Origin of the sequence: Shewanella sp. H8 (assembly GCF_040285065.1) — a bacterium.
GTDB classification, from domain to species: Bacteria; Pseudomonadota; Gammaproteobacteria; order Enterobacterales; family Shewanellaceae; genus Shewanella; species Shewanella polaris.
Genome location: NZ_CP157213.1, coordinates 2,883,569 through 3,114,254, shown reverse-complemented (window position 1 = coordinate 3,114,254; position 230,686 = coordinate 2,883,569). Strand labels below are relative to the sequence as shown.

The 230,686-nt window shown below is 40.6% G+C and carries 188 protein-coding genes, 1 tRNA gene and 2 pseudogenes (1 of these 191 only partly in view); 138 read left to right on the top strand and 53 right to left on the bottom strand.

Going from position 1 to position 230,686, the window contains the following annotated elements; genetic code table 11:
* Together ABIS04_RS13485 and ABIS04_RS13480 are read right to left on the bottom strand one after the other, a co-directional pair.
* Positions 1-68: the 5' portion of an efflux RND transporter permease subunit gene (locus ABIS04_RS13485; protein ID WP_350431400.1), read on the bottom strand. 3,004 nt of this gene lie to the left of the window's left edge; the window shows 68 of its 3,072 coding nt (coding positions 1-68); it begins with the start codon at positions 66-68; its stop codon lies off the left edge, out of view.
* Positions 65-1,186: an efflux RND transporter periplasmic adaptor subunit gene (locus tag ABIS04_RS13480; protein ID WP_350431399.1), complete on the bottom strand. Its 1,122-nt coding sequence runs from the start codon at positions 1,184-1,186 to the stop codon at positions 65-67. Before ABIS04_RS13480 ends, ABIS04_RS13485 begins: the two co-directional genes overlap by 4 nt.
* 221 nt (positions 1,187-1,407) lie before the next feature.
* On the opposite strand from ABIS04_RS13480, the gene ABIS04_RS13475 reads away from it, so the two are divergent.
* Positions 1,408-2,058 carry a TetR/AcrR family transcriptional regulator gene (locus tag ABIS04_RS13475; RefSeq protein ID WP_350431398.1) on the top strand — a complete coding sequence of 217 codons (651 nt, stop codon included), beginning with the start codon at positions 1,408-1,410 and terminating at the stop codon, positions 2,056-2,058.
* A gap of 134 nt (positions 2,059-2,192) precedes the next feature.
* Entirely contained in the window at positions 2,193-3,125 is a 933-nt protein-coding gene (locus ABIS04_RS13470; protein WP_350431397.1) for an autotransporter outer membrane beta-barrel domain-containing protein, read from the top strand.
* A gap of 143 nt (positions 3,126-3,268) precedes the next feature.
* Here the strand turns inward: ABIS04_RS13470 and ABIS04_RS13465 are convergent, their stop codons facing one another.
* Positions 3,269-3,715, bottom strand: coding sequence for an LPP20 family lipoprotein (locus ABIS04_RS13465; protein WP_350431396.1), 447 nt, complete (start codon positions 3,713-3,715; stop codon positions 3,269-3,271).
* A complete protein-coding gene (locus ABIS04_RS13460) occupies positions 3,712-4,422 on the bottom strand; it encodes a FlgO family outer membrane protein (RefSeq protein ID WP_350431395.1) in 711 nt (236 codons plus the stop codon). The genes ABIS04_RS13465 and ABIS04_RS13460 overlap by 4 nt, the downstream gene beginning before the upstream one ends.
* 270 nt (positions 4,423-4,692) lie before the next feature.
* Here ABIS04_RS13460 and ABIS04_RS13455 point away from each other — a divergent pair, with 270 nt between their 5' ends.
* From ABIS04_RS13455 to ABIS04_RS13440, 4 genes are all read left to right on the top strand, one after another.
* Positions 4,693-5,901, top strand: coding sequence for a flagellar assembly protein FlgT (locus tag ABIS04_RS13455; protein ID WP_350431394.1), 1,209 nt, complete (start codon positions 4,693-4,695; stop codon positions 5,899-5,901).
* 413 nt (positions 5,902-6,314) lie between these two features.
* Positions 6,315-7,892 (top strand): hypothetical protein, encoded by a 1,578-nt coding sequence (locus ABIS04_RS13450; protein WP_350431393.1) that lies wholly within the window; start codon positions 6,315-6,317, stop codon positions 7,890-7,892.
* Between the two features lie 1,724 nt (positions 7,893-9,616).
* Complete coding sequence (locus tag ABIS04_RS13445; protein ID WP_350431392.1) at positions 9,617-10,261, top strand: hypothetical protein; 645 nt, start codon at positions 9,617-9,619, stop codon at positions 10,259-10,261.
* An 85-nt stretch (positions 10,262-10,346) separates the two neighbouring features.
* The gene (locus ABIS04_RS13440) at positions 10,347-11,648 is read left to right on the top strand and encodes a relaxase/mobilization nuclease domain-containing protein (RefSeq protein WP_350431391.1); all 1,302 of its coding nucleotides are present in this window, start codon (positions 10,347-10,349) and stop codon (positions 11,646-11,648) included.
* Between the two features lie 523 nt (positions 11,649-12,171).
* Here ABIS04_RS13440 and ABIS04_RS13435 read toward each other — a convergent pair.
* From ABIS04_RS13435 to ABIS04_RS13420, 4 genes are all read right to left on the bottom strand, one after another.
* Complete coding sequence (locus ABIS04_RS13435; RefSeq protein WP_350431390.1) at positions 12,172-13,626, bottom strand: UvrD-helicase domain-containing protein; 1,455 nt, start codon at positions 13,624-13,626, stop codon at positions 12,172-12,174.
* Entirely contained in the window at positions 13,623-15,332 is a 1,710-nt protein-coding gene (locus tag ABIS04_RS13430) for an AAA family ATPase (RefSeq protein ID WP_350431389.1), read from the bottom strand. Before ABIS04_RS13430 ends, ABIS04_RS13435 begins: the two co-directional genes overlap by 4 nt.
* Positions 15,333-15,525: 193 nt before the next feature.
* The gene (locus ABIS04_RS13425; RefSeq protein ID WP_350431388.1) at positions 15,526-15,738 is read right to left on the bottom strand and encodes a hypothetical protein; all 213 of its coding nucleotides are present in this window, start codon (positions 15,736-15,738) and stop codon (positions 15,526-15,528) included.
* Positions 15,739-15,937: 199 nt separating this feature from the next.
* Positions 15,938-16,879: an HNH endonuclease signature motif containing protein gene (locus tag ABIS04_RS13420; RefSeq protein WP_350431387.1), complete on the bottom strand. Its 942-nt coding sequence runs from the start codon at positions 16,877-16,879 to the stop codon at positions 15,938-15,940.
* Positions 16,880-17,841: 962 nt separating this feature from the next.
* On the opposite strand from ABIS04_RS13420, the gene ABIS04_RS13415 reads away from it, so the two are divergent.
* Positions 17,842-19,794, top strand: coding sequence for a replication endonuclease (locus ABIS04_RS13415; protein ID WP_350431386.1), 1,953 nt, complete (start codon positions 17,842-17,844; stop codon positions 19,792-19,794).
* A gap of 224 nt (positions 19,795-20,018) precedes the next feature.
* On the opposite strand, the gene ABIS04_RS13410 is transcribed toward ABIS04_RS13415, so the two are convergent.
* The 6 genes from ABIS04_RS13410 to ABIS04_RS13385 all read right to left on the bottom strand — a co-directional run bounded on the left by ABIS04_RS13410 (position 20,019) and on the right by ABIS04_RS13385 (position 23,693).
* Positions 20,019-20,804, bottom strand: a complete 786-nt coding sequence (locus tag ABIS04_RS13410) for an ADP-ribosylglycohydrolase family protein (RefSeq protein ID WP_350431385.1) — start codon at positions 20,802-20,804, stop codon at positions 20,019-20,021.
* Positions 20,805-21,086 carry a DUF6957 family protein gene (locus ABIS04_RS13405; protein WP_350431384.1) on the bottom strand — a complete coding sequence of 94 codons (282 nt, stop codon included), beginning with the start codon at positions 21,084-21,086 and terminating at the stop codon, positions 20,805-20,807.
* A gap of 235 nt (positions 21,087-21,321) precedes the next feature.
* Positions 21,322-22,485: a hypothetical protein gene (locus ABIS04_RS13400; RefSeq protein WP_350431383.1), complete on the bottom strand. Its 1,164-nt coding sequence runs from the start codon at positions 22,483-22,485 to the stop codon at positions 21,322-21,324.
* Complete coding sequence (locus tag ABIS04_RS13395; protein WP_350431382.1) at positions 22,478-22,837, bottom strand: hypothetical protein; 360 nt, start codon at positions 22,835-22,837, stop codon at positions 22,478-22,480. Before ABIS04_RS13395 ends, ABIS04_RS13400 begins: the two co-directional genes overlap by 8 nt.
* Before the next feature lie 61 nt (positions 22,838-22,898).
* Complete coding sequence (locus ABIS04_RS13390; protein WP_350431381.1) at positions 22,899-23,261, bottom strand: hypothetical protein; 363 nt, start codon at positions 23,259-23,261, stop codon at positions 22,899-22,901.
* 57 nt (positions 23,262-23,318) lie between these two features.
* On the bottom strand, positions 23,319-23,693 hold the full coding sequence (locus ABIS04_RS13385; protein WP_350431380.1) for a hypothetical protein: 375 nt from the start codon (positions 23,691-23,693) through the stop codon (positions 23,319-23,321).
* Between the two features lie 112 nt (positions 23,694-23,805).
* On the opposite strand from ABIS04_RS13385, the gene ABIS04_RS13380 reads away from it, so the two are divergent.
* From ABIS04_RS13380 to ABIS04_RS13370, 3 genes are all read left to right on the top strand, one after another.
* Positions 23,806-24,006, top strand: coding sequence for a hypothetical protein (locus ABIS04_RS13380; RefSeq protein ID WP_350431379.1), 201 nt, complete (start codon positions 23,806-23,808; stop codon positions 24,004-24,006).
* Positions 24,007-24,354: 348 nt separating this feature from the next.
* Positions 24,355-25,050: a nucleotidyltransferase domain-containing protein gene (locus ABIS04_RS13375; protein ID WP_350431378.1), complete on the top strand. Its 696-nt coding sequence runs from the start codon at positions 24,355-24,357 to the stop codon at positions 25,048-25,050.
* 36 nt (positions 25,051-25,086) lie between these two features.
* Positions 25,087-25,419, top strand: coding sequence for a hypothetical protein (locus ABIS04_RS13370; RefSeq protein WP_350431377.1), 333 nt, complete (start codon positions 25,087-25,089; stop codon positions 25,417-25,419).
* Positions 25,420-25,901: 482 nt separating this feature from the next.
* Here ABIS04_RS13370 and ABIS04_RS13365 read toward each other — a convergent pair whose 3' ends face one another.
* Positions 25,902-26,168, bottom strand: a complete 267-nt coding sequence (locus ABIS04_RS13365) for a hypothetical protein (protein ID WP_350431367.1) — start codon at positions 26,166-26,168, stop codon at positions 25,902-25,904.
* A 189-nt stretch (positions 26,169-26,357) separates the two neighbouring features.
* On the opposite strand from ABIS04_RS13365, the gene ABIS04_RS13360 reads away from it, so the two are divergent.
* From ABIS04_RS13360 to ABIS04_RS13340, 5 genes are all read left to right on the top strand, one after another.
* Positions 26,358-26,765, top strand: coding sequence for a translesion error-prone DNA polymerase V autoproteolytic subunit (locus ABIS04_RS13360; RefSeq protein WP_350431376.1), 408 nt, complete (start codon positions 26,358-26,360; stop codon positions 26,763-26,765).
* Positions 26,766-28,022, top strand: a complete 1,257-nt coding sequence (locus ABIS04_RS13355; protein WP_350431375.1) for a Y-family DNA polymerase — start codon at positions 26,766-26,768, stop codon at positions 28,020-28,022.
* A gap of 110 nt (positions 28,023-28,132) precedes the next feature.
* Positions 28,133-28,876: an endonuclease gene (locus ABIS04_RS13350; RefSeq protein WP_350431374.1), complete on the top strand. Its 744-nt coding sequence runs from the start codon at positions 28,133-28,135 to the stop codon at positions 28,874-28,876.
* 247 nt (positions 28,877-29,123) lie between these two features.
* Positions 29,124-33,446: a hypothetical protein gene (locus ABIS04_RS13345; RefSeq protein WP_350431373.1), complete on the top strand. Its 4,323-nt coding sequence runs from the start codon at positions 29,124-29,126 to the stop codon at positions 33,444-33,446.
* Positions 33,447-34,377: 931 nt separating this feature from the next.
* Positions 34,378-35,112 (top strand): hypothetical protein, encoded by a 735-nt coding sequence (locus ABIS04_RS13340; protein WP_350431372.1) that lies wholly within the window; start codon positions 34,378-34,380, stop codon positions 35,110-35,112.
* 260 nt (positions 35,113-35,372) lie between these two features.
* On the opposite strand, the gene ABIS04_RS13335 is transcribed toward ABIS04_RS13340, so the two are convergent.
* Both ABIS04_RS13335 and ABIS04_RS13330 read right to left on the bottom strand, forming a co-directional pair.
* Positions 35,373-36,443, bottom strand: coding sequence for an IS91 family transposase (locus ABIS04_RS13335; RefSeq protein WP_350431371.1), 1,071 nt, complete (start codon positions 36,441-36,443; stop codon positions 35,373-35,375).
* Complete coding sequence (locus ABIS04_RS13330) at positions 36,440-37,339, bottom strand: site-specific integrase (protein ID WP_350431370.1); 900 nt, start codon at positions 37,337-37,339, stop codon at positions 36,440-36,442. The genes ABIS04_RS13335 and ABIS04_RS13330 overlap by 4 nt, the downstream gene beginning before the upstream one ends.
* 229 nt (positions 37,340-37,568) lie before the next feature.
* On the opposite strand from ABIS04_RS13330, the gene ABIS04_RS13325 reads away from it, so the two are divergent.
* On the top strand, positions 37,569-38,618 hold the full coding sequence (locus ABIS04_RS13325) for a hypothetical protein (RefSeq protein ID WP_350431369.1): 1,050 nt from the start codon (positions 37,569-37,571) through the stop codon (positions 38,616-38,618).
* A gap of 177 nt (positions 38,619-38,795) precedes the next feature.
* Positions 38,796-40,451: a hypothetical protein gene (locus ABIS04_RS13320; RefSeq protein ID WP_350431368.1), complete on the top strand. Its 1,656-nt coding sequence runs from the start codon at positions 38,796-38,798 to the stop codon at positions 40,449-40,451.
* A 469-nt stretch (positions 40,452-40,920) separates the two neighbouring features.
* Here the strand turns inward: ABIS04_RS13320 and ABIS04_RS13315 are convergent, their stop codons facing one another.
* Positions 40,921-41,187, bottom strand: a complete 267-nt coding sequence (locus ABIS04_RS13315; protein WP_350431367.1) for a hypothetical protein — start codon at positions 41,185-41,187, stop codon at positions 40,921-40,923.
* A 189-nt stretch (positions 41,188-41,376) separates the two neighbouring features.
* Here ABIS04_RS13315 and ABIS04_RS13310 point away from each other — a divergent pair.
* From ABIS04_RS13310 to ABIS04_RS13210, 21 genes and pseudogenes are all read left to right on the top strand, one after another.
* Positions 41,377-41,782: pseudogene (locus tag ABIS04_RS13310) on the top strand (LexA family protein).
* A pseudogene (locus ABIS04_RS13305) lies at positions 41,783-43,038 on the top strand (Y-family DNA polymerase). It abuts the pseudogene before it with no gap.
* Positions 43,039-43,148: 110 nt separating this feature from the next.
* Positions 43,149-43,892: an endonuclease gene (locus ABIS04_RS13300; protein ID WP_350431366.1), complete on the top strand. Its 744-nt coding sequence runs from the start codon at positions 43,149-43,151 to the stop codon at positions 43,890-43,892.
* A 727-nt stretch (positions 43,893-44,619) separates the two neighbouring features.
* Positions 44,620-45,210, top strand: a complete 591-nt coding sequence (locus ABIS04_RS13295; RefSeq protein ID WP_350431365.1) for a recombinase family protein — start codon at positions 44,620-44,622, stop codon at positions 45,208-45,210.
* 84 nt (positions 45,211-45,294) lie between these two features.
* Complete coding sequence (locus ABIS04_RS13290) at positions 45,295-45,471, top strand: helix-turn-helix domain-containing protein (protein WP_350431364.1); 177 nt, start codon at positions 45,295-45,297, stop codon at positions 45,469-45,471.
* Between the two features lie 11 nt (positions 45,472-45,482).
* Positions 45,483-48,257, top strand: a complete 2,775-nt coding sequence (locus tag ABIS04_RS13285) for a class I SAM-dependent DNA methyltransferase (protein WP_350431363.1) — start codon at positions 45,483-45,485, stop codon at positions 48,255-48,257.
* Positions 48,250-49,593: a restriction endonuclease subunit S gene (locus ABIS04_RS13280; protein ID WP_350431362.1), complete on the top strand. Its 1,344-nt coding sequence runs from the start codon at positions 48,250-48,252 to the stop codon at positions 49,591-49,593. The genes ABIS04_RS13285 and ABIS04_RS13280 overlap by 8 nt, the downstream gene beginning before the upstream one ends.
* On the top strand, positions 49,586-52,849 hold the full coding sequence (locus tag ABIS04_RS13275; RefSeq protein WP_350431361.1) for an HsdR family type I site-specific deoxyribonuclease: 3,264 nt from the start codon (positions 49,586-49,588) through the stop codon (positions 52,847-52,849). The genes ABIS04_RS13280 and ABIS04_RS13275 overlap by 8 nt, the downstream gene beginning before the upstream one ends.
* A complete protein-coding gene (locus ABIS04_RS13270; RefSeq protein ID WP_350431360.1) occupies positions 52,849-53,556 on the top strand; it encodes a SprT family zinc-dependent metalloprotease in 708 nt (235 codons plus the stop codon). The genes ABIS04_RS13275 and ABIS04_RS13270 overlap by 1 nt, the downstream gene beginning before the upstream one ends.
* Positions 53,557-53,607: 51 nt before the next feature.
* The gene (locus ABIS04_RS13265) at positions 53,608-54,957 is read left to right on the top strand and encodes a hypothetical protein (protein ID WP_350431359.1); all 1,350 of its coding nucleotides are present in this window, start codon (positions 53,608-53,610) and stop codon (positions 54,955-54,957) included.
* A gap of 948 nt (positions 54,958-55,905) precedes the next feature.
* Positions 55,906-55,982 (top strand) — tRNA-Arg (locus tag ABIS04_RS13260).
* 492 nt (positions 55,983-56,474) lie between these two features.
* Positions 56,475-56,621, top strand: a complete 147-nt coding sequence (locus ABIS04_RS13255) for a hypothetical protein (protein WP_350431358.1) — start codon at positions 56,475-56,477, stop codon at positions 56,619-56,621.
* Positions 56,611-56,826 carry a hypothetical protein gene (locus ABIS04_RS13250; RefSeq protein ID WP_350431357.1) on the top strand — a complete coding sequence of 72 codons (216 nt, stop codon included), beginning with the start codon at positions 56,611-56,613 and terminating at the stop codon, positions 56,824-56,826. The genes ABIS04_RS13255 and ABIS04_RS13250 overlap by 11 nt, the downstream gene beginning before the upstream one ends.
* 40 nt (positions 56,827-56,866) lie before the next feature.
* The gene (locus ABIS04_RS13245) at positions 56,867-57,988 is read left to right on the top strand and encodes a hypothetical protein (RefSeq protein ID WP_350431356.1); all 1,122 of its coding nucleotides are present in this window, start codon (positions 56,867-56,869) and stop codon (positions 57,986-57,988) included.
* A 179-nt stretch (positions 57,989-58,167) separates the two neighbouring features.
* Positions 58,168-58,659: a hypothetical protein gene (locus tag ABIS04_RS13240; RefSeq protein WP_350431355.1), complete on the top strand. Its 492-nt coding sequence runs from the start codon at positions 58,168-58,170 to the stop codon at positions 58,657-58,659.
* Between the two features lie 186 nt (positions 58,660-58,845).
* Complete coding sequence (locus ABIS04_RS13235) at positions 58,846-60,270, top strand: 3'-5' exonuclease (RefSeq protein WP_350431354.1); 1,425 nt, start codon at positions 58,846-58,848, stop codon at positions 60,268-60,270.
* The gene (locus ABIS04_RS13230) at positions 60,260-60,895 is read left to right on the top strand and encodes a DarT ssDNA thymidine ADP-ribosyltransferase family protein (protein WP_350431353.1); all 636 of its coding nucleotides are present in this window, start codon (positions 60,260-60,262) and stop codon (positions 60,893-60,895) included. Before ABIS04_RS13235 ends, ABIS04_RS13230 begins: the two co-directional genes overlap by 11 nt.
* A 12-nt stretch (positions 60,896-60,907) precedes the next feature.
* A complete protein-coding gene (locus tag ABIS04_RS13225) occupies positions 60,908-62,545 on the top strand; it encodes an ADP-ribosylglycohydrolase family protein (protein WP_350431352.1) in 1,638 nt (545 codons plus the stop codon).
* A gap of 414 nt (positions 62,546-62,959) precedes the next feature.
* Positions 62,960-63,586, top strand: coding sequence for a DUF6988 family protein (locus ABIS04_RS13220; protein ID WP_350431351.1), 627 nt, complete (start codon positions 62,960-62,962; stop codon positions 63,584-63,586).
* Positions 63,587-63,595: 9 nt separating this feature from the next.
* The gene (locus ABIS04_RS13215; protein ID WP_350431350.1) at positions 63,596-64,195 is read left to right on the top strand and encodes a hypothetical protein; all 600 of its coding nucleotides are present in this window, start codon (positions 63,596-63,598) and stop codon (positions 64,193-64,195) included.
* 189 nt (positions 64,196-64,384) lie between these two features.
* Positions 64,385-64,645, top strand: coding sequence for a YHYH domain-containing protein (locus tag ABIS04_RS13210; protein WP_350431349.1), 261 nt, complete (start codon positions 64,385-64,387; stop codon positions 64,643-64,645).
* Positions 64,646-64,941: 296 nt separating this feature from the next.
* Here ABIS04_RS13210 and ABIS04_RS13205 read toward each other — a convergent pair whose 3' ends face one another.
* Positions 64,942-65,337 (bottom strand): tyrosine-type recombinase/integrase, encoded by a 396-nt coding sequence (locus ABIS04_RS13205; protein ID WP_350431348.1) that lies wholly within the window; start codon positions 65,335-65,337, stop codon positions 64,942-64,944.
* A 144-nt stretch (positions 65,338-65,481) separates the two neighbouring features.
* Here ABIS04_RS13205 and ABIS04_RS13200 point away from each other — a divergent pair, with 144 nt between their 5' ends.
* Positions 65,482-65,961, top strand: coding sequence for a DUF2947 domain-containing protein (locus ABIS04_RS13200; protein ID WP_350431347.1), 480 nt, complete (start codon positions 65,482-65,484; stop codon positions 65,959-65,961).
* Positions 65,962-66,041: 80 nt separating this feature from the next.
* Positions 66,042-66,611, top strand: a complete 570-nt coding sequence (locus tag ABIS04_RS13195; protein WP_350431346.1) for a chalcone isomerase family protein — start codon at positions 66,042-66,044, stop codon at positions 66,609-66,611.
* Positions 66,612-66,746: 135 nt separating this feature from the next.
* Here the strand turns inward: ABIS04_RS13195 and ABIS04_RS13190 are convergent, their stop codons facing one another.
* The 3 genes from ABIS04_RS13190 to flgA all read right to left on the bottom strand — a co-directional run bounded on the left by ABIS04_RS13190 (position 66,747) and on the right by flgA (position 68,433).
* On the bottom strand, positions 66,747-67,220 hold the full coding sequence (locus tag ABIS04_RS13190; RefSeq protein WP_350431345.1) for a flagellar protein FlgN: 474 nt from the start codon (positions 67,218-67,220) through the stop codon (positions 66,747-66,749).
* Positions 67,221-67,321: 101 nt separating this feature from the next.
* Positions 67,322-67,651: a flagellar biosynthesis anti-sigma factor FlgM gene (gene flgM / locus ABIS04_RS13185; RefSeq protein WP_350431344.1), complete on the bottom strand. Its 330-nt coding sequence runs from the start codon at positions 67,649-67,651 to the stop codon at positions 67,322-67,324.
* Between the two features lie 74 nt (positions 67,652-67,725).
* The gene (gene flgA, locus ABIS04_RS13180) at positions 67,726-68,433 is read right to left on the bottom strand and encodes a flagellar basal body P-ring formation chaperone FlgA (RefSeq protein ID WP_350431343.1); all 708 of its coding nucleotides are present in this window, start codon (positions 68,431-68,433) and stop codon (positions 67,726-67,728) included.
* A 368-nt stretch (positions 68,434-68,801) separates the two neighbouring features.
* Between flgA and ABIS04_RS13175 the strand changes: the two genes are divergently transcribed.
* From ABIS04_RS13175 to ABIS04_RS12930, 50 genes are all read left to right on the top strand, one after another.
* Positions 68,802-69,722 carry a chemotaxis protein CheV gene (locus ABIS04_RS13175; RefSeq protein WP_350431342.1) on the top strand — a complete coding sequence of 307 codons (921 nt, stop codon included), beginning with the start codon at positions 68,802-68,804 and terminating at the stop codon, positions 69,720-69,722.
* A 50-nt stretch (positions 69,723-69,772) separates the two neighbouring features.
* Positions 69,773-70,606, top strand: coding sequence for a protein-glutamate O-methyltransferase CheR (locus ABIS04_RS13170; RefSeq protein WP_350431341.1), 834 nt, complete (start codon positions 69,773-69,775; stop codon positions 70,604-70,606).
* Positions 70,607-70,741: 135 nt separating this feature from the next.
* Positions 70,742-71,140, top strand: a complete 399-nt coding sequence (gene flgB, locus ABIS04_RS13165; protein ID WP_350431340.1) for a flagellar basal body rod protein FlgB — start codon at positions 70,742-70,744, stop codon at positions 71,138-71,140.
* Between the two features lie 2 nt (positions 71,141-71,142).
* Entirely contained in the window at positions 71,143-71,559 is a 417-nt protein-coding gene (gene flgC, locus ABIS04_RS13160; RefSeq protein WP_140234700.1) for a flagellar basal body rod protein FlgC, read from the top strand.
* Between the two features lie 23 nt (positions 71,560-71,582).
* Positions 71,583-72,368, top strand: a complete 786-nt coding sequence (flgD, locus tag ABIS04_RS13155) for a flagellar hook assembly protein FlgD (RefSeq protein WP_350431339.1) — start codon at positions 71,583-71,585, stop codon at positions 72,366-72,368.
* Positions 72,369-72,430: 62 nt separating this feature from the next.
* The gene (gene flgE, locus ABIS04_RS13150) at positions 72,431-73,807 is read left to right on the top strand and encodes a flagellar hook protein FlgE (protein WP_350431338.1); all 1,377 of its coding nucleotides are present in this window, start codon (positions 72,431-72,433) and stop codon (positions 73,805-73,807) included.
* A gap of 274 nt (positions 73,808-74,081) precedes the next feature.
* The gene (gene flgF, locus ABIS04_RS13145; RefSeq protein ID WP_140234697.1) at positions 74,082-74,825 is read left to right on the top strand and encodes a flagellar basal-body rod protein FlgF; all 744 of its coding nucleotides are present in this window, start codon (positions 74,082-74,084) and stop codon (positions 74,823-74,825) included.
* A gap of 11 nt (positions 74,826-74,836) precedes the next feature.
* On the top strand, positions 74,837-75,625 hold the full coding sequence (gene flgG, locus ABIS04_RS13140) for a flagellar basal-body rod protein FlgG (RefSeq protein ID WP_140234696.1): 789 nt from the start codon (positions 74,837-74,839) through the stop codon (positions 75,623-75,625).
* A gap of 9 nt (positions 75,626-75,634) precedes the next feature.
* Complete coding sequence (gene flgH / locus ABIS04_RS13135; protein ID WP_140234695.1) at positions 75,635-76,309, top strand: flagellar basal body L-ring protein FlgH; 675 nt, start codon at positions 75,635-75,637, stop codon at positions 76,307-76,309.
* A 61-nt stretch (positions 76,310-76,370) separates the two neighbouring features.
* On the top strand, positions 76,371-77,426 hold the full coding sequence (locus tag ABIS04_RS13130; protein ID WP_240778504.1) for a flagellar basal body P-ring protein FlgI: 1,056 nt from the start codon (positions 76,371-76,373) through the stop codon (positions 77,424-77,426).
* Positions 77,427-77,443: 17 nt separating this feature from the next.
* Positions 77,444-78,586, top strand: a complete 1,143-nt coding sequence (gene flgJ / locus ABIS04_RS13125) for a flagellar assembly peptidoglycan hydrolase FlgJ (RefSeq protein ID WP_350431337.1) — start codon at positions 77,444-77,446, stop codon at positions 78,584-78,586.
* Entirely contained in the window at positions 78,586-80,514 is a 1,929-nt protein-coding gene (flgK, locus tag ABIS04_RS13120; RefSeq protein ID WP_350431336.1) for a flagellar hook-associated protein FlgK, read from the top strand. Before flgJ ends, flgK begins: the two co-directional genes overlap by 1 nt.
* A gap of 10 nt (positions 80,515-80,524) precedes the next feature.
* The gene (flgL, locus tag ABIS04_RS13115) at positions 80,525-81,745 is read left to right on the top strand and encodes a flagellar hook-associated protein FlgL (RefSeq protein ID WP_350431335.1); all 1,221 of its coding nucleotides are present in this window, start codon (positions 80,525-80,527) and stop codon (positions 81,743-81,745) included.
* 117 nt (positions 81,746-81,862) lie between these two features.
* Positions 81,863-83,275, top strand: a complete 1,413-nt coding sequence (locus ABIS04_RS13110; RefSeq protein ID WP_350431334.1) for a flagellin — start codon at positions 81,863-81,865, stop codon at positions 83,273-83,275.
* Between the two features lie 253 nt (positions 83,276-83,528).
* Positions 83,529-84,938 carry a flagellin gene (locus ABIS04_RS13105; RefSeq protein ID WP_350431333.1) on the top strand — a complete coding sequence of 470 codons (1,410 nt, stop codon included), beginning with the start codon at positions 83,529-83,531 and terminating at the stop codon, positions 84,936-84,938.
* 288 nt (positions 84,939-85,226) lie between these two features.
* Positions 85,227-85,697: a flagellar protein FlaG gene (locus tag ABIS04_RS13100; RefSeq protein WP_350431332.1), complete on the top strand. Its 471-nt coding sequence runs from the start codon at positions 85,227-85,229 to the stop codon at positions 85,695-85,697.
* A gap of 67 nt (positions 85,698-85,764) precedes the next feature.
* Positions 85,765-87,129 (top strand): flagellar filament capping protein FliD, encoded by a 1,365-nt coding sequence (fliD, locus tag ABIS04_RS13095; protein ID WP_140234688.1) that lies wholly within the window; start codon positions 85,765-85,767, stop codon positions 87,127-87,129.
* A 62-nt stretch (positions 87,130-87,191) separates the two neighbouring features.
* The gene (locus ABIS04_RS13090) at positions 87,192-87,536 is read left to right on the top strand and encodes a flagella biosynthesis chaperone for FliD, FliT (protein ID WP_140234687.1); all 345 of its coding nucleotides are present in this window, start codon (positions 87,192-87,194) and stop codon (positions 87,534-87,536) included.
* Between the two features lie 6 nt (positions 87,537-87,542).
* Entirely contained in the window at positions 87,543-87,947 is a 405-nt protein-coding gene (gene fliS / locus ABIS04_RS13085) for a flagellar export chaperone FliS (RefSeq protein ID WP_350431331.1), read from the top strand.
* Between the two features lie 448 nt (positions 87,948-88,395).
* The gene (locus ABIS04_RS13080; RefSeq protein ID WP_350431330.1) at positions 88,396-89,826 is read left to right on the top strand and encodes a sigma-54 dependent transcriptional regulator; all 1,431 of its coding nucleotides are present in this window, start codon (positions 88,396-88,398) and stop codon (positions 89,824-89,826) included.
* A gap of 326 nt (positions 89,827-90,152) precedes the next feature.
* The gene (locus ABIS04_RS13075) at positions 90,153-91,379 is read left to right on the top strand and encodes a HAMP domain-containing sensor histidine kinase (RefSeq protein WP_350431329.1); all 1,227 of its coding nucleotides are present in this window, start codon (positions 90,153-90,155) and stop codon (positions 91,377-91,379) included.
* Entirely contained in the window at positions 91,372-92,721 is a 1,350-nt protein-coding gene (locus ABIS04_RS13070) for a sigma-54 dependent transcriptional regulator (protein WP_350431328.1), read from the top strand. The genes ABIS04_RS13075 and ABIS04_RS13070 overlap by 8 nt, the downstream gene beginning before the upstream one ends.
* A gap of 262 nt (positions 92,722-92,983) precedes the next feature.
* On the top strand, positions 92,984-93,325 hold the full coding sequence (fliE, locus tag ABIS04_RS13065; protein ID WP_140234683.1) for a flagellar hook-basal body complex protein FliE: 342 nt from the start codon (positions 92,984-92,986) through the stop codon (positions 93,323-93,325).
* Between the two features lie 70 nt (positions 93,326-93,395).
* The gene (gene fliF / locus ABIS04_RS13060) at positions 93,396-95,075 is read left to right on the top strand and encodes a flagellar basal-body MS-ring/collar protein FliF (protein WP_167496105.1); all 1,680 of its coding nucleotides are present in this window, start codon (positions 93,396-93,398) and stop codon (positions 95,073-95,075) included.
* On the top strand, positions 95,068-96,120 hold the full coding sequence (gene fliG / locus ABIS04_RS13055; protein WP_140234681.1) for a flagellar motor switch protein FliG: 1,053 nt from the start codon (positions 95,068-95,070) through the stop codon (positions 96,118-96,120). Before fliF ends, fliG begins: the two co-directional genes overlap by 8 nt.
* Before the next feature lie 144 nt (positions 96,121-96,264).
* Positions 96,265-97,401, top strand: coding sequence for a flagellar assembly protein FliH (gene fliH, locus ABIS04_RS13050; protein WP_350431327.1), 1,137 nt, complete (start codon positions 96,265-96,267; stop codon positions 97,399-97,401).
* 10 nt (positions 97,402-97,411) lie between these two features.
* The gene (gene fliI / locus ABIS04_RS13045; RefSeq protein WP_140234679.1) at positions 97,412-98,752 is read left to right on the top strand and encodes a flagellar protein export ATPase FliI; all 1,341 of its coding nucleotides are present in this window, start codon (positions 97,412-97,414) and stop codon (positions 98,750-98,752) included.
* Positions 98,753-98,757: 5 nt separating this feature from the next.
* On the top strand, positions 98,758-99,204 hold the full coding sequence (fliJ, locus tag ABIS04_RS13040) for a flagellar export protein FliJ (RefSeq protein ID WP_140234678.1): 447 nt from the start codon (positions 98,758-98,760) through the stop codon (positions 99,202-99,204).
* A gap of 300 nt (positions 99,205-99,504) precedes the next feature.
* A complete protein-coding gene (locus tag ABIS04_RS13035; protein ID WP_350431326.1) occupies positions 99,505-101,031 on the top strand; it encodes a flagellar hook-length control protein FliK in 1,527 nt (508 codons plus the stop codon).
* Between the two features lie 96 nt (positions 101,032-101,127).
* Positions 101,128-101,655 (top strand): flagellar basal body-associated protein FliL, encoded by a 528-nt coding sequence (gene fliL, locus ABIS04_RS13030; protein WP_140234676.1) that lies wholly within the window; start codon positions 101,128-101,130, stop codon positions 101,653-101,655.
* A 29-nt stretch (positions 101,656-101,684) separates the two neighbouring features.
* On the top strand, positions 101,685-102,713 hold the full coding sequence (fliM, locus tag ABIS04_RS13025) for a flagellar motor switch protein FliM (RefSeq protein ID WP_140234675.1): 1,029 nt from the start codon (positions 101,685-101,687) through the stop codon (positions 102,711-102,713).
* A gap of 10 nt (positions 102,714-102,723) precedes the next feature.
* Positions 102,724-103,107 carry a flagellar motor switch protein FliN gene (fliN, locus tag ABIS04_RS13020; RefSeq protein WP_140234674.1) on the top strand — a complete coding sequence of 128 codons (384 nt, stop codon included), beginning with the start codon at positions 102,724-102,726 and terminating at the stop codon, positions 103,105-103,107.
* A 105-nt stretch (positions 103,108-103,212) separates the two neighbouring features.
* Positions 103,213-103,599 (top strand): flagellar biosynthetic protein FliO, encoded by a 387-nt coding sequence (gene fliO, locus ABIS04_RS13015; protein WP_371833641.1) that lies wholly within the window; start codon positions 103,213-103,215, stop codon positions 103,597-103,599.
* Positions 103,592-104,350 carry a flagellar type III secretion system pore protein FliP gene (fliP, locus tag ABIS04_RS13010; protein ID WP_167496026.1) on the top strand — a complete coding sequence of 253 codons (759 nt, stop codon included), beginning with the start codon at positions 103,592-103,594 and terminating at the stop codon, positions 104,348-104,350. Before fliO ends, fliP begins: the two co-directional genes overlap by 8 nt.
* 12 nt (positions 104,351-104,362) lie before the next feature.
* Positions 104,363-104,632 carry a flagellar biosynthesis protein FliQ gene (gene fliQ, locus ABIS04_RS13005; RefSeq protein ID WP_137226489.1) on the top strand — a complete coding sequence of 90 codons (270 nt, stop codon included), beginning with the start codon at positions 104,363-104,365 and terminating at the stop codon, positions 104,630-104,632.
* A 3-nt stretch (positions 104,633-104,635) separates the two neighbouring features.
* Positions 104,636-105,439 (top strand): flagellar biosynthetic protein FliR, encoded by an 804-nt coding sequence (gene fliR / locus ABIS04_RS13000; protein WP_140234673.1) that lies wholly within the window; start codon positions 104,636-104,638, stop codon positions 105,437-105,439.
* A 9-nt stretch (positions 105,440-105,448) separates the two neighbouring features.
* A complete protein-coding gene (gene flhB / locus ABIS04_RS12995) occupies positions 105,449-106,582 on the top strand; it encodes a flagellar biosynthesis protein FlhB (RefSeq protein WP_140234672.1) in 1,134 nt (377 codons plus the stop codon).
* Positions 106,583-106,705: 123 nt separating this feature from the next.
* Complete coding sequence (gene flhA / locus ABIS04_RS12990; RefSeq protein ID WP_140234671.1) at positions 106,706-108,805, top strand: flagellar biosynthesis protein FlhA; 2,100 nt, start codon at positions 106,706-106,708, stop codon at positions 108,803-108,805.
* Positions 108,806-108,834: 29 nt separating this feature from the next.
* Positions 108,835-110,220 (top strand): flagellar biosynthesis protein FlhF, encoded by a 1,386-nt coding sequence (gene flhF, locus ABIS04_RS12985; protein WP_140234670.1) that lies wholly within the window; start codon positions 108,835-108,837, stop codon positions 110,218-110,220.
* Positions 110,221-110,224: 4 nt separating this feature from the next.
* A complete protein-coding gene (locus ABIS04_RS12980) occupies positions 110,225-111,109 on the top strand; it encodes a MinD/ParA family protein (protein ID WP_137227441.1) in 885 nt (294 codons plus the stop codon).
* Positions 111,102-111,821: an RNA polymerase sigma factor FliA gene (locus tag ABIS04_RS12975; RefSeq protein ID WP_140234669.1), complete on the top strand. Its 720-nt coding sequence runs from the start codon at positions 111,102-111,104 to the stop codon at positions 111,819-111,821. Before ABIS04_RS12980 ends, ABIS04_RS12975 begins: the two co-directional genes overlap by 8 nt.
* A 44-nt stretch (positions 111,822-111,865) precedes the next feature.
* Complete coding sequence (gene cheY / locus ABIS04_RS12970) at positions 111,866-112,249, top strand: chemotaxis response regulator CheY (protein WP_011919599.1); 384 nt, start codon at positions 111,866-111,868, stop codon at positions 112,247-112,249.
* 13 nt (positions 112,250-112,262) lie between these two features.
* The gene (locus ABIS04_RS12965; RefSeq protein ID WP_140234668.1) at positions 112,263-113,000 is read left to right on the top strand and encodes a protein phosphatase CheZ; all 738 of its coding nucleotides are present in this window, start codon (positions 112,263-112,265) and stop codon (positions 112,998-113,000) included.
* 15 nt (positions 113,001-113,015) lie between these two features.
* Positions 113,016-115,211, top strand: coding sequence for a chemotaxis protein CheA (locus tag ABIS04_RS12960; RefSeq protein ID WP_350431325.1), 2,196 nt, complete (start codon positions 113,016-113,018; stop codon positions 115,209-115,211).
* Between the two features lie 30 nt (positions 115,212-115,241).
* The gene (locus tag ABIS04_RS12955) at positions 115,242-116,435 is read left to right on the top strand and encodes a chemotaxis response regulator protein-glutamate methylesterase (RefSeq protein WP_350431324.1); all 1,194 of its coding nucleotides are present in this window, start codon (positions 115,242-115,244) and stop codon (positions 116,433-116,435) included.
* Positions 116,428-116,892: a membrane anchored protein in chemotaxis locus gene (locus tag ABIS04_RS12950; protein WP_140234665.1), complete on the top strand. Its 465-nt coding sequence runs from the start codon at positions 116,428-116,430 to the stop codon at positions 116,890-116,892. The genes ABIS04_RS12955 and ABIS04_RS12950 overlap by 8 nt, the downstream gene beginning before the upstream one ends.
* A gap of 45 nt (positions 116,893-116,937) precedes the next feature.
* On the top strand, positions 116,938-117,732 hold the full coding sequence (locus tag ABIS04_RS12945) for a ParA family protein (RefSeq protein WP_350431323.1): 795 nt from the start codon (positions 116,938-116,940) through the stop codon (positions 117,730-117,732).
* Positions 117,716-118,783: a chemotaxis protein CheW gene (locus tag ABIS04_RS12940; RefSeq protein ID WP_350431322.1), complete on the top strand. Its 1,068-nt coding sequence runs from the start codon at positions 117,716-117,718 to the stop codon at positions 118,781-118,783. The genes ABIS04_RS12945 and ABIS04_RS12940 overlap by 17 nt, the downstream gene beginning before the upstream one ends.
* Positions 118,784-118,785: 2 nt before the next feature.
* Positions 118,786-119,280, top strand: a complete 495-nt coding sequence (locus ABIS04_RS12935) for a chemotaxis protein CheW (RefSeq protein WP_011636681.1) — start codon at positions 118,786-118,788, stop codon at positions 119,278-119,280.
* Between the two features lie 92 nt (positions 119,281-119,372).
* On the top strand, positions 119,373-119,771 hold the full coding sequence (locus tag ABIS04_RS12930; RefSeq protein ID WP_140234662.1) for a DUF2802 domain-containing protein: 399 nt from the start codon (positions 119,373-119,375) through the stop codon (positions 119,769-119,771).
* 81 nt (positions 119,772-119,852) lie between these two features.
* Here ABIS04_RS12930 and ABIS04_RS12925 read toward each other — a convergent pair whose 3' ends face one another.
* Both ABIS04_RS12925 and ABIS04_RS12920 read right to left on the bottom strand, forming a co-directional pair.
* Positions 119,853-121,229 carry an RsmB/NOP family class I SAM-dependent RNA methyltransferase gene (locus ABIS04_RS12925; RefSeq protein WP_350431321.1) on the bottom strand — a complete coding sequence of 459 codons (1,377 nt, stop codon included), beginning with the start codon at positions 121,227-121,229 and terminating at the stop codon, positions 119,853-119,855.
* 248 nt (positions 121,230-121,477) lie between these two features.
* The gene (locus ABIS04_RS12920; protein WP_350431320.1) at positions 121,478-122,149 is read right to left on the bottom strand and encodes a DUF2461 domain-containing protein; all 672 of its coding nucleotides are present in this window, start codon (positions 122,147-122,149) and stop codon (positions 121,478-121,480) included.
* Between the two features lie 467 nt (positions 122,150-122,616).
* On the opposite strand from ABIS04_RS12920, the gene ABIS04_RS12915 reads away from it, so the two are divergent.
* The 4 genes from ABIS04_RS12915 (at position 122,617) to ABIS04_RS12900 (ending at position 126,162) form a co-directional block, all read left to right on the top strand.
* The gene (locus tag ABIS04_RS12915; protein WP_350431319.1) at positions 122,617-123,048 is read left to right on the top strand and encodes a RimK/LysX family protein; all 432 of its coding nucleotides are present in this window, start codon (positions 122,617-122,619) and stop codon (positions 123,046-123,048) included.
* A 3-nt stretch (positions 123,049-123,051) separates the two neighbouring features.
* Positions 123,052-123,957: a 30S ribosomal protein S6--L-glutamate ligase gene (gene rimK / locus ABIS04_RS12910; RefSeq protein WP_137226506.1), complete on the top strand. Its 906-nt coding sequence runs from the start codon at positions 123,052-123,054 to the stop codon at positions 123,955-123,957.
* Positions 123,957-124,970, top strand: a complete 1,014-nt coding sequence (locus ABIS04_RS12905) for a succinylglutamate desuccinylase/aspartoacylase family protein (RefSeq protein WP_350431318.1) — start codon at positions 123,957-123,959, stop codon at positions 124,968-124,970. The genes rimK and ABIS04_RS12905 overlap by 1 nt, the downstream gene beginning before the upstream one ends.
* A 502-nt stretch (positions 124,971-125,472) precedes the next feature.
* Positions 125,473-126,162: a fumarylacetoacetate hydrolase family protein gene (locus ABIS04_RS12900; RefSeq protein ID WP_350431317.1), complete on the top strand. Its 690-nt coding sequence runs from the start codon at positions 125,473-125,475 to the stop codon at positions 126,160-126,162.
* A gap of 90 nt (positions 126,163-126,252) precedes the next feature.
* On the opposite strand, the gene ABIS04_RS12895 is transcribed toward ABIS04_RS12900, so the two are convergent.
* From ABIS04_RS12895 to ABIS04_RS12870, 6 genes are all read right to left on the bottom strand, one after another.
* On the bottom strand, positions 126,253-126,510 hold the full coding sequence (locus tag ABIS04_RS12895) for a hypothetical protein (protein WP_350431316.1): 258 nt from the start codon (positions 126,508-126,510) through the stop codon (positions 126,253-126,255).
* 64 nt (positions 126,511-126,574) lie between these two features.
* Positions 126,575-128,203, bottom strand: coding sequence for an eicosapentaenoate synthase subunit PfaD (gene pfaD, locus ABIS04_RS12890; RefSeq protein WP_350431315.1), 1,629 nt, complete (start codon positions 128,201-128,203; stop codon positions 126,575-126,577).
* Positions 128,204-128,220: 17 nt separating this feature from the next.
* Positions 128,221-134,163 (bottom strand): beta-ketoacyl synthase N-terminal-like domain-containing protein, encoded by a 5,943-nt coding sequence (locus ABIS04_RS12885; protein WP_350431314.1) that lies wholly within the window; start codon positions 134,161-134,163, stop codon positions 128,221-128,223.
* Positions 134,160-136,253, bottom strand: coding sequence for a PfaB family protein (locus tag ABIS04_RS12880; RefSeq protein ID WP_350431313.1), 2,094 nt, complete (start codon positions 136,251-136,253; stop codon positions 134,160-134,162). Before ABIS04_RS12880 ends, ABIS04_RS12885 begins: the two co-directional genes overlap by 4 nt.
* Positions 136,250-144,124, bottom strand: coding sequence for an SDR family NAD(P)-dependent oxidoreductase (locus tag ABIS04_RS12875; protein ID WP_350431312.1), 7,875 nt, complete (start codon positions 144,122-144,124; stop codon positions 136,250-136,252). The genes ABIS04_RS12880 and ABIS04_RS12875 overlap by 4 nt, the downstream gene beginning before the upstream one ends.
* Complete coding sequence (locus tag ABIS04_RS12870; protein WP_153009485.1) at positions 144,108-144,989, bottom strand: helix-turn-helix domain-containing protein; 882 nt, start codon at positions 144,987-144,989, stop codon at positions 144,108-144,110. The genes ABIS04_RS12875 and ABIS04_RS12870 overlap by 17 nt, the downstream gene beginning before the upstream one ends.
* 439 nt (positions 144,990-145,428) lie before the next feature.
* On the opposite strand from ABIS04_RS12870, the gene ABIS04_RS12865 reads away from it, so the two are divergent.
* Entirely contained in the window at positions 145,429-146,361 is a 933-nt protein-coding gene (locus ABIS04_RS12865) for a 4'-phosphopantetheinyl transferase superfamily protein (RefSeq protein WP_082707453.1), read from the top strand.
* Positions 146,362-146,479: 118 nt separating this feature from the next.
* Here the strand turns inward: ABIS04_RS12865 and ABIS04_RS12860 are convergent, their stop codons facing one another.
* Complete coding sequence (locus ABIS04_RS12860) at positions 146,480-148,471, bottom strand: alkyl sulfatase dimerization domain-containing protein (RefSeq protein WP_350431311.1); 1,992 nt, start codon at positions 148,469-148,471, stop codon at positions 146,480-146,482.
* Positions 148,472-148,610: 139 nt separating this feature from the next.
* On the opposite strand from ABIS04_RS12860, the gene ABIS04_RS12855 reads away from it, so the two are divergent.
* On the top strand, positions 148,611-149,546 hold the full coding sequence (locus tag ABIS04_RS12855; protein WP_350431310.1) for a LysR family transcriptional regulator: 936 nt from the start codon (positions 148,611-148,613) through the stop codon (positions 149,544-149,546).
* 201 nt (positions 149,547-149,747) lie between these two features.
* Here ABIS04_RS12855 and ABIS04_RS12850 read toward each other — a convergent pair whose 3' ends face one another.
* Together ABIS04_RS12850 and queF are read right to left on the bottom strand one after the other, a co-directional pair.
* Positions 149,748-151,271 carry a carboxypeptidase gene (locus ABIS04_RS12850; protein ID WP_350431309.1) on the bottom strand — a complete coding sequence of 508 codons (1,524 nt, stop codon included), beginning with the start codon at positions 151,269-151,271 and terminating at the stop codon, positions 149,748-149,750.
* A gap of 431 nt (positions 151,272-151,702) precedes the next feature.
* Complete coding sequence (queF, locus tag ABIS04_RS12845) at positions 151,703-152,560, bottom strand: NADPH-dependent 7-cyano-7-deazaguanine reductase QueF (protein WP_137226536.1); 858 nt, start codon at positions 152,558-152,560, stop codon at positions 151,703-151,705.
* Positions 152,561-152,614: 54 nt separating this feature from the next.
* Here queF and syd point away from each other — a divergent pair, with 54 nt between their 5' ends.
* On the top strand, positions 152,615-153,265 hold the full coding sequence (gene syd, locus ABIS04_RS12840) for a SecY-interacting protein (protein WP_350431308.1): 651 nt from the start codon (positions 152,615-152,617) through the stop codon (positions 153,263-153,265).
* Between the two features lie 64 nt (positions 153,266-153,329).
* Here syd and ABIS04_RS12835 read toward each other — a convergent pair whose 3' ends face one another.
* Together ABIS04_RS12835 and ABIS04_RS12830 are read right to left on the bottom strand one after the other, a co-directional pair.
* On the bottom strand, positions 153,330-154,103 hold the full coding sequence (locus ABIS04_RS12835) for a Zn-ribbon-containing protein (RefSeq protein WP_350431307.1): 774 nt from the start codon (positions 154,101-154,103) through the stop codon (positions 153,330-153,332).
* 3 nt (positions 154,104-154,106) lie between these two features.
* Complete coding sequence (locus ABIS04_RS12830) at positions 154,107-154,448, bottom strand: hypothetical protein (protein WP_350431306.1); 342 nt, start codon at positions 154,446-154,448, stop codon at positions 154,107-154,109.
* Positions 154,449-154,604: 156 nt separating this feature from the next.
* On the opposite strand from ABIS04_RS12830, the gene ABIS04_RS12825 reads away from it, so the two are divergent.
* Positions 154,605-154,988 (top strand): DUF3192 domain-containing protein, encoded by a 384-nt coding sequence (locus ABIS04_RS12825; protein ID WP_350431305.1) that lies wholly within the window; start codon positions 154,605-154,607, stop codon positions 154,986-154,988.
* Between the two features lie 40 nt (positions 154,989-155,028).
* Here ABIS04_RS12825 and ABIS04_RS12820 read toward each other — a convergent pair whose 3' ends face one another.
* The gene (locus ABIS04_RS12820) at positions 155,029-155,259 is read right to left on the bottom strand and encodes a DUF2789 domain-containing protein (protein WP_137226541.1); all 231 of its coding nucleotides are present in this window, start codon (positions 155,257-155,259) and stop codon (positions 155,029-155,031) included.
* A 174-nt stretch (positions 155,260-155,433) separates the two neighbouring features.
* Between ABIS04_RS12820 and ABIS04_RS12815 the strand changes: the two genes are divergently transcribed.
* The 4 genes from ABIS04_RS12815 (at position 155,434) to ABIS04_RS12800 (ending at position 160,895) form a co-directional block, all read left to right on the top strand.
* Positions 155,434-156,084: a GNAT family N-acetyltransferase gene (locus ABIS04_RS12815; protein WP_350431304.1), complete on the top strand. Its 651-nt coding sequence runs from the start codon at positions 155,434-155,436 to the stop codon at positions 156,082-156,084.
* A gap of 163 nt (positions 156,085-156,247) precedes the next feature.
* Entirely contained in the window at positions 156,248-156,556 is a 309-nt protein-coding gene (locus ABIS04_RS12810) for a DUF962 domain-containing protein (RefSeq protein WP_137226543.1), read from the top strand.
* A gap of 1,337 nt (positions 156,557-157,893) precedes the next feature.
* On the top strand, positions 157,894-159,159 hold the full coding sequence (locus ABIS04_RS12805) for an Nramp family divalent metal transporter (protein WP_350431303.1): 1,266 nt from the start codon (positions 157,894-157,896) through the stop codon (positions 159,157-159,159).
* Positions 159,160-160,187: 1,028 nt separating this feature from the next.
* Positions 160,188-160,895: a hypothetical protein gene (locus tag ABIS04_RS12800; protein ID WP_350431302.1), complete on the top strand. Its 708-nt coding sequence runs from the start codon at positions 160,188-160,190 to the stop codon at positions 160,893-160,895.
* A gap of 82 nt (positions 160,896-160,977) precedes the next feature.
* Here ABIS04_RS12800 and ABIS04_RS12795 read toward each other — a convergent pair whose 3' ends face one another.
* Both ABIS04_RS12795 and ABIS04_RS12790 read right to left on the bottom strand, forming a co-directional pair.
* Positions 160,978-161,364, bottom strand: coding sequence for a DUF3301 domain-containing protein (locus ABIS04_RS12795; RefSeq protein WP_137226546.1), 387 nt, complete (start codon positions 161,362-161,364; stop codon positions 160,978-160,980).
* Positions 161,361-162,374, bottom strand: a complete 1,014-nt coding sequence (locus tag ABIS04_RS12790) for a DUF3549 family protein (protein ID WP_350431301.1) — start codon at positions 162,372-162,374, stop codon at positions 161,361-161,363. Before ABIS04_RS12790 ends, ABIS04_RS12795 begins: the two co-directional genes overlap by 4 nt.
* 48 nt (positions 162,375-162,422) lie before the next feature.
* On the opposite strand from ABIS04_RS12790, the gene ABIS04_RS12785 reads away from it, so the two are divergent.
* The 6 genes from ABIS04_RS12785 to ABIS04_RS12760 all read left to right on the top strand — a co-directional run bounded on the left by ABIS04_RS12785 (position 162,423) and on the right by ABIS04_RS12760 (position 169,208).
* A complete protein-coding gene (locus tag ABIS04_RS12785; RefSeq protein WP_350431300.1) occupies positions 162,423-162,785 on the top strand; it encodes a YqcC family protein in 363 nt (120 codons plus the stop codon).
* Positions 162,786-163,010: 225 nt separating this feature from the next.
* A complete protein-coding gene (truC, locus tag ABIS04_RS12780; RefSeq protein ID WP_350433437.1) occupies positions 163,011-163,811 on the top strand; it encodes a tRNA pseudouridine(65) synthase TruC in 801 nt (266 codons plus the stop codon).
* Positions 163,812-164,139: 328 nt separating this feature from the next.
* Positions 164,140-164,604, top strand: a complete 465-nt coding sequence (locus ABIS04_RS12775; protein ID WP_137226550.1) for a flavodoxin — start codon at positions 164,140-164,142, stop codon at positions 164,602-164,604.
* Positions 164,556-166,034: a PTS transporter subunit EIIC gene (locus ABIS04_RS12770; protein ID WP_140234624.1), complete on the top strand. Its 1,479-nt coding sequence runs from the start codon at positions 164,556-164,558 to the stop codon at positions 166,032-166,034. The genes ABIS04_RS12775 and ABIS04_RS12770 overlap by 49 nt, the downstream gene beginning before the upstream one ends.
* A 231-nt stretch (positions 166,035-166,265) precedes the next feature.
* Positions 166,266-167,135, top strand: coding sequence for a formyltetrahydrofolate deformylase (gene purU / locus ABIS04_RS12765; protein WP_350431299.1), 870 nt, complete (start codon positions 166,266-166,268; stop codon positions 167,133-167,135).
* A gap of 177 nt (positions 167,136-167,312) precedes the next feature.
* Complete coding sequence (locus tag ABIS04_RS12760) at positions 167,313-169,208, top strand: HD domain-containing phosphohydrolase (protein WP_350431298.1); 1,896 nt, start codon at positions 167,313-167,315, stop codon at positions 169,206-169,208.
* Between the two features lie 128 nt (positions 169,209-169,336).
* Here ABIS04_RS12760 and dapD read toward each other — a convergent pair whose 3' ends face one another.
* Genes dapD through map form a run of 3 tightly spaced genes read right to left on the bottom strand, consistent with a single transcriptional unit; the run spans position 169,337 to position 173,599 of the window.
* Positions 169,337-170,161, bottom strand: coding sequence for a 2,3,4,5-tetrahydropyridine-2,6-dicarboxylate N-succinyltransferase (gene dapD / locus ABIS04_RS12755; protein WP_140234621.1), 825 nt, complete (start codon positions 170,159-170,161; stop codon positions 169,337-169,339).
* A 45-nt stretch (positions 170,162-170,206) separates the two neighbouring features.
* Positions 170,207-172,780 (bottom strand): bifunctional uridylyltransferase/uridylyl-removing protein GlnD, encoded by a 2,574-nt coding sequence (gene glnD / locus ABIS04_RS12750; protein WP_350431297.1) that lies wholly within the window; start codon positions 172,778-172,780, stop codon positions 170,207-170,209.
* Between the two features lie 21 nt (positions 172,781-172,801).
* Entirely contained in the window at positions 172,802-173,599 is a 798-nt protein-coding gene (gene map / locus ABIS04_RS12745) for a type I methionyl aminopeptidase (protein WP_137226556.1), read from the bottom strand.
* A 353-nt stretch (positions 173,600-173,952) separates the two neighbouring features.
* Here map and rpsB point away from each other — a divergent pair, with 353 nt between their 5' ends.
* The 18 genes from rpsB to ABIS04_RS12655 all read left to right on the top strand — a co-directional run bounded on the left by rpsB (position 173,953) and on the right by ABIS04_RS12655 (position 195,474).
* The gene (gene rpsB, locus ABIS04_RS12740) at positions 173,953-174,681 is read left to right on the top strand and encodes a 30S ribosomal protein S2 (protein WP_011636744.1); all 729 of its coding nucleotides are present in this window, start codon (positions 173,953-173,955) and stop codon (positions 174,679-174,681) included.
* 118 nt (positions 174,682-174,799) lie between these two features.
* On the top strand, positions 174,800-175,651 hold the full coding sequence (gene tsf / locus ABIS04_RS12735; protein WP_137226557.1) for a translation elongation factor Ts: 852 nt from the start codon (positions 174,800-174,802) through the stop codon (positions 175,649-175,651).
* A 68-nt stretch (positions 175,652-175,719) separates the two neighbouring features.
* Positions 175,720-176,457: a UMP kinase gene (gene pyrH / locus ABIS04_RS12730; RefSeq protein ID WP_137226558.1), complete on the top strand. Its 738-nt coding sequence runs from the start codon at positions 175,720-175,722 to the stop codon at positions 176,455-176,457.
* 134 nt (positions 176,458-176,591) lie between these two features.
* Complete coding sequence (gene frr / locus ABIS04_RS12725; RefSeq protein WP_371833640.1) at positions 176,592-177,134, top strand: ribosome recycling factor; 543 nt, start codon at positions 176,592-176,594, stop codon at positions 177,132-177,134.
* Between the two features lie 81 nt (positions 177,135-177,215).
* Positions 177,216-178,040, top strand: coding sequence for a polyprenyl diphosphate synthase (uppS, locus tag ABIS04_RS12720; RefSeq protein ID WP_137226560.1), 825 nt, complete (start codon positions 177,216-177,218; stop codon positions 178,038-178,040).
* A gap of 19 nt (positions 178,041-178,059) precedes the next feature.
* Complete coding sequence (locus ABIS04_RS12715; protein WP_350431296.1) at positions 178,060-178,917, top strand: phosphatidate cytidylyltransferase; 858 nt, start codon at positions 178,060-178,062, stop codon at positions 178,915-178,917.
* A gap of 5 nt (positions 178,918-178,922) precedes the next feature.
* Positions 178,923-180,113, top strand: a complete 1,191-nt coding sequence (ispC, locus tag ABIS04_RS12710; protein WP_350433436.1) for a 1-deoxy-D-xylulose-5-phosphate reductoisomerase — start codon at positions 178,923-178,925, stop codon at positions 180,111-180,113.
* Between the two features lie 12 nt (positions 180,114-180,125).
* A complete protein-coding gene (gene rseP / locus ABIS04_RS12705; protein ID WP_140235605.1) occupies positions 180,126-181,496 on the top strand; it encodes a sigma E protease regulator RseP in 1,371 nt (456 codons plus the stop codon).
* Positions 181,497-181,525: 29 nt separating this feature from the next.
* Positions 181,526-184,006 carry an outer membrane protein assembly factor BamA gene (gene bamA / locus ABIS04_RS12700; RefSeq protein ID WP_140234619.1) on the top strand — a complete coding sequence of 827 codons (2,481 nt, stop codon included), beginning with the start codon at positions 181,526-181,528 and terminating at the stop codon, positions 184,004-184,006.
* Between the two features lie 65 nt (positions 184,007-184,071).
* Complete coding sequence (locus ABIS04_RS12695; RefSeq protein ID WP_140235604.1) at positions 184,072-184,569, top strand: OmpH family outer membrane protein; 498 nt, start codon at positions 184,072-184,074, stop codon at positions 184,567-184,569.
* A gap of 5 nt (positions 184,570-184,574) precedes the next feature.
* A complete protein-coding gene (gene lpxD, locus ABIS04_RS12690) occupies positions 184,575-185,600 on the top strand; it encodes a UDP-3-O-(3-hydroxymyristoyl)glucosamine N-acyltransferase (protein WP_350431295.1) in 1,026 nt (341 codons plus the stop codon).
* 31 nt (positions 185,601-185,631) lie between these two features.
* Complete coding sequence (gene fabZ, locus ABIS04_RS12685) at positions 185,632-186,093, top strand: 3-hydroxyacyl-ACP dehydratase FabZ (RefSeq protein WP_140234617.1); 462 nt, start codon at positions 185,632-185,634, stop codon at positions 186,091-186,093.
* Positions 186,090-186,860, top strand: coding sequence for an acyl-ACP--UDP-N-acetylglucosamine O-acyltransferase (gene lpxA, locus ABIS04_RS12680; protein ID WP_350431294.1), 771 nt, complete (start codon positions 186,090-186,092; stop codon positions 186,858-186,860). The genes fabZ and lpxA overlap by 4 nt, the downstream gene beginning before the upstream one ends.
* Positions 186,861-186,868: 8 nt before the next feature.
* Positions 186,869-188,020: a lipid-A-disaccharide synthase gene (gene lpxB, locus ABIS04_RS12675; protein WP_350431293.1), complete on the top strand. Its 1,152-nt coding sequence runs from the start codon at positions 186,869-186,871 to the stop codon at positions 188,018-188,020.
* A gap of 13 nt (positions 188,021-188,033) precedes the next feature.
* The gene (gene rnhB / locus ABIS04_RS12670) at positions 188,034-188,681 is read left to right on the top strand and encodes a ribonuclease HII (RefSeq protein WP_350433435.1); all 648 of its coding nucleotides are present in this window, start codon (positions 188,034-188,036) and stop codon (positions 188,679-188,681) included.
* 110 nt (positions 188,682-188,791) lie between these two features.
* Positions 188,792-192,268 carry a DNA polymerase III subunit alpha gene (gene dnaE, locus ABIS04_RS12665; protein ID WP_350431292.1) on the top strand — a complete coding sequence of 1,159 codons (3,477 nt, stop codon included), beginning with the start codon at positions 188,792-188,794 and terminating at the stop codon, positions 192,266-192,268.
* A gap of 9 nt (positions 192,269-192,277) precedes the next feature.
* Complete coding sequence (tilS, locus tag ABIS04_RS12660; RefSeq protein WP_350431291.1) at positions 192,278-193,735, top strand: tRNA lysidine(34) synthetase TilS; 1,458 nt, start codon at positions 192,278-192,280, stop codon at positions 193,733-193,735.
* Between the two features lie 218 nt (positions 193,736-193,953).
* Positions 193,954-195,474 carry a M28 family metallopeptidase gene (locus tag ABIS04_RS12655; RefSeq protein WP_350433434.1) on the top strand — a complete coding sequence of 507 codons (1,521 nt, stop codon included), beginning with the start codon at positions 193,954-193,956 and terminating at the stop codon, positions 195,472-195,474.
* A gap of 104 nt (positions 195,475-195,578) precedes the next feature.
* On the opposite strand, the gene ABIS04_RS12650 is transcribed toward ABIS04_RS12655, so the two are convergent.
* A complete protein-coding gene (locus ABIS04_RS12650; RefSeq protein WP_137226571.1) occupies positions 195,579-196,412 on the bottom strand; it encodes a class I SAM-dependent methyltransferase in 834 nt (277 codons plus the stop codon).
* A 1,423-nt stretch (positions 196,413-197,835) separates the two neighbouring features.
* Between ABIS04_RS12650 and ABIS04_RS12640 the strand changes: the two genes are divergently transcribed.
* The 4 genes from ABIS04_RS12640 to ABIS04_RS12625 all read left to right on the top strand — a co-directional run bounded on the left by ABIS04_RS12640 (position 197,836) and on the right by ABIS04_RS12625 (position 199,546).
* Positions 197,836-198,294: a GNAT family N-acetyltransferase gene (locus ABIS04_RS12640; RefSeq protein ID WP_350431290.1), complete on the top strand. Its 459-nt coding sequence runs from the start codon at positions 197,836-197,838 to the stop codon at positions 198,292-198,294.
* 20 nt (positions 198,295-198,314) lie between these two features.
* Positions 198,315-198,461, top strand: coding sequence for a DUF6404 family protein (locus ABIS04_RS12635; protein ID WP_350431289.1), 147 nt, complete (start codon positions 198,315-198,317; stop codon positions 198,459-198,461).
* 36 nt (positions 198,462-198,497) lie between these two features.
* Entirely contained in the window at positions 198,498-198,785 is a 288-nt protein-coding gene (locus ABIS04_RS12630; RefSeq protein WP_350431288.1) for a hypothetical protein, read from the top strand.
* 488 nt (positions 198,786-199,273) lie between these two features.
* The gene (locus ABIS04_RS12625) at positions 199,274-199,546 is read left to right on the top strand and encodes a hypothetical protein (RefSeq protein ID WP_350431287.1); all 273 of its coding nucleotides are present in this window, start codon (positions 199,274-199,276) and stop codon (positions 199,544-199,546) included.
* Positions 199,547-200,625: 1,079 nt separating this feature from the next.
* Here ABIS04_RS12625 and ABIS04_RS12620 read toward each other — a convergent pair.
* Positions 200,626-201,720, bottom strand: a complete 1,095-nt coding sequence (locus ABIS04_RS12620; RefSeq protein ID WP_350431286.1) for a GNAT family N-acetyltransferase/peptidase C39 family protein — start codon at positions 201,718-201,720, stop codon at positions 200,626-200,628.
* A gap of 74 nt (positions 201,721-201,794) precedes the next feature.
* Between ABIS04_RS12620 and ABIS04_RS12615 the strand changes: the two genes are divergently transcribed.
* The gene (locus ABIS04_RS12615) at positions 201,795-203,246 is read left to right on the top strand and encodes a RimK family protein (RefSeq protein ID WP_350431285.1); all 1,452 of its coding nucleotides are present in this window, start codon (positions 201,795-201,797) and stop codon (positions 203,244-203,246) included.
* Positions 203,247-203,356: 110 nt separating this feature from the next.
* Here the strand turns inward: ABIS04_RS12615 and ABIS04_RS12610 are convergent, their stop codons facing one another.
* Positions 203,357-204,229, bottom strand: coding sequence for a GGDEF domain-containing protein (locus ABIS04_RS12610; RefSeq protein WP_350431284.1), 873 nt, complete (start codon positions 204,227-204,229; stop codon positions 203,357-203,359).
* 161 nt (positions 204,230-204,390) lie between these two features.
* Here ABIS04_RS12610 and ABIS04_RS12605 point away from each other — a divergent pair, with 161 nt between their 5' ends.
* The 6 genes from ABIS04_RS12605 to mdoH all read left to right on the top strand — a co-directional run bounded on the left by ABIS04_RS12605 (position 204,391) and on the right by mdoH (position 215,941).
* The gene (locus tag ABIS04_RS12605; protein ID WP_350431283.1) at positions 204,391-206,343 is read left to right on the top strand and encodes a monovalent cation:proton antiporter-2 (CPA2) family protein; all 1,953 of its coding nucleotides are present in this window, start codon (positions 204,391-204,393) and stop codon (positions 206,341-206,343) included.
* Positions 206,344-206,634: 291 nt separating this feature from the next.
* Positions 206,635-207,759: a HupE/UreJ family protein gene (locus ABIS04_RS12600; protein WP_350431282.1), complete on the top strand. Its 1,125-nt coding sequence runs from the start codon at positions 206,635-206,637 to the stop codon at positions 207,757-207,759.
* A gap of 156 nt (positions 207,760-207,915) precedes the next feature.
* A complete protein-coding gene (locus ABIS04_RS12595; RefSeq protein WP_350431281.1) occupies positions 207,916-208,194 on the top strand; it encodes a hypothetical protein in 279 nt (92 codons plus the stop codon).
* Between the two features lie 242 nt (positions 208,195-208,436).
* The gene (locus ABIS04_RS12590) at positions 208,437-211,649 is read left to right on the top strand and encodes a DEAD/DEAH box helicase (protein ID WP_350431280.1); all 3,213 of its coding nucleotides are present in this window, start codon (positions 208,437-208,439) and stop codon (positions 211,647-211,649) included.
* Between the two features lie 582 nt (positions 211,650-212,231).
* The gene (locus ABIS04_RS12585) at positions 212,232-213,806 is read left to right on the top strand and encodes a glucan biosynthesis protein G (protein WP_350431279.1); all 1,575 of its coding nucleotides are present in this window, start codon (positions 212,232-212,234) and stop codon (positions 213,804-213,806) included.
* Positions 213,803-215,941: a glucans biosynthesis glucosyltransferase MdoH gene (mdoH, locus tag ABIS04_RS12580; RefSeq protein WP_350431278.1), complete on the top strand. Its 2,139-nt coding sequence runs from the start codon at positions 213,803-213,805 to the stop codon at positions 215,939-215,941. The genes ABIS04_RS12585 and mdoH overlap by 4 nt, the downstream gene beginning before the upstream one ends.
* A gap of 135 nt (positions 215,942-216,076) precedes the next feature.
* On the opposite strand, the gene ABIS04_RS12575 is transcribed toward mdoH, so the two are convergent.
* Both ABIS04_RS12575 and ABIS04_RS12570 read right to left on the bottom strand, forming a co-directional pair.
* On the bottom strand, positions 216,077-217,081 hold the full coding sequence (locus ABIS04_RS12575) for an NADH:flavin oxidoreductase (protein WP_350431277.1): 1,005 nt from the start codon (positions 217,079-217,081) through the stop codon (positions 216,077-216,079).
* Between the two features lie 8 nt (positions 217,082-217,089).
* Entirely contained in the window at positions 217,090-217,704 is a 615-nt protein-coding gene (locus tag ABIS04_RS12570) for a LysE family translocator (RefSeq protein ID WP_350431276.1), read from the bottom strand.
* A gap of 208 nt (positions 217,705-217,912) precedes the next feature.
* Between ABIS04_RS12570 and ABIS04_RS12565 the strand changes: the two genes are divergently transcribed.
* Complete coding sequence (locus tag ABIS04_RS12565; protein ID WP_350431275.1) at positions 217,913-218,380, top strand: tRNA-uridine aminocarboxypropyltransferase; 468 nt, start codon at positions 217,913-217,915, stop codon at positions 218,378-218,380.
* 188 nt (positions 218,381-218,568) lie between these two features.
* Here the strand turns inward: ABIS04_RS12565 and ABIS04_RS12560 are convergent, their stop codons facing one another.
* The 7 genes from ABIS04_RS12560 to ABIS04_RS12530 form a co-directional block, all read right to left on the bottom strand.
* Complete coding sequence (locus tag ABIS04_RS12560) at positions 218,569-221,205, bottom strand: glycoside hydrolase family 3 C-terminal domain-containing protein (RefSeq protein WP_350431274.1); 2,637 nt, start codon at positions 221,203-221,205, stop codon at positions 218,569-218,571.
* A gap of 13 nt (positions 221,206-221,218) precedes the next feature.
* On the bottom strand, positions 221,219-221,944 hold the full coding sequence (locus tag ABIS04_RS12555) for a DUF6445 family protein (RefSeq protein WP_350431273.1): 726 nt from the start codon (positions 221,942-221,944) through the stop codon (positions 221,219-221,221).
* Positions 221,945-221,949: 5 nt separating this feature from the next.
* A complete protein-coding gene (locus ABIS04_RS12550) occupies positions 221,950-223,443 on the bottom strand; it encodes a tryptophan halogenase family protein (protein WP_350431272.1) in 1,494 nt (497 codons plus the stop codon).
* Between the two features lie 44 nt (positions 223,444-223,487).
* On the bottom strand, positions 223,488-224,507 hold the full coding sequence (locus tag ABIS04_RS12545; RefSeq protein WP_350431271.1) for a cupin-like domain-containing protein: 1,020 nt from the start codon (positions 224,505-224,507) through the stop codon (positions 223,488-223,490).
* Positions 224,508-224,512: 5 nt separating this feature from the next.
* Positions 224,513-225,235, bottom strand: coding sequence for a SapC family protein (locus tag ABIS04_RS12540; RefSeq protein WP_350431270.1), 723 nt, complete (start codon positions 225,233-225,235; stop codon positions 224,513-224,515).
* A gap of 120 nt (positions 225,236-225,355) precedes the next feature.
* A complete protein-coding gene (locus tag ABIS04_RS12535; RefSeq protein WP_350431269.1) occupies positions 225,356-226,942 on the bottom strand; it encodes a tryptophan halogenase family protein in 1,587 nt (528 codons plus the stop codon).
* Between the two features lie 308 nt (positions 226,943-227,250).
* Positions 227,251-230,187, bottom strand: coding sequence for a TonB-dependent receptor (locus tag ABIS04_RS12530; RefSeq protein WP_350431268.1), 2,937 nt, complete (start codon positions 230,185-230,187; stop codon positions 227,251-227,253).
* Positions 230,188-230,686: the final 499 nt, after the last annotated feature.

Below are 230,686 nucleotides of genomic sequence, written 5' to 3'. Positions count from 1 at the left end.
CCAGCAACAATTAATAATGCGATAAATAAGCTGGTTAGGCGGCCATTTTCTAAAAATGCTTTAATCATAGTGCCCCCGTTTTCTCTGCTTGAGCGAGAGTCACTTTTTGGTCAACGACCAATTTATGTAATCCTTGTGACACAATTAGATCGCTTGGTTTTATGGCACCTTGAATATACGCTTGTTGTTCATTGGTATAGATAATCTCTACATCGCGACGTTCAATGGTATAAAAACCTTGCTCAGCCTCAACTAAGGCAAACACATTCCATAATCCGCGAACTCCGTCAGTTAAGGCCGACATTGGTACCCAATAACCAGGTTCCAGAACATCTTGCTGATAAGCTAAATAGGCTATCTCACCATTGATGACTCTTGCTGAATCTGGTAACAGAATACGTAACTGAACTGTACGGCTAATCGTGTTCACTTCGGCGCTTATTCCGGCAATTTTAGCTGTAAAGGTTTGTTTACCTACACGGACATCTACCATCTGCTCGGCGGTTAACTGCTGTGCGATGTCAATGGGTACCCCAATATAAGCCACAGACTGACTGTTACCTACTAAGGTGAAAACCGGACTGCCTAGCGCAATCACTTCGCCGACATTATGAAAACGTTGACTGATTTTTCCATTGAATGGGGCCAGTAAGGTTGATTTTTCAATTTTTAAATTGGTCGCACTTAAGCTGGCGTCTATACGCTTATGGTTAGCTTGTAAGCTGATAACTTGTTGTTGGGTTTCATCGAGTTGCTGCTCAGACACATAGTTTTGTTGCTTCAACTTTTGAGTACGAACTAAGGTGCTTTTTGCTAAATCTATATCTGCCTGAGTTTGTAATAAACTGGCTTGTAATTGCTGCTTTTCTGCGATCAATAAATCAGTATCAAGCTGCGCTAATATTTGTTCTTTGCTAACCGTATCGCCACTGTCGACCAGGATATTATTGAGTTTGCCCGCAAGTTCAAAGCCAATTCCGGTGGTATTGGCTGAACGAATCGTACCCGTGTAAGTTTGCATGTGCTGATAACGGTCGCTTAACGACAAAGGCTGTGACAATACCGTTTGATACTCAGTTGTTTGTGAATGCTCTTTTACCTCAGAGCCACAACCGCCTAATGCGATGAAGCTTAAACCTAGCGCCAAGTATCGAATGATTGGGGTGAATGTCTTTGATGCGTACATAAAGTGTCTTCCTTGCGTAGTAATAGGTTGTATCTGTCTGGCTTATCTTAATGAAAGCATTTATTTCAAACCACAATATGTAATTTAAATGTTAATTAGACTCAGTAGTCTAGTTTTATAAGACTAGACTGTCCAGTCTATTTTTGGTTACTATAACGCTAATTAATGAGCGGTATTATTGAAGCTCGATTTTACTTAATGGGTTAATTTACGGAACCAACATGACAAAAGAACACACATCGCTTAATAATGACGGACAAGTTAATTTGAGCCGCAGCGAACAGAAGCGGGCCCAGATACTTGAATCTGCGATGGAACTCTTTGGTGAACAAGGTTTTCCTAATACCAGCATGGATGAAGTGGCTAAGCATGCCGGCGTATCAAAACAAACGGTATATTCATATTTTGGTTCTAAAGATGATTTGTTTGTTTCCGCGATTGAGTCTAAATGTGTTGTGCATCAACTCACTGACGATGCCTTAGTTGATGCAAGTAAACCTCAACAGGTTATTTTGCAGTTTGCTCAGCAATTTGGTGAGATGATTGTTAGCAAAGAGGCCATGACAGTATTTAAAACCTGCGTAGCTCAAGCTGATACTCACCCAGAAGTGTCTAGATTATTTTATGACGCTGGCCCCAAGCACGTACTCGGACTGGTTAGAAATTATTTAAAAAAGGTCAATGATCACGGCGAATACTTGTTTGAAAATCCGCATGAAAGCGCAGTTAGATTATGTTTAATGTTATTTGGCGAACTTAAATTACGTCTAGAGTTAGGCTTGGAGATCGGTGATTTACTGATATCCAGACAAGCATACATACAAGATACTGCCGTGATGTTTTTGCGAGCTCACCAAGTTGACGTAAAATAAACCATAAAAGTTGAACCTAATTGGCTCGAAAACAGTATTGCTATTCCATTAAACCAAAGTGTAATGAAACCAAGGTTCCATTACACCAAGGTAATATATAATTTACCTCATTATTTGAAGGGAAGCAGATCAATATGACGCTTTATAACGTTAACGTAATTCAGCCAAAATCATTGAGTAAATCAGCTTTGTCAATTTTGTTGGCATCAAGTCTGCTGTTTAGTCAGCAAGGTCTAGCTGCCCCTGATCGTTCACCGTTCTCACTCACCATCGCCCGTACATCAACGGGTACTGCAAATGTTGGGACTGATGACGCTAACGCTAATCAGTTACAGCGAGATACATGGAAAACCAGTTTTTCAGCTAACATGCCACTTAATCGCCAGTGGTCCATCGGTGCCAACATAGGCTACAACAACCTCGACTACGACTGGCAAATAAATCAAAGTACCCCGTTAGTGAATAACATTCAGCCTTGGTCAACTATCCATCAGTACAGTGCAGGATTATCGTTATCATATCGACCTGATAACCATTGGATGTTTTTAGTTGCGCCTAAATTACAATATGCCTATGCCGATACCGCATCTTCTTCAAATGCACAAAGTTATGGTGTGGTTGCTTCGGGTATGTACCGTTTTGACTCAGGCAATATGTTGGGTTTAGGCGTGGCATATTTAAATGATATTTCCGAAGTGCGAACCGTGCCCTATATTGCGGTTCGTTGGCAAATAAATGATAAGTGGGTGCTTGCTAACCCATTCCAAGCCGGTTTTAGTGGTCCAGCAGGATTAGAGCTAAGTTATCAATATAATACCGATATTGATTTTGGCGTTGGTAGTTCAAAACGAACTGAACGTTTTTTAATTGCTGATGATGATCAAACCATCGAAGTAGATGAATGGGTTGGTTTTGTTCGTGCTGGCTGGAAAGCTACCGACAACATTAGCCTTAACGCATATGCTGGTTATTATTTTGCTGGTGAAATGGAATTAAGTTACCCAGACGTTACCGAAGATATAGATGATCAAGCAGCATTTGGCTTGGTATTTAAATTATCGTTTTAACAATGAGCAATAACAGCCGATAACAAAAAAGCCGCTTAAATTAGCGGCTTTTTTGTTTGGTAATTTTGGTTTAAGCAAGTTAATTAACTCAAATATTAGTTAACAACATTAGGTATCAAGCTAATCCAAATCGTCTTTGCCACTTAAAAGTAGGTAACGTCTTTTACGCGTTTAGAGCGGTTTTGTTGCTCGTACAATTGCCATACTTGTTTAAAGTCAAGAGCTAACTCAGTTACGTAAAACTCACCAGAAGGGTAGGTCTTAACCACTTTTGCACCACGGATAATACCGCTCACGCTAGTCTTAACGTTATCATCAGTTAATAACCACTCACTTACGTCGCTATTAGCGGTAACTTTTTGGCCATAAACTTGTTCTGCTAACTCACGATAAGCGGCAACTTTTGACGCTTGCATCGCCATTAAAATACGATGTGATGCTTCTTTACTCGGCTGTGTTGCTAAAGGCGCGTAACCAATTGCTGTTAGGGTTGGAAACGAGGCTGGTGCTTCTGTTTCCCACTGAACATATTTATCTTTGCTCACACATCCGCTTAGCAGCAACAGCATAATTAACATCAATGACTTCATAGCTTATCTCCTAATACGGTGTAACGACTGTCGCCTCGCTTTTCGTGGCGATACAATAAGCCGTTGCGTGACTCAATTATTTCAGAAGGTTGTAAATAACCCGACAAACTCGATGCTGCCACAAATGATTGCACTGCAGTCAGTACCCGATTATTGGTGACATTTACCACTCGGCCATTAAATATAATGCCTTCAGGTGTAAGTGCCATGGTTGACACCAAAACATGTGATACCGGTAAGTCTGAGCGTAATAGCTCCCAATTCCGACTCAACATAAACTCGCCTTGTTCTGTCGCACGTAAACTAGTCGCTACATTTAAATCCACTAAGTTAAATTCATGGGCATGAAAGGCAGCAAGTAGCCCTTGCTGTAACTGTAAAGCTAACTCATTGGTGGTATTTAAATTACTGGCCATAACTGGCGTAGAAATAAGCAGTGGTTGATCGGGGCGTAAAGCATCATTCTGTAATACTAATTCGTTGACTAACTTTTCGGCCCACACATTAACTTGCCCTTTAGGCGATAATCCAACGTCCTGAATATCATAAGCTAGCGTTTTGTTTTTAGCGTTATTTTTATCGGTAACTTTGACCAGTTTTCCGTTGTTACTAAAGGCAAGGTTATTGGCTTCGTTAGGCGTTTGGGTACATGCCACTAATGATAACGATGCGAGCATGACAGTGGGGATAAAAAGCCTGTTAATCATAATAATTCCTCTAACACTTAATGCTGCAAGTCTTGGTATAAATGAGCTATTTAATCACCTTGTGTACCATCAACTAAGGCCATTAACTTACTTCTTTATCGTTCGTCACCTTATATCGGCAAAAGCACAAAAAGCTTTACTATAATTGTACTCGATCGAAAAATAACTACAAAAATGTTAATAGGCACAATTTTTGCTTTGTTAAAAATAGAGTAAGCTTAATTTGTGTAATTAGGCCAAATTGACGTTTTTTTGACATTAGGACATCGCATGCTGATCAGACAAAGCCTTACTAACCGAGCTAATTCCTTCAGTCATATTGCTGTAATAGCCATGTTATGCGTCAGTGGCTTATTGGCGACAATGTCTGCATCGGCTGAACAAATTGAAGTTACTGGCAAGGCCAAAATTGTTAATGGCGATATTGATAAAGCCCGCGAAGATGCCATTAGCCAAGCATTAAATTATGCCAGCTTAAAAGCCGGGGTTAACTTTTCCAGCCAACAACAAGTCAATCAAGGTCGGCTCACTCAAGATACCTTTCAAATTCAACGAATGGGATCGGCTAATAACGTTGAATTAATGAGTGAAATGATCAGCCAGCATACTATTACCGTGGTTTTACAACTTGAACTCGGTGAGCAAGAACCCGATGCACAATGCAAAAGCCAATCGCTTAAAGCCGCCATTATGTTGCCACAAGCCTATTTACAAGAACGCGCCCAGTTACGCTATGGCCAGCTGGCCAATTTTGAACAACGTATTACAGAACATCTAGGTAAAATTATTAATGCGCAATCGCGTTATAGCTTTGCACGATTACATGCCGATGAAAAAATTGATAACACCAATCAATTGGTGAATTTTAAAGGGTACCGTATTCCTAGTTGGCTTGGCGAGATCACCGATAGCCAATATTTATTGCAACCAGAAATTATTGATATTTCAACTGAACCAGTACAAAGCAGTTATATGGGCTTGGTCGACGATGATCCGCTAAGGCAATTTATTATAAAGTTAACCCTTTATCATGCTATCAGTGGCGAAGTGGTTTGGAGTGAATCTTTCACAACCTCCGCGCCTTGGGAATTTGAAAGACAAGAAATCGTTTCACCTGCTAACCAGCGCTTTTGGCGCTCATCTTATGGTCAGGCTATAAGTGATATTTTACAACAAAGTGTTATGTCATTGGATAAACAATTAAATTGTCGACCATTATTAGGCCAAATTGTTGCCAGGCAAGGGGATAGAATTATCATTAATTTAGGTCGTAAAAATGGCGTTAAAATGGGTGATAAATTCCAAATCGTATTACAGAAAAATATCCCAGACAGATTTAACTCCATGCGCGCTATCGCCACAAAAAGTCGTGCCAATGTGGTTATCGAACAAGTTACCGAAGACAGCTCAACAGCAATATTTGACGGTATCGACAGTGCAGACAATATTCAAGTCAATGATATTGCCATTAAGAACTAATTTATAAAGAAATGGGGCCGTTAAAAACTAACAATCTAGAGTATTAGAGTTTAATAAATAGATCTTAACAAATAGGCCGTAAGCATTTGTTGGTTATTAATCAAGCAATTAAATTTAAAAGGTTTAATTCAACTATAAACTCAGTATAATCACAGGGTCTCTCTATAGCTCAACAGGATAGAGCAGCCGCCTCCTAAGCGGTTGTTTGTATAAGTAGGTGTAAATATTTATATCTTTATATTTATAGGTGCTAATAATAAAACCCTTTATATATAAGCATTTATGGTTATTTCTTGGCGAGGTGAAACATTTTTACTTAAATCTAATAATTCCTAATCTTTTAAATAATGATATGAACAATGATATTATGATATGAAAATGATACAAAATGCATTTCAAAAAGGTTTTGGGTTATGGCAAAAATGATAATCAAAAAAGAAGATTTCATACTATCTGATTACATTAGTAAAAATGTTACAAAGCAAAGTACCTTTATGTTTAAAGAGATAGGTATAAAAAAACTTCCTTACATCGAAAAAGGCTCAAAAGACTTTTTTGATGCTACTGTAAGTGGTGGCGGTTTCTCTCTTGTACTAAGACTAACTAAAAGATCAAAAGTCTTTTACTTTAAACCAACAAATGGCTCGATGAAAAAAATCGGCTCTTGGCAAGAAAGAACAGATAGTTGTCACTACCCATCAGGTTTTTATAGCTTAGCGATGGCTAGAGTAGAATTTAAGAAAATATGTTCACAGTGGGATAATTTCTGTGCTGAGTCAGCAACCACCGGAGAGTGGACAATTGAAAGATACCTTGATGAGAAGTACGTAGAAGATAGGAAATCAATAAAAATAAAAAATGGAGGCATCAAGCCAATTGAAAATTTAAAGGTACTCAAGGCTATAAAATCTGACTTAACCCCTTTTATAAAAAAAAGAATTAAAGATGTAGACGAGGTATGGATCAAGGAGCTTATAGAATATTGGGAAACTCCAAAGGAAAATCCGACAAACGGTGTAGTTAAAGTAAAGTCCAAAAGATCGCAGCGAAAGTCATATACCGTAATAAACTCGATGTTTAATATTTGCTCCAAAGCAAAATATATCACACACAACCCACTTGATGGATTCAATTATTTATTTAAAGACGAAGAAGAGTACGAGCGAGAAATAAACACTTATGATGTCAATCCAGACATAGCATTAAGATTTCTTTTTGAAGAAGCCCCCGGAAATTTAGCCGGAAAAATAATTCTAGCTACTATGATCATGGCTGGAGTTCGTAATTGTGAAGCATATAGAAACTTCCGACTCAACTTTCAAATTGAAAAAAAGAACTTGCACATTCCGTCGTCTATAAGTCGCAAGACAAAAAAGAAGCGTGATATCCCGATCGAGTCTGATTATTATTGGTCTCAAGTCATTATATATCTAAGTAGTAGTTATTACTTTGAAAACGACCATGGGCATATGTTTCCTAGTCATAAAATGTCTGAAACTGGGCATGTAACAGAAGGGGTTATACGTGATTCATGGAAAGCGATGAAATTAAATTTCGGATTTTTAACCACAGACAGGGCATATGACTTCAGACATACATTTGCTACTAAAGTGACTAAAAAAGTTGGTGTAGAGACAGCAGCTAAAATAATTGGTGATAAACCAGAAACTTTGATGAAGTACTACTTAAAACATGAAATTGATGAAACGAGACCGCTACTTGCTGCAATTCAAAATGGAAGCGCAAACAGACAGCTTGTCAAAGAAGATACTAGTGATACTAATGATATGGTTCAAGCTACTGCTCTGGGTATGCCAGATGCAGTTAAGGAAGCATTTGAAACGTACAAAAATGGCAAAGTATTGCCGAATTACAACATGATGTATAAAAGTCAGTGGGATTTATTTGTTTCAAAAATTCGTCAGCTATCAGAAAAAGGAAAGATTAAAGATGCTGATATGTGGTTAATGCTTCAATCTGAAGATGTTTAATTAATCAAGAGGGAATAGAAGTTTTTTGTGCCGGCTTTATCGAAGTTAAACCAGTTAATTCAATCAACCACCTGGCTTGCAAATGAATACTGGCTACTGTTCCTGCGAAGCAGGGCTAACGACAATTGTTATTACTATTTATTGATCGGCCAGTCACTGTGTGACCGAAGAATACAGCCAGTTAATTAGAGGCTGACCATAACAGTTACTCTAGTGGTTACGAACTTAGCCACACTTATCGTAATGTGAATTAGTGGATTTTGATCATTAACTCTAAGGAGCTTTTGTCCAGAAATTAGTTAGCCAGGCTGACTCATTTTTGGCCCTTTATCATTAGGGTTAAAACTAATTCAAGCTTCATTTATTTGAATTTTCCATACAAAAACTAATGTGGGATTAATCTTGTCAAGAAAACTAGTGACTTACCAGAGGCCATCGCTAGTCATAAACGGCCACAGCAGTATCTACACTTGATTTATTGTCTCTTCGATTTGGTCATATCTAGTAATATAATATTTATCAAGCGAATGATCACTTCAACTATGATGCGTTAGGGATACTATCTGTATCAGGCTAAAGTATTCCACCGAGAATTTTAAAAACTATTGGTAGATCTTCTTTGTATGTAGCTATGTAGTTAGAGGTAATGACCTTTGCAACTTGGTCTTCAAGTCTTTTACTTTTAATCAACTCACCATGCTCATCGCCTTAACTAACATTAATCAAAAAGTTATTTTAAACTAAATATGTTGGCCATAAAAATGGTATGACAATGGTTTTAAAAGAAAAGGCGAAATGGCGTAGCTAACTTGGTCACCTAGTTAGAGGATAATCTAAACAGTATTCCGAGATTTTTGAGTTTTTCCATAATTATCGTAATATGAATAAAGTAATATTGAGTATTAACTCTAACGAGTTTCTGTCCAGTTATGAGCACAACATGGCAAATGTATTCCTTTTTTAAATGATCTCGAACCACTTTTTGACTAAGTTCTTATTACCACTATAGTGAGGCCCTCTTTATTGTCAAAGTTTGCACTTAGGTCTTGCGAATCTCTTAATCGCAAAAATAAACTGCACTCATTGACTGCGAGCGCCAATTTATAGTTTTTTCATTTTTAACTGTCGCAAGGTTGGTTTGCAGTAACAATAAGTTTTGGTATACCTCTCGCAAATGCATAGAGCAATAATTTTTGTATTTCGCAATACAGGAGTGCGAATCTATATTTTTTGACATTATCTATAATTTTAATATGAACTCTTTTTTTGTATAATTAATACACAAGTGACACGGTTATTGCCGTTAGTGACACTGTTATTGCCACTAATGGCACTAATTTTATATTAAAACAGATCGGAAAACTCTCCCTAAATCCACTTCATAAATTATCACTTTACATGACAAGTTTGAAATTATTAATAGTATAAAAAATACTCATTTTTATTGGGTAAAATGTTATAATTAAATCTATAAAAACGATATAAAACATATAGATAATTGACAATAATTGTTTTTTTAATATGAAGTGTTAGGCAAGCTATATTTACAGCAGCGGAATTTTCGGTAGTACTACGTACCCCCTTAACCCCCCTACTTGTAAAGGTTCAGTCCTCAAAGTCACTACGTGTCATCTGCGGCTGGATAGGTGCTCAATGCCACTTCGTGTCATCTGCGCTTAGTAAATAAAATAATAGAAGAGGGCCTAAGCCCCGGGAGTTTTAATATGTGCAATAAAAGAAAACCAGGTAAGAATCCAGAAGAGGGCCAAAGCCTCGGTAATGTTAAAATTAAAGAACGCGGAAGACCAAGTAAGGATCCGGAAGAGCGCCGAGACGCTCCGGTAACATTCAGAACCACCCAAGCAGAACGCAATCTATTTACATGCATAGCAAAAGCAGCCAAGTATAAGCAGCGTGGACTATTTATGTATGACCTCGTATTTAGCATTTTAGCTCAAGAAAAATTTACACTGTTAATCCCTGGCGAACCAGCCGAAGATTTACGACGTCATTACAAAATCTCCTCTACTAATTTAAACGCACTTAAGCGTGATTATTACTACCTTGCCGAACGCGGCATAAATGCAGAGTCAGAGCGTAAAGCATTAAGAATTGAACTCTCAGAACACTGTCGACTAACTAAAGAACTCCATACCCAGACATTTAGAAAGCAAATTACATTGCCTGTTAACCATGAATTCTGGGAACAATTAGCAATTGAAAGCGAGACTGGCAATATAGACTTACTAACTACAGCTAAAAAATTAATGGCGGTTAGAGAAACTAAAATAGGTACTTTACAAGAAGAAATTGCGGAGCTAGAACTAAGACTGCACGAGCTTAAGTCAAGAGTATTTACAGAGGATTAAAGCCACTTGTCCTTGCCGGTGTGTATCGGCAGGGACAAGTGGCCAGAGGGTTATATAGGCTCAAATAATAAAAAAGGGGTGCGGTATGATATATAAAGACTTCCAGGACAGATCCGGTATCAGAGCAACTCTTGAGTATTTTTTGCGTGCAAATGATGATCACGAGCACGCAATGGGCAATATAGTATTTGTTCAAGGCAGCGCGATAAGTGACGACCCAATATCTATAAATACCGATGGTACAGCAGAAGTTAACCTAGACGAGCTGGTAGCAGAATTTGAGCAGCAAGCGGGGTTATATGTCGGCACTAACCGCGACGGAAAGCTATATAACCACTCAACATTAACTTTACGCTATGAAGACTCATTAACAGATAAGCAGTGGGCAGAAGTGATCGAAGAATTCCAAGCTGGAATGGGCTACGAATTTGATAACAGTTTATTTTGCGGTGGCATCCATAAAGAAAAGAAAAACTTACATTTACACATCGGAGCATGTCGAGTTGATAGCGACGGGAAATTAATATCAAAACACAACCACTACGAAAAAGCACAGCGAGTCAGGGATCGTATATGCCAAAAATTTGGACTGACAGCGCCTGAAAATTCATTTGATTTTCTGTCTAAAAATGCCAGCAATGACCATTTGGATTTTGTAAGCCTCGATAAAGCTCGAGGAAATAAATTTAATAAAGATTTTTCGTATGTCGACGAACGCAACTTAATACGCACTAAAATAAAACAAGTATTTGAACATGACAAACCGTCAACCATTACTGACTACGTAAAATCATTAAAAAAACGTGGTGTTACCATCGAAGCTCGCGAAGATAAAGTGGGTGAATGTATGGGGATATCATACAAACTAAAAGGCAGTGATAAGTCTCATAGTGGCAGCAACATATCGTCGACTCATGCGTCGTGGGGATCACTTTTAAACCCTGAACGGAAAGGCTTAAACTACCACCCAGCACGCGATAATCCTACTTTAGGACTTACTGGAATACGTGTGAAAGTTAAAGTAACTAAAAAGCAAGTATCTACTATTAAGCGTTTAAGACTTAATGTAATCGTTCGCAGATATGAAGGACAATATTATGCCGATTTAGCCTTTAGATGCGGCGACGTCGAAATGCTAGCTGAGGCAATTATGGAAATGATTTTAAAAACTCTTGCTCTAATATTTTGCGGCGGTTATGCAAGAACTTACACGCCTTTGGAGCTTAGCCGGTCTATTATCGAGCATGATACTAACAATGAAACCGTATATGACGGATCAGACATACAGCAGTGTATGCAAAACGTGATGACTGACGCTATGACATGGAAAGATGAAGACAGCGATACCACTCAAGACCTGTGCTTTGGATGGGACAAGACAGCATAATTAAGTCAAAAACAGTTTTATGGGGGAGTGGAACAGATTTTACATTAACAGCGCACAATGCCTCACTAAATACCACATTATCGTAAGACATATTATAGTTTGATAAATTTTCAGAGGACAAATTTTATTTTTTGATAATAAAGCTTGATCACTTTTGGACAGAATGTATGAACGATCTCTCGCGATTCTGTTCCTGCCAAGTAAACTACTGGACCTCGCTACTTTATTCAGAGCCATAGGGGCATCTGGTTATACAGATGGTTCACTCTTATCGTGGTGAACAACGCTTCATACTACTTCACGTCGCATGGGCTGAAACGTTTTAGGTATCAAACCCAGTAATGGACAAAAGTGAGTTAGGTCACTAGCTTTAATTCATGAGTTTCGGATAATATTTTCTATGGGGTTGCGCCCGCAACACAGAGCCAATTGGAGCAAAGTGAAAAATTGTTCCGAGTATTTGAGCTTGATACATGATCTGCACGGCCCAAAACGGATGTTTGGCAATTATCTGTGGTTGATATTAGGCTTCCTCTAATTTTTCTTCGGTTTTGTGGTTTGGTAGATTCGGATTTAGTACTTCAAACCCAATAGATTCAAGGCTCTCAACAATGTCATCATGCTTGTACCCTCTGCTAAGCAAAGCCATGTCTACTGCTACAACAAGCTCTGACTCAGCTCTCGTTAATGCGACGTAGACCATATTCCAAGTCTTGTTGAACTTGGTTACACCATTCTGCATTAAGTATTTGAATATCGCTGGCGTTAAGATTAAGACACAAACCTTAGACTCTAAGCCCTTAGTTCGTTGGATGCTGCTTATTGCATACTTGGCCGAATTGTCCTTAGATGAACTAAATTGCTCGGCCGAGCGGCAAAGTTTTATGAACAGCTCTTTGTCATATGGAATTTCCAGCTTGGCAAGAAATTTACGTATTGATTTGTTGTTGTCATTCTTGGATAACAGGGAGGCAAAGAAACGCTGTAATGAATATATGACCACGTCTTTTTCGTATTCGGGAAACTTTACTGTAAGTAGCTCTTCTACCTCAGGATCAAACTCGGGTAGTGACCCTGCTTGTTTGGTTGAGTAATTACCTTCTTTTCTGAAGATGCTCACTAAGCTTCCATTCTCAATGTGATGACAGAGAACTTCGTCGTAATGATCATCTTCAGAAGTGATGTATGTTAGGCATCCTTCAACTTCTGACAAGCTAGTTTGCTCTTGGCCTTTGGGGCAAAAGGTGTTTGAGAGGTCAAGAATTCTCTGTGGAACCCTACGAGAAGTAGTTATATTCGGAAGTACTTTAACTTTTTCGTTGGCTTTGTTCGCAGCTAACCAGTCTGTGAAAGATGTTGGATAATCTATTGCTTGCTTAGGGTCACCCACCATGTAAATGTCAACCGAATTCTCGCCGATTTGTTGAAAAGCCTTAAGAGCTGTTTCATCAAGATCCTGAGCTTCGTCCAGAAAAATCTTATCAATCGCGCTACTTAGTAACTTGTGAACTTTCCTAACTTTAGACTTCTTTTTCTGGCTGCTATGTTTGGAGTACTTTTCATCGACAATTCTCCATGCCGCAGCATATGTCTCATCGACATGTATCACGCCAATCTTCTTTAGCCTGCTAATTGTGCTCGCTGATTCTCGTCGTTTTTTTTCCTCAGACTTGCCAGGAGGAAAGTTTGAGAATGTTTTGCATCGAGATGAGGTGGTGTGTATTTCATTTAGAACAAACGGAGAGTAAGGGTAAATGATCTCATTCAATAGGAACGTATGAACAGTGCAAACTATGATATTTTCTGGCAAGTATCCAAATTGCTTGATGATAGCTTCGGAAATGTTCTTCGCGGCATTATTGGTATAGGTGATGGCAAAGATCTTCTTATATGACGAAGCATCATAGTGCTTGATGATCTTCTCAGCTAGGCCGTGAGTCTTACCAGCACCTGCTCCGGCTATTTGGACTTCAATCATTTCATGAAGTCCAAGGCTTCTAGAATGTGCTTGGGTAGCATGATCGGATCTTTGTTCATTTCATCTAAGATAGAGTCTGCAATCTTGAGCATCCTTTCGGCTTTACTATTTTTCAGGAACTCGGCCATATCTTTCGGGGTTTTGTACGTCTTGTTGAACAGCGTGTTTAGGCGATGAAGGTTTCCAGCTGTTCCAGCTAGATCGTCTTCGAGCGTATAATTGGTAGTTGTTCTTACTCTTATATTGTCGTTTTCGATATCGTATTTTTGGTGCTTGTCTTTGGTTGCATTATTATCATCATAATCACGTATGATGCTTAGCTTCTTCTTTGGTTTGCCTTTATTGACTTGCAACCAGACGTCCATGAAAGTTATGAAGCCAGTTTGCTCGATCGATATTACTTCAAGACTACTCAAATTCTTGTTATTACGGTAGAGGATGGCGTTGATCAGCATCTCTTCGGTAGTGCCTTCAACGAGTACAGTCTTATTGCTTAGTAGCAGTTTTAGAATATCGAAGTTAGGCCGCTTACGAAGATAGTTAGTGAGATGCTTCTTACTATCAGTTAGGTGTATAGCCTCATTTCCAGATAGGACGATTACGTTAGTTAGCTCAAGTTTATTGATGACCTGAGGGCTATGGGAGCTAATTAGCGTTTGTAGAGATGAGCCGCCTTTTTGTGTGCTCTTGTATATGAAGTCAGTTGCGAAGCGGAGGTTGTTGACGCTAAGGTGTGCTTCAGGTTCTTCGATACAGCAGAGGTTGAGTGCATTCTTGTTGCTTTTGAAGAACTCAAATAATAGGTAAATGAAAACAAGATTACGATACCCGAGGCCACGCTGATATAGGTAGCTTTCACCAGACTTCAAGGTGATGTTGGATAGGATGCTCTTTAAATTTGGCAGGTTAGGGATACATTCAAGCTTATCAACAATTTCGTCGAAGAAGTTCTCGAAGTCTGGATCAGGTGTAACGATTTTTTTGAATGTCTCTGTACTTTCGATTTCATCAAAGAAAGAAGTGTACGCGCTGTTAATCTTGGCCTTGTCGGAATCCTCGAGAGCGGAAATAAGCATTTTTGTCAGAATGTTGTTTGATTTCTGTGTATTATTTTCAGCAAAGTCGTCACGCTCGGCGTTGATAGCGTTGATGGCTATAAGTCTTAAATCAGAATAGCTAACCTTTAACCCATTATTGCTTTGCGTTACATCATAGTCGTAAAGCTCAATTGGTAAGTTAAACCAGCGTGTATCTTTGATATCCTCAATGCCGTCGAGTAATTCTTTGGCACTATTTACAAAATGATCTGCATCTTTAGGCCTGAAATCGTACCGAATCTTATAACTCTCGTCGGCTTCGTCTCCGATTATCCACTTACCAATAACGCCTTCTTCAATAATGTTCTTTGGGTCAGTGAACTCGACCTCAACTCGAACCTTTGGAATCAAAGCCTTGATCTCATCATCTCCCTTGCCGTTGATGATAGCTTGATAAAAGTCTTTGATTGCATCGCGGTTGATGTCCGATACAGATAGACGTTTCTTATTGAAGCTTATGTCGTTGCTATTAAGTGGCAGAGCAAGTGCGTCAAATAGGTTGGTTTTACCTGCTTCGTTTTCACCGATAATTAGGCTAAGTGGTGAAAGTTTGATCTTGAAGCTTTTGAAGGCTCGGTAGTTTTCAATTTCGACCGTACGAATGTACATTTGTATTCCATGTAGTTATTGTTAGTGCTCCTGTTTACAAAGTTAACACTAAACAACCCAAGCTAAAAGCAAACTGAATCGCCACCATTACTCTAGTCAATATTTAGCATTACTAAAACTTGGCCAACTCACCACTGACAGAGTAAGTTATCTGCCGCACCGATAACTCGCAATGGGGCAAAAATGAGTCAAATTAGATGCGGTAATGCTTGTCTTCATAAGCTTCGACAAATGAGATCAGCTTTTCAAGCTCTTTACCTTCCAGAGTCCCAGGCCCTGAATCGAATATAGATTCAATTCTTTTCAATGCAGCTTTGTACTGAACTTTTGAAGGCTCAATACCCAGTTTATAATCATCTGCTTTGTAAGAGGGAGAGCCCTGAACCTGCTCTTTTTCTGACGACAACTTTTTTATTCATTTACCGTTTCTCGACTACAAAATACATTAGGTGTGTATAGCATAGTGAGTTGCTAGCCATAATGTAAGGCATGGCTAACAACACAAAATGGGGCATAAGTAGTCTAATGAAGTCGTGGCGATCCAAATCACATAACAAGAGTTGCCCGATGAGGCTTTGTAGTGTTAATTGCTGCTATCGTCCCAATTAACTAAAAGGCTTGCCAAAATCATCAGTGCCTTGGTTTAGGAAATTATTGTAAACATCGGAAATGTATTGGTAGGTGGCAAGGTCAACAGAGAATTCTTTGTCTTTGAAAGGCGTGTAATCACTTTTATCCAACTTTTTAGATAACAGCACTTTAATGCGTCCCTTTTGTTTGAGTGGCTTGAATACCATGAGTGGAGCTTTGCCGCTCGTTAATGCGTGGATATCGCAGCGCAATAACAAGCCGTTGTGTGGTTCAAATTGAAACCTATCTTGCTTATCCATATCGGTGTAGCTTTTTATATGAGCTCCTTCGAGAACCTTACTAATATTGCAGCCAGTGACGACGCAGCGGCCACCATATTTTTGATGTAATGCCTTGGTGAAATCACGTTGCTCTTTACTATTCCGAGTGAGACTAGAGTTAAAATCAGCTTCAACAGCACCAGATTGGGACTGCTGAGAGGGGCGTTCAATACCGACAAACTCGCACACATAGTTACACTGTTCACAGTATCCAAGGAATTGAAGTAACTTTGATAGTTCATGACTGCTGGCGGCGCTATTGCCAAGTGCATTGACAGAAATTGTCTGCTTGAAAGTGAATTTAACCCCGAGCGCATTAGTAAGCGATTCCCATTCGGATCTGTGTTGCTCATCAGTGCCGTTCAAGTGGAAATGAAAGTCCTGCTTAATTTTTTTGATCGAAAATAGGGTTTTCCCGCGTTCCATGCCAAAACCGATAGATGGATTGCCTTTGTTCAGTGTGTAGGCTGCAAGCCCTTTAGTGAGCTGGTGGCCACGGAGGGTGGACAGTAGTAGTTGCATGCCTTGACGCGCATTTTCATTCTCCCCGCTAACACTTAAATGTGTTAAAAACCCTCTCTGAGCAGACAGTGGTATCGATTTCTTGAGCGGATAGGATTTCTTTGGGGCAGACATTAAGCATTTTCCTTACTGTAATGGAGTGACTTCGATGTGCTGATCGCTCTCTGGTACGGCTTGATTTATATAGACACTCTGTAGCATTACTAAAATTTGGTCAACAAGATCTAGCTTAATGCCGCCACTAATAGGCGCAGTAAGAAGGAATGGGGCAGAAATGATTTACCCTAGATAGCTCATTTTTGGACAAAAGCTTCTTAGTGCTATTGCTCAGCTTGTGTGGGGATCGATTAGAAAAAGTACTGGTAACGCAACACTACAATTAGGAGTGTTGCGGAAAATTGTTCTGAGTAATTGCGCTTGTTATATATACAACCAGCGCTCTTCTGGTATTTCACATTCGGACCTTGCGATTAGGTTCTAAAATACCCAAATTTCCAGTTAAAACCATATTTACTCATAAGGCTTCAACTCAAAACTTTTGTTAATCACCACCAATCTTTTTCGACACCGAGTCAATATGAAAAAGTATTTCAACAACTTTGCTCATTTCTTAAAATCCCTCAAAAGGAGCTAAATTACAGTCTTTATTGCCTTCGGCATGGTTATATAACCAAAAAGTTAGTTGATGCCGTTGACGTCTATCTAGTGGCTACCAACGTAGGTACCAGTGTAGAAATGATTCAAAAGTTTTATAGTAAACTAAATTCAGTAATGCGAAGTGATGAGCTAGTAGGTACCTTTGAAACATCCAGTGAACCAAATTTTTAAAACAAGCGAAGGCGCAGTTTTCCCCTTGGATAATTATTAATAAGTCCCGCATGAGCTTTTTACAAAAAATAAAAGTTAACTTTTATTAATGTGTTTTACATTACTTAAATGACTGAATCATATAAGGCAGAATAAAAAAACAATACAAATAAACATATAAACCAGAGGCTTAAAGGAATTTCGAGTTTATTTTAGATTCTTAATTTGTTATTGTTATTGTATTCCATTTAACGAACGATGTAATTCATATGTTTATTTTACCCTCATCTTTAGAGCCATATTTTTCTCACAACTTATTTAAAGTAAAATTTTTGGGTGTAAACATATCTCAATCAGCGGCAAAGGTAGTCCGCGATAACGACCTTTCGCTAGATTCTAAACGAGATAATGATTACGACTTTCGTTCAATTTTTTCACATCATACTCACTATGGAATTTTTTGTTATAACTTTGATAAAATCACCAAATTAAGAAAAAAGATCACATCAAAAGTTGAGGCTCTAAACGAATTAAGTATTCGAGCTAAAAAAACACGATTAAAAATATTGGAAAGAATTGAACGATTAAACTCTAACTTGGACAAAGCTTTATTTGAATCAAAGCAACGCTTTTTAAATGCTGATTATTGCAAAAGAAAAATGGTTCGTTTGTTCTTAAGCGAAATGTTGTACGTTGCGCAAAAGAATAAAGAAGTTGGTGGAAAGAAAGGTGAATCAGCCTATGCCTCACGCTTAATGGTTTCCTTTAGAAAAATGCAAAATGAATATAACAAGGAGTTTCTGGATTCTAAGAAGATTTTAGTTAACGGTGAATATAAATCACTACTTGAGTTCGTGGACACCGCAAATACAAACGCAGCTAAACTATACGCGAGAATTAAAGGCTTACAGAATTTAGCTGAAATGCGAACGGAAGATTTAAAATCCAAGAACAGTGCTTCTCTTGGCTTTGGCTGGGCTTTTTTAACGATGACTGCACCACCTGAGTATCATTCGAACCCCACAACAACTAAACAAAGAAAGTCTTGGAATAGAAAAAACGCCATAGAATCTAAAAAATATTTAACTGAGTGCTGGAAAGCACTAGGTAGAGATTGGGAGCGTTTTAATATTAGTGTTAAAAATGGCGATGTGTTTGGTTGCAGAGTTTCAGAAGCGAATAAAGATGGCACTTTACATGGGCATATAGTTATTTTTTACGATAGAAGTAAAGAGGATAAGTTATTTTCAAACCAAGGAATATTTTATAAACATTTTGCAAGAGTGAGCAAGCACCAGTTAAAAATCGTTATTGGCGATGTAGATTCCGAAAAAGGCGAAAGCTCAAAAGTTTCTTCAGCTTCATCGTATTGCTTTAAATATATTAATAAGGCTGTTGGTGTTGATGTTATAGATTTAGATAAGGATAAATCAGAGTTAGATAAAGAATCAGAAAAAGATATGCTTATCAAAATTGATGCCTGGAGAGCAGCCATTGGGGCTAGAGCCTTTAATTTTTTTGGAATAAAGGGTTATAGTGCTGTATGGGATGCTTTACGTAAGATCAGCCATAGAACAGGACTTACAACTAAAAAGCAATTCAAAAAACATGGCAAGTTATCAACGAATGTTGTTTACGAAGATCCGAAGCCTTGTACTATAACGGCTCAAGAATTTGAAAATGAATTAAGTTTATTAACAGAAAGGTTAACAGATGAAGAGCAAGGTGCAAAATTAGATTACTATTTATTAAATAAGTATTCTAGCCAACACATTGAATATAGTGGGGGGAATTATAGCCAAGGCGATTTATTAGAGCTTGACGAAAAGACTCTAAAAGAAATAAGTACGCATTTCATGGAACCTGAAGACACTTTTTCTTCTGACTCCGGTGATGGGGATTTTCATTTCGATTCTGAATATGAACTCCGTAGAAAAAAAGAACTTGATTGGTATATTAAATTAAATGGCACCTTTAACGATTATCAAATATGTGAGAAAGAGTATTGTTTCAGAAAAGTTTTAGAGCATTCAGTTAACGGGGATTTTGCTAAATTTCAAAGAGCATGTGAAAAATACAATGTTGAATTAATAGGAGAAAAGGAATTAAATAAATATGGTGAAACAGTCAAAAAAATCATTGGCGTTAATACTGGCACTTGGGTTTATCTATTTAAAAAATATGTGATTATCGATACCCAAGTAGAATCAAAAAAAGTTTAAAAAATACAAAAACGGACTTAAAATTAAAAAGCGGAACGTAAAAAAGCATTAACAGATAAAGCTAAAAAAGCCATCAAAAATAAAGGCGACCCTCAAGGAAATCAACCCGATGATATTGATTTCTTCTTAAAGTCAATGCTAGGAAAGACTGATTGCAGCGCAACATATCTTCTACTCTAATAACAATCAAAAAAACTACTGAGCCACCTGACCTATGTTCTATATCAAAACATACAAAAATTTCTATTAAATTGTTCAAACGTAAGGAGCACATCATTGAATTTTCTTACGTTAGCTGAGTACACCTTCCGCATCATCTTTGTGGATGTTTTTCCATGAATCAGTTCCGCAACACTACATGCAATCGCAGCCATCGAATCTACGTCGCCGCCTATGAAAATGCATGTCCTTAATGCATCTTCAACGCTTGTTGATTTAAGTCCAATGAAGAGCGATATAGGCACTGTATCCCATGCCGAAGTAGTAAAAACACCTCCTCTATCTTTGCGCTCAAACTCCAGATTGTAATCTAAGTAATATCCCCAATTTTCATAGCACTGATATTTAATATCTTCAAACCCAGCACCATTTCTAAGTTTGAAAATTAACCAGGCCACTGATTCGGCTCCACACATACCTTCATGATGACTATGAGTTATCTTACTAATTTTTTGTGCCAGGTGAATTGCTTCATTTTCACTTGCCGCAACATATCCAGCCGGAATAGATCTTATTGCACTGCCGTTACCAGATGAATCACCAATGTCTTGCTCAAGCCACTTAAAAAAACTAAAGCTATATTCTTCATGTGGGTACTTTTGATACCAATCAATCATAGCATGTTCAAAGTTATCGCTGCCTTTAAGCAGCTCAGAACAAATAGCGGCAGCTAAAATACTGTCATCAGTTAAGTGTGATGAAGGTGAAAAAAGCGGGAGGTTATACCCGCGAATTTTGTCGCTTCCCTCAAAGCTACTACCGCAGTGATCACCAAGCAAAAGGCCGTTCAATTATTTAAGCTCCAAATTCAGATCGGAAGGACTTATACCGCTCATCAACTCTATTAACTGCAAGTAACTTGCTTTGTATTCTGTACCATCACCGATAAGCATATAAACACTGCCGCTTTTTGTTGTAACTACGTTGTTTTTGAGCTCAATGATCCTGGATGTGCAGACGTAGTCATTTTCTTGATACCTTCTTGTACTGTCACTTACGACCACACCATATAGCACCTGAAAGCCATCAATAGTTACAAGTGACCAATTTTTAACAAAAGTTTTTAAATTCATAGCCTTATCCTGAAAAATCCAGAAAACAGTATAAAAGGAATCCCAAGACAAAAAATAAACAAAAAAGTGTCATTTGTTAGAGCACTAGCCACATCAAAGGACAATTGATATGGAAGAAAAAAGAAAACAGATCTAATGAAACGTTGTACTGCATATAAATTATCAACTGCAAATAAATACATCGTGTAGCCCAAGATCGCGATGACATAAACTCGTTCGACAATCATATTGACTCCTAAAGCATAATGTATTGATAGTTGTGTCTAAAGTCTTCTAGAGTTAATTGACTTCCATCGCTTTTAAGCATGTTTGCATCGAAAGCATCTCGAAAACGATCACTGGATTCTGTGTAACCAACATCTGTAGAGCCAGTACCATTATAATTTCTAACATCAATCAAGAGGTTTAATGCGGCGCTCTTACCACTGTTTTTATCAATATAACTATATGCTTTAGCGAAATGTTCGTAAGCAAGACCAAAATCACCTTGAAAAATAACGTCAGTATCAACATAATGCGTAACATCAACAGGACGGTAATCACCAGTACTAGTTGCCATGCGTTGACCCGATAAAAAAGTCGCTTGCCCCTCTTCAAACCATGAGTCTATAGTGCCACCTGCACTTACTGGTGTAGCAACATTCTTTTGAATCGTATGAATAAGCTCATGAAGAACAACCTGCGCTGCATCAGAGCGACTTACCATTGAATTTGGAGGTATAATCATTCCTAAAATGGAACCCACCCCATAAAAGTCTTTGGTTCTGTTTTCATCAAGGCAAACAACTATTTTGTCTGGAACAATCCTACGATCATCTAAATCATACCCATTGATTTTTTCGTAGGCTGCAACAAGTTCACTCTGCTTTTTATTCGAAATAACATTCCAGTACCCGTGAAGAATTCTTAGTCGAGTGTTGTAATCCATTACATCCCAACCAACAGGTGCTTTAAAATCGATATCGATATTTCGAATGTCATGAACATTCCCATTAGTGTCATCATACTCAGCAAGGAATTGAATCATGTTATCACCAACAAAAGGAGAGTACTGAGGACGATATCCGTCAAACTCTGCTTTACTAAGACCCATTAAATTTAAGGCACGGGTCAAATTATTTTCTACCATAGTGGCTGCAAATTTAAAATCAGAGTCAGGTAATGACGGGCTGCCATAAACTAATGTACTAGCTGATTCAAAGTAATAATGGTTGTTTTGAGTAACACATTTACCTCCACCAGATAATGACGCATCATCAGGGTAATAAAGATCAGTGTCGTAGGCTGATTTAAACTCACCAGCAACACTTACGGTGCTAGTCTCTGAACCAACATCACTGCCACAGCCAGCTAGTAAAAGTAGAAGCAAAGAAAGTATGTTAAACAAATATTTATTCATGATTATTCCCTTTGGTTTTAATCTTTTGCACTCGATTGATATGATATTTTTTTAGACCGTGAGCTGTGCTTATAATTACCCAATAAACATTATTTTTAGTGTCAAACACATCTTCAGATATTGTTCCTTCTTCGCCTTTTTTAACGGCTTGTATTAACCAAGCCAGTTTTAAAATTTTGTAATTAAAATAACCCATTTGAGACAAGTCCATGTCATGCAATCTGCCTTTAAACTGTTCTTTAAGTGCCTTAACGACAGCTTTTTCAGTTACTTGATCACAAATCAAGTCATGTAAATTTGGAGAAATAACAATCCTTATTTTTCCGCCATTAAGATATTTCTGAGCTTTCAAAGGATGTTCGTGAACACATCGAATAACGTTGGAATTTAGTATGGCGATTCTGTCCAGTAATCTAGTCAATCTCTATCCCACCATTTTCCAAAAATGCATTAATGTCATCTTGTTGTAATTTTTGTTCAAGCTCTTCATCGATTGAAATGACATGCACAATAAATGTATTTTCAGATTGTTTTTCGTCAGCGATGTCGAACACATTTACGATAAGGTTTAAATTATGAAATGAAGCTTCTGCATACCAGTTTTCATCAACATCCAGTACTGATAAAACCTTGTAGAACTCTTCTTTTTTATCATCTGCCACACGCTGAACTTGATTAGAAAAGCAGAAACTAAGAACTTTAAATTCGTTCAATAGATCACGTTTAGTCCGATCACAAGTCATGTGTAATAAATCAATAATATTTTTTGTAGACATGAGAAGTCCTTCCAAAAAATTGAAATCAATAGTATTTTTTTGTTTATTAGTTAAGTATTAGGAATCGAAATTTATAATTGCTTGAAGTGAAAACCATTGGTAATCATTGCGTAAAATTCTCATATCTTCTATCTCGCTGTATAAACCAATATCAATTCGTGTTTTGTGTGATATACGAAAGAAAATTGTTTCTTGATAATAATCAAGCATACCGCCTCTGTGGTCGCAAAACGGGTCATGCTCCCTTTTAATCTGATGCATATATATAGATTTCAAAAGCTGAACGACTGAGCCATTTTCATTGACCAAATTACAGATACCGATCGAGAAAGAGAGTATTAATTCTTTATTGTCTTCAAGCTGCTTTAGCTCGTTTAAATGTTTAATGAGAAGTGAACGTAAATAATCATTGTGAAGGAAAGTGTTAGACATTTACAACCTCCTTTTGGAAGGAGGGTTACTTTATCACGTTTGCAGCTATTTGTCAATATCTGTATTACATGTGCAGCCAAAAGGGGTGATGCGGATAAGGCATTTTGGTTTTTTGGCTAACAGTTGTCGGCGTAAAAAGCTGACTAACATTCGCTCACAACTGACAACAAAAGCCCTCAAAGAAGTAAAGGTAACAGAGCGATTAGGGCATTGGAGTTGTCCGCAATGTGAAACGGGGCGATTACAATTTATGGGATTAATCCCACTGCTAAAAATAGTCGAGCGTGAAGCCGCGCTGAGGTTGTCGGGCTAAACGAAAAAGAGTGGTGTATAGCATGAAATGATATGCTTAGTTAATACCAAATTAGCTAAGACGATAACGCACATCACCACGCAGGCAAATCATGATGAATGAGAGTGGTCAGCAGATAACAGGACGATGGAAAGTGATGAAACGACTCAAAATCCAGTTTAAAAGGTGTAACCAGAACAAACGATTAGCCAAAGTGCTGCACAAAAAACAACTACCGTAAAAAAGCAAATTCCTATAGCATAAAACATACCGATTAATATGGATGTGGCATCGGCCAAGTCCAACAAGCGATTTATGCCCTGCAAACAGCGCAACGCATAAATACTAAAACGTTAGGCGCAAAAAATTATGCGATACGATACATATTCCCTAAAGAAATTGTTAAGCGCCCTTACTGACCAGTTTGATGGTGTTAGCGAAGTGTATTTATTTGGCTCTCGGCTTCACAGAACAAGAAGTACGCGGTCAGATGTAGATTTGTTGATAACAGTTAGCGACTCAGTAATAGCTGAGGATGTGAGAGATCTAGCCCTTCGGGAATGTCCAGCATTAGACTTTTTCTTAATTGAAGGTGGTGTTGCCACTAGTTGTGCAAACGGCAGTAAAGTGCGGGCTAGCAATAAAAAATCTTTAATTAAGAGTCTTGGTGCTAAAAAAATCTGGGATAAATCGGCTGGCTTTTTACCAGTAGACATTGACTGGGATTTTGACGTTATCAAAGGAATGAACCCAATGATGACTACACTCATTTCAGCTGTTCCGTTTCCGTCAAAAGCTGAGGCGGTATCAGAAGGTGCTGCGATTGAAAGCACTATAAATGAATCTATGTGGTCAAAAGTAAAAGACCATCCTATTTGGGTTTTAACTGTGGCGGTTTGTGCAGCCGCTGCTATAACTTTTAAAGTAACTTATGAGTTGCGTATTGTGCCTCTTGAAAAAGAGATAGAAAGTTTGAAAGTCACTCTGACATCAGAACACAATGATATCTCAGAAAATGCGCCTAACAAATCAAAGCAGCAAGGCCCTTCGGGCGGGACGCGCTGACGCGCGCCCCTGTTTGAGGCGTTAGGTGGCTTTAGAGTGAAGTATCTTCGTACAAAGTTGGCGACAGATTGGAAGTTAAAAAAATCTCTATCTCAGCAGGTTATTAAAAAAGTATTTTGGTTTATTCCAAAAGCAAACCCTGACTATGAAAATAAACTTCATTTTGTAAAAGAGTGGTTAATTGAGTTTGATGAAAATGGTTTACCTTATAGAGAAATCGGTTTAGATCATAATGGTAATTTTGTTCTATCTGGCCCCAATTTAAATAATTATGGTTTTTGGTTAGATTGTAATATGCAATATAAAGATATTACTGGTGTAGCTTGTACATCAGAGGTATTTGATAAGTTATGGCAAGAGGTTTGGTGAACTAGTCACCTAACACATATGAGCCTTCCGCCAGTCAATAGGCGAGCCTAACTTATTTGACTGCTTTTGCAGTCAAATTAAAATCAATCAACAAATTCATCTACTTCGTCTGTCATTTATCGGTTAACCCTAAGATGGCAATATTCAAGTCAGAGGTGCTTTGTGCACAGTTAGTTTCAGGCTCATTTAAGGTGTAAACGACTTTGTTGATTGCATTCATTAATGCGTGCCAATAAGGTGTCTAATCAAGGCGATGTAGCTTAAATAGTATCTGACATAGTGATGATGGTGAGAAGTCATTGCTTCATTAGCCACATCATTCACAGTCAAGTCGACAACCAAATTTTAAACTTGTGTTACCTGAAGCTTTTCCTATCAGTGAGATTACATGCTTTTTATTCAATCCCATTAATTTTGCTGCTTCATCAAGCATTGCTTCAGGTAAACCTATTTTGATAAATAAATTTGATTCTGTAACAATATCAAGTTGCTTTTACTGGACTTACCGTAAAAGTAACTTGTTGCGGCTTGCCCTGCAACGACCTTGTAAAGATAGGTTTAGAAACTACAGGTGAGTAGTGATGATCAACTTTTTCGCATTCATCTATGTGTTGAATTAATGCTTTGATCGCATTTTTATATTGTTCAGGTACTCTCATCACTGTCGTTTTTTCATATCGAGTCTTACGGCCAGCACCTTTACGTACACCACCATGCGTCCCTTTATGTTCTTCACTTTTATCTGCCATACTTAGAATCTCTTGATTACGTAACGATATCAAGATAACTTGATTTGGTTACATAATCAAATAAAACGTTATAAATTTGTTGCTCCACAAGTCAAAGAGCAATGCATTATTCGATTGTAAAAATAATAGACTTGCACCTTGATGGTTTACTGCTAATATCACTGTAATTATATACAGTGGTTTTTTGTTGTGCGTGTTATCCCTATACCTGCAAGAGCAGGCATTACAGGTTTTGAAAGTCCCGCTGCTGAATACAGCCAGCTTGGTATGAGCTTGGATGATTTGCTTATTGAGCATCCAAGCTCGACCTTTATTGGTATTGCTCAAGGTGAGTCGATGCAAGACGTCGGTATCTTTGATGGTGATATGATCATTGTTGATCGTCATGTGACTGCTCGAAACGGCGATGTCATCGTTGCCAATTTTAATGGCGAGTTTGTCTGTAAAATCCTAGATACCAAGGGGCGTGTTCTCCTTTCTTCTAATCAACAATACCAACCTGTCATAATTCATGAATACGATGATTTTAGTATTGAGGGTGTAGTCACACGTTCTATTCGTTGTCACCGTCAAAGCCCTCTGTTATGTGGTAATTAGATGTTTGCTCTAGTTGACGCTAATAGCTTCTATTGCAGTGCAGAACAAGTCTTCCGCCCTGATTGGCGTGGTAAGCCTGTTATTGTGTTGAGTAACAACGATGGGATGATTGTTGCAGCTAATCGTCAAGCTAAAGAGGCTGGAATTGGGAAATTTCTACCTTACTTTCAGGTTAAAGCCTTATGCGCGAAACATGGTGTTATTGTCTGTTCCTCAAACTATGAACTCTATGCTGACTTATCTAGCAAAATGATGGACATCATTGGCCGCTTTGCTCCTGAGCAACATATCTACTCTATTGATGAAAGCTTCCTTTCCTTTAAGAACTGCTATCCCGCTATCAAATGCCTCCGTACTCAAGGCAAGTTAATCCGCCGTGCAGTGTGGAAAGAAGCGCGATTAGCAGTCTGTGTGGGTATTGGTGAAACGCTTACTCTAGCTAAAATTGCCAACCATGCAGCTAAGAAAATTGAGAGCTACCAAGGGGTTTGTTTCATTAGTAATGAGCAAGAGCGTATTGCTATTTTAAAGCAGCTTGCTGTAGGGGATGTATGGGGGATAGGCCGCCGAATAAGTAAGAAGCTTGAACTAATGAATATCCGTACTGCGTTTCAACTCGCTTCTATGCCGCCGACACTGGCAAGAAAGCAATTTAGTATTGAAATAGAACGTTCCGTTCGTGAGCTTAACGGCCAAGCCTGTAAAGTATGGGATGAGGCGAGGGCAGATAAAAAGCAGATATTTTCGACTAGAAGCGTAGGTGAGCGGATCACTGATTTTGAGTCGTTACAGCAAGCATTGAGTAAGCATGTTGCTATCGCAGCGAGTAAAGCACGTAAGCAATGCTCAAACTGCAAGACCATGCTGATTTTTGCCAGCAACTCACCCCATGATGAACGGCCAGTAAGCTACAAAGCTATTGTGCATTTTCCATGTCCGACTAACTGCACTGTTGAGCTAACCAAAGCGATGAGTGAGGCCGCACCAAAGCTTTTTCGTGAAGGCATACATTATTACAAAATCGGTATAGGGCTTATTGATCTAGCCAACGAAAAACACAACCAATTCGATTTGTTTAACCCTCCTAAAGCTAATCCAGCTTTGATGCATACGCTAGATGACATTAACCAACGTTATGGAAGTGATACGATGTTTCTAGCAGCGCAAGGCATAGAGCATAAGTGGTCAATGCGCCGTGACCTGCTAACTCCGCAATACACAACCAAATGGCTCAGTGTACCCAGCATTAAGTGTTAACTAGGTTTTCGCATTGATTAATGTTTTCACTGTTAGTATCACTCATATGCTTGGTCTGACTAGATAAATCAGGCATTATCTAGTCACTGTTCCTTAGCTTAAAGTTTTCAATGAACCTCCTCAAAATTGGTCTACCACTCTTTCTACTGGCTCTCAGCTCTACAGCCATTGCAGCAGGAAATACATCTAATGACTCATTCAACAAAGCAAAGAAGATGCTCGAGCGGGAGGTCTATCAAGATCACCGCGTAACCATCTACTGTGGTGCTAAATTTGACGCTAAAAAGAACATCGAAGCACCTACAGGTTTTGTTACTTCTAAATACATTAAACGGGCAAAACGGGTTGAGTGGGAACATGTAGTTCCGGCGGAGAACTTTGGCAGAGCCTTCAGTGAGTGGCGTGATGGTCACAAAAGTTGTGTCGATAGCAAAGGTAAGTCGTTTAAGGGACGTAAGTGCGCAGAGAAGATCAATCAAGAATATCGTTATATGCAATCTGACATGCATAACTTGTTCCCTGCCATCGGTGCTGTAAATGCACTACGCAGTAACTATAACTTTACTATGTTGCCCTCAGCGGTGTCTGACTTTGGTAGTTGTGATATGCGTATAGATGATCGCAAGGCACAACCACCGATAGCTGCTCGTGGCATTATCGCTCGAACACACATGTATATGGAGCAGACTTACCCTAAATACAAAATGAGTAAACAACAGAGCCAATTAATGCAAGTTTGGGACAAACAAGATCCTGTTTCTAAGTGGGAGTGTAAGCGGTCAAAACGTATTGAAAACCTTCAGGGGAATGCAAATACAGTGGTCGATAGCCGTTGTAAATCACTTGGTTTGTAGGCATTTAGATGGGCGGCTAGCTCATTTATGCCCCATTACGTGCCAGCATCAATTGAACCTTCGTGCAGACTGAGCCCAGCTTGACTTAGTTTTGCTCATGCCTGAAATGTGTTTAAGGAAGTGGGGGCTTACCAGACGATGAACTAGCTATACATTCCACACTAATCAAGGGTTAATTCTAGACAATTACCTTGGGTGTGAGAAGATAAAGTAAGTGAGATCATCTTCATCAGGAACATTACATAGTATGACCATCCATCATGTACCGATAGAACGCCGATTCGCAAAACCCTCTGAAAAGCACCTTGTCGATCCCGACTTTTTGTCGTTATGGGGCGAAAGTACATCTGGCAATCTGAGCTGGGATGATTTTAAGGACAACCACTGTGTTGTTGTGCTCGCTGATGGTAAATGTGGCAAAACTCATGAGTTTAAGAGACGAAATGAAATACTCCGGGCTAACGGGAAAGTCTCGTTTTTCATACCGCTTGAGCAGCTCCAAGACAGTGAAGTTCTAGATATATTGTCAGATGAAGAAGAACATGCATGGGATGATTGGCTTGCAGCCCCTGATCAGACGGCGGTGTTCTTTTTAGATGCTGTAGATGAGCTTAAGCTTCGTCAAGGAACGCTTCGTAAGGCTTTGAAGAAAGTTAAAGATACTCTTGGCGAAGCTCTATCGAGAGCAAAATTTTTTATTTCTTGCCGTCCAAGTGATTGGAATGAGGAGTTGGACGTTAAAGCTCTATCAACAATACTGCCGCCGAAAAAAAAAGACCAGGCGCAGTTACAACCTAAGGACGGAGAACAGGTTTTCTTACAGGTTGTTTCTCGTACGGAACGGGCTAGTAATAAAACTGAGCGGGAGATTGATGATCATGACTCCTCAGACAATATCAGAGTGGTAAGCCTTCTACCTTTTACTCAAAGCGAAGTTCTGGAGTTTGCGAAACTATACTTTCCAAGTGCCTCAGAACAGTTTAATCGCCAATTATCAGAAAAAGAACTTTGGCACTTATATCGTTCCCCTTACGAAATTATGTCGGCCCTCGATCAATTAGCGGAGCAAGGGCAATTAGGTAATTTAGAGGAGCAACTTGTTTATGGCATTAACCAAAAGCTTCGTGAAATATCAGATAAAAAGCGGAACTGTCTTAGTCAAGACAAAGCACTCGATGGTGCAGAACGAGTAGCATTAGCTTTTTTTATGACTAAAACGAGATCAATAAAATCGACTTCTACTGCAAGTAAAGAAAGCGCCCTAAAGATTCAAGATGTACTGACTGGTTGGACATTTGATGAATGCGCGGAGCTACTTGGTAAGCCCATCTTTGACCGTACAGGAGTTGGAGCGTTCAGGTTCCACCACCGTTCTACCCAAGAGTATCTGGCTGCGTTGCGCTTGAAGAAGTTGAGGGAGTTAGGTCTCAATACAAATGACTTATTTAGCCAGTTATTCGCGCGTGTAAAAAATGAAGACGTAGTAATTCCAAGTATGGAACCAGTGACGGCGTGGTTAGCTCTGTGGTACCCCGATATATATAACGAGATTAAAGGACGCTCGCCTTCTTTGATGTTTCGTCAAGGAATCCCCGCTTTGCTTACAGTTGAGTGCCGTGCAGAGCTTATTCGCAAATACGTTGATATGTACTCGCAAGATAAAACGTGGCGAGGTATACGAATTGATTTTTCAGATCTGAAACGGTTGTCGACACCAGAGCTATCGCCTGTTATTCGCGAGTTGTGGGATAAAGCTTATTCAGGTCTTGATACACGGGAGTTACTTTTAGAGCTAATCTATTTGACTCCAATGCCAATCTGTACAGATTTGGCATTAAATGCATTATTTGATGAAGATTTACCGATACATCAGAGAACTTACGCTGGATGGAGCGTGCTTGAATTTGGGGGGCAAGAACAGAAAGAAAAAGTCGGAAAAGCTGTTCTTAAGGGGGAGTGGCCACACAAGCTGGTTCGAAGCATATTAAGTAATCTTATTCCAGATGCAATGTGTGTATTTGATTTTTTTGCAGTCGCAAGATTCCTTCCTGAGCCCCCTAATAATGTTCATGGATTAGGTTTCTCAATAATGAATGCAATCAAGTCTGAATCGTTGTCGGACGAACAAAAGTATTGGCTCAGAGATGAGCTTGCTCAAGCAGTATGGGATGCTCGGTGCGCTGAGAGTCGTATCTACAACGGTAACTCGAAATACAACCATTTTGTGGACGCTGTAATCCAAGCTTGCTTTTTAAGCGTGCCAGCTGAAAAAGAGAGTGTTGAACAATGGGCTTGGTGTCTTGCTATCGCTTTTCACTTCGGCGAGCGCAGGACCAGTATTGTAGCGAGAGACGAAACTCAAGCGTTGGTCAAGTTGTTGTCACAAAACCTAAAGCTTAGGGAAGCGTATTATTGGGCTTGTTTGTGCTTAGTAGAAGAGCTTGAGAGTTGTGACAACTTCATGTTTAGCGATTATCTTATTGATTATGAGAACATATTGCCTCCATTCACTACTAACGATCTTCCGTGGTTGGAACGGGCTTTTATTGAGGGCGAATCAAAAAATAAAAAAGACGCCGCCTTTTATCGCATAATTCAGCTTGTTAAATATGAGTCTTCTTCAAGAGCAATTGAGTTCTTGTCTTCATTACTTTCGGCAGGCACTGAATATGCAGATATGTTAGAGCGAACCCTAAATCCTCCCGAACGAGAGCCAGATGAATACGAGGTTGAACATCGCCATAGAATGGAAACATTTGCTGAAATGGAAGCTAAAAGGGTCGAAGATTGGAGGGAGTGGAGGGACGAGGTTCTTGCTCGTGAGGATTTTTGTTTAGGTGAGGACGAATATGAGAACACGATTTACAACCTGTTCAAATTTTTAGAACAGAGTAGTGATACTTCGACGTGGGGGGAGTGGGACTCCAACCTGATTGAAAAAGCCTTTTCCAAAAAATTTGTCGATGCCCTAAGGCCAAGGCTATCAGATTATTGGAAGTCAGCGGATGTACTGCTGTTCAGTGAACGAAATAACGACGCTAAGAACTCTTTTTCTTATGAGACCTTGATGGCTCTTACCGCAGTTAAGTGCGATTCTGAAAGTAAGTGTTGGCCGACAGGTTTGACTGATGAGCAGGTTAGTCAGGCTGTAAAAATCTCGACTATCGAGCTCAATAAGTTTGCCAACTATCTTAATACGCTAACAGACAAGTACCCCGTCATCGTTGGAGAAGTATTTACATTAGAGGCTCAGAAGCAACTGGAAGATTTCGCTGAGTTAGGCAAAGCTCCTATACTTCTTGATGCTCTGTATTCAGATTACTTAATCGTAAAAAACAGCGTTATCGAAGCGATATTGACGAAACTTGATATTATCGAAGCTGGTATGATCAAAGGTTCCAATACCGACCTAAAGTATGCTTTTGAATTAGTAGCTAAGTTTGGTGCGGACACTCCTAAAGCTTTATTAGCTGAAGTAGTGAATTGCTTCCTCGATAATTCTATTGATTCCGTTGATGATCGTAATGCTTGGGTTGCAAGGTTGGCAAATCTCAACTTGGTGAAAGGCTGCGATAGGATCATCGAGTTTACAGAAAATAGATGCGCTGATGGCAATTTAGATCTTTTTGCTATTGTCTTTGGCGACCGCCATAGCATGCAGCAACCTACGTTTGAGCATATAGAGCCGACTCAACAAAGACTAGCTGTATTGAAACCACTGGTTATTCGCTCTTATGAAGTCGTTCAGCCTTCTTCTGATATAAAGAGGGAAGGCTCCTTTAGACCAGGAAGGAGGGACTACGCTGAGCATGCTCGCAGCTTCCTACTTGAAAGCCTATTTAAAGTAGAATCACTCTATACAATTGACACTTTATACGAGTTGTCAGCGATGCCTTTATTTAATGACGTATCTTGTAGGCTAAAGCAAGCCGCTGTTGAGCTCGCGGCTAGAATTTCAGAGCCGAAGCCAATGCCAGTGGAGAGGTTTAATCAATTTAATAGAGAGAGAAATTATCAACCCTATGATGACAGCTCTCTATTTATGGTTATGAATAACAGGCTAGATGATTTTGAGCATAGCCTACTTAATGATGAGGCAAGCATAGTCGATACGTTGAGAAAAGTGGATGGCGAAACCGAGCTTCGTAGGTTTATTTCTAATTACCTATATCACAATAGCCGTGGTGCTTACTCGGTAACTCAAGAAGCGGTAGTTGCTGCCGAAAAAAGAACAGATATTCGACTTAATGTAGATCGCATCGATAGGTATGCCACTATAGAACTCAAGCTTGATGATAGTCGAAATAACTGGTCGGGTTCTGAGCTGAAAGTTGCATTAGTCGATCAGTTAGTTGGACGATATCTAAATCACAAGAAATGCTATGTCGGTTGCCTTCTAATATGTATGAGGGAGTCCCGCAATTGGGTAAATCCAGATACAGGTGCAAAAATGAACCTAGAAGAGACCGTAAGCTGGCTTCAAGGTATCGCTGATGACCTCACATTACAGCGCCCAGAGCTACTAGTTTCAGTGAAGGGTATCGACTACTCCAAAATAGCAAATGAATGATGTAGTAGTATTTTGAGTTCTTAGGCAAGGCTTCGGTCTTGCTTTTCTATTCGCTGATGAGTTACTCCACTTTGGTAAGGACTGATAAATCTAGACACTTTCTGTATTTTTGCCATACCCCATCTAATCCACGCTTATCTAATTTAGTGAGGTCGCTAGCGCGAAAATGTCCAAAAGCTTGTTAGGGTGCATAACACGTTTATGCCCCAAAGTTACTTAGAACTAAAGCTCTATTTAACAATGCTTACCTTCGTTTTTCATACAAAATTTAATTGATATTGCTCTTTTACAGATGTCATTTTTACTGCCTAGATTGCATAATTTAATGAACTGGTTTTATATACAGGTATAATGAGATTTGGCTTAATTGGCAACAAACAACTCATTAAGTAAGCCTAAAGTCGTAACGTAGGTTTAATTAGAAAACTATAATTGATTGATAATGTTAAAAATAAATATAATCGCTTATTTTTTAACGACATTAACGCGCAAGCTCGTTTTATTTAAGGATGTTGAGAGTATTTTATCGCTTTACATCGAGGACATAGAGAATGTAGGATGATATAAATCAATAACTTGAACAGCCGACTTTATCGGGCGAGCCGTTCAATAAGCTGTTGAACTAAGCCGCTGCGCGGAGCCAAATGAGGCTTCAATTGAGTACATAATCCTCATAGAAACCGTTAGGCTTAAAGATGTAAGATAGAAAAATATGATGAAAAGGAATTTCAATGAAAAACATACTTGCTACTCAATATCAACAGACTAAAACTGCTCTGTATCCCATAGCCAGCATCAAAAAAAGCAAATTCCTATAGCATGAAGCATGCCAATTAATATGGACTAGGCATCGGCCAAGTCCAACAAGCGATTTATGCCCTGCAAATAGCGCAACGCATAAATACTAAAACGTTAGGTTTTATAATCGAGTATGGAGTTAATCAAAATTCAGAAAATAGTCACGTTAATAGCACCTTATAGCCTAACCGTATCTTTATTGTATTTACTTGGTTTTTGGGGGGCGTTTAATATAAATATACTAGAATATATTGCGTTAACTGATGTGGTAAAACACGCATTAAACCCCCTTGTGTTTTCCGTTTTGCTTTTATGCCTGTCTACTTTTATTGGAAGTTCACTTTTACCAAAAAATGTTATGGAGGTGCTTCCTCCAGGAGGTGGGGCTCACCTTCTAGTTGCAAAGTATTCTAGATTTTCATTTAGTTTAATAGTCATACTTTTGTTTGTAGCAGTAATTTATTTTTTACTATTTTCTGACTCTGAAAATCGGTGGTATCAAGCAGGTTTTCTGGCTGTGTTAATTATACCATTAGTAATTGGAGAGTCTGAGTTTATTAAAGACGAAATACCAAATAGAATGTTAAGGTTTTCTATCGTTTATATTATGGTTTCAACGATTCTACTATCTTATGGTTGGGGAGTTAATAAGGCTATTGATATTAAAGCTGACCAGTCCATCATCATTATCAATGATAAGAAAATTCAGAAATCCTATATAGGTCGTGCCGGAGGTTATCTGTTTTTATGGAATAATTCTCTAAAAGAAGTAGAGGTAGTTCAAAGTGGTGAAGTTAAAAATTTGAGATTTACAATACCAGAAAAAAAGCCTGTATTTAATTGGTTTTCCGAACAAAACAAAACCTAACAAATAAGGATAGGCCGCGCGAAGCCGCGTCCTTATCCCAAGTGTTGAACAAGCCCGACACGTGGGATGCGACTTTTTATTATGTAAATAACAGTTCGAGAAAACGCGCTGTTTGATGTGATGGTTATCTGGCAACTTTTCTGTAGCCAGCAAGTTCCCTTAGCTCATTTGCTAATTATTTAACTCTCTTAATTTCAGTGCGTTAAATTAATCCTCCACGGTATTCAGTTAAGCCATTATCTTTATTATCATATTAAATGTTAGGTGGGTATTAAGTTTGTCGGTCGTGTCACTATGCCCATAAAGCGCATTGGTTGCTGACAACACGGGCAACTGCGCGTCGCTAATCTGCGCTTTATCGCGGGAATGTTTGGAAACACTGCCCCAGCAACCGCTAGCATAAGCTGTATTTGTAGCCTGAGCTTTTTGGCATTGCCTCTGAGTAATCCATAGTCTCTTACTCGTCTTAATCCCTTCGGTAATACGTGTTGCAGTATTAACCAGAGAAATTCTGTGGCGGGTAGAGTACGAATTTTCTTCGATTTGGTTTGGCTGTCTTCATATTCGAAACCCACTTGACCATCGACAAGACTGACGATGCTTTTATCGGGCAGTACGCCACGATAAAGATAGCGTGATAGATACTGCAACGCAGGCAAGCCTTTGCCCACATGCTGGCAGTCTACCACCCACTTTTTTGGCAGTGAGGTTGGCAGTTTGAGATTCAGTTTTGCCAACTGTTCCAGTAAACGTGCGCGCCACACTTTAGCTAAATTGAAAGCGTTGAACAGGTATTTGCCCTTATTCTTTTTCCAGTGGTGTTGGGTTTTGTTGAAACTGCCCGCTGGAATAATAAAGTGAATATGCGGATGTAAATCTCGCCGCCGGCTGTGGGTATGCAGCACGCCAGTTAAACCAATATCACCGGCAAGTTTTGGTGAGTTAAGCGCAAAATCTTTGAGCACACTGGCAGCGACGGCAAACATGGCAGGATAGAGGGCTTCCGGTTGATATTTAGCCACAACACGCAGTTCATATGGCAAAGTAAATGTCACCATAAAGTAATCGACAGGCAACAGTTTAGCCTGTTGCTTCGCTAACCAATCTGCTGTGGTGTTGTACTGGCATTGAGGGCAACTGCGATGACCACATGACAGCGGGAAATCTGCTATATGAGTGCAACCCTGACAAGCCCAGCGGCTAGCTCTTTGGGAATGAGAGCGGCAGCTGAGCATAGCATTAATCGCTTGGCGCATTGGTGGGGTGATGTTGCCATCATAAGCTTGATTAAACGCATCAAGGTGGTCACGTAAAATGTCGATAAATGTCATATGCCACACTCCCACTTGAGCACCAATTTATCAGTGGGTTGGTTGACTGACAGAGCAGTATTTTTGCGAATAATGGTCGTGAGGCGGGTATACCTTGCCGTGGTGTTGAGGCTGTTGAGGCTGTTGTGGCCGAGTAAGTGCTGTACTGAGCGTAAATCTAACCCTTGCTCTAGCAAATGAGTCGCGTAGCTGTGGCGTAAATTATGTGGGCTGATGGATTTGTGAATGTTGCACTCACGAATAACGCGTTTTAGTGCTTTTTGAATACCGCCTTTATCTATCACGGAGCCTGGTTTACCGTCTTTATCGGGAAATACATGCCGAGGATGGCGATGGGTTTGCCAGTAATAACGCAGCGCTAACAATGTGCGTTGTGGTAAAGGTACTAGCCTATCCTTGCCGCCTTTGGCGTCACGAATATGCACCTGCATCAACGCTGAATCGATATCGCCAACCTGTAATGACATTGCTTCACCGAGGCGCAACCCCATACTGTATAGGGTTAAAAAGCACACTTGATATCGCAGCTTATGGGTGAGGCTAATGACGATAGAGACTTCGGCAGGGGTCAAAATATCGGGTAAACGTTTGACTTGCGGCGGCTTAACAATACTCAGCCACTCCCAATGTTGGTTAAGGACATACCGATAGAAAAACTGTAATCCATTACGGTCGAGTTTTACGGTACTCCAGGAGTGAGAGGCAATTAAATCAGCAAAATAACGCTTCAAATCATCGGTTGAAAGGTTATCAGGGCAACAGTCAAAATAAGCACTAATGCGCCTGACCGCACGACTGTACGCATCGATGGTAGCAGGCCGCTTGCCTTGCAGAGTTAAATTGGTAAGATGTTGTTCATAAAGAAAATCAAAGCGTTGTTGTTCATGAGTTTCCATGGTGATACTCTTAGGTAATGCCAAGATAGGCAGGGTCTAGTAAGTATTTATGATGGTGCTAAAGATGTGTTTTTATCTTTTCTGCCGCAGAGCGGCTTCGTTCAACAAGCTGTTAAACAAGGACAAAAAACAGTTGGTTTTGCTCCTTCGTCGCTAATTTTAACCAACTGTTTTTTGCCTGTTAACAGGGCGTTAGCCTTCTATCAATATCGAGATTTTAATATTTTCCATGATGAATAATTATAAGGCGAGTTTCTTACAGCATCTACAACAAGTTCGCGATACTGCCGAGGCCACATATTTAGATAAAGATTACGATGAAAAAGTAAAATTTATATTTTTCAACGACCAAATGACTTATTCATTAGGACAGTCGCTACTTTCTTTTTCTTTAGCAAAGACTCTAGATGAAAGTATAGATATAAGACACCCCTTCAGTCACATGGGACAGAGCAGTTCCTATTCGGCAAGGGTTATAGATGAAAATGCTATCGTTCCGTCGCTTATAGAAAATGGCTTTCAAAAATTCTCTAGAAGCTGTTTTATTAATCAGTCTATGCGGAGATTCCCTGAAATAAGCTCAAGCTACTATCAAACTGGAAAGATAACCAACTTGATGGTGAAATTCATCAAGCCCTATGAGACTTTGCTTGATCTGCTTTATGATGTAGAGCTTGGAGTAATATCTTCAAAAAATCTGTTAAATTCAGCCTTAAAGCACTATATAGAATTAAACCGTATTAACTCAAAGTCGTACAAACTTAAAGAAAGTCTATTAACTTGTCGCCCTGGAAAGCTCGATGCGTATGAATTTGAGAAAGTTGGTGAATCTATTATAAGCTACGTGTTTGATGGCAAATTAAAACTACCAGCAAGGCAAAGCTCTACAAGAGATAAAAAACAACGCCGTGATGGAGTGTTTCGAATAACATCAGAAGAAGGTTTTTGGGGAAGAGTTCAACGTAAATTTAACTCTGATTTTATTATAGTTGACTACAAAAATTACGGTTCAAATATAGAGTCAGACACTTTATATTCTGTCAGCAAGTATGCAAATAATGCTATTGGGAAATTTATTATAATTGTATCTCGATTAGGTATATCAAATAAAGCAATCGATTCCCAGCTTAGAGTTTATAGAGACATGGGAGTTGTCGTTATTGTTTTATCTGATGATGATTTAAATATGCTAATAGATAATAAAAATAACGAACAGTCTGATGAATGCCCCTCTCAACTATTAGATAGCAAATTAGATGAGTTGTTATTGGGGTATTAATTTCAAAGGCTAACAAGAAATTAAACAAGGACAAAAAACAGTTGGCTTTTTGTTCACTACGTTCACTTATTTTAGCCAACAATTTTATTGCCTCTTAACGAGGCATTATGTGCTAGGAGCTGTCTTCATATATTCAGCATTCGATAAACGTTATATAAACTATAGACTCATATTTTTATGGTAATGGATGAAGGTTCGATCAGGTTATTATTAAGAAATATTCAACTAGAAAAGGCAATAGATAGAAAGTATGCATTTCATTGTATTACTTTTGAAAGCTTAGGATTGTTTTTAGATTTATTAGATGAATTGATTTCTGATTGTAATGAAAATAAAGACCGGTATTCAAAAGGTAAAGTTCATGATTTCTTAAGACTAAGACGCCTTCAAATTGAGGGTAATCAATATAATGTTGACTTATTTAACAATGAGGAAATTTATTATATAAATTCCTTTAGGGAATATATTAGTAATATACGCTCTATTATATTGGGAAATAGCTTTGATATATCTCAATTAATAAGACACATTACAGATAACATTATAAAGTCAGCATTAGAATATGAGAATAACCCCGAAGCCTTAATTGAAATCATAAGAACGTTTCTCTCAAGGTTCGATCACCTGTATTACAGTATCAAAAATAATTTTGGAAATATAAATTTATACATACACAAATATCAGTACTGTATCTCCGTAATAAATAATGCAATAGACTTTGAATTAGCGGATCATCGTTGGCTGACTTCATTAATTGTAACTCGTGATGTTCATGATGTTTTTTCAAAAGTTAAAAAATCTAATAACCTTGATTTAATTATCTATAAAAATGACTTTAATTTTTTTAGCACCGTCAATGTTAGAACTCCTTTTGATTGGTGTATTCGTAAAGTTGATGACATATTACAAGAATTGGAAAAAAGCACTGAGGAAAAAGCACTTAAAGAAAAACTGTGGGGAATAAAAGAGAAAATAAAATTCTTTCAGTCAGTAAGCCCCTTTTACCTTACAAAAAAAGAACACTTGGATCTTGAAGACATTAAGCTACTGAGAAGAAAGTTTATTAGTCTTTTTGAGTGTGTTGACGATTATCATTTTTTGAATAAAGACATACATAAAAATCTCCGGTCTATAGCCTATATGCTATCGGCCACATACAACAGAATACTTAATTGTTTAGAATTAGAACAAAAGATTTCTTTTTCTCTTTCAGAAATAAAAAAGAATAATACACTCTATATTATTTCAAAAAACAATAAAAAGAATCAAAGTTTTTCTTTTGGTGAAGAAAATCTTACATCAATTCTTGCCAGTAATTTACGATGTTTGTATAAAGAATACCCCAATATATCTGTCAACTGTGAGGCAATGGTCGGGAATGGTCGTTCAGATGTTCGCCTTAGTATGGGAAATAAGACCTTTGGGTTAATTGAGGCAAAACTTATTAATCAAACTTCGAATGTTGAAAATGAAACAAGAAATGCTATAGATCAGCTTTATTCTAGATATAGCGAAAATGAAAATATAGAAGGTGACGCCGAGATAGATTTGTATTTAATACTTTTTTCTTACGACAAGAATTTCAGAAAATTGGCGAAATCTATAAAAGCCTCTATTTATAGTTACTCTGAGAGGAATAGCTTGGAGTATGAAAAAATTAGCATGACTGAAAATGGTGTTCGATTTATCTACAAGGAGCAACGCAGTAACTTTGATTTTCTAGATAAAATCAGAACTATTAATGTCATGGTATGTAATATGGAAATTGACTATAAATCGACAAGCAAACAAAGAACAAGCAACAAAATATATGATCCATCAAGAAGCACATAACACATATGAGCCTTCCGCCAGTCAATAGGCGAGCCTAACTTATTTGACTGCTTTTGCAGTCAAATTAAAATCAATCAACAAATTCATCTACTTCGTCTGTCATTTATCGGTTAACCCTAAGATGGCAATATTCAAGTCAGAGGTGCTTTGTGCACAGTTAGTTTCAGGCTCATTTAAGGTGTAAACGACTTTGTTGATTGCATTCATTAATGCGTGCCAATAAGGTGTCTAATCAAGGCGATGTAGCTTAAATAGTATCTGACATAGTGATGATGGTGAGAAGTCATTGCTTCATTAGCCACATCATTCACAGTCAAGTCGACAACCAAATTTTAAACTTGTGTTACCTGAAGCTTTTCCTATCAGTGAGATTACATGCTTTTTATTCAATCCCATTAATTTTGCTGCTTCATCAAGCATTGCTTCAGGTAAACCTATTTTGATAAATAAATTTGATTCTGTAACAATATCAAGTTGCTTTTACTGGACTTACCGTAAAAGTAACTTGTTGCGGCTTGCCCTGCAACGACCTTGTAAAGATAGGTTTAGAAACTACAGGTGAGTAGTGATGATCAACTTTTTCGCATTCATCTATGTGTTGAATTAATGCTTTGATCGCATTTTTATATTGTTCAGGTACTCTCATCACTGTCGTTTTTTCATATCGAGTCTTACGGCCAGCACCTTTACGTACACCACCATGCGTCCCTTTATGTTCTTCACTTTTATCTGCCATACTTAGAACCTCTTGATTACGTAACGATATCAAGATAACTTGATTTGGTTACATAATCAAATAAAACGTTATAAATTTGTTGCTCCACAAGTCAAAGAGCAATGCATTATTCGATTGTAAAAATAATAGACTTGCACCTTGATGGTTTACTGCTAATATTACTGTAATTATATACAGTGGTTTTTTGTTATGCGTGTTATCCCTATACCTGCAAGAGCAGGCATTACAGGTTTTGAAAGTCCCGCTGCTGAATACAGCCAGCTTGGTATGAGCTTGGATGATTTGCTTATTGAGCATCCAAGCTCGACCTTTATTGGTATTGCTCAAGGTGAGTCGATGCAAGACGTCGGTATCTTTGATGGTGATATGATCATTGTTGATCGTCATGTGACTGCTCGAAACGGCGATGTCATCGTTGCCAATTTTAATGGCGAGTTTGTCTGTAAAATCCTAGATAAAGGGGCGTGTTCTCCTTTCTTCTAATCAACAATACCAACCTGTCATAATTCATGAATACGATGATTTTAGTATTGAGGGTGTAGTCACACGTTCTATTCGTTGTCACCGTCAAAGCCCTCTGTTATGTGGTAATTAGATGTTTGCTCTAGTTGACGCTAATAGCTTCTATTGCAGTGCAGAACAAGTCTTCCGCCCTGATTGGCGTGGTAAGCCTGTTATTGTGTTGAGTAACAACGATGGGATGATTGTTGCAGCTAATCGTCAAGCTAAAGAGGCTGGAATTGGGAAATTTCTACCTTACTTTCAGGTTAAAGCCTTATGCGCGAAACATGGTGTTATTGTCTGTTCCTCAAACTATGAACTCTATGCTGACTTATCTAGCAAAATGATGGACATCATTGGCCGCTTTGCTCCTGAGCAACATATCTACTCTATTGATGAAAGCTTCCTTTCCTTTAAGAACTGCTATCCCGCTATCAAATGCCTCCGTACTCAAGCAAGTTAATCCGCCGTGCAGTGTGGAAAGAAGCGCGATTAGCAGTCTGTGTGGGTATTGGTGAAACGCTTACTCTAGCTAAAATTGCCAACCATGCAGCTAAGAAAATTGAGAGCTACCAAGGGGTTTGTTTCATTAGTAATGAGCAAGAGCGTATTGCTATTTTAAAGCAGCTTGCTGTAGGGGATGTATGGGGGATAGGCCGCCGAATAAGTAAGAAGCTTGAACTAATGAATATCCGTACTGCGTTTCAACTCGCTTCTATGCCGCCGACACTGGCAAGAAAGCAATTTAGTATTGAAATAGAACGTACCGTTCGTGAGCTTAATGGCCAAGCCTGTAAAGTATGGGATGAGGCGAGGGCAGATAAAAAGCAGATATTTTCTACTAGAAGCGTAGGTGAGCGGATCACTGATTTTGAGTCGTTACAGCAAGCATTGAGTAAGCATGTTGCTATAGCAGCGAGTAAAGCACGTAAGCAAGGCTCAAACTGTAAGACTATGCTTATTTTTGCCAACAATTCCCCCCATGATGAACGGCCAGTAAGCTACAAAGCTATTGTGCATTTTCCATGTCCGACTAACTGCACTGTTGAGCTAACCAAAGCGATGAGTGAGGCCGCACCAAAGCTTTTTCGTGAAGGCATACATTATTACAAAATCGGCATAGGGCTTATTGATCTAGCCAGCGAAAAGCATAACCAATTCGATTTATTTAACCCTACTAAAGCCAATCCCGCTTTGATGCATACGCTAGATGACATTAACCAACGCTATGGCAGTGATACGATGTTTCTAGCAGCGCAAGGCATAGAACATAAATGGTCAATGCGCCGTGACCTGCTAACTCCGCAATACACAACTAAATGGCTAAGTGTACCCAGTATTAAGTGCTAACGAGGTTCTTGCTTTAATTAATGCTTTTACTGTTAGTATCACTCATATGCTTGGTTCCACACGATAAATCAGGCATTATCTAGTCACTGTTCCTTAGCTTAAAGCTTTCAATGAAACTTCTTAAAATTGGTCTACCTTTCTTTCTACTGGCTCTTACCTCAACAGCCATTGCAGCTGGAAATACATCTAATGATTCATTCAACAAAGCAAAGAAGATGCTCGAGCGGGAGGTCTATCAAGATCACCGCGTAACCATCTACTGTGGTGCTAAATTTGACGCAAAAAAGAACATCGAAGCACCTACTGGTTTTGTTACTTCTAAATACATTAAACGGGCAAAACGGGTTGAGTGGGAACATGTAGTTCCGGCGGAGAACTTTGGCAGGGCCTTCAGTGAGTGGCGTGATGGTCACAAAAGTTGTGTCGATAGCAAAGGTAAGTCGTTTAAGGGACGTAAGTGCGCAGAGAAGATCAATCAAGAATATCGTTATATGCAATCTGACATGCATAACTTGTTCCCTGCCATCGGTGCTGTAAATGCACTACGCAGTAACTATAACTTTACTATGTTGCCCTCAGCGGTGTCTGACTTTGGTAGTTGTGATATGCGTATAGATGATCGCAAGGCACAACCACCGATAGCTGCTCGTGGCATTATCGCTCGAACACACATGTATATGGAGCAGACTTACCCTAAATACAAAATGAGTAAACAACAGAGCCAATTAATGCAAGTTTGGGACAAACAAGATCCTGTTTCTAAGTGGGAGTGTAAGCGGTCAAAACGTATTGAAAACCTTCAGGGGAATGCAAATACAGTGGTCGATAGCCGTTGTAAATCACTTGGTTTGTAGGCGTTTAGATGGACGGCTAGCTCGCTTATGCCCCATTATGTTTTTAGATTATGGCCTGCGGCCACTAACGTCGTGGCGCTTCACCCACACCAGACCAAAAGGAAACCAACGGCTGTTCCCTCTTGGATCACCCAGCCGCCCCGCAACATTTTCAAACAGCGAAAAGGTCGCCATGGGGTTGATCCAGCTTTTGACTTTATTGTTATTCCGCCTCGGACTTATTCGAAAACGATGGTACATCCTGTACCCCGAAAGTTAGCCTGACATCCATGTCAGGATTCACGCTATTTTCTTCAACGCCCTCTAGTTCAGAGTTAACCGGTTCATTTCCAAGTCAATAAAACTAACTCGTTTGTGCCCCTTTATCATTTAGAGTTAAAGATCATTCATATCTTGTTTATGGCAGTTTGACATACATTTGCTCATGTAAGGAGTGGGAGTAATGTGTCATATCACCACTGTTTACGCGAATCTTATTGTAAGCCAGCTCCCCCCAATATGTTCCCCGTACACATAGTAAAGGCTATCTACATCTCAACAAGTAATACAAGGTCTTGCAGCATGGTTAGATTTTACCAACCTTTTTTGCGGTATCAATAAACATTCGTATATTGATACCAGCTTTTTCTATCTAATATCAGTATCATAAAATTAGGGTGTAGCCTTAATGATACTTTAATCATATGATACCCCTATATTTGATACCTTCCACAAAAGTGAGTGCCCAATGCGTATCTTTTCCTATTGTCGTGTTTCTACAACAGAGCAAACCACAGAGAATCAAATTATTGCTATTAGGCAGAAAGGGTATGAAGTCAATGATGCTCGTACCATCAGCGAAACGGTTTCCGGTTCTGTTGAGGCAATGAAGCGCGAAAAGTTCAAGATGCTAATCAATCATCAGATGGAACGTGGTGATATGCTGGTGGTCTTAAAGCTAGACCGCTTAGGTCGTGACAACATAGACGTACAAAACACAATTAACCTGCTTACAGATAAAGGTATCAAGGTTGCTTGCCTTGATCTCCCCGTAGCAGACCTATCAAGTGCTGAGGGTAAGCTGATGCTACAAATGTTCTCAGCTTTTGCTGAGTTTGAGCGTAACCGAATTAGAGAGAGAACAAAAGAAGGGCTTGTACGAGCGCAAGCTCAAGGCAAAAAACTGGGTAGACCGAAAGCCCATGACACAACTATTTCAGTTCAATCCAAGAAAGCAGAGGGGCTATCGCAATCAAAAGCTGCGGAAGCATTAGGATTGGGGATTGCTACAGTAAAAAGGCACTGGAACATGTCTAATCATAGTAAGGTTATCGGCTAAGAGCAGCCTAAAAGAGACACTATTTTCTAGTTTACTCCTTAATTTTCTCATATACTCACATTAATAACTTTGAGAGCTTACCCTATGACAGATCAAATCCTAACGCTCCAAGAAATAGCGGAGTATTTAAAGTTAACCGAAAAAACTGCATACCGCTTAGCGGCTGATGGCAAATTGCCAGGCTTTAAAGTGGGCGGTGCATGGCGTTTTAAACGTGAAGATCTTGAAGTTTGGATTGAAGCTCAAAAGAACAACAATTAGAGGCATATCAAATGAAATTAAAACTAACCTTATCACGCCTTGAAAGCCTCCTTATGACGGCCTGTGATGACTTACGTGGCAGCATGGACGCAAGTGAGTATAAAGAGTACATCTTCGGTATGTTGTTTCTGAAGCGCGCGAGTGACTTGTTTGATCAGCGTCGAGTTGAACTTAAAGCTGAATATAAAAAACAAGGCATGTTAGATGCCGATATCGAAATTGAATTAGCAGATGCTGATAATTATGCTGGTCAGTATTTTTTTGTGCCTCCAAGAGCACGCTGGAATGAGAGTTGGGATGAAGAAGTTGTAGTTAAAGACCAAGCAGGCAACATTGTATTAGACCAACATGGTAATCCAACTAAGCAATTTGTAAGGCGTCCCGCATTAAAGCACGTTAAAGAAAACGTCGGTACAACCCTCAACAAAGCATTAGAAGCGATAGAAGATGCTAACCCAGAAGCATTACAAGATGTATTAAAGAGCATTAACTTCAACCGCAAAATTGGCTCGCGAACTCTAGACGACGACACCCTTGCAGATTTTGTTCAAAACTTCGAAAAGATACCCTTAAAAGATGAAGACTTTGAATTCCCCGATCTTCTTGGCGCAGCTTACGAATGGCTGATTAAATACTTTGCTGATTCAGCAGGCAAAAAAGCAGGAGAGTTTTATACCCCTGCCGAAGTTGTGCGCCTATGTGTTGAAATATGTGATCCACAAGAAGGCATGAGCATATACGATCCGACTGTTGGGTCTGGTGGCATGCTGATTCAAATGCGCGACTATTTACGCGAAAACGGTGGCAGTGCCGACGAAATGACTTTAAACGGTCAAGAAAAAATCGGCACAACGTGGTCTATTTGTAAAATGAACATGTTATTACATGGCATTTCTCATGCCGATATTCGCCAAGAAGATACACTGCGCGAACCTCAGCATTTAGACGACAACAACGAGCTTAAACGTTTTGATCGCGTGGTTGCCAACCCTCCTTTTAGTCAAAACTTCATTAAAAAAGACCTTAAATTTCCGGGGCGATTTTCGGTTATGTTGCCGGAAAAAGGAAAAAAAGCCGACTTAATGTTTGTGCAGCACATGCTTGCTGTGCTCAAACACGATGGCCGATTAGCTACGGTCATGCCTCATGGTGTGTTGTTCCGTAGTGGTGAAGAGCGCGATGCACGTAAACATTTTATTAATAACGGTTATCTTGAAGCTGTTATCGGTTTACCTGGTAACTTATTTTATGGCACAGGAATTCCTGCGTGTATTTTAGTCATGAATAAAGTAGGTGCTGCCAATCGCGATCATGTGTTGTTTATTAATGCTGATCGCGAATATCGTGAAGATAAGGCGCAAAACCACCTACGAGCAGAGGATATTGATAAAATCATCCATGCTTATCGTTCAGGTGACAATATTCCTGCCTATGCTCGATTAGTCCCTAATACTGAGATTGCGAAAGAAGAGTACAACTGCAATATTCGCCGCTATGTGGATAATGCTCCAGCGCCAGAACCTCATGATGTGCGAGCGCATTTGCACGGTGGTGTGCCAATTTCTGAGGTCGATAACTTAGAGCACTTTTGGTCTAACTATCCGCAATTGCGTGATGATGCCTTTGTGCCTAAAGACCAAATTTATGTCGATTTAGCGCCGGTGATTAAAGACAAACGCGACATTGCTGATTTTGTAACAACTCATCAAAGTGTTGCCTCACGACACGAGCAAATAATTCAACAGCTCGAAGCATGGTGGCAGCGAAACTTACCTATTGTTGAAGCACTCGCACCCGACCCTGAAAACCAACACGATGTGCATGGTAATAATGTTTATGTTATGCGTAGCCAATTGCTTACCAGTATTGAGAAAGAATTAGCCGGGCAAAATTTACTAACTAACTCTCAAGTGCGGGGAGCTTTTGCGAAATATGTTGATGGACTAAAAAGCGATTTCAAATCCATTGCAGCCAGCGGTTGGGGGCCAGAATTAATTCCTGACGAAGACATATTGCAAAGCCAATTTCCTGAAGTATTACAAGAGCTAGAACAGTCTCAATCTCGTTTGGCTGAATTGCAATCGCTGTTTGCTGCTGCCGATGAAGAAGACTTTGACGACACAGAAGACAGTGGTGTCATGCCATCTGAAGACGTTAAAAATAAAAAATCGGATTTAAAGGTTGTCAATGCAGATTGGAAGGCACAGCTAAAAGAGTTAAAAGCATTATGCGCTAATATCTTCATCGAGCTTCACTCAGCTAGCTTACTGCCACAAGGTGCAAAGAAAGCCTTTTATTGCACTGAGGGGCTAGGGCAAAAAGATCCTGAATTTGCTAACGGTCTGCGTATTTTTGAACTTGCTAAACAACAAAATCACCACTCAGAATATCTTGAACCTCTTAAACAAGCTGTCACACAAGGCAAGTTAGCCTATGAGCGTAGCTTATCAATCACTACAAGCCTTGAGCGACACAAAGTATTAGAAGACGAAGTAAAAACTATTAAAGCCAATATCAAAGGTATTGAAGATAAACGAGATGACTTGGTGCAAAGTGCCCGAGGAAATATTTCAAACGATGAAGCTCGCATCGTTATAATCGAACGTTTACGTTTAACCTTACTGAATACCTATAAGGTCTACCTTCGAGCTGACCAACGAGCATGCATAAAAGCCATTGAAAATTTATCATTAAAATATGCCGTTACCGCGAAGACTATTGAGCAAGAACGCAATTCAGCTTCTGAACAACTTCAGGCCTTTATGATGGAGTTGGGGTATGAGTAATCTTCCTAGTTATACTAAAAAACCTTTAGGCTCGTTGGCAATTGCAAGGCGCGGGATAACCTATTCCGCACATATGTTAGTTGAGCGTGATGAGGGTTTGCCATATGTAAATATGAAATCATTTAAAAAAGGTGGTGGTTTTAATAAAAATGGATTGAAGTTTTTCAACGGCGGTTTCAAACAAGATGATTTGGCAAATGATAAAGACCTTCTTATAGCTAACACTGATGTCACCTTAGACGGAGATATAGTGGGTATCCCAGCTTATCTACCTGAGTATATTAGAAATGATCCCGTGCTTTTTTCTCATCATGTTACTCGATTGAGATTAACCGACGAAATCGATGCTCATTTTCTCTATTATCTGTTAAACATTGATGAATATCGACGTTGGATGCACAAATATGCTAGAGGAACCACAGTATTGATGCTTGATATGCAGGCAATCAATAAGATTCCGATACATTTTCCCATAGATATAAGTTTTCGGCTAAAAATAGTCAAAATTTTATCTACAATCGACCAAACAATTGAAAAAACTGAAGAAATAATTGAAAAGTATCAGCAAATAAAAACAGGTTTGATGCAAGACTTGTTTACTCGTGGTATTGGTCCAGATAGCAAACTACGCCGGCGCAGTGAGCAAGCCCCCGAGCTTTATCATGAAACTGTGTTAGGTTGGTTACCAATTGGATGGAAATGCGATACTTTAGAAAATGTTTTGGCTACTGTCTCAAATAATATGAGAAGTGGTCCATTTGGTAGTGCTTTGTTGAAATCTGAGCTAGTCGAAGATGGAATCCCTTTTCTTGGTATTGATAATATTCATATTGAAAAATTTGTTCCCAATTACAAAAGATTTGTTTCCGAACGAAAGTTTAATGAACTCAATAAGTATGCTGTAAGACCTAAAGATGTAGTGATAACGATTATGGGTACTGTTGGAAGGAGCGCAGTGATCCCTGATAATATTGAAAAAGCATTATCGTCCAAGCATCTTTGGACTATGACCCTGGACGCAGACAAAGTGATTCCAGAATTGATATGTTGGCAGTTAAATTATGCTTCTTGGGTAAAGGCATGGTTTCGACGAGAAACTCAGGGAGGAATTATGGATGCGATCCAATCAAAGACTCTTAAAGAATTGAAATTGCCATTTCCGCCTATTGATGAGCAAAACGAGATATTAAAACGCTATGCGGCGATAACTAATAAAATTGTAAGTGAGCGCAATAAGCTGAATAAATATAACAAAATCAAAGCAGGGTTAATGCACGATTTACTCACAGGAAAAAAAACTGTTTCAACACAAGATGATGAGGCTGTTTGTGTCTGAATATACTGAAGTAGAACAGCCCTTTCTGCAACAATTAGCAGAGCTTAGTTGGATTAGTATCGACCAAAGTGAGGGAATACCGCAAAACCCAGTACTGAGCTTACGGCAAAACTTTCGACAGTGGTTGTTGCCTGATGTATTTGCCAAAGCCGTTGCAATGATTAATACCACCAATGACGGCAAACCTTGGTTAAGTGATAAGCAGTTGCAAGATTTACAAGACCAGATATCACGCCAACCAAACAGAACCTTGCTTGAAGCCAACGAGGCGATTCAAAAGTTATTATTTAAGTCCCAAGTTGATGTTAATGAGCTAACGGGTGAACAAGATCCGATAGTTAAATTGATTGATTTTGTTAACCCTCAGAACAACGTTTTTCATGCTATTAACCAGTTTCGCATTGATACTCCTGGTTGTATAAAGCAGTTTATTATTCCCGATATTGTATTGTTCATAAACGGCATCCCGTTAATAGTGGTTGAGTGTAAAAAAGGCGGACCTACTTGCGCTAACCCAATGGCAGAGGCCTTTGAGCAGCTACAACGATATATGAACAAGCGCAAAGCTACCCAAGATCACAGCTTAAAAGAAGGTGAACCAAGGTTATTCCACACCTCAATGATGTTAATCCGCTCCAGTGGTGTTGAGGCCGACTACGGCACCATAACCTCTGGTGAAGAGCATTTTTATCCTTGGAAAACTCAGTGGCCGCTACAGGACGACATCACTGAAGGCTGGAACCAACAACAGCAACTGATCAATGGCATGTTAAATAAAACTAATCTGCTTAATATGCTTAGAACCTGCTCGGTATTTATGGACACCGACAGTGGACCTCGTATTAAAGTGGTATGTCGCTATCAGCAATTTAGAGCCGCGAATAAGATAATTGCCCGCTTGCGTGATGGCAAAACGGTACAAGATAAAAGCGGTGTGGTTTGGCATACCCAAGGCTCAGGTAAAAGTTTAACCATGGTATTTGTAGCGAGAATGCTGCGGGTATCTCGTGATCTTAATGATTATAAAATACTGCTGATTAATGACCGCGTTGATCTTGAAGATCAACTGGCAACCACCGCAACCATTATTGGTGGGCGGGTAAATACCATTGAAAGTCGCAAAGACTTGCGTGAGCATCTCTCAGCGGACAGCTCAGACATTAATATGGTAATGGTGCATAAGTTTCAGCTGCGTGATGAAACCTTGCCTAACACCGTTGCAGAGGCCTTAGGCACTTACCAAGCTATGCCGACAAAACAAACCTTTGGCGTAGTGAATAATTCGTCGCGTATCGTATTAATGATTGACGAAGCGCATCGTACTCAAGGCTCAGATTTAGGTGACAACATTTTTGAGGCCTTTCCTAATGCTGCCCGTATTGCATTTACCGGTACGCCGTTAATTACTGAACGTCATGGAGCCAAGAAAACCCACAAACGTTTTGGCACTTACATTGACGAATATAAGTTGATGGATGCAGTAAAAGACGGCACCACTTTGCAGATATTATACGAAGGACGCACCTCAGATGATGCCCTTAACGATAAACATGGATTTGAAACGAGCTTCGAAAACCTATTTAAAGGGCGCAGTGACGAAGAAATATTAGCGATTAAGAAAAAGTATGGTGCAACAGGCGATATTCAAGAAGCTGAAAACCGTATTAATGCCATAGGTAAAGACATTGTTAAACATTATTTAGAGCACATTTACCCTAATCAGTTTAAAGCTCAGGTTGTGTGTTTTTCTAAACTGGCTGCTGTGCGCTATCAAACAGCAATTCATTCAGCTTTGAGTGAGCATGTTGCAGCGTTAAAGGCTGAAGCACATCCTGACCTGGAACAAATTAAACGTATTGAATTTTTAAAGGCGGCTGTGGTTATTTCAGGTGACGGAACTAATGAAGCCGCCTATATAACCAAAGCACGTAAACAAGCAAAAGAATGGAATGCAGTTGATAATTTTTGTCGGTCGTTCGATTTAGATGACCCCGACAAAGTGCACACCGGAATCGCATTTTTAATTGTGTGCGACATGTTGCTGACAGGCTTTGATGCACCGATTGAACAAGTGATGTACATAGACAAAAAGCTCAGTGAACATACCTTGTTGCAAGCGATTGCTCGAACCAATCGCGTGAAGAAAGGCAAACATCGTGGCTATGTTATCGATTACATTGGTTTGACAGAAAATTTGACTGACGCCTTAACCTTATATGCTGCCGCAGACGAACAACAAGAGTTAGCTAATGGCTTTAAAAGTATCGCCTCTGAAATGCCAGTGCTAGAAGAGCGTTATCAACGCATATTACAATTGTTTGCTCAGCACAAAATCTTAAAAGTACGAGAATTTGTTGAAGGTGAATTACCAAATATTCAAGCAGATGCTGCGGTTGTGCATGAAGCGGTTAAATTATTGAAAGATGAAAAGATACGTGCCGACTTTGATGTTTATCTGAAAAAATTCTTAATGAGTTTAGATATTATTTTGCCGCATCAGGCTGCACACAAGTATCGTGTGCCAGCTAAACGATTGGGTTACATTTTACGGGTAACTAAAGAGCGCTACAAAGACACCAGCTTAAATTTGGGTGATGCTGGAGCGAAGGTTAAAGACCTGATAAATGAACATTTAATCAATTTAGGCATTAACCCTAAAGTTGATCCTGTTGAATTACTGTCTGAAAACTTTATCGCAAACCTGAATAAAAATGCAGGCGGCAATGAAGAAGCTAAAGCCAGTGAAATGGAACATGCTATTCGCAAACATTGCACGGTTCATCATGATGAAGACCCCGCGTTTTATAAGAGCCTGTCTGAAAAAGTCGAAAAATTAATCACGCAATATCAAGATCAATGGGAAAAACTTGCCGAAGAGCTAGATAAGCTTCGTACAGAAGCAAAAGAAGGGCGTAAGCAAGGCGAAGAAGGCATGAGCAAAGAAGCGACTACCTTTTACGAACACATTGCTAGCCAAGCTTTTGAAGGCGGGAAAGTACCTTCTGAGTCTAAAGCCAAGATGAAGGTGTTAATGGAGGCTATTGTCGAAACGTTGCAGGCAAGTATTGGCAGTATTGACTTTTGGAACAACCCGAATAAACAGAAAAGAATACGCAGTGAAATAAAAACAGCGTTAACCTTAACGGGCATTGCTGAGTTAAAACAAAACAGAGAAAGAGTAGCTATTGAAATTATGAAGTTAGCTAAAAACAGACATGATGCACTTGTTCAGCATAATAATGAGGGTGCTAACTGATGAATGCTAGAAAAGTACTAGACATTGAATATCAGCTAATGCCAGGCGCTGATCGCAAAACAACTGATATTGTTATTGAACGCAACGGTATTATAGCAGTTCGACCACCATCAAATTATACGCCAGAACAAGTTGATGCGGTGGTTAAAAGTAAGCGTATGTGGATTTACCGTAACTTAGCCGAATGGCGTGATTTGAACTCCACGGCAGTCGTTCGTGAATGGGTAAACGGTGAAACCTTCCTTTATTTGGGTCGCGCTTATCGCTTAGCATTAATAACTGAACAAGCGGAGCCACTTAAACTAATTGAAGGTAGATTTTGTTTAAAACGGCAGTTAGTTGATACAGGCGGTTCATCAGCAGCGAAGAAAGCGTTTGAGGTTTATTATGCAGATAAAGGCTTTCAACGGATTTCTGAGCGAGTGAAATATTATGCCCCAAAAATTGGAGTAACAGCTTCTTCCATTAACGTTAAAGACATGAGCTTTCGCTGGGCTAGTTGCAGTAAATCAGGTGCCCTTAATTTCCATTGGAAATGCATGATGGCTCCATCGAAGATCATAGATTACATAATCGTCCACGAGCTATGTCATATGCATCAACGCAACCATTCAGATGCTTTCTGGAATGAAGTTGATAAGATTATGCCAGACTATCGTGAGCGTAAAGAATGGTTGAGAAAAAATGGGGCAGGGTTGAGTTTATAGCTAGTGTTTTGTGATTAGACTTAATACCTAGTATCTATCTAAGGATGGTTAATGAGAGAAATAACAAAAAATCAGTTTAACGCATATTGTTATGCTAGACAGCCACTTGTAATAACTATCAGTAATGAAATAAAGTGGTATGAGGCTGGTGATCGAAAAGTATTAGCTACCTTACTTCTAGATAATACGGATAAAGACTATAATTTTGTTATTTTAGTTCGTGATGCTCGTAAACTTTTTCGTGCTTGGGACATATCATGGAGCCATCCAACAATAGAAGACGCTGAGGAAAAGCTAGTACAAAAAATGAACTCCCTAGTTAATGATGGGAATGATTATTATGAACAAGGAGACGAAACTTCTCCACCACACGACATTTTAGCTCCTAAAGTAGATGAAGATAAGCAGCATGAATATTTTAGAGTTTTAGTTACAGAAAAAAGAATGGAAGCAGCCAGAAACTTAATAGTAGAAGCTGTTTATAGTTATGTTGATGTTGATGGTAACTACATAAAAGAGTTTCAAACGCATGGATTCGATGCCAGACTTTGGGAGTTATTTCTATATATTTTCTTATATGATAGTGGTTTTGAGTTTAATCAGGACTATAACGCTCCCGACTACCTAGTTTCATTCTTTGGAAAGCAATTCTGCATTGAAGCTGTCACTGTTAACCCGAGCCAAAATTCAGAAAGACCAGATCCCCCATCTCCTCAAAATGATGTGGATATGCAGAAGTTGTGCGATGACTATATGCCTATAAAATTTGGTAGTAGCTTGTTTACAAAACTACAGAAGAAATACTGGGAAAAGCCACATGTACAAGGGAAACCACTCATTATAGCTATTCACGATTACCATATGCCAGGTTCCATGACCTGGAGTAGAAATGCACTAGTTGAATATTTATATGGTAAAAGAGCAATAGTTGTAGAAATTGATGGGAAAAGGTCCATTTATGAAGAAACAATTGAAACTCATAGCTGGCAAGGTAAAACCATTCCTTCAAATTTCTTTAATTCTGAGAATGCAGAAAATATTAGTGCTGTTCTTTTCACTAACACTGCAACCATAACTAAATTCAATCGTATGGGTAAGTTAGCTGGTCTTGGTGGCGAGAATATTAAAATGCAGAGAGTTGGAGTTAAATTACACTCTGATCCCAAATCTTTAGGGCCAGTGCCATTCGCTATTGATGTAGACGATCCAAGTTACGAAGAAAGTTGGTCTGAAAGTGTCGTTATGTACCACAATCCCAATGCATTGCACCCTGTAGATATTAACTGCTTCTCTACTATTAATCATCTGTGGTTGGATAAGGAGTCAGGTGAGTTAGTCGGTATACAGCGTGAGGGTGATATTATTAATTCAATAACAAACGTGTTTGAGTTTGAAACATGATTATCAATCAAGTCAATATCAAGTTTGTAGAGCAAAAAAATATTGTGTCCAAAAGTTTTTAACTTTCTAGGGTATAAACAAGGGTATTTAAAATCAACTTTATTTTTCTTGGTTTAAAAACAATAGGTTAACTTGTGGTGGGCGGCATGATGTATGTCGTAATAGTCTGCGACGTAGTGAAATAGTCAATTTGGCCGAACTAAAAGATAAAACTTCTGTGGGTTGCACATGTGAAGGCCAACGGAGTGAGGGCATCTGTTAGATTCCTTCATTTCCCCTACAAAATCTAATGATTATCACTATCAACTAGTGCAATAACTCTAACAAGGATTTGTCCAGAAATTGGTTAGCCAAGCTGACTCATTTATGCCCCTGTTTACTCACCAAGTTGAGTCGTCTTTAGCTAATTACGTTTACCATACATGCGCTAATGGATAAAAAAATACAACATCTGACTCGAAGCTTTGTCAATAGGTGAAGTAAGACCTATAAATGTACTTTAAGCACTTAGGTTAATCATTGATGTTATCTGGTTTGTCGTGGGTCGGATTGTTCCTTGCGTATTCAACCCCATTTCTCTTATATATATGGGTGTCAGGATGCTGCCCTTGTTTCATTTCTTTGACCATTTGAGTGCGAGACACTTTTCCTCTACCTTTAACTGTGGCGACTCATGTGCCTTTTTAATTAGCCATTCTCGAACTCAGTAAGATCTTCAACTCTAAATTCTTTGCATTGCTCTGGGGGATCAAAAGCTCCATTAAGAGAAAGTCCATACCACGTGGCGGCAAACGGTCTGACTATTTGGTTTAGTACGACAATTGAAATTTTAGTAAAGAGTGCCAACTACCTTGAAAAACACCGAAGTGTTAAATCTATTATGAAAAAAGATGGTCAAATTATTGTAGAAAAGCTAGAAAGTTTAGTATAGTGCACGCAGTAAAATATGTCCCGATAACTCAGCTGGATAGAGTGTCTCCCTCCTAAGGAGAATGCCGCAGGTTCGAATCCTGCTCGGGACACCATTTCTTTAACCTATTTGGGTCTATAAATAGAAAAATAGCTTAATTGCACAGCACCCCAATGATAAAAGCCTTATCTAAAACGTTAACCAGCCATTCCTAAATTCAGTACCAATTATTTATCAATCCTAATATTTTTCTTCAATAAAAATGATATGTAAAATGATATGGAGTTTAATGCTTTTTATATATTCATGATTTTATTAGATTAATATTATTAGTTGTTGCTTATATCAGCCGCCTCCTAAGCGGCCGATCGGGGTTCGAGTCCCTGTGGGGAGACCATAACACCTCTTCTTGTCTTAAAAATCAATAGCTTAATAAAATCGTCAAAAGTTGTGCCGCCTATGTGCCGCCTCTGGAAACCACTTTTTTGGAATTTTTTTTCGAGCACTCTTCAAAACTCCGCTTTTCGATAGTTTGAACTCAATCATGGACATTTAAGCGTATTTCCAATAGTTTTCTATTAAAGCTAAAACATGGAAGTATTGTGTAATGAACCTCAAGAAAGAGTCTAACCTACAAACTAAACCTCACAAGTCTGAAGTCGATAATCAGTTAGAAGAACTTCTAACCGAAATGCCTGAAGCATTGAAAACGCAGTTGGTTAATATTTTAAATTCGTCAGGACATGCTAATTGAAAGCTGGAAAACAGGCAGGGATAAACGGTATGCCAAAAAAGATAAAGTAGAAGCTTTTGCTATACAGTTTTATACTCAGAAAAATTATGCTAATCCCCACCAAGCAGCGCAAGCTATGGTTGACCATACGATGGAATATGCAAAAGCGTCGATTACGCTTTTACTTCATCATATCAGGCAATCAGAACAATCAACTCTTGGCTGAGCAAGCATATTAAATCAACTAAATAAAATGGTTTTTTACTGTGATTAATAAACAGATCTCTCAAGCTCAACTGCTATTTCCAAAATCTAAGTATCCCCTTTTAAATACCTACATTGACCTTTTTGTGAAATATATATATCAACACGATATTTGTGTTTTAGAATCTGATCTTGAAATTTTGTCAGTTGCGCTAGGGAAAACGACACGTCAGCTTTTCAGGACTGTTAATTCAAAAGAAAGCGTTTCAGATAAGCTTGAAAGTTTAATTTGTGATGGCCTTAAACTTAAAGTGGAAACAAAAAGAAGGCTTACAACAAGCCATACAGAGTTATCACAAGAAGCCAATAAAAATGTTGTTGATGTTGTTATTTCTCATTACCAATCGAAACTCGATGAAATTGAAGAACTAAAACGGCAGGACATTCTTGAACGAAAAGCTAAAGTTTTATCTGAAGCTAAAGCAAAAGCTGAAATGTTACAGAATCAACTTAGAGAAGAAGCAGAAGAATTCAAAGCAAGCCGTGTTGATTTTGAAGATTTTGAACTTTATGGCATCAAAAAAAACTCTCGTGTAGATAAGCTATTGACCCAACTTCGTAAAAAGATAATTACCCTTGAAGAGTTCAAATGGCTAGATAGTGTTGGTTTTTCAACTGAACTTGTCGTACAGAAATATCACCTTCAGTTAGCCCATCAACATTATCAAAATTGGAAAAAAAATAGCTTATCTTGGGAGTTGGTTAATGCTAGTGCTGCATATAGAAAAGCTGAGGTGCTGACTATAATAAAAAAAGCGTTAGATGATTCATATCCATTCAATATTCCCAAGAATGAAAAGAAATTAAAATCAGCTTTATTAACCACATACGGTGGCGTTTGTAGAGACTTAAAGGATTATGTGAATTCAATTAAACTTGGTTTAGAAGCACATAAAGTGATGCCATTGAACTTCAGGCCATGTACCTTGTTAGGCGCAGTTTACCTTTCAACGGGTGAATTTGACTTAGGCCATGAGTGGTATGACAAAGCAAAAGAACGAGGATTTAGCCAAGACGCTTACGACAATGATATTAAATCTGTTTATTTCAGGGCGAGTGATGAAATGAAAAACAGATTAAAGCAAAACCTAATAGCTACTGGTCACAAGTATAAATGGTTATAAATCAATACCGTCACACCCTGTGACGGGGCATTCGTCAATTTCAGCAAATTGGTGGAGTAGGGGTAACACCTTGGCGTGAATTAAGACGGCTAAGTAAAATCACTGACGAAAGCCTAGAGTGGGTAGATCAAATTAGGCAAGCCGCAGATGACTCAGATTGGAGTCGTTACACAGAGCTGATGGGCGGCGTATTTTGTAAGCGTGATGATCAAGTTATTAGATTGCTTTACCAATATAAAAAGCTAAGCGATATTCAATTAAGTCATCAAAAATTCGGCATTCCCCACGAAAAGACTAAGGATGCAGGCTATCAGCCTGCATCTAGTCACTCAACTATTACTGAATCCAATGCTGAAACCAATGCTGCAAATGCTACTAATCGCGCGGGATTCAGCCAACAATTAGTTCCAGGAAATCCTGAAATAATCCAAGAATGTGATTCTGGAATCAATGCTGCTGAAAACACGGCAATTACTGAAAATTCCCACATACAAACTGATGAAAGACAATTTGCAACGAATCGTTATGGTGATGAGCTTATAGTGCAGTTAAAAGGCATTGTCGCTTTAGGTGTTGAAATCGTGACTAGAGTACATGAGCGGACGTTAAGCTATTCACAGGCTAATGGGAAGATTGAGCCTAATCGCTCTAACTTGGAGTTCTGTCAATAAGTGTACTTTAGATAAATGAGGGATTTAAAATATATTCGATAGTTTTAATTAATCTCTGATGCGAGTAGGATAAGTTAGCGAGTAAATATCTAAGAATAGTGCAGGAAAAATATCCTTGACATCAAATGCTTATGATATAGGGCTAAGAAATTTTTATACTCATGAATATTATGGATGATGTAGCACATGAAAAATTTACAACAAGTAAAGCCAACACCTGAGCAATTAAAGCTAATTACAATCCCAACTCCTGGTATTAGGATAATCAAAGGAGCTGCTGGGAGTGGTAAAACAACAACTTCGCTTTTGATGTTACGAACAGCATTAGGATATTTACTTGATGTTTCTAGAGAGAAAAATGATTCACCGACAATAAACGTTAAAGTATTCTCATTTAATAGAACTCTTGCAGCGTATGTTTCTCAATTAGCAAAAGATATATCACTTACAATTAAAGCTAAACCTGGTGAGTTAAATGTTGAGGTGACAACATTAGGTAAATATTTAAATGAGAAAGCATTGTCAAAAAACAATATAATAAGTGAAGTGGTAAAAAGTAAAAAGATAAAGGAGTTAGCAGGCTGTATACCTTTGCTTTCTGATTTTTTAATTGACGAAGTAGAATATGTTCTTGGACTGTTACTTCACAATGATTTAGAGAGTTATATAACAATTGAAAGAACAGGGAGAGGTATTCTGCCGCGTGTAGATCATTTTTTACGAAGAAGAATATTAGATGAAGTTATATATCCTTATTTAAAATTTAAGAGTGAAAATCTTTTAGTTGATTGGGATGACCTATCTGTAATTGGTAGTGAAACTGTTTTTGAAAATATAGATATTGCAATCATTGATGAAGCTCAAGATTTTTCAGCTAATCAACTTCGATCAATAATAAAGCAACTAAGCCCACTTTCTTTTACTATTATTGTCCTTGACAGTGCGCAGCGAATTTATAAAAGAGGATTTACATGGAAAGATGTTGGCATTAATGACTCATCATCTTTTCGTCTTGAAAGAAACTATCGGAACACCATTCAAATAGCTAGTTTTGTAAAAAGGTTTATCGAGAATTCAAGTATTTCTTTCGATAATGATGCTACGTTATCCAATATCGACAAGATAACACGACAAGGTAGAATACCTCAGATTGTTGAAGGTCGATTTAAATATCAAATGAGCCATATCGTTGCATATATAAAAGATAATATAGATTTGAACTCTCAATCGATTGGTTTTCTTCATCCCAAAGGTGGGGGCTGGTTTGATTATATCAAGACGATTCTAAATCGTGAAAGTATTGACTACATTGAGATATCAAGAACAAATAACTGGCCAGAATCAAGCGCAAATGTTGCGCTATCAACAATTCACTCTGCAAAAGGACTTGAGTTCGATTTTGTTTTTATTATGGGGTTACAACATAGTCATTTTATCTTTAATGAAAGTGACTCAGAGGATATAAACTATTCATCTACAATAAGATTAATTTCTATGGGCATAACTAGAGCTAAAGAGAATGTAATTATTGGTTATTCGAGCGAAACTAAACCTTCTTTTATATCTCTTTTTGATAAAATAACTTTCGAGGCCATAAAATATGGAAATTGAGAAATCGGCAATATCGAGAGGTATTGATGAAATTATTCATTTTACAACCAATGAAGGTCTAATAGGAATCCTACATTCAGAGTTCTTGCTTCCTAATGCTAGGCTAAAAGAAGAGAACACATTAGAATTTATATTTAGCCAAAATTCAGAGCAACGTAAAGAAAGGGATAAAAAGTGGCTTGATTTTGTGAATTTTTCCATAACAAAAGTTAATCATGAGTTTTTTTCATACTCACAACAAAGGAGAAGATCACAGACAATTTTTTGGGTGATATTGTCATTCTCGATTAAAATACTTAATGATGATAAAGTTGTTTTTACTACTACAAATAATATTTACCCATCATGCACCAGAGAGCCTGGTCTTATTGGGTTTGATAAAATGTTTTCTGAATCGATAGTAGGTAAGTTTCAAGTGAATATGTTGCGAACCGAACATCATTTACCTTCATGGACAACTTGTGAACAAGCTGAGGTTCTTTATCCTGATGGTTGCTCAATATCTCATTTGCTAAAAATATATGTAAGAAATGAAGATAATAAACATTCAGTCAAAGGCATTTTAGCCGCTTTAAATAAAGACTATGATGTAGTTATAGCACCTGATATGTTCAAAAAAATTTAAGGACTAAGCCTCATGACCAATGTATCAGAGGAACAAATTATAAATTCTGCACTATGGGCAGCGTATGGAGATGCATTAGGCTTCATAACCGAGTTAGCAGACACTAAAATTATAAAATCTCGGACAGGGATCGTTACAATTAAAGGCTTAATTGACTGGAAAAGGCAAATAGGTGGACAATTTGGTACAACAATTAATCTTCCTAAAGGTTCGTATTCTGACGATACACAGCTGCGTCTAGCAACATCAAGAGCTATTATGGGAAATGGTCATTTTTCTATTCATTCCTTTTCAAAAATTGAATTACCAGTATGGCAGTCTTATGCCCTTGGAGCTGGAAGAGGCTCCAAGGTGGCAGCAGGTTCATTAGCAAAAAATAATATTGCTTGGTATAACAACTTTTATGAGACAGATAAAGTTAGTTATCTAAATAGTGGTGGGAATGGCGCAGCAATGAGAATCCAACCTCATGTTTGGAGCGCTGTACAACTTGATGATCCCGATATTTTTCTACCTGATGTCATTAAAAATAGTCTTACTACACATGGACATCCAAGGGCAATTGCAGGTTCTGTATTTCATGCTTTATGCTTGTCATACACACTTTTTTATCGAAGACTTCCTAGTATTGAAGAGTTTAAGACTTTTAATCAATGGACTTTAGAAATACCAAGGATTATTTCCCAAGATAATAATCTCAATACAATTTGGATGTCACATTACGAAAGTGTGTCCCCTATAACATTGATAGAAAGTTATTATCTTGTTTTCAATGAACTAGGTGAGCTCATAAGCTTAGTTGAAGACTGGTATGCAGGTGCAACTAGAAATTATAAAGATCTGGCTCAAGTTCTTGATCTGTATAAAAGTGAAACAAGAGGGTCAGGTACTTTAACTGCTTTAGCTGCATCCGCGGCGTGCTTATTATCAGAAGAAATGCAAATAGATGAGATAATTAAAGTTATTGTAAATGAGCTGTGGACAGATACTGATTCGATAGCAACAATGGCTGGAGCAATTTTAGGGGCTAAGACTGATACAAAACCTCTGGAAAAAGTCCAAGATGAAGCATATATAATAAAAGAGGCAAAACGCTTATACCTTATTTCTATCGGTGAAGAAGCAAACAGTTTTGAGTATTCAAATCATATGACGTGGAAATGCCCTGTATCTCAACTAGATTTCTTGGGAATGTATAATAATAAGCTTGTTTTTTTTCCATTTGGCATAGTTGAAAGTGTTGCGAATGAAGAATATATAGCTCGAAGTAAAACTTATAACTATGAATGGTTAAAGTCAGATGTTGGCCAATCTTTTTTAATAAAGAAGCGAGCTTCTGAAGATATTAAAAAAGTCTCTAAGAAACTTTTAAATGAACAAGTTGAAAAAATATCGAGTACAGACACTAGCAACTCAACACACTCACATATAAGTAACTTTCAGTCTGAATTGAGTTTAAAGCAAGAACTAAGCGAATATTCTTTAAGTATTGATGCATTGACATCAGAGTCAATAAAAGAAGGACTAAACCCTGTAACTATAGGGCGTCATATTATCCAAATCTCTGAATCAGAAATGGGTACTAATGGAGTGATTGCTTATAGTGCAATAATTTCGAAAGCATTAATTGTTAGAAGAAATAAAAGATAATTACACTTTTAAATTTGATGAATTAAACTAAATGATTTAACAACTCTCATTGTTTAGCTTTGAGAGTTGTTTTCTGCCCATAAAATCTAGTTTTTGATTTTTAGTGTGTTATTTTTAAAATGATATTAAATTAATTTATAAATCTAAATTGTTAACATTGGTTGACAAAAAAACAACCGCTTCTTTCTTTCGTCAGCGGAGTGTAGTTCGATTTCCTTTACTAGCTTATTTACCTTTGACTCATGTTGAACGGTGCCTGATAAATGTGCTGTAGTGATGCCAAGTTCTTGTTCAGCATGTTCAATATCGAAATTAGAGTAGGTGCTGATTGTTAATCTATATAGCCTAACAGTTCTCGTAGATCCCTTTGTAAATATTTAGTAGACTTAACGTTTATGAATAATTAGGTTAAGCATGGATCAGCTTCTCTCTCGCTCTGCTGAGTTCGAAAACTTTGTTAATGGACTGCTAGGACATCCTGAAACACAAAAATCGAAACGAACTGATGGTGCTCGTATTCTCTGCGCAGTTGTTATGGAGCATGCTTTGAGTATTAAAATTCTAATGCACGCTAATGCCTTTACATCAGCATTAGGTCTGTTAAGGCTCCAATATGAGGCTTTAGTCAGAGCGCATTGGCTCATTTTCGCTGCATCAGACATTATGGTGGATAAATTACTTTCAGAGCTTACAAACGAGTCTGCTCAAGCGGCTAATTCAATACCTATGGTCGGTGAAATGATGAAAGCGATGGAAGGCAAAGCCCCACAAAATGCACTTCAACCGCTACTTGAATTCAAAGAAAACTCATACAGGTCTCTCAGTTCTTATATCCATGGAGGCATACATGTCATCAGCCGTAAGAAGCAGGGCTACCCAGTCATACTCTTGGAAAATGTCCTTAAAAATTCTAACCAACTCAGCGGAGTCGCAGGGTACTTTTGGTCTCATCAGACTCAGAACCCGCTGATTATTGCTAATGCCATGGCTTCTTTTAAAAAATATCAGGATTGTTTTAATTACCTGACACAAGATAATTAGGAGTATTAAATGGAATTAGATGCAGTTTTGAAGTTAATTTCAGGTTTCGGTGCAATTTTTGGGATCCCCTTAACTATAACTCACCTTTTAACATACAAAAACTCAGGCAAGCTAAAAAGGTATGAAATATTCAAAGAGATAAAAGGGTATCTTGCTGATTATAATAGTAAAAGTTATCCTGTTATATGTGCTGCTATTAACTGTATTAGCAAAAGAGAGTTAACTCTAGATGAAGTGAAGTGGTTTATTGATACACCTCATGCTTTTGAATACATAAAAGCTTATAGTGATCAGGAGAGATATATAGAAATATCTGAAAAAATGGATTCTTTTAGATATTCAGATAAATATTCATCAAAAGCGGTAAGAAATCTTGAACACCTAAAGTTAGCTACTGCGTATGTAATCCTGTCAGGCATTGGTGTGTTCATTCTTTTATTGACACAGTCACAAGCTGAAATGTTTTTAATTGCGATAAGTGGCTATATATCTGGTGTAATTTGTATATTTTTTGGCGTTATGATGCTTATCCAAAAAGGACATTTAACTAGCAGCAAGTTAACTGTTGAGCGAAAATTTGACGTTGTGAAAAAACAGAAAAAGAGTTAGACGGTTCAACTTTGTTTAAGTTTTAACGATAATAGTGAGTGATCGTTAATCTATATGAATTATTTATAGTTTTGGGCATTAGATCATATAAATATTCAATGTTTATGTTGTTAATAATCCTTTTTATTGCTATCAAGGTATTGTTTTAAAAGAATTTAGAACTAGCTGTTTACCTTAAGTAGAGAAAATATGAATAAATTAATACTGGCTTCGCTTTTGTTTGTATTGGCCGTCCCCATGTCATTCGCACATAGCGGAAGAACTGATAAAAACGGTGGTCACAACTGTAGTCAAGCATCAATAGATAAAGGACTTTGTACTGGTTATCATTACCACAATGGGATTGCAAAAACTGATACTAGCAACCAAGAAAAACATTCACATGACGGTATTCTTCATACACATAAAGTTGAAGAGGCTAAAACTGAAAAAGTTGCTATTAAGTCATAGCTTCAAACTAGCTTAACTTTTCAAACAGCTCTCTCTTTTCATCTTCAGAGAGCTGTTTTATTTCTCCAACAAGCCTATCCACTTTCGATACCTGCTGAAAAGTTCCAAGCAGATGAGCTGTAGTAATACCCAATTCAGCCCTAACATGTTCAATATCTAAATGGATATAAGTGCTGGCTGTGATACTGGCTCTTGTTTAAATCCCTAATGCTATGTCCTAGTCGTTTACTAGTTGTTTGATTTTTGATATCTAAAGCGACCGCCACGCATGACGCTCCAGCTGGCTATGGTTCGCCTTAAATGGTGACAACTCTTTTGAAAGTGTAGGCATTTTCTGTACCGCGAAGCTCTGCACGTTCTGTAATGCGATGCCAGAAGCTGCCTTTACCTGCCTTTTCGATAATATGGCCTGATTGACTGCGCTCACTCGGGAATACAAAGCGCTCACCTTTTACTGCTTCTTGGCTGCGTCTGGTAAGAATGTCCATCGCTTCTTTTGTCAGTGGCACAGCATGAGGCTTTTTAACTTTCATTTTACTGGTTGGGATAAGCCAAATACCACGCTGATGATCTATCTCGCGCCACTCCATGCTAAACACACAGCTTTTACGCTGGCCTGTTAATAGCAACATCATTACCACATCACGGTAAATAGGTAGCTCAAGTTCTAGGGCTTCAAGTAATCGCTTCACTTCATGCTCGGCTAAAATACGCTCTCGTTTAGTGCCTGTTAGTTTTTCTGCAAATCACCTCATCATTTCTCAGCCTCGCTATCGCAGTCTGATCAGCTTTAGCGCTATAATTGTGTTTCATTTTTTGTTGCTAGGAGCAATTGTTTGTCATATTCATATATTCCGTTTGATCTTTATAAGCGTAAGTGGATTTTTAACCATAAAGATTTGCCTGTATCAGATGATGATAAGGCGCTGATTAAGCCATTGACCGATAAAAGTGCCATGGAAGTGTGGGATAAGTGGATAAGCAATAAGAGCAGTCGCGCAGAATTATTCGAAAAGGGTGACTGGCCAGCGAAGCAAGATGCCTGGACGGCAACTGAGCACTGGCAAGCTGCGTGGGACTCTCATGATAATGCGATGCCAGAAGCAATAATTGAACATATTCAGTGGCCTGCAGATGCTGTGGTGTATTTTTGTTATGAAAAGTACCAAATAGTTGAAACGCGTTGGGATGTGTTTGTGCGTAATTGGAAGTGCTTTTTATTTTTTGATGATGGTCCAATTCTTATCTCGCCAAAGCACAAGCAAGCATTGATGTTTCTACAGAATGGCCAATATAAATTAGGCGTTCGCGGTTAATTAATCAAACCTACGTTACGGTTGTTGACTCAATGGCCGATATTGTTGCCGTTTTTTTACAGCTTTTTTAGAGAGTTTATATGAAATTATTAGCTTCAATTGGTTTGAGCTTATCGTTAATGCTGCCTTTGTTGGCACAAGCTAGCACAATTGCAGATGTTGATGTAGCAGAACAAATGACTGCAGCAGAGCAACCATTAGTATTGAATGGTGCAGGGGTGCGCAGTAAGTTTTTCATGGATTTATATGTGGGTAGTTTGTACTTACCTAAAAAAGTGCAAACCTTAGATGATGTACTGGCACAGCCTATTGCTGTGATCCAGTTAACCATCACTTCTGGAATGATCTCTTCAAATAAAATGCGTAACGGCATAACAGAAGGATTTGATTCCGCTACCGACAATGACACGCATTTTATTGCCAAAGACATTGAACATTTTACACAGCTATTTGCTGATGAAATTGTTGAAGGTGATCAATTTACTTTTGTTACTCAAAAAGGTAAGGGCGTGACCAGCATAAAAAATGGTCAGGTTCAGGGTGAGATAGTGGGTGAGGCTTTTCGTCAGGCATTACTTAAGATTTGGTTAGGCGAAGGGGCTGCACAACAAAGTTTACGTGAAGCAATGCTAGGGAAAGCCTCTAACTAGTGTCGCTACGCTGCTAAGATTGTATAGTATCTAGCCGCGAAGCGTCCTAGATTCTAGGCTTTTAGCATGTTACAACAGTAATGAAGGGCGACTAGTGAGGTCGCAGTGCTAATTGATAAGTATTCGGCTGACAAATTAAGCTGAAAAGTCATTACCAAGCGTCGAAATAGTAGAGGTTTTACCTTTGCCATTATAGGTTAAACTTGATGCATTACGGCTGGCTTGCAGTGCTTGGGCAAATCGATTGAGACTGGCAATATTTAGCTCAATTAAACTGGCATTTTGGCTGTTTATATCTTTGCATTCTGCAAGAATAGTTCTAGCTTGTGCAACTTTTGCGATTAACTCTGGATCGGTGGAAAGGAGAGTGTGCTGAGGATGATTTGCTAATTTTTCGTCAGTAGTTTTCATGTTGAATAAACATTGAGTTTTGTCTTTAGAAAGTGCTAACAGTTTGTCTGCATCTTGTTTAGATAATGCCGATTTTTCTTCGGAAATAAGCTGCCTTAGCTGTACTAACGTCTTATTCTGGCTGTCTAATAACTCACGAAGTTCATCGTGAAGCAGTCCATTTGGCTGTTCATTTAGCTGTTCATTTAGTACGGTCATAAATTACTCTTAGGTTTTCTTAACTAACACTTCACTATAATGCAAGGTTGCACCTATTGTCTCTGTGTCGTTAAAACAAATTAAAGAGTAACGTTTAACGGTTACTCTTTATTAAACGATAAACTGCCTAGCTCTGCTTCAAAACTAGCAATATTCGCGGCTAGCTTTTCTGGATCGACTTTATAGCGTCCTTCAGAGATAGCTTGCTTTATTTCTGCGACCTTTTTTTGGTCGACTTCCGGTAACGATGCCATTTTAGTTTGCGCGCTCTGAAGCTGTTGAGCTTGAGAGGTAATGCTTACGGAATCTGTTTTAACTGGTGCAGCTGATTTTGGTGCTGCAGTCGTATTAGATTGCGAAGCAGACTGCATATCACGAGCAGTGCGCATTTGTGTATTGTTAGTAGTGTTATGCTTAATGTCAATTGCCATGGGAGGCTCCAGCGTAATGAATCAGGTTTTCCAAACAGGCTATCGACACCCCAGGAAAAAACTTTAGCTTTATTTTACATTCTTACTTCAACTTCGCCAACGCCAATTACCACTGCATCAAATTGTTTCTCTGTATTACTATTTTTGACTCTGATCACTTCACCAATGTTACCGTCTCGCAATGCTTCTCCAAGGGTTTTGATTTGAACATTAGCGGTTTTTGCATAAATAGAAACATTGTCACCTTTGCAAACAAAACACAGATTATTAGTAGTTATTGGCGAGTCTTTGCTAACACGACGCTTCACTCGTGAACCGATTAATGTAGACGTATTAGAAAAATATTGGCCTTTTAAATTATATTGGTCAACGTACATTACCTGTAAGCGATGTTGATCAATGATTTGATCTTTAGAAAGTAACTGATTAGCGACTACGACTGGATATTTTATTTCAACTCGAACTGAGATGTACATTTGCCATGGGTAGTCATAGTCAGGACTATCGCAGCTTATTTTTACCATATTATTACGGCTAATAGCTCTCTCACTGGCAAGTTCTACATTGATAGGTGGATAACATCGCGGCGGATTTATTCTACCTTCAAGATTTTGTGGGGTAATTTGGATTTTGGCTTTTGAGTCAGCCTCAATTTTTTTGGCGACAGTCTCTTTAGCTAATGCGTAAATGGTCGATAATGTAGGTGTTACTATCTCTTCACTAGCAAATACTGGCGAAAAAAAGGTTATTGAGCACAAAAAACATAAAAAAAATACTTTCATAATGAAGATACTAGCTTGTTTCGCCAGAATACACCTATACTTTGAAAAACGAAAAATATGCGAGTTATCTCGGCATATGTAAGAAGTTAAGAATAAAAGGTCTAAGGATATGATAATAGCATTATCCTTTCGTCAAAAAAGTGTCGGTTTATGGTGAGTATGAGTCAATGCTATTTAAAGCAAATTACATGCCCACTTTTAAATTCGATCAATTGATAAGTATTCGCTAGGTTGGTGATAGTTTATACTCAAGTTGAACTTGTCATCAGTAGCGAGATATATTAACCGTATTATGTTAAACCTAGGTTTACTATAATTTCAAAGCACAATTTATCCTTTTGGGTGACCGTTAACTACAAGGCTGTTTTATGTCGAGCATTTTAGAATCAGTAAATAAACGTACTCAACTTGTCGGGCAAAACAGACTAGAGTTGCTATTGTTTAGGCTTAATGGCCGCCAAAGATTTGGGATTAACGTGTTTAAAGTGAAAGAGGTATTGCAATGCCCACCACTGACAACGTTACCTAAATTAAACCGTTTTGTTAAAGGTGTTGCTCATATTCGTGGTGCAACCATTTCTGTTATCGATTTAAGTGCGGCAACAGGCGGACGTCCGCTGACATCGACCGAAAATTGTTTTATTATCATTTCAGAATATAACCGAAGCGTTCAAGGCTTTTTAGTGAGTTCTGTTGAACGTATTATCAACATGAACTGGGAAGCGATTATGCCTCCTCCACAAGGTTCTGGTCGTTCATCATATTTAACGGCTGTCACTGAAATAGAAGGTGAGTTGGTTGAGATTTTAGATGTTGAAAAAATTCTCGATGAAATTTCACCGGTTAAGACTTCGATCAGTAAAGAGGTCAATGAAACATTAACCATTGATAGAGATCAACATTATCATATTATGGTTATTGATGATTCAACAGTGGCTCGTAAACAAATTATTCGCTCATTAGAGTCCTTAAATCTACAAATTGATACAGCCAAAGATGGTAAGGAAGCGTTACTTAAACTGAAAAGTATAGCGACTGAAATGGATGATGTATCTGTTGAAATCCCGCTTATTATTTCTGATATTGAAATGCCAGAAATGGATGGTTATACACTAACTGCAGAAATTCGCGATGATCCAAAATTAAAGAACATAAAAGTAGTATTGCATACATCATTAAGTGGTGTGTTTAACCAAGCAATGGTAGAGAAAGTAGGGGCTAACGACTTTATTGCCAAGTTTAACCCTGATGAATTAGCCGCAGCGGTTAACAAACATTTGAGCTTATAAAGCCAATATTGATATTTTATCTCATAAGCTCGTATATTTAGGAAGATAATGTGACAGATAAATCACTTGCTGAAGCAGAGTACAATCAATTTAGGCTGTTTTTAGAACAGCATAGCGGTATTGTGTTAGGTGAGAATAAACAATATTTAGTGCGCAGTCGTTTAGCTCCACTGATGGGAAAGTATAATTTACCTTCTTTATCTGAGGTGGTTAAAAAGTCAATGAAACCGACAGAACGTCAATTACGCGCTGAAGTGATAGATGCAATGACGACAAATGAAACCTTATGGTTTCGAGACCGTTATCCATTTGAATTACTGCACAATACTCTGTTACCTGAGTACAGTAAGCTTGGTCGACCATTGAAAATATGGTCGGCGGCGTGCTCTTCTGGGCAAGAACCTTATTCTTTAGCCATGACTGTGTTGGAGTATCAGCAACGTAAACCTGGCGCTTTACCTGGGGGGGCTGCTATCCAGGCAACTGATTTATCACCTTCAATGTTAGACCGCTGCAAGAATGCTGAATATGATGGTTTAGCCCTAGCTCGCGGTTTGTCTGAAGAACGTAAACGTCAGTTTTTTGATACCTTGCCGTCAGGCAATATGAAAGTGAAAGATAATGTTAAGCGTTTAGTTAATTTTAGGGCCCACAATCTCCTTGAAAACTATAGTCTATTAGGCAAGTACGATATTATCTTTTGCCGTAATGTATTGATTTATTTTGGGCCAGAGGCAAAAGCTAAAATTTTGCGGCAATTTGCTGCCGCACTTAATCCAAAAGGGATTTTATTTTTAGGTGCGTCAGAATCTCTTGCGGGTTTGAGCGATGAATTTAATATGGTTCGTTGTAACCCTGGTATTTATTATCAAAAGAAAGTGTAGTTAAAATAATAGCTTAACCTAATTATCATGCCGGCATTCGTCGGTATGTTTGTTTTTATCTTTTTATTCGTAAAAAATTAATTATTGGCATAACCTTTGCTTTATTCCTATCAGTTAGCTGATGGAGGCAATTTTATGGCGATTAATTTCGATAATGCATTAGGTGTTCACCAATACTCGTTGGGCGTAAGAGCTCAAAGAGCAGAAGTTATTTCAAGTAATATCGCCAATGCCAATACTCCTCATTATAAAGCTAAAGATGTTGATTTTGCTTCTGCGATGCAAGCGGCAAGCTCACATCAGAAGGGCTTGAGTATGAGTAAAACCACAGATAAACATTTCGATTTAACGGCATTAAGCCAACAACATGTTCAATATCGTGTACCTACTCAAGCCGATACCGGTGATGGTAATACTGTCGACACGCAAAAAGAGCAAGCAGCATTTATGCAAAATGCGCTGGAATATCAAATGTCATTAGGGTTTCTTGAAAGTAAATTTTCTGGCATGACTAAAGCATTGCGGGGTGATTAATTATGAGTTTATTTAATATTTTAAATGTATCTGGCTCGGGTATGTCTGCGCAGTCTGTACGGTTGAACACCACCGCCAGTAATATTGCCAATGCAGATTCTGTGTCGAGTAGCGTAGATAAAACCTATCGTGCACGTCATCCCGTTTTTGAAGCCGAATTAATGAAAGCCAATAGCCAGCAAAATGACTCACCAGGAGTCACTGTTAAAGGCATTGTCGAAAGTGACAAACCATTGCAAAAAGAATATTCACCAGACCATCCAATGGCAGATAATGAGGGGTTTATCTACAAACCCAATGTTAATGTAATGGAAGAAATGGCAGATATGATTTCTGCATCACGCTCTTATCAAATGAATGTTCAAGTGGCTGATGCGACTAAGACTATGTTGCAACAAACACTAAGGATGGGTAAATAGTATGATTATTCAAGGAGGTAACAATGAGCCTCGTTAATGCTTACAGTCAGTCTTTACCGCAACAGTCCAGTAGTGCTTCTAACACAAGTGCTGCAACGAAAAGTTCGGTACAGACAAATACAACGACGACTACAACAGGTAATGTTTTTCTAGATAGCATCCGTCTACCAGAAGAAAGTGCGATACCTGAAGCTAATGATCAGATGTTAAAGCAAGAGGATTTTTTTGCTTTACTTAGTCAACAGTTGTCAATGCAGGATCCATTTGAGCCCGTTGACAATGACCAAATGATTGCGCAAATGGCATCATTCTCGACAGTCGATGGTATTTCAAATCTTAATGATGAAATTCTTAACCTTAATACTGTCATGAGCTCAAGCCAAGCATTACAAGCTTCAAGTTTAGTTGGACGTAAAGTGCTTATTCCTTCTGATACTGGCGCTATATCTACTGAAAGCCCTGAGATTAAAGCTGTGATCAGTACACCATCGGCAATCGAGTCTATTACGGTTAGGGTGGAAGATGAATCCGGCCAGCTTATTAAGAGTTTTACTGTTGATGGCAGTGAAGGCGGCAATGTTGATGTCACTTGGGATGGTTTAGATAAAAATGGCGAACCTGTTGAAGCAGGTAATTATGCCATTAAGGCCAGCGGTAAGGTGGATGGAACATCGGAAGATTTAGCGGTATCGACTTATGCCCATGTTGCCAGCGTGTCTTTAGGCACAACGGCAACAGGAGCCATTTTGAATTTGCGTGGAGTAGGCGGAATTAAGTTGTCTGACGTACTCGCAGTATCCGAAACATAGAGTATGACCAACAATAGATTATTGGTCGTATTTATAAATGAATTAATTGTGAGAGGTGAACTATGTCATTTAACATCGCACTCAGTGGTATCGCTGCCGCGCAAAAAGACTTAAATACTACCGCGAATAATATCGCTAACGTGAATACCGTCGGTTTTAAAGAATCTCGTGCAGAGTTTGCTGATGTGTATGCAAATTCAATTTTTGCAAACAGTAAAACAACAGTGGGTGGTGGTGTTACCACTACGCAAGTTGCCCAACAGTTTCATCAAGGTAGTTTACAATTTACCAGTAACTCGCTGGATATGGCGATAAGTGGTAGCGGATTTTTTGTTACTTCATCAGATTTAGATACACAGGATCTATCTTATACTAGAGCCGGTGCATTTAAAGTTGATTCAGATAATTATATGGTTGATTCTGCGGGTAATTTTTTACAAGGGTTCCCTGTGGATGACGATGGTAACTCCACATCGGTGAGTTTAACAACCACAGATCCGATCCAAATTCCGGATACTGCCGGTAGCCCAGTGCAAACAGAAAGTGTTGGCTTGCAGATGAACCTTAATGTGGGTGAAGATGCATTAGACCCAGCTAGTTTTGATCCGGATGATTCTGATACATTCAACAACTCTACTTCAGTAACCATTTATGATTCATTAGGTGAATCACATATTATGACCACCTACTTTATTAAACCTACCGCAGGTTCATATACAGGTGAAAGTAACTGGGTTGCTTTTTATGCGGTAGATGGTGAGCCAGTTGATGTTGCAACTGGTGCTGGTAGTTATGATACGGATATCGATGGTGATGGTACCGTTGATGGTGCTGGTACCGCATCAGCTACTAACCCAAGCGGCGTTGGTACATGGTCTGGTGCAGTGCTGAAATTTAACTCTACTGGTACTTATACTGGCAGTGACCCAGCTACGATTACCACTGAGGCACTCGGTACTGGTGGTGCAGAGGCTTTAGGCCCTGGAGCCGATGGTACTCAAACGCTTACAATAAGCTTTAATAACCCAACTCAGTATGCTTCTCCGTTTGAAGTGACTGAGTTAACTCAAGATGGTATTACCGTTGGTCGATTAACTAATGTTGGTATTGGTTCAGATGGTTTGATTACCGCCAGTTACAGCAATGGTTCAACGGTTCCGTTAGCACGGGTGGCATTAGTGCGTTTTGCTAACGAGCAAGGACTCACTCAAGTGGGTAATACGTCTTGGCAAGCCAGTTTAGCTTCAGGTGATGCATTAGCTGGTGAAGCTAACAGTGGTACTTTTGGTAGTATAAACTCGTCTGCCCTTGAGCAATCAAACGTAGACTTAACCACAGAGTTAGTTGATTTAATCTCGGCTCAGCGTAACTTCCAAGCCAACTCGCGTACGCTCGAAGTTAACAATACTTTAAATCAAACAATCTTACAGATCCGCTAAGTTTACGTTTACCTTAAAAATTTATGCTTATCTGATAAAAGGTGTTGCCGTTTACGGCAACACCTTGCCTTTACCCTTCTTGTTATAACTCATCCTTATTACTCCCCCCTCGTGTTGATTGATTGTTTTTTGACACTTACAGTGACTCACTATTTGTTATTCTTATTTAATTTCAGTTAATTACATTTCTTAAAACTCCATCAGTCCTCATTGGCATGATGATTGCTTGTTCTGTATATATAGTATTTTTACTGAAAGTTTGACGGAGCAACAAATGGACAAATTTCTTTATATTGCCATGAGTGGCGCAAAGCAAGGGATGAATGCCTTAGCGGTAAGTGCTAACAATCTTGCCAACGCCAATACTGATGGATTTAAAGCTGACATGGTCCAAGCCCGTTCAATGCAGGCATTTGGTGAAGGTTTGCCTACACGGGTATTTTCAATGATGGAAAGCCCAGGCAGTAATTTTAACGGTGGTCCTATTAAAACTACTGGTCGCGATCTTGATGTTGCGGTTAAGGGTGATGGCTGGCTTGCTGTGCAAGCAGCAGATGGTTCAGAAGGCTACACCCGTGCAGGCAGTTTAAAAATTGACAGCACAGGCATGTTGTTAAATAGCAGTAACCGTCCGGTGATGGGGACGTCAGGTCCAATTGTGTTACCTATTCCTGTTGAAAAAATAGAAATTTCGGCCAACGGCATTATTTCAGTACGTCCGCAAGGAGCAACAGCTGAAATAGTCGAAGAGGTCGCCAGGATTAAATTAGTTAATCCTGGTAATGAAAACCTAATGCGCGGTGAAGATGGTTTGTTCCGTCTTATTGCGGGTGGTAATGCACCAAATGACCCTGGGGTTGAAGTGGAAAGTGGTGCCGTTGAAGGCAGTAATGTCAACTCAGTGCATGAAATGGTCGCCATGATTGATATTCAACGTCAATACGAAATGCAAGTCAAAATGATGAAGAACGCTGAAGAAATTGATCGGGCGTCCACTTCCTTGATGAGAATTAGTTAGGAGTAATTATTATGCATCCAGCGTTATGGATAAGTAAAACCGGTGTCGATGCCCAGCAAACCAACATTGCCGTTATTTCTAATAACGTGGCTAACGCCAGTACTGTTGGGTTTAAGAAAAGTCGTGCGGTATTTGAAGACTTACTTTATCAAACGGTTAATCAAGCAGGTGGTGTTAGCTCAGACAACAGCAAGTTACCGAATGGTTTGAACATTGGTGCGGGTACCAAAGTGGTTGCCACCCAAAAAATGTTTACTCAAGGCAACATGCTCACCACGGATAACTCGTTAGATTTAATGATTGAAGGCTCAGGTTTTTTTGAAGTGCAAATGCCAGATGGCACAGCTGCCTATACACGAAACGGCCAGTTTAGCTTAGATGAAACAGGTCAGATTGTAACACCGGGCTCGGGTTATGTCGTGCAGCCAACAATTGCCATTCCTGATGATGCAACCAGCATTACCGTGTCTTCGGCTGGTGAAGTATCAGTGCAAATTCCTGGTACAGCAGAAAGCCAAGTGGTAGGGCAGCTCACTATGACTGACTTTATTAATCCGGCTGGTTTAGATCCCCTAGGACAAAACTTGTATACCGAAACGGGAGCAAGTGGCACGCCAATTCAAGGTACAGCATCACAAGACGGTTTAGGTTCTATTCGTCAAGGGGCATTAGAAACATCAAACGTAAACGTGACTGAAGAATTGGTCAACCTTATTCAAGGCCAACGTATTTACGAGATGAACTCCAAAGTCATCTCGGCAGTTGACCAAATGCTGTCTTATATTAATCAGAATCTCTAAGGAGCTAACATGATTAAATACATTGCGTTAGCATCATTGGTGTTATTGGCTGGCTGTAGTTCTACTGCCAAGAAACCTATTGCAGATGACCCATTTTATGCGCCGGTATATCCAGATGTTACTCCGACGCAAGCGGCGGCGACGGGATCTATTTATCATGATACCCAAGCTTCAAGTTTGTATTCTGATATTCGTGCTCATCGTATTGGTGACATTATTACTGTCATGCTGAAAGAATCGACTCAAGCCTCGAAAAGCGCCAACAACGAAATCAAAAAGGGTACCGATTTAAGTATGGAACCTATTTATGCTGGTGGTAAAAACATATCTATTAGCGGCGTACCTATCGATTTAGGTTACACCGACAGCATGAATACCAAACGAGAATCAGACGCCGATCAATCTAACAGCTTAGATGGCAGCATTTCGGCCAATATCATCCAAGTGCTCAGTAACGGCAATTTAGTGATACGCGGAGAAAAGTGGATTTCGATTAACAACGGTGATGAGTTTATCCGTGTTACCGGCATGATCCGCAGCCAAGACATTACAACAGACAATACCATCGACTCCACACGTGTGGCTAACGCTCGAATTCAGTATAGCGGTACCGGTACGTTTGCTGACTCCCAAAAAGTCGGTTGGCTGAGTTCATTCTTTATGAGTGACTGGTGGCCTTTTTAAGGAGTAATGCATGAAAACTAAACTGTTTAGGTCGACTGCCTCAATAGTCGCGTCAATATTAATGCTAACCGCACCGGTACATGCCGAACGGATTAAAGACATTGCCAGTATTCAAGGGGTACGAAGTAACCAATTAGTCGGATATGGCTTAGTGGTTGGTTTGCCTGGTACCGGGGAAAAAACCCGCTATACCGAACAAACGTTTAGAACCATGCTTAAAAACTTCGGTATTAATTTGCCAGACTCTGTTCGTCCTAGTTCAAAAAACGTTGCTGTTGTGGCAGTACATGCTGATATGCCAGCCTTTATTAAACCGGGTCAAAATCTTGACATTACTGTGTCCAGTTTAGGTGAAGCAAAAAGTTTACGTGGTGGTACTTTATTACAAACCTTCTTAAAAGGTGTCGATGGCAATGTGTATGCCATTGCTCAAGGCAGCTTAATTGTCAGTGGTTTTAGCGCTGAGGGGCTTGATGGCTCAATGGTTATTCAAAACACCCCAACAGTTGGCCGTATCCCAAGTGGTGCCATTGTTGAACGCAGTGTTATCAGTCCATTTGCTAGTGGTGACTACCTTACTTTCAATCTTCGCCGCTCTGACTTTTCGACCGCCAAGCGCACTGCCGATGCCATTAACGATTTACTCGGTCCAGATATGGCGAAAGCTATTGATGCAACCTCTATTCAAGTCAGCGCCCCACGCGACGCATCACAGCGAGTGTCATTTTTATCGACATTAGAAAACATAGAAGTCATACCGGCGGAAGAGTCTGCCAAAGTCATTGTTAACTCACGCACCGGCACCATAGTGGTAGGCCAAAACGTTAAATTGTTGCCTGCAGCGGTAACACACGGCGGATTAACCGTCACCATCGCTGAAGCCACTCAAGTATCACAGCCTAACGCATTAGCCGGTGGCGATACGGTTGTTACCACTAACAGTACGATTGATGTGTCAGAAAAAGATCGTCGTATGTTTATGTTTAATCCGGGTACCACACTTGATGAGCTTGTCAGAGCCGTGAATTTAGTGGGTGCAGCACCATCAGATGTACTTGCCATCCTCGAAGCGTTAAAGATGGCAGGTGCTTTGCATGGTGAACTTATCATTATCTAAATATTGTCGGAATGACTATGGAAAAGTTGTCAGCTTCATCGAACTTTCTGGATCTAGGAGGACTAGATTCACTTCGTGTCCAAGCCCAGAAAGACGAGAAGGGGGCACTTAAAGAGGCGGCAAAGCAGTTTGAAGGTATCTTTATTCAAATGCTAATGAAAAGCATGCGAGATGCTAATGCCGCGTTTAAGTCAGACAATCCAATGAACAGTGAAACCACCGAGTTTTTTGAACAAATGCGTGACCAGCAAATGTCGGTCGATTTATCAAGTAAAGGCATGCTAGGGCTTGCAGAACTCATGGTTCAGCAATTAGACCCTGAAGATAGCCCTATTACACCAGCATCGGTATTGCGTGGTGATAGTGATTACAAAGTTAACCCAAGTATGTTTATTGCTCCAGCAACCGAGTTAGATAAAGACACTCTCGATGCTATAGCGCCAAAAGATCAAATAGCGGCATCGCATTCTGTTATAGCCCATTCTGTTATAGATAGCGCCGAATCGATGAGACCCATGTCGGCCCAACTGACTAGTGTGTTAGACGATAAACAGTTAAACAGTGTGCTGCGCGGTGAACAATTAGCCAGCCAAGCGGTACAAGCAGGCAAAGGTTTGCCGCAATCAAAGGTTAACGCAGTAAAAGATAAAGGCATTGCCGTAAGTGAATTTACCAGTCCAGAGCATTTTATTTCGGTGTTGTATCCTCATGCGGAAAAAGCCGCACAATCATTGGGAACATCGGCTGAGGTATTAATTGCCCAGTCAGCATTGGAAACCGGTTGGGGTCAAAAAGTGGTACGCCGTAACGACGGCACTATGAGTCATAACTTATTTAATATTAAAGCAGACAAGCGTTGGCAAGGTGATAAAACCTCAGTGAATACATTGGAATTTGAAAAAGGCATTGCGGTGCAACAAAAAGCGGACTTCAGAATGTATGACAACCTTGAGCAAAGCTTTAATGACTTTGTGTCGTTTATCAGCCAAGGCGATCGCTATCAAGATGCACGTAAGGTTGCCAGCGAGCCAACTCAATTTATTCGAGCGTTGCAAAAAGCAGGCTATGCCACTGACCCTCAATATGCCAATAAGGTTATCAATGTGATGAAGTCGGTAAAAGAAGGCCTTAAATCTATATTACCTGTGGAGACTAAATAATGTCAGTAGACTTACTCAATATCGCTCGCACAGGCGTTCAAGCATCTCAAGCACAACTGGGTGTAACCAGTAATAACATCGCTAATGCTAATACTGAAGGTTATAACAGACAAGTTGCCACGCAAGCATCAACAGAATCACAACGCTATGGTAATAATTTTTATGGTACCGGCACGTATGTGTCCGATGTTAAACGTGTCTATAACGAGTTTGCTGCCCGTGAGTTACGTATAGGCCAAACCAGTATGAGCGCGGCTGAAACGTCTTACGATAAGTTAAGCGAATTAGACCAAATTTACTCTCAAATTGGCAGCATGGTGCCAGAAAACTTGAACAATTTTTTTGCAAGTATTAATAGTGTGGCTGATTTACCAACCGATATTGGTATGCGTAGCAGTAGTCTCAGTTCAGCTGAACAGATGGCAAACAGTATCAATCAAATGCAATCGCTGCTGGATGGTCAAACAACCCAAACCAACAGCCAAATAGAGTCTATCACCACTCGTATTAATGAGATCAGTACAGAACTAGGCAGCATCAATTTAGAGTTGATGAAATCTCAAGGTGAAGATAGCCAATTACTGGACAAGCAAGATGCCCTTATTTTAGAGCTCAGTGAATATGCCCAGGTCAATGTTATTCCGTTAGATACAGGCGCCAAATCAATCATGCTCGGCGGCTCTGTGATGTTGGTTTCTGGTGAAGTGTCGATGTCGATAGGCACCAGTATTGGTGACCCTTACCCAAATGAACCGGGACTTAATGCATCAATTGGCGATAAAACTCTTAATGTCGACCCTTCAAAATTGGGCGGTCAACTAGGCGCATTATTCTCTTTTAGAGACGACACCTTATTACCTGCCAGCGCTGAGCTTGGTCAAATGGCATTAGGCATTGCAGACACATTTAACGAAATGCAATCCAAAGGTTTTGATTTAAACGGTGACGTTGGCAGTAACATTTTTCGCGATATTAACGATCCATTAATGGCATTAGGTCGAGTGGGTGAGTATTCAACCAATACGGGCAATGCGGCAGGCGTATCGGTCAATATTGATGACGTAGGTGCATTGTCGGGCGGCAGTTATGAGTTGAGTTATACCTTGGCAACCAATAGTTACCAACTAATAGATACACAAACCGGTGAGAAAACTGCTTTAACCTTAACGGGCAGTGAACTTACTGGCGGTGCTGGCTTTAGCATTAACATTGCCAGTGGTGCTATGGGTGATGGCGATAAATTTGATATTCGCCCAACAGCCGGTGCTGCCGCTAGCTTAAAAGTAGTGATGACAGACCCTAAAGGTATTGCCGCAGCTGGGCCAACATTAACCACAGATGCTAGCAACTCTGGTAATACGGCAATTAGCTTAAACAGCATGGACTCAACTAACGCCGTTTTTCAAAGTGTTAATGGCTCATCAATTACGTTTGAACTAAATACTGCTGCTGCTCCTAATACTTATGAAGCCTTTGATAGTGCGGGTTCATCATTAGGTACAGGCACTATTACCAATAACAACATCAATGCCTTTGGTATGGACTTTGACATTACCACTAACGGCACCGCTACCGCAGACACCTTCACGTTTGATTTGTCTTTCGCCGAAGGTGACAACAGCAATGCCGTTGCAACTGCGGCGTTATCAAACAGCAAATTAATGAATAACGGTACAGGCACCCTAACCAGTGTATTTGAAAATACTAAATTGGATATCGGTAGCCAAACTAAATCTGCAGAAGTGCGAGTGGGTTCTGCCACGGCAATATACCAACAAGCTAGCGATCGTGTTCAAAGTGAGTCAGGCGTTAACCTAGATGAAGAAGCGGCAAACTTATTGCGTTTTCAGCAATCTTATCAAGCCGCCGCCAGAATTATGACCACAGCGCAAACCATTTTCGATACTTTATTTAGCTCGGTTCGTTAGGAGATACATCATGAGAATTTCTACCGGACAAATGTTTCAACAAAACACTAATAGCATATTAGAGAAACAATCTGCTACTAACAGCATTACGGCACAGATTTCCAGCGGCAAAAGAGTCAACACCGCTGGTGATGACCCTGTTGCGGCCATTGGTATTGATAATCTAAAGCAAAAAAATACCTTAATAGACCAATTTGTCAAAAATATTGATTACGCCACTAACCACATTCAACAAGCCGAAAGCCAGTTAGGTCAAGCTGATACCTTAGTGAGCAGTATGAGAGAGTCTGTGCTTCGCGGTATTAACGGCAGCATGACAGGTGCCGAGCGGCAAGTGATTGCCGATGACATGCGTCAAAGTCTTGAACAATTAATGTCCATTGCTAATACCAAAGATGAATCGGGCAATTATATTTTTGCAGGTAATAACACCAACGACATTCCATTTGCCTTTGATAATAACGGCGATGTGGTTTACAGCGGCGATTCAGGCATTCGAAAAAGCAATGTCGCTGCGGGCGTCCAAGTTAATACCAATGTGCCCGGTGATGCAGCGTTTATGAATGCACCTAGCGGCATGGGCGATTATGGCGTCAATTATTCGTCATTACAGCAAGGCGACTTTGTGGTTACCAGTGCCAAAGTTACTGATAGCGCTGCTTATGTTGATAATGACTACACATATAGCTTTGCATTCACCGATGACGGCGCAGGTGGCCTGAACGTAGAGGTGACAGATAACGCCACACCGACGGCAAATATTGTTTATCCAGCGGCTTCTTTTGACGCTTCAGCGCCGATAGCGTTTAACGGCATGGAAATTAACATTGATGGTGAACCTGAAATTGGCGATACATTCAGCATAGAAGAAGTGGCACAAGTCAGTATATTCGATACTTTCAGCAAGGTTATTGCGTTATATGAAAGTGGCGATGATGCCCAAACTCCTGCAGGTCAAGCAGAGTTGGCACAGCTCTTGAATAACATTGATAGCGGCGTCAATCAAATGAGTCAAGAGCGAAGCTCAACTGGCAACAGCTTAAAAGTGTTGCAACAGTACAGCGACAATCATACTGATGAAAAATTGATTAACACCTCGGCATTATCAAAGTTAGAAGATTTAGATTTTGCCTCGGCAATTACCGAATTTGAAAAGCAACAATTAGCGCTCAATGCGGCATCGAGTTTGTTCAGTAAAATTAGTTCGACCAGTTTGTTTGACTATATATAAACATGTTTTGTGAGCTCTGATTCACGAAAATTTTACCACAAAATTAAACAGTTTAATGATTAACCGTTTAGCCAAGCTCCAAGTCTTGGCGTTCAACTAAGAAGAGGAATTTACACTATGGCTATTTCAGTTAACACTAACGTTACATCCATGAAGGCGCAAGGCAACTTAAATAATGCGCAAAGCAGTACTGCTACTTCTATGGAGCGTTTAGCATCGGGTTTACGCATTAACAGCGCTAAAGATGATGCCGCAGGTCTACAGATTTCCAATCGTATGACCAGTCAAATTAATGGTATTGGCGTTGCTATTCGTAATGCTAACGATGGTATCTCTATTTCACAAACTGCTGAAGGTGCAATGGGTGAGTCAACTAACATTCTCCAGCGTATGCGTGATTTATCACTTCAATCAGCTAACGGTTCAAATTCTGAAGAAGACCGCACTTCAATGCAAAAAGAAATTTCTTCTTTACAGACCGAGTTAACCCGTATTGCCGATACTACATCATTTGGTGGACAAAAATTACTTGATGGTAGTTATGGCACCCAGAAATTCCAAGTGGGTTCTAATGCTAATGAAACCATTTCTATTTCTATTGGAGATATCTCTGCCAATGCTATTGGGCAAAATCAAATGACAGGTGCCGGTAGTGTATTTGGCGCTGCCGCTGCTGCTGGTACGGCTTACACTGCAGCAACAGGTGCGTCAGATATTGTGCTAAGTGGCCCTGATGGTACCTCTATTGCAACTGATATTTCAGCTCTGGATGCAAAAGCCGCTGCAGAAGCATTAAATGCTTTAGGAACGGGTGTTGATGTTAGTACTAAGGCATCTGTTCAGCTTGCAGGCTTTACCGCTGCGGATACTGGCACATTAGAGATTGGTACGGACAGTTATGATTTAAGTAAATTCAATGGCAGCATGGCTGATTTGGCTACTGCGATTGGTAAAGATGGCCACACTGCTACATATGATTCGGATAGTGGTACATTAAATATTTCTGCAGACGATGTTGCAGGTGTTAAAGCGGTAGGGCCTGCTACTGGCACAATGACCATGGCGACGGTATCTGATGGCGTAGTGGGTGCTACGGATGTTGTTGATGTAGGCGGTGTAGTGGTTAATGCTGAATTAAAGTTTGCTTCTAGTGATGCTTTCACTGTAACGGGTACTACGGCAGCGATTACGACTGCTGGTGGGGCATCAGCGTTAAGTACAGTTAAAGATATCAATATTGGAACGGCAGACGGCGCTCAAGATGCGATTGCGGTTATTGATGCGGCCCTTGCCGGCATAGACAGCCAACGAGCAGATTTAGGTGCTTCTCAAAATCGCATGAGCTTTACCATTAGTAACTTGAGTAATATTCAAAATAACGTGTCGGATGCGCGTAGCCGTATTCAAGATGTTGACTTTGCCTCAGAAAGTGCTGAGTTAAGTAAGCAGCAAATTCTGTCTCAAGCATCGTCTTCAATGCTTGCACAGGCGAATCAGTTGCCACAAGTTGCGTTATCACTACTTGGTTAGTCATTAACAGAGTTATTAAACGTGATATTAAAAACCGCCACTTATTTAAGTGGCGGTTTTTTGTAAACTTAATATACTGAATTTAAACGTTTATTTAATTTTCATTTGATTTTTATTGATTTATTTTGGTGTGGTGTAAAAAAAAACTAAAGTTCTCCATTTTCTTGCCGTTACCTTAAGTGTAACCAATATGATCCGCCTGGCTTAATACAGACAGGCAATGTCTACAGTCAGGAATACGAGGAATTAAATCATGGCTATTTCAGTAAATACTAACGTCACGTCAATGAAAGCGCAGGGCAATCTAAACACAGCACAGAGCAACAGTGCTACTTCTATGGAACGTTTAGCATCGGGTCTGCGCATTAACAGCGCCAAAGATGATGCCGCAGGTCTACAGATTTCCAATCGTATGACCAGTCAAATTAATGGTATTGGTGTTGCGATGCGTAACGCTAACGATGGTATCTCTATCTCGCAAACGGCTGAAGGTGCAATGGGTGAGTCAACCAACATTCTCCAACGTATGCGTGATTTATCGCTTCAATCAGCTAACGGTTCAAACTCTGCTGAAGATCGCACTTCAATGCAAAAAGAAATTTCTTCTTTACAGACCGAGTTAACCCGTATTGCTGATACCACATCATTTGGTGGACAAAAATTACTTGATGGCAGCTACGGTAGCCAGAAATTCCAAGTGGGTTCTAATGCTAATGAAACTATTTCTATCTCTTTAGCTGATGTTTCTGCCAATGCTCTTGGGCAAAATCAAATGACAGGTGCTGGTACGGTATTTGGCGCTGATGCAGCTTCTGGCACAGCTTACACTGCAGCAACAGGTGCGTCAGATATTGTGCTAAGTGGCCCTGATGGTACCTCTATTGCAACTGATATTTCAGCTCTGGATGCAAAAGCCGCTGCTGAAGCGTTAAATGCTTTAGGAACGGGTGTTGATGTTAGTACTAAGGCATCTGTTCAGCTTGCAGGCTTTACCGCTGCGGATACTGGTACATTAGAGATTGGTACGGACAGTTATGATTTAAGTAAATTTAACGGCAGCATGGCTGATTTGGCTACTGCGATTGGTAAAGATGGCCACACTGCTACATATGATTCGGATACTGGTACATTAGATATTTCTGCCGACGATGTTGCAGGTATTAAAGCGGTAGGGCCTGCTACTGGCACAATGACCATGGCGACGGTATCTGATGGCGTAGTGGGTGCTACGGATGTTGTTGATGCTGGCGGTGTAGTGGTTAATGCTGAGTTAGAGTTTGCTTCTAGTGATGCTTTCACTGTAACAGGTACTACGGCAGCGATTACGACTGCTGGTGGTACCTCTACGTTAAATACAATTAAAGATGTCGATATCGGAACGGCAGATGGCGCTCAAGATGCGATAGCGGTAATTGATGCAGCTTTAGCTGATATTGACAGCCAACGAGCTGATTTAGGTGCAACACAAAACAGAATGGGCTTTACTCTTAGTAACTTGAGTAATATTCAAAATAACGTGTCAGATGCACGTAGCCGTATTCAAGATGTTGACTTTGCTTCAGAAAGTGCTGAGTTAAGTAAGCAGCAGATTCTATCACAAGCGTCGTCTTCAATGCTTGCACAAGCGAATCAGTTGCCACAAGTTGCGTTATCACTACTATAATTTAGCGAGTATAGTGAATAGTAATTTGATAGTAACTCACTGAGTGAATCAGTAATAGCGTCAAAATTGGAAGGGAAGATTCACACTGTTGAATCTTCCTTTTTGTTTATATATAGATAACTAATGCATTGAAACTAGATAGGCATAGAGCTTAACAGTACTATTTAGTATGCTAATGTTTTGACGAGCAGGCTAATTGACGATTTGCTGAATTAATGTGACTTTGTTGACAGAGTGGTCTAAACGAATAAAGCATTAATCGTGATTACATGATTTAGAGAGGATGTTATGGATAATAATTCAATGGGTATTACAGGATCACCTGTAAGCCCCTCTGTAACAAATAGGCCTGAAGCTTTAACGAATAGATCTGAAGCGACTTCAAATGCTCTATCAGGCAAGAATGGCGCAGCACATATAGCGGTAGATAAAAGCGCTTATGTAGCAGAGACCGATAAAGTGTCGTTGGTTAACGCGGTAGCTGAAACCGAAGCAAATGCTAAAGTTGCAGCTGACGCTAAAGCAGAGCAATCTGAGACAGAAGCCTTAGAAGAAGTGGTTATGCAGCTGTCGGAAGTGATGTCACTGATGAATAAAGGGCTGGCGTTTTCGGTTGATGAAGATTCAGGCTCCGCTATTGTTAAAGTAATGGATATTAATTCGGGTGAAATCATACGCCAAATCCCAAGTGATGAAGCGTTAGAGTTGGCGCAAAAGTTGCAAGATGTAAAAGGTTTGTTGATGAGAACAGAAGCCTAATTGCTAATGGCAAAAAGTCAATTATGCGCTTTTTTGTGTCACTAAGTTGAGATAAGTTGAGGTAAATATGGGATTAACATCGGTAGGGCTAGGATCTGGCCTAGACATTAACGGTATTGTATCGGCTTTAGTTAGCTCGGAACAAGCTCCTAAGGTTGCTCAATTTGACGCAAAAGAGGGTGAGATTAACTCCGAAATATCAGCGATAGGTTTTTTAAAAAGCGCCTTATCCGAATTTCAAGATAGTTTAAGCTTTCTCTCTGATACCGATTCCTTTGATAGCCAGGTTGTGAAACTGTCAAAGAGCACTTATTTAAGTTCAACGGTAACGGATGATGCTGTGTCAGGTAGCTATAGTGTGGCTGTTGAGCAGTTAGCACAGAGTCAAAAAGTGGGTTCTGTGGCTGTGAGTGATGTGACTGCGGCTTTAGATGAGGGCTCGTTAAACTTTGCCATTGATGGTGATAGCTTTGATATTGATGTCACCGCAGATGACACTTTACAAACATTGGTAGCGAAAATTAATAATGCTGATGATAATGTTGGTGTTACAGCAACCATAGTGAACAGTGATGACGGTGCAAAATTAGTATTAACGTCTAATGAAACCGGTACCGCCAATAATATAACGGTTTCAGCGACCGATACTGGTGCGGGAACTGTGCTAGCAGATACCTTTGCCATGACCGAGTTACAACCCGCTAAAGATTCAATTGTTTATATTGACGGACTAAAGCTCACTTCAAGCAGTAATACCGTTGAAGATGCCATTGATGGTGTGACACTTAATCTTAAAGATGCTGATGTTGACGAGTTGACTACACTAACGGTTTCCCAAAATACTAGTTCAGTCAAAACTGGCATTAAGGCATTCGTAGAGGCGTTTAATTCGCTGTCAGAGACAATTTCTGGTTTGACTAGTTACAATGCGGCCACCCAAACTGCGGGAACTTTGCAAGGTGACTCTTTACCTCGCGGGATACAGAGTCAATTACGTAATGTAATGTCTTCGTCATTTTCAACATCCGATGGTAATTTATCACTTGCCTCTATCGGTATTACCACCACGCGCAGTGGCACATTGGAAATCGATGATGATATTTTAACTGCTGCATTAGAAAGTAATATCAGTGGTATTAAAGATATGTTTACTGCTGAAGATAGTGGTGTCGCAACCAAGTTAGATGGTTATTTAGACTCATATGTTGGTACCGGATCGATTATTGATAGTCGTGATACCTCGCTTGACAGTAGCTTAGAACGTTTGGCCGATCAGCGTGAAGCGTTTGCCACAAAAATGGCCGCATTTGAAGCGCGCTTGTATACCCAGTATAACTATATGGATTTAATTGTGGGACAACTGAGCACCCAGAGTTCCGATTTGCAATCTCGACTCGATTCACTTCCAGGGCTTGTGAGCCAAAATGATTAATCCCATGGTTGATTAACCTGTGGAATTAATCTGTTTAAAAGATGATGGCGAGTTGAAATTAAATGACGACAATAGAACAAAAAATGTTACTTGATGATTTAGATGCAACCAGCGAACAATGCAGAATAGTACTAGATAGTTTAAAAAGCAAAAATGATACAGAAGAATTTGATAAGTTGGTATTAGATTTGCAAGAGTTGATTGCTAAGCGTCAAAACTTATTGAATGTTTTGATTGCAGATGATTCGTTTGTGCAAAAAGATTATTTGCAACGCCAACTGGAGCTGACATTAAGCCTTGAGGTGAAAGCAAAGTTAGTCATGAAGAGTTTGCATGCTGAAATACATTTAGGAAAGAAAAACCAACGTCAAGTTAATGTTTATAAAAGTATTGATTCAGATAGGTAGGTATTTATGAGAAGCTCACTACAGTCATATAGAAAAGTTTCGCTAGAAAGCGAAATTGCGGTGGCTTCGCCGCATCGCATTATACAAATGATGTTTGAAGGCGCATTGCAACGTATTGCACAAGCTAAGTATGCAATTCAGCAGAAAAACGCTGCGCAAAAAGGCGAAAATATCGGTAAAGCAGTGAGTATTATTGCTGGGTTGAGCGGTAGTTTAAACATGGATGCTGGCTCCGAAATTTCTGCTAATCTAGACTCTCTTTATGAATATATGTTGAGACGATTATCAGAGGCCAATGTTGCTAATGATGTGGAAATGCTCGAAGAAGTTTCCTCTTTGCTTAGAACCATTAAAGAAGGTTGGGATACCATCCCACAAAATATGCACGAGTTAACCTCAGAAGCGAGTTAATCGTTATAGCATAGGCATACTGTAACAAAAGTAATAAAAAAGACGCATAGCGTCTTTTTTTGCTATCTGGGTTACAGTGATTCTACTTGTAGATAAACGGGTAGTTGGCTTATTGTTAAAGTGAATGAAAATAACAAAGCGGTATGCTTATTAGTATCCATTAGAGTTTTTGAATGAAAAAGCAGCATTTTTAAAAAAAATGTGGCTTGATATCGATAAAATGTAACTGATACTTGCTTATGATGGCTTGATAATACAGTATTTATGATTGTATCTATTGTTGTGACTGCGTTTTTGCTTTAATTAACAAATTAACAACCCTGTTTAGACATAATGATAGTATATTGTCACAGTAGTCAATTTTTTGGCTACACTGTATTTGGTGTTGTAGCTTATTGGCTATAACCTTCCCGAGTAAATACCTATAACAAGAGCTTTGGCCTTCTGAATGATGCAAATAGAACAAAGAATTTTAATTGTCGGTACCCCATCAGAGCGTGTGTCTCGTTTATGCTGCATTTTCGAATTTTTAGGCGAAGAATGTGAGATTGTTTCAACCGAGAGCTTATTGACCTTACTCGAGCAATCTCGTTTCCGCGCCCTCATCATGGAGACAGATCACATTGATACAGACAGTATTAAAAATATTGCTGTGATAGCGCCTTGGCAACCCATGTTGTTACTGGGTGATATCGATATCAATTTATCTAGCCTCCTTGGCACCATCGAAGAACCGATAAATTATCCACAATTAACTGAACTACTTCATTTTTGTCAAGTGTTTGGTCAAGCTAAACGAGACTACACATTAACCAGTGGTAATCAAACCAAGTTGTTTCGTAGTTTAGTGGGCCGCAGCGAAGGTATTGCTAAAGTTCGTCACTTGATTAATCAAGTATCAAGTTCTGATGCCACCGTATTAGTACTGGGGCAATCGGGAACGGGTAAAGAAGTTGTCGCGCGTAATATTCACTATTTATCTGAACGTCGCGATGGACCGTTTATTCCGGTCAATTGTGGTGCTATTCCTGCGGAGTTGTTAGAAAGTGAATTGTTTGGTCATGAAAAGGGCTCTTTCACTGGTGCGATATCTTCACGTAAAGGTCGTTTTGAATTAGCTGAAGGCGGCACATTATTTTTAGATGAAATTGGTGATATGCCGCTGCAAATGCAAGTTAAGTTGCTGCGTGTATTGCAAGAAAAGGTATTTGAGCGTGTTGGTGGCAGTAAAACTATCGCGACAGATGTTCGTATTGTTGCGGCGACCCATCGCGATCTTGAAACCATGATTATTGATAACTTGTTTCGCGAAGATTTATATTATCGACTCAATGTATTCCCAATTGAAATGCCAGGGTTAAGTGAGCGCAGTGAAGATGTGCCTTTATTACTCCATGAATTAGTTAATCGAGTATTTAATGAAGGCCGTGGTAAGGTTCGTTTTACCCAACGAGCCATTGAATCGCTAAAAGAACACTCTTGGTCTGGTAATGTCCGTGAATTGTCTAACTTAGTTGAACGTTTAACCATTTTGTTTCCTGGTGGGCTGGTTGACGTAAATGATCTACCCCATAAGTATCGCTATATTGACGTTCCTGAATATTGTGTTGAAGTGAATGAAGAACAATTAGAGCGAGATGCGTTAGCGTCGATATTTAGTGATGAAGAACCCGTTGATATTCCGGAAACACGCTTTCCAAGTGAACTGCCGGCTGAAGGGGTTAATTTAAAGGATTTATTAGCGGAGCTGGAAATTGACATGATCCGCCAAGCGCTTGAATTGCAGGATAATGTTGTTGCAAGAGCCGCTGAAATGCTAGGTATTCGCCGTACAACATTGGTCGAAAAAATGCGTAAATATGGTTTGAGTAAAGATTAACCGTTAGCCTATTATTGCTTTGATTCGTCATTAGCTATTCAATCAAAAAACACATCCGCAGATGTGTTTTTTCGTTTCTAGCACTTAGAACGGTAGACGGTAGACAGTAGACGGTAGACAGTAGACGGTAGACAGTAGACGGTAGACAGTAGACGGTGGACGGTGGACGGTAGACGGTAGAACCTAGAACCTAGAACCTAGAACCTAGAACCTAGAACCTAGAACTTAGAACCCTAGTATCTCGCCCCCCCCCTTAATCATAGATTCTCGCATTGGCACGCGAAATGCAATGGCTAGTCAAATGTTATTATTTTGACGGAGTGGCCATGTATACAGCACGAGCGTTATCACCTACCGATGATTCAGGTTTTGAATTATCTGCGTCGGCTTCGTCTTTTAAAACACCTGATGCTGTGTCTCAGGCTGCAGAGTCTCAAACTACGAAGAACAGTGCTATCTCAGTATCTATGCAGCAGCGTAATGCTAATGTGATACGTCAAAGCGTTGCTCATTCAAGTGCTCCCGTTGTTAGTGCTTATTCCAATAAGGCCGCCAATATGTCTAATCAAATGGAGCATATTCTCCAAGCTATGCCATCTGGGGTGGTGATTATTGATGGCGATGGCGTGGTGACACTCGCTAACCCAGTTGCAACCGAGTTACTCGGTCGTCCATTACAAGGTGCCCGCTGGTTTGACATTATTCATCGTGCTTTTGCTCCACAAGATGATGATGGACATGAAGTGTCATTAAAAAATGGTCGCCGAGTAAAATTGGCCATAACCCCATTGGCACCAGAGTCTGGACAGTTGATAGTGATAACCGATCTTACCGAAACTCGTTTATTACAGAAAAACCTGTCTCATTTACAACGTTTATCGGCATTAGGAAAAATGGTGGCGACATTAGCCCACCAGGTGCGTACGCCATTATCTGCCGCCTTGCTCTATGCTTCTAATCTCGCCAGTCCTAAATTATCAGATTCCGCTCGGACTAAGTTTCAATCTAAGTTGGTTGATCGATTGAATGAATTAGAGCGTCAAGTTAATGATATGTTATTGATGGCTAAAGGTCGTCAAGAGGGAATGGCAGAATCAGTTACAATGGAAGAGATTATTAGTCAAGTAATGGCGAGCTGCGAGCCTATTGCAGATAAAAAACATTGTCAGCTTGTCATTGAAGATACATCGCATTCATTAATGCTTGCCAATGCTAATGCATTGAGCTCTGCGGTGAATAATTTAGTGATGAATAGTATTGAAGCAGGCGCCACAAAAATTAAAGTCAGTGCCAGTGAAACCCCAGATGGGCTATTGTTAGATGTCATCGACAATGGCAAGGGGCTCGAGCCGTCAATGCAACAGCAAATATTAGAACCCTTTTTTACTACAAAGAGCCAAGGTACAGGTTTAGGCTTAGCCGTTGTCCAGTCGGTAGTACGTAATCATGGCGGGCACATTCAGTTGTCATGTAAGCCTGGTATGGGGTGCCATATACGTTTGAGCTTTCCCCACATTAAAAAAACAACTGATCAGGAGGTGATGCGTGGCTGAAGCAAATATTCTATTAGTTGAGGATGACGCTGATTTACGTGAAGCATTGCTTGATACTCTCATGCTTGCCCATTACGACTGTGTTGATGTCGGTAGTGCCGAAGAGGCAATTTTGGCCTTGAAAGCAAACCATTTTGATATAGTGATTAGCGATGTGCAGATGGAAGGCATTGGTGGATTGGGTTTACTGGGTTATTTACAGCAACATCAACCTAAATTGCCGGTATTGTTAATGACCGCTTATGCGACGATTGACAGCGCTGTTAGTGCAATGAAATTAGGCGCAGTAGATTACCTTGCTAAACCGTTTGCGCCTGAAGTGTTGTTGAATCAGGTGTCACGTTATTTACCGTTAAAGCAAAACCACGATAAACCTGTGGTTGCCGATGAGAAAAGTTTAGCCTTGTTGTCGCTGGCTCAGCGGGTAGCAGTGTCAGATGCATCGGTCATGATTATGGGGCCTAGTGGTTCGGGTAAAGAAGTGTTGGCGCGGTTTATTCACCAACATAGTCAACGCCATGATCAGCCGTTTATTGCGATTAACTGCGCTGCAATACCAGAAAACATGTTAGAAGCCACTTTGTTTGGTTATGAAAAAGGCGCATTTACTGGTGCTTATCAAGCTTGCCCTGGTAAATTTGAACAAGCTCAAGGCGGCACCATTTTACTTGATGAAATATCCGAGATGGAACTTGGCTTACAAGCTAAATTACTCAGGGTATTACAAGAACGCGAAGTTGAGCGTTTAGGTGGTCGCAAAACCATTAAACTAGATGTGCGAGTACTGGCAACCTCAAATCGAGATTTAAAAGCCATGGCGACCTCGGGTGAGTTTAGAGAAGATTTATACTACCGAATTAATGTTTTTCCGTTAACCTGGCCTGCGCTACATCAACGCCCTGCAGATATTCTACCTTTGGCGCGACACTTGCTGATTAAGCATGCAAAAGCATTTAATATGATTTCTGTACCTAAGCTTGATGATGCTGCTACTAGGCGTTTATTAACCCATCGTTGGCCGGGTAATGTGCGTGAGTTAGATAATGTTATTCAACGTGCACTGATATTACGAGCTAATGATGATATTGGCGTCAATGATATTATTATTGACTCTGCCGATGTGAAGTTGGTTTCTACAGAGAGTATTGATACTGATAAGCCTGTTGACGTAGACGGTTTAGGCGATGAATTAAAAGCCCAAGAGCATGTGATTATTTTAGAAACCCTTAATCAATGTCAGGGGAGTCGGAAAATGGTCGCAGAAAAACTGGGGATCAGTGCCCGCACGTTACGTTATAAAATGGCTAAAATGCGTGATATGGGGATCCAATTACCTGCATAGCAACCTACATAGTAAAAATTGCAGTTATCAGTTTTTTGTTAAGCCTATGATTTAGGAGTCTAATCATTTCATTTCTGCTCATTAAATTAGATTGATACCGCTTTATATACCAACAAATAACCTATTCCATTATGTGAATAGGTTATTTTTGCCTTCCTACTTTCTATCTTTTTCCTGTTATTTAACATCTTGGCATCTAAATTGCTTTAACTCTTTATTAGTTATTATTGTCGTCAAAAAATCGACGAAAGGGAGTTACACCATGCAGATTAGCGCAAATCCATTAATGCAAGAAATGCAGTCACTTCGTGGCGAAATAGCTCCTTCTATTGGTTCATCTATTCGTCCTAACCTAACCCAACAAGTGAATAACACGACGGGAGCTGATTTTAGTCAGCTACTGTCTCAAGCCGTGGGTACGGTTAATGGATTGCAGCAAACATCAGCAAATTTGGCCACTCGTTTAGATATGGGCGACACCACTGTGTCCTTGTCTGATACCGTTATTGCGCGTGAAAAAGCTGGTGTTGCGTTTGAGGCAACGGTGCAGGTACGTAATAAGCTGGTCGATGCTTATAAAGAAATTATGAATATGCCTGTTTAGTGCAAACGTTTTTAAGCACTAAATTACATAACATCATCAGATATAGCAGGTACGTATTGTGAGCACAGATATAATGGTAGGTTCAGATTCAACAGTTGATGACGGAGTCCAGCAAGAGAATAAATCTGGATTGCTTGGCGGTGCAGGTGGTGCCGACATGATGCGTCAAGTGATCATGATTCTGGCATTGGCAATCTGTCTTGCGTTGGCGGTTTTTGTGATGATGTGGGCGCAGGAGCCTGATTATCGCCCATTGGGTAAAATGGAAACCGCAGAAATGATCCAGGTCTTAGATGTTCTCGATAAAAACCAAATCGATTATCAAATAAATGTTGATGTGGTGAAAGTGCCTGAAGATAAATATCAAGATGTAAAATTACTGCTTAGCCGTGCGGGAATTCAAAGTAGCACTCAAGCAAATGACTATTTAAGTCAAGACAGTGGTTTTGGTGTAAGCCAGCGCATGGAGCAAGCTCGCTTAAAGCAAAGCCAAGAATCCAATTTAGCCCGAGCGATAGAAGAGTTAAAAAGTATTAGTCGTGCCAAAGTGATTTTAGCATTACCGAAAGAAAACGTTTTTGCTCGTAATGCGTCTAAACCAAGTGCGACTGTGGTGGTGAGTGTTCGTCGTGGCGGTTTAGGCCAGGAAGAGATTGATGCGATTGTTGATATTGTTGGCTCTGCAGTACAAGGGCTGGTTCCTTCACGCGTAACAGTAACCGATTCAAATGGCCGTTTACTTAATTCTGGTAGCCAAGATGGCACCTCTGCAAGAGCTCGTCGTGAGTCTGAGTTGGTACAACAAAAAGAAGCTGAATATCGTAATAAAATTGAATCAATATTGATGCCTATTTTAGGGCCTGAGAATTTTACCACTCAAGTCGATGTCAATATGAACTTTACCGCAGTGGAACAAACTGCTAAACGTTTCTCGCCTGATTTACCTGCTATTCGCAGTGAAATGACGATTGAACGTAACTCATCTGGTCAAGGTATTGGTGGAATTCCTGGTGCGTTAAGTAATCAACCTCCAATGGAGTCTGCTATTCCAGAAGTAGCAGGTGAGGCTTCTAGTTCTACCACTTCAGGAGACTCTTCAAAAGAAGCCACGCGAAATTATGAATTAGACACAACGATAAGCCATACACGTCAGCAAATTGGTGTTGTACGCCGTGTGAGTGCATCTGTTGCAATTAACTTTAAGCCCGGTCAAGTTGATGAGAATGGCCAAGTATCACGGGTGCCAAGAACAGAACAAGAGTTGACCAATATTCGCCGTTTATTAGAAGGTGCGGTAGGTTTTAGTACTCAACGTGGTGATGCTCTCGAAGTGGTTACCGTTCCCTTTATGGATCAGTTAATTGAAGAATTACCAGAGCCGGATATGTGGGAGCAGCCTTGGTTTTGGCGAGCGATAAGATTGGCTTTAGGTGCACTTGTTATTTTAGTGCTTATTTTAGCTGTGGTTCGACCTATGCTTAAGAAGCTAACAAATCCGAATGGGGTAGAGATGCCTGATGATGTGCGTCCTGGACATGAATTAGCCGAAATTGAAGATCAATATGCCGCAGACACCTTAGGTATGCTTAATACTACAGAGGCGGAATACAGTTATGCTGATGACGGATCAATTCACATACCTAATTTGCATAAAGATGATGATATGATTAAAGCAATTAGAGCTCTCGTGGCCAATGAGCCAGAACTTTCCACTCAAGTAATTAAGAATTGGTTACAAGACAATGGCTAATGAAAAAAAAGAAAAAACCGAAAAAGCGGCAGTTGCGGGTTTCGATCCAGAGTCTGTCACTGGCGTCGAAAAAACAGCTATTTTACTGCTGAGTTTGAGTGAAGCAGATGCTGCGTCAATTTTAAAACACTTAGAGCCTAAGCAGGTGCAAAAAGTGGGCATGGCGATGGCGGCTATGGACGAGTTTGGTCAAGAAAAAGTCATCGGCGTTCATAAATTATTTTTAGATGATATTCAAAAATATTCGTCTATTGGTTTTAACAGTGAAGAGTTCGTCCGTAAGGCGTTGACCGCTGCGTTGGGTGAAGATAAAGCCGGTAATTTGATTGAACAAATTATCATGGGTAGCGGCGCTAAAGGACTTGATTCGTTAAAATGGATGGATGCACGTCAAGTAGCAACGATCATTCAAAATGAACATCCTCAAATTCAAACTATTGTATTGTCGTATTTAGAACCCGATCAAGCCGCTGAAATTTTTAGCCAGTTTCCAGAGAATACCCGCTTAGATTTAATGATGCGTATTGCTAATCTTGAGGAAGTTCAACCTGCAGCATTGCAAGAGTTGAATGACATTATGGAGAAACAATTCGCTGGTCAAGGTGGTGCTCAAGCCGCGAAGATGGGTGGCTTGAAAGCAGCTGCCAATATTATGAATTATCTTGATACTGGGGTTGAAAGCCAGATCATGGAAACGATGCGCGACACTGACGAAGAAATGGCACAGCAAATCCAAGACATGATGTTTGTATTTGAAAACCTTATTGATGTGGATGACCGTGGTATTCAGGCCTTATTACGTGAAGTGCAGCAAGATATTCTGATAAAAGCGCTTAAGGGTGCTGATGATGGACTGAAAGAGAAACTTTTGGGTAATATGTCTAAGCGTGCGGCTGAACTGTTGCGTGATGACTTAGAAGCCATGGGACCGATTCGTATTAGTGAAGTTGAAGTGGCACAAAAAGAGATTTTATCTATTGCTCGTCGTCTCAGTGACAGTGGTGAAATTATGTTAGGTGGCGGTGGTGGTGACGAATTCTTGTAATCAATAACAATCATCAGTATATGGGAGGATCTCTATTGGATTGCTCTCGGTTATGTTTGTATGTTTACCATGAGTGCCACAATATAACGTGATGCCCTGTTGTTTGCTTTGAAACCATGACTTCAACAATATAAGTGATCTATTATGCCAGAATCAAAATCACCTAAAAAGGTACTTAATGCGGATGATGAGCATGAATTTACTCATTGGCAATTACCTGATATTACTCAAGATCGTAGTCAAAGTCCTTCAAATTTATTTGGTAAGTTTTCGGGAAGTCATACATCAGACCCTATGACAGAGCCGAGCCAACCTATGGCTCCACCAACTATGGCGCAAATTGAAGAGATCCGAGCTGCGGCAGAACGAGAAGGTTTTGAACAAGGTAAGCAAGACGGTTATCAACAAGGATTAGAACAAGGGCGTTTAGAAGGACTAGAGCAAGGACATCTTGAAGGTTTTACTCAAGGTGAGCAACAAGGATTAGAAGCTGGTCAAGCAAAAGCCAATGAACTTGGTGAACAACTAAATCACATTATTAATCAATTTGAGCAACCATTATCAATACTCGATGACGAAATAGAAGCAGAGCTGCTTGCCATGACGTTAAGCCTTGCAAAAGCGGTTATTGGCCATGAACTTAAGACGCATCCAGAGCATATCTTATCGGCTTTACGTCAAGGTGTTGACGCACTTCCACTAAAAGAACAACTGGTTAAAATTCGCTTGAATCAAACTGATTCGGAAATCGTGAATCAAAGCTTTAGTGCTGAACAGCTGCAAAAAAATCAGTGGCAGATTGATATTGATCCGACATTATCAAATGGTGATTGTATGCTCCACAGTGTTCGTTCATCTGTCGATTTACGAGTTGAACAACGCATCAATCAAGTGTTTAGCGAGTTAGATGCTCAGTCAAATCAGTTAGCCAAAAATGTAAAACAACAAAAGGCCACTCATCCTCAATACCAAACCACATCAGTCGACAATTTAAGTGAACATCAACACACTGCAGAGCTTGCCGACAGGGATATTGGTAAAGAAATGGATGATGGCGTTAGTGATATGTCTGGCACCGACAGTTCAGTTCAACATCAGGCTATCCAAGACGATGTTACCGAAACGACTGAGTCTGTGGTGGATAAAAAAAGGGATCCACCTTCAGCATCAATTGATGTTGACCAAGTTGTTGCTCCTAATACAAGTCCTGATGTAAGTGACGATCCCGTGCGAGCTGATAAAGCGGATAATATTCAGCCTCCACAGAATGACTTATCTTAAGGAAACACTGATGAGTACTCGTCAACATAAACTATTTAATAAATTTGCGGTACATCATAAGCATGTATTACCGCTGCGACCTGTTGCAAGTGGTCAGTTAGTTAGGGTGGTTGGTTTAACACTCGAAGCCACTGGGTGTCGTGCGCCGGTGGGGAGTTTATGTTCTATTGAGACTATGGTGGGTGAGTTGGTAGCTGAAGTCATAGGGTTTGATGACAAGCTACTTTATTTAATGCCTATTGAAGAGCTAAGAGGTGTGTTGCCCGGAGCTCGAGTTCAACCACTTGGTGAGCAATCGGGATTAAATGTTGGTTTATCATTACTTGGTCGGGTTTTAGACGGTAGTGGTGTGCCATTAGATGGTCTAGGTCCGCTTAATACCGATCAACATGCTGCACGTCATGGTCCTTATATTAATCCATTATCTCGACGCGCGATTACTGAACCGTTAGATGTTGGTGTTCGCGCGATTAATTCAATGTTGACTGTGGGTAAAGGTCAGCGTATGGGTTTATTTGCCGGTTCCGGTGTGGGTAAAAGTGTACTATTGGGCATGATGACTCGAGGATCTAAAGCCGACATTATTGTGGTGGGTTTAGTAGGTGAGCGTGGTCGAGAAGTTAAAGAATTTATTGAAGAAATCTTGGGTGATGAAGGCCGTGCGCGCTCTGTTGTGGTGGCTGCGCCTGCAGATACATCTCCATTAATGCGTTTACGGGCTTGTGAAACGTCCACTCGTATCGCTGAGTATTTTAGAGATTTAGGTTACGATGTTTTATTACTCATGGATAGCCTGACCCGTTATGCGCAAGCGCAGCGAGAAGTGGCGTTAGCGGTAGGCGAGCCGCCTGCCACTAAAGGATATCCACCTTCAGTATTTGCTAAACTTCCACGTTTGGTTGAGCGAGCAGGTAATGGCGGCGCAGGACAAGGTTCTATTACGGCATTTTATACTGTATTGACCGAGGGTGATGATCAACAAGATCCTATTGCGGATGCTTCAAGGGCTATTTTAGATGGTCACATTGTGTTGTCTCGCCAACTTGCCGATTCGGGTCATTATCCTGCTATTGATGTGGAAGCATCGATTAGCCGTGTCGCACCTATGGTTATTAGTGTGGAACATCTAGAAGCGATGCGTAAAGTTAAACAGATGTATTCTTTATATCAGCAGAATCGTGACCTTATTTCAATTGGGGCCTATTCTCAGGGCAGTGATCCTCGGATTGATAATGCAATCCGCTTACAACCCGCAATGAATGCTTTTTTACGTCAGGGATTTAAAGAGCCTGTGACATTTGAAGACAGTCGAGTAATGTTGACTCAAATAGCTGCACAGTGTCAGGGATAACATAAATGACTCGAACTGATCCCCTATTAACAGTACTGAAGTTAGCCACTTCTGCAGAAGAACAGGCGGCATTACAGCTTAAATCTGCACAATTTGAAAAACAAAAACGCCAAGGTCAGCTAGATGCATTGAACAATTATCGTTTAGATTATATGAAACAGATGGAAGGGCATGCAGGAACGACGTTACGGGCAAATCAATATCATCAATTTCATCAGTTTATTCGTCAAGTAGATAGTGCGATAACACAGCAAGTTTCAGCGGTTCAAGATGCCGAAAAGCAAGTCGGTTATCGTCAAGTTCATTGGCAAGAAAAACAACAAAAGCGTAAAGCGGTTGACATGTTATTGGCCCAAAAAGCCAATAAAGCGATGGTACTAGAAGCCAAACGCGAGCAAAAAATGTCAGATGAATTTGCTATGCAGCAATATTTCCGTCAAAAAAAGAAATAGTCTTTCTTAACCTAATCTAAATATCACTTATACTCCGTTCTCCGCATTTTTATTGTTTATCGTCTTTAATTTAAAGATTGTTAGTCAATAAATATTGGCACCTAAATTGCTTAACATTATAAATATAAGTAGAAATCGTCAGTGAAGCGACAGTACATAGCTCACTAGTAAGTTTTACAATGAACTTTTTCATCGTCTTTTGCATCGCCAGAAGACTAATATTGCGCGTATAGAGTTTCATTGACACGTGGTTATTAGACGATAAATTACCTAACTTTGTTTAATTGAGTGGAGCAGATTATGCAGCAGGTCAACAATATTTTACTCGGCGGTAGCAGTAAATCTGCTGATGTGAGTATGAAAGGAAACATGCAAGATGTTGATAATAAATCATTCTTATCTGCTTTAGATCAAGCAAACGAATCCAATCTTGCTACACAACGTAACGCTAATACAACGAAGAACTCGTTTAATACCGAAGTTGAAAAAGCGAATGTCGATATTGGCACTGAGTATTCTTCAGAAGAAAATGCCGATGCGGAAATGATTTTTGCGCAGCTTAATATGGCTGACTCATTGAATAACCGTAATGCCGCCGACGGAAAAGACTTGCCGCTCGGCGAGATGACCGAAGGTGATTTTGACGCGACTCTTTCATCAGCGTCTGGAAACGACGTTGTTGTTAATAATTCTATTGATACGATTGATTTACCAGTTGATTTTGCAACTGCCACAGAAGCTCTTTCTCAGCTCAGTACTGAAGACCTAGATAAGATTATGGCATTTGCCAATTTGTCTTTAGAAGATTTACAAGCGCTAGACAACCAGGCGTTAAATAAATTAATTAGTGAATTTAATTTACAATCACTGGGTGCTGATGCTTCTAATTTAGCCATGATGGATACCTCTGTTGATAGCAAAGATGGTGAATCTGGCGATTTGGTTAATGACGATAAACAAAGTGATATTGATAAGTCGGTGGCCGCAAGCGTAGCGATACCTGGACAGGCCAGTGCTAGCGGTGTAAGTACAGCAAATAATTCATTAAACTCTAGAGTTAATGGTTCGGCAACATCACTTGAATCTGCATCAACAACGACGGCAATTGATCCTAAAACTATTTTAGGAGATAAAACCCGCATTGATGGCAATATTCAATTGGATGCAGATAGTGCCAAAGTATTGGCAAAAGCTGATTTTGCCGTGGTACTGGATTCCTTAGCGGTAAAACGCACTTCAGCTGATGTGTCTGTTAACGTTAATCAAGTTAACTTGGGAATGGATGCATTAGCCAGCGTGAGTGATACTGACAATAAAGCGCTACAAAATCTGAGTAGTTTGACTCCTGCACATAAAAGTGATGTACCACAATTTCAGTTATCGTTAAGAACACAAGGCGAGGCTGGTGTGCAGATGCAAGAGATGATCCAACGCTTTTCTCCTGTGATGAAACAACAGTTAATCACCATGGTGAGTAATGGCATTCAACAAGCTGAAATTCGTCTTGATCCACCTGAGCTTGGGCATTTAACGGTTAAAATTCAAATCCAGGGCGACCAAACACAGGTGCAGTTCCATGTTGCCCAGTCGCAAACCCGTGATATTGTTGAGCAAGCTATGCCTCGATTACGAGATATGCTATCTCAAGAAGGATTACAATTGACTGATAGTCATGTTTCACAAGGTGATGAGGAAAATGAACAACAAGGTCAACCAAGTGATCAACGTGATGGCGACAGCCAATTGGATGAAATTTCAGCACAAGAGGTTAGCTTGATGACAAATCCGTCAAGGAGTTTACATTCAGCTATAGATTATTATGCTTAAGTAGGTAACCTATAGCAATAATATGACTTTTTGATAACAGCTGGTTATTCTGCTACGTCTTAATGTTAACCACTATGTTGATTAGGAGCCACTATCATGGCTGATCAAGAACAAGAATTAGAGTTTAATGATACTGCTGACGGCGGTAAGAAGAAAAATAAACTGATCATCTTTGGTGGTATTGGTTTAGTGGTTGCCTTATTAATTGCTGGCGCAGTGTGGTTTTTTATGGGCTCGGATGAAGCTATCCCAGTTGATGGTGGAGAAGATTCTGTCGCATCTCAATCTGATTCAAAAGATAATGTAGAAGCCGATTATGTTGGAATGCCGAGGCCTTTTTTATTCAATTTACCCGGTGCTGACAGGGCTAGGCTTGTCGAAATAAAAGTTCAATTAATGGTGCGTGGTGAAAATGACAGTGTGCTTGTCCAAAAACATATTCCATTAATTGAAGATGCATTATTAACCACTTTTAGTGCTGCTGATGTGCAAAAGTTGAGTACCCAAGCTGGTAAAGATGAGTTACGCCAGTTAGCGTTGCTTAATGTTCAAAATACGCTACAACCAATAACAGGAAAGAAAATCGTTGAAAAAGTCCTGTTTACTGGCTTTGTAATGCAATAACCAAAAGCATTAACTGCTAAGGCGATTATGTGAGTGATTTATTAAGCCAAGATGAGATTGATGCGCTATTACATGGTGTCGACGATGTTGATGATGATGACATAGAAGAAGATAGTGCTGATGCGCGTTCTTATGATTTCTCATCTCAAGATCGAATTGTACGTGGCCGTATGCCCACGCTTGAAATTGTTAATGAACGATTTGCACGCCATTTGCGGATCAGCATGTTTAACATGATGCGTCGTGCTGCTGAAGTGTCTATTAATGGCGTTCAGATGCTAAAATTCGGCGAGTATGTGCATACTTTATTTGTTCCAACCAGCTTAAATATGGTGCGATTTAGCCCTCTTAAAGGCACCGCCTTAATCACCATGGAAGCACGATTAGTCTTTATTCTTGTTGATAACTTTTTTGGTGGCGATGGTCGTTTTCATGCCAAAATTGAAGGCCGTGAATTTACGCCAACAGAACGTCGCATTGTACAGTTGTTGCTTAAAATTATTTTTGAAGATTATAAAGAAGCTTGGGCGCCAGTAATGGATGTTGAGTTTGAGTATCTCGACTCTGAAGTGAATCCCGCAATGGCGAATATTGTTAGCCCAACAGAAGTCGTTGTTATTAATTCGTTTCATATTGAAGTTGATGGCGGTGGTGGTGATTTTCATATCACTATGCCGTATTCAATGATTGAGCCAATACGAGAATTGCTGGATGCGGGTGTCCAAAGTGATAAACAAGATACTGATATGCGCTGGTCGCAAGCATTACGCGATGAAATCATGGATGTGCAAGTAGGTTTTGATGCCAACATTATAGAACATGAAGTAACACTGCGTGACGTGATGGGATTTAAAGCGGGTGATATTATTCCAATTGAATTACCTGAGCATATTATGATGCGAATCGAGGATTTACCCACTTATCGATGCAAGCTGGGTAAATCGCGCGATAATTTAGCATTAAAAATTAAAGAAAAAATACCGCGGCCAGAGACTGTTAAGTCAGAACTGCAGTTAGTGACTCGCAAAGGCAAGTCGCGTGATATTTCAGATTTATAAGGTGAAGTAAATGAGCACAGAAGATACAGGTGATGACTGGGCTGCAGCAATGGCAGAGCAGGCGATTGAAGAAGCTGAACAGGTTGAGCTTGATGAGTTAGTTGATGACTCTAAACCCATTACTAAAGAAGAAGCTGCAAAGCTCGATGGTATTTTAGATATTCCAGTGACTATTTCTATGGAAGTAGGCCGCAGTTTTATCAGTATTCGTAATCTACTTCAGCTGAACCAGGGGTCGGTAGTCGAGCTTGACCGTGTAGCGGGTGAGCCTCTAGATGTAATGGTTAACGGTACCTTGATTGCCCATGGCGAAGTCGTGGTAGTGAACGATAAGTTTGGTATTCGTTTAACTGATGTGATTAGTCAGACCGAGCGAATTAAAAAGCTAAAATAACCACATTCATTAACGCAGCAAATTATATAGTTATATTCGATTTGCTGAGTTGATTCCACATACCAAGGAATTAAAGTGGCGAATATGATACAAATGCTTGGCATCATGAGTGAGGCATTGAGCTCACCTGAAGTGTCAAGCTCGCTGGCCAATAATACCGTTGCGAAAACTAATGAAGTGTCAAATGTTGCTACATTAGCCAATATGGTTGGTGGCTTGATTGTGGTATTAGCGCTAATATTTTTATTAGCTTATATTGTAAAACGTCTTAAATTAGTGCCATCAAGTGGTGGTGTCATTAAAACCGTTGCTGTTACGTCGGTAGGACAACGTGAAAAAGTGGTATTAGTCGAGGTTAACGGCCAACAATACTTACTTGGCGTGACCTCACAACAGATTAACCTCATTGATAAGCTCACCAACCCTGTCGACATTCCCATATCTTCGTTTGCAAATCGTCTAAAACAAGCTAAGGACAGCAATAATGAATAAGTGCACTACAGTGTTAATCTTGCTTGTAGCACTAATTGCAATCGGGCTATCTCCTTCTGCATTTGCTCAGGATGGTGTATTACCTGCATTAACGGTTACCACAGGAGCTGATGGCACAACTGAATATTCGGTAACGATGCAAATTTTATTGCTAATGACAGCAATGAGTTTCATCCCCGCTATGGTTATCATGCTGACATCTTTTACCCGTATTATTGTGGTGTTATCGATATTGAGACAAGCCCTAGGTTTACAGCAAACTCCTTCAAACCAAGTATTGATTGGCATTAGTTTGTTTATGACATTTTTTATTATGGCGCCAGTATTTGATAAAATTTACGCTGAAGCCGTTGAACCTTATATCAATGAAACATTAACATTGACTCAGGCTTATGATGTCGGCAAAGAACCGATTAAAAAGTTTATGTTATCGCAAGTGAGAACCACAGATTTACAAACGTTCATTGAAATATCTGGCTATAAAGATATTCAATCACCTGAACAAACGCCAATGAGTGTTGTTATTCCAGCATTTATTACCAGTGAGCTTAAAACTGCATTCCAAATTGGTTTTATGTTGTTTGTACCATTTTTGGTACTCGATTTGGTTGTGGCCAGTATTTTAATGGCAATGGGTATGATGATGTTGTCGCCGATGATCGTATCACTGCCGTTTAAAATTATGTTGTTTGTACTTGTTGATGGTTGGGGTCTTGTTATGGGGACTTTAGCGAACAGCTTCGGAATATAAGGCGCTTAAATTATGTCTCCAGAATCGCTAATTGATATTTTCCGAGAAGCACTATCTGTTATTGTACTTATGGTGTCAGCGATTATTTTACCCGGCTTATGTATCGGTTTAGTTGTGGCGGTCTTTCAAGCTGCGACATCAATTAACGAGCAAACCTTAAGTTTTTTACCCCGTTTATTGGTAACGTTATTTGCATTAATGTTTTTAGGTCATTGGTTAGTGCAAACCATGATGGAATTTTTTATCGAGATGGTAAATCTCATTCCACAAGTGATAGGTTAAGTCATGGATATTTTGTTTGATGAAATAAGTCAAACAATTGCTGCCTATTTATTGCCATTTTTTCGTATTTCATCCATGTTGATGGTAATGGTTGTCTTTGGCGCCAATACAACTCCAACTCGAGTTAGGCTGATGTTATCCGTTGCGATAACGATGGCTGTTGCGCCCATTTTACCCCCGATTGAAAATGTCGAATTAATGGCATTGAGTTCTGTTTTTGTCATTTTGCAACAAATGCTAATAGGGGTCTCTATGGGGTTTGTAACCTTAATGGTAATGCAAACATTTGTGTTAACGGGACAGATTATTGGTATGCAAACCAGCTTAGGTTTTGCCTCTATGGTTGATCCGGGTTCTGGTGCACAAACACCTGTAGTCAGTAACTTTTTTCTCTTACTCGCAACATTGATTTTTTTGGCTGTAGATGGTCATTTATTGATGTTTAAAATGCTGGTGGCCAGTTTTGAATCTATTCCAATTTCAAATCAAGGTATCTCAATCGCCAATTATCGCGCTCTTGCTGAATGGGGCGGTTTTATGTTTGGCGCAGCATTAACTATGTCTATTTCGGCTATTATTGCCTTGTTATTAATTAATTTATCATTTGGTGTGATGACTCGAGCGTCACCTCAATTGAATATTTTCTCTATTGGTTTTCCAGTCACCATGGTCAGTGGTTTATTTATTTTATGGTTAACATTGGGGCCCATCATGGAGCATTTTGATGAAGTCTGGTCAGCTGCACAGTTACTTCTGTGTGATATTTTGCTGCTGCAATGTCCACTTGATAGTTCTGTAGTTTTCTAGGGGGCATTCATGGCAGAAAGTGATAGTGGTCAAGAACGCACCGAGGAGCCCACAGGAAAGCGACTTGAGCAAGCTCGTGAAAAAGGTCAGGTCGCCCGTTCTAAAGAGCTCGGTACCGCAGCGGTACTTATTGCCGCATCGGTTGGTTTTTCGATGACAGGGCCTGCAATTGCCAAAAGCCTTTATAATATTATGAAGCAAATTTTTTCCATGGAACGCGACCAAATATTTGATACCAACTCTATGTTTCGGGTGTGGGGAGTTGTTGGGAATGAGTTAGCCTGGCCATTAATGAGTTTTATTGCTTTACTGGCATTTGTCTCTTTTTTGGGCAATATCGTTTTAGGCGGTATGTCTTTTTCGGTCAAAGCGTTTATGCCTAAGGGCAGTAAATTAAACCCAATGAACGGATTTAAACGCATGTTTGGTACTCAAGCCTTGGTTGAGCTTGCTAAGGGAATAGCTAAATTTTTGGTAGTGGCATTATCGGCTTATTTTCTCCTAAGTTTTTATTTTTATGATATTTTAACCCTGTCTGGCGATCACCTACCTGGTAATGTTTACCATGCTTTAGATTTACTTATTTGGATGTTTATCCTGCTATGCTGTTCAATGCTATTTATTGTTATTATTGATGTGCCCTTTCAAATTTGGAATCACAATAAACAACTGAAAATGACTAAGCAGGAAATCAAAGATGAATATAAAGATTCAGAAGGTAAGCCTGAAGTTAAAGGTCGAATAAGACAGATGCAGCAAGAGTTGGCACAGCGACGTATGATGACTGAAGTGCCTAATGCTGATGTTATTGTGGTTAACCCTGAACATTATGCGGTGGCAGTTAAATATGACGTAAAACGTTCGTCAGCACCATTTTTACTCGCTAAAGGCGTTGATGACGTTGCTTTTAGGATCCGAGAGATTGCTCGAGAGCATGATATTGCTATTGTTTCTGCACCACCACTAGCTCGCGCTATTTACCATACCACTAAGATTGATCAACAAGTGCCTGAAGGTTTATTTACCGCTGTAGCTCAAGTATTAGCGTATGTATTTCAACTAAGACAATACCAGAAAGGTAAAGGCCGTCGACCTAAAGCCATCCCACTTAACCAACCTATCCCAGATGATTTGAAGCATTAATCACCACTCAATTAGCTTATGTTGTGCAATAACTAATAGTGGCTCAATTTTTGCTTTATAGTTTTATTGGCGTCAAATATCAGTACTTTATTTCGCAATAGACTATACGAAGGGTTTACCTCAATGGATGCAAAAGCAGCTTTCGGGCAATTTAAACAAATAAGACTAGCGACATTTAAAGGTATTGGTACACCTTTATTGGTGCTTGCGGCGCTGGCAATGGTGGTGTTACCCATTCCTGCTTTTTTGCTCGATATCCTTTTCTCATTCAATATCGCGTTAGCATTAGTTGTGTTGCTTGTTACTATTTATACCGATAGACCCCTCGATTTTGCTGCTTTCCCTACCGTATTATTAGTGGCTACCTTGTTAAGGCTTGGCCTTAACGTTGCTTCTACTCGAATTGTATTGCTTGAAGGTCATAATGGTGGTGATGCTGCCGGTAAAGTGATCGAAGCTTTCGGTTCGGTAGTTATCGGTGGTAACTATGCAGTCGGTTTAGTGGTGTTTCTTATTTTGATCATCATTAACTTTGCCGTTGTAACTAAAGGTGCTGGGCGTATTTCTGAGGTGAGTGCTCGCTTTACCTTGGACGCCATGCCTGGTAAACAAATGGCAATTGATGCCGATTTAAATGCCGGTACTCTGACTCAAGATCAAGCACGTATTCGTCGCGCTGAAGTCACTCGAGAAGCTGACTTTTACGGTGCTATGGACGGTGCTTCAAAATTTGTAAAAGGTGATGCGATCGCTGGTATTATGATTCTAGTTATCAATATCTTAGGTGGATTCGTTATCGGTATTGTGCAGCATGATCTAGACTTTTCTAGTGCTGTAGAAATTTATACGTTATTAACCATCGGTGATGGTTTGGTTGCACAGATCCCTGGTTTATTATTATCTATTGCCGCTGCTTTATTGGTGACTCGTCAAAATGAGTCTGGTGATATGGGCCAAATGATGTTTAGTCAGATGTTTGACAGTCATAAATCATTAGCCATTGCCGCTGGGTTATTATTTGTTATGGGTATCGTGCCAGGTATGCCCCATGTTGCATTTTTAACATTTGCATTTATTACCGCAGGTGCTGCTTACTTTGTTTACAAGCGTAACGTAGATAAAAAACAAGCTGCATTGACACTAGCGACTAAAGGACCTGTTGAAACTAAAGATAAAGAACCTAAAGATTTAAGTTGGGATGATGTGCGTCATGTAGACACCATTGGACTTGAAGTCGGTTATCGCTTAATTCCATTAGTTGATAAGTCTCAAGGTGGTGAATTATTAGGCAGGATCAAAGGCGTACGTAAAAAACTGTCGCAAGAATTAGGTTTTCTAGTTCCTGCTGTACATATTCGTGACAATCTAGATTTATCACCTAATGCCTATCGCATTTCGTTAATGGGCGTCGTGGTTGGGGAAGCTGAAGTTAGGCATGATTGTGAATTAGCGATTAATCCCGGCCAAGTATACGGTAAGCTTGATGGGATTGAGACTCACGATCCAGCCTTCGGTTTAGAGGCTGTATGGATAGCACCTGAGCAACGTGAACATGCGCAAACATTGGGCTATACCGTAGTTGATACCGCAACTGTGGTCGCGACACATATTAGTCAATTATTGAGTAATAATGCTGCAAAACTATTAGGTTACGAAGAAGTTCAGCAATTAATGGATATGCTGGCCAAAAATTCACCTAAATTGGTTGATGGTTTTGTGCCAGATGTTATGCCTCTGGGCTCGGTGGTTAAAGTGATGCAAAACTTACTTAATGAAGGTGTATCGGTACGTGATTTACGCACTATAGTGCAGACATTGCTAGAGTATGGAACTAAGAGTAATGATACTGAAGTGCTAACGGCTGCCGTGCGTATTGCGTTAAAACGTATGATAGTACAAGAAATCTCTGGTCCAGAACTTGAAATCCCTGTCATTACATTGGCGCCAGAGTTGGAACAGATGTTGCATAAGTCTATGCAGGCTACCGGCGGTGAAGGACCTAATATTGAACCGGGCCTTGCAGAGCGTATGCAGCAGTCGTTATTAGATGCTGCTCAGAAGCAAGAAATGGTAGGGCAACCAGCCATTTTATTGACATCTGGCATGCTTAGGTCAACGCTGTCACGATTTGTTAAATACACTATTCCAAATTTACGAGTGATTTCTTATCAAGAAATACCAGACGAGAAGCAAATACGAATTGTTTCAGCTGTAGGTCAATAGTGATAATGTCAGTTTTTAGAGGTGCATAAGTGAAAATTAAACGATTTTTTGCCAAAGATATGCGCGCAGCATTGGCCCAAGTTAAAGAAACGCTAGGTTCTGACGCTGTCATTATGTCAAACAAGAAAGTCACTGGCGGGATAGAAATTGTCGCGGCGGTTGATTATGACGAACCTAAAGCCGCTATTGCGTCACAAGCGCCGACCAGCAGTTTTATGGATGTGAGTGACGATAGAGTATCACTAGGTGCTAAACCTGCTGTAAAAGCTCAATCTAAGGTTAGTCCACCGCCAGCGGCTGACTCACTGCAAGCATTACTTGAAAAACAGCATAACCGCATGACTCAGCAGATGTCAGTGCGTCAAGATGAGCCAGAATTACCTGAATGGGCTCGTCAATTAGAAGGCGCAAAGCCAGCTAAATCAGCTGCAACTTTTCAACCACAAACCACCGCGGAACATTCTAAAAGAACCAATAAAAATCAATCTGCTGATATGGAAGAGTTGCGCGAAGAGATGGCTTCATTACGAAGCCTTTTGACCCATCAAGTATCCTCATTAATGAAGGATCAAAAAAAGCGCACCGACCCGGTTGGTGCCATGCTTGAAAGCAAATTGATTGCAGCTGAGTTTTCTCCAGCAGTAGCTGCTAAACTAGCAGGATTAAGTCAACATTACTCTCCAGCAGATTTAGTGAGAGCGTTACCACAAAGTTTAGCTAATCTACTTGATAATCAAGGTGATGATATTGTCAAACGTGGTGGTGTTGTGGCATTTGTTGGACCTACTGGTGTCGGTAAAACAACATCTTTAGCTAAAATAGCAGCAAGATTTGCTGCCCATCATGGCCCAGAACAAGTTGCATTAATTACCACAGACCATTATCGAATTGGTGCCTATGACCAATTAGCGACTTATGGGAAAATTATGGGCTGCCCAGTTAAGCAAGCAAATGATTTAACTGAGTTGGAACAAATTCTTTATCAGTTTAGAAATCGTAAATTAGTGTTAATTGATACAGCAGGTATGGGACAACGTGACATGCGTCTGTATCAACAACTTGATAATTTGACTGCAAACAGTAGGATCCCTATTCGGAGTTACTTAGTATTATCTGCGACAGGTCAACGTCGTGTATTACAAGATGCTGTAGAGCACTTTAAGCGGATTCCATTATCTGGTGCTATTTTGACTAAATTAGACGAATCGATATCAATTGCAGGTGCATTGAGCGTATTGATTCAAAATGAGTTACCATTGAGTTATGTTACAAACGGTCAACGTGTTCCTGAAGACATGAAAGTGGCTGATACATTAGAATTAGCGAAGCAAGCATTAGCAGCATTAAACGAAAAAGAACAACAGACGTCACAAGACCCAGTGTGGTCTAATGACACAGCCTATGCATTTGAGTGAAAATATGACTCGGGATCAAGCAAGTGGTTTACGTATGATGAATCAACCAAATAACGATAAAGTAAAAGTAATTGCCGTATCCGGTGGTAAAGGCGGAGTGGGCAAAACCAGTGTGTCAATTAATACCGCGGTAGCGTTAGCTGAAAAGGGCAAACGTGTATTAGTTCTTGATGCCGATTTAGGTTTAGCCAATGTCGATGTCATGCTTGGGATACGTGCGGAGAAAAATTTATCTCATGTTTTGTCCGGTGATGCCGAATTAGATGACATCATTGTACGCGGGCCTAAAGGTATTGGCATTGTTCCTGCAACGTCAGGTTCTCAAGCGATGGTTGAGTTAACACAAGCACAACATGCTGGGTTAATCCGAGCATTTAGTGAAATGCGTACTCAGTTCGATATTTTAATTGTGGATACTGCGGCAGGCATATCAGATATGGTGCTGAGTTTTTCTCGTGCATCACAAGATGTATTAATTGTAGTATGTGATGAACCTACGTCAATTACTGATGCCTATGCATTGATTAAAATTTTAAGTCGTGAACATGGTGTGTTCCACTTCAAAATTGTAGCAAATATGGTGCGTAGTTTACGAGAAGGTATGGAATTATTTGCTAAACTAAGTAAAGTAACGGATAGATTCTTAGATGTTGCTTTAGAATTAGTGGCAACTGTTCCATTTGATGAAAATTTACGAAAATCTGTTCGTAAGCAAAAGTTAGTTGTTGAAGCGTATCCTAAATCACCTTCAGCTATTGCTTACCAAGGATTAGCCAATAAAATTATGACTTGGCCTGTACCACAACAGCCAGGTGGTCATCTAGAGTTCTTTGTTGAACGTCTTGTACAACGTAAACCGATACAAGAAGAAGGAACAACGAGTGAATAAAGCCGCTGCGTATACTCAGTTCGATAACAAAACGTCTATTGTTGAACAGTATGCACCGCTGGTAAAAAGAATTGCCCATCATATGCTGGCAAGATTACCAGCATCGGTGCAACTTGATGATTTATTACAAGCTGGGATGATGGGGTTACTTGAAGCCTCATCTAAATTTGATAACAGTAAAGGTGCTAAATTTGAAACCTTTGCGGGAATCAGAATTCGTGGCGCAATGATAGATGAAATTCGCCGTGGTGACTGGGTTCCACGTTCAGTTCACCGTAATAATCGTCGTGTTGCCCAGGTTATTGACGAATTAGGACAACAGTTTGGACGTGATGCTAATGACACTGAAATTGCTGAAAAACTTGATATGTCGCTCGATGAGTACCATCATATCTTAAATGATGTTTCTGTTGGTAAAATCATAGGCATAGAAGATCTTGGTGTTTCGCAAGATGTGTTAGTCACTGACAACGAACCGTCTGATAAAACCTTTGACTCACTTGCTGAAGTTCAATTCCAATCTGCGCTGGTTGCAGCAATTAAAACATTACCAGAAAGAGATGCCTTAGTGTTGTCGTTATATTATGACGAAGCATTAAATTTAAAAGAAATTGGTTCAATCCTTGAGGTTAGCGAATCGCGAGTAAGCCAGATATTAAGTCAGGCCATGCTCAGATTAAAAGCAAAACTTAAGCATTGGACACAAGAATAATAACTTATTTAGAGCAAACGAGTATCAGCTCACCGGAGGAAACCTTGGACAAGAATATGAAGATTCTCATTGTTGACGATTTTTCAACAATGAGGCGTATCATTAAGAACTTGTTGCGAGATTTGGGATTTAATAATACCCAAGAAGCAGATGATGGCTCAACAGCCCTACCTATGTTGCAAAAAGGTGATTTTGATTTTGTGGTAACAGACTGGAATATGCCGGGAATGCAAGGTATCGATTTGCTTAGAGCGATTCGTGCTGATGATTCTTTAAAGCATTTACCTGTATTAATGGTAACCGCAGAGGCTAAACGTGAACAGATTATTGCAGCTGCGCAAGCCGGTGTTAATGGTTATGTGGTTAAACCTTTCACCGCGGCGACGTTAAAAGAAAAGTTAGATAAAATCTTTGAACGACTCGCATAAGAAAGGATAAGTCATGCAGGCATCAATATCGGGGTTAATCACTCTCGAACAAGCCCAAGGACTTGTTGAACTGCTTACTTCTGGTAAGCAAGACGAAGCCGATGATGTAATCAGGGAGCTTGCAATGCCATTGCAAAGTGAGCTTTTTGAAGAAGTCGGTAAGTTAACTCGACAACTCCATAGTGCACTAAAAGATTTTCAATTGGATAACCGTATATCTGAATTAGCCAATACCGAAATACCGGATGCTAAAGAAAGATTGAATTATGTTATCGATATGACAGAACAAGCTGCAAATAAAACGATGGATGCAGTTGAAGAATGTTTACCTTTGGCCGATACCATTATTAGTAACATACAATCAGTGACTCCCATGTGGGATAAATTGATGCGTTGTGATATCGAATTGGGTGAGTTTAAATCACTTTGTCATGATGTTCAGCAGTTTATGTCCCATAGTGAGCACGATTCTAATCGTCTTCGTGAGTTATTAAATCAAATTTTGATGGCACAAGACTTCCAAGACTTAACGGGTCAGATGATCCGTAGAGTGATAGATTTGGTTCGTGAAGTAGAAAGTAATTTGGTCTCAATGCTAACGGTATTTGGTGATCATATTACCGAATCATCGCCAACTATAAACGATAATAAGATAGAAGCAGAAGGTCCCATCATGCATGCTGAATTGCGCGAAGATGTAGTGACTGGTCAGGATGAAGTAGACGATCTTCTATCAAGTCTGGGTTTCTAATTAGGAGTCAATTTAATGTCCTTTGATGTTGATGAAGAGATACTCCAGGACTTTTTAATTGAAGCTGGCGAGATTTTAGAGCTTCTACAAGAGCAACTTGTTGCTCTTGAAAATAATCCTGATGACAGTGATTTACTTAATGCTATTTTCCGTGGATTCCACACTGTTAAGGGTGGCGCAGGCTTTTTAAGCCTAAAACCCATGGTTGATGTGTGTCACGAAGCTGAAAATACGTTCGATTTATTACGCACGGGCAAACGTGGTGTAAATGCAGAGTTAATGGATATTATTTTGCAAGCGGTCGACGCTATTAATACCATGTTTGCTCAAACTCAGCAGGGGCAAGAACAAGATTCTGCAGATTCCGAGCTACTCGCCAAACTCAAATTATTAAGCTCAGGCGCACCTTTACCTTCAGAAATGACAGTTGAAGAACTTGAGCCTATTGAGAATATTGTAGAATCCAGCGAACCTGAACACATCGAAGATATTACTTCTTCATCAGGGGGAGTGTCTGGTTCCGGCAGTATTGATGACATTGATGAGTCCGAATTTGAGGCATTACTTGATGCTTTACATGGTACTGGGAAAAGTCCGGTATCATCTAAAGCGGCTGATGTTAAAAAAGATAATGTAAAGCCAGCGGCGGCAAGTAATAGCGACGAAATTACGGATGACGAGTTTGAAGCATTACTAGATGAATTACACGGTTCTGGTTCACTCACACAGAAATCTGATCCACTTGTTCCAGCTAAGCCACCCGCAAGTACTCCTGTTGTTGAACCTCTTGTTGATTCAGATGAAATTACTGATGATGAGTTTGAACGTCTTTTAGATGAGTTGCATGGTAAAGCGAGTGCCCCAGCAGTAGCTAAAACGCAAGCCGCATCTGTCACTGCTGCTAAAACAGAAACTAAAAAATCTGTAGTGGCACCTGTCGTCAAGCCTGCTGCTGCAACGCCACCGGCAGTCACGCCAAAGGTTGAGCCAGTTAAAGATAAGGCTCCTGCGAAAGCGCCTTCTGTTCCACAAGGCGAAACAACGGTTCGTGTAGATACTGCTCGTTTAGATGAAATCATGAATATGGTTGGTGAGTTAGTATTAGTACGTAATCGATTGGTTAGTTTAGGCATTAATCGTGAAGACGAGGAAATGTCAAAGGCCCTTGCAAATCTTGATTTAGTTACCGCTGATTTACAAGGCGCGGTGATGAAGACTCGTATGCAACCAATCAAGAAAGTATTTGGTCGATTCCCTCGTGTGGTTCGTGATCTAGCGCGAACGTTAAATAAAGAAATCGATTTAATTATGATTGGTGAGGACACTGATCTTGATAAGAATTTAGTCGAGGCGTTAGCCGATCCTTTAGTCCATTTAGTGCGTAACTCAGTCGATCATGGTATCGAAATGCCGATTACGCGTGAAGCAAGTGGCAAATCTCGGACAGGTACTATTACTTTGTCTGCTAGCCAAGAAGGTGACCATATTCTGCTTAAAATTGAGGATGATGGTGCAGGGATGGACCCTGAGAAACTAAAACAAATTGCAATCAGTCGTGGTGTGTTAGATGAAGATGCCGCCTCGAGAATGACTGATAACGAAGCTTATAACCTTATTTTTGCCCCTGGCTTTTCAACAAAGGTTGAAATTTCAGATATTTCAGGCCGCGGAGTGGGTATGGATGTGGTGAAAACCCGCATTAACCAACTCAACGGTACTGTTTATATTGATTCGATGAAAGGCAAGGGTACGGTACTTGAAATTAAAGTGCCATTGACCTTAGCTATTATGCCGACATTAATGGTTGATGTTTCTAATCAAGTATTTGCACTACCATTATCGAGTGTGAATGAAATCTTTAATTTGGATTTAAAAAATACCAATATTGTTGATGGCCAACTGACGGTTATTTTCCGTAATAAGGCTGTACCACTATTTTATTTAGAGCATTGGCTGCACAGTAAAAAGTCGACGTTTAAACACGGTGACAAAAAACGAGGCCATGTTGTGATTGTTCAGCTCGGTACTATGCAAATTGGTTTTGTTGTTGATGCGTTGATTGGCCAAGAAGAAGTGGTCATTAAACCGCTTGGTAGTATGTTACAAGGTACACCAGGAATGGCTGGCGCGACAATAACATCTGATGGTGGTATTGCACTTATTTTAGATGTCCCTGGGTTACTAAAACATTATGCAAAGAGCAGAAAATAACAACAAAAGTTCCATTATTTAAGGACTTAAATGGCCATAAAAGTACTAGTTGTAGATGATTCTAGTTTTTTTCGACGTCGAGTCAGTGAGATTGTTAATCAAGATCCTGATCTCGAGGTCATTGCCGTTGCTGTTAATGGCAAAGAAGCTGTTGATATGGCTGCAAAGTTAAAGCCTCAAGTCATTACGATGGATATTGAAATGCCTGTGATGGACGGTATCACTGCTGTCCGTGAAATCATGGCTAATAATCCTACTCCAATTTTAATGTTTTCATCATTAACGCATGATGGCGCAAAAGCCACTCTAGATGCGTTAGAAGCCGGTGCATTAGATTTTTTGCCTAAGCGTTTTGAAGATATTGCCACTAATAAAGATGATGCAATATTTTTATTACAGCAACGAATTAAAGCATTAGGGCGACGTAGAATGTATCGTCCTAGTGCGTTAACGTCTACTTCTGTAAATGCACCTGAACCTCGTAGATCAACTATTGTAGATCAAGAAGCAAAACCGTCATCTCGTCCTCTAAGCGGTCGTTTGAATTCAACGACGGCAACTCGTTCAAGTTTAGCTACTCCAGCTCCGGAACGTCATGCTGCTCAGCAATCCACCTCTTCAGTATCATCTATTCGAGCCAGTGGTAAGCAATATAAAGTTTTATTGATTGGAACATCAACAGGCGGTCCAGTTGCGTTACAAAAAGTGTTAACCGCATTTCCAGCCAATTATCCTCATCCGATTGTGTTGATACAACACATGCCGGCAGCATTTACGCCTGCATTTGCTGCACGGTTAAATACTTTGTGTAGAATCGAAGTCAAAGAAGCTGAAAATGGTGATGTAATACGTCCTGGTTGTGCCTATTTAGCGCCTGGCGGAATGCAACTGATGATTGATCGAAATGGTATGAGCGGAAGGTTAAAAGTGATTCCAGGAACCCCTGAAATGAATTATAAACCATCTGTAGATATTACTTTTGCGTCAGCATCTAAAGCTTTTGGCGGTGATGTTTTAGCCGTTATATTAACGGGTATGGGAGCTGATGGTAGAGAAGGGGCTAGAATGTTAAAGTCTGCTGGTGCTACTATTTGGGCACAAGATGAAGCGAGTTGTGTGGTATATGGAATGCCGCAAGCTGTAGCTTCTGCGGGGATATCCACTCACTCTATTGCGCTAGAACATATGGCTGAAGCCATTTTAAAAGAGTCTAGTCGTGGCTAAGTCTGAATACTCTTTACAGACTAAGCTTATGCTGGGACTGTTTTTATCCTTTATTGTTATATTAGTATTAGCGGGTTTATATATTAATGCTCATCGTAAAGTCACATTATTAGAGCAAGATGTTTTACGTTTAACGGCTTCTCAAGTATTGTTGATGGTACCTGAAGACCAAGCGGCTAATATTGCTCATTGGTTGACTCAACACCCTGAACAGACACAAGCAATGATATCGTCTGCAAGAAAAGATCAAACACAAAGCGTGTTATTGGGACCTGGAGCTTTAGATAGTGAATCGCTAACTGAAGTTGATAACACTAAGAATGATACTGATGCTTCGGCTGAGTTGAAAAGGCAAGACGTTATAGTATCGGAGAATGCTCAAGGGGTTAAAGTGATCCGCTTATCTAACGGTGGTATTCGTGTAACAACTCGTGATGATAAGCAAGATAAACAGTAGTCATTATTCGATAACAGCATCATTATGATAAGTTGAGAGGCTTTTTTGAAAGTATGGACGGTAGCTAACCAAAAAGGTGGCGTAGGTAAAACCACCACAGTAGCCAGTTTAGCCGGGTCATTGGTTAAGCGTGGTCAACGTGTGTTGATGATTGACACCGATCCTCACGCCTCTCTTGGCTATTATTTGGGTATAGATTCTGACGAAGTGCCTAGTTCACTTTATAATGTATTTTTGCAGCATCAGTCGTTGACCAAAGAGTACATTTTACAAAATGTTATTCCAACTCAAATTGAAGGTTTGGACATTATTCCGGCAAATATGGCGTTAGCGACATTAGACCGATCATTAGGCCATCAAGAAGGAATGGGCTTAGTGCTACGAAATCTATTAGCATTGGTTGAAGATCAGTATGATGTGGCTATTATCGATTGCCCACCCGTTTTAGGGGTGCTAATGGTTAATGCATTAGCGGCAAGTAATCATATTATTATTCCTGTTCAAACTGAGTTTTTGGCCATAAAAGGACTTGAGCGTATGGTAAAAACCATGGAAATCATGGGACGCTCTAAAACAACTCGTTATAGCTATACTGTTTTACCCACTATGTATGACAAACGTACAAAAGCCTCCCCAATAGCACTGCAATTTTTACAGGATCAATATGGTCCAATGCTCTGGCCTGATGACGTGATTCCTGTGGATACTAAATTTAGAGACGCGAGCTTGGCTCATTTACCAGCATCACATTATTCTGCCAGTAGCCGAGGTGTAAAAGCATATAATCGCCTGCTAGATTTTTTATATTCTCGGGAGTTCAATCATGTCAAAATCGGTTGATGAAACTGTTTTTGATTATTTCAGTCTTTTATTACAGGAACTGCCAAAAGTTATTCCTGAAAAAAGCTCTGAGATAAAACAAACTATTTCTGTGGCTCCCGTAAATGATATCACTAGTAGTTCTGTCAATTTAAGTGCAGCAGAAATAGCATTATCGGCTCATTATTCACAATTGACATCTTCGAAATCTGCTCCTGTTATTGCTAATAAGAGGTTATATGCTGAACCGACTACCAATGTTGATAAACTTGCGTTGGAAAAATTACTGTCTGCGGTGTCTAAACCCAAAACAGAAGTTGATATATCGCAACAAATTAAAGCTAGCTCTGATCGTGTTCGTCAAGCTATCAGTCAGATTGAACCCAAAACGGTAGCGGATAATGTAGAAATACAAAAAACACAACTAACGGTTAAAGAAATCAAGCCGTTAGTCGATATAAAAATTAATGAAAGTTCACGTACTGACATAAAAGACGCTATTATTAAGCATGATCAGTTGGTGGCGGAGGCAGCGGTACATGAAAACACTGTGCCACAAACTCAGGTTGGGCATCAACCGCCGAGTATTACTCATGATTTACAAGAAGTACTCGATGATGAGTTTCAAGTGTTATTCTTTAATGTCGCGGGATTAACGTTAGCTGTTCCACTGGTGAGCTTAGGTGGAATTATTAAAATTGAGAAGATAAATCATCTGATTGGTAGGCCCTCTTGGTTTATGGGAGTGCAAACCCATCGCGACAGTAAAATAAATGTGGTTGATACCTGTGCATGGGTGATGCCTGAAAAATATACACCAGAATTAGCACAAGCTGTAAATTATCAATATCTTGTTATGCTTGAAGATAGTCAGTGGGGATTAACGTGCGAATCGTTAGTTAATGCCGTTAAAATAGATAAATCACACGTCAATTGGCGTGAAAAACCGGGTAAGCGTCCTTGGCTTGCTGGGGTAGTAAAACAACAAATGTGTGGCATTTTACATGTTCAAGCATTAATCAAAATGCTTGATGCAGGTTTAGGTTGTCAGGATTCGATTGACCGAGGTTAACTATGAGCAATTCTAGAAGTGTAGCAGCGGCTACTGCAGCTAAAGACGATTTAGTATTACAATGGGTTATATTTAAGCTAGATAATGAAACCTACGGTATTAACGTAATGCAAGTTCAAGAAATATTACGTTACACCGAAATTGCTCCTGTACCAGGTGCACCAGATTATGTGTTAGGGATTATTAACCTCCGCGGAAACGTGGTAACCGTAATCGATACACGTTCACGTTTTGGTTTGCCATCAGCTGAACTAGATGATTCTACTCGAGTGGTTATCATTGAAGCTGAAAAACAAGTTATTGGTATTTTGGTTGATAGCGTCGCTGAAGTGGTTTATTTACGTCGCTCAGAAATTGATAACGCACCGAATGTGGGAACTGAAGAAAGTGCTAAATATATTCAAGGCGTGAGTAATCGGGATAATGAACTATTAATTTTAGTTGATTTAGATAAGTTATTATCTGACGATGAATGGGTTGAATTAACTCAAATTTAAACACCTTCTAATAAAACAAGCCAACCTAATGATTGTTGGCTTTTTGTTTTGCTTTAGCTTTGTGTTTAGGTAATTCCAACATAGGTATATTAATGGGTGATGAATTTCTAATTGCAGCTTTAGTGTACGTGATTGCATGTCTTGGCTTGGTTCTTTATTTACAAAAACAGTCGAGTAAATTGAAGAAAAAAGTTGATGCTCTGACAGTACTTGTAAAAGAAAGTGATCGTCAACGGGAAGCTGTTAAGCGTGAATTACACGAATTGCGCAGTGGTACAATCGGTGTTGGTAGACGGGTTGTTGAATTAGAGAAAAAACTTTCTAAACAATCTGACATGCTTGAAGAAGCCAGCCAACAAGATCCACAAGCAAAATTATATTCTCGGGCTGTTAAAATGGTGGGCTTAGGCGCAGGAATTGATGAGTTAATGCAAGAGTGCGAACTGCCGAAAGCAGAAGCTGAATTGATACTTCGTATACATCGCAAATAGTCGAGTGTTGCCTGTCTAACTCTCCATAATAAAAAAGCCATCAATATGATGGCTTTTTTATTATATCTTTAGTGAAGTATGCTATTTACGACGCATCTTAGCGACAAACATACCATCGCTATCAGCCTGCTGAGGCCAAATTGTCAACATATCACATTGTTGGCCGGTAAAAGGATGGGTGACTGGTTCTAGCTCAAACTCAGTAGTTTCAGATAAGAAGTCTTGTACAATTTGCTCATTTTCACTCGGTGATAAAGAGCAAGTTGCATAAATCAATTTACCGCCTGATTTTACTGCAGCGGCACTACGACGTAAAATGGCTAATTGTAGTATTGGTTTGTCTATTATCGCACTGGCATCATCAAGCCAGCGCATATCAGGATTACGACGCCAAGTACCAGTACAGCTACATGGAGCATCAACTAAAACACCATCAAAGGCATTAGCATCTACTGGTAATTCATCGCCCTTCCAAGGTACAACACTAATATTCTCAAAACCTGCGCGATTGGCGCGTTTACGTAGTTCTTCTAATGGTTTGCGGCGAATGTCAGATGAAATAATGTTGCCAGTGATGGGGACATTTTGTTGTGACATTAATGAGTATAACTGCAGGGTTTTACCACCAGCACCACTGCAAGCATCCCACCATTTTTCATGGCTACTTGGTTGACAAATTTGGCCAATGACTTGCGAGGCTAAATCTTGAATTTCAATATGACCTTGCTTATAAAGATTTATCTCATTTAGGTTAATACTTTTATGGCCCAAACTTATGGCATCTGAAAAGTAATGGCTAGCTTCTGCTTCAACACCCGCTTGTCTAAGAGACTCAATCACTTTTGCTGCCGACAGTGTTTGTGCACGAGCCCATATTGGTGGTCGACTGCTCATTGCGTTAACTACTGCATATTGTTCGGCTTCTACGACAGGACAAAGCTGCCAAAACCATTGTGGTAACAGTTGGGTGATTTGGCTGGTAGTAATGCCGCTTAATGTTGCAAATGCGCTCAATTTGTCATTCAAAGATGCTTTGTGTTCTAGTTGTATTTTGTCTGCGCGAGTTTGAGACCATTGTGCAAATTCATTCCAAGCACTGATTATGTCACTCCACTGATGTTGCTCTAACATCGCACAGGTGCTTAGTTGTTGAAACCAGGTAGAATGTTTTTGACCTGAGTCTAATTGGTTTAACCAGCCCCTCCAACGAAATAGCCCAAACAAACTTTCACGGATCACTCGTCTATCTTTAGAACCATGCTTTTTATGTTCACGAAAATATTGGCCGATGATTCTATCTGCAGGCATGCTTGTGCTAATGACCTGGTCAAATAGCATCGCAATGGTTGTAGCGTAACTTAGGGCTCGTTTTTGTGCTGGTGTGGTCGCAGCGATGTCTTGCACATATTTATCGTCTGATGTTGTTGCGTTAGACATGGCGGGAATATTATGACTCATGAATTGACCTGAGGTTACTGGACAGCAAATAACAATATGCTGTTCTGAAGACTATTTTCTGCTAGTTTAACATGGCTTATCTAAATGATGCTCTAAAACTGTGATGCTACAAAATCACCTAATACTTAATGGTAATCTTCTAAAGTGAATGACTTCAGAAGATTACCATATAATTGTGCTATTACATTTTCAGTAACAATAGTGTCAACGGAGTAAAACTCTCTTGTTGTCACAATTGTTACTGATAATTAAAAGTCTAAATCTAATGCAAAACATAAGTAAGCCATCAAGGCGCGTGTATGTTGATATTCTTGGTTACAAAATTCAACAAAATCAGACTGACATACTTGTTGTGAGCTAATTGGTTTGATGGCAATAAAGTCTTTGCGTCTGAGCTCGTCAATCATTGGGTGATTTTTATCAAATCCTCGTGGAGGTCTAATTAAACTATCTCCCGTTAATTCAAATCCTGCTTGCGATAGTTGAGCTAATGCTTTTTGATAAGCATTAGGGTTTTCATCAATACAATGACGAATGGCATTGAGATATTTTGATTCTGGGTGCCAAATGCCCGCGGCAATGAAGCATTCATCATTAGCGATGTGAACATAAAACCCCGGAGCATGGACATCTTTGGCTTGAAAGTGTTTAAACTGAATGCCGACATTAGTTTTATAGGGTGTTTTATCTTTACTAAAGCGACTGTCGCGTTGTGGACGCATTAAGCTACCACCGACTTTTTTAGCCACAGCGGTGAAGCGTGGAGACATGCCTAAAATAGGCCCTTGCATGGCTTCTATAAACTGTAATGCTGGTGTTCTAACTTGATCTTCGTATTGCTGTTGATTGGCTTTGAACCATTCTCTATCGTTGTTAATGGCTAAGCTGTTTAAAAAGTCGAAACTGAGTTGGCTGAACATAGTAATACCTTTTTAACAATAGCGATGCTGAATGATGTGATAGTTTTTCTAACATGTTAAACAATGTCTGCCATGAGTGAAATAGGATATATTGATTTAAGTCATTAATATTGTGAGTATTATTTGAACACTTTTATATTAACTGAGTATTTGTAGTGTTAAAACACCAAGTAAGCTTTGTTTTTTAGTGCTTTTGATATTATTTTATTATCATTGTAACTTACTGACATAAATATTTTTTTTAACTATTTTGTTGATGTTAATTCGATATAAATAACACCTTAGTGCTAAAGTTGTTGCTAAGGCTATTTTATTGGTGTAAAAACCTGTTTATTAACATCCTATATAGTAATATTTGTCTATTTAGCCTGTCTCGAATGAAGCTAAACATGACGTTTATTCAAACATTGATTTTATTGAATGATTACACTTGGAATGAATAATTCCTCTATAAGAAAGGATTGACCATGACTGAACATTCCCTCGGAATTGTGGGTTGGCGTGAATGGGGTACTTTTCCTGATATTGGCAATGAACGAGTCAAAATCAAAGTGGATACAGGGGCAAAAACATCCTGTTTACATGCATTTAAAATAAAACCGTTTCAAAAAAATAACCAAAAATGGGTAAGAGTCTGGCTTCACCCTGATCAAGATTCAGATCGTGAAGTTATATGTGAGTTTAGTGTATTTGATCGACGAGATGTCAGCGATTCTGGTGGCCATGTCACCAAACGCTATGTGATAAAAACACCTATCCTTATTGGTGAGGAACTTTTTGATATCGAATTGACCTTAACTAATCGAGATCACATGAAATTTAGAATGTTATTGGGGCGTCGTGCATTAGCAGGGCGTTTTTTGGTCAATTCAGCAGAGTCGTTTTTAGCAGGAGAATAACAAATGCACATAGCAATTATGTCGAGAAATAAAAATCTATACTCGACGAGTCGATTAAAAGAAGCTGCAGAAGCTCGTGGTCATATTGTCAATATTGTTGACCCATTAAAATGTTATATGAACATCAACATGAATGCGCCAAGTATCCATGTGCGCGGTGAAGAACTGCCAAAATTTGATGCGGTTATTCCACGTATTGGTGCATCTGTCACTTTTTATGGCACCGCAGTATTGCGCCAGTTTGAGATGATGGGAACTCATCCATTAAATGAATCGGTTGCCATTACGCGCTCACGGGATAAGTTACGCTCATTGCAACTATTATCACGTAAGAACATTGGTTTACCAGTAACAGGCTTTGCTAACAAACCGGCAGATATCCCCGATTTATTAGACATGGTCGGTGGCGCACCTTGTGTGATTAAGCTACTTGAAGGAACCCAAGGTATTGGGGTCGTTTTAGCTGAAACGCGTAAAGCTGCAGAATCGGTTATCGAAGCGTTTATGGGCTTAAAAGCCAACATTATGGTGCAAGAATATATTGCCGAAGCAGGCGGTGCCGATATTCGTTGCTTCGTGATTGGTGACAAAGTGATAGCGGCAATGAAACGTCAGGCGTTACCAGGTGAATTTCGTTCAAATCTGCATCGAGGCGGTTCTGCTAGCATTGTTAAGCTCACTCCAGAAGAGCGCTCAACGGCGTTACGTGCTGCTAAAACAATGGGGCTAAATGTTGCAGGTGTCGATATTTTACGCTCAAAACACGGTCCTTTAGTAATGGAAGTTAACTCATCTCCGGGTCTTGAAGGTATCGAAAAAGCTACCGGTATTGATGTCGCTGAAAAAATCATTCAATTTATCGAAAAAAATGTAAAACCTTCTAGTACAAAAACGAAAGGAGTTGGTTAATGGCAAAAAAGCACGAACCGTTCGTTTTCGGTGATGTTAGTGTAGCGGCAGGCACTCAACAAAGTGTCAAATTGCCCGCAGCAAAACTGTATAATGATACACCGATGGATTTGCACGTTGAAGTATTTCACGGCACTAAAGCGGGCCCTGTTTTGTTAGTTTGTGCAGCCATTCACGGTGATGAGTTAAATGGCATTGAAATATGTCGACGCTTGCTCGGTCGTGTTAATGCTAAAACCTTAACGGGGACCTTGTTAATTGTTCCCATCGTTAACGTATTTGGTTTTATTCAACAATCTCGTTACTTACCGGATCGTCGTGACTTAAATCGCTGTTTTCCGGGCTCTGCTAAAGGCGCGTTAGCAAGTCGTCTCGCGCATTTATTCAGTAGTATTTTAGTTAAACGAGCGACACATATTGTCGATTTACATACCGGCGCTATTCATCGTGAAAATTTACCGCAAATCCGCTGTGATACTGACGATAAAGTGATGCTCGACATGGCAAATGCCTTTGGTGCACCGGTGATAATGTCATCAAAAGCACGCGAAGGTTCAATGCGTGGTTACGCTAATAGCCTTGATATTCCTTGTATTTTATATGAGGCAGGCGAAGCGCTGCGTTTTAGTGATATGTCGATTAAGTCTGGCGTCAATGGCGTTATTAATGTGATGCGCTGTTTAAGTATGACTAAAGGCAAAATTAAAACTAAAAGTACCAGTGTTAATGCTAGTCGCAGTTATTGGGTTCGCAGTGAGTCAGATGGATTAGTTAATATTAAGCTTAAATTGGGCGAGCGTGTATCAAAAGGCCAAGTGTTGGCCAATATTGTTAACCCTTTGGGCGGTGAGCCATCGCCTTTGCTCGCTCCTACTGACGGGATTATTATTGGTAACAGTAATATTCCGGTGACGAATGAAGGTGAAGCCTTGTTTCATATTGCCCAATTTAGCGGTGATGAAATAGAAATTATCAACGATAACCTTGATGATTTTATGCAAGAATACGCTTAGTTTTTTGCTATAAACATTAGGATCTGTTGAACTTTGCCGGTTAAATTTTGTTCGATATAAAAACGTTTTAATCGAGGCGAGTGGATTGCTGCCTAGCAATCTAAGCACCACTCGCTTAGCAAATAATCGCTCAACAAAGAGTAAAACGTTTTTAGCCGAACCCTTCGGGCAGCGTTTGTTGGTCATTTTTACTGCGTTATCGACTTCTTATGTAGAATAACTACACCACAAAGTCTCTGCCTTATGCTCATGTTTAAGTAATGACCAACAATTCGCTGCAAAAACAACCTTGAAAGATCAACAGGCCCTAATAACGTTGGACTAACCCCATGCGATTCATTGAATATCCCACATAGTTTATCTCACACCGTTTAATTAATGACTCATTGACTCATAAAATGATTTTTTCTTAGATAATCAAAAATATTAATTGCTCATATCCTTGTGTAACGCTTATCCTAAAATAACGATTTTAGAGGTATTTCATTTTGAAGAGGTTAATGTGGGTTTACAAACGGTAGTACTAAAACAACAAGACGATCATCAATTAATCTCCCCATCAAAAATCATTTGTATTGGGCGTAATTATGCCGAGCATATTCACGAACTCGGTAATGACATTCCTGATGATATGGTAGTGTTTCTTAAGCCAAACTCAGCCATTACTAACACCTTATGTAGTCACTTAGGTGAGGCCTTACATTACGAGGCCGAGTTGTGCTTTATGGTGAATAATGGTCATTTTAGTGCGGTTGGTGTTGGGCTTGATATGACCAAGCGTGAGCTGCAAACCAAGTTAAAAACCAAAGGTTTACCGTGGGAGCGTTCTAAAGCTTTTGATGGCTCGGCGTTATTCAGCGAATTTATTGCTATAACTGCAGATATAAAAGATTGGTGCTTTCAATTAACCATTGATAATGTCGTGACGCAATTAGGTCATCAGCAATTAATGATGTACCAGCCACACGCTATTTATAACGCCGTCAGTGAGTTTATGACCTTAAACGATGGTGACATTGTGATGACAGGCACACCTAAAGGCGTAGGTGTGGTGACAGAAAATGCTACTTTTGAGCTGAGCTTATGGGCTAATGTGCCATTTACTGTATTTGAAGCTGCACAGTCGGGGGATAAACCGATTGAACAGCTTTGTGGTAACCCAGAAATCGTTAAGCAATGGCAGGCTAAATAACGTTAAGCCGTGAAATAAAGCATGCTCGAAAAAAATGACCCTCTTATTAAAGATGGTCATTTTTTATGAGGCATTTAATGGGTATTAATGCTATTTCATTAACGCGACTGCTTCCATGTCTAGCTCGATATCAGTGCAACCTTTAGCGCAATAAATCCCTGGTGCTTTAGCGCTTTTTGGTGTTTTTTTAGTGTTAGGCGGTAGTTGCAGCGTCAGCGGTTTACTACAGTCGCTGCAAGTTGCGCTGTTACCTTTGAGCATGCGTTTTATCAGGTTTTTTTGTTGATTAAACGATGCCAATGTTGGGTCATTAATCGCTGAAAAATCGAGTTTCTGGGTATCGCTCATGTCGGTTCCTATCTTTCTAGTTGATCTCGCAATAAAGCGAGATCAATCTATTTCATTTGGTCGATCACTTTACTTGGTCAATTGGGCGCCAGCGTTGTAATGCTACTGGAAGGCTAACACCTTGTGCCGTTAATAAATTAACTCGGGCCAAATAAGCTGCACCATGCATTAAGTGTTTGGCTAAGTCTACTGCATGACGCTGGGTGTAGTCATCTAAATAACTGCCTTTAGCCCATGCGTTAAAGGCGCCGAGTGCCGGACCTGCCCAGATTTGATAATCCATCTCGCGACCAAGCTCACCAGTGTTTGACCAACGGCTTGATAAACCTAAATACCAGCGGAAAATTAACGCCATTTTACGTTTAGGATTATTTTTAGCGCGCTCAATTTGTTTTGGGTCGCGCTCATTGAAATGCGCTACCGTGCCAGCCCAAATATCATCCAGGCTTGAGCGGAATACTTGTTTTTCAAGCTTTTCACGTTCCTCGCTTGGAATCGCTTCAATAGAATCATAGCGGGTATATATTTCATATAACTTGTTGGCGCGCATTGGAAATAAAGTGCCGCGCTTTACCACTTGCAGCTTAACGCCCATTTCGAACATATCGGCAGCAGGTGCCATTGTCACATCGGCCATTTCTGTGGTGGCCAGTAATTTACGAGTATGCTCGCTGGCTCCGGCTTCGACACAGGCTTGGTTGATTGAACCCGTAACAATATAAGCTGCGCCCATATGAAATGTCGCCAGTGCCGCGTCAGGCGTGCCAACACCACCACCGGCACCAACACGAATAGGGGTCTTATACTTGTACTGTGCTTGCACTTGATCTTTTAATGCCAAAATAGTGGGCAGTAAAGTGACTAATGGTCGATTGTCGGTATGACCGCCTGAGTCTGCTTCAGCAGTAATATCATCAGCCATAGGCACTAGCTGAGCTAACTCCATTTGCTCTGCGCTGATAAGACCTTCATCAACCAACTGTTGCAGTATTTTAACAGGTGCAGGCTGCATGAATTTAATCGCCACTTCAGTACGGCTGATTTTCGCAATCACTTTATTGTCTATTTGCACATCACCGTTTGCATCACGGCTTAAGCCCGCTGCGCGGTAATAGACAATCTGTGGTGTTAAGCCTAAAAAGGCTGAGGCCTCAACAGTGCGTACTTTATGCTTCAAAAACAGCTCTACACTGCCACGCTCTAGCGCAGGTTCACTTGGGCTGTGAATTAAATTAAATGCGTATGGACCATTTGGTAATGCCGTTTGAATACGGTTAATGGCTTGTTCAACTCGAGATGGAATTAACCCAGCTGCGCCAAATGAACATAAAATACCAGCCTGACCTAACGCAATAACCAGTTCTTCAGAAGAAATACCATTGGCCATCGCACCAGCATAATAAGCGAACTTTACCCCGTGAACGCGGCGGAAATTACTGTCGCCTAAGCTTTGAGTGCCAAGGGCTGGGGCAAATGCGCTGACTGGCAGAGCATTTGCTGCAGTAATAGCATCAGTTACGACTTGGGCTTGCTGAGCAGCCCCTAAGCCTTGTTGTGTGTCATTAACCACATAACACGCTTGTGATAAATCTTTAAGCTTTTTGTCCATGCCTACTGAGTCAAAACTGACGTGTTGCTGGCTAACTTGCCATGGCCAAGGAGAAAGTTTTTCGTTGTGCACTTGAGTTGTCATTATTATTCCTTTTTGGCCTAAGCTTCTTCAATACAGATGGCGATATCTTTGACTTCATAAATGCGCAGACCATCTTTACTGAGATTTGCGTCGCCTATTATGATGCGTTTACCGTCTTCATCTTTTACTGCACTGATATGTACATCAAGTGACATTTGTTTGTTCAGTGGGTTAATTTGACCGCGATATTTCCATTTAATATCCGACAATATTTGGCCGAATTTTGGATTAGTGAAACCTTTACCTAGGTCTGTGCTGATGGCGTAAGTTTGCATCAACTCGATCACGGCTTCAACACCTAATGAACCTGGCATTACCGGATCTTGATGGAAGTGGAATTGGAAGAACCAATCACTAGGGTCAATAGTGCGTGAAGCAGCAAGGTAACCCTTACCGTATTTGCCGCCTGCTTCAACAATTTCTGCTTTGTCGATAAAGTTAAGCTGGCCACCCGCTAAACAATAATGCGGTTGGCTAGTTGGCGGATTAAACACCCGTGACTGTTTATCCAGTAAATTAACGCTAATGTCTGCCGCAACATTGTTATCAACATGCCATGGTTGAGTTATTTTGCCGTTATCTATGCCTAACTGGTTCTTAAGCGCATCACCTTTAAAGTAACCAAATACCGCGCTACCCGTGTAAAAAGGCTCGTTATCGACACTTAACTCAAAGGTGAAGCTTTGAATAATGTTACTGCCAGCAATGACGGTTGATAATAGCTTTGAATCATTGACGATAGTTTTACCGCGTAAATCCACATGACGTAATAATTTTCCGCCACCGTCTAAGTTACGGAAAAATAGCTCTTGCCCAGGAAAACCTAGGGTGGTGCCCATGTAGCCAGAAATAAAGCCATTGGGTTGTAATGAAATTTCCATTAACACCGAATAAGGCATTACCGCTTGATGGCTGTTTTTAGCAAAGTACCAAGCATCTGCCGGCACTTCGTATTCTGCTATACACGATGATGGCTTTTTCAATTCGCCGCGTTTACCGTTAATTTCAACCACGCGAGTGGTTAACTGTAAGTCGCCACAGGGTGTGCGCGGTGGGATAAGTCCGCGGTAAATACTAAAGTCAGGGCCAAAGCATTTTTCGATATCGCCAGTAGCAAACTCAAACATATGGTATGGGGTAAATGGCACGGTATCAGGCACGCGATTAGCGTACTTTGAATCGGCACTGACTATGGGTGCTTCAACGTGTTTTAGCGGAATAACGCCTTTGTTAGTCTGGGCGTTTAAATCTGGAATTTGCGCCATTAACGGCGCTTTGTTGGCAATAACCTTGCTGCTAGCGTTTGAATCAACTGCAGGGCTTGTATTTGAACTGTCTAACGAAAGCTGCGGATAACGTGTACATTCTGCTTCTTCTTTAATCATCACACCCAAGTTTTGGAAATCGACCACCACTTTGCCATTGAGCAAAATATCAATGTTAGCTTTAGCGTAGGGACGTGGATGAATGCCAATTTCGGTCACTTCCATGCGATAAGTCAGTTCAGCAGTTTGTGGTAACACTTGGCCACGACAACGAACTTTTTGCGAAGCATTTTCCAACGGTTGGAATCGGCCATTTTCTACTAGAGTATGCATGCCAATGTGGATCATAAAGAACTGTAATAGCTGGCCACAACCTTCGGCCATTAACGAACCGGCCATCACTTGGTCGCCTTGGAAATGACAAGGGAAATACCAATGGTCTGGCGCAATGTGTTTATGACCTTCGAGTAAGCCTAAGCCCCACGCGCCACCTTGTGTTTGTAATTGACTAACTCGTTCAATCATTAAGAATTTTTCTGAGGCAAAACAAAGCGATTTTTGTATTCCAGTTTGCAGTTGGTGCGCAACATGTTCGCCGCCAAAACAGCTGCCAATATCACCAGTCAATAAATGATGAATTTGACCATAATCAAATGCCGTTTGGCTACAGTGTAATAATGGGGTAAAAGTTGGTTTATTTGGATTGTTGAGCACTTGTTGACGATGTTTTATTTCATCTTCAGTTTGAATAACCCCTTTACCATCGGCCAGCTCTTGGTCGGTAAAGAAGCCCGCACAGCCGCCATCCATTTTTAGGATCATCTTGTCGCCTACGAAACACTCGTAAGAGAAAAAGAATAATAACGTGTCGCCATTGCTGGCAAAGTTATTGATTTTAATGTCGTAACGCAGTGTGTCGCCGCCACGAGGTAAATCGGCTAAGAAGGTCAAAGTACAATCTAATAAGCGATAAACTCGTTCGCCTTTGTTTTCAAAGTCGATACCTAAATAACTGATCAACATTAAATCGCACTGACCCGATTCTACCGCTACAGCCCAAGGAATTTGACCATCCACTAAATACGGCGCATCGACGGGGATGTCGTATTCTGTGGTCATTGAACACGGTTTGTATTGATTCATGGTGGCATCGAGTTTGGTCACACGCGACACTAATAAATAATCTGTGGTCGGTAGGCGAACTCGGCGCGAGTAACTGTCGATAATGGCGTAATCTGGGCCAAACACCTTAGCGATATCGCCTTCGGCATATTCAACTAAATCAGCATAATTCCAAATACACGGTTTATCGGCTGGAATAGGCGCAGTGTAAGCTGGCACACAAGCATGATTAGGTTGGATTAACCTAGCTGGGCTAATTGCTTCACTCTTAACCGCTGTTTGAACCGCAGCATTAACCGCATAAGTATTAGCCGCCGGAGACGCGACTTGAGTCGCGGTTGGCTGATGACTCAAACCGGCTAATTGGGACCGTAATAAACTGTCAGCCACTTTCAAGCCTGCATCACGGCTGGCTAAATAAGCTAAATGCGCTTGTTGTGCTAACCATTGATTTTGTTGGAATGCCGTTAAATGTGCTGGTGGAATCGTATGATTTGTCATACTGGCAACCCTTGGTTGCTTTGGAAACGTTTTATCGGGCATATTTTCTGACATAAGAGGCTCGGCGATATTCTCGCTATTATTGACGCTAAGAGGGCTATTATCACCAATAGTTGGTTGCTTACTTTCAGTGGAACTGACCGCACTAGGGGCGATATCAGCACATTGATTGATAATACTGTCGAGGGTATCAAGTGGGCTGTCGATAATATGTTGGTAAATATCGCGACCACCTAAACTGACTTGTTTAATTAAACTTAACTTACTGCCCGTGGCGAGTTGTTGAGTTAAATTATTACCCAGTCGAGCGTGCAATGCGTGTTGTTGCGCCGCAGAAACCGACAGATTAACTTGTGAGTATTGATTGTCGCTGCTGGTGAATACACTGGCATTGATAGACGGTTTGTCGATGTGGCGAGTTTGCACTAAACCGTGCAGCAAACTGGCCATGCCTGAAGCGGCAAATGTATGACCGAGAATATCATGGGCTTTACTCAATAATGGCGCTGAGCTGACCGCTGTCGCAGCATCAGTTAATCCTTGGGCAAACTGTTGACCTTGAGTCGATAATATACATTCCGGCGATTGGTTTAATTCAACAATATCTGTCAATAACTCAGTTGGTAATTGTGACAATGGCGTAAAGTTAACGCTGTCGATACTGGCGTAACTATCAAGCTGAGAGTGTGCCGCACTAGTTTGTTGCAGCACTAGCGCGCCAGCCCCTTCACCCACTAACCAATCGGTTGAACGCAATCCTTTGGCGTTAAGCTTGGCGGTATTGAACAGCATATTTTCAATACTGCCAGACAGGTCTACAGCGGCAATAATGATGGCATCTAATGGTTCTTGTAACGACCCTAACGCAAACAAATTTTGCGCCACATCAATACAGCGGTTAACTGACTGTTCGCCCGCAGAAATCGTAAATGCTGGGCCGTTGAAATCCCATAATGAGGCTATCCTCGACGCCATAATATTGCCAATAAAACTGGTGTATTGGTTAAGCTTAGCGGCGTCGAGCACACTGTCCATCGCAATGGTTTCAAGGCTGTCATATTCCGCAGTAGATAATTGAATACCTTGAGCGTTAAGGCTTTGCGCTATTTGGCTGTGTAAGTTAACTCGACCGCGGAATTGATGAAGTTCGAGTTCGGTTTCCATGGCGACTAACACCGCGACTTTGCTGCCTGGTGTTAGCTTGGCATCGGCGATAGCTTCATCGGCGACTTTGATCAACAGTAGTTGTTGCGAGATCAGGCGATCATCTTCATTGGGTGGCACTTTAAAACGCAAAAAATCAAAATCGAATTGATCGATATACGCGCCTTGCGGCACTTGGGTGATGCCATATTGGGCTAATAGCTCAGGATGTTTATCTAAGCCTTTCCAGCGTTGAGTGGGTAGCGGGCTAAAGATGGCTTGTTTGGCGATGATTTTTTTCGCCAGTGCATCAATACTGCTACATTGACCAAAATGCGCCGCCATGCCGGTAATGTGCATTGGCATTTCTGCATCAACTAGCGTCGTGTTGCGAGTTTGAGCTTTATTGTTCTGAGTATTATTACTTAGAGAATTATTATTTTGAGAATGATTGTTCAGCGTCTTGTCAGCAACGGCTTTAGCTTGGTACGACTCAAGTAATAAATGGGCGTTACAACCGCCAAAACCAAATACCGATAAACCTGCATGACGGGCTTTATTGCCAACTTTATCGGGCCAAGGTAGCACAGCATTGGGTAAAGTCGCTTGGCCAAATAAGCCATTAGGTGAGGCGATAGGGGCACTGATATTAATACTCGGTGGCAACACGCCTTCACGCATCGCAAAAATCATTTTCATGATCCCTGGCATGCCTGCTGCTGTGAGTAAATGGCCTAAATTGGATTTTGCGGAACCAATTAATGGCGTGGCACTGCCTTCAAGTTTGTCTTCAAAAAAACGTTCCATTGAAGCTAATTCAACTTTGTCGCCTAATGGTGTCCCGGTGGCGTGACATTCAATCACTTCAATACTGGCAGGCGTAATGTTAGGGTCTATTGCGGCGGCATCAAGATAAGCGCGCTCGAATGCTTGTACTTGGCCTTTAATGTTTGGGCTTAATACAAACTGGCCTTTACCATCGTTTGATAAGCCAATGCCACTGACCAAAGCATAAATATGGTCGCCATCACGCTCGGCATCTTCAAGGCGTTTGAGCACTAATACTCCAGCACCTTCACCAGCGAACAAACCTTTACTGTTTTGATCAAACGGAGCTGAAATACCGTGGTCTGGGTAAGCATGAAATATCGAAAAGCCCATATTGATAAAAAACGGATCGGCTCCCGACACCGCGCCAGCCAGCATCATGTCTGCTTTGCCGGTATGCAAGTAGTCGCAGGCTAATTTTAATGCGTAAACTGAACTGGCACAGGCGGCATCTAAACTCAGTTGCGTACCACCTAATCCCAAAGCATCGGCAACGATTTTAGAGGCGTTATGGGCAATGGCACCATTACGCAAGTTAACCATTTTAGGCGCTACATTATTATTGTTATTGGCATTTTCTGCAGTATTGTTTTGCGATGCTTGATTAAACGATTGCAGATTAAAGTTTGGCTGCTGGAGTTTAGTCTGTAAGGCTTTTTCGACCGCGCTGTGATAAAGCGGCACAAATAGCTCGTTAGACTTGGCTGTAGGGAACGATAAAGTGCCCATGACAATGCCGGTGCGTTGCAGCACGTTATGACTAAGGTTTATACCCGCGTCGGTTAACGCATTTCGGGCGGTGTCGGTTGCCCACAAGAAACTGTCATCCAAACCAGTAAATGCCTCGGGCTCAATACGATAACCTTGAGGGTTAAATTGAAAGTCTTGAATGTAGCCGCCTTTATCACAATAAAAACGGTCCGATTCGCCTTGTACACCCAAGTAATCACTCGGTGAAGCATTGAGTTTGCTAGCACTGATTTGGCTGCGTGAATCTTTTTTGTCTAATAAGTTTTGCCAAAATTTAGCGGGAGTATCCGCGTCGGGATACTGATTGGCTAAACCGACAATGGCTATTTTAGGGGTGGCTTGAGAACTCAATGAGGTTCTCCTTCTAATGATGTTTCACTGCAACGAGACAGTGGTGAGCCGTCGGCTATTGCCGTCTGCTGAGATAATGAGTTAATTGCATCGTCAAGGCTGCGAATAAAGGGGGTTAATGACATCGGCACGCGATGTGCCATTAATTGTCCCAGACACTTGAGTAAACTGCTGACATCGTCGCCGCCTTTGGCATTAACGGCAACGGCCATTGCTGGGGACGTGTTGTTACTTTGAGCATTGATTTTGTCAATTAAGGTGGTGGTTTGTCTATCGGCTCCGACTTCAACAAATAATCGACAGCCTTGATCTCGAGCATTGTGGATTAATTGAGTAAAATCCAGCTGATGACAAAAAGTATCGGCAATCGATTGTGCAATAGCGTGTGAGTCTAACGTGACAGGCGCAACTTGAGCCGCCGAGATAAACTGTAAATGTTCGGGTAAGTTTGCCAACAGCGGTTGCAGATAAAACTGACGTACATGGTCGGTAATATTTAGTGCGGCTGGTGTATGCATTGCCGTAATTCGATTGGCTGCAATACCGCGTTTACCTGCTTGTTTTAACAATGCTTTACAACTGGATTCACAACCTGCGATAACACAAGTATCGCCTTGGACGATGGCAATATAAGCACGCGGGTAATCCGCTAAATGGGGCGTGAGTTCGTCAATACTGGCTCGAGTCACAAAGCTGTTCCACACAATGGTTTCGTCATCGGCTAATTGCCATTGTTGACGAACGCAGCGAAGCTCGCCTGAAATATCTTGGGTAAAGATACTGCTGTTTTGGGTTGCTTCAATCATAGTGTGTGGTGCTTGCCAAACATCTAGACTCGCCCACATGGCCGCTTCGCCCATGGAGTAACCCAAGGCAAACTTAGGTTCAATGGCAAATTCTTGCTGCAACAGTTTGGTTAACACATAACTGGCGCCCACACCGGCAATGGCTAATTGGCTCAAACTCATCTGTGCGGTACGGTTTTTATCTGCCGCGTAAATAAACTTGGTTTGTAACATCGATTGCATGTCACCTTGGCTTTCGAGTTCAGCATACACATTGGGGAAAACCAAGCCCATTTGACTGAGCATGTTTGGATACACAGTACCGACGCCAGGATAAACAAAACTTAAGCCATGATCACCCAGCGGCGCAGAATAGAAACAACTGCCAGCAGGGGTTTTATATTCTATCGGCGGGTTATCGTTAATGTCTGGCTGAAGGTGAGTCGACATTGTTACCAACATCGCATTAATTTCTATGATTAATCCGTTACGATCCTGCGCCATTAACACTAAAGCTAGGGGCGCATCCGTTTGATAATCGGCCAATGTACTTTTGATAAGTTTTAGTAAGCTGACATCGTCTGTCGCCGAATTGACCTGCGCAGAGAAAGCCATCAGTTTAGTGTGCAGTTGCACCAATGAAGTGGCACATAATGGCAGCCATAAACGTTGGGGATTAACCAATTGCTTTGAGGCGACTAATGCACGTCCTTGGGTCAAGATCATTGCCTGAACACCGTTGGCACTTGGGTAACATAACGCTGCAACTCTGCTTTGATGAAGTGGGCTAAACCAATACTGGCTGTTGACCTTGTCCTGTGTTGGTATACAACGACTGGCGATAGACTCTACTAGGGTGGTCATTGCGGCCAATGCATTTTTTGCATTATTAGCAGTATTGGATTTTGCATTGCCATCTAACGCGACAATCTGCGGTTGAGTATGTAAACGTTTTGCATGATTCAGCGCCAGTGTTATTGCTTCAGCCTGATTGCTACCAAGTGCAACACCATTTAGATAAGCGTTCGCATTGACGCCATGTTTCGCGGCAAGTAGCCCCTGCATTATCCACAACCGATCGGCAATATTGATCATCTCATCTGTAGTGGATGATAGCCGCTCTATGCTGTGCAATAACGCCAGTTCAAAACCGTCGCTATGCTGAGTATAAATCGCAACCTTGTGCTCATTAACCGAGTCGATATTGGGTTTTCTCAGCAACAAAGCCAAGCGCATTGGCTTGGTTTGTTGCTGCAAAATACGCTCACTAATGGATTTTAGCGCCATGTTATCTGTGGCTGTCACACTGTGTCCTTGTGTGAAAGTTCAGCAGAAGCTTCATGTGGAATAAATGCCCCATTCAAACTCTTACTAATGGTCACTTTAGCATTGAGAATTTGGCAACTCAGGCGGCCGTCTTGATGATATAAACTCACGTTAGCCACTAGCATTCTTTCGCTGTGCTTAACCACATCAAGTTGAATATAACCTTTATCGCCATTTGCAAATGGCCAAGCAGTAACACACTCACCGGTTGATGACGGTAAGCTTGCGGCATCGTATTTTAGTCTTGCCCATACCAACATGGCTTGTAGTAGCAAATCTTCAGCGAAAATTTGGCTACCACCTAATGCCGATGACGGTATAAAACCTTGGCAATCGCTGGCATTAATGCTCGGCAATTGAACCTGACACAAGAGCTGAGCATCATCAAATGCCAACACTTGCTTAATGCCTTGCAAACGCGGGCCATGAAACAAGGTTCCGTTTTGATACAGTTCAGCGCCTGAATACAATGGTGCCATGTTAGCCCATTGAGCCAAACTGCTGTCGCCAACAGTGGGTTTAGCAACATCAGTTGCCAATATTGCTTTATTGATCACCAATTGAGCTTGGTATTGCGGTTTCATGGTTGCGCTAGGATCGTTTAACAAACGAGAGGTGATCAGCGCGCTGATCCCCGCGTTAGTTTGCGTTAGTTCCAGTTGCAACAAATGTGGCTCATTGGTGTCAAAAATAACCCCTTTAAGCAATTTGTATTCAGCAATACTGACAGGCACATGACATAAAGTTTCTGCCGCATCACGCATCCATTGCATGGCGCATACCGTCGGTAATACCGGATTGCCAGCAATACAATGATCGCTAACAAAAGGCATTTCAGCCGGGGTTAATACTCGAGTCACCGTCTGACTGATAACATCAGCAGCCGATGTCTTAGTCATAACTGCCTCAGTTGTAACTGAGTTAGCCGTAAATGCTTTAGTCACAAGTGTATTAGTAGCAAATGTCAGCGAACCCTTGGCAATAAGCAAAGCGTCCGCATTAAGCTTTTTTACAGCGTTGTCCTGTTTTGATGAACCTTGCATATCAGAGCCAATAAGCAGTTGCGCCCCTTGTTGGCTTAATAAACTGTGGGCAAATAGCTCGGCACCCGCTTGTAACGGAATAACGTAAACGCCACGTTCAACAAACATTTTCTTTAATGCTGAGCTGACCATTCCGCCATCCCAGGGGCCCCAATTAAAACTCATCACTTTAGCTTGCGGTAAAGTGTGCGCTAGTTTCAGTGCAGTTTTGTTGAGGATTTCATTCGACATAGCGTAATCACTCTGTCCGGTATTACCGTAAAAACCGGCCGCCGATGAAAACAGTGCAATAAGCTTAATCTGCTGTGGGTCGAGTGCATTAATGATGCTAGCAAGCCCAGTCACTTTGGTGTGGTATACGCGGTTAAGTTCATCCAAGGTTTTATCTTGAATGTGCTTATCGGCTAATACGCCCGCACCGTGAATAACCCCATTAATGATTAATGAGTCGCCCTTGGCATTAGTCAGACTTTTAAGACTAGCCGCTACCGCGGTGGCGTCGCTGACATCCATCGAGACATACTGAGCACTGGCGCCAACCTTGCTGAAAGCACTTAACGCAGCATCTATTTCTAGGCTGCTGCTTATTGGCCATACGAGTGCATCAATCTGTTTTGGCGATGGTCTGTTGCCTTGAGATTGAATATAAGCGATGGCTGCGGCTTTTAACTCAGAGGCTTTTTTGCCTTGTGCCCATGCTGGTAAGTCTTTGCCAAAATGTTGGCTACGACCCGCTAACACAAAATGTGATTGGCATTGTTTGGCTAAGGTGAGAGTGCATTCAAAGGTTACGCCTTTTGCGCCGCCGGTGACCAAAATAGTGTCATTTTTGTTTAAACTTGCTGGTGCAAACTGCTCGCTGGCATTGCCGGCAACTAAAGTGACTCGACCTTGATTACTGATCCCCACTTCATTAATGCGATCCGCGCTAGCATTGGCACCATCGATATCAAATAACTCAGCAACGATGGCATCGGCAAAACTTGCTGTATCAATATTGTTGGCAATGTCTAATGCGCGGCAAAACACCTGTGGCCATTCATGGCTTAGGGTTTTGCTTAGACCAGATAAGGCTGCTTGGTTAAGCTCTGCTGTTGCTAGCTGAGTATTATCAAGATAACCAAATCCACCGTCTAAACGGCTCACGGTAAAGTAGCATAAACGCGAACCTTGAGTTGGTTTGGCAAATTCAGCGTGAAGATGCTTAGCCCACAAAAATGCGTTGTCGACAGCGGCTTTTGCTGCAACAGTGCACGACATTAATTCGCTGCTGTTTGCTGCGGCTTGTGGCTGTAAATGAATAAAGCCCGCAATGGCATGTTCAGCGCCCAAGTCGGTCTTAATATCGGCAATGACTTGTGCAATTTGGGCATCATCAATGCTGCTCAACGTGTAGCTTTTAATATCACTGCTTAAGGGTGAATGTGCCACGGTAATGGTTTGTGGGTTACGAATAACGGCGACGGTTAATCCCTTTGCATTTAGCTTTTCAGCCAGTAAACCTGCATTGTGGCCATCATCTGTGATGACAATACAAGAGTCTGTTGAAAAGCAATCTACGAGTTTATCCGCCGCTGGTAACTTTTTTAGCGCTACCTCGCTGTGTGGAGGTAATGCTGCGGTGTTAACCTCAACCTTGTTTGCAGTTGATGTTGGTGCGACCGGCGCAATCGCGTTTGCTGCAGGCAATTTGGTTTGCATGTAGCTAACGATTTCACCTAGAGTGCGACATTCAGCTAAATCTTCTGGGTTCAACTCAGGTAAGCCTGGAAGCTCATCTTGCACAGTACCTAAAATCTCGACGCGTTTGATTGAGTCGATACCTAAATCGGCTTCCATGTCCATGCTCAGTTCAAGCATTTCTGCAGGGTAACCGGTTTTGTCGGCTACCACTGACATCATGGTGCTTAAAACGGTATCAGCACTTAATCCTGTTGTTGCTGGAGCAGATACTGGAGCCTCAGTGTTGGTGGCAGGCAATTTGGTTTGCATGTAGCTAACGATTTCGCCCAAGGTACGACACTCGGCTAAATCTTCTGGGTTCAGCTCAGGCAAACCGGGTAGTTCGTCTTGCACTGTGCCTAGAATTTCAACACGTTTGATTGAGTCGATACCAAGGTCGGCTTCCATGTCCATGCTCAGTTCAAGCATTTCAGCAGGATAACCGGTTTTGTCGGCCACCACTGACATCATGGTGCTTAATACTGTATCAGCACTCAAGCCCGTTGTTGGCGCGGCAGATGAGAATACGGCTGATGCTGGAGCCGCAGTGCTGACTGCAGGCAGTTTAGTCTGCATGTAGCTGACGATTTCGCCCAAAGTGCGACATTCAGCTAAATCTTCTGGGTTCAGCTCAGGTAAGCCTGGAAGCTCATCTTGCACAGTACCTAAAATCTCGACGCGTTTGATTGAGTCGATACCTAAATCGGCTTCCATGTCCATGCCTAGTTCAAGCATTTCAGTTGGGTAACCAGTTTTATCGGCAACTACTGCTAACATGGTGCGCTGGACATTTTCAGCGGTTAAGCCCGTTGCTGCAGATGCAGATGCAATTGAAGCTGGCGCCACTGTGCTTGCCGCTGGCAATTTTGTTTGCATGTAGCTAACGATTTCACCCAAGGTGCGACACTCAGCTAAATCTTCTGGGCTCAGTTCAGGTAAGCCTGGAAGCTCATCTTGTACTGTGCCTAAAATTTCCACACGCTTGATGGAGTCGATACCAAGGTCTGCTTCCATGTCCATGCCAAGTTCAAGCATTTCAGTTGGGTAACCGGTTTTATCGGCAACCACAGCTAACATGGTACGTTGGACGTTTTCAGCCGTTAAGCCTGTTGATGCAGGTGCAACAGCATCTACCGATGTTGATCCCGTTGACGCTACAGCAACCGAGTTGGCCGCTGGTAATTTGGTTTGCATATAGCTAACGATTTCGCCCAAGGTGCGACACTCGGCTAAATCTTCTGGGCTCAGTTCAGGTAAGCCTGGAAGCTCATCTTGTACTGTGCCTAAAATTTCTACCCGCTTGATTGAGTCGATACCAAGGTCGGCTTCCATGTCCATGCCAAGTTCAAGCATTTCTGTTGGGTAACCGGTTTTGTCTGCGACCACATTGAGCATAGTGTCTAACACTTGTTGCTGTGTTAGTCCGGCTGTTGGTGCAGAAACCGCTGCTGAGCTAACTTGCTGAGCGACAGGAGTTTGAATCGGTTGACTGGCTGTTGGTTGAGATTGAACTGCTTGAGCTGTTTGAACCGGAGCTGGAGCAATAGGTGCTACCACTGGCGAAGGTGTCGTTGTGGCTTGAGCAACTTGGTTTGGCTGTACAAACGCAGGCTGTACCGATGTAGGTACAGATGCTGGAGACACCATAGGCATTGGTGTTTGCCCTTGCAACATGGCTAATGCGGCTTGGTTTGCTTGTGCTTGCTGCGTTAAAAATTGGGTATGACTTTGCAATGTTTGTGCTTGGTGCTGGTGGAACATCTCCATCGAACGTTGCAAGCTTTCTGGAATGGCTAATCCCGATGACGCCATTTGTGCTTGGGCTGTCATCAGGTGAGCAAAGGTGTCGCCATATTGCTGTGGTATGGCTAAAAACTGCTGATGTAATTCAGCTGTTTGTTGCTGCGCAGCAAAAAATGCACCGATACTATCGGCTGACGCTGGCACACTTGAGCTAACTGCTTGAGCTTTAGCTACAGGAGTTGTTGCCGCTAAAGGTGCGGCGACTGCAGAGGCTTGAGCTTGTGCTGATGTTGTAGGTACTTCAATATATTCAGTTTTAATGACTTCTTTTTCCACAATCTTTTCCACAACTTTTTCGACAGGCACTTCCACTGTCTGGCTGGTAACGGTGCCGGTTTGCAATGACTTTTGCATTTTGGCTTGAGTGGCCGGACTAATATAATTACTCGCGGTTAACTTAACGTTCATCGGTGACACTTTTGCAAGCTCAGCGATTGGCGCTTGATACGGATCAACCTCGGTTAATGCAACACCTAATACTGCAAGCTGACAAGCCGCTTGGCGCAGTTGAGTGTCACTATTGCCTTTAGGATTTGGGTTCAAGCTCACTACACTGACTGATTCTGCTTTATTGCCTAAGGTCGCCTCAACCAATTTTTGGAGGATGTTTTTAGGACCAAACTCAACAAATATGCGGGCACCAGCATCATACATGGCATTTAGTTGCTCGCTAAAACGAACCGATTGCAACATATGTTCACTAAATGCTGCTTGGATTGCTTTAGCATCATTAGGATGTGCTTTACCTGTGCCATTGGCATAGAGGCTTAGTTTTGGCTTAGCAAATTTAATCTTATTGATTGCCGCAGCAAACGGCTGCTGAGCATGCGCCACTAATGGAGTGTGGAAAGCACCAGAAACCGGCAGGGCGATTGCTTTAAAACCAAGTTCGGTGGTGATAGCTTGTGCCGCTAAGGTACATGACGCTGTTGGGCCTGCAATAACCAGTTGGGTTGGTGCATTGTAATTAGCCACCTTAACGCCTTCAAATGCGCTAATGCACTGTTCAAGCTTTTCAACTCCGTTGTCAACAGATTGAGCTGGGACAATAATGGCGTACATTACGCCAGCGTCTTGATCTTTAGGTGTCGCCGCCATTGCTTGGCCACGAGCAAAGGCCAATTGATAATAATCAGCTTGGCTAATGACGCCTGCAGCACATAATGCTGACAGTTCACCAAAACTATGGCCGGCAACCATATCGGCTTTAAAACCTGCTTGAGTCAATAATGCATATTGGCCCATGCTGACCGCACCAATAGCACTTTGAGCATTGGCGGTATTAGTTAATGCTGCGTGTTGTGCGGCAATGTCTTCGGCTTCAAAAGCAGGATTTGGGTACATAATTTGCGATAGTGGCGTTTGTTTATGTTGCGCAAACACCTTGTCTGCTTGCATCAGTTGTTGACGCATTTCTGGATATAAACAGGCTAAATCGATGCCCATGTTCAGATACTGCGCCCCTTGTCCGGCAAATAATGCTGCCACTTTATGGCTTGCCGCTTCAGGATGAATCAATGCTGCTGCGCGATAACTGGTACCAGAAGGCAATTGCCAGCTGTCGGCAGTATTTGAGTTTAACTGCGCTAGGGCCTGAGTTAGCTGAATGGTTAAGTCTGCTAATGAAGCAACCACTAAGCCTATACGTGCCGCATTAGGGGCGATGGTATTCAAGGCAAAACGTTTACCAAAATCGGCTAATACAATTTCTTGGCGATTTTGCTGTGTGGTATCAACAGCATTAATTTCACTTTGCAGTGCGGTTAATTGAGCCTGTAATGCGGCTTTATTTTCAGCATGGATCAATAGACTCTGTGGCACTGAACGTTGACGATACTTATCGCCTCGAACATGTTCTTGACGATATTCTTCCAACACAATGTGGAAGTTGGTGCCACCAAAACCAAATGCACTAATACCCGCGCGGCGCGGCGTATTGTCTGCACGAGGTAACCAAGGGCGGGTTTCGGTGTTTAAATAAAATGGCGAATCTTGAATGTTTAAATTTGGATTCGGTTTACTGACGTTAATGGTCGGCGGCAACACTTTATGATGCAAAGCCAGAGCCGCTTTAATCACACCAGCGGTTCCGGCTGTCGATTTAGTGTGGCCAACTTGCGATTTAACAGACCCAAGAGCAATATGCTGTTGAGTGTCATTACCGTCGGCAAACACCGACTTTAGGCCATTGAACTCCGCGACATCACCTGCTGCAGTACCAGTACCATGGGCTTCAATTAAGCCAACAGTTTGCGGCGCAAAACCTGCATCATCATAAGCGCGTCTTAATGCTTTTGCTTGGCCTTCAGGGCGCGGTGCATAAATACTTTTAAACTTACCATCAGATGATGAGCCAATACCTTTGATAACAGCATAAATTCGGTCACCATCTCGTTCGGCATCATCAAGACGTTTAAGCGCCATCATGCCAATACCTTCACCTATCATCATGCCTTTTGAATCAATGTCAAAAGGTTGAATGGTGTCGTTGGTGGTAAATGCCGGTGTTTTTGAAAAGCTCATGTACATAGATGGCGAGTTATCGGTACACACACCACCAGTGAGCATCATGTCACTGCGACCTTCAACTAACTCTGTAATCGCCATGCGCATAGCCGCTAAAGAACCTGCACAAGCTGCGTCAACCACGCAATTCATGCCGCCTAGATCAAAGCGGTTAGCGATACGCCCAGCAATCACATTGCCGAGTGAACCTGGAAATGAGTTCTCTTCCCAGTGAATATATTGATCCTGAAACTTTTTTATCAACATCTCAGTGTCTTCATCACTTAGGCCACTATTTTTAAATACTTTTTTGAGTATTGGGTACTGCAAGCGACCGCTGAGGCTATGATTGATTTTTTGACCACCGCCGACACCTAGTGTAATACCGATGCGATCGGTATCGTACTGTGCATCAATACCAGCATCAGCTAACACTTCTTTGGCGACCACTAACGATAAGAGTTGCGAGGTGTCTGTTAGTTCGAGGATATTAGGTGGCAGGCCAAATTCCATTGGATTGAAATCGACTTCCGGTAAAAAACCACCGCGCTTACAGTAGCTTTTATCGGCCATTGATTTATCGGCATTGTAGTAATCTTCAGCATTCCAATGGGTTTCTGGAACGTCGATAATAGCATCAATTTTTTCGCTGATTAAATCCCAAAACTTGTTTAAGTAACGTGAGTTAGCAAAAATGCTTGCCATGCCGACAATCGCGACAGGCATGTCTTTTAAGCGTTTGTTTAAACGCTTATCTTTATTACTGGATTGGCTCATATGAGTCTCCGTTTGATAACTGAGGTTCAGTTATCTGGTGTTGGGATCCAGCTGCATCAATGGTGCTAGTGGATACTGCTGCTGATTGACTTGCTCCGGGAAATCGAGCAAGAAAAGTGTGATAGTTCCGAACCAATAACTTACGTAAATGAAATGGTCCGTGCTTTAAGACATGCGTGATATAGCGATTACTCGCTTGGGTATGGCTGTCTTGATAAATATCGAGGTAAACCCAGTCAGACTTAAAATCGACTCCAAGCAAAACAGAATAAGCTTGCTGCTCTGTTAATTGAGGCGGAATACTTAACGACACCACTTGCACTACGTTGTCCGGATCTGGACTTGGCAGGGCCAATGTATCGGCTAAGGTCTTAGGGTTAACGGTATAGGTTTGTATATCAGCTCCCTGAGTAATCGGCAGCTGATTGAAGAATTTTTCCGGCACAAAAGGGCTGTCAAATTCGTCTAGTTTAGAGACCCCAAAACGCTTTAAGCAGCGGGCAAGGCCGGAGCGAGATACATTGGGGTTGATAAATTCTTGGGTGACTTTTAGTAGCCGATCTAAAGGCATTTTTAATTGATAACGCAAGCCCAGCATCACGTATTCTTCCATCGGAGATAGTGTGGTGTTGAGTTTGTGCGGGGTATTTGGGGTGTTATCGATTGAGTCACGTTTACGCCACTTACGTATTGTGGCTTCGCTGATATTGAGAATTTTGGATAATTGACTGACGCTGTAATCGGATTGCTGAATAAATTGACGCATTTCAGGCGTCGTAGTCGCATTACGGTGTTGGACCGTTTTTTGGCGAGGCTTGCCCTTAAATAGACCAGATTCTAAATGTGTGGTTATCTTTTTTGTCATCTAGACCGGGATTCCAAATAATCTATTGGGACTTCAGCGCATTCAAACTTACCGATACTTACTTAAGTCATACTTAAAGAAGATAAGATTAGTCTAAATATCCATTTATGCTTTTTTTAGCACAAAGCAGATTACCTGAGGTTTCACTCCGATACAATCACCCGAGACTTAAAACAAGATATGAGGTGTGAAAAATGATTATCTATGGAATGTGTCAAGGCCTCTCAAGATCTAAAACAGCACTGAATTTACCTTATTTGGCGATTATTTTGTTAGTTAATCATTTGATACATTTCCTGCTTTTATGATGGTGAGAATGTATATTTTCACTACTCGCTATATGGGTTTTATTTGACAAAACTCTCGCGGCATCGGTCTTATTGAGGTAATTTAGCCGTATTATCGTTTAATAGAGTGTTATGTATTTTTAATGTCGGTCATGTCCTCAGCAACTCAATCAACGACAACATCAGCGGTTCAATCAGCCAATCGATCTACCGGGCTTTCTCAGCCCTATGTTTATTTTGTGCCGCTTAATGGGGCGCTCTCTCCTGCTGATTATGAAGCGGGTTTAGCCTTAGGTTGGTTAACTGATGACGAGGTCGCTAAGGTGAGCCGTTATAGGAGCGTGTCGGCACGCAATAATGGTTTACAAGTACGCTTAGCGCTTCGGGCTGTGTTATCACTTCATAGTGAACTAAAGCCCAATGAGTGGCGTTTTAGTTACGGCGCTAAAGGTAAACCGGCATTAACACCAGACTTGTTGGCGAAAACGGGGCTACATTTTAATTTAAGTCACAGTGGTGAGTGGTTAATGATTGGGATAGTGATGGGCGGACATGCGTTAAAAGCTGATCATTACGCTGATGCTGACCTGTGTTTTGGGGTTGATATTGAGCGTGAACGTAGCAGTACTGATATTGTACCTATTCTTAACCACTACTTTACCCAAGCTGAAACCGACACTTTATTACAATTGCCGCCATCATTGCAGCGACAGCGATTTTTTGATTTATGGGCGGTTAAAGAGTCTTACATTAAAGCTCGTGGTTTAGGCTTAGCATTGTCACTTAAATCATTTTCTGTTGATTTTAGCTTAATAGCGCGAGGGAGTGTAAATGTGCAACTCGCTGATAAATCACATCAAAATATTGAGTTACAACAAGGTGTTAAGCTTGATTTTACAGAGGATGAAGACATTGCCACCACAATGGTGTGGCAAACAGTATTAGGTCGGTTTGATCAGCAATATCGTTTTGCAATAACCTTTGGCTTAACTAAGCAAGTAAATGATCAACATTCATTAAGAGTAGAGTCCATTGATCATTCATTGAATATTTACCAATTGTCGTTGGCAGATCTACTTGGTTAAAGCCAAAAACGACTTTCTAAAATCAGATGTTAAGCAGAAAAGTTAATTCGAGTCGGTACAAAAAATTCAGCCGAAGCAAAGCTTCGGCTGAATTGTGTTTAGTTGAGCTAGCTTAGAGTTAACGTAATGGAACGATTTCAAAATTTTCGTCAAATTGAACTAACGTTGAAGCTATTTTACTAAAGGCATCTTGGTCGCCAGTCATGGTGGCATTACCTTGCTCAAGCAACTGCTTTAGCGTTGTTTGACCTAATAAAATATCAACAACATCCGATTTTGCAATCGTTAAGGTTGCGTCTGCCGCTTTAGCTTTTTCGACAATGATATTGTTTAAGTTACCATTACTTAGCTCTACAAATACTGTGTTAGCTGGCTCGCCTTTGGCTGCTTTAGTTTCCACATTTAAACTTATACCCCCTAATTTATTTGCTGCAATACTGTCCACTTTAACGGCTAGAAAATCAAACAATGTTGTCATATTCATTTCGCTCAATACATCTGGTGACGCTGATTTTGGCGCGCCAGGCTGAATACCAATACGTAACTCTTGGGCTCCAGTAAGGTAAATATTTCTCCAGCCTGCACCTTCTGCTTGATAACCAAGTTGTTCATAAGTATCAGCCAATAAGTCTCGGGCAGGTTGATTATTTGGGTCTGCCATCACCACTTTGTTGAGTGCCGTAGCCACAAAGCGGTAATCACCCTCGCTAAAGTCTGCTTTAGCCTTTTTCACGATATTATTAGCTCCACCCATATATTCGACAAATTTACTTGCCTCTTGTTGAGTAGGTAGTGGATTTAAGTTGGCTGGATTCATGTCAAAGTAACCCAAATACATGTTGTAAACCGCTTTGGCGTTGTGGCTGTATGTGCCGTGATAACCATTGGTGTACCAGGTGTCTTTGACCTGTTGCGGAATAGTGTCCATGATTGCATCGCCAATATCTTGTATCACAACGCCTTGGTTGGCTAATCGTAATGATTGATTATGCACTAAACCATAATTGTCACGTTGCATTTTAAGATATTGATTAATTTCACCATTACCCCATACCGGTGCTGAATGTGATGCAAATAATACTTCAACATCTTGACCAAATGCATTGACCATTTGGTTGATGTCTTTTGACCACTTTAAGGCATCACGTACTTTGGCACCGCGTAATGTATAAATGTTATGCATACCGTCATAGGTGAGTTCACCTGTCCATAACGCTTTCATCGACGGAATATAAGTCACCATTTCACTGGCCGCTTCAGTGCCTGATGCATCCATAAATACCATTTCAAGCCCGTCGATCGTTAACGTTTCCCATTTGTCTTGTTGGTTGAGTTCATAGTCTGGTTTCACATAAGTAATTTCACCTTTTGATAAGCCTTTTGCCAAGGCTGCATCAACAATACCATGATCGTGTTTACCCAATGTGGCTCCATATTGATAACTTGCTCGGCGGCTCATAGCGTTACCAGCCAGTACATTTTCATCTACAACTTCTGTCGTAATATTATTTGAACCGTACACTTTCACGTCAGGATATAAGTTTTGAACCCCGCGCGCTCCACCAAAGTGATCTGCATGACTGTGGGAATAAATCATTGCTACAATGGGTAAGTTGTTGCCTTCTGGTAAGTGTTCAAAAGCAAATTTTAGTGATTGCTCTGCGGCTTCTTTTGTTAACAGTACATCATAAACAATCCAGCCTGTTTCACCTCGAATCAAGGTCATATTAGATAAGTCAGTGCCACGAATTTGGTAGATACCGTCAGTCACTTTATATAAACCGTTGGGTACCATATTGAGTTGTGCTTGGCGATAAAGTGATGGATTAACCGAGTCCGGAAATTGTTCACTGATAAAGCTAAATTCTGCACGTAAAATGTCAGCGGTTGCTTGGTCGAACTCAGCAATTTGGTTTTTACTAAAACGCTCAAAAGCGACTTTGTCATCAAAATTCAAGCTTTTTGCTAAGGCAGCATTTTGTGCAATAGTAGCAGGTGTTGCCGCTTTTCCGTGATAGTCGACCGTTATATGATCGTGCTCGTGTTGTGCTGCAAATGCATTGAGTGAAAGTGTTGTTATCATTGATAGTGCGATGATTGATTTGTTCATAGTGGTATTCCTCGTTAAATTAAAATATAGGTTTTAAACTTGATGAACCTATCTTAAGGAATAAACACCAAAAGATAACTATAGCTAAATGGTTATAATATATTCACAATGTAAATGTATTGATGATAAAGGTAAGCATATGAATGATGAATTGAGCCATAAATTATCAACTTTAGATTTGAATTTATTACGGGTGTTTTGTGTGGTTTGTCAGCAATCGTCGATTACTCGTGCTGCTGAACAGTTAGCATTAACCCAGTCTTCTGTGAGTAATGCGATAAATCGTCTTAAAATCGCATTAGATTGTGAGTTATTTATTCGGATTGGTCGTGGTATTGAACCTACTGCGACAGGGTTGTATATCTTTAATTCGGTGCAACCTATGCTTGATGCTATTGAACAAACATTGATGGGGATCAGCGAGTTTGATCCTTATACCTCTTCACGAGTATTTACCATATATGCTAATGAAGCTGTGATTGATTTACTGCAACCGCACTTAGATAAGGCGTTAGCTCAGTTAACGGTGAGAGTGGTTTTTCGAAATTCTCCTGTGCATGAGGACGATCAATATCAAGACTTACAAATGCAAAAAATTGATTTGTTAATTGATATTGTGCCTCCAAAACTCAAAACTTTTCGTTTTCAAAAGGTCGCTCAAGAACGGATTATCTGTGTTGTACGTCAACAGCACCCTCAGATACATAATAGTGTTAGTCGTGAAGATTACTTTGCTGCAGAACATGTCATGTATCGTTTTCATCGCGACAACATGCGTGTCGCTGACATTATTTCCAATGAACCTTTACCGCAACGGACGTTATATTGTGAACAGTCGTCGATATTGAGTATGTTGTCTTTGATCAGTAAATCAAATGCCATTGGTATTGCGCCTTACGCATTTAGCCAAAGTTATGCACAATTATTTAACCTTAATTTACTTGAATTGCCGTTTGAAACTCGACCTATTGAGCTATTCAGTATTTGGCCGAGTAAGCATTCACAAGATAAGTCGTGTATTTGGTTGCGGCAAACCATCGAGATATTGATGAAAGAAGCATATGGTTCTTCATAAAAAAGGGTCGCTTTCAAAAAAGCAAATTTAAAGGTGAGCTCTAGCAGATTATGACTTACAGCAATGGCCATTTACGTTGGACGAGTATATGTATTCTATCTATTCAGTGTATTGGCGAACGGCGGTCTTAATCGATGCTGCAAATAAAAACGCCAACGATATTGATAATCTCGTTGGCGCAATTAATTCATTTGCAACAGGTTAGTATTTTGCGGGTTGGCCTGTTGTGGGTAGCGTTGTTTTTATAAACTCGCGTAAATCTTGATTCGATTGTTTTAAGTCGTCATGACGAAGATACATCATATGGCCACTGCGATAGCCCTTAAAAGACAATCTATGTTTCATTAATCCGCTACGGTCAAGTTGCCACATAGTGTATTTAGCGTCAAAGTAATTGGTCGCACCGTCATAATAGCCTGATTGAATCATGACATTAAGGTATGGGTTTTGTGCCATCGCTAAGCGTAAGTTTGCACCAGTATTATCTTTACTTTTATCCCATGGGTGAACAGGGCCGAACATATTGTATTTTAGATCCGTTTTGTAATTTAGTTCAGTGCGGAGGTAATCATTAATGGCTGGAGTGAAACTGTGTAACCAAGATGTCAGTTCTGCATTGTAGTCTGGTCGACCACCAACAGTCTTTTCATCAATACCAATATAACGCGAGTCTAAGCGGCCAATGGTTTGTTGGCGGTCACGCAAAAGCGCTTTCCAGAAATAGTTGGTATCGATATCTAAATTACTTTGCAGTACTTCAGTGACACTTAGCCCTGAATATCGGGCGACTTGCTCGGCAATACGTTGTTTTTCTTCTGATTCAATAAAGCTACCTTTAGCGAGCGCAGGCAGATATTGATTTAATGTAAATTGCTCTACTTCAGCCAGTAGTAGGGTTAAATCTTGTTGTAGTAAATCTTCCCCAAGCACTTTGTGATACCAAGCTGCGGCGGCAAAATACGGTAAACGATTGGCCGCTTTTACAGGTCCGTTTCGTTCAATGCCGAGATCGGTTGGCGATACTAAAATTACGCCATTTGGATACATCCATTGGTTTTTTTGAAGCTCTAAAGCTAAACCTGATACGCGTGCCGTGCCGTAGCTTTCGCCGATTAAATATTTAGGCGAGCGCCAGCGCTCATTACGTGTCACAAAGGTGGTAACCCATTCCGCTAGATATTTAATATCGGCATTTACGCCAAAGAACATTTTTTGTTGTTCATCTTTTGACGGCATTTTTCCTTCGGCATTAGGCAATACTCTTGAGTAGCCCGTATTAACTGGATTCACATATACAATGTCGGCGGTATCTAATATCGAGTAGTCGTTATTTTTAACACCGTAAGGCTGCAGTGGATAACCTTCATCGTCGACATTTAATACTCTAGGTCCCGTGTAGGCAATGTGCATCCATACCGAAGCAGAACCAGGGCCGCCATTAAACGAAATAATTAACGGTCTGTTACTGTCATCTTTAATATCTGTGCGCTGGTAATAGGTGTAAAACAAGGTTGCAGTTGGGTGACCTTCGTCATCCCATACTGGCTGAGTACCTGTGGTCGCACGATAAGGGATTTTCTTGCCATCGATTTGTGCTTTATGTTCGGTGATCACTTTTTCATCAATGGGAACTTGTCTTATTTCGTCGGCGAAAGCCGTTGATGAAATGCAAAAACTTTGCAGGCAGAGCACGATGACACATGTTTTGAATAAATAATGGCGCATAAGAGGTCTCGTTAAAGTGATTAGTCATTGTCGAGTGACTAGCAGATTAGCATAACGATTGCTTAAACGGGGGCGGGAAGATGAGCTAATATTGTAAACAATTGTGCAATATTGAATCACAATTTTAGTTTGAGTCGTTAAAGGTCTCGAGAAGTAATATGTGTACCCTAGTCGTTCTTTCATAACGGCTTGAAAATGGAATTGGTGTGGCTACCTTTTTAAATTTAGGACGTAGTCTTGATGATCCGTTTACTCTTGAAGAGAGTGCTCTTTAGCTATATATATGGCTTATTAAGGTGTTTCAAGATTGAAATTTAATAGCGAAAGATCATATGCACTTGTCATTGTTGGTATAAAAATAATAATAAATCAAAAAAGCCTTTATCATTCGATAAAGGCTTAGCGTCTACAGCAAAAGAGTTTACAAACAGTTACTGTCTGGCGAGTCTGTTTGACTCTGGCGGGTTTTCAAAATCGCTGCGATATGGGTTAATGTCTAAACCACCGCGGCGAGTGTAACGCGCATAAACCGTTAACTTAGTGCAATGACAGTATTTCTTTAAATCAACAAAGATACGTTCGACGCATTGTTCGTGAAATTCATTGTGCTGGCGGAATGAGATTAAATAGCGCAGCAGTTTTTCACGATCAATTTTAGGCCCCTGATAACGTACCATTACGCTGCCCCAATCGGGTTGCGAAGTAATTAAACAGTTAGACTTTAGCAGATTAGAATTTAGCGTCTCGGCGACACTTTTATCTGAGTCGGTGCTGTCTAGTAAGTGATCGGGCTTAAAGGTGTATTCTTCGATTTCAATATCTAAGTCGTCAATACAAGTGCCTGGTAAATCAACAATGCGTTCAAGGTTGAAATGTTTCGGTTCGATAACGTTTACTGTTACCTCTCCTTGAGCGCAAGCTGCTAAATCACGGCTTAATGTATCTTGTACCGCTTCAGCATTTTCAAACTTAGTTTGGTTAAAGCTGTTTAAGTACAGTTTAAACGATTTCGATTCAATCAAATTGACACTGTTAATGTCTAACTGAACTTCCATAATGGCCACAACAGGCTTGCCTTTGGCGTTAAGCCAAGACAATTCATAGCCGGTCCAAATATCGGTGCCATGAAAAGGAAGCTCACCACTTAATGCTAATGCATCTCGGTTGAGTTTTCGTGGAACCCCTTGCAGCAGTGACGCGTCATACTCAGCTTGATACGCAGTTGCATGACCTAATGTTAGGCCTTTTAATGCAGCTGCATCACTATAAGGGTCGTGATTGTTTGTCATCGAATCGGTTTCCGTGTCAAAATATGGTTTTATTATAAACTACGAGTGGCTTAAGTGTCTTGTTCATCTGCATTAGATTGCTTTATAAAAAATTATCTTCATTCTTATCAAGATACTCTATCTGAACTTCCACGCTATTATCCTTTGGGCGAAGCGTCAATATGTATTCAAGGTGAGTTTGATGAAAATAGTGATGAGGTAGTGTTCTGGAAGCCTATTAAACGTGATGAAATAGCTGATTTCACTAATGTTGAACATGCATTAAATATTCAGTTATACCCTGATATTCATGCATTTTATGGTCAATATTTTTCCGCTCCATTGCCGTTTACCTCAAGCTTTGGTGAAGGAGAATTACTCCAAGCATGGAATCAAGCTGATTTTGAGATTTTGCAACAAAATGTAATTGGGCATTTAATCATGAAGCAAAAGCTGAAACAGCCACTGACTTGGTTTATCGGTGTGCTAGGTGATGGTGATGAAATGCTCACGGTAAACAATGATGATGGCAGTGTATGGGTAGAAATACCTGGTCAGAAGCAAAGCACTCACATTGCAGCATCATTAAGCCAATTTATCGAACAGTTGTCACCGGTGGTTAAACCACCCGTTAAACCTATCGAAGATACCTCTACGGTTACCGATCATCCTGGGATCTGGCAGCGGATCAATAGCATGTGGCAATCATTGCGTGGAAACAAATAATGATAGCCGTAACCTGCATCTCTCAATGACGTTGAGCGATGCGGCTATTGAATGCTTATTGGGATCATTGATGATCCCACGATAAATTTGACACAATGCGGCAAGGTTCGCAGCGAAAGTGAAACATATCTAAAAGTGGCTGTTTGAGTTTCCATTCATGTGAACCGCAACGTGGACAAGCTCGGTTCATTTCGCTTTCTAAAGACTCACCACCCACGCGGTACAAATAATAGTAAGTTGGTATTTTAGTTAAATATTCTATCCTGCCACGTAAATCCCAACCACGTCTAAATAGGTCACTGTCAGCTCGGGTGATTTCATCTAATGCTGCAAATTCTGCTTTAGTGGCCGCAGCCATTTGCAGTTCATCACAAGCTTGCCATTCTGTTTGCCATTTTATGATGCGTTTATGATCGCCATTAAACGTCGCGGGCAGTTGATAAAGTGGGATTGGTAACAGGTTGTCTCCATTACGCAGCGGTGAACACATATGAACATAGCTGGTATACAGCAGTTGCCATGATGGTGTGTCAGTGTTGCTGGCTTCAGAATTAATGTCTTGGCCGATAAATTTTTCTCTAGGAGCCAATAGTTTAGCCGCTGTTAAGCCTGCTAATGTCATTTTTACCCACGGGCTATTATAACGATTAGCGAGGCTGGTTTTTTCAGGTAATAACAAGCGAACTCTAAATTCGCCTTCGTTGAAAGCTACCGCAAATTCACGACCCAATATTTGTCCGTTGGCACGCAAAGCCTCAAGTAAACCATTAATAGCTTTTTCTGCTGCCTCAATGGTGGTATCTGCAAAACATTCAAAGCGCAGTTCAAAAACAAACATGGATTATTTAGCCTTATGATTCATTTTGCTGGCTTGTTGTTCAAGTTCGTGGACTCTGTGAGTGAGTTGCACAATAAGTTGCTGCATATCGCTCACTTGCTGCTGTAATTTCATAACAGGATCCAAATGTTCTGCTGGCAAATTTTCGGCAGAAGGGATATCGCTTAATTCAGGTATATTTTGCCACTCAGACTTCGGCAGTGCTTTAAATTGTTGTAATCCTTGGATTAGGACTGGCATTGGAATGCTATTACCTAAACGACCTTTTATCAGTGCCAAGCTAGGGGAATGCCCATTGTTGGCAATTGACTTAGCCGCTGCAAGCACTTGTTCAATTGGACTCATTGTTGGCTAAATTCCTTAATTCAAGAGTGTGAGATTAACTAATTTTTGTTGATTTAAAAATAAGTCTATATAAATCAATGCCTTATCTTTAGCATGATTTTCGCTTAAAAGATCTGTAAATACATGTGGATTATATTTTAACAAAAAGGATGCAACATGAAATTAAAACTTATCGCAGCAGGATTAATTGGTGCAACATCAATAGCCTTAAGTGGTTGTGTTATCAGTGTAGGCGATCATGAATCGTCTAAGAGTGGCGATTATTGGCAAGAACAGCAAGAAAAAAATCGTGATCTGTTGAGCAAATTGTCTTTGGGGATGAGCAGTAATCAAGTGACAACCGTTATGGGCAATGCTGATTTTAGTGAGGCTTATACTAAACCAACTCAAAACCATGCCGAACAGTCTATCAAAGTGTTGTTTTATCGAACCCAATGGGCTGAAGGAGATGGTAAAACAACCAAAGACGAATGTACGCCAATAGTATTTCGAGATGACGTTTTAGTGGGTTGGGGTGACACTGTCTATCAACAAATTTAATCATTGAATTGTGTCACCTAACACTCACAATAAATTACTCTTAAGCTCGCATCATCACGTCCAATTGGTCAATGACTTCTGACCATTGGGCGTCTTCAGATAACTCTTCTTTTAAAAATGCTTTTTGGCTTGAATTCCAGCAATCGGCATCAATCATCAATGTATGTTTATCAAGTTTATTTTTGTTAACAAAGTCATTAATGCTCTCTTGATTATTGGGTAAGCCTAATTGCTTAAATAAGTGGCTTAAATCATTTGATGTTGTATCCATTTGAAGTATTCCTCGTCATGGTTAAGTAAACCATTTTAGTATCAGTCTTGATACGCTAAATTGCAAACAACTGATGTTGATAACGGCTTTATTACTTAATTGGGTAAACAAAACTTGTAGATTGTTTCAAACTTGTTAAGTTAAGTTTATAGAGTCAAAAAACAAGGAATAATAATGGACAATAACACCTTGGAAACCATACGTGCAGTTTACTTAACGGCTGAAGATTTACGCGTTGCGGCTTCTATTCTTTACAATGCTTATCATGACGACCCATATTTTATGGAAGTGCTTGGCCAAGATGACAAGCAACAATATGAACAGAAACTACGAGCCGCTATTCGCGAAGAATTAAATGAATTATGGCAACAAGAACAACCCTTGATTGGTCTATTTGATGGCGACCGTTTAATTGGTGTTGTGTGTGTTATTACTCAGCAAGTGCCTTTGGGTGAAGGACGTTATTGGCATTGGCGTTTGAAAATGATGCTGGGTACAGGATGGAAATCTACTCAAGGTTTAATGGACAAGGAAACGTGTATCGTAGAGCATCTACCATCTCAAAAATGTGGGGTTTTACAATTTATTGCTCTATCACCTAATGAGCAAAAAAAAGGTTATGGTGCCAAATTAATTCAAGCGGTATTGAGTTGGTGTGATGAACAACCAGGACTTGATGGAATAGGGGTGTTTGTAAGTAATCCATTGCATCATCAAGCATTTATACAACAAGGATTTACTAATATTGCTAGTGTCAGTATCGGTAACGTTGACGGTGAAATTTTGTTTTACAGTAAGGTACAAGGCAACGCTAGAATAAGCTAACACGTATGTTCAGCTGAATGGAACTGTGGATTCTTTCTGCGGTAATGAATGGTTGTTTCACTGAAGTGTTATGTAACAAAGCGCTAGCTTGAATACTGTAATTGAAAACGTTTGGTATACATCTTGTTCGAAAGGTCAACGGTACAAATAAAGGAGTAAGTTAATGGAACCTAAACGTTTCGCTTCATTTGCAGAGTTTTATCCATTTTATCTGTCTCAGCATCAAGATCCCGTTTGTAGAAGGCTACATTATATTGGCAGTACTATTATTTTGGTGATTGTGGTTAATACCCTGATTAACCACCATTGGTGGCAGTTGCTGTGGTTACCTGTAGTCGGATATGGTTTTGCATGGCTAGGGCATTTTATGTTTGAAAAAAATCGGCCTGCAACATTCACTTATCCGTTATACAGCTTGTGGGCTGATTGGGTTATGTTTGGCCAAATGCTAATGCGTTTATGGCGAAAGTAAAGCTGTAGGATTAACTTGCTCACATTGGTGTAAGACATATCTTACAAGCATGTAAGGTATTTTATCTTAAGTTGTCAGTGTTTGGCATCGCGATTTATTTTAAATTCATTACAATCAGTATATTAGGTTTATTTTAGTTTTTTTTAAAACTAAATATTTGTTTCAAGCACATTGGCTGACTTTTAAGATTACATTTTTAGGTTACTATATTGTTATCGAAAGCGGGTCATTAGTTGGTTTTCTTAGGATTAGAAATAAGACTAATGATGCTTAAGAATATCAAGGATGATACTAGGACACGCTCAAGGAAATAGTGCATAAGCTCGGCAAATGGATAGCCGAATCAAGGATGGGTGAAGACGATAATTTGTCGACACAAGGATATATGGATAGGACTGCCGGATGCAGCATGGATGGTTCAACGGATTGAACAGATTTACCCCTCAGTTGATGGAGCGACTGTTCAATGGAATGACACTCATAAGTATTTTTAAATGGTAAGCCACATTAAAAACACAAGGAAATGAGCACAGGGAAAAGGACGGCAGGAAGCTGGTGTACATGGATGACGCAGGGAGCAATATATCAGCAGGATTGCTGACAAAAGTGCCAGTGGGCACAACCTTATTATGTAAGGTTGTGCCCTTTTGCTTTCTGGCCAAACATGGATGTTTTTTGAGGCTGGGTTATGTGAAATACTATTCACAACATAACAATTTGGCTGATACCTAGCTTGCGTTGTTCCCTCATGTTTTAAGCCTCGCTTTATGATCAAAATTATTTTTGTTTAAAGTGGCAATGTACCGTTTAGAAACAAACGTACTGATAACACCGTTCAAAATTTTACTTTTTAAATTATTTATATAAATCTCTTATGTACCCACTTTATGAATTCAAATTTTTATTATTTTAAATGTGGATAGGTATTCATTAGCTTAGAATTTTTTCACGGATTATCATCAGGAATTATTGTTTTTCTACTCGTTCGAGGGGTATTATTTGTTATTGTTCTAGGTTATTTAACTGGTTTAGGGCATTTGTAATAGCTTTTTTACACGGAACTATTGTCATCAGTTAAGCGTATGCTACTCAGTTTATTTACCGATATTATTGCCTAAAATAATGATATAAAATAGGATTTCAGCGTGTGACGTTGCTACTTCTATAATTGTTATCAAATACTTAAATGCTATTCCTACGGCGTACCGTTAATCAAATAAATGTATAAGGTTTTAAACCAAGGATAATATGATGTCTATCTATCAACCTCCAGCGAGTGAATAGATAAATGTTTAGTCTAATTCAAATGAGTAATTACACGGCCAGCCAGAATCTTCATGAAAATCAAGTCATTGTTTACACTGCATCCTGAATACAAAAGCAAACATAATCATGGGTTTAGTGAAGTACTGAAGTATATGGGACCGGGGTTGCTGGTCACCGTAGGTTTTATTGATCCTGGTAATTGGGCTTCAAATATTGCCGCTGGATCAATGTTTGGCTACACACTTTTGTGGATGGTGACATTATCGACTTTGATGTTGATTATACTACAGCACAATGTTGCTCATCTTGGCATTGTCACTGGGGATTGCTTAGCCGAATCAGCGATGAAAAACGTAAATATTCATCTAGCTAGAGTTATCCTTTTGACCAGCATTTTCGCGGTTATATCGACTGGGTTAGCTGAGATTCTCGGCGGTGCAATTGCACTAAAACTTCTTTTTGATATACCAATAGTCGTTGGCTCTGTCATTGTTCTCGCTATTGTTATTGTATTGCTCTTCACAAACACTTACACCAAGCTTGAAAAACTGATAATCGGTTTTGTTTCGATAATTGGTTTTTCTTTTTTATACGAAATGAGCATTGTCAGCATTAACTGGCCAGAAGCGCTAACAAGTTGGGTAACTGTCAGTATTCCTAATGGTTCTATGGTGATTGTAATGGCTGTATTGGGCGCAGTTGTGATGCCACATAATTTATTTCTGCATTCAGAAATCATTCAAAGTCGGCAATGGAACAACGAAGATGAAGCCGTTATTAAAAAGCAATTAAGGTATGAATTTACCGACACGTTAGTATCGATGATTATTGGATGGGCTATTAATAGTGCAATGATTATACTTGCGGCGGCTGCGTTTTTTGATAAAAAGATAGTTGTTACCGAGTTAGAGCAGGCACAACATCTTTTAGCGCCAATGCTTGGTTCAAAGGCTGCTCTTGTTTTCGGCATTGCTTTATTGTTTGCGGGAATTTCCTCAACGATTACCGCCGGTATGGCTGGTGGCTCCGTTTATGCTGGACTATTTAAAGAACCTTATAACATCAAAAACACACATACTAAAATTGGGGTAGCCGGGATATTAGTCATTTCAACGTTGATTATTTTTTTGATTTCAGACCCATTTAAAGGTCTGATCATCTCGCAAATGATATTAAGTATTCAATTACCCATTACCGTTTTTTTGCAAATTTATTTGACGTCATCTAAAAAAGTGATGGGTAAACACAAAAATTCAACATTAATGAATCTGCTATTGTTATCGATTGCCGTCATTCTAACGATTTTAAATATAATGTTGTTTTCAAGCTTTTTGTAAACATGTGAGTCATTAAAACAACAATACCTAAATTGTTGTTAAATGTTTAACTGCTGATGTTTTTAGTTTATTACTAACTTAACTAAAACTCATTTGTGTGGCTCCTCTCCAGCTTTCTGTTTTGCTCTGAGCTTAATTATTCTCATATTGATGTATTTCCACTGAACCAAATCCTAACCAAATTATAGTTTGAGCCTATTTCTAACTGTAGCGATAATGATAATGTTATGTAAATGCTAACAGTTAACTTAATGTTTACCTATTTTGCTTGTTGCTTTGTGAGATATATCGCACAAATCGTGTGAGACAAATCACGTATTTGATGGTTGATATTTCTGGTTTAAATTTAAGTTGTTGATTATATTTAATATTTATTATTTTGGTATCTGTGAGAGACTTTAATCATTTTGAGGTATCTGTTTACGTTACGGTAAATGAATTATTATTTGTTTGTTCCTAGGACGGGAATATTACAAGGTAGTAAAAAGGTCTAGAAGACCATGAGTATATGGACGTAATGGACGATTTTGAGTTTCAGGATGAAACAGTAGACTTGCTCAATGGACGCAATAGCGGATTAAGTGAGTTTAATAACATTATCAGGATGATAGTGTGCAATGGATGCAAGATTCTACGCAAATGATTTGCGACAGGATAAAGTAAGAATTTCATGGATGATATAAGGACACGCTCAGGATAGAGCAGGCTCGGTAAAAGGATAATCGAGTAAGAAGGAAAGTACTTTATGTACATGGAACATCAAGGATTGAGCAAGGATAGAGCAGGACGCAAGCGATACGCATGGATGGTGCAGGGAGCACAGTTATAGCAGGAAAGCTTAACAAGAAACAAAGAGGCCACGGCATTTACTGTCGTGGCCTTTCTTTTGGCTTTTTTTCAGTATCGGCGGAACTAATGGTGGTTATGTTGTCAAATTGTAAAGTGCCTATGTGCAGGGTTTGAGTACTTCATTAAAGTACCTCATTAAAGTACACAATATCTAACTCACCATTGTATAAGGAGATAGCATGAAAGGGTTTAAAGTTGCACTATTGGTTGGTTTTTCATTCGTTTGCTATAACGCCAATGCAGTCGTGAGCGAAGAGCAACAACAATGGGTTGATCAAGCGTTCAGCGATCTCAATAGTAATAATGACGGTACCAAGGTGCTTTGGCAGTATTCACAGCAAACAGTGATGCCAGACATGACACGTATTGAACAATTCAATGCATCCTTACCTGAAACTGAACGTTGGAGTTTGGTGTCTGAAAATGGTGATACTCCTGGTAAAAAACGCTTAACTGAATACCGAGAACGTCAACAAGATTTGCATCAAGATAAAGACGAAACTAGCTATGAATTAGCGTTTTCTGATTTAATTGATTTGTCGACATTGGTTTTTGTCGGTGAGGATGACAATAATATGTCATTTACGTTTACACCCAATATTGATGAGTTAGACAATAACGTATTAGCAGGCGTGCTTTATTTGGATAAAACATCCAAGCATTTACGTAAAATTCTCATCAGAAATACTGACGAGTTAAATCCTGCGTTTTCAGTTACTTTAACTAAATTTGAATTAGAGTTAAGTTTTGATGTGTTTGAGGGATTAGTGATGCCAGCTCATACATCAACCACTATAATGGGTACAGCAGCAATTTTTAAGTCACTCGACAGTGTTCAAACTGTTACCTACAGCGATTATAAAATCCTCAACAATCCACAAACTTAATTGCATTGTGTGGCAATAAAAAACGCTATTTTTTGAAAAATAGCGTTTTTTTGGATTCAACATCGACTAATAAAGGAGGGTATTAGTGGCATTTACCTGAATCACAGCTTTTACTGCTACCACACCCACCAAATTTACCGCTGGCCATTGGGGCATCCATCCATTCTGGTTCGGGGAATATTGGCCAATCAATTTTTGTGACTCGATTACCATGCATGAAAATATGGCCTCGATATTGGTTGATACCATCAGTGCTAAATTCGAACATAAAGGTGGCTTTCCAACAGATACCCGCATTGCCGCCAACACTTGGGCGAGCTGATTCCATTGCAATGGCAAGTAATTGTACATTCTGTTTTTTACAGGCTTGCTCTGCAAGGGTTCGGCTTGACTCTGCCATTTGTCGCAGTTGCCAAAAAAAGGCCGCTATCACGACTAAAGCAACAATTAATAAAAAATCACTCATCATAGGCTGGTTGCTCTAAATAATCCGCCAATCGCGGTTGCTAATTGAACACTTCTGTCAGGATGCCTTAAGTCGGCTAATAATCCTGATCGCAAGCTAGGTATTGCCACAATATCAGCAAATACTTGATTAAAGAAGTGCTGAGGTTGTTTTGCTAATGCTTCTAAATAACCTTTGCGGGTTAGGTCATCTTTTAAGGCTAACCAATTACGTGCAGCAATGGTGATGAGCTTATTATCATCTAAAAGTTGTTGCTCATTGAGATGATTAATCGCTTTCATACTGTATTGAACATCTGACGCCAATGCCGCTAAATACATTACTTTTAGATGGTCTTCGGCTTGATTTAATTTTTCGAATAACTGTTTAGCGAGACGTTTATCGACATTAATATGTTCTAAACATTGGCAAAGTGCAGCTTGTACTTCTATTGGCGCGTTATTAAGCGCGTTGGTGATGTCATCAAGATGGTTAAATTGATCTGCGCGAACACAAATATCAGCTAATCCCTGCAAACCAAGCTGTGGCCACGTGTCTGGTGTTGCTTGACCTGATAAATACTGTGCCGCAAATTCATATTGACTCGATGCCGGTTGGCCAAGTTGAAGCCTAACTAGTGCATTAAATAATGCCAATTTATGTTGATTAGGTTTAAAACTAAAAGGATGATTGGCTAATTGCTCTTGCTGTTCATCGGTTAATGTTTGGGTTGGATTACGACCGAGGGCTTCTAAAATCATCTTAATAAATTGAGTTCGCGGCGCAGGTGATAACAAACCTTGTTCATCTAAAGGTAATTTTACAAACCAAATATACGGTAATTGTTGTTGCTGCCAAAATACAATAGCAAACTGTGCATGGCCTTGAATTGGATAAGGGTATGGTGCCAGTAAAGAGTCGATTTTCTGAAATGCTAACATATCGATATGTTGCACCCGGCGACCTAAATCGTATATTTGGAATTGAGTATTAGCGGTCGTCAGAAACTGGCTTAAGGTGGTTATCTCGGTCATTGTGTTGTCACTAAATCAAAGAAGTTGGATGGGTATTCAATCCGCTAAATGATATCATATTCGGACTTAGCCTTGATATTGTCGTTCATTTTTATGCTTTATTTAACCAGCAAAAATCATTTAATTAAATTAGAACAATTGCTTAAGGCCTATGATCTTTGGTCTGAAACACCACTTCCTGAAACTGCGATGGTCAGTACTGCGCCATTTTGCTGTGATGTAATGGCATTTGAGCAATGGTTACAATTTATTTTTATTCCCAAGATGACTGAGCTTGTAGTGCTACGACAACCTTTGCCGACCAATATGGCCTTGGCTCCTATGGCAGAACATGTTTGGCAAAGTATGCCCCATGGCACCATTATGGTTGCTCAGTTGCAGCAATTTGATGCTGAGCTTAGTCAGCGTTAAGAGTACTGCCGCGCCACTTGATGACATTAATACCAATAAATACTATAAAAATGAAATCTATATAAATTAAGTCTATATAAATTAAGTGCCTATAAACTAAACCAATATAGATTTAGCCAATACAAAATAAGTAAAGTGATAAACATGATCTCAAAAGATAACGATGCTGAATACTCATTAGATAACGATGACTTATGTGAGCCAATAAGCTCAGAAGACATTGACATGCCCTCTACTACAGATACCGAATTAGACGATGATTTACACCCTCCCCATATCGACATACTATTTGAAGACGAGCATATCGTTGCTATTCACAAGCCTGCAGGTTTATTAGTTCATCACAGTTATTTAGCCCGTAGAGAGCGTTTTTTTGCTATGCAGATGACTCGAGATTTGGTGGGTTGTCATGTCTTTCCTGTGCATCGTCTTGATCGACCTACATCTGGCGTGCTGCTGTTTGCTAAATCCAGTGAAGTGGCTCGAATGTTATGTGAGCAATTTGCCAATCACAGTATTAAGAAGCATTATTTAGCGATAGTTCGTGGCAATATGCATGAATCTGGCACTTTAGATTATGCCCTAAAACAAGAGTTTGATGATTTAGGTGATAAGCATGTTGATCCCAACAAAGCTGCTCAAGAAGCCGTGACAGAGTATCAGCCGTTGTTGAATACAGAAATACCATTTAGTTCAGGCCGCTATCCTTCTAGCCGTTATGGATTGATAAAATTAAGCCCTCATACTGGGAGAAAACATCAATTACGTCGTCATATGGCACATTTGCGTCATCCAATCGTTGGAGATACCACGCATGGTGACGGCAAGCAAAATAAATTTTTCCGTGAACATTTTGCGATTAATCGTTTGTGGTTGATTGCAAAAAGTCTGCAGTTTATACATCCGGTAACGCAACAACCGATGCACATAGAAACTGAGCTTGAGTTAGAGTGGTTAACTATTTTCAAGGAATTCGGTTGGGATGATGATCAGTTATCATCTGAGCCAAGCATGCTATTAAGTTAGTCCATATGGTCAGCAAGTAAAGCTTTAAGCTTTTCAAACTCAGGGATTTTGGGTATGAGTTTCTGCTGCTTTTGTTCTATACGGAAGTAGTAGTTGCGGCGTATATGGGCGAATTTATGTTGTAGTTTGAGTTTCCGCTTTCTGCTCACTTGTCGCATGGTCATGGTTCCGTTATTGCGCTATTTCACATTGAGCCAACTAGGGTTGGTCATATCAACTTTAATCACACCATAAAAGATACTTGCGAGAGACTCAAGGAATACAGTAAGGTAAGTTACTAAGACTCAAGGTATTTTATATCGTATTACAATTAAGGGGAAAGTATACCATGAAAAAGGTCAATGTTGTTTTTGGTACCGTTTATGGTAGCGCTCAATTTACTGCAGAAACAGTGACTAAGGCGATTGCAAAATTAGGTTTTACAACTAAGCTTTGGCAACCTAATGAATTATTAGATTTTGTACCTCCTCAAGACGAATTTTTAATTATAGTGTCATCAACCACGGGACACGGAGATATACCTGAAGATATTGCTCCGTGGTTTAATGAACTTAAATCCGCAGCACCTTATTTACCAGCATTGCAATACAGCTTAATAGGGCTAGGTGATTCAAGTTATGAAACCTTTTGTGGAGCGATAAAAAAGTTTGATGAGTTGCTAGCTGAGCTTGGCGCAAAGCCGCTTACTGAGCGATTAGAAATTGATGCCTGTGAAACAATGGAACCGGAAATAGAAGCTAAAACATGGATAGCCAGTTGGCACAACGCCGTCACATCGGTAAGCGTAGCGTAAGCCTTTTTACACAACAGTGGTTTAAATTTGCCCAGCGTCTAAGTCAGGCGTTGCTAATTCCTATTGCTATTTTACCTGCTGCAGGGTTGATGTTGGGAATAACGGTTAATCCGTTGCCATTTATTCCAACTGAATTAAATACTGTGCTGTCAGCGGTAGGTAATCTAGTTTTTACTATGATGCCTTTGTTGTTTAGTGTTGCTGTAGCCATTGGTTTTTGTCGTGATCAAGGGATTGCGGCGTTTTCCGCAGTATTTGGTTTTGGGGTGTTTTTATCCACTATGGGGGCCCTGACAAATATTTATGGCCTCGTATCGCGACCATTATGGGGCATGCAAACCATTGATACTGGTATCGCTGGTGGTATGTTAGTCGGCGCTATCACTTGTTTAGCTGTTAATCTCAGTCATCATGTAAAACTACCTGCTATATTTTCATTTTTTGAAGGTCGCCGCAGTGCCCCTATTATTGTTATCCCCCTGTCTATGGTATTGGCCTATCTATTAGTACATGTTTGGCCTCCCTTATCGACTGTTATTGAGCACCTTTCTGATTGGTCTGTTTATCAAGATCCCGCTATCGCCTTTGGGGTGTACGGTACTGTTGAGCGTTTACTCATTCCGCTAGGTTTGCATCATATTTGGAATGCCCCAGTTTATTTGGAAGTGGGGCAGTATATTAATCAAGGTACAGTGGTCAGAGGAGAAGTGGCACGTTATTTAGCCGGCGATCCGTTGGCGGGAAATCTCGCAGGGGGATACTTAATCAAAATGTGGGGGTTACCTGCCGCTGCACTGGCAATATGGCGTTGCGCAGATAAACCCGAACGTAACAGGGTAGCAGGAATTATGTTATCTGCGGCTACGGCAAGTTGGTTAACGGGGGTTACAGAGCCCATTGAATTCGCATTTATGTTTGTTGCTCCGATTCTATTTATCGTGCATGCCTTGTTGACAGGAATAGCTTATAGCGTGTGTATTTTGCTTGGTATTCACCATAGTATTGTCTTTTCACATGGCTTAGTTGATTTCACATTACTGTTTTCACGTTCAGAAAATACTCAGTGGATTTGGATACTTGGGCCACTTACTGGATTAATTTATTATGCTATTTTCAGGGCTAGCATTTTAGCGTTCAATTTGAAAACTCCTGGTCGAATAGAGCAAACAGATTTACCTGCTGAGCCTAAAGAAAGCCTGCGTGCGATGATTGCGGCTTTAGGTGGGCGTGACAATATTATTGAAATTAATGCCTGTTTAACCCGTTTACGAATTAGTGTTAACCAAGCTAATTTAATTGATAAAGCTCGGTTGATGCGTTTGGGGGCCAAAGGTGTTGTGGTAATGGGGAAAGGGGTGCAAGTCGTCTATGGTACTAAAGCCGAAAGTTTGCGTAAATTACTGCAAAAGTACCTCGATTCACGTCGATAACAGCATTGATTAACTCGGTGTTACTTATTGCTATAATTCGAAAATCTATTTTTTTAAACTCATTTTAACGATGAAACATATACCCTTTTTTCGTATCTACTCTGTTTTTAAGCTTTTGTGCTTAAATTGAATGTTTTTTAGCATTTATGAGTATTTATCATTAAAAAACATCACCTAAATTTCCTTTTCAATGGCACACTCATACATAGTCGTTAAAGAGGAGTCGTAAGCGTGAGTCATCAATCCATAAAAACCGATCCAAGCCAACTACAACGCAAAGTATTAATTACCGATTGTGTCGATGCTAAAGGGTTAATAGCAAAAATTACCGGCGTATGTTTTGCCAATCAGCTCAATATTATTAAAAATACCGAATTTGTTGACCATGCTCAAGGACGCTTTTTTATGCGTGCTGAACTTGAGGGGCAATTTGATGATGAACGTTTGTTGAGTGAACTTCGTGATGTGTTACCTGCAAAAAATCATATGAAACTAGTCGATATGGGTAAAAAACGTATCGTGATCATGGTGACAAAAGAAGCTCATTGCTTGGGTGATATTTTAATGAAGTCCTATTATGGTGGTTTAGATGTTGAAATTGCAGCTGTAGTAGGTAATTACGATGTTTTGCAGCCATTAACTGAAAAGTTTGATATTCCATTTCATTTTGTCAGTCATGAAGGGTTAAGTCGCCAAGAGCATGAACAAGCTATGCTTAAAGTGATTAAGCCATATGATCCCAATTTTGTGGTACTAGCAAAATATATGCGAGTACTCACACCAGAATTTGTGACTGCATTTGCAGATAAAATTATTAATATTCATCATTCATTTTTACCTGCTTTTATTGGTGCTTCACCGTATAAGCAAGCATGGGATCGCGGTGTTAAAATTATTGGTGCAACGGCGCATTTTGTTAATAATAATCTTGATGAGGGACCTATTATTAAACAAGACGTTATCTCGGTTGATCACAGTTTTAGTGCCGCAGAGTTAGCCCATAATGGCCGAGATGTAGAAAAAAGCGTATTAAGTAAAGCATTGCAATTAGTGCTAAATGAGCAAGTTGTGGTGTACGGAAATAAAACGGTTGTATTTTAAAGTACATTTAATAGATGCATCATGGTATTTAAATTCGATGATGCTATCTTTTAAACATCAATGAAGTTGATTAAGTGCGAGTAAGCGATGGTAGCAAGTAAAAGATTATAATAATTCTGGTTACGATATCATCGGTATTAATATTTTCAATATGTGTAGGTAAAGAGTGAGGATAGGATGTTACAAAAAAGTAATTTTTTCTTAAAACCATCAGACTTACCTAATACAGTTGGGCTTTGCTGGGGAATTGTTAATAACAAGCTTGAATTAATTAAGCTGAGTGAGTCACTGTATAAATTGATAAAAAAACCCATCGTTACTATTTTGAAACAACCGCTTTTAAATTCATTTTCTGCTCTTAAAATAGACCATATTGATTTTAACCAACGCCAAACTCACCATGTTATCAATTTTGTTGATGATAAAGGCCATGCATTACAAGCTACTTTAATCCCCATAGAAGAAAGTGATGAAACCTGGTGTATTACGGTCATTGAAATAGAGTTAGATAAAGCTTGGTTAACAGAGTTACACCCTGATTATCATCAGGCGATTCAGTCTAGTGATGATTGGCTTAATCAAATTGAAGAAGTGATTAATGCGAGTGGTGATGTGGTTTTTACTACCGCAATAAAACAAGGCCTGTCGTTAACTCAATCAAAAGTGGGTTATGTACATATTTTCGATGAAAAGAATAACCAAATAACTAAAACAGCTTGGAATGATGATGTAGAAGATTACTTTACTATCTCTAAGCAACAAACTTATCAAGCTGATTCTGGTATTTGGACAGAAACTATTAAGACTCGTAAAGCGGTTATTCATAACGATTTGACTGAACTGATTGAAAATAAAACGCAAGAGGATGGTTTTTTCGCTTTTAAAAATCACCTGTGTATTCCTATTCATTATCGTAAAAAAATTGTGGGTATTATTGGCGTTGGTAATAGAGACAAACCCTATACTCAAGTGGATGCCAAATCGTTAAGCATTTTTGCAACTATTTTGTGGCACAGTGTCGAACTGCCTCGTACCATGAAGGCTGTGTCAAGGCAGTCGAACATTATTAAAATGCAAAAAGAAAAGATGACCTCGATTCTAGTGCAGCTGATCGGCGCTATTTCAGAAGCGCTTGAGCTCAAAGATGCTTACACAGCAGGACATCAAAAGTCAGTCGCACAGTTAAGTTATCTTATTGGTGAAAAAATGGGCTTAACCCCCGGGGTTTTGGAAGGATTAAAACTGGGGTCATTGATCCACGATATTGGCAAACTGGCTATTCCAAGCGAAATTTTATCTAAGCCATCGCGGTTAAGTGACGCAGAGTTTGGTCTCATTAAACAGCATCCAGAACAAGGTGCATTAATCGTTGATGAAGTGGAGTTTCCTTGGCCTATCAAGCAAATGATCCTTCAGCATCATGAACGCCTAGATGGCTCTGGTTATCCCAAAGGATTAAAAGCTGACGACATCATACTTGAAGCTAAAATAATTGCTGTAGCCGACGTTGCAGATTCTATTCTAAGTCATCGACCGTATCGCCCATCTCTAGGCATGGAGGTGTTAACTCAAGAGTTACTTAAGGGTAGAGGTAAAGTGTTCGATGAAGTTATTGTTGATACTTGTCTTGAAATTTTGGCCGTTGAAGATTTTAAAGAAGAGCAATATGTCAGTGGCTTGCCACTAGCACCTGTGGTTTTTCTTGAAGAATTTCATACTCTTGAACACGCTGAGTCCATGATTAAAAAAGCTAAAATGGATGTAGCCGTAGTATTATCGGAAAAAGAACGTACCCCAATTGGCGTGATCGATAGTAATGTTTTAGCTTTTTGGCACAGCCCTTTTTTAGATACTGCAGCAGAGCGTGCGGTGGATAGAAGTTTACTTAATAAACGAGTGCATCAAGTGATGGTGCATAAAATGAATATGATTATCGATCATACCATTTTGCATGATGCCAAATTGATGATGGAAAAAACTAATGCTAGCTATTTGATTGTTCATAATGACAAGCAACAAGTCGTTGGTATGTTGACATGGCGGATTTTAGCCGCAGCATTGCTTAATAGATAATGCCATTGTGAGGTTACTAATATGATGCTGTTCCGATTGATTATTATACTCATAAATTCATAATGCTTATGGTAATAAAAAAGGCTCCAAAGAGCCTTTTTTATTACTTTTACCGTCGGATTATAAAATTAATCAACGATACGCAACAGTTCATTAATGCCCACTTTACCTCGGGTTTTTGCGTCAACCTTTTTAACAATAATCGCAGCATATAAACTGTATTTGCCACAAGCAGATGGTAGGTTACCAGACACTACAACTGAACCCGCTGGAACACGACCGTAATGCACTTCACCGGTTTCGCGATCAAAAATACGTGTGCTTTGTCCAATGTAGACGCCCATTGAAATTACGCTGCCTTCTTCAACGACAACACCTTCAACGATCTCGCTGCGAGCACCAATAAAGCAGTTGTCTTCAATAATGGTAGGGCCAGCTTGTAAAGGCTCTAATACGCCGCCAATGCCTACACCGCCAGACAAGTGTACGTTTTTACCTATCTGTGCACATGACCCCACAGTTGCCCATGTATCAACCATAGTACCTTCATCAACATAAGCGCCTAAATTAACGTAAGATGGCATCAATACGGTGTTTTTACCGATAAATGAACCTTTACGGACCGTTGCAGGTGGTACCACTCGAATGCCTTCTGCTTTAAAGCGAGCTTCATCATAGTTGCTGAATTTCTGTGGGACTTTATCGAAATACTTGGTGTCTCCACCTTCAATCACGCCATTATCAAAAATGCGGAAAGACAGTAGAACGGCTTTTTTTAGCCACTGGTGAACATGCCATTCACCGTCAATTTTTTCAGCAACTCGTGCTTGGCCTTTATCAAGCATATTGATCACGGTTTCCACATCAGCGCGAACACTTGGTTCTACGCTTGCAGGTGAGATGTCTTGACGTGTTTCGAATGCAGCTTCAATGCGTTGACGTAAAGCCTCCATTGTTTTCTCCTGATATTAAATGATTACGTAAATTTATTGTTTAAATTAGTTAGATGATTTTAACGCGAGTGTTAGCGCGTCAGATAGTTGCTGTTGCTGGGGCTCATCTAAGGCCGTACCACTTTGGCTTTGTAATATAAAAAAATCTTCTGCACGTTCACCAATAGTGGTAATTTTGGCGGCCAATAGTGTTACGTTGCAACGATAAAGCGTGTCACCCACTTTGGCTAATAAGCCAGGGGTGTCTAAGGTGGTTAGTTCCATCATACTTGTACCATGACGAGTACTAGGTAAGAAACTCACATGAGTCGCAACATTAAAAGGTTTCATGATCCGCGCTAATTTCCTAAACTTTGGTAATTTAGGTTTTTCTGTGGCTAAGGCTTTTTCTAATGCCTTACGGATACTTTGAATGCGTGATAGTTGAATGATGGGTTCACCATCTTGTTCTAGAATAACAAAGGTGTCGAGTGCATAGTTATCTTTTGATGTCATGATATTAGCATCATGCACATTAATGTTTTTGTTATCTAACACCGTCATTACGGTTGCAAACAGTTTAGGTTTATCTTTGCTATAGATAAACAGTTCAGTACCACCTCGAGTGGTATTTTTAGACATTAATACTAATGGCTCATCGTGATGATGTTTTAAAATGGCTTCAGCGTGCCAAGCAACTTGAGTTGGCTGGTGACGTAAAAAATAGTCAGATTTGAACCTAGACCAGAGTGCATCCATGTCTTTTTCTTTTAATCCACGTCTAATCAGCTCTTTTTTAGCTTTAGCCTGGATCTCTTTAACTCGTGCTTTGACATCGATAGGCTTTTCTTTGCCCCGAGCCAATACTCGTTGGGTTGAAAAATACAAATCTCGTAATAGTGAGCCTTTCCAGTTGTTCCACGTTTTTTCATTAGTGGCACAAATGTCAGCAACCGTGAGGCAATATAAATAACTCAAGTGGGCGGCATCATGTACTTTTTCAGCAAACAGTGCGATTACTTCTGGATCTGAAATATCTCTGCGTTGGGCGGTGACTGACATCACTAAGTGATTTTCAACTAACCAAGCCACTAAACGACCGTCATGATCATTCATACCATGCAATTTGCAAAAATCGATGGCATCTTTTGAACCTAGTTTACTATGATCGCCGCCACGTCCTTTAGCGATATCATGAAAAATCGCTCCCAATACCAATAAGCCTTTTTTAGGCAATTGATTTATTAAGATGGCTCCCAGTGGGAATTCATCTTTTTGCTCGGCTTGTGAAAAACGCTCAATATTGAGCAGCAATCGATGGGTGTGTTCATCAACGGTATAGGCATGAAATAAGTCAAACTGCATTTGGCCTTCAATCTTACGCCAAGCAGGTAAGTACGACGATAAAATACCGTGTTGGTGCATCAAAGATAATGCAGCAATACCCCGAGGATGTTTTAGGATCTCCATAAAGACCTTACGACAGGCTGGATTGTCTTGTAACGGAGAGGTTAGTGCTCTGCGGGCATTACGCAACAACCTTAGCGTTGGGGCATATATCCCTTGAATATTAGAGTTTTTTGCTACTAATAAGAATAAGCGTAATATTTCCTCATTATGAAGGCTAAACACATCATTATCTAACACTTCAATATAACGTCCACGACGTTGATAAATATCACTGATAGGCTGTATTTCTAATGCTTGAGTGTGACCTAATGTCGCGCGCTTAAACAATTGCAGTAACATTTGGTTAAGCTCCATCACGCGGCGGACCGTGCGATAGTAACGCTTCATCATTTGTTCAACGGCTAACTGGGTGGCATCTTCATAACCTAATAAACTAGCGATTTGCCGTTGTAAATCGAACAACAAACGGTTTTCGTTGCGGTTAGCTGTGATGTGCAATGCAAAGCGGATTTCCCAAAGAAAATTTTGGCATTCAATGAGCTCATCTAATTCTGCTGGTGACAAAAAGTCATGTTCGACGAGTTCTTCTAAGGTTGCGGCATCAAAATGGCGCATTGCTACCCAAGCAATCGTTTGAATATCGCGCAATCCACCAGGGCAGGTTTTAATATTAGGTTCTAAGTCAAAGGCGCTGGCTTTGCTGTGACGAGCGGTTTGCTCGTCTTTTTTTGCGTTATAAAAGTCGTAAGAGGGCCAAAAGTCTTGTTGGCGAATGGCATCGTATAGCACATCAAATAGAAATTCACTGCCGGTAAGTAGTCTGGCTTCAATCAGATTGGTGGCAATGGTGATGTCGGCTTTACCTTGCTCAATGGTTTGGGCGATGGTGCGAACACTATGGCCTATTTCAAGCCCCGTATCCCACAGGTAGGTAATAAATTGACTCAACTGAGTTTCAGTTTCAGCTGATAATGGTTCATCGTCAACCAAAAACAGTAAGTCAATATCTGAATGTGGGTGCAGCTCACCTCGACCATAACCGCCAACGGCAACTAAGGTAAGATGGCCATTGTTGAGGCCAAAATTTTGCCAAGTTTGTGTTAGCAAGGAATCAACAAATTGACTACGATGTTTAACAATATCAGCAATTGGATGTTTTGCAGTGTATTGCTCAACTAAGCGCTGGTTTAAGTCAATTAATGCATTTTTGGCGTCCAGCGCAGTATTCATTGATGTCCTTACTAATTATATCTAGTGATTAATGATGCGAGGAAAATCTTCTTCCTCACGTAACGTTAATATTTCTACACCCGTTTCAGTAACTAACAAGGTGTGTTCCCACTGTGCTGAATTTTTACCATCAGATGTGCTAACAGTCCAATTATCGTTTTTATCCAAAACAGTAGTATGACGACCTGCATTGATCATAGGTTCAATCGTAAAGCACATGCCTGGTCTTAGCACGGTTTTGTCATTGTTTTTATAATGAACAACTTGAGGTTCTTCATGGAAGCCTGTTCCAATACCGTGACCACAATAATCTTGCACGATTGAGTACTTATCAAGCCCTGTTTTGCTGGTTTTGATAAATTTTTCGATTGTAGTGCCAATTTCGCCTAATTTTAAACCAGGACGCACTTTTCGAATCGCTAAATATAGACTTTCTTGGGCAATGCGGCTCAAACGTTTATCTTTAGCTGATACTTCACCGATTAAAAACATTTTTGAAGTATCACCATGATAACCGTCTTTAATCACCGTAATATCTAGATTGATCATATCGCCTTCTTTTAAGGCGTAATCACAAGGAATACCATGACAGACCACTTCGTTAACTGAAGTACATATAGACTTCGGAAATCCGTGATAATTGAGTGGCGCAGAAATGGCACCTTGCTCTTCGGTATACTTGGCACAAATGTCGTTTAATTCATCTGTTGTGACCCCCGCTTTAACGTGAGGGGCTACTACTTCCAATACTTTAGCGGCTAATTTACCTGCTACTCGCATTTTTTCTATTTCGTCTGCTTTTTTGATGACAATGCTCATGAAAACTCTCTATCTTTTGGCGGTCAAAATAGGCATGTTTTACCCAAGGAATTTACGGCAAAAATTTGTATTTACATGCCGTTTATGGTATAAAGCGCGCCGTTATGTATAAGATTGTTGTTGTACGGTTCGAGTTAACGAGATGCGTATTGTTGCTTTTATAAGCAGAATTCACATAAAGTTCGGCAAACCGTAAAAGATGACGGTCATTATACATGGCAATTAACTTAAATACTAAATCACACACGTATCGACACATTTTTCGGGGTGCTTTCTAATTCTTATTGAAGTTAGAGGGTCGAAACATGGGATGCGTGGAGGTCTAACCCCTTACATACATAAAGGTATATACAATGACTACTGTTTCAATGCGCGACATGCTTCAAGCTGGTGTTCACTTCGGTCACCAAACTCGTTACTGGAATCCTAAGATGAAGCCTTTCATCTTCGGTGCTCGTAATGGTGTACACATTATCAACCTTGAGCACACTGTACCAATGTTCAACGAAGCGTTAGCTTTCATTAGCAACATTGCTTCTAAGAAAGGTAAAGTTTTATTCGTAGGTACTAAGCGCGCTGCTGGCGAAGCGATTAAAGCATCTGCACTTTCTTGTGATCAGTACTATGTTGATCACCGTTGGTTAGGCGGCATGTTAACCAACTGGAAAACTGTTCGTCAGTCAATCAAGCGTCTTAAAGAGCTAGAAAGCCAGTCTGTAGACGGTACTTTCGACAAGCTTACTAAGAAAGAAGCGTTAATGCGTTCACGCGAATTAGACAAGTTAGAAAAGTCTCTAGGCGGAATCAAGAACATGGGCGGTTTACCTGACGTATTATTCGTTATCGGTGCTGACCATGAGCATATCGCTATTAAAGAAGCAAACAACCTAGGTATCCCAGTTGTTGCAGTTGTTGATACTAACTCTGCTCCAGACGGTGTGAACTACATCGTTCCTGGTAACGACGATGCGATGCGTGCTATTCGTTTGTACACTTCTTCTGTTGCTGCAGCTGCTAACGCTGGCCGTGGTCAAGATTTAGCTGTTCAAGCTGAGCAAGACGGTTTCGTAGAAGCTGTTTAATAAGGCGTGATGCTTAGCATCCCCCCTTATTTGCCAATAAGATAATTGGTGAACAGGGGCCCTTGGGCCCCTGTTTTATAAATGCAAAATTAGACGAATTAAAATAGAGGATTTAACAATGGCAATTACTGCTGCCCAAGTTAAAGAACTTCGTGACCGCACTGGCGCTGGCATGATGGACTGTAAGAATGCACTGACTGAAACTGACGGTGACATCGAACTAGCGATTGATAACATGCGTAAGAGCGGTGCTGCAAAGGCTGCCAAAAAAGCAGGTAACATCGCTGCTGACGGTACTATTCTAATCAAGAATGGCGACGGTTTCGCTGCACTATTAGAAGTTAACTGTCAAACTGATTTCGTTGCTAAAGATTCAAACTTCTTAGCATTTGCTAACGCAGTGCTAGATGTTGCTGCAGCATCTAAAATCACTATTGAAGACTTAAAAGCACAGTTTGAAGAAACTCGTGTTGCACTTGTGACTAAAATTGGTGAAAACATCAATATTCGTCGCGTTGAGTATATCGATGGTGCAAACCTAGCGTCTTACCGTCACGGTGATCGTATTGGTGTTGTTGTTGCGGGCGAAGCTGACGAAGAAACCCTAAAGCACATTGCAATGCACGTTGCTGCTTCTAAGCCAGAGTTTGTTAACCCTGAAGATGTGCCTGCTGATCTTGTTGCAAAAGAGCAAGCGCTGCAAATCGAAATCGCGATGAATGAAGGCAAGCCTGCTGAAATCGCTGAGAAGATGGTTATTGGTCGTATGAAGAAGTTCACTGGTGAGATATCTCTTACTGGTCAAGCTTACATCATGGAACCTAAGAAAACTGTTGGCGTTGTTCTTAAAGAGAAAGGCGCTAAAGTAACCAACTTCATTCGTTTAGAAGTAGGTGAAGGTATCGAGAAGAAAGCAGAAGATTTTGCTGCTGAAGTCGCGGCGCAAATCGCTGCTACTAAAAAAGCGTAATCGCTTTTATCTAAATACCCTAAGACCGCAGCAACCGCTGCGGTTTTGTTATGATCAGGATGAGAATTATGAGTACCAATCCAAAACCAGCGTTTAGACGTATTCTGCTTAAATTAAGCGGTGAAGCATTAATGGGTCAAGAAGGCTTCGGCATTGACGCAAAAGTACTTGATCGTATGGCACAAGAAGTAAAAGAGCTTGTTGAACTCGGTATTCAAGTTGGTGTGGTCATTGGTGGTGGTAATCTGTTCCGTGGTGAAGGCTTAGCAAAAGCAGGCATGAACCGCGTGGTGGGCGATCACATGGGTATGTTAGCAACCGTAATGAATGGCTTAGCCATGCGTGATGCCTTACACCGAGCATATGTTAATGCTCGTCTAATGTCAGCTATACCGCTTAAAGGCGTGTGTGACGACTATAATTGGGCTGAAGCAATTAGCTTATTGAAATCTGGCCGTGTAGTCATTTTTGCTGCGGGTACGGGTAATCCTTTTTGCACAACCGATTCTGCAGCTTGTTTACGCGGTATCGAAATTGAAGCTGAAGTGGTATTAAAAGGCACCAAAGTAGACGGCGTCTATTCTGCTGACCCAATGAAAGACCCTGAAGCTGTTAAATATGACACGCTAACCTATGCAGAAGTCCTTGAATCAGAATTAAAAGTAATGGACCTTGCTGCATTTACCATGGCGCGTGATCATAATATACCTATCCTTGTGTTCAATATGAACAAACCTGGTGCACTTCGTCGTGTAATCATGGGTGAGGAAGAAGGTACGATTATTAGCAGTAAACAACCTGCTTAATCACAGACATAAAATATATTTACATTATATAATTTAACTGTTTGAGCGGTTTTATTGCATGTGTCATTCTTAGGCTAATGCTCAAACAAACGTGAATTTGTGACAAAAAGGAAATTATTGTGATTGATACTATTATGTTGGATGCGCAAGAGCGCATGGGTAAATGTGTTGACTCGACTAAAAACCAAATGGCGAAAGTTCGCACTGGTCGTGCTCATCCAAGTTTATTAGATTCTATTCAAGTTGCTTGTTACGGTACTATGTCACCGCTTAAGCAAGTGGCAAACGTTGGTGTTGAAGATTCTCGTACACTTACTGTAAACGTGTTTGATAGAACTATGGTTCAAGCGGTAGAAAAGGCCATCATGAGTTCTGATCTTGGCTTAAACCCTATGACTGCTGGCGCGACATTGCGTATTCCGTTACCTTCGTTAACTGAAGAGCGTCGTAAGGACTTTATTAAAGTCGTTCGTAATGAAGCAGAAAACGGTCGTATTGCCATTCGTAACGTTCGTCGTGATGTTATTAGCGAAGTTAAGAAGCTTGAAAAAGCCAAAGAATGTACTGAAGATGATGTACGTCGTAGTGAAGATGAAGTACAAAAGTACACTGATTCATCTATCAAGAGTATCGATCAAATTCTCATTGCAAAAGAAAAAGAGTTGATGGAAGTATAATCTGTCATCTTAGACGCTAGAGTTAACACGCCGTGTAAGGGTATACTACACGGCGTTTGTTTTTATAAAGGATTGTCGTAGATGTCATCTACAGTTGAGTTTGAATCAGACCCCAAAGCCGATTCGGAGCAAATGACTTCGCAATTGTTGCCGGAACAATTATCTGATGTGGTAAAACAATCTCTGCCCAAGCATGTTGCGATTATTATGGATGGTAATGGCCGTTGGGCACAACTGCAGGGTAAAGCTCGAGTGTTTGGCCATAAAGCAGGTGTTAAAGCGGTTCGCCGTGCGGTAAGTACTGCGACTCAACTTGGCATTGAATCATTAACTCTGTTTGCATTTTCTAGTGAAAACTGGCGCCGACCAGATAAAGAAGTCAGCTTGTTAATGGAGCTGTTTTTTACCGTGTTACAACGTGAATTAAAACTGCTTAATAAAAACCAAGTTAAACTCAATATTATTGGTGATACCAGTCGATTTTCGACGCGTTTACAAAAGCAGATTGCTGCTGCTCAAGAGAAAACAATAAACAATACTGGTTTGATATTAAATGTGGCAGCTAACTATGGTGGCCGTTGGGATATCTTGCAGGCTGCACAAAAATTAGCCAAAAAAGTTGAAAGTGGTGAAATCAACAGCAGTCAGATGACTGAAGAGGCATTAAATGAACATTTGTGCATGCAAAATCAGAGCGAAGTTGATTTAATGATAAGAACAGGCGGTGATTGCCGCATTAGTAATTTTGTTTTATGGCAGGCCGCTTATGCCGAGTTGGTGTTTACTGACACCTTATGGCCTGATTTTGATGAGCTAGCGTTTCGTGATGCTATTGCCATTTTTGCCAGTCGGCAGCGCCGTTTTGGTTTGACCGGAAGTCAAATTGAAGATATACGCGCAATATAAATTTTAAGAGGATTAATTTTTGCTAAAACAACGAATAATAACAGCATTGTGGTTAATCCCAATTGTACTTGGGGCAATCTTTCTACTTCCTGCAAATTATTTTGCATGGGCGTTAGTACCAGTATTTTTAATTGCAGCAAAAGAGTGGGGGAGTTTCATTGACCCCAGTTGTAATGTCACTCAGTGGTCTTTTACCGCGACGCTCAGTCTGTTACTGATAGCGCTTAATCTAGCGGTCCCCGTTGATGTTTTATGGTTTAAGGGACAATTGCATCCCATGTTTCTTGCCATTATCACCATTGGTGTATTTTGGTGGATAGTGAGTATTGGATTAGTGTTTAGTTTTCCTAAAAGCGCCAGCATATGGAAAAAAAGCCCAATGCTAAAATCCATGTTTGGTCAGTTAACACTCATACCGTGTTTTACGTCTTTGATCGCGCTTAAATCGTTAAGCAGCAATGTTCACCCTTATTATGGTGGCACATTAGTCTTTTTAGTATTGTTAGTGGTGTGGGCTACCGATACTGGGGCTTATTTTGCGGGTCGTAAATTAGGTAAACATAAACTGATGCCGAGTGTAAGTCCTGCAAAAACCCTTGAGGGTCTGGTTGGCGGATTAATTACGTCTATGGTTGTGGTGGCAGGCATTATGTATGTTGCACCAGAACAAGAACTAGGTTTACTCATTGTGGTTACGTTAATCACTGCGTTAGCATCTGCTTTTGGTGATTTATCTGAAAGTATGTTTAAGCGTGCTGCTAACATTAAAGATTCTGGCACCATTTTACCGGGACACGGTGGAATTTTAGACCGCATCGATAGCCTTACTGCTGCGCTACCGGTATTTACCTTTATCTACATAGCGATGTGGATGTGATGCCAATGCAAAATATGGTGATTTTAGGGGCAACAGGCTCGATAGGTGCTAGCACGCTAAGTGTGATGGTAAATAATCCAGCGGAATTTCATGTCTATGGTCTAGTGGCTAATGCCAGCGTAGATAAAATGCTGGCATTGTGTATTACCTATAAACCTGAATATGCTCATATGGTGGATGAGAGCGCCGCCATGCAACTTAAAGCCTTATTACCTCAAGGAAGTGTTACTCAGGTAACAACAGGGGCAGAAGCGCTTAATGCATTGGTTACCGATGCTAATACCGATACCGTTATGGCTGCCATTGTTGGTGCTGCTGGATTGGTGCCAACATTTGATGCTGTTAAAGCGGGCAAACGGGTACTGTTAGCCAACAAAGAAGCATTGGTGATGTCGGGTGAATTATTTATGCACACGGCAAGGGCTTCTGGTGCAACAGTGTTACCAGTCGATAGTGAACATAATGCGATTTTTCAATGTTTACCTACCAATGCACAAGCACAATTGGGTTATTGTGATTTAGCCGCATCAGGCATCGCTCATATTTTATTAACCGGTTCAGGTGGTCCGTTTTTGCAAACGGATTTATCGACACTTAGTGCGATGACACCGACACAAGCCTGTAATCATCCTAATTGGTCGATGGGACCTAAAATATCTGTCGATTCAGCCACGATGATGAACAAAGGCTTAGAGTTTATTGAAGCACGCTGGTTGTTTAATACTCAGGCCGACCAACTCAAAGTAGTGATACATCCTCAAAGCGTTATTCATTCCATGGTGCAGTACCGCGATGGTTCAGTTATTGCGCAAATGGGGAACCCTGATATGCGTACTCCTATTGCTCATTGTATGAGCTATCCGCAAAGAATTAACGCTGGTGTTGAACCTTTGGATTTTTTCAAAGTCGGACAGTTAAGCTTTTGTGAACCTGACTTCAGTCGATTTCCATGTTTACGTTTAGCAATGCAAGCATGTGAACATGGACAGGAAGCGACCACAGTGTTGAATGCGGCCAATGAAATTGCCGTTGAAGCTTTCTTAAATGGTCAAATACGTTTTACTGATATTGCGGATATAAATGCACGGTGTTTAGATAGCATACCGCAAACATGTTTAGCGAGTATTGGCGATATTTTACAGTTAGATGGACAAGCTCGCATGACAGCAATGTCCGCTATTAAAGCACTTAATTAGTTCAGGGGAATGATGATAGATTTTTTTTGGAGCTTAGGTTCTTTTATTGTTGCATTAGGTATTTTGATTACCGCACACGAATACGGCCATTTTTGGGTTGCCCGTCGTTGTGGGGTAAAAGTTGAACGATTCTCTATTGGTTTTGGTAAAGCCATTTGGCGCAAAATGGGTAAAGATGGCACCGAATATGTGGTGGCTATGATCCCGTTAGGCGGTTACGTCAAAATGCTTGATGAGCGGGTAGAAGACGTCCCAGCCGAGCTCGTCGATCAAGCCTTTAACCGTAAAACGGTATGGCAGCGTATTGCCATTGTTTCAGCAGGCCCCATTGCTAACTTTATTTTTGCTATAGCAGCCTTGTACGTTATGTATCTGATAGGTACTCCATCAATCAAACCCGTTATTGATAGCACCACGTTAAATAGCCCTGCCAGTGTTATTCAGTTGGTTGAACCGCAACAAATAATGGCAGTATCAGGACAAAAAGTAAGAACCTGGGAAGAGGTTAACTTAGCCTTGGTTAGCCATATTGGTGATGAAAGCATTGATATAACCTTAGCGCCATTATCTGAACTATCAGGTGTGGATATGCCCTTACGTACCGTTAAGCTCGATACGCGTCAGTGGCAATTTGATCCAGAAAAAGAATCTCCAATTACTTCATTAGGTTTAGGCATTTTCCGTCCGGGAATAGATCCTACCATTGCGGTGATCAGCAAAGACAGTGCGGCAGAAAAAGCTGGCATTAAAGTGGGCGATAAACTCGTCAATATTAATGGTGTCCAATACAGTGATTGGAAAGCGTTTGTTGATGTGGTACAAAGCTCTGCCAACAAAAATATTAATATGACATTGATACGTGAAGGTCAATCCATCAATGTGAATGTAGTGCCAAAAGCACAGCAAAATTCTGACGGTAAAACTATCGGAATTATAGGCATTAGTCCAACCCAAGCACCATGGCCTGATAATATGCGCTTTGAGCTTGAGTATGGCATAGTAGATTCGATTGTCGCTGCAACAGATAAAACTTGGCAACTTGTTGCCGTCAGTTTTAAGATGATTGAAAAATTATTTACCGGCGATGTGTCGGTTAAAAACCTCAGTGGTCCTATTTCCATTGCACAAGGCGCTGGCGCCAGTGCAAGTTACGGATTAGTGTACTTTCTAGGGTTTATCGCGCTCATCAGCGTTAACTTAGGGATTATTAATTTAATGCCTTTGCCAGTGCTCGATGGTGGACACTTGCTGTATTACTTTATAGAAGTGATTACTGGTAAGCCTGTACCCGAAAAGGTACAGGAAATAGGTTTCAGGTTTGGTGCAGCTTTGCTGCTAATGTTGATGGGCGTAGCCTTATTCAACGATTTCGCCCGACTCTGAGCAAGACAGACAATAATTAGAAGTGCTCTATGAGATTGAATAAAATTTTTGCCTCGATGTTATTCGTCGGCGCGTCTTTTTCAGGGAATGGTTGGGCAGAGTCTTTCCAACCTTTTGAAGTGACCGACATCCAAGTAGAAGGTTTGCAACGAGTTGCTCTCGGTGCAGCACTATTGAGTTTGCCTGTGAAAGTAGGTGACACAGTAGATGAAGTTAAATTACAGCAAGCGATAAAGAGCCTTTACGGTTCAACCAATTTTGAAAACATTAGTGTCAGTCATGAAGACGGTATACTTTATGTAACAGTTAAAGAACGTCCAACTATTAGCGTTATCTCATTCGAAGGTAATAAAGATATTAAAGACGAACAGTTGCAAGAAAGTCTTGACGGTTCTGGTGTTAGAGCTGGCGAATCGCTCGATAGAACTATGTTGACAGGCATTGAAAAAGGTCTGCAAGATTTCTATTACGGTGTAGGTAAATACGGTGCCAAAGTTGAAGCGCAAATCATCAACTTACCTCGTAACCGTGTTGAGCTTAAATTTAAGTTCACCGAAGGTTTAGCGGCTGAAATCCGCCAGATAAACGTAGTGGGTAACACTGTGTTTTCTGATTATGAACTTATTGGTATGCTTGAATTGAAAGATTATGTTGCTTGGTGGGATTTGTTTGGTGAGCGTCGTTACCAAAAACAAAAGCTACAAGCTGACCTAGAAACCATCAAAACTTATTACCATAATCAAGGGTATATTCGCTTTGAAGTGACTTCAACACAAGTAGCAATGACACCAGACCGTAAAGGTTTGTACATTACTATCAATGTGAATGAAGGCGAAAAGTATAAAGTAAAAGAAGTTAACTTAATAGGCGATCTTATGGGTCGCGAAAAGTTAATGAAAGCTATTTTGCCGATTAAAGCCGGTAATATGTACAACGGTGCCGATGTGACATTCACCGAAGAAATGTACAGTAAATACCTTGGTCGCTTTGGTTATGCTTATCCAGAAGTGAAAACGTATCCTGAAATTAACGATGAAACTAAAGAAGTGGTTCTTAACATCAATGTTAATCCGGGTAAACGTGTATATGTTCGCTCAATTAACTTCACTGGTAACACAGTTACTAAAGATGAAGTAATGCGACGAGAATTGCGCCAAATGGAAGGGGCTTGGTTAAATTCGGCCCAAATTGAGCAGTCTAAACTACGCCTTAACCGTTTAGGTTATTTTGAAACGGTTGATGCTGAAACGATTCAAGTTCCGGGCAGTGATGATTTAGTAGATGTGGCCATTAAGGTGAAAGAGCAACCTTCTGGTTCATTTAATGCTGGTGTTGGTTATGGTACTGAATCAGGCGTGAGTTTGCAGTTTGGTGTTGAGCAAAATAACTTCCTTGGTACAGGTAACCAAGCTGGTTTCAGTATTAATACCAACAAATACTCAAAAAGTGCTAATTTATCTTATACCGACCCATATTTTACTAAAGATGGCGTTAGCTTAGGTGGCAGCATCTTTTGGAACGAGTTTGATGCTAATGAGGCTAATCTTGAGCGTTATAAGAATAAATCTTATGGTGTTGCATTAACTTCAGGGTTTCCAATTAACGAATCTAATCGTTTGAACGGTGGTATTGGCTACCGTCATAATACGATTTCAGAAATATCGTCTTACGAACAAGCTGTACGTTTTTATAATGTTTATCGTAATGATGATCCTGACGCAGACTTAAGTTTTGATAACTTTGAATTAAATGCTGGTTGGTATCGCAGCACAGTTAACCGTGGTCAGTTCCCTACTGATGGTTCGTCGCAACGTTTAAGCGGTAAGATGACAGTGCCAGGTTCTGATTTACAGTATTTTAAAACGGATTTTGACACTAGTTTTTACTTCCCTCTGACACCTCAACATGGGTTTGTCATGTTAGCGCGTGCTCACCTAGGTTACGCCAATGGTTATGGCAAATTTGACGACAACGATCAAATATTGCCGTTCTGGGAAAACTACTATTCAGGTGGTTCGAGCTCGTTACGTGGTTTTAAGTCTAATTCTGTAGGTCCTCGTTCATTTTACTTATATCGTGGTAGTGAGGCATGTTCACCAGACGCGTCGGGTGATGGTTGTAGCTTACCAGGCAATGTTGATACTGTTTATGTGAGTGAAGGTAATTCAATTGGTGGTAACGCCATTGCAACTGCAAGTTTGGAAGTGATTGTTCCTACACCATTCTTAGATGAAGCTTACACCAATTCTGTACGTACCAGTTTCTTCTTAGACGCAGGTAACGTGTGGGATACCGAGTTTGATTATGATGGTTATCGTTATTTACCAGCTGATCAATTCTCTCAGTTAAGTGATTATAGCGATCCGGAACGTATACGTGCCTCATGGGGTATGAGCGTCCAGTGGATATCCCCAATGGGTCCTATGGTGTTCAGTTTGGCTTGGCCATTGAAAGAATATGAAGATGACGAGACAGAAATTTTCTCGTTCAATATTGGCAAAACGTTCTAAAACAAATACACTCGGCAAGTTTTGCTGATAACAACAAGTTTAACAAGGAGTCTACTTTGAAAAAGATGGTAAATCGCGCCTTAATTACATTGGCATTTTGTGCAACACCTATGCTAGCTCAAGCGGAAAAACTCGCTGTAGTTGATATGGGCGAAGTGTTTGAACAGCTGCCTCAGCGTGAACAGATTTCAAAATCATTAAAAGCTGAATTTGGAGATCGTGTTGCAAGTGTCCAAAAAATGCAGGAAGAAATGCGTTCTTTGGTTGAAAAGCAACAACGTGATGGCGCGTTAATGAGCGACACACAAAAGACTGAATTAGTGCGTAAAATGGAATCTCTAAAATCTGAATTCCAATTGAAAGGCAAAGCATTAGACGAAGACATGCGTCGTCGTCAAGGTGAAGAGCAAAACAAGCTATTAGTTCTAGTTCAAAAAGCCATTAATACTATTGCTAGTAAAGAACAATATGACATGGTGCTACAACGTGGCGCAGTTATTTTTGTTAAGCCAGAAGCTGATATTAGCAGCCAAGTGGTAGAAGCCTTAAGTAAAGGCCAATAATAAATATGCAGAAAGTGACTTTAAAAGAGCTTGGCCAATTATTGGGGGCAACGGTTAAAGGTGATGACACCCTAGAAATATTTAGCGTGGCTACCCTTGAAAATGCAACTCAAGGCCAACTCTCTTTTTTAGCCAATAGCAAGTATCGCGATCAGCTTGAGGCCACTCAAGCTAGTGCGGTATTGCTGAGCGAAAAAGATGCAAATGGTTATTCTGGCAATGCCTTGATCGTTAACGATCCTTATGTCGGCTTTGCTCGTATAGCGCAATTACTTGATACCACTCCTAAAGAAACCCCCGGTATTCATCCCTCTGCACAAATAGATCCTTCAGCCATTTTGGGTGAAGGTGTTGCTATTGGTGCTAATGCGGTCATTGGTGCCAAGGTTATTTTAGGTGAAAATGTTCAGATAGGTCCAGGTTGTGTCGTCGGAGAAACCAGTATTATAGGTTCAAATTCGCGTCTTTGGGCCAATGTGAGTGTTTATCATAATGTTCATATCGGGCATGATTGCATCATCCATTCCGGGTCTGTTATTGGGTCTGATGGTTTTGGTTATGCCAATGAGCGCGGTAACTGGATTAAAATCCCGCAAACCGGTGGCGTTCGTATTGGCAATCATGTCGAAATTGGCGCATGTACCAGTATAGACCGTGGTGCATTATCAGATACCGAAATCCACGATGGTGTCATTATCGATAACCAAATTCAAATTGCTCATAACGTTGTTATTGGGCAAAATACCGCCATTGCAGGTGGTACTATTTTGGCTGGTAGCTGTACCATAGGTAAATACTGTATTATTGGCGGTAATTGTGCAATCGCAGGACACTTGAGTATTGCTGACGGAGTTCATGTTAGCGGCGGAACGAATGTGACCAGCATTATCCGTGATAAAGGTGTGTATTCATCTGCGACGATTGCGATGGAAAATAAATTATGGCGTCGAAACACTGTTCGTTTCCGTCAATTAGATGAGCTTTTTAATCGAGTAAAACATCTCGAAAAAAGTGCTAAGGGCACAGAATAATTGTAATTCTGCCTTATTTAAGGAATGTAGTGTGTCAAATCAATTAAACACCATGGATATTAAAGAGATACTTAAATATCTGCCTCATAGATATCCATTCTTGTTAATTGATCGTGTGTTAGATTTTACCGTAGGTGAGCAATTACATGCGATTAAAAATGTCACGATTAATGAACCATTTTTTCAGGGACATTTCCCTATACAACCTGTTATGCCTGGGGTTCTAATTTTAGAAGCTATGGCACAAGCAACAGGTTTGCTTGCGTTTAAAACCATGAGCACAGAACCATCTCCTGACGTATTGTATTATTTTGCAGGTATTGATAAAGCGCGTTTTAGACGTGTTGTTGAGCCAGGCGATCAAATACATTTTCACGTTAAAATGATTAAAGAGCGTCGTGGTATCGGTGTGTTTATTGGTGAAGCCTTGGTTGATGGTGAACTGGTTTGTTCAGCTGAAATTATGTGCGCACGTAGAGAGATTGAAAAGTGATAGATAAATTAGCGTTTGTTCACCCAACAGCCAAAATTGGTAACAATGTCACTATTGGTCCTTGGACCTATATAGGCGAGAATGTTGAAATCGGCGATGACACATGCATCAACTCTCATGTAGTGGTCAAAGGTCCAACCGTTATTGGTAAAGGTAATCGTATTTTTCAATTCGCTTCTGTTGGCGAAGAGTGTCAAGACAAAAAGTACGCAGGCGAACAAACTCGCTTAATTATTGGCGACAATAACATTATTCGTGAATCAGTCACGATTCACCGTGGTACAACCCAAGACAAGGGTGAAACTCGCATAGGGTCTAATAACCTATTTATGGCGTATGTTCATATTGCTCATGACTGTCTTGTTGGTAATAACGTTATTATGGCCAATAATGCTTCTATTGCTGGTCATGTACATATTGGTGATTGGGTTATTTTAGGCGGCATGACTGGCGTGCACCAGTTTGTTCACATTGGTGAACATGCATTTACCGCCGGAGCATCATTGATTTTACAAGACGTACCGCCGTTTGTTATGGCTGCAGGTTCACCCGCGGCTCCCCGTGGCTTAAACCTTGAAGGTTTGAAACGTCGTGGATTTAGTAAAGCAGACCAGCGTGCTATTCTTAATGCTTATAAAACGGTATTTCGTAAGAGTTTAACCATTGAAGAAGCTAATGCGGAATTAAGCAGTGCGGCCGAAAATGACATAAATGTAAAAGCATTTATGGAGTTTATTAACCACTCTGGTCGTGGCATCATTCGATAGAAGACATAATGACTCACACTTCTCAAAAAATATTTGCCATTGTCGCCGGAGAAATCTCCGGCGATATTTTAGGTGCCGGTTTAGTCAATTCACTTAAACAACGCTATCCAGATGCGCGCTTTATTGGCATTGGTGGCCCTCGTATGCAAGCGCTTGGGTTTGAAAGTTTATTTCCAATGGAAGAGCTTTCGATTATGGGATTAGTCGAGGTGTTATCACATTTACCACGACTGTTGCATATTCGTTCAAGCTTAGTGGAACAAATTACTGAACTAGCGCCAGATTGTTTTATTGGTATTGATGCGCCCGATTTTAACATTGGCCTAGAGCTTAAATTAAAAGCCAAAGGGATTAAAACGGTCCATTATGTCAGCCCGTCAGTTTGGGCTTGGCGTCCAAAGCGTATATTTAAAATTGCTAAAGCCACTAATATGGTGTTGTCATTATTGCCGTTTGAGAAAGCGTTTTACGACCAACATCAAGTGCCTTGTACCTTTGTAGGACATACACTTGCAGACGACATTCCGATGCACAGTGATAAGCTGGCTGCTCGGCAGTCATTAGAATTAGATCCTAATGCTGAATATTTGGCGGTATTGCCAGGGTCCAGAGGCGGAGAGCTAAAGCAATTAGCTGAACCGTTTGTCAAAGCGGCCCAATTGGTCAAACAAGCCTATCCAGATATCAAATTTGTCACTCCAGTGGTGAATGATGCTCGTCGTCAACAATTTATTGCTGCGCTTGAACAGTTTGCTCCCGATTTAGAAGTCACTATTGTTGAAGGGCAATCTCGCGAAGTAATGGCTGCCGCTGATTGTATTTTATTGGCATCTGGCACAGCGACGTTAGAGGCTATGTTGGTAAAACGTCCTATGGTGGTGTCGTATCGTGTTAGCCCTATTACTTATGCAATCGGTATCCGGATGATGAGAATTAATAACTTTTCGTTGCCTAATTTACTCGCTAACGAAACCATAGTGCCAGAACTGATGCAAGCTAATTGCCAGCCACAGTTAATTGCCGATGCAGTTATTAATCAACTCAATCAAGATTTTGCGCCATTAAATGCCCGCTTTGAAGAACTACATCAGTTATTGAAATGTAATGCTAGCGAACGAGCTGCTGATGCTGTGGTTGCGCTAATTAACCCATCTGAATGATGTAGGAAAAATGATGACGTCTAGCAATAATCTGCCCATAGTGATTAAAAATATCTCTCCTGAACAGGTGGCCGTTATTTCACAAGGTGTGGTTGCCGGTGTTGATGAAGTTGGACGTGGCCCATTAGTTGGTGATGTGGTGACCGCAGCGGTGATATTAGACCCGAGTAAACCGATAGTAGGCCTTAACGATTCTAAAAAACTCAGTGAAAAGCGCCGTAATGCTTTATACCAACAGATTATGGACAATGCGTTAAGTGTTAGTATTGGCCGTGCTAACCCTAGTGAAATAGATGAGCTGAATATTTTACACGCCACTATGTTGGCAATGCAGCGGGCAGTGGCGGGGTTGTCGATTAAGCCTGAACGAGTATTGGTTGATGGTAATCGGGTGCCAGAGTTTGGTATTGCCAGCCATGCAATAATAAAAGGTGATGGATTAGTTGCCGCCATCAGCGCCGCATCTATTATTGCTAAAGTGACTCGTGATGCAGAGATGGATACGTTAGACACTCAATATCCACAATATGGCTTTGCTAAACACAAAGGTTATCCAACCAAGGCACATTTTGAAGCGTTAGCCTTGTATGGTGTGTTACCTGAGCATCGTAAAAGTTTCAAACCTGTTGCAGAACGTATTTTGCTTCAGGATACCTTGTAATAAGACCAAGATTAAACGACTTAATCATTGGATAACGTCGCTTAGTTTGCTAGTCTAAATCCCGCATTTTCGTGTTGTTTCATTCATCTTTTTCGAAGAAAAAATAATCTATGTCCGATCCTCGTTTTGTTCATTTGCGTGTCCACAGTGATTATTCAATGTCAGATGGCGTTGCCAAAGTGAAACCTATCATTGCAGCCGCTGAAAATCAGGGGATGGCAGCGATAGCATTAACCGATCAAAACAACTTCTGTGGTTTGGTAAAGTTTTATGGTGCTTGTAATAATGCTGGTATTAAACCCATTGTAGGTGCCGATTTTTGGGTGCAAACTCCAGGTTTTGAAAAAGAGTTTTGTGCCTTAACCATTATTGCCATGGATAACGAGGGTTATCAAAATCTGACTCAATTGATCAGTGAAGCTTATCTTCGTGGACATGTCGATAATAGAGTTGTGATAGATCAAGACTGGTTAATCAAATTTAACAGTGGTTTGATCATTCTTTCAGGCGCCAAAGACGGTGACGTTGGTAAGGCATTATTAAAAGGCAATCAACATCAAGTTGAGTCACTGATTGCTTTTTATCAACAACATTTTGAAGATCGTTATTATGTAGAGCTTATCCGTACTGGCCGTGCACATGAAGAACGCTATTTGCACATGGCGGTTGAGCTAGCATCTGAAAAAGGGTTGCCTGTTGTCGCCACTAACCAAGTGGTGTTTTTAAAACAAGATGATTTTGAAGCTCATGAAATTCGTGTCGCTATTCATGATGGTTTTACCTTAGTCGATCCGCGTCGTCCTAAAACCTACAGCGATCAACAATACCTGCGCACCGAAGACGAGATGATCGCCTTGTTTGCCGATATTCCATCGGCCATTCAAAATAGTGTCGAAATTGCTAAGCGCTGTAACGTCACTATTCGCTTACATGAATACTTTTTACCTAATTTCCCGACCGGCGATTTATCGATAGAAGACTTCTTAGTTACTGCCTCAGAAAAAGGCTTAGAAGAACGTCTCGAATTTTTATTCCCTGATCCGCAAGTTCGCCTCGAGAAACGGCCAGAGTATGACGAACGTCTCGAGATTGAACTGAAAGTGATTAACCAAATGGGTTTCCCGGGTTACTTCCTTATTGTGATGGAGTTTATTCAGTGGGGTAAAGACAACGATATTCCAGTCGGTCCAGGTCGTGGTTCTGGTGCAGGTTCGTTAGTGGCATACGCACTAAAAATTACTGATTTAGACCCACTTGAATATGACTTACTGTTCGAGCGTTTCTTGAACCCTGAACGTGTATCCATGCCCGATTTCGACGTCGACTTTTGTATGGACCGCCGTGACGAGGTAATTGATCATGTCGCTGAACTCTATGGCCGTGAAGCGGTATCGCAAATTATTACCTTTGGTACCATGGCAGCAAAAGCTGTGGTACGAGATGTTGGCCGCGTATTAGGTCATCCATATGGCTTTGTTGAACGTCTAACCAAATTAATCCCCGCAGAACCAGGGATGACATTGGCGAAAGCCTTTGAAGTTGAACCCGCGCTTCCTGAAGCCTATGACGGTGATGAAGACGTTAAAGAGCTTATCGACATGTGTCGCCGTTTAGAAGGTGTGACACGTAACGCGGGTAAGCATGCCGGCGGTGTGGTAATTGCCCCCACTCGAATTACAGATTTCGCACCTTTATATTGTGACGCCGAAGGCTTGAACCCTGTTACTCAGTTTGATAAAAACGATGTAGAAACTGCGGGTTTGGTTAAGTTCGATTTCTTGGGCTTACGTACCTTAACCATTATTGATTGGGCGTTGCAGATGATTAATCCGCGCCAAATTAAAGAAGGTAAAGAACCCGTACGTATCGAAGCCATTCCACTTGCTGATCCTGCCTGTTTTAGATTATTGCAGCGCTACGAAACCACCGCGGTATTCCAGCTCGAATCTCGTGGTATGAAAGACTTAATTAAACGTCTGCAACCCGATTGTTTTGAAGACATGATTGCACTGGTAGCATTGTTCCGCCCAGGTCCCTTGCAGTCAGGCATGGTTGACAACTTTATTGAGCGTAAGCATGGCCGTGAAGAAGTTTCATATCCCGATGCTGAATATCAGCATGAGTCTTTAAAAGAACTACTAGCACCCACCTACGGTATTATTTTGTACCAAGAGCAGGTGATGCAAATTGCTCAGGTATTGTCAGGTTACACCCTAGGCGGCGCAGATATGCTGCGTCGTGCAATGGGTAAGAAAAAACCTGAAGAAATGGCCAAGCAGCGCGGCACCTTTAAAGAAGGGGCTATTAATAACGGCATCGACGGCGACTTGTCGATGAAGATCTTCGATTTAGTAGAAAAATTCGCTGGTTACGGTTTTAACAAATCGCATTCAGCTGCCTATGCTTTGGTGTCGTATCAAACCCTGTGGTTAAAAACCCATTTCCCATCGCAGTTTATGGCCGCGGTAATGTCTGCCGACATGGACAACACCGATAAAATTGTCACCTTGGTAGATGAATGTGAGCGCATGGGCTTACCGTTAATTCCGCCAGACGTGAACAAAGGCTTATTTAAATTTACTGTCGATGATGACCTTAATATTGTTTACGGTATTGGTGCTATTAAAGGTGTGGGTGAAGGCCCTGTAGAATCAATTTTAGAAGCACGTAAAGACAGTCCATTTACCGACTTATTTGATTTTTGTGCCCGTGTGGATTTGAAAAAGCTCAATAAACGAGTCATTGAAAAATTAATTTTAGCGGGTGCCTTGGACACATTAGGTCCACATCGTGCATCGATGATGGCAACGTTGCCAGAGGCCATTAGTGCCGCAGCGCAACACGCAAAAGCAGAAGCCATTGGTCAGCATGACATGTTTGGTTTGCTCAATAGTGAGCCAGAAGACAGTAAGCAAAACTTTGTTCAATGTACACAATGGCCGGATAAAATTTGGTTAGAAGGCGAGCGTGAAACCTTAGGGCTTTACCTTACTGGTCATCCTATCAACCAGTATTTAAAAGAACTTAAGCAATACACCAATGGCCGCTTAAAAGACATTCACCCAACCGAGCGCGGTAAAACCGTTAAAGCGGCCGGGTTAGTGGTGGCTACGCGAGTAATGATCACTAAGCGTGGCTCAAAAATGGGTTTAGTTACGTTAGATGATAAAAGTGCCCGTTTAGAAGTGATGTTATTTACCGAACCGTTTGAAAAGTTTGGCCACATGCTTGAAAAAGATCGCATTCTTATTTGTGAAGGTGATGTCAGCTTTGATGATTTTTCTGGCGGCAATCGCATGAACGCGCGCAATATCATTGAAATTGGTGAAGCGCGCAGTCACTTTGCCAAAGCGGTAGAAATCAACGTTCATGGCGATGATGTCACCCCTGATTGGCTAGAAACTTTTGAACAAACATTAACACCGTGGCGTAATGGCGCCGTGCCTGTGGTGATTAACTACACCAAACAACAAGCCAGTGGCAAAATCATGTTAGGTGAAGAATGGCGAGTGAACCCTAGTGATGAATTAATGCTAGCGCTAGAAAGTATGCTTGGTTCAACCAACGTCAAAATCGTGTTTAATTAGGCGATCATCATGATTGAAAAGTCTTCGTTATCAGAGCAAATGAGTGCACAACAACTGCTCAATTTGCTCGAACAAGCTGTATTACCTCTTTACCAAATGAGTGTAGTTAAAGATGAATCATCGCCTAAGTTAGTACTGGCTTACAGTGGCGGAGTTGACTCAGAGGTGCTGGCGTATGGGTTAAGTGTATTTGCGCAAAAATACCCACATATTGCTTGCCTGCTTATTCATGTTCACCATGGGCTTAGTGCAAATGCCGACAATTGGGTACAACATTGTGTCACCCGAGCAGGGCATTACCAATTACCACTGCAAGTAGAACGAGTTAACGTTGATAAAGGCCCCAGACAAAGTCTTGAGGCACAGGCCCGCGACGCTCGTTATCAAGCATTTGATCGTTACCTTAATCCTGGTGACATACTGCTAACCGCCCATCACCAAGATGACCAACTCGAAACGCTATTGCTGGCGTTAAAGCGGGGACAAGGGCCAAAAGGATTGGCGGCAATGGGCGTTATGCAAGCGTATAAACAGTCATGGTTACTTCGGCCGTTATTATCAATAAGCCGTGATCAAATAGAGCAATTTGCCGTTGAATATCACTTAACTCACATTGAAGATGAAAGTAATCAAGACAACAGTTATGACCGTAACTTTCTTCGTTTAGATATTATCCCGCGTTTAAAGCAGCGTTGGCCCAGCATTGCAACAACGGCAGCGAGAAGTGCGGCATTGTGCGCTGAACAACAACACATTGTTGATGATGAAGTCAGGCATCGCTTACCTCAATGGTTAGTATTGGCCAGTGATGTCAATGCATTAATGACCGAATCAAGCGGGTTTACGCTTACTGGTTTTGGTCAATTGAGTGCAGCTTGGCAAGCATTACTGTTTCGTGGTTATTTAATTCATAGTGGCGTTAGTTTACCTTCGCAAGCGCAATTACAACAGATACTGTCACAGCTTTTAGCTGCCAAAGATGATGCTAACATGTCCATTCAATGGGGTGAGTATCATGTTAAGCGTTTTGCCCGTGTGGCATATGTACTCAAAAACAGTGAGCTGGAAACGCCACCTACTAGCCAATTAACGGCTGACTTTATCAGCCTAGTTAATGGCGATATGACAGATATGATGTGTGAAATCGGCCAGCATCAATATCATTTAAGCCAACAAACATCTGCTGATAATCCTTTATTAGCTTTGCCGCCAACTAACAGCAACATTACTATATGCTTTGGCGCTGTTGGCTCTATAAAATGTTATCCGCAATTTGCCTCATCACAACGTCAAAAACCGCGTGAGCTAAAAAAATTGTGGCAAGAATGCAATATCCCACCTTGGCGTCGCCAGCAAATTCCATTGATTTTTTATGATGAAGTATTAGTTGCTGCTATCGGCTTATGGATAGACAAGCGCTATTTAGCGCAAACAGGGATGCAAGGGATAAGTTTACCGCTTTTTTAAAGCATCCTAGGGCCGGTGTTAACATCTGGTCTTTATTGTTTATTCCATCAGCAAAGCGCTTGCTTATTATCCCGTTACATTTTGCTACTTTCGATTTACATACTTGCTGTTACAATGATTTTTCTCATTATTAACAAAGGATGTAGTCTGTGAATACTTTTCGTTTGTTGGCCGTTTTTAGTGTGTTTGGCGCCTTTTTATTGCCAAGCGTGAATGCTATGCCATTTCAATTTGATCAAAAAACTTATCGTAACGATGTACAAACCCTCGCGAGTGATGAGTTTGAAGGCCGTGGGCCATTGTCCCATGGTGAAAAGCTGACCGTTGAGTATTTAGAAAGTGCATACAAAGCGATGGGACTTGCCCCAGGTTTTGGTGACAGTTACCGTCAAGCTGTGCCGATGGCTAAAATTACTGCCGATCAAACAATGCAGCTGACTATGGGTGATGTAGTGTTTAATAACGGCACTGATTTCACCGCACGTACAGAGCAAGTGTTACCTCAAGTCAGTTTAGATAACAGCGATGTAGTGTTTGTTGGCTATGGTATTAATGCGCCAGAATACCAGTGGAATGACTACGCCAATGTCGATGTAAAAGGCAAAACAGTGATCATGCTGGTCAATGACCCAGGATTTGCCACCCAAGACCCAGCCATCTTTAAAGGCAATGCCATGACTTATTATGGTCGTTGGACTTACAAGTACGAAGAAGCAGCAAGGCAGGGCGCTAAAGCGGTGTTTATTGTGCATGAAACCGCACCAGCAGCTTATGGCTGGAACGTCGTAGAAAACAGCAACACCAATACTAAATACACCTTAGTTGATGAACATAAGAACCAATCACACATTGGTGTTATGGGGTGGATTCAACATCAAACCGCGCAAAAGGTGTTTCAGGCAGCAGGGCTAGATTATGACAAGGTTAAATTAACTGCGGCTAAGGCTGGGTTTAAGTCTATTCCTTTAAAGCTTAAAGCTAATCTAGCGGTGAAAAATACCATAGAATTAGCCACCTCATATAATGTCGCCGGCTTATTACCTGGTACCACTCAAGCCGATGAATGGGTAGTCATGCATGCCCACTGGGATCATTTAGGTAAAACTGTTCAAGATGGCAAGACCCGTATTTATAACGGTGCCGTTGATAATGCATCGGGTGTCGCTGGGGTATTACAACTTGCTCGTCATTTTAAACAGCAAAACAAAGCACCAAAACGGTCTATTTTATTTGCAGCCTTTACCGCAGAAGAAACGGGCCTTATTGGCGCGCAATACTTTGCCGCCCATCCACCAGTACCGACCAAGCAATTGGTGTCATTTTTAAACATCGACGGCATGAATGTCGGCAAAGGCGTGGATTACATCTTGCGTTACGGCCAAGGCGTGTCAGAGCTTGAAAACTATTTAGATGATGCTACTAAAGCTCAAGGTCGTACGGTAAAAGCCGACCCTCGTCCACAAAATGGCTTAATGTTCCGTTCAGACCACTTTGCCTTAGCACAACAAGGCGTACCGGGTTTAATGTTTATGAGTTTAGGCGACACCGACCCAGACTACATCGCCCATAAGTACCATCAAGCTGCCGATGACTACGATGCCAGTTGGAATTTAGGTGGGGTAGAGCAAGACTTAGCCTTAATCAGCGATATTATTGAAAAGCTAGCCAACAACAACGACTGGCCAAAATGGATCGAAGATTCAGACTTTAAAAAGCGTCGAGCAGAAGACGGTAAATAGTGTCAGTTGGCTATTAAAAAGTGATTAGATAAGCAAAAGGAGGCGAAAGCCTCCTTTTTGGTATTATCGTATAAATGTTAATATTTATACGATAAGTGGGTTAGCTATTCCACTATATCACTGGTTTTCCACCACATGACAAAAGAACGGGTGGGACAAAATAATTTCCAACGATTATCTTCGGTCGCGGTAAGATGTTTATCAATATTTTGATGAAATAGATGCTCAACATCTTGTTGAATATTACCCATAAACGTTAAATCATCATAGGCTTCTTGCTTGGTGTTATAGATAGCCTCAAAACCATCATCAAGGATTAACACATTTGGTTCAGCGCCCATGTCGTAAAGCATATTGTAAGTAATGTTATAACTAAATGCTCTGTCCTTTGTTGTTTTGCTTCTTTTAGCATTGGGAATCATACCTTCTAGAAACTCAAAATGAATCTGTTTTAAACTCGGCGCATTGGCAAATGCGATGATAATGGCATATTTTCTGGCAATTTTATTGAGCTTTTTTAAATCGGCTAAACCGACTGAACGGGAAGCTATTGCTATATCATGCATGCCTATTTGTTCTAAAGCATCTTCAGCTTCCCAATCTTGTAATAGCGGTTTGATATTATCAACACCTGCATTTTTAGCGTTTTTCATACAGCGGGCTAACATATTAGGAAAGGCATCCACAGCCGTTACTTGGCGAGCTCTGTGAGCTAATGGCACAGATAAACGACCCGGGCCACAACCAATATCGACAACGGTATCACTTGCTTCAATAGGCATACAGGCGACTTGCTGTTCGCTAAAACGTGCTTCAAGACGGATCATTCCATCATACATTTCGGCAAACTCATCCCAATTCAATAGAAACTCACTTTCTGGTCTCTTTTTTTTAGATAAGCGCTTATGTAGCAATTGCCAATTGATTAAACTTTGCATTATTAATACCTTATATCCACCGATATTGAATTTTATCTCTAGTAGACTTGATATAAAACGAATAAAAGTAACGCTAGCTCAAAAAATTGAAAAATAAGAACGTTAACTTTATCGAGTTAAGCTCTGGAGGTGATGCTTATTAGCTGATACATATGGGTTGATACATATGGGTTGATACATTTGGCCTGCGGCCACTAACGTCGTGGCGCTTCGCCCACAACAGACCAAGAGGAAACCAACGGCTGTTCCCTCTTTTTCTTTGTTAAAGAATAGGCCCAGCCGTCACATCAAAATTATCCCATTTGATATAAATAATAGATGCGATAATTTCGCGACGTGGTCAGATCCAGCTTTTGACCTCTCTTGTAGACAGCCTCGGTCCATCTTATTAATAAAAAGTGAAAATGCTAACGCTTCCGATGGTACATCCTGTACCGCGAAAGCTAAGTACACATCCATGTGAGCTTCACGCATTCACTTATAAAGAGTCTTCAACGTCCTCAAGTTCATAGTTGAATCACACCAATTGCAAGCAAGGTATGCAAATCATTTATGCCCCATTATGTTTTTAGATTATGGCCTGCGGCCACTAACGTCGTGGCGCTTCACCCACACCAGACCAAAAGGAAACCAACGGCTGTTCCCTCTTGGATCACCCAGCCGCCCCGCAACATTTTCAAACAGCGAAAAGGTCGCCATGGGGTCAAATTTAACTTTGACCGGCATTTGTAGTCGGCTTCGGACTTATTCGAAAATGCTAACGCTTCCGATGGTACATCCTGTACCGCGAAAGCTAGCCTGACATCCATGTCAGGCTCACGTTATTTTCTTCAACGTCCTCAAGTTCAAAGTTGAATCACACCAATTGCAAGTAAGGATAAATATGAAAATCCAGCACTATTGGCTATTTAAACATGGCTAATGGATTAATGTTCAGCATTAAAGATGGTTGAAGACACAAGCAGGGTTATATGAGGAAATAAGTGCGGTGCTATTAGTACAAGTAGCCAGACATTCTAAACAGACTCAATATTTCTGCTGACAACTGGCTAAAAATCACTACTGGGTTTGGTTTATTATTCAAGGGAGCTGTAGGGGCTTTACCAGCATTAACTGAATATTGTGAACAACTAGAGCGAAAGCGAAGACAAGGTGCATCAAACTGCCAACGCTGGTTGTGTGCTTAAGGCTTAACTTAATACTAAAAAAATCACCTAATTGCCAGCTTGATATCAATCAAGCCACTAGTGCTGTGTTGGATTTGCTGCATTACTCACCATTATCTATCTAGCACTCAGTTTGTTGGTAATTCTCATTCAATTTATACATTTGAATATAGCAGAAAGTTATCGCAATCAAATTGTAAAGCAGTTATGTTAATTAGCATAAAAATGGGTGGCATGGTTAATGTGTTAAGGTAAATATGCAATTAATTCAACCTTTAGATAATCATCTATTAGAAATGATGAGCTGGTTTTGTTGCGAGCAAGAGCTTACAGATTGGTCAGGACCAAACTTTAGGTATCCATTTAATGCAATGACTTTTGTTGAAGATCTCAAACTTAATATGTTAAGTTCTTTTGCACTTGTTTCAAATGAGTCGGAATTTCTAGCTTTTGGTCAATTTTACCAACGATTAAACAAATGCCATTTAGCTCGATTAATTGTTAACCCAAAATATCGAGGTAAAGGTATAGCATCAGAGCTTATGAATCGTCTTTATAGATTAGGTATTGTAGAACTAAAAGTAAAAGAATCTTCCTTGTTTGTTTTAGCGCATAACTATAGCGCGATAAAAGCTTATGAAAAATTTGGTTTCGTGCTTGCAAGTTACCCTGAGCAAATACCATTGGACAATTGTTTATATATGGTTAAATCGTAAAATTCACCATACTTATCATAATGCAACTAGTGAGTTTAAGTATCATAGAATGGGTGGCATGGTTAATATTCATGTTTATGGGGTTGTTGTTTGGTTTTTTCATGGCTCTGTATTTCAAGCACAGTGCTAAGAAAAATAACTTGAGTAATTGGCTACATTGTAACTAACAGGGCTTTATATGTTTCTCAGAATATGGAGATCTAATGAGAAAATCTTTTGAATTCACCGTTAAATCAAACAAAGTTAAAATAACAAATTCGTGGTTTAGTGGGGCAAAATTATATGTAAATGGCGACTTGCGAGGTACTGACAAAACTTTCCTAGCTATTAGCAATCGCACTCTGCTATCTGCAAATTTAGGTGAATCAGGTATTCTTGAAATTAAGCCATTATCAGGGCTAATCACTGTAGAAATGGATGCTTATTTAGTTAATGGTACGGATATGCAGCATGTATACAGTTCACATAAAGGCCTTAGTCTAAAAGAATAAAAGTTGTCTCAATGAACGTATAACAAGAGACTATGCGATTAAACGAAATTCACCATACTTATCATAATGCGAATAGTGAGTTTAACTATTAAGCACTAATACGTTCAATGTCCAAAAACGGGTTAGTCTCAGCTTACAAATGGTTAAATTCAACTCTGAACTTGAGGCCGTTGAAGAAAACGACGTGAGCTAGCCATAAAACATCATAAAAATGGGTGGCATGATTGATCTCGCCAGTTGAATCAGTTAGCTTTTGTTAAAAATATTATTTACATAACGAGTTAATATTACTCTTGGTAATCTAAATTCTCGATTCTCTCCATAAAGAGCATCCAAGCGCTAATGAGTTGATTTAGCTAATATATGCTGATAAGTTACTAATAAATATTAATAAAAAATGATATTAAAGTTGAATTTTGGTTGGCTTCTCAGGATGTTTATCGGAATTCACGTTAATACACTTTTATATTTTTTAAAAAGGTTTAACCATGGAATTCAGTGACAAAGAACTGGAAGTGATAGCCGGTGCTAAGAAAAAGATTAAGACTGCAACATTATTCAGAGTTTTGCTGATTGTTGTCATGCTATGCGGAATTACTGTGATGGCAACAGGTGTGGTTGTCGCTGAGTATATCGTTTATTTAGCATTCGGCGCTGTTTTACTGGCTATTGGATTGCCTCAATTTGGCCCTGGGCCAAAGTACGAAGAGTTATTAAATATCTTAGACAACAAAGCTAATGCGCAGCGTTCAAAAACATAACTATACGCATCACTCGCTCCCGTTGGTCGCTGGGACGCTAAACTGCTGCGCGGCTCGTCGCCCGTGTGCTTCGCGTTAGTTGTACAATCATAAAAGGATGCTTATGAATCATCATTTAAATTATTTAAACTGGTTGCTACTTGTTATTTGCGCAATAGCTTCAATAGTAGGTATTTTTCAATTAGGTCATTTAATTGGCCATGCTGTTTACTCTACTGATTTTAGCCTTAGTTCAATTAGCTTAATGCAAATTAGTTTCATTAGTATAGGTACTTGGGGTATCTCAGAGTTCGTTAGAACCATCAAAAAATTAAAGCACTGAGCTAAAGTACAGCTAACATATAAGGATAGGCCGCGCGAAGCCGCGTCCTTATCTCAAGTGTTGAATAAGCCCGAATACGTGAGATGTGACTCTTTATTATGTAAATACCTGGTCGAGAAAACGCTCTGTTTGACGTGATAGGCATCTAGTTACCTTTTGGTAGCCAGTAATGTTTAGTGGGCGACAGGGTAAACTTTTATAAAAACAGTTCAAAACTTGTCTCTTAAACGTATTTCTGTTCATAAATGAAATAAACGTTTTGTTTAAAAATCTATAAATTCAACTCTGAACTTGAGGCTGTTGATGAAAATAGCGTGAAGCTCACATGGATGTGAGCTTAGCTTTCGCGGTACAGGTCGCTCTTTGGCATCCATGCCACCGCGACATTCGTGAATCCGTTCACATCAGATGTACCATCGGAAGCGTTAGCATTTTCGAATAAGGACGAAGCAGGTTACAAACGAAGTTAAAAGCTGGATCAATCCCCATGGCTACCTTTTCGCTGTTTGAAAATGTTGCGGGGCGGCTGGGAGTTCCAAGAGGGAATAGCCGTTAATTTCCTCTTGGTCTAGTGTGGGCGAAGCGCCACGACGTTAGTGGCCGCAGGCCATAAGCACAAAAAATAAAGCTAATTCCGGCTCAACAGCACTACCAGAATGACAGTAAATTTGGCCCGTGCAGGGTGGAAGCTTGCGATCTTAATTCAAACGAAGTTTGAAAAACCAGTCGTGGCCGCAGGCCATAAAAAACATAATCATTAAGCCAAAGATGACTTCACCACTAAACAAGAAACCTGTTTCTGCTTCCCATATTGCATCACCTGCGCCAGCTCTGACTGACTAATGGGTACATACGCCGCGTTAATCGCATCTTTCTGCACTTCAACAAACGGGTCGTGGATAAACATAAACTGCTCGTTATAACCGCTTAATATCACCCAGTGTGGGCCTTTCTCACCATTAAAGCGATAAGTGCTGATCATCAACAACACCGCATACGCGCTGTCAATCCAATGTTTAATTTGAACTAGTGTAGGTGCCGCGTTGTGTATCTCAATACCTTGTGAAATCAACTGTTGGCAAAAATCGTCATGTACAATGGTGATGACGTCTTTTTTATTACTATCACGCACGCTATCAATAAAAGGGACCGAGGTTGATTGGCTGTACATCTCAATTTGTAAACCACGTTTAATTGCTGCCAACGCCAAACCATGAACACTGCAACCGCCATGGCCGCTAGTCATAAAAATCGTGGTGGCTTCGCGCCAAATACTCAGCTCATCTATTCTACTGGGGTGATATTGCGGTTTAACCGCTGTCATTGCCATCATTAAACACGCTGCGCCACAGGTGAAGGGCGTCGTTTGCACGTACAACGGCATGTTAATCACTTTACTCGGGCCTGGTGGATCTAAGCGTTTATGCATGCGTACGCCATCGGCCAAGTCATCGTAATAATGCACTAAGGTTTTGAGAACTTTATAGCCCATTTTTATATAAAGATTTTTTGCGGCGATATTGTCGTTTCGTACTTCTAGGCGTAATGTAATGAAACCACGCTCAACCACCTCATGCTCACATTGAGTGACCAGTTTAAAGGCAATGTTTTGGCCTCTAAATTCACTAGCAACGGCAATAGAGTAAAGTCTAGCGAGGCGAGTACCACGATGAAACAACACCAAAGCATAGCCTGCGAGTGTGCCGTCTATGTCGGCCACTAATAAGCAGTCCAGTGGTGAGTTGATAAAACGTTTCATCTGCCGAGAACTGATTTTATCGCCGCTAAATGCATTATTTTCAATTTGGTTAAGTTGGGATAAATCGCTGAGAGTGGCTTGACGAAGCAGCATGAGTCGGCTCGAGTTAGCAAACATGATAATGGCTTAATTTACGCGCTAAACCGCACAAGAGGCAACAGATATTTATGGCTCATTTTTTAATTGTCACCGACGATGTTAATGATTGGCGTCCTTATTTACCCAGTGATCATATGGTCACGGTTCATGATTATTTAGAAATGGGCGCATTTGCAGATCAAAGTGCCATGCAAGTGATTAACTTGTGTCGCAGTTATGACTATTTAAGTACCGGTTATTACTGCTCTCTCATGGCTGAAGCTCGCGGTCATAGAGTGATCCCTAGGGTAATGACCATTAATGATTTATCTCAAGACCGTTTTTTTAGTTTGCCGCAATCGGACTTAGATAAGCTACCAGATACTGTGAATGAAGTGACCATGAAGCTATTTTTTGGCTATTGTGATAATCCGTCACTGGAAAAGCTTGCGCGTAAAATATTTGAACGTTTTACCGTGCCTGTATTGCAGGTAAGTTTGTTAAAAATGTCAGGTAAATGGCAAGTTAATACTATTGAGCCTGCGGCGTTTCAAGACTTAACCGATTCAGAACAAGATTTATTTGCTAAGTATCTTGAAGTGTTTTCGCAAAAAGTATGGCGTTTACCGAAACCGTCGAAACGTTATCGTTATGAAATTGCCATGTTGGTGGATGAAAATGAGAAAATGCTGCCATCAAACAAAGGCGCTCTCAAGCTATTTACTAAATCAGCTAATCGTATAGGTATGGATCTGGTTCAAATTGGATCTCATGATCTGGCTCGATTAAGCGAATTTGATGGCTTGTTTATTCGCTCAACCACCAATATCAGCAACTTTACCTATCGGTTTGCTAAAGCGGCTGAGCAACTTGGATTAGTCGTAATGGACGATCCTGAATCCATCATGAAGTGTACTAATAAGGTATTTTTAACCGAGCTATTAAATAAACATAAAGTGCCTGTACCTAAAAGTTTGATTTTTAAAGCCTCTGATAAAAACTGGGCCGATAATGTTATTGATACCATAGGGTTACCAATTGTACTGAAAGTACCCGACGGTGCATTTTCGCTTGGGGTTGTTAAAGTGAAAGACCGTGAAACCTTACTCGAACAAGCTGCAATTATCTTTGAGCACAGTGCATTAATCTTAGCCCAAGCGTTTATGCCGACTGATTATGATTGGCGTATCGGGGTGTTAAATCGTCAGCCAATTTATGCCTGCCGTTACTTTATGAGCCGTGGTCATTGGCAAATTTACCAACATCATCAAAGTGGTCGTGTCAGTAGTGGTGATTTTGACTGTATAGACTTAAAAATGGTGCCGCAAAATATTGTCGATGCAGCGGTTAAAGCGTCTAATTTAATTGGCGCGGGTTTGTATGGTGTCGATTTAAAAGAAATCGATGGTAAAGCCTATGTGATTGAAGTGAATGACAATCCTAGTATTGACCATGGAGTAGAGGATTTGTTTTTAGGTGATTTAGTTTACGACCGTGTAATGACGGAGTTTTTAAGACGTATTCAACTGCGTGGAATGTAATGTCATTTTAATGCAGTTATCAGAGACCTTATTGATTGATATAAGGTCTTTTTTTACAATTAGTTGTCAGTTTGGATGGTAACTTTTATATTACTTATCCCGAGTTCAGGCTATTTATCGCAGATTCGATAACAATTGCGACCAGCTGCTTTTGCTGCATACATTGCTTTATCTGCTCGTTCGTATAAATCTTCTACCTCTTGCTGCGGTAACGACTCCGCAACGCCGAAACTGCATTGAATGTTATATTCGGTGAGTTCAGCATGTTTTGGCATCATTTCTATAATACGTTCGCATACATTTGCTGCCGCGTGGGATCCGCCTTGGGTAATTATGACAAATTCGTCACCACCGATCCTGAAAGCTTGGTCTGTATTACGAATGGCCTGATTGATTAACTCTGCAAAACCAACTAATACAAAATCACCCACTTTATGGCCGTGTACATCATTAAGTTGTTTAAATTTATCTAAATCTAAAACAATTAACGACACTTGCCCTTGCCGGCGATTGACTCGTGCTAACGCAATATCAATAGCTTGCCGATAATAGTAACGGTTACCTAAGTTAGTTAATGCGTCAAACATGGCTTGATTTGACATATTTTGATACTTTAACGCATTATTTAACGGCTGAACTAACACACTTTCAAGTCGTTCTAATGTTTGTTTTTGTGACGGCGTGAGGGGTACTGATAACTGATATGTTATGTAAAACATATCATTAACAGTACGTTGTAGTTCAATACCGTAGTGACGTCCCCAAACAAATTTTTGTTTATCTAGGGTCAACTGCACTCCTTTGACAGGCAAATGTTGTCCTAGGGTTTTGCCGAAATAGGCAAAAACTGTCCGAGGATCTAAACTTCCATGTAGTTGTTGAATTACTTGAATAAGGTCTAATTCAGATTCCGTATTCAAGTAAGTGTCTGAACGATACCAGTAATCCTCAGGATATAATTCTGTTGCTATTGAAAAATCCATTGTATTTGTTCCAGTACGTGACAACTAATTACTATGTTAATAGCAATAATCGTGCCTATGAAAATTTTTCTATAGTTATTAATTGGTTATTGTTTTACTGTAGTAGAATTAAAACGTTTAATTCCCTTTCGACAGTTTTTTGACAAGGAGCCTAATCCCGAATGGAACACAGCATTTTTATCCATATTTTGTTGATGCTTGTGATTGCTATTGTGGCGATTGCATTGTTACGTAGACTTGGCTTGCCAGCTATTTTAGCTTATTTGTTGACCGGGGTTGTGAGTGGCCCCAATGGTTTCCATTGGTTTACCCAGTTACAAATGCAATCAGTGGCTGAGTTAGGTGTTGTACTGTTAATGTTTACCCTCGGCCTTGAGTTTTCAGTACCTCGATTGTGGGCAATGCGTCGCACCGTTTTTGGTTTGGGTAGTGCACAAATGCTGTTAACGGCTTTTGTGGCTGGCGGTATTGCTATGTTGGTTGGGCAAAACTTAGTCGCTGCAGTGGTGATTGGGTCTGCTATCGCGCTATCGTCGACAGCCATTGTGTTGAAGTTGCTTAATGAACTGGGTTGGTTAAGACGAAAGCATGGCGAGCTGTCGGTTAGTGTGTTGTTGTTTCAAGATTTAGCGGTAGTGCCGTTATTGATTTTAATGCCGCTGTTAGCCAAAGGCGGTGCTGAAATGAGCTTCAACAATATCGCCTGGGGATTACTCACCGGTATTTTGGCCTTTTTAGGATTAATGTCATTTGGTAAATGGATATTGCCGCGGATTTTTGACGAAGTGGCACGCTCACGTTCAAATGAGTTATTCGTGTTATCAACCTTGGTTGTAGCCCTAGTGACCGGGGCGTTTACCCAATGGCTTGGGTTGTCGATGGCATTAGGGGCTTTTATTGCGGGGATGTTGTTGGGTGAAAGTCAGTATCGACGCCAGTTAGAAGCTGACATTAGGCCATTTCGTGATTTATTAATGGGCTTATTTTTTATCTCTATTGGTATGCTGTTAGATTTCAATTTAGTGATGCAATATTGGTGGCAAGTATTATTGATTTTGGTCGGCGTGGTGTTAACTAAAATATTGATCGTGCATGGTTTGCTTAAACTTGTGGGCGAAAATACCAAGGTATCGCTCAGTACCGCAATCAGTTTAGGCCAAGTTGGTGAGTTTAGTTTTGTATTGTTAGCATTAGCGGTAAATTATCAATTACTCGAAACCGAAGTGAGTACCGTGTTAGTTGCCGTGGCGGTGATTTCAATGTCGATAGCACCTTGGTTAATCCGTAATAGCGTTGATATTGCCAAAAAGGTCAGCGGCAATAAATTGTCTTCTAAACAAGAAGCAATAGAGAGAGCATTGCCTCCTTCTGATAGCGGTGATGCAGTGCTTATTTTAGGTTATGGCCGTGTGGGGCAAACCATTGCCCGTTTTTTAAAAACTGAAGCAGTGCCTTACATGGTTATGGATTTAGATCCTACTCGGGTAACAGAGGCGAGGGCAGCGGGTGAGAATATTCATTTTGGTGATGCCTGTAGGATGGCACTATTAAAGAATATGGGCATACGCCAAGCCAGTTTGGTGGTCGTGACGTTTTGCGAGCCAAGACAGTCTGAAGAGTGTTTAGCCGTGGCGCGTAAGCTTGCTCCTGACGTAAAAATATTGGTGCGTACTCGTGATGATAGTAATTTGCATGAGCTGAAAGACGCAGGTGCTACACAAGTTATACCAGAGTCGCTTGAGGGCAGTTTGATGTTAGTGTCGCAAGTGTTGTATAAATGTGGCGTGCCATTACCTCGTATCATTAAACGCCTTGAGTCTGAGCGGCGTAATCACTATCAATATCTACATGGCTTTTTTTCGGGAACTGAAACTGACTTCACCTTGGATTTATTGCACGCGGTGTCATTGGCTTCTGGAGCCAGTGCGGTAGGTAAAAAAGTTGCCGATATTCCGTGGCAAACTTTGGATGTAGAGCTTCGTGCTGTACGCCGTAAAGGGGAGGAAATAGATCCGCCACCACCAGAGTGGGTGTTAACTCGTAATGATATTTTAATGCTGGTGGGTAAACCGCGCAGTATTGAGAAAGCGGAAGAATATTTACTCCAAGGCTAAGGACTGTTGATTATCTTAGAAACACCATAGCGAACCTATGGTGTTTTTTTATAGGTTTGTTTAATGCATTGATGTTTTATAATTGACTTCCTAGGTTGTTTATCCACATTTTTTTGTAAACGTTAATAAGTACTTTACTGAATAACAATAATCTGGCAGGTAGAAGCTTTTGTATAACTGATTGTTTTAATAGCAAGCTAAAGCATTGTTGGGTCGCGCTATTAATGATAAAACGTTAGTATTACTCGCCGTCATCTTTGTCTCGACAACATAGTCTGTAAGGACCCTTTAGTGAAACGATATAGACAATTCCTTAAGTTGTTCACCAGCAGTGTATTATTGCTTTCGATATTATTTTGTTATAGCAGTTTTGCCCATCAAATGAGCACCAGTTATTTGTCCGTTAACGTGGATAAACAAGGGCAAATACAGGGGACTTGGCAAGTGGGATTTTTTGATATCAATCAAATTGTTCCTATGGATGATAACCAAGATGGCGAGATCACTTGGGCAGAATTACAAGCCCATCATGTGGCTGTGGTTGATTATTTACAATCTTCTTTAGCCATTGGTCGACAACAAGATTGTCCGCTGACTTTTAAAGACGCCCAACAAATTGATCAGCATTTTAATGAAGGCTATTTAGTCGCCTCGTTTCAAGCTGAGTGTAATAGTTCGGGGGTGTTATCCATCAATGATCAAGCCTTTTTTGATATTGATCCCGATCATCAAGTGATTGTGACTATTACCGCGCCCGATCATCAATACGCTCGTGTAATCAATAACGATAAGCCAACAATATTGGTTAATTTAGGTGAAAGTCAGGCCAGGGCTACGTTTACTGAATATGTTTATCAAGGCATGATTCATATTTGGAAAGGCACAGATCATATTTTATTTTTGCTGGCATTGTTGCTCACTTGTGTATTGGTTCGAGAACAAAAAAAATGGCATGCAATCGATAACCCGAAACAAATTTTTAAAGATACCGCGTGGATTGTTACCGCATTTACGTTAGCGCATTCAGTCACGTTAACTGCCACTGCGATGGGAGTCCTTAATTTCAGTAGCCATTGGGTTGAGCTTGGCATCGCATTGTCGGTGTTGTTTGCCGCCTTAAATAATGTGTGGCCAATTGTATTGCGATTAGGTTGGATCACTTTTGCGTTTGGCTTATTACACGGTATGGGATTTGCTGGAGTATTAGGTGAACTTGGATTACCTGAAAATCAAAAATTATTAGCGATTTTAGCATTTAATGTTGGCGTTGAAATAGGCCAACTGGCTATTTTAGCAGTAGTTTTGCCGTTATTGATATTTATTCGCCATACCCTCTGGTATCGAAACTGGGGTGTACAACTTGGCTCTGTCGCGATTGGATTGATGGCAATACAATGGTCTGTTGAGCGTTTTTAATGAATCATTAATTTTTTATAGTTACCATTTTACATGGCAGATATTTTTTAGCGTGATAGATCGAATAAGATTTTTGAACGTATTGTTATAGGCAAATAGAGGCGTTAAATGATTGTGTTTAGTTGGGTTGTTTTATCAATAATAACAATGAGTTTTTTGATATATAAATTGAATATGATGACCCAAGGTATTTGCCAATATATTCAGCTTTACTATCCTGACGAGTATCAACGTTGTCATCAAATGAGCAGTAAAATGGAGCCGGCACAAAAGTATACTCAAATTCTGTTGATGGAGTCGTTTCATTCTGGTCATTTATCATTGTTGCAAGATCCTGCTTTACAGCGATTAAGATATCGATTAACTCGCTTAAAAACTTTGTTTTTACTTTCGCCTTTTTTATTGATGGTTGTGATTACCATCATCACCTATTGATGGCGCAGATGGGTTCAATGTGAAATTTTTGTTTGTTAATCAAGATCGACAGTCAATTTTAATCTTGGTGTACTTTGGCGAAGCCATTACTGTGCTATTGCAATATATAGACTATATCGGCGAGTTTTTTGCTCTAAACATCAGCAAAGCCTAGATATTATCTGCTTTCTTCCATAGAATGGTAAGTTAACTTTTTATCAGCAGCCATTGCTTATTTTGCTGCGGTTTTATTAGGTATATTGATGTCGGCGAAACTGTTTAATCTTCCCATTAAGCTCTCATTAGAGATGATTGCGAAACTGTTTTCGGCCCCCCAAATTCAAAAAGCGCAAAACTATTTGATCCAAGGCCGTGTGCTAGAAGTCACTGCTAGTAGTGATAACCATGACATTGAAGCCTATGTTCAAGGTTCTGCAGCAGAGCCATATCGGCAAGAAATCACCCTAGTGAATGTTAATCACAAAATTGTGATGCGTTCTTATTGTACTTGTCCTGTCGGAACCAACTGCAAACACGTTACCGCAGCATTGCTGGCTCTGGTCGATAAAAAACCCGTTGAAGAGCAACGGATCCACCAATGGTTACGTCAACTTGACGAGCAAAAGACTGTTGCAGAGTTTGACGTTGAGGATGAAGAAAAAGACCGCATTATTTATGTGTTGTCCAATGATCCCCAAGGTATTTTTGTTGAATTTAAACGCAGTAAATTAAATAAAAAAGGTCAATTTAACAAGGGCAGTAAACTTGCTTTGGCCGATATTCGTTACAGTATGCCGTGGTGGATCGATCCCGAAGACAAGCAAATTATCAGCTTATTATTATCATCAAATAATCATGGTTCTAAAATTTACATTGAAGGTGAAATTTCATTTTTAGCAATTACAAAAATGCTGGCTGCAGAAGTGTGTTTTTGGGAAGAAAATCGCACACCGTTAACGTGGGGCAAAGCCATAGTGCCTGAGTTTATTTGGCTTGAGCATGATAAAAAACACACCCAAATGCAAATGCGTATGCCAGGTCTGGAAAATTGGGAATTTATCGCCACAGTGCCACCATTATATGTCGAGTTAGATTATTTGCATTTAGGTCAAATTGACACTGATTTGCCGGTAAAAAAATTGAGTTTATTGCAGCACATGCCGCCCGTTCCATTAGCTCAAGTTGATGCGATTAGCCATAAAATGCTGCAGCACTTTTCTCCTAAAACGGTACCGGTGCCAAGTGAAATTGATTTTTGTGAAATTACGGATCCATTACTGACTCGATTAACCTTTACCCGCGAGTTTTTTGCCGGCAGTCAGATTATGCAACCGGTTATTCGGGTGGATCATTGTTATGGCGAAATAATATTTAATGCCAGCACTAAACCTGAACGTATTAGTCTTGTTAAAAAAAATCAGGTTCAGTATCAAGTACACCGTGATACTGAAAAAGAACTTGCCGCATTGCAATCATTAACTGATGTTGGTTTGGTGACACTAGAGCCTGAGAATGTTTTAGCGAGTTCCCAGCAAGCTTATTATGTCAGTGTTGGTTTATTACCAGAATCTATCTTCGAATGGTCTGAATTGACCAGTAACGGTCTTGATGCATTAAATGCATTAGGCATGGAGATTCATTTTGACGATGACTTTGACTTACAAATTACCGATGCTCAGCTAGATGTCGACCTCGTAGACGATGATGAATCAGGTTGGTTTTCATTATCGCTCAGTGCCGATATCGATGGCCAAAGCGTACCTTTATTAGCGTTAGTGGCGCGTTGGTTACAACAAAATGGTGAACCAGCGGATGATGATGAATTACTGCTACCGGGTCCTAATGGTGGCTTTATTAAGATTAAAGCTAAAACCATTAAGCCACTAATTAGCATTATTCAAGAATTGTTTAATCGTCATTCTGGTGATGTTATTGCTATCCCCCGTAACCGTGCACATATTTTGAATGATTTATCGGCCAGTGACGTGCGTTTGCTTAATGGTGAACGAGTACGCAACCTAGCCACAAAACTGGCAGAGTTTAAAGGTGTCGTTCCCGTAGAGTTACCTGCTGGTTTACATGCAACGTTACGTGATTATCAAAAGCAGGGATTTGATTGGCTGTGTTTTCTTAAAGAATATCAATTAGGTGGCATTTTGGCAGATGATATGGGCCTAGGTAAAACCATTCAAACCTTGGCTTTTTTACTGAAAGCTAAGCAAGACGCGACGATACGTCGCACCAGTTTAATTGTTTGTCCTACCAGTTTAGTGGGTAACTGGTTAAAAGAAGCCCATAAATTTGCACCATCGCTGAATGTCGTGGTGATCCACGGTAGTAAACGCCAGTCGTTATTAGAGCAAATTAACCAGTTTGATGTGGTGGTAACCACTTATCCATTAATGCTTCGAGATGAAGCCATTTACAGTGAATATGTGTTTGAGCACATTATTTTGGATGAAGCACAGCAAATCAAAAATGCGCAAGCCAAAGTGACTCAAGTGATTAAAACCCTCAAAGGTAAGTTTCGCTTATGTTTATCTGGCACACCGCTTGAAAACCATTTAGGCGAGCTAAAGTCGTTAATGGATTTTTGCTTACCGGGTTTATTAGGCCAACACACTTACTTTAATAAAGAGTTTCGCGGCCCAATTGAAAAACAAGCCGATGTAGAAAAGTCGCAGTTATTGAGCCAACGAATTGCCCCTTTTATGTTGCGTCGAACGAAGAAAGAAGTGGTTTCTGAGTTACCCGAAAAAACGGTGATTATTCAAACTTTGGAACTTGAAAAAGACCAGCGTAATTTGTACGAATCTATCCGTTTAGTGATGGAGAAAAAACTGCGTGAATTATTTGCTAAAAAGGGTGTTTCAAGTAGCCATATCGAATTTTTAGATGCACTGTTGAAACTACGTCAAGCTTGTTGCGACCCACGTTTAGTGAAGCTTGAACAAGCACAGCAAGTTAAAGACAACGCTAAAATGACGTGGTTAATTCAAAACCTGCCAGACATGATTGAAGACGGTCGTAAAATTCTTATCTTCAGCCAATTTACCGGTATGTTGGCGCTCATTGAAGATGAACTAAAACGCTTGGCCATTAGCTATAGTAAGTTGACTGGTCAAACTCGTGATCGTCAAACTCAAATTGACGCGTTTCAGGAAGGCGATAATTCAGTGTTTTTGATCAGTTTAAAAGCGGGCGGAACAGGGCTTAACCTAACCGCTGCCGATACTGTTATTCACTTCGATCCTTGGTGGAACCCAGCGGCAGAACGTCAGGCAACCGATCGAGCTCATCGTATTGGTCAGTTAAATCCGGTATTTGTGTATAAATTGATTGCTCAAGGCACTGTTGAAGAGAAAATTCAAGAAATGCAGCAGCACAAACAAGGTTTGGCTGACAGTATTTTATCCGATGGCACTCAAGGTCCTTGGAAGGGGAATGCCAATGATTTATTGGCTTTGCTCAGCTAGCTTTTGGCGATCTCGTCTACTTTAATCAACGTACATTGGCGCTACAGGTTTACTACACCAACTCAATATGTCATATGTTGAGTTGGTGTTTGGTTCTATATTGGTTTTGTATTTCGACCAAGTATGTTTGGAGTGTTAAAGATTATTCATATAGTAGGGAAATTACTCAAAATTCTTAGATTTTTCTGTTAATACTAGAACAACTGTTATGTTCAAGTTACTTGGCATTGATCTTTAGAAAAAATCGGAGTGATGTTCATAGTGTTAAGTAAACTAAATTACTTCTGTCGGAATACTGCCATTAAGCTGCTCTTTGTCCTACAACTGTGTTTCATTAACTTATCATAGGCTCGCGATTGATATGTCAATGTGCCTTGTTAGTAAAACAAATGACCAGTTTGATTTGAAATAGACCCAATATTCTATTGTTAACTAATTTATCCCACACCTTAACCCGATCTGAAGTTAAGTCGAGCTCAATGATCTTCGATTAAAATCATATTTCTAGATTTAGACATTAGCATGATGTTGTAATATTTTGTTGTGAAATTATTTTGTGAATTTTCAATAAGGAATTTTGATATGTTCTGCAATTCACCAGTTAAACAAATGGTTGATGATAGATTTTCTGTGAAAGCTTTGGTTAATCTTGCTGTATTACTTTTGTTAGTATCATGGGCAAATGTTATTTATGCAGAAACGCCAATCTCCAAGCCTGATAGTAAGCCATTCTCCCATGACGCAGTCGTAGAAGTTGCTCAAAAACTGTCCCAGACCCCCTTTATCGAACCCAAACAAGCCCCCGAAGCGCTGACTAAAATAGATTACTCAACCTATCGTCAAATTAATTTCCAACAACATGCCGCTATTTGGGGCAATGCGCCCACGCCTTTCTCGATACAACTATTTGCTCCTGGGTATATCTATAAACAGTTGATTGATATCGACGTGGTCGAGAATGGTAAATCATTTCCGGTAGAAGTATCTGAATCATCCTTCAGAGTGCCAGATGAATCAATTGGCAAATTACTGGAGCAAGTCGGTAAATATGCAGGGTTTCGTTTGCATTACCCGATCAATCGCGATGATTATAAAGATGAATTTCTGGTGTTTCAGGGCGCCAGTTATTTTCGTGGGGTCTCTAAAGGGCAAGCGTATGGGTTATCTACCCGAGGACTTGCCATCAATGTTGCCGATCCTAAAGGTGAAGAATATCCTTTATTTAAAAAGTTTTGGATTGAACGACCATCAAGCCACCAAGAGGCGATTGTGGTCCATGCGTTACTAGACAGTGTGAGTGTAACAGGAGCCTATCGTTTTGCTATTTACCCTGGAGATCCGACCAGAATGGGCGTCGATGTTAAGCTTTTCCCAAGGCTGGATGTTAAGAATGTGGGGCTGGCTCCGTTAACGTCAATGTTTATGCATGGCGGCATCGATCGCGCTGATACTGCTGATTACCGTCCAGCGGTACATGACTCTGAAGGCCTGCTAATGGAAAAAGGAAATAGTGAGAAAATTTGGCGGCCACTGAATAATCCTCGTGGATTACAAGTAAGTTCTTTTATGGATGAGAATCCTAAAGGATTTGGTTTGATCCAGCCACATCGAAAATTAGATTATTATCAGGACCTTGAAGCAAATTATCATCTTCGTCCATCGGCTTGGGTTGAACCAACGGGTGATTGGGGCAAGGGCAGAGTCGAACTGGTTGAGATCCCATCGGATTCTGAAGCCAATGACAATATTGTTGCCTATTGGAAGCCAGAACAAGGCTTGAAAAAAGGTCAGCCATTCACTTACTCATACCAATTGACCTGGGTGGATCAGATCCCTAAAACCGAAGGCAAAGTAAAAGTGGTTCGAACTGCTGGTGGTCGTAAATTATCGACAGATAAAAATGAGATCGTTATCGATTACAGTCACATCAATGCCAACGATGTCAGTCATATTCGTGTCGATGCCAGTATCAGCAGTGGCGCTATTTTAGAATCACGTATTGAGTCTAATCCCAGTGTTGATGGTGCCAGAGTTTTTATCACGTTCGATCCTCAAGATGCTGAAGTTGCAGAGTTACGTGTACAGCTAAGTAACAAAGATAAACCGCTTGGTATGACATGGCTGTATCGCTTTACTGCAGAGGACTGGCCTTTATGATAGACAATAACAATCCTCTATCTGCTCACGTTAACGATACCTATTGTGGTGCACGTGCGTTGCCAGATGAATCGCCACTGGAGATGTTTCGTCATGAGGTTTCTGAACCGGGCCACAGGTTGAATCCGAGTCAACAAACTGTGTGGTTTACGCTTCGAACATTTGTTGCACGGTTATTTGTGTTTATGGTCACCGCGGGTTTATCTACTTATGGCATAAGAGAAATGTATTTGGTGCTTAATACCAATGCAATTACCATTTTGCAAATGGTTTTTTTGGTGTTGTTTAGCATTAACTTTCTGTGGGTTACTTTTGCTTTTTCACAGGCACTATTGGGTTTTCTATTGCATCTCAAACCGCGCCTGATTAAAGAAAATGAGACAGAACCCAATTTCAAAACGGCGGTATTGCTACCTATTTACAATGAAGATCCGCTGCGTATTAGGGCCACAATAGAGGCGATGAGTGCAGATTTAATCTCTACCGCAGCGGGTAAATATGCTTTCTTTATTCTCAGTGACACTAATCGAGCTGATGCATGGATAGCTGAGGAACAGGCTTTTCTAGATCTTATCAATAACAGCCAACCTCAGTGTCCGGTTTATTACCGTCGTCGTCACCAAAACAGTGAACGTAAAGCCGGTAATATCGGTGATTGGGTTCAGCGTTGGGGCGGTGATTATGAGGCCATGATAGTGCTTGATGCGGATAGCATCATGAGTGCAAAGTCGATGGTGACATTATCACGTCGTTTAGCTGGCGCACCTGGTGTGGGACTTATTCAAACCTTACCGACACTGGTGTTTGCCAATACGCTTTACAGCCGTTTACAACAGTTTGCTAATCAATGTTTTGGTCCTATTTATGCCGAGGGTTTGTCGGCTTGGCATGGTTTGTCATCAAATTTTTGGGGCCACAATGCCATTATTCGCACCAAAGCATTTGCCCAATCTTGTCATCTGCCTATTCTGTCCGGTAAAGCACCTTTTGGCGGCCATGTACTAAGTCATGACTTTATCGAAGCGGCGCTACTGCGTCGTGCAGGTTGGGGCGTGCGTTTTGATACTGATATAGAGGCTTCATTTGAAGAAGCTCCACCGTCGTTAATTGATGTGATGATCCGTGACCGACGCTGGTGTCAGGGTAATTTACAACATTCAGCATTTATGTTCGCTCGCGGTTTTTCATTGCCGACGCGGTTGCATCTTTTGTCTGGGGTGATGTCTTACCTGAGCGCCATTTTTTGGTTGGCCCTGATAATGGTCGGGCTTGCTATTGCGGTTCAAGCTGCATTTATACGTCCGGAGTATTTTGCTAATCCATCGCTGTTTCCAACCTGGCCTGTGTTTGATTCTGAGCGCGCGTTAAGTTTGTTTGTGGTGTCAATGGCCATTGTGCTGGCACCTAAAGCATTTGGCTGGTTTGCTGCCTTGATTAATATTTCGCGGTGTTTACGATTTGGCGGGCCAATACTGTTAACTCTGAGTACCTTGTTGGAAATGATCATGTCTGCTCTGTATGCACCTATTCTGATGGTGTCGCAGTTTGGCGTGGTGTTGTCTATATTTCGCGGCAAAGACAGTGGCTGGATGCCTCAATCTCGAGACGATGGAGCATTGAGCTGGATGTCAGTGATGCGTGCTCATCTTGGTCATACCGTGTTTGGGGTTGCGCTTGCTTTGACCGCACTATCGCTCAGTACAGAACTCTTTTACTGGTTATTACCGATTACGATAGGGTTGATGCTATCGATCCCTTTGTCGTGGTTGAGTGGCGGCGCGAGGCGAACTAAATGGATTAAAACAGTCGGATTACTGCGAGCGCCTGAAGAAAAAAAACCAGTTAACATTTTGGTTAAAGTTAAGGAAACCGAGGCTAACTTGTCACATCTTCGACACATGCATCCGTTCAGTCGGTTGGTTAATAATCCTTTATTACTTAAATGGCACCTTGCTCAGTTACCAGACTTAGGTGAACAAAAACCGACGTTTTATGCCCCGAGAATTATTGCAGAATGGAAATTAAACCATGCTGAAAGCTTACCGCAATTAGAATCATGGTTAGAACCCGCAGAGGTAATAGCATTATTAAGCAATGCGGATTATCTACAGAAATTGAAAACAATCGGTCATTAATTTCTATCACTCGTCTTTGCAACAAGTACTAAAAAGCCCCTCAACAACGCGTTATTGAGGGGCTTTTTCAGCAATTAAGATTAGATTTAGGCTCTAGATCATCATTTCGCGCGAGCCATTGCTGACGTTACAGCATTATTTATGTTGAGCCATCACTCGTGTTGCAAAATCACTTGGTCCGGCCAAAATAGCCCGGCCTATTGCCACTAAATCGACTTGCTTAGTCGCTAAAATGGTTTCGATGTAATCAATGCTTTCAATACCGCCAACACCAATGACTGCTGCGGTGGTCGCGCCTGTCAGCGGCGCGGCATCTTCAACTAAAAAGCCTTCGCCCCGTTTGTCTTTAGGGCGATTCCAGCCGCCAATGCCTGATGATACGTTAAGTATTTCTACGCCAGCATCAACTAGCCATCGGCTAACGTGGCCCATATCGGTATGAGACAAACCTCCGGGATAACCGTCTTGCCCAGGAATGCGTGTCATTACCGCTAATCTTGGCGCCGCTTGTTTTATTTTACTGACTATTTCGAGCAATATTCTGGCGCGATTTTCAACACTGCCACCGTATTGGTCTTGGCGTTGATTGGTCAGCGGCGATAACCACTGATTGATGCCGTAACCATGGGCACAATGGATTTCGACTAAATCAAAACCAGCTTTATCCGCTCGAATAGCGCCATTAACAAAGTCTTGTTGCCAAGTCGCGATATCCTCCAATGTCATGGCGCGAGGAGTGGGTAATACCCGATCATATGCTGGCACGGTTATGCCAGAAGGGCCCATTATATCGGTGCTAATACCGGCACTGTCTTTACCGCCACAATGGGTTATCTGTAAGCCTGTTTTAACATCCATTTGATGTAATAACTTGGCAATGTTACTGAGTCCGGGTAAACACGCGTCATCATGTACACCCAGTTGATTAGCTTCACTGCGACCAGCAAGATTGACATGGCTGTACTCTACCATTACTAGGCCAGCGCCAGACTGGGCTAAGTTTTGATAATGGCTAAAGGTTTGTTCGGTAGCTAAACCATTACTGTCAGCCGTTTGTGATGCCATTGGTGGTACCACAACACGGTTTTTTAAGGTTAATCCACTTGTTAAGGTTAATGGGGTAAAGCGTAACGCGGTCATTGATAATCCTATATCGTAATAGCAACTAAAATGCCTGAAAGCAGCATGATAGAGCCTGCTATACGATTCATTATGGTTGTAAAATTGGGTGAGATAAAGAGTCGTTTAGCACCCGATGCGAGGTAAGCGTAAGCGAGGTTTACAGAACCAAAAGCGCAGGTTGCAATAGTGAGTATTAGGATAACGTCGGTAAAGCTGACGTGATTCATCGGTACAAAAGCAGGAAAAAAGCTGACATAAAAGATTAATGCTTTAGGGTTGCTTAGGGCGATAAAGCTGCCTGTGAGGATGTTTTTAAACTGACTGACTCTTAATGCCGTTGTTAATTTAGCGCCTTTAGCCGTTGCGCGCAGCATATTGAATCCAAGCCAACATAAATACAGCGCACTGGCATATTTTATCAGCTCGAACGCTGGGCTTATGGCGTTAGCAATAGTAGATAAGCCAAAAAGTGCTAACAATATATAGAGAAAATCACCAAGCAATACGCCAAACGTTATTGCTGCGCCGTGACTAAATCCATTTAACAGTGATCTTGATACCATCGCAAATACTGCGGGGCCAGGCACTATAGCTAAAATAAACATGGCAAAAAATAACGCGATAACTTGCTGGAATATCATTAGCTGATTTCAACTCGGATTAAAGGACGTGTGACACAAAATCGATTTTGGCGATTATAGCTTAAATTGATGGTGCAAATGTACTGCAAAGAATAACGTAATTCTATTAGGGTATATTTTTATCATGTTGGCATAGTTGCTGTTTTATGATTTTAGCATCGCTGTGTTACATTATGCAGATAAAGCATTCATTCGGTTAGGTATTATTGTGAATATTATTTTGTTAACCCATACTCGCGAAGTGTTGCGAGCCAATAATACTGGGCAGTTGGTGTCTAAGGTATTAGGTGAACGAGCCCGAGTGGTTGAATGGCACCGTAAACAACCAGATGTAGCGTTATTGAGTTTGATTGCAGCTGGTAAGGTGGGGTTGGTATTCCCAAGCGATGAGACTGTGGCAGTGACTAATGTATCGTCAGCATCTGCAGAGTATTTAGTGCTTATTGATGCGACGTGGCAAGAAGCGCGCAAGATGTTTAATCAAAGCCCTTATCTTAAGACTTTACCTAGCGTTGCATTACAAGCTTCTCAGGCTTCGATTTATCCATTACGGCGTAATCAGATAGAAGGCGGTTTATGCACCGCAGAATGTGTTGCTTTGCTGCTGGAACATGCTGGTGAGCCTGTATTGGCTAAACAACTAACCGATCAGTTAATGGCATTTATTGAGGATTAATGTTTAGTTGAGATTGGCGAGTACCTGCACCACAATGTTTACGTTACACAGGTAGAATATATTGGCAGAACACGGGTACATAAAGCTGTGTCCTGCCTTTTTGCTGGTGTATAAAGCAGACTTATCGTCAGTAAACTTAATGCAAGTAAACTTATTGTCCATAAAGAATGCTAGCAAGTCACAAGCTATTATTTAGCCTTATTCTGATAGTCAAAAGTTTTGCGTAAGCGAATATCGGCAACCGATGCGCCAATCATTACTTTAAACTCGCCAGATTCTGCCAACCAATCATTAGTGTTAACGTCCCAGAATGATAAATCACGTTGAGTGAGGGTAAAGCTAGCTGTTTTCGTTTCGCCGGCTTTTAACCAGAGTTTATCAAAACCTTTTAGTTCTTTAGTGGGGCGCGGAACACTGGCTTTTGCATCGTGTAAATACAACTGCACTACTTCAGCGCCATCCACTTTACTGGTGTTGGTAATATCTACACTGACTGTCATAGTGTCATCGCCAGCAATACTCGCACTTGATAGCTTGATGTTTTGGTAACTGAACTGGCTGTAAGACAAGCCATGGCCGAAAGCAAACAAAGGTTTAATTTGTTGTTGCTCAAACCAGCGGTAACCAATAAATACCCCCTCAGAATACAACGACTCGGTTTCGTTATAGTCATTTAAGGCAATCGGTGCTGTATCGGTGAGCTTTTTCGGTATGGTTATTGGCATTTTACCACTTGGATTGGTATCGCCAAATAACATGTCTGCGTAAGCATTACCGGCTTCCATACCACCATACCAACCCCAAGCTATGGTGCTGGCTGTTTCAGCCCACGGCATTTCAACCGCTGAACCACCAATCAAAAACACTATTGTGTTTGGGTTGGCGTTAAGCAGTTTAGTTATCACTTCGTCTTGCTGGCCGGGTAAGGTCATGTTTGGGCGGTCAATCGATTCACGATCGTCAGCATGGCTTAAGCCACCAAAATAAATGACAGCGTCTGCTTTTTTTGCAGCGGCTAAATACTCTTGTTCACTATTGTATAAGCTGTTGGGTGTTTCCCAGCCTAATGTGGCTTGTTTGTCGCCTTGGTAGCGTAAGCTAATCGCATAGGTTTCGCCCGCGGTTAACTTGACTGTATTAGTTATCACTTTTTCCGAATTTGCTGTGGTTGTATTGAACAGTGGTTTGTCGTTAATGTATAACGCTACTTTGCCATCTGCTTTAATATTAAAGCTGTGGCTGCCTGATTCGATAGGTTTAAGGCTTGCTTTAATTTCAATAACTTGGTTTTTTCCTTTGGCATCAAATTTCGGATCGGCGATCCATGATTCGCTGGCCAGTTGCTTCATTTCATTGTCTCGGTAATAGTTAATTTGCCAAGACGGGGTGCCTGTCCAATGGCGAGTGGTGAGATAGTCATTCGGAATTGGCATAAAGTCGCTGCTGGCTGGGCGCATAAAAGTAATATCGACTTTGTCACCGAGTTTGGCTTTTAAACCATCAAGCGGGCTAATTTCATATAAAGCTTTGACTTCAGATGAGCCACCACCAAAACCATGTCGCTTATCGGCATTAGGGCCTAACACCAATACCCGTTTGAGTTTATTCGGATTAAGCGGCAGAGTGTTAGTGTCATTTTTTAATAGCACGATACCGTTAGCGGCAATGGTTTTGGCATCATTACGATGTGCTTGAGTGTTACGCTGACCCGATAAGCGCTGTTTATCCATCATGCCGATACTGAGTTGTACCCTTAAAATACGGCGGACTTTGTCATCTAAAACCGCCACGGGTACTTTGCCTGCGTTAATCATGTCCAATAATGGTTTAGCTAAAAAGTAATCGTCGAAATCAGCGACATCGGTACCCATTTCAATATCAAGGCCATTCATTGCGGCATCATAGGTATTGATGTCGACATTCCAGTCGGTTAATAACACGCCTTGATAACCCCATTCACCTTTTAATATTGTATTGACTAGGTGAGCGCTTTGGTTGGCATTGGTGCCACGAAACTCGTTATATGCGCCCATAATGGCATGCACATTGGCTTGTTTTACTGCAGCCTCAAAGGCGGGTAAATACACTTCTCGCAAGGTACGTTCATCCGGTTTGGCGTTTACCCCAGTACGATTTAATTCCTGAGTGTTTAAGGCATAATGTTTTACAGTCGCGCCAACATCATTAGCTTGAATTGCTAACACTTCTGGCACCACTAGGCTGGCGGCTAAATATGGGTCTTCGCCCATGTATTCAAAGTTGCGCCCATATAATGGCAACCTTGCGAGGTTAACCCCTGGGCCAAGAATAAGGTCTTTATTACGATGGCGTGCTTCTGCGCCTAATACATTGCCGTGTAGGCGCGCCATATTAGGATCCCAACTTGCTGCAACAGCCGTAAGTGGTGGTAAGTAGGTAGAATAGTCGTTTGTCCAGCCAGCAGGTGCCCAAGAATCTCGTTCTATTTCATAACGTACTCCGTGTGGACCGTCAGACATCCACATTTCATGTATGCCTAAGCGCTCAATCGCTGGGATATGAAACTTACCCGCAGCGTGCACCAAGGACACCTTTTCAGCCAGTGTGAGCTGTGGTAATAAACGGTTAATTTCATCATCGACATTACTGATCCGATTGCCAATACGCAGTTTTTCACTGTCTGACAATGTTGTTAATGCATGCAGCATTTCTGGGGTGATATTTGGGTGGGTGGCAAATGCGCTCGGAGTGACACTGAATAAACCAATTACAAGCAATGCAGCATGGGTTTTATTCCGTTTATGTTTATAACGAGTAGGCATAAATGCCCAAAGCGGGTTAATCATAACGAGATCCCTGTTATTGAAAATTGATAAAGATATTGGCGGTCAGACGGCCAGAAGTCGGGTTGGCATCTATGTCGGTTTGTGGGTTTACCAGAGTTGAATGAAGCAAGTTTCCAGGGTAAATCACTAAACGATTAGGGCGATATTCTATTTGATGATACAAGCTGTAATGTTCATCGCTGGCGACAAAGTAACTGGGTGACGTTTGTTTTTTTTCATCGAGAAAAGGCTGTGCTTTAGTAAAATAAGCGTCGATGTTTTCTGCAGTTATCCGCTCATAATTGGTGGCATTATGTCTAAAAAAACCGGTATCGCCATGTGAACCATCATTTAGATAATGCAAAATGGCAAAGTAATGCGGGCTTGGGGTATCAAAATGTGGCAAGCATTGCAGCGGTGCTAGGCTTTCTGGTTGTTTGTCGATTAACGAATAAACACATTGTTGCGGCTTTAATCGTAACTGGGTTGGAATACGATAAACATCATAAATCAGCTGAAACACCGCATTAATAACCTCGATGATATATTGCCTTGGTAATGCAGTACGTTGCCCAGGGTAATATGAACCTGGGTCTCGACTGAATTGACTGTCGTTGATGGCGATATCAATTAGCTTGGAAATATCATCAGCAAAGTTGTCAATAATGATGACAGGCGTTTGTTGTAGGCCAACGTATTGCACCTGTGGTGCAATGTTGTTGACCTCTACAATCGGCTTTGTAGTTTCTGATGCTGACATCCGCTTTAGCCTTGCATCGCCGTTGATTTACAATAATGTTGCACAAAATCATGGTGAGCAGGCAAGGTGTCGACTTTTCGTTTTACGGTGGCTTTAATGCTGTTTAAAAAGCTTTGTAATTCAGCTTCTTCCATCATGTCGACAATTGGGTGGTACTCTTTAGGTTCTAGACCTTGTCCCATCATGACTTGGATCCACGAGCTTTCACCAAATAGCTCGTTACCGTATTTGTATACCTTGCCAGACTGACTGAACATGTCGATACGATGTTGTAGTGACGCTGGAATTGGCATGTTTTTACAATAACGCCAAAAGCGGCTGTCTTCGCGGTCAGTCACTTTATAATGGAGAATAATAAAGTCGCGAATATTATCCATTTCTATCTTGGTTTGTTGATTAAATTCATCTACGTCAGCCTGAATAACCCCATGTGATGGGAATAGCTGTAATAAGCGCACAATACTGCGTTGGATCATATGAATGCTGGTGGATTCTAATGGTTCTAAAAATCCTGCTGATAAACCCACAGCAATACAGTTTTTATTCCAGTGCTGACGGCGAGTGCCGGTTTTAAACTTGATTACCCGTGGTTGATTGATAGGTGAACCTTCAATATTGTTTAATAACAACTCGGTAGCATCGACATCCGACAGGTATTTACTGCAAAATACCAGGCCATTGCCAGTACGAGTTTGCAATGGAATGCGCCATTGCCAACCTGACTCACGAGCAATCGATCGCGTGTAAGGAATCGGTTTCTGTACTGCTTCTGTTTGTACTGCAATAGCGCTGTCGCAAGGCAACCAATGACTCCAGTCTTCAAAGCCAGTATTTAAGGTTTGCTCAATTAATAAGGCTTTAAATCCGGTGCAATCGATAAATAGATCGCCTTCAATTAACTCACCATTTTCAAGTTGTAATGCCTTAATATTGCCCGAGTCGTCATGCTGTAACACATCGGCAATTTTGCCTTCAATACGAGTTATGCCATGTTGTTCAGCAAATTTACGCAAAAACTTAGCGTAAAGGCTGGCGTCCATGTGGTAAGCATGGTTGTAATCTTGGTTTGGCAGTACTGCAAAACGGCCCTGGCGAGCCGCTAAGTGTTCGGTGCAATAGTCACCAATTTCGCTAACCATATTTTGTTGTTGGCCTTTAAGCCAAAAGTGTTGGAAACCACATGCCCAGCAGTCTTTGCCTAAAAAACCAAATGAATGTAAATAGTCTTTATTGACGTCATGCCAGTTTTCAAATTGAATACCGAGCTTAAACGTGGCGTTGGTGGCCGCCATTACATCTTGTTCTTTTAACCCCAGTAAACGATGAAATATATGCAGGGTAGGGATGGTGGCTTCACCGACACCAACAGTGCCAATGTCGTCCGATTCAACTAAGACAATATCAAGGTTTTTACCCAATAGTTTGCTAAAGGCGGCGGCTGCCATCCAACCTGCGGTACCACCACCGGCAATCACTACTTTTTTGATTGATTTATTCATCTTGGCATCCTATTTAATGTCTTAGTTTCTTGCTGTGTTCAGCATTATCGTTTTAATTTGTTGATTAAATCTGCACGCAATTTACGGGCGTTTAACTCATCTAATGGCTTGGTTAACATGCCTTTGGCGTTGTCGGGAATATGGCTTTCATCGACGTCGTCATGATCGAAAACATAATGATCGAATAAGGCTTTCCACGCCTGGCGTTGTGCTTTAGGTAATGATCGTAAACTGAGCATGCTGTGCAGTAGAGCATTATTCGGTCGACCTAAATAGCCTGGAGTATCGCGCCACCAATGGGTAATGAGTACGTTAAAGTTATCAACGCCGCGAACATGGTGCCACCACATGCTAGGAATAAATAACACATCACCAGGGCTTAGTTCTGCGGTTAGGCTGGCATCTAATGCCTGTAGAAAACGCGGAAAACGTTCAAAGTCGGGATTCGCCATATCAACCAGACTGATGTCTTGGCCTCCGGGTGCCAGTTCCATTGGGCCAACATACAAGTTACTAATTTGTTCGGGTGGAAATAGGGTAAAAGTGCGCTTTCCTACCACGTTACACGCTAGGTTTAGCGGAAAATCATAATGAGCCGCCACCTTGGTTTGATTGCCCAACCAAATGCTGGTTAACGGTTGCATAGGCGCTAAATCTAAACTATTTTCTGCTCCTAAACCGGGTAAACATTGGTGGATATCCGTCGAGCCCATGTACATTCCCGCAGGCATGTCTTTAATCATTTCTTGGGTTAATCGGTCAAGCAGTTGATTAAAATCCAATCGGCCAGCTTGATAATTAAAACCATCAAGTTGTTCATTGTAAAACACTCTACCTTGTTGCTCTGGCGGGATATAATAAGCGGTAACAGGCATGCCTTGATAAAACTTGCGCAGGTAATTCATCGCACTTTGTGCTGACTCTAATCCTGCTTGGACTAACGGCCAATGGTGACACAGCCCTTTAAATACCATAGGTTTGTCGGCATCACGGATCAAGTCTATGACGTCTTCTAATGTACATTCATTGATGTGTTCGACGTGCTGAGTCTGAGCCGTTGTCATCACTATTAACCTTGAGCATTTTTAAGGTTAAGTAATTCACGGACTTTGCTTTGCGATGCTAGTGCCATGTATATGGCTTGTAAGTATCCTTGCTGATGCAATGCGCCCAGCGTTTCAGCTGACAACGTCGCTAAGGTATTTTCGTTAATGGTATAAAAGCCAATCATTTGATGTTTTTGGCCATTGTCTAATTCGATGTCTAAGGTGAACGATTCGAGTAACTCATGTTGAACTAACACATCAATGAAATGATTGTTATCGATGAGTCCATGATGAATGGCTTCAAGCATTTCACCGACCTCATCTAATAATGGGGTGTTACCGCCATAAGGTAAAAACAACGCTTCACCTTCTGATTGGCTCACTCTAGGGTGAGATAAATCAACGTGAATAACACGCTGTTGATGTTCAATACCATCTTCTTGTACTGTTTGTTGACCAATCAAAAATGGCTGACGGCGTACGCTTAGCGGGATATATGATGCGTTCCAACCAGCGTCAGATAAAAATAGATTTTCATTCTGCTGAAAACCAAACAATGCTACTGAGTAAAACTGACCCGTGGCAGCGTCTTTATGAAAGAAAATAGGGTAATGAGCTTGCACGCTGCGAAATTCTTGTGGAAAGGTCAGGCTGAACCAAAGGTTGTCGCCTAATGCGGCAGAGCGAGTGGTAATAACCTTAAGGTCTTTATGATCGATGCTGTTGAGTAATACATGTTGGCTCATATTGATGTCCTATCTTGTTCGTTCAAATACGTTGTTATGATTATTGTAGGTGATCCATGGTGCTAGTCGTTGCTAGAGCTAATCATTTTAAATACTAGCAGCTTGCTCTGCTAAAGTAGGTTACATTTTAGAAAACCCATATTGAGCCACTTTTTCAAGTAAAGCGCGATTGCTGAGTAAGTTATTGCTTAATGCTTTAGTGCGTTGCTGGTTATCGTTAAAAAGTCGTTGGGCGAGTTGCTGCATTGATGGTTTTACATGTGTGGGCAACTGAGTGTTAAATCCCATTCCATACAATACATATTGAAAACTAGCCGCAGGAAACAATGCTTCTTTGTAGCTAATGTCTTGTTGGCTTGGCACTTGGTAGCGCCACAATTCAAGTTGCGCCTGTAAGCTGTCGGGTATCGATTTGTTGTCGCGATGATCGCGCCAATAACCATCCACTTCACGCTTGCTTATCACATAATGTAGCTTTAAGAAGTCGATAATTTGTTGCCAGTGTAATTGGTAGCGCTGGTTGACCCTTGCAGCTATGGTGTCCATTACTTGACGATTTGGCGGTAATTGCTGCGCTAAGCTTGATGCTGTCCATTCAATTAATGCTAATGCAGAGGCTTCTAATGGTTCAATAAACCCAGCCGACATGCCAATGGCAATACAGTTATTTTGCCAACATTTGGCTCTGTAACCAGGATTAAAGGACAATTTACGCGGTTGAAGTTTATCGGCACTCGCAGTATCACCCCCTAAATAGTTAATCAAGGTTTGTTCGGCGCTGGCGTCATTGGTGTGACTTGATGAATACACATAACCCACGCCCTTACGTGTTGGCAGGCCTATGTCCCAAATCCAACCGTTTGGTTGCGCTGTTGCATGAGTACAAGAGGCGATAGGACTATCTTCATTAACATAAGGCACTTGTACAGCAAGGGCGCTGTCATTAAATAATACTGATTTTTGGCATAAAAACGGTACCTGTAAATGCTCACCTAACAATAGTGACTTGGCACCAGTGCAGTCGATAAATAATTGGCCGCTAATTTCACCATGCTCTTTGGTTATCAGTTTATCAATATCGCCTTGGTCAGTATTAACAATTTGGCAGACATGATCGCGAATATGCTTTACGCCAAGCTTTTGGGTGCAATGTTCGCTTAATAGTTGACTGAATTTTCCGGCGTTGAGGTGATAGCCATAATTATTTTGGAAGTGATACTGTGGTGATGAAATGGCTTTTGGTGCTAACCCCAGTTGAGTCAGAACTTCTTGGCTACTCACTGCCTCTGCAAAACTCACTTGGTCTGCATGGGGTAACCAAAATGGGCATAAGTCGAGTTCTTGATGGCCGTGGGGCAAGCTAAAGGGATGTAAATAACTGTCAGATTGAGTTTTTGAGGGCTTATTAACTGAGTCATGGCGCCAATTAATAAATCGAGAACCTTGTTTAAAGCTAGCGTCACAACGGCGAATAAACTCGTTTTCATCAATACCAATTTTGCTCAAGGTTGAACGCATAGAAGGCCAAGTACCTTCGCCTACGCCTATAGTGGCAACGTCGGGTGATTCTATTAGGGTTATCGTTAACTTTGGGTCGTGGGCCAGAACACCTTTGTCGACATTATGCTCAGCAGCCAGTAATCCAGCGGTTATCCAACCGGCTGTACCGCCACCAACAATGACTATTTGGGTGATTGGTTTTTGCATAATATTTACCTACGCCTTTGGCGTTATTGTTATTTTGTGTTTGTAATGCAGGTTTTATAATGTTCAAGTCACATCATAAGTAGAATTCAGGAAAATGTAACCACTTTCAAATTGGGTTCTTCAATATTGGCTTATGTTGTTGTTGCCAAGCTCCTTTATCAAAAAACAAAAATAGTAACGTCCTTGTTACTTAATATCTAGCAAAAAGAGGTGATAAAGTTTATTCACCTCAACGACCTTAAAGGAGACTTCAGTGCATTCCATCCAATATTGGATATTAGGCGGAATGTCACTTAGCTCAATATCATTTAGAAAGTGTAACGAGCACCTAAGCTATAGCGTGCGCCAGTTTCCGTTAGGTTTAACACTTGCTCGTCAGCACGTCCGTGAACACGGGTGTACTCTTCAGTAATGTTAAGTCCTTCGAAAAACACCGTTAAGCCTTCAACTGATTCGATGTCATAGCTGACTGACAAATCAATTTGTGAGTAGGCTTCTGTGTACTGTGGGTTTGCACCAGTACCTTGACTTGTAGAGTTTAAAAACTCATCGCGCCAGTTGTAAGCCACACGCGCTTGGAAACCATAATTTTCATAAACTAACACGGCGTTAGCAGTGTCACTGATGCCTATCAATGCTGATTGCGCTTCAAACGAGTAATTATCGTAAGCCTGATCACTATCAACTAGGGTGTAGTTGGCAATCACACCAAAACCAGTTTCACCAAAGAAGTGCTGAACGGCAAATTCCCAACCATCAATCACTGAACTATCAGCGCTGTTTGATGGTGTTGTGATATTGAAGTTTAATAACTCATCATTATTTGCAGCACTGCCGCTAATGATTTGATTAGCAACATCTACAGCAGCATTGCTAGCATAGTTTGCGAAAATGTAGTCACGAACAGCGCCAGCTTCAGTTGTACCTGTTGCAGCAACTGCAGCTTTGTATAAATCACCTGATGCAGGGTTATAAATGCCGTTAGTGGTACTAACAGTCTCAGAGCTGATAAAGTTTTTAGTGTCTTTACGGAAGTATCCAATAGACATGTAGCTAGACGGGGCGTAATACCACTCAGCAGAGAAGTCGATATTTTCAGATTCTAATGGCAATAATGTAGGGTTACCTGCTGAACCACCGCCATTACTTCGGTTGGCAAGGGTTGCTAATACAGTACCACCTTGAATAGCCGTATAATCAGGGCGACCAATTGTCTCACTGTAAGCAGCACGAAGCATTACATCTTCTACCACTTCGATATTAAAGTTGAAGCTTGGTAATAAGTAATCGTAATCACCTGATTTAGTTTCAAATACCTGCTCACCAGTGCCAACTAAAGCGATTTCAGTTTCAGCAATCCAATCTGCACCATTATAGCCCGCTACAGCAGCTGTTGATGTTACATCAGTTTGCTCATAACGAAGTCCGAAATGCACGTCATACGGCATGCCTGCAATTTCGTTATCGTAGTTATACTGTATATAAACAGCTTGAGATTCTTCTTCTGTATAACGATCTGTTTCAGCAGCATAATTTGTAGAAGGGCAGAAGCCATTTCCACAATCACCACTCACTGAAGAGGCATAATTTGCTGCTGCGAAGTCACGTACTGCGGCAAAATCCCACATGAAAATGGTATCTAATACATCGAAGTTGCCATCTGCAAGCGAGAAATCACCGCCATTTGCATCAAATTTGTCTTGAATAGTATCTGCTGGGAACCAGGCATCTTCAAAGTCACCAGCCGAACCCACGCCACCCCAATCGTTACGTTGTACGTTAACGCTTTGCGAGTGATTATTAACATTCGTTAGGGCAATACCAAAGTCGATGCTACCAGCATCTTCAAATAGATATTCACCGTCAAACTGATATTGATCAATTTCAGACTTATTGCGTGAGTTACCAAAAACAGAACCTGTGAGCATCATGTCTGCAGGTGTCACTGCGTTTCCACCACCAACAGCAAGTATTGGTAAATCACCGCTAAAGTCAGTTGCTGCACTGGTTCGTACAAAAGCCGCGGTACTTAAGTTGTTACTTGAACCATAAAGGTTGTTAGGTTTGTTTTCTGCGGTTGAATTGTGAGCATCAAAGGTTAACTTTAAGTCGTCGCTAGCCTGCCATTCAATGTTAAAACCTAATGAACCACTTTCGTTACGTACGCCATAATCACCTGCAGCCATAGATAAGTCAGCTGGTGAATCGTAGGTTTCTGAATAGATGAGTGGTGAGGCGATAGGACCGTCACTCCAAACGTTTTCAGATGGTACAAAGTTAAACCATGCTGATACATCGTTAGATTGAGTATCAATATCGTTACGCATGTAGGTATAGTCTAAAGTCGCTACTACGCTATCAACAGGGCTGTACTGTAAAACTAGTTGGCCGTTAGTACGTGTACGTTGCTGCTCTTCAAAGCGATAAACTGTGGTTTGCGGTACTGAATAAATGTCATCATCACCTGGGCGATTGATTTGAGTATCGTCTTTAGCTACGCCACCCCAATCACTGTTATCAGCAGTACCTGGGAAGCTGCGCCAGCCTGTGCCGACTTGGGCCTGTTGGTTACCACTTTCACGTTCTTGATAACTGGCTGAAAGCGAAATACCAAATTTGTCATCTGCAAAAGTATTCGAATATAAACCAGATAATTCAGGTGTTACTGAGCCATTATCTGTTGATTGATCATCAACCGCTTTTACACCAAATGTCGCTTTTAAGCCCGGAGAACTGAAGGGTCTATGGGTTAAGATATCGATAGTCGAACCGATACCACCGGTTGAATCTGATGCTTGGCTAGTCTTATGAACTTCAACACCGCTGATACTTTCTGAAGCAATGTTAGCAAAGTCAAATGAGCGCGAACCTGTAGTCACAGGCATTTGGCGACCATTTAGAGTGATTAAGTTGTAGTCTGGACCAAAACCACGCACAGACACTTTACTGCCCTCACCGTTAGATCGGTCAATTGACACACCGGTAATACGCTGAAGTGATTCAGCTAAGTTAGTATCAGGAAACTTACCGATATCTTCAGCAGAAATAGAGTCTACGACTCCACTTGATGAGCGCTTAACATCCATCGATTTAATTAAACTGCCACGAATACCTGTGACCTGTAACACTTCGATATTTTCATCACTAATCTCATCAGCAGCATAAGCAGGTAGCATACTGCTAACGCCTAGCACGACAGATAAACTGGTCGCAAGTTTAGTTTTTGTAAATTTTGTTGTTTTCATCTAGGAAATCCCCATTGACTAGATTTTACTTCTCTCAAAATTGCGGGTAGGCGCAAATCGTTTTTTTTTTACTCTATCCACGCGATAATCATTATTTATAATTGTTGTGTTATAAAACATCTAATGTAAGCGCTTACATAAAACTAGTGTAAAATGTGACCTTAGTCAACAAAAACAACTTCGAATTATTACATTTCATTAACCGTGGTGTTTATTATCGCACACGCTTATTTTTTAATCCTTGTTTTTAAATGATTTAATTTACTATGTTTATTGAAAATAAAATGTAAGCGCTTTCTTTTGTTGCGGGAAATGTTACGGGAATGATGGGGGGTATACTGCAAATTTATTCTACAAATTGAGTGTGAATTATCAAATGCTGGCAGGATATTAACCAGAAACTATTAAGTGCTTAACGTTAATGGCTTTGTAAGTTGTCTTGGGGATGATTGTTGGCAGCAGGGTAATCGCTAACGAGAAAGTGCATCTACGTTGCGTA

Excerpts from the sequence above, each read along its gene's own strand:
- flgA (WP_350431343.1), bottom strand. The coding sequence starts at position 68,433 with ATGAAAGTATTTTTTTTATGTTTTTTGTGCTCAATAACCTTTTTTTCG.
- ABIS04_RS13475 (WP_350431398.1), top strand. The coding sequence starts at position 1,408 with ATGACAAAAGAACACACATCGCTTAATAATGACGGACAAGTTAATTTG.
- fliS (WP_350431331.1), top strand. The coding sequence starts at position 87,543 with ATGAGAAGCTCACTACAGTCATATAGAAAAGTTTCGCTAGAAAGCGAA.
- flgC (WP_140234700.1), top strand. The coding sequence starts at position 71,143 with ATGAGTTTATTTAATATTTTAAATGTATCTGGCTCGGGTATGTCTGCG.
- ABIS04_RS13235 (WP_350431354.1), top strand. The coding sequence starts at position 58,846 with ATGAAAAATTTACAACAAGTAAAGCCAACACCTGAGCAATTAAAGCTA.
- ABIS04_RS13215 (WP_350431350.1), top strand. The coding sequence starts at position 63,596 with ATGGAATTAGATGCAGTTTTGAAGTTAATTTCAGGTTTCGGTGCAATT.
- ABIS04_RS12640 (WP_350431290.1), top strand. The coding sequence starts at position 197,836 with ATGCAATTAATTCAACCTTTAGATAATCATCTATTAGAAATGATGAGC.
- queF (WP_137226536.1), bottom strand. The coding sequence starts at position 152,560 with ATGACAAACAATCACGACCCTTATAGTGATGCAGCTGCATTAAAAGGC.
- ABIS04_RS12535 (WP_350431269.1), bottom strand. The coding sequence starts at position 226,942 with ATGCAAAAACCAATCACCCAAATAGTCATTGTTGGTGGCGGTACAGCC.
- ABIS04_RS12795 (WP_137226546.1), bottom strand. The coding sequence starts at position 161,364 with ATGATGAGTGATTTTTTATTAATTGTTGCTTTAGTCGTGATAGCGGCC.
- uppS (WP_137226560.1), top strand. The coding sequence starts at position 177,216 with ATGTCATCTACAGTTGAGTTTGAATCAGACCCCAAAGCCGATTCGGAG.
- dnaE (WP_350431292.1), top strand. The coding sequence starts at position 188,792 with ATGTCCGATCCTCGTTTTGTTCATTTGCGTGTCCACAGTGATTATTCA.
- flgF (WP_140234697.1), top strand. The coding sequence starts at position 74,082 with ATGGACAAATTTCTTTATATTGCCATGAGTGGCGCAAAGCAAGGGATG.
- lpxB (WP_350431293.1), top strand. The coding sequence starts at position 186,869 with ATGACTCACACTTCTCAAAAAATATTTGCCATTGTCGCCGGAGAAATC.
- ABIS04_RS12760 (WP_350431298.1), top strand. The coding sequence starts at position 167,313 with ATGTTACAAAAAAGTAATTTTTTCTTAAAACCATCAGACTTACCTAAT.
- ABIS04_RS13300 (WP_350431366.1), top strand. The coding sequence starts at position 43,149 with ATGAAACTTCTTAAAATTGGTCTACCTTTCTTTCTACTGGCTCTTACC.
- fliH (WP_350431327.1), top strand. The coding sequence starts at position 96,265 with ATGCCAGAATCAAAATCACCTAAAAAGGTACTTAATGCGGATGATGAG.
- ABIS04_RS13280 (WP_350431362.1), top strand. The coding sequence starts at position 48,250 with ATGAGTAATCTTCCTAGTTATACTAAAAAACCTTTAGGCTCGTTGGCA.
- ABIS04_RS13285 (WP_350431363.1), top strand. The coding sequence starts at position 45,483 with ATGAAATTAAAACTAACCTTATCACGCCTTGAAAGCCTCCTTATGACG.
- ABIS04_RS13445 (WP_350431392.1), top strand. The coding sequence starts at position 9,617 with ATGTGCAATAAAAGAAAACCAGGTAAGAATCCAGAAGAGGGCCAAAGC.
- ABIS04_RS12915 (WP_350431319.1), top strand. The coding sequence starts at position 122,617 with ATGACTGAACATTCCCTCGGAATTGTGGGTTGGCGTGAATGGGGTACT.
- flgD (WP_350431339.1), top strand. The coding sequence starts at position 71,583 with ATGAGCCTCGTTAATGCTTACAGTCAGTCTTTACCGCAACAGTCCAGT.
- lpxD (WP_350431295.1), top strand. The coding sequence starts at position 184,575 with ATGCAGAAAGTGACTTTAAAAGAGCTTGGCCAATTATTGGGGGCAACG.
- mdoH (WP_350431278.1), top strand. The coding sequence starts at position 213,803 with ATGATAGACAATAACAATCCTCTATCTGCTCACGTTAACGATACCTAT.
- fliL (WP_140234676.1), top strand. The coding sequence starts at position 101,128 with ATGGCTGATCAAGAACAAGAATTAGAGTTTAATGATACTGCTGACGGC.
- ABIS04_RS13375 (WP_350431378.1), top strand. The coding sequence starts at position 24,355 with ATGCGATACGATACATATTCCCTAAAGAAATTGTTAAGCGCCCTTACT.
- ABIS04_RS12825 (WP_350431305.1), top strand. The coding sequence starts at position 154,605 with ATGAAATTAAAACTTATCGCAGCAGGATTAATTGGTGCAACATCAATA.
- flgM (WP_350431344.1), bottom strand. The coding sequence starts at position 67,651 with ATGGCAATTGACATTAAGCATAACACTACTAACAATACACAAATGCGC.
- dapD (WP_140234621.1), bottom strand. The coding sequence starts at position 170,161 with ATGGAGGCTTTACGTCAACGCATTGAAGCTGCATTCGAAACACGTCAA.
- ABIS04_RS12955 (WP_350431324.1), top strand. The coding sequence starts at position 115,242 with ATGGCCATAAAAGTACTAGTTGTAGATGATTCTAGTTTTTTTCGACGT.
- ABIS04_RS12850 (WP_350431309.1), bottom strand. The coding sequence starts at position 151,271 with ATGCGCCATTATTTATTCAAAACATGTGTCATCGTGCTCTGCCTGCAA.
- flhB (WP_140234672.1), top strand. The coding sequence starts at position 105,449 with ATGGCAGAAAGTGATAGTGGTCAAGAACGCACCGAGGAGCCCACAGGA.
- ABIS04_RS13345 (WP_350431373.1), top strand. The coding sequence starts at position 29,124 with ATGACCATCCATCATGTACCGATAGAACGCCGATTCGCAAAACCCTCT.
- ABIS04_RS12920 (WP_350431320.1), bottom strand. The coding sequence starts at position 122,149 with ATGTTCAGCCAACTCAGTTTCGACTTTTTAAACAGCTTAGCCATTAAC.
- ABIS04_RS12790 (WP_350431301.1), bottom strand. The coding sequence starts at position 162,374 with ATGACCGAGATAACCACCTTAAGCCAGTTTCTGACGACCGCTAATACT.
- ABIS04_RS12550 (WP_350431272.1), bottom strand. The coding sequence starts at position 223,443 with ATGAATAAATCAATCAAAAAAGTAGTGATTGCCGGTGGTGGTACCGCA.
- ABIS04_RS13415 (WP_350431386.1), top strand. The coding sequence starts at position 17,842 with ATGTTTATTTTACCCTCATCTTTAGAGCCATATTTTTCTCACAACTTA.
- rimK (WP_137226506.1), top strand. The coding sequence starts at position 123,052 with ATGCACATAGCAATTATGTCGAGAAATAAAAATCTATACTCGACGAGT.
- flgJ (WP_350431337.1), top strand. The coding sequence starts at position 77,444 with ATGGAAAAGTTGTCAGCTTCATCGAACTTTCTGGATCTAGGAGGACTA.
- ABIS04_RS13420 (WP_350431387.1), bottom strand. The coding sequence starts at position 16,879 with ATGTCTGCCCCAAAGAAATCCTATCCGCTCAAGAAATCGATACCACTG.
- ABIS04_RS13250 (WP_350431357.1), top strand. The coding sequence starts at position 56,611 with ATGCTAATTGAAAGCTGGAAAACAGGCAGGGATAAACGGTATGCCAAA.
- ABIS04_RS12775 (WP_137226550.1), top strand. The coding sequence starts at position 164,140 with ATGAAAAAGGTCAATGTTGTTTTTGGTACCGTTTATGGTAGCGCTCAA.
- ABIS04_RS12870 (WP_153009485.1), bottom strand. The coding sequence starts at position 144,989 with ATGACAAAAAAGATAACCACACATTTAGAATCTGGTCTATTTAAGGGC.
- flgE (WP_350431338.1), top strand. The coding sequence starts at position 72,431 with ATGTCATTTAACATCGCACTCAGTGGTATCGCTGCCGCGCAAAAAGAC.
- ABIS04_RS12530 (WP_350431268.1), bottom strand. The coding sequence starts at position 230,187 with ATGAAAACAACAAAATTTACAAAAACTAAACTTGCGACCAGTTTATCT.
- ABIS04_RS13405 (WP_350431384.1), bottom strand. The coding sequence starts at position 21,086 with ATGAATTTAAAAACTTTTGTTAAAAATTGGTCACTTGTAACTATTGAT.
- ABIS04_RS13190 (WP_350431345.1), bottom strand. The coding sequence starts at position 67,220 with ATGACCGTACTAAATGAACAGCTAAATGAACAGCCAAATGGACTGCTT.
- flgK (WP_350431336.1), top strand. The coding sequence starts at position 78,586 with ATGTCAGTAGACTTACTCAATATCGCTCGCACAGGCGTTCAAGCATCT.
- tilS (WP_350431291.1), top strand. The coding sequence starts at position 192,278 with ATGATTGAAAAGTCTTCGTTATCAGAGCAAATGAGTGCACAACAACTG.
- ABIS04_RS13225 (WP_350431352.1), top strand. The coding sequence starts at position 60,908 with ATGACCAATGTATCAGAGGAACAAATTATAAATTCTGCACTATGGGCA.
- ABIS04_RS13315 (WP_350431367.1), bottom strand. The coding sequence starts at position 41,187 with ATGGCAGATAAAAGTGAAGAACATAAAGGGACGCATGGTGGTGTACGT.
- ABIS04_RS12800 (WP_350431302.1), top strand. The coding sequence starts at position 160,188 with ATGAAAGGGTTTAAAGTTGCACTATTGGTTGGTTTTTCATTCGTTTGC.
- ABIS04_RS12935 (WP_011636681.1), top strand. The coding sequence starts at position 118,786 with ATGAGCAATTCTAGAAGTGTAGCAGCGGCTACTGCAGCTAAAGACGAT.
- ABIS04_RS13430 (WP_350431389.1), bottom strand. The coding sequence starts at position 15,332 with ATGTACATTCGTACGGTCGAAATTGAAAACTACCGAGCCTTCAAAAGC.
- map (WP_137226556.1), bottom strand. The coding sequence starts at position 173,599 with ATGAGCATTGTCATCAAAAAAGCAGACGAAATAGAAAAAATGCGAGTA.
- flhA (WP_140234671.1), top strand. The coding sequence starts at position 106,706 with ATGGATGCAAAAGCAGCTTTCGGGCAATTTAAACAAATAAGACTAGCG.
- ABIS04_RS13175 (WP_350431342.1), top strand. The coding sequence starts at position 68,802 with ATGTCGAGCATTTTAGAATCAGTAAATAAACGTACTCAACTTGTCGGG.
- ABIS04_RS13240 (WP_350431355.1), top strand. The coding sequence starts at position 58,168 with ATGGGCGGCGTATTTTGTAAGCGTGATGATCAAGTTATTAGATTGCTT.
- ABIS04_RS12540 (WP_350431270.1), bottom strand. The coding sequence starts at position 225,235 with ATGAGCCAACATGTATTACTCAACAGCATCGATCATAAAGACCTTAAG.
- ABIS04_RS12575 (WP_350431277.1), bottom strand. The coding sequence starts at position 217,081 with ATGACCGCGTTACGCTTTACCCCATTAACCTTAACAAGTGGATTAACC.
- ABIS04_RS12570 (WP_350431276.1), bottom strand. The coding sequence starts at position 217,704 with ATGATATTCCAGCAAGTTATCGCGTTATTTTTTGCCATGTTTATTTTA.
- ABIS04_RS12860 (WP_350431311.1), bottom strand. The coding sequence starts at position 148,471 with ATGAACAAATCAATCATCGCACTATCAATGATAACAACACTTTCACTC.
- ABIS04_RS13080 (WP_350431330.1), top strand. The coding sequence starts at position 88,396 with ATGATGCAAATAGAACAAAGAATTTTAATTGTCGGTACCCCATCAGAG.
- bamA (WP_140234619.1), top strand. The coding sequence starts at position 181,526 with ATGAGATTGAATAAAATTTTTGCCTCGATGTTATTCGTCGGCGCGTCT.
- ABIS04_RS12630 (WP_350431288.1), top strand. The coding sequence starts at position 198,498 with ATGAGAAAATCTTTTGAATTCACCGTTAAATCAAACAAAGTTAAAATA.
- frr (WP_371833640.1), top strand. The coding sequence starts at position 176,592 with ATGTTGGATGCGCAAGAGCGCATGGGTAAATGTGTTGACTCGACTAAA.
- ABIS04_RS12590 (WP_350431280.1), top strand. The coding sequence starts at position 208,437 with ATGTCGGCGAAACTGTTTAATCTTCCCATTAAGCTCTCATTAGAGATG.
- ABIS04_RS13440 (WP_350431391.1), top strand. The coding sequence starts at position 10,347 with ATGATATATAAAGACTTCCAGGACAGATCCGGTATCAGAGCAACTCTT.
- ABIS04_RS13105 (WP_350431333.1), top strand. The coding sequence starts at position 83,529 with ATGGCTATTTCAGTAAATACTAACGTCACGTCAATGAAAGCGCAGGGC.
- ABIS04_RS13435 (WP_350431390.1), bottom strand. The coding sequence starts at position 13,626 with ATGATTGAAGTCCAAATAGCCGGAGCAGGTGCTGGTAAGACTCACGGC.
- ABIS04_RS12695 (WP_140235604.1), top strand. The coding sequence starts at position 184,072 with ATGGTAAATCGCGCCTTAATTACATTGGCATTTTGTGCAACACCTATG.
- ABIS04_RS12830 (WP_350431306.1), bottom strand. The coding sequence starts at position 154,448 with ATGAGTCCAATTGAACAAGTGCTTGCAGCGGCTAAGTCAATTGCCAAC.
- ABIS04_RS12610 (WP_350431284.1), bottom strand. The coding sequence starts at position 204,229 with ATGGATTTTTCAATAGCAACAGAATTATATCCTGAGGATTACTGGTAT.
- ABIS04_RS13470 (WP_350431397.1), top strand. The coding sequence starts at position 2,193 with ATGACGCTTTATAACGTTAACGTAATTCAGCCAAAATCATTGAGTAAA.
- rpsB (WP_011636744.1), top strand. The coding sequence starts at position 173,953 with ATGACTACTGTTTCAATGCGCGACATGCTTCAAGCTGGTGTTCACTTC.
- pyrH (WP_137226558.1), top strand. The coding sequence starts at position 175,720 with ATGAGTACCAATCCAAAACCAGCGTTTAGACGTATTCTGCTTAAATTA.
- ABIS04_RS13290 (WP_350431364.1), top strand. The coding sequence starts at position 45,295 with ATGACAGATCAAATCCTAACGCTCCAAGAAATAGCGGAGTATTTAAAG.
- ABIS04_RS13295 (WP_350431365.1), top strand. The coding sequence starts at position 44,620 with ATGCGTATCTTTTCCTATTGTCGTGTTTCTACAACAGAGCAAACCACA.
- ABIS04_RS13090 (WP_140234687.1), top strand. The coding sequence starts at position 87,192 with ATGACGACAATAGAACAAAAAATGTTACTTGATGATTTAGATGCAACC.
- ABIS04_RS12865 (WP_082707453.1), top strand. The coding sequence starts at position 145,429 with ATGTCCTCAGCAACTCAATCAACGACAACATCAGCGGTTCAATCAGCC.
- ABIS04_RS13130 (WP_240778504.1), top strand. The coding sequence starts at position 76,371 with ATGCTAACCGCACCGGTACATGCCGAACGGATTAAAGACATTGCCAGT.
- fliI (WP_140234679.1), top strand. The coding sequence starts at position 97,412 with ATGAGTACTCGTCAACATAAACTATTTAATAAATTTGCGGTACATCAT.
- fliD (WP_140234688.1), top strand. The coding sequence starts at position 85,765 with ATGGGATTAACATCGGTAGGGCTAGGATCTGGCCTAGACATTAACGGT.
- rnhB (WP_350433435.1), top strand. The coding sequence starts at position 188,034 with ATGACGTCTAGCAATAATCTGCCCATAGTGATTAAAAATATCTCTCCT.
- ABIS04_RS13385 (WP_350431380.1), bottom strand. The coding sequence starts at position 23,693 with ATGTCTAACACTTTCCTTCACAATGATTATTTACGTTCACTTCTCATT.
- flgB (WP_350431340.1), top strand. The coding sequence starts at position 70,742 with ATGGCGATTAATTTCGATAATGCATTAGGTGTTCACCAATACTCGTTG.
- ABIS04_RS12555 (WP_350431273.1), bottom strand. The coding sequence starts at position 221,944 with ATGTCAGCATCAGAAACTACAAAGCCGATTGTAGAGGTCAACAACATT.
- ABIS04_RS12820 (WP_137226541.1), bottom strand. The coding sequence starts at position 155,259 with ATGGATACAACATCAAATGATTTAAGCCACTTATTTAAGCAATTAGGC.
- ABIS04_RS12785 (WP_350431300.1), top strand. The coding sequence starts at position 162,423 with ATGATATCATATTCGGACTTAGCCTTGATATTGTCGTTCATTTTTATG.
- ABIS04_RS12940 (WP_350431322.1), top strand. The coding sequence starts at position 117,716 with ATGTCAAAATCGGTTGATGAAACTGTTTTTGATTATTTCAGTCTTTTA.
- truC (WP_350433437.1), top strand. The coding sequence starts at position 163,011 with ATGCCCTCTACTACAGATACCGAATTAGACGATGATTTACACCCTCCC.
- fliO (WP_371833641.1), top strand. The coding sequence starts at position 103,213 with ATGAGTGAGGCATTGAGCTCACCTGAAGTGTCAAGCTCGCTGGCCAAT.
- ABIS04_RS12650 (WP_137226571.1), bottom strand. The coding sequence starts at position 196,412 with ATGCAAAGTTTAATCAATTGGCAATTGCTACATAAGCGCTTATCTAAA.
- ABIS04_RS13110 (WP_350431334.1), top strand. The coding sequence starts at position 81,863 with ATGGCTATTTCAGTTAACACTAACGTTACATCCATGAAGGCGCAAGGC.
- ABIS04_RS12980 (WP_137227441.1), top strand. The coding sequence starts at position 110,225 with ATGACTCGGGATCAAGCAAGTGGTTTACGTATGATGAATCAACCAAAT.
- ABIS04_RS13350 (WP_350431374.1), top strand. The coding sequence starts at position 28,133 with ATGAACCTCCTCAAAATTGGTCTACCACTCTTTCTACTGGCTCTCAGC.
- ABIS04_RS12770 (WP_140234624.1), top strand. The coding sequence starts at position 164,556 with ATGGATAGCCAGTTGGCACAACGCCGTCACATCGGTAAGCGTAGCGTA.
- ABIS04_RS12655 (WP_350433434.1), top strand. The coding sequence starts at position 193,954 with ATGCCATTTCAATTTGATCAAAAAACTTATCGTAACGATGTACAAACC.
- ABIS04_RS12855 (WP_350431310.1), top strand. The coding sequence starts at position 148,611 with ATGAATGATGAATTGAGCCATAAATTATCAACTTTAGATTTGAATTTA.
- ABIS04_RS13195 (WP_350431346.1), top strand. The coding sequence starts at position 66,042 with ATGAAATTATTAGCTTCAATTGGTTTGAGCTTATCGTTAATGCTGCCT.
- ABIS04_RS12805 (WP_350431303.1), top strand. The coding sequence starts at position 157,894 with ATGAAAATCAAGTCATTGTTTACACTGCATCCTGAATACAAAAGCAAA.
- ABIS04_RS12895 (WP_350431316.1), bottom strand. The coding sequence starts at position 126,510 with ATGAGCGATACCCAGAAACTCGATTTTTCAGCGATTAATGACCCAACA.
- fliP (WP_167496026.1), top strand. The coding sequence starts at position 103,592 with ATGAATAAGTGCACTACAGTGTTAATCTTGCTTGTAGCACTAATTGCA.
- ABIS04_RS13220 (WP_350431351.1), top strand. The coding sequence starts at position 62,960 with ATGGATCAGCTTCTCTCTCGCTCTGCTGAGTTCGAAAACTTTGTTAAT.
- fliG (WP_140234681.1), top strand. The coding sequence starts at position 95,068 with ATGGCTAATGAAAAAAAAGAAAAAACCGAAAAAGCGGCAGTTGCGGGT.
- ABIS04_RS12560 (WP_350431274.1), bottom strand. The coding sequence starts at position 221,205 with ATGATTAACCCGCTTTGGGCATTTATGCCTACTCGTTATAAACATAAA.
- ABIS04_RS12960 (WP_350431325.1), top strand. The coding sequence starts at position 113,016 with ATGTCCTTTGATGTTGATGAAGAGATACTCCAGGACTTTTTAATTGAA.
- ABIS04_RS13325 (WP_350431369.1), top strand. The coding sequence starts at position 37,569 with ATGATGAATAATTATAAGGCGAGTTTCTTACAGCATCTACAACAAGTT.
- ABIS04_RS13255 (WP_350431358.1), top strand. The coding sequence starts at position 56,475 with ATGAACCTCAAGAAAGAGTCTAACCTACAAACTAAACCTCACAAGTCT.
- ABIS04_RS13330 (WP_350431370.1), bottom strand. The coding sequence starts at position 37,339 with ATGGAAACTCATGAACAACAACGCTTTGATTTTCTTTATGAACAACAT.
- ABIS04_RS12615 (WP_350431285.1), top strand. The coding sequence starts at position 201,795 with ATGGCTCATTTTTTAATTGTCACCGACGATGTTAATGATTGGCGTCCT.
- ABIS04_RS12875 (WP_350431312.1), bottom strand. The coding sequence starts at position 144,124 with ATGAGCCAATCCAGTAATAAAGATAAGCGTTTAAACAAACGCTTAAAA.
- ABIS04_RS13270 (WP_350431360.1), top strand. The coding sequence starts at position 52,849 with ATGAATGCTAGAAAAGTACTAGACATTGAATATCAGCTAATGCCAGGC.
- pfaD (WP_350431315.1), bottom strand. The coding sequence starts at position 128,203 with ATGACAACTCAAGTGCACAACGAAAAACTTTCTCCTTGGCCATGGCAA.
- ABIS04_RS13455 (WP_350431394.1), top strand. The coding sequence starts at position 4,693 with ATGCTGATCAGACAAAGCCTTACTAACCGAGCTAATTCCTTCAGTCAT.
- flgG (WP_140234696.1), top strand. The coding sequence starts at position 74,837 with ATGCATCCAGCGTTATGGATAAGTAAAACCGGTGTCGATGCCCAGCAA.
- fliE (WP_140234683.1), top strand. The coding sequence starts at position 92,984 with ATGCAGATTAGCGCAAATCCATTAATGCAAGAAATGCAGTCACTTCGT.
- ABIS04_RS13465 (WP_350431396.1), bottom strand. The coding sequence starts at position 3,715 with ATGAAGTCATTGATGTTAATTATGCTGTTGCTGCTAAGCGGATGTGTG.
- fliQ (WP_137226489.1), top strand. The coding sequence starts at position 104,363 with ATGTCTCCAGAATCGCTAATTGATATTTTCCGAGAAGCACTATCTGTT.
- ABIS04_RS13035 (WP_350431326.1), top strand. The coding sequence starts at position 99,505 with ATGCAGCAGGTCAACAATATTTTACTCGGCGGTAGCAGTAAATCTGCT.
- ABIS04_RS12905 (WP_350431318.1), top strand. The coding sequence starts at position 123,957 with ATGGCAAAAAAGCACGAACCGTTCGTTTTCGGTGATGTTAGTGTAGCG.
- ABIS04_RS12625 (WP_350431287.1), top strand. The coding sequence starts at position 199,274 with ATGGAATTCAGTGACAAAGAACTGGAAGTGATAGCCGGTGCTAAGAAA.
- ABIS04_RS12545 (WP_350431271.1), bottom strand. The coding sequence starts at position 224,507 with ATGACAACGGCTCAGACTCAGCACGTCGAACACATCAATGAATGTACA.
- ABIS04_RS13210 (WP_350431349.1), top strand. The coding sequence starts at position 64,385 with ATGAATAAATTAATACTGGCTTCGCTTTTGTTTGTATTGGCCGTCCCC.
- flgH (WP_140234695.1), top strand. The coding sequence starts at position 75,635 with ATGATTAAATACATTGCGTTAGCATCATTGGTGTTATTGGCTGGCTGT.
- fliN (WP_140234674.1), top strand. The coding sequence starts at position 102,724 with ATGAGCACAGAAGATACAGGTGATGACTGGGCTGCAGCAATGGCAGAG.
- ABIS04_RS13230 (WP_350431353.1), top strand. The coding sequence starts at position 60,260 with ATGGAAATTGAGAAATCGGCAATATCGAGAGGTATTGATGAAATTATT.
- ispC (WP_350433436.1), top strand. The coding sequence starts at position 178,923 with ATGCAAAATATGGTGATTTTAGGGGCAACAGGCTCGATAGGTGCTAGC.
- rseP (WP_140235605.1), top strand. The coding sequence starts at position 180,126 with ATGATAGATTTTTTTTGGAGCTTAGGTTCTTTTATTGTTGCATTAGGT.
- ABIS04_RS13100 (WP_350431332.1), top strand. The coding sequence starts at position 85,227 with ATGGATAATAATTCAATGGGTATTACAGGATCACCTGTAAGCCCCTCT.
- ABIS04_RS13340 (WP_350431372.1), top strand. The coding sequence starts at position 34,378 with ATGGAGTTAATCAAAATTCAGAAAATAGTCACGTTAATAGCACCTTAT.
- ABIS04_RS13335 (WP_350431371.1), bottom strand. The coding sequence starts at position 36,443 with ATGACATTTATCGACATTTTACGTGACCACCTTGATGCGTTTAATCAA.
- ABIS04_RS13400 (WP_350431383.1), bottom strand. The coding sequence starts at position 22,485 with ATGAATAAATATTTGTTTAACATACTTTCTTTGCTTCTACTTTTACTA.
- ABIS04_RS12585 (WP_350431279.1), top strand. The coding sequence starts at position 212,232 with ATGTTCTGCAATTCACCAGTTAAACAAATGGTTGATGATAGATTTTCT.
- glnD (WP_350431297.1), bottom strand. The coding sequence starts at position 172,780 with ATGAATACTGCGCTGGACGCCAAAAATGCATTAATTGACTTAAACCAG.
- ABIS04_RS12925 (WP_350431321.1), bottom strand. The coding sequence starts at position 121,229 with ATGAGTCATAATATTCCCGCCATGTCTAACGCAACAACATCAGACGAT.
- ABIS04_RS12965 (WP_140234668.1), top strand. The coding sequence starts at position 112,263 with ATGCAGGCATCAATATCGGGGTTAATCACTCTCGAACAAGCCCAAGGA.
- ABIS04_RS13450 (WP_350431393.1), top strand. The coding sequence starts at position 6,315 with ATGGCAAAAATGATAATCAAAAAAGAAGATTTCATACTATCTGATTAC.
- ABIS04_RS13390 (WP_350431381.1), bottom strand. The coding sequence starts at position 23,261 with ATGTCTACAAAAAATATTATTGATTTATTACACATGACTTGTGATCGG.
- ABIS04_RS13075 (WP_350431329.1), top strand. The coding sequence starts at position 90,153 with ATGTATACAGCACGAGCGTTATCACCTACCGATGATTCAGGTTTTGAA.
- fliJ (WP_140234678.1), top strand. The coding sequence starts at position 98,758 with ATGACTCGAACTGATCCCCTATTAACAGTACTGAAGTTAGCCACTTCT.
- flgL (WP_350431335.1), top strand. The coding sequence starts at position 80,525 with ATGAGAATTTCTACCGGACAAATGTTTCAACAAAACACTAATAGCATA.
- ABIS04_RS13320 (WP_350431368.1), top strand. The coding sequence starts at position 38,796 with ATGGTAATGGATGAAGGTTCGATCAGGTTATTATTAAGAAATATTCAA.
- fliR (WP_140234673.1), top strand. The coding sequence starts at position 104,636 with ATGGATATTTTGTTTGATGAAATAAGTCAAACAATTGCTGCCTATTTA.
- ABIS04_RS13480 (WP_350431399.1), bottom strand. The coding sequence starts at position 1,186 with ATGTACGCATCAAAGACATTCACCCCAATCATTCGATACTTGGCGCTA.
- tsf (WP_137226557.1), top strand. The coding sequence starts at position 174,800 with ATGGCAATTACTGCTGCCCAAGTTAAAGAACTTCGTGACCGCACTGGC.
- ABIS04_RS13460 (WP_350431395.1), bottom strand. The coding sequence starts at position 4,422 with ATGATTAACAGGCTTTTTATCCCCACTGTCATGCTCGCATCGTTATCA.
- ABIS04_RS13365 (WP_350431367.1), bottom strand. The coding sequence starts at position 26,168 with ATGGCAGATAAAAGTGAAGAACATAAAGGGACGCATGGTGGTGTACGT.
- ABIS04_RS13265 (WP_350431359.1), top strand. The coding sequence starts at position 53,608 with ATGAGAGAAATAACAAAAAATCAGTTTAACGCATATTGTTATGCTAGA.
- ABIS04_RS12620 (WP_350431286.1), bottom strand. The coding sequence starts at position 201,720 with ATGCTGCTTCGTCAAGCCACTCTCAGCGATTTATCCCAACTTAACCAA.
- ABIS04_RS12605 (WP_350431283.1), top strand. The coding sequence starts at position 204,391 with ATGGAACACAGCATTTTTATCCATATTTTGTTGATGCTTGTGATTGCT.
- ABIS04_RS12835 (WP_350431307.1), bottom strand. The coding sequence starts at position 154,103 with ATGTTTGTTTTTGAACTGCGCTTTGAATGTTTTGCAGATACCACCATT.
- ABIS04_RS12635 (WP_350431289.1), top strand. The coding sequence starts at position 198,315 with ATGCAACTAGTGAGTTTAAGTATCATAGAATGGGTGGCATGGTTAATA.
- ABIS04_RS12815 (WP_350431304.1), top strand. The coding sequence starts at position 155,434 with ATGGACAATAACACCTTGGAAACCATACGTGCAGTTTACTTAACGGCT.
- ABIS04_RS13355 (WP_350431375.1), top strand. The coding sequence starts at position 26,766 with ATGTTTGCTCTAGTTGACGCTAATAGCTTCTATTGCAGTGCAGAACAA.
- ABIS04_RS12930 (WP_140234662.1), top strand. The coding sequence starts at position 119,373 with ATGGGTGATGAATTTCTAATTGCAGCTTTAGTGTACGTGATTGCATGT.
- ABIS04_RS12810 (WP_137226543.1), top strand. The coding sequence starts at position 156,248 with ATGGAACCTAAACGTTTCGCTTCATTTGCAGAGTTTTATCCATTTTAT.